Annotated in this window: 196 protein-coding genes, 5 tRNA genes, 3 pseudogenes and 4 riboswitches (2 of these 208 only partly in view); of the genes and pseudogenes, 47 read left to right on the top strand and 157 right to left on the bottom strand. The window is 36.5% G+C overall.

The window, feature by feature from the left end; genetic code table 11:
* The 13 genes from IGL28_RS05595 to purC form a co-directional block, all read right to left on the bottom strand.
* On the bottom strand, positions 1-296 hold the beginning of the coding sequence (locus IGL28_RS05595; RefSeq protein WP_081204281.1) for a PLP-dependent aminotransferase family protein. It extends 1,132 nt beyond the left edge of the window; the window shows 296 of its 1,428 coding nt (coding positions 1-296); its start codon is at positions 294-296; its stop codon lies beyond the left edge, outside the window.
* Between the two features lie 116 nt (positions 297-412).
* Positions 413-1,390: a GMP reductase gene (gene guaC, locus IGL28_RS05590; RefSeq protein WP_010719374.1), complete on the bottom strand. Its 978-nt coding sequence runs from the start codon at positions 1,388-1,390 to the stop codon at positions 413-415.
* 217 nt (positions 1,391-1,607) lie between these two features.
* A complete protein-coding gene (locus IGL28_RS05585; protein WP_081129111.1) occupies positions 1,608-2,123 on the bottom strand; it encodes a hypothetical protein in 516 nt (171 codons plus the stop codon).
* A 108-nt stretch (positions 2,124-2,231) separates the two neighbouring features.
* Positions 2,232-3,146: an aldo/keto reductase gene (locus IGL28_RS05580; RefSeq protein WP_081129112.1), complete on the bottom strand. Its 915-nt coding sequence runs from the start codon at positions 3,144-3,146 to the stop codon at positions 2,232-2,234.
* Positions 3,147-3,265: 119 nt separating this feature from the next.
* Positions 3,266-4,540: a phosphoribosylamine--glycine ligase gene (purD, locus tag IGL28_RS05575; protein WP_081129114.1), complete on the bottom strand. Its 1,275-nt coding sequence runs from the start codon at positions 4,538-4,540 to the stop codon at positions 3,266-3,268.
* Between the two features lie 17 nt (positions 4,541-4,557).
* Positions 4,558-6,093 (bottom strand): bifunctional phosphoribosylaminoimidazolecarboxamide formyltransferase/IMP cyclohydrolase, encoded by a 1,536-nt coding sequence (gene purH / locus IGL28_RS05570; RefSeq protein WP_053766390.1) that lies wholly within the window; start codon positions 6,091-6,093, stop codon positions 4,558-4,560.
* Positions 6,086-6,679: a phosphoribosylglycinamide formyltransferase gene (gene purN, locus IGL28_RS05565; protein ID WP_010737442.1), complete on the bottom strand. Its 594-nt coding sequence runs from the start codon at positions 6,677-6,679 to the stop codon at positions 6,086-6,088. Before purN ends, purH begins: the two co-directional genes overlap by 8 nt.
* The gene (gene purM / locus IGL28_RS05560; RefSeq protein ID WP_010719380.1) at positions 6,676-7,719 is read right to left on the bottom strand and encodes a phosphoribosylformylglycinamidine cyclo-ligase; all 1,044 of its coding nucleotides are present in this window, start codon (positions 7,717-7,719) and stop codon (positions 6,676-6,678) included. Before purM ends, purN begins: the two co-directional genes overlap by 4 nt.
* A gap of 13 nt (positions 7,720-7,732) precedes the next feature.
* Positions 7,733-9,175: an amidophosphoribosyltransferase gene (gene purF, locus IGL28_RS05555; RefSeq protein WP_081129115.1), complete on the bottom strand. Its 1,443-nt coding sequence runs from the start codon at positions 9,173-9,175 to the stop codon at positions 7,733-7,735.
* Positions 9,160-11,382: a phosphoribosylformylglycinamidine synthase subunit PurL gene (gene purL / locus IGL28_RS05550; protein ID WP_034700368.1), complete on the bottom strand. Its 2,223-nt coding sequence runs from the start codon at positions 11,380-11,382 to the stop codon at positions 9,160-9,162. Before purL ends, purF begins: the two co-directional genes overlap by 16 nt.
* A 1-nt stretch (position 11,383) precedes the next feature.
* Complete coding sequence (gene purQ / locus IGL28_RS05545) at positions 11,384-12,055, bottom strand: phosphoribosylformylglycinamidine synthase subunit PurQ (RefSeq protein ID WP_081129117.1); 672 nt, start codon at positions 12,053-12,055, stop codon at positions 11,384-11,386.
* A 1-nt stretch (position 12,056) separates the two neighbouring features.
* Complete coding sequence (gene purS / locus IGL28_RS05540) at positions 12,057-12,311, bottom strand: phosphoribosylformylglycinamidine synthase subunit PurS (protein ID WP_010737437.1); 255 nt, start codon at positions 12,309-12,311, stop codon at positions 12,057-12,059.
* A 14-nt stretch (positions 12,312-12,325) separates the two neighbouring features.
* On the bottom strand, positions 12,326-13,042 hold the full coding sequence (gene purC, locus IGL28_RS05535; protein ID WP_081129119.1) for a phosphoribosylaminoimidazolesuccinocarboxamide synthase: 717 nt from the start codon (positions 13,040-13,042) through the stop codon (positions 12,326-12,328).
* A gap of 261 nt (positions 13,043-13,303) precedes the next feature.
* On the opposite strand from purC, the gene IGL28_RS05530 reads away from it, so the two are divergent.
* On the top strand, positions 13,304-13,681 hold the full coding sequence (locus IGL28_RS05530) for a hypothetical protein (protein ID WP_010737435.1): 378 nt from the start codon (positions 13,304-13,306) through the stop codon (positions 13,679-13,681).
* A 156-nt stretch (positions 13,682-13,837) separates the two neighbouring features.
* Here IGL28_RS05530 and purB read toward each other — a convergent pair whose 3' ends face one another.
* The 4 genes and pseudogenes from purB to IGL28_RS05510 form a co-directional block, all read right to left on the bottom strand.
* Positions 13,838-15,145: an adenylosuccinate lyase gene (purB, locus tag IGL28_RS05525; protein ID WP_081129120.1), complete on the bottom strand. Its 1,308-nt coding sequence runs from the start codon at positions 15,143-15,145 to the stop codon at positions 13,838-13,840.
* A gap of 13 nt (positions 15,146-15,158) precedes the next feature.
* Entirely contained in the window at positions 15,159-16,283 is a 1,125-nt protein-coding gene (purK, locus tag IGL28_RS05520) for a 5-(carboxyamino)imidazole ribonucleotide synthase (RefSeq protein WP_172595681.1), read from the bottom strand.
* Complete coding sequence (gene purE, locus IGL28_RS05515) at positions 16,276-16,764, bottom strand: 5-(carboxyamino)imidazole ribonucleotide mutase (protein ID WP_010719389.1); 489 nt, start codon at positions 16,762-16,764, stop codon at positions 16,276-16,278. The genes purK and purE overlap by 8 nt, the downstream gene beginning before the upstream one ends.
* Positions 16,765-16,870: 106 nt before the next feature.
* A pseudogene (locus IGL28_RS05510) lies at positions 16,871-17,756 on the bottom strand (transposase); the annotation flags it as partial.
* Positions 17,757-18,135: 379 nt separating this feature from the next.
* On the opposite strand from IGL28_RS05510, the gene IGL28_RS05505 reads away from it, so the two are divergent.
* Positions 18,136-19,413, top strand: coding sequence for a hypothetical protein (locus tag IGL28_RS05505; protein WP_081129122.1), 1,278 nt, complete (start codon positions 18,136-18,138; stop codon positions 19,411-19,413).
* A 203-nt stretch (positions 19,414-19,616) separates the two neighbouring features.
* Here IGL28_RS05505 and IGL28_RS05500 read toward each other — a convergent pair whose 3' ends face one another.
* The 6 genes from IGL28_RS05500 to IGL28_RS05475 all read right to left on the bottom strand — a co-directional run bounded on the left by IGL28_RS05500 (position 19,617) and on the right by IGL28_RS05475 (position 24,770).
* Positions 19,617-20,927, bottom strand: coding sequence for a nucleobase:cation symporter-2 family protein (locus IGL28_RS05500; protein WP_010719392.1), 1,311 nt, complete (start codon positions 20,925-20,927; stop codon positions 19,617-19,619).
* 2 nt (positions 20,928-20,929) lie between these two features.
* Positions 20,930-21,511 (bottom strand): xanthine phosphoribosyltransferase, encoded by a 582-nt coding sequence (locus IGL28_RS05495; RefSeq protein WP_010719393.1) that lies wholly within the window; start codon positions 21,509-21,511, stop codon positions 20,930-20,932.
* Positions 21,512-21,662: 151 nt separating this feature from the next.
* Positions 21,663-21,760: riboswitch (purine riboswitch) on the bottom strand.
* Positions 21,761-22,082: 322 nt separating this feature from the next.
* A complete protein-coding gene (locus tag IGL28_RS05490) occupies positions 22,083-22,766 on the bottom strand; it encodes a hypothetical protein (RefSeq protein WP_010737428.1) in 684 nt (227 codons plus the stop codon).
* 22 nt (positions 22,767-22,788) lie between these two features.
* Positions 22,789-23,406 carry a glycoside hydrolase family 73 protein gene (locus IGL28_RS05485; RefSeq protein WP_010737427.1) on the bottom strand — a complete coding sequence of 206 codons (618 nt, stop codon included), beginning with the start codon at positions 23,404-23,406 and terminating at the stop codon, positions 22,789-22,791.
* A gap of 9 nt (positions 23,407-23,415) precedes the next feature.
* A complete protein-coding gene (locus IGL28_RS05480; protein WP_053766396.1) occupies positions 23,416-24,219 on the bottom strand; it encodes a M15 family metallopeptidase in 804 nt (267 codons plus the stop codon).
* Between the two features lie 14 nt (positions 24,220-24,233).
* Positions 24,234-24,770 carry a hypothetical protein gene (locus tag IGL28_RS05475; protein WP_014834723.1) on the bottom strand — a complete coding sequence of 179 codons (537 nt, stop codon included), beginning with the start codon at positions 24,768-24,770 and terminating at the stop codon, positions 24,234-24,236.
* Positions 24,771-24,953: 183 nt separating this feature from the next.
* Here IGL28_RS05475 and IGL28_RS05470 point away from each other — a divergent pair, with 183 nt between their 5' ends.
* Positions 24,954-25,907: a Gfo/Idh/MocA family protein gene (locus IGL28_RS05470; RefSeq protein WP_010737424.1), complete on the top strand. Its 954-nt coding sequence runs from the start codon at positions 24,954-24,956 to the stop codon at positions 25,905-25,907.
* 111 nt (positions 25,908-26,018) lie between these two features.
* Here the strand turns inward: IGL28_RS05470 and IGL28_RS05465 are convergent, their stop codons facing one another.
* Entirely contained in the window at positions 26,019-26,972 is a 954-nt protein-coding gene (locus tag IGL28_RS05465; RefSeq protein ID WP_081129125.1) for an aromatic acid exporter family protein, read from the bottom strand.
* A 109-nt stretch (positions 26,973-27,081) separates the two neighbouring features.
* Between IGL28_RS05465 and IGL28_RS05460 the strand changes: the two genes are divergently transcribed.
* Positions 27,082-27,675 carry an FUSC family protein gene (locus IGL28_RS05460; RefSeq protein WP_010719400.1) on the top strand — a complete coding sequence of 198 codons (594 nt, stop codon included), beginning with the start codon at positions 27,082-27,084 and terminating at the stop codon, positions 27,673-27,675.
* Between the two features lie 76 nt (positions 27,676-27,751).
* Here IGL28_RS05460 and IGL28_RS05455 read toward each other — a convergent pair whose 3' ends face one another.
* The 3 genes from IGL28_RS05455 to IGL28_RS05445 form a co-directional block, all read right to left on the bottom strand.
* Positions 27,752-29,239 (bottom strand): flotillin family protein, encoded by a 1,488-nt coding sequence (locus IGL28_RS05455; RefSeq protein WP_438843912.1) that lies wholly within the window; start codon positions 29,237-29,239, stop codon positions 27,752-27,754.
* A 15-nt stretch (positions 29,240-29,254) separates the two neighbouring features.
* Positions 29,255-29,779 carry a hypothetical protein gene (locus IGL28_RS05450; RefSeq protein ID WP_438843911.1) on the bottom strand — a complete coding sequence of 175 codons (525 nt, stop codon included), beginning with the start codon at positions 29,777-29,779 and terminating at the stop codon, positions 29,255-29,257.
* Between the two features lie 195 nt (positions 29,780-29,974).
* Positions 29,975-32,578, bottom strand: coding sequence for an HAD-IC family P-type ATPase (locus IGL28_RS05445; RefSeq protein WP_438843910.1), 2,604 nt, complete (start codon positions 32,576-32,578; stop codon positions 29,975-29,977).
* Positions 32,579-32,756: 178 nt separating this feature from the next.
* Between IGL28_RS05445 and IGL28_RS05440 the strand changes: the two genes are divergently transcribed.
* Positions 32,757-33,539, top strand: a complete 783-nt coding sequence (locus tag IGL28_RS05440) for a MerR family transcriptional regulator (RefSeq protein WP_081129128.1) — start codon at positions 32,757-32,759, stop codon at positions 33,537-33,539.
* Between the two features lie 164 nt (positions 33,540-33,703).
* Here the strand turns inward: IGL28_RS05440 and IGL28_RS05435 are convergent, their stop codons facing one another.
* Genes IGL28_RS05435 through ulaG form a run of 7 tightly spaced genes read right to left on the bottom strand, consistent with a single transcriptional unit; the run spans position 33,704 to position 39,308 of the window.
* Complete coding sequence (locus tag IGL28_RS05435) at positions 33,704-34,420, bottom strand: L-ribulose-5-phosphate 4-epimerase (RefSeq protein ID WP_081129130.1); 717 nt, start codon at positions 34,418-34,420, stop codon at positions 33,704-33,706.
* Complete coding sequence (locus IGL28_RS05430; protein WP_081129132.1) at positions 34,407-35,267, bottom strand: L-ribulose-5-phosphate 3-epimerase; 861 nt, start codon at positions 35,265-35,267, stop codon at positions 34,407-34,409. Before IGL28_RS05430 ends, IGL28_RS05435 begins: the two co-directional genes overlap by 14 nt.
* Before the next feature lie 2 nt (positions 35,268-35,269).
* A complete protein-coding gene (locus IGL28_RS05425) occupies positions 35,270-35,911 on the bottom strand; it encodes a 3-keto-L-gulonate-6-phosphate decarboxylase UlaD (protein ID WP_010719407.1) in 642 nt (213 codons plus the stop codon).
* Positions 35,912-35,925: 14 nt separating this feature from the next.
* The gene (locus IGL28_RS05420; RefSeq protein ID WP_053766400.1) at positions 35,926-36,225 is read right to left on the bottom strand and encodes a PTS sugar transporter subunit IIB; all 300 of its coding nucleotides are present in this window, start codon (positions 36,223-36,225) and stop codon (positions 35,926-35,928) included.
* 43 nt (positions 36,226-36,268) lie between these two features.
* Entirely contained in the window at positions 36,269-37,759 is a 1,491-nt protein-coding gene (locus IGL28_RS05415) for a PTS ascorbate transporter subunit IIC (protein WP_010737417.1), read from the bottom strand.
* A 12-nt stretch (positions 37,760-37,771) separates the two neighbouring features.
* The gene (locus tag IGL28_RS05410) at positions 37,772-38,224 is read right to left on the bottom strand and encodes a PTS sugar transporter subunit IIA (RefSeq protein ID WP_081129158.1); all 453 of its coding nucleotides are present in this window, start codon (positions 38,222-38,224) and stop codon (positions 37,772-37,774) included.
* A gap of 16 nt (positions 38,225-38,240) precedes the next feature.
* The gene (gene ulaG, locus IGL28_RS05405; RefSeq protein WP_081129159.1) at positions 38,241-39,308 is read right to left on the bottom strand and encodes an L-ascorbate 6-phosphate lactonase; all 1,068 of its coding nucleotides are present in this window, start codon (positions 39,306-39,308) and stop codon (positions 38,241-38,243) included.
* Positions 39,309-39,525: 217 nt separating this feature from the next.
* On the opposite strand from ulaG, the gene IGL28_RS05400 reads away from it, so the two are divergent.
* Complete coding sequence (locus tag IGL28_RS05400) at positions 39,526-40,290, top strand: DeoR/GlpR family DNA-binding transcription regulator (RefSeq protein WP_053766402.1); 765 nt, start codon at positions 39,526-39,528, stop codon at positions 40,288-40,290.
* Positions 40,291-40,454: 164 nt separating this feature from the next.
* Here IGL28_RS05400 and nagA read toward each other — a convergent pair whose 3' ends face one another.
* The 4 genes from nagA to IGL28_RS05380 all read right to left on the bottom strand — a co-directional run bounded on the left by nagA (position 40,455) and on the right by IGL28_RS05380 (position 44,243).
* A complete protein-coding gene (gene nagA / locus IGL28_RS05395) occupies positions 40,455-41,603 on the bottom strand; it encodes an N-acetylglucosamine-6-phosphate deacetylase (RefSeq protein ID WP_010719415.1) in 1,149 nt (382 codons plus the stop codon).
* A 74-nt stretch (positions 41,604-41,677) separates the two neighbouring features.
* On the bottom strand, positions 41,678-42,514 hold the full coding sequence (locus IGL28_RS05390) for a helix-turn-helix domain-containing protein (RefSeq protein ID WP_010719416.1): 837 nt from the start codon (positions 42,512-42,514) through the stop codon (positions 41,678-41,680).
* A 206-nt stretch (positions 42,515-42,720) separates the two neighbouring features.
* The gene (locus IGL28_RS05385) at positions 42,721-43,938 is read right to left on the bottom strand and encodes a pyridoxal phosphate-dependent aminotransferase (protein ID WP_010719417.1); all 1,218 of its coding nucleotides are present in this window, start codon (positions 43,936-43,938) and stop codon (positions 42,721-42,723) included.
* A gap of 143 nt (positions 43,939-44,081) precedes the next feature.
* On the bottom strand, positions 44,082-44,243 hold the full coding sequence (locus IGL28_RS05380; RefSeq protein ID WP_010719418.1) for a hypothetical protein: 162 nt from the start codon (positions 44,241-44,243) through the stop codon (positions 44,082-44,084).
* Between the two features lie 68 nt (positions 44,244-44,311).
* Here IGL28_RS05380 and IGL28_RS05375 point away from each other — a divergent pair.
* The 3 genes from IGL28_RS05375 to IGL28_RS05365 all read left to right on the top strand — a co-directional run bounded on the left by IGL28_RS05375 (position 44,312) and on the right by IGL28_RS05365 (position 46,200).
* A tRNA-Leu gene (locus IGL28_RS05375) sits at positions 44,312-44,394 on the top strand.
* 623 nt (positions 44,395-45,017) lie between these two features.
* On the top strand, positions 45,018-45,227 hold the full coding sequence (locus tag IGL28_RS05370; RefSeq protein WP_010719419.1) for a DUF378 domain-containing protein: 210 nt from the start codon (positions 45,018-45,020) through the stop codon (positions 45,225-45,227).
* A gap of 355 nt (positions 45,228-45,582) precedes the next feature.
* Positions 45,583-46,200 (top strand): LysM peptidoglycan-binding domain-containing protein, encoded by a 618-nt coding sequence (locus IGL28_RS05365; RefSeq protein ID WP_010737411.1) that lies wholly within the window; start codon positions 45,583-45,585, stop codon positions 46,198-46,200.
* A gap of 106 nt (positions 46,201-46,306) precedes the next feature.
* On the opposite strand, the gene IGL28_RS05360 is transcribed toward IGL28_RS05365, so the two are convergent.
* The 10 genes from IGL28_RS05360 to IGL28_RS05315 all read right to left on the bottom strand — a co-directional run bounded on the left by IGL28_RS05360 (position 46,307) and on the right by IGL28_RS05315 (position 57,867).
* Complete coding sequence (locus IGL28_RS05360; protein ID WP_374220323.1) at positions 46,307-47,125, bottom strand: plasmid recombination protein; 819 nt, start codon at positions 47,123-47,125, stop codon at positions 46,307-46,309.
* Positions 47,126-47,507: 382 nt separating this feature from the next.
* The gene (locus tag IGL28_RS05355) at positions 47,508-48,014 is read right to left on the bottom strand and encodes a hypothetical protein (protein ID WP_010737409.1); all 507 of its coding nucleotides are present in this window, start codon (positions 48,012-48,014) and stop codon (positions 47,508-47,510) included.
* Positions 48,015-48,318: 304 nt separating this feature from the next.
* A complete protein-coding gene (locus IGL28_RS05350; RefSeq protein WP_010737408.1) occupies positions 48,319-48,948 on the bottom strand; it encodes a hypothetical protein in 630 nt (209 codons plus the stop codon).
* 55 nt (positions 48,949-49,003) lie between these two features.
* Positions 49,004-49,342: an LPXTG cell wall anchor domain-containing protein gene (locus tag IGL28_RS05345; RefSeq protein ID WP_223603537.1), complete on the bottom strand. Its 339-nt coding sequence runs from the start codon at positions 49,340-49,342 to the stop codon at positions 49,004-49,006.
* Between the two features lie 247 nt (positions 49,343-49,589).
* Positions 49,590-51,062 carry a helix-turn-helix domain-containing protein gene (locus tag IGL28_RS05340; RefSeq protein WP_010719424.1) on the bottom strand — a complete coding sequence of 491 codons (1,473 nt, stop codon included), beginning with the start codon at positions 51,060-51,062 and terminating at the stop codon, positions 49,590-49,592.
* 381 nt (positions 51,063-51,443) lie between these two features.
* Positions 51,444-52,928, bottom strand: coding sequence for a helix-turn-helix domain-containing protein (locus tag IGL28_RS05335; RefSeq protein WP_081128655.1), 1,485 nt, complete (start codon positions 52,926-52,928; stop codon positions 51,444-51,446).
* Between the two features lie 391 nt (positions 52,929-53,319).
* Positions 53,320-54,642, bottom strand: coding sequence for a dihydrolipoyl dehydrogenase family protein (locus tag IGL28_RS05330; protein WP_081128657.1), 1,323 nt, complete (start codon positions 54,640-54,642; stop codon positions 53,320-53,322).
* The gene (locus tag IGL28_RS05325; RefSeq protein ID WP_034700339.1) at positions 54,629-55,594 is read right to left on the bottom strand and encodes an ABC transporter ATP-binding protein; all 966 of its coding nucleotides are present in this window, start codon (positions 55,592-55,594) and stop codon (positions 54,629-54,631) included. The genes IGL28_RS05330 and IGL28_RS05325 overlap by 14 nt, the downstream gene beginning before the upstream one ends.
* Positions 55,591-57,129: an ABC transporter permease/substrate-binding protein gene (locus IGL28_RS05320; protein WP_081128659.1), complete on the bottom strand. Its 1,539-nt coding sequence runs from the start codon at positions 57,127-57,129 to the stop codon at positions 55,591-55,593. The genes IGL28_RS05325 and IGL28_RS05320 overlap by 4 nt, the downstream gene beginning before the upstream one ends.
* A 450-nt stretch (positions 57,130-57,579) precedes the next feature.
* Positions 57,580-57,867, bottom strand: a complete 288-nt coding sequence (locus tag IGL28_RS05315) for a hypothetical protein (RefSeq protein WP_034700338.1) — start codon at positions 57,865-57,867, stop codon at positions 57,580-57,582.
* Between the two features lie 127 nt (positions 57,868-57,994).
* On the opposite strand from IGL28_RS05315, the gene IGL28_RS05310 reads away from it, so the two are divergent.
* Complete coding sequence (locus IGL28_RS05310) at positions 57,995-58,660, top strand: YitT family protein (RefSeq protein ID WP_438843909.1); 666 nt, start codon at positions 57,995-57,997, stop codon at positions 58,658-58,660.
* A gap of 39 nt (positions 58,661-58,699) precedes the next feature.
* Here IGL28_RS05310 and IGL28_RS05305 read toward each other — a convergent pair whose 3' ends face one another.
* From IGL28_RS05305 to IGL28_RS05285, 5 genes are all read right to left on the bottom strand, one after another.
* Positions 58,700-59,752 (bottom strand): zinc-binding alcohol dehydrogenase family protein, encoded by a 1,053-nt coding sequence (locus IGL28_RS05305; protein WP_081128663.1) that lies wholly within the window; start codon positions 59,750-59,752, stop codon positions 58,700-58,702.
* 72 nt (positions 59,753-59,824) lie between these two features.
* A complete protein-coding gene (locus tag IGL28_RS05300) occupies positions 59,825-60,559 on the bottom strand; it encodes a hypothetical protein (RefSeq protein WP_010737399.1) in 735 nt (244 codons plus the stop codon).
* A gap of 98 nt (positions 60,560-60,657) precedes the next feature.
* The gene (locus IGL28_RS05295) at positions 60,658-61,605 is read right to left on the bottom strand and encodes a LacI family DNA-binding transcriptional regulator (protein ID WP_034700335.1); all 948 of its coding nucleotides are present in this window, start codon (positions 61,603-61,605) and stop codon (positions 60,658-60,660) included.
* Positions 61,606-62,123: 518 nt separating this feature from the next.
* The gene (locus tag IGL28_RS05290) at positions 62,124-62,888 is read right to left on the bottom strand and encodes an alpha/beta fold hydrolase (RefSeq protein ID WP_081128665.1); all 765 of its coding nucleotides are present in this window, start codon (positions 62,886-62,888) and stop codon (positions 62,124-62,126) included.
* Positions 62,889-62,892: 4 nt separating this feature from the next.
* The gene (locus tag IGL28_RS05285; protein ID WP_034700331.1) at positions 62,893-63,282 is read right to left on the bottom strand and encodes a hypothetical protein; all 390 of its coding nucleotides are present in this window, start codon (positions 63,280-63,282) and stop codon (positions 62,893-62,895) included.
* 527 nt (positions 63,283-63,809) lie between these two features.
* Between IGL28_RS05285 and IGL28_RS05280 the strand changes: the two genes are divergently transcribed.
* On the top strand, positions 63,810-64,430 hold the full coding sequence (locus tag IGL28_RS05280; RefSeq protein ID WP_010719437.1) for a hypothetical protein: 621 nt from the start codon (positions 63,810-63,812) through the stop codon (positions 64,428-64,430).
* Positions 64,431-64,595: 165 nt separating this feature from the next.
* Here IGL28_RS05280 and IGL28_RS05275 read toward each other — a convergent pair whose 3' ends face one another.
* The 7 genes from IGL28_RS05275 to IGL28_RS05245 form a co-directional block, all read right to left on the bottom strand.
* Positions 64,596-65,477 carry a DUF1803 domain-containing protein gene (locus tag IGL28_RS05275; protein ID WP_081128667.1) on the bottom strand — a complete coding sequence of 294 codons (882 nt, stop codon included), beginning with the start codon at positions 65,475-65,477 and terminating at the stop codon, positions 64,596-64,598.
* A 226-nt stretch (positions 65,478-65,703) separates the two neighbouring features.
* On the bottom strand, positions 65,704-66,630 hold the full coding sequence (locus IGL28_RS05270; protein WP_081128669.1) for a manganese-dependent inorganic pyrophosphatase: 927 nt from the start codon (positions 66,628-66,630) through the stop codon (positions 65,704-65,706).
* A 274-nt stretch (positions 66,631-66,904) separates the two neighbouring features.
* Positions 66,905-68,314, bottom strand: coding sequence for a glycoside hydrolase family 1 protein (locus IGL28_RS05265; RefSeq protein ID WP_081128671.1), 1,410 nt, complete (start codon positions 68,312-68,314; stop codon positions 66,905-66,907).
* 302 nt (positions 68,315-68,616) lie between these two features.
* On the bottom strand, positions 68,617-70,239 hold the full coding sequence (locus tag IGL28_RS05260; RefSeq protein ID WP_081128673.1) for an extracellular solute-binding protein: 1,623 nt from the start codon (positions 70,237-70,239) through the stop codon (positions 68,617-68,619).
* A gap of 31 nt (positions 70,240-70,270) precedes the next feature.
* Complete coding sequence (locus IGL28_RS05255; RefSeq protein WP_370566457.1) at positions 70,271-71,182, bottom strand: carbohydrate ABC transporter permease; 912 nt, start codon at positions 71,180-71,182, stop codon at positions 70,271-70,273.
* 10 nt (positions 71,183-71,192) lie between these two features.
* On the bottom strand, positions 71,193-72,146 hold the full coding sequence (locus tag IGL28_RS05250) for an ABC transporter permease (protein WP_034867549.1): 954 nt from the start codon (positions 72,144-72,146) through the stop codon (positions 71,193-71,195).
* 33 nt (positions 72,147-72,179) lie between these two features.
* Complete coding sequence (locus IGL28_RS05245) at positions 72,180-73,526, bottom strand: alpha-L-fucosidase (RefSeq protein WP_438843908.1); 1,347 nt, start codon at positions 73,524-73,526, stop codon at positions 72,180-72,182.
* Between the two features lie 256 nt (positions 73,527-73,782).
* Here IGL28_RS05245 and IGL28_RS05240 point away from each other — a divergent pair, with 256 nt between their 5' ends.
* The 4 genes from IGL28_RS05240 (at position 73,783) to IGL28_RS05225 (ending at position 78,535) form a co-directional block, all read left to right on the top strand.
* On the top strand, positions 73,783-74,427 hold the full coding sequence (locus IGL28_RS05240) for a DUF624 domain-containing protein (RefSeq protein WP_081128677.1): 645 nt from the start codon (positions 73,783-73,785) through the stop codon (positions 74,425-74,427).
* Positions 74,428-75,117: 690 nt separating this feature from the next.
* A complete protein-coding gene (locus IGL28_RS05235) occupies positions 75,118-76,719 on the top strand; it encodes a beta-N-acetylhexosaminidase (RefSeq protein WP_241547367.1) in 1,602 nt (533 codons plus the stop codon).
* 15 nt (positions 76,720-76,734) lie between these two features.
* On the top strand, positions 76,735-77,220 hold the full coding sequence (locus tag IGL28_RS05230; protein WP_081128678.1) for a hypothetical protein: 486 nt from the start codon (positions 76,735-76,737) through the stop codon (positions 77,218-77,220).
* Positions 77,221-77,230: 10 nt separating this feature from the next.
* A complete protein-coding gene (locus tag IGL28_RS05225) occupies positions 77,231-78,535 on the top strand; it encodes an alpha-L-fucosidase (RefSeq protein ID WP_081128680.1) in 1,305 nt (434 codons plus the stop codon).
* 287 nt (positions 78,536-78,822) lie between these two features.
* Here IGL28_RS05225 and IGL28_RS05220 read toward each other — a convergent pair whose 3' ends face one another.
* Positions 78,823-81,057, bottom strand: coding sequence for a helix-turn-helix domain-containing protein (locus tag IGL28_RS05220; RefSeq protein ID WP_081128682.1), 2,235 nt, complete (start codon positions 81,055-81,057; stop codon positions 78,823-78,825).
* Between the two features lie 465 nt (positions 81,058-81,522).
* Between IGL28_RS05220 and IGL28_RS05215 the strand changes: the two genes are divergently transcribed.
* Positions 81,523-82,290, top strand: coding sequence for a DeoR/GlpR family DNA-binding transcription regulator (locus IGL28_RS05215; RefSeq protein ID WP_010737385.1), 768 nt, complete (start codon positions 81,523-81,525; stop codon positions 82,288-82,290).
* Between the two features lie 9 nt (positions 82,291-82,299).
* On the top strand, positions 82,300-82,659 hold the full coding sequence (locus tag IGL28_RS05210) for a hypothetical protein (RefSeq protein WP_081128684.1): 360 nt from the start codon (positions 82,300-82,302) through the stop codon (positions 82,657-82,659).
* 97 nt (positions 82,660-82,756) lie between these two features.
* Here IGL28_RS05210 and IGL28_RS05205 read toward each other — a convergent pair whose 3' ends face one another.
* Positions 82,757-83,323, bottom strand: a complete 567-nt coding sequence (locus IGL28_RS05205) for a CPBP family intramembrane glutamic endopeptidase (protein WP_081001079.1) — start codon at positions 83,321-83,323, stop codon at positions 82,757-82,759.
* Between the two features lie 7 nt (positions 83,324-83,330).
* Positions 83,331-83,789, bottom strand: coding sequence for an LMxysn_1693 family intestinal colonization protein (locus tag IGL28_RS05200; RefSeq protein ID WP_081128686.1), 459 nt, complete (start codon positions 83,787-83,789; stop codon positions 83,331-83,333).
* Positions 83,790-84,021: 232 nt separating this feature from the next.
* Here IGL28_RS05200 and IGL28_RS05195 point away from each other — a divergent pair.
* Positions 84,022-84,218 (top strand): annotated as a pseudogene (locus tag IGL28_RS05195) (ISL3 family transposase); the annotation flags it as partial.
* A gap of 67 nt (positions 84,219-84,285) precedes the next feature.
* Here IGL28_RS05195 and pflA read toward each other — a convergent pair.
* From pflA to IGL28_RS05170, 5 genes are all read right to left on the bottom strand, one after another.
* Positions 84,286-85,053 carry a pyruvate formate-lyase-activating protein gene (gene pflA, locus IGL28_RS05190; protein ID WP_010737384.1) on the bottom strand — a complete coding sequence of 256 codons (768 nt, stop codon included), beginning with the start codon at positions 85,051-85,053 and terminating at the stop codon, positions 84,286-84,288.
* A gap of 151 nt (positions 85,054-85,204) precedes the next feature.
* Entirely contained in the window at positions 85,205-87,436 is a 2,232-nt protein-coding gene (gene pflB, locus IGL28_RS05185; RefSeq protein ID WP_010719453.1) for a formate C-acetyltransferase, read from the bottom strand.
* A 274-nt stretch (positions 87,437-87,710) separates the two neighbouring features.
* The gene (parC, locus tag IGL28_RS05180) at positions 87,711-90,161 is read right to left on the bottom strand and encodes a DNA topoisomerase IV subunit A (protein WP_010719454.1); all 2,451 of its coding nucleotides are present in this window, start codon (positions 90,159-90,161) and stop codon (positions 87,711-87,713) included.
* A gap of 11 nt (positions 90,162-90,172) precedes the next feature.
* On the bottom strand, positions 90,173-92,197 hold the full coding sequence (gene parE, locus IGL28_RS05175; protein WP_081128688.1) for a DNA topoisomerase IV subunit B: 2,025 nt from the start codon (positions 92,195-92,197) through the stop codon (positions 90,173-90,175).
* 199 nt (positions 92,198-92,396) lie between these two features.
* Positions 92,397-92,831, bottom strand: coding sequence for a CoA-binding protein (locus tag IGL28_RS05170; RefSeq protein ID WP_010719456.1), 435 nt, complete (start codon positions 92,829-92,831; stop codon positions 92,397-92,399).
* 103 nt (positions 92,832-92,934) lie between these two features.
* On the opposite strand from IGL28_RS05170, the gene plsY reads away from it, so the two are divergent.
* Positions 92,935-93,573, top strand: coding sequence for a glycerol-3-phosphate 1-O-acyltransferase PlsY (gene plsY, locus IGL28_RS05165; RefSeq protein ID WP_081128690.1), 639 nt, complete (start codon positions 92,935-92,937; stop codon positions 93,571-93,573).
* 163 nt (positions 93,574-93,736) lie between these two features.
* Here the strand turns inward: plsY and IGL28_RS05160 are convergent, their stop codons facing one another.
* The 12 genes from IGL28_RS05160 to IGL28_RS05105 all read right to left on the bottom strand — a co-directional run bounded on the left by IGL28_RS05160 (position 93,737) and on the right by IGL28_RS05105 (position 106,429).
* Positions 93,737-94,612 carry an aldose 1-epimerase family protein gene (locus tag IGL28_RS05160; RefSeq protein ID WP_034700304.1) on the bottom strand — a complete coding sequence of 292 codons (876 nt, stop codon included), beginning with the start codon at positions 94,610-94,612 and terminating at the stop codon, positions 93,737-93,739.
* 202 nt (positions 94,613-94,814) lie between these two features.
* Positions 94,815-95,606, bottom strand: a complete 792-nt coding sequence (gene codY / locus IGL28_RS05155; RefSeq protein WP_010719459.1) for a GTP-sensing pleiotropic transcriptional regulator CodY — start codon at positions 95,604-95,606, stop codon at positions 94,815-94,817.
* Between the two features lie 15 nt (positions 95,607-95,621).
* Positions 95,622-97,022 carry an ATP-dependent protease ATPase subunit HslU gene (hslU, locus tag IGL28_RS05150; RefSeq protein WP_081128692.1) on the bottom strand — a complete coding sequence of 467 codons (1,401 nt, stop codon included), beginning with the start codon at positions 97,020-97,022 and terminating at the stop codon, positions 95,622-95,624.
* A 12-nt stretch (positions 97,023-97,034) separates the two neighbouring features.
* Positions 97,035-97,583, bottom strand: coding sequence for an ATP-dependent protease subunit HslV (gene hslV, locus IGL28_RS05145; protein ID WP_010719461.1), 549 nt, complete (start codon positions 97,581-97,583; stop codon positions 97,035-97,037).
* A 39-nt stretch (positions 97,584-97,622) separates the two neighbouring features.
* On the bottom strand, positions 97,623-98,522 hold the full coding sequence (gene xerC, locus IGL28_RS05140; protein ID WP_010719462.1) for a tyrosine recombinase XerC: 900 nt from the start codon (positions 98,520-98,522) through the stop codon (positions 97,623-97,625).
* Positions 98,523-98,804: 282 nt separating this feature from the next.
* Positions 98,805-100,178: an FADH(2)-oxidizing methylenetetrahydrofolate--tRNA-(uracil(54)-C(5))-methyltransferase TrmFO gene (trmFO, locus tag IGL28_RS05135; protein ID WP_081128694.1), complete on the bottom strand. Its 1,374-nt coding sequence runs from the start codon at positions 100,176-100,178 to the stop codon at positions 98,805-98,807.
* Positions 100,147-102,225, bottom strand: coding sequence for a type I DNA topoisomerase (topA, locus tag IGL28_RS05130; RefSeq protein ID WP_010719464.1), 2,079 nt, complete (start codon positions 102,223-102,225; stop codon positions 100,147-100,149). The genes trmFO and topA overlap by 32 nt, the downstream gene beginning before the upstream one ends.
* Positions 102,226-102,345: 120 nt before the next feature.
* Entirely contained in the window at positions 102,346-103,203 is an 858-nt protein-coding gene (dprA, locus tag IGL28_RS05125) for a DNA-processing protein DprA (RefSeq protein ID WP_081128696.1), read from the bottom strand.
* Between the two features lie 61 nt (positions 103,204-103,264).
* Entirely contained in the window at positions 103,265-104,032 is a 768-nt protein-coding gene (locus IGL28_RS05120) for a ribonuclease HII (RefSeq protein WP_081128698.1), read from the bottom strand.
* A complete protein-coding gene (ylqF, locus tag IGL28_RS05115; protein ID WP_010719467.1) occupies positions 104,025-104,885 on the bottom strand; it encodes a ribosome biogenesis GTPase YlqF in 861 nt (286 codons plus the stop codon). The genes IGL28_RS05120 and ylqF overlap by 8 nt, the downstream gene beginning before the upstream one ends.
* Positions 104,886-105,554: 669 nt before the next feature.
* On the bottom strand, positions 105,555-105,986 hold the full coding sequence (locus IGL28_RS05110) for a hypothetical protein (protein WP_010737376.1): 432 nt from the start codon (positions 105,984-105,986) through the stop codon (positions 105,555-105,557).
* Entirely contained in the window at positions 105,983-106,429 is a 447-nt protein-coding gene (locus tag IGL28_RS05105; protein WP_034700296.1) for a LytTR family DNA-binding domain-containing protein, read from the bottom strand. Before IGL28_RS05105 ends, IGL28_RS05110 begins: the two co-directional genes overlap by 4 nt.
* A 343-nt stretch (positions 106,430-106,772) precedes the next feature.
* Here IGL28_RS05105 and IGL28_RS05100 point away from each other — a divergent pair, with 343 nt between their 5' ends.
* Positions 106,773-107,171, top strand: a complete 399-nt coding sequence (locus IGL28_RS05100) for a VOC family protein (RefSeq protein WP_010737374.1) — start codon at positions 106,773-106,775, stop codon at positions 107,169-107,171.
* 91 nt (positions 107,172-107,262) lie between these two features.
* Here IGL28_RS05100 and IGL28_RS05095 read toward each other — a convergent pair whose 3' ends face one another.
* The 10 genes from IGL28_RS05095 to IGL28_RS05050 all read right to left on the bottom strand — a co-directional run bounded on the left by IGL28_RS05095 (position 107,263) and on the right by IGL28_RS05050 (position 116,121).
* Positions 107,263-108,276, bottom strand: a complete 1,014-nt coding sequence (locus tag IGL28_RS05095) for a lipoate--protein ligase (RefSeq protein ID WP_081128700.1) — start codon at positions 108,274-108,276, stop codon at positions 107,263-107,265.
* Positions 108,277-108,500: 224 nt separating this feature from the next.
* On the bottom strand, positions 108,501-109,052 hold the full coding sequence (gene lepB / locus IGL28_RS05090; RefSeq protein ID WP_010719472.1) for a signal peptidase I: 552 nt from the start codon (positions 109,050-109,052) through the stop codon (positions 108,501-108,503).
* A 121-nt stretch (positions 109,053-109,173) separates the two neighbouring features.
* The gene (locus IGL28_RS05085; protein ID WP_010719473.1) at positions 109,174-109,395 is read right to left on the bottom strand and encodes a YozE family protein; all 222 of its coding nucleotides are present in this window, start codon (positions 109,393-109,395) and stop codon (positions 109,174-109,176) included.
* Complete coding sequence (msrA, locus tag IGL28_RS05080; protein ID WP_010737371.1) at positions 109,392-109,910, bottom strand: peptide-methionine (S)-S-oxide reductase MsrA; 519 nt, start codon at positions 109,908-109,910, stop codon at positions 109,392-109,394. The genes IGL28_RS05085 and msrA overlap by 4 nt, the downstream gene beginning before the upstream one ends.
* A 14-nt stretch (positions 109,911-109,924) precedes the next feature.
* Positions 109,925-110,641 carry a YpmS family protein gene (locus IGL28_RS05075; RefSeq protein WP_081128701.1) on the bottom strand — a complete coding sequence of 239 codons (717 nt, stop codon included), beginning with the start codon at positions 110,639-110,641 and terminating at the stop codon, positions 109,925-109,927.
* Positions 110,641-111,534 carry an SGNH/GDSL hydrolase family protein gene (locus tag IGL28_RS05070; RefSeq protein WP_010719544.1) on the bottom strand — a complete coding sequence of 298 codons (894 nt, stop codon included), beginning with the start codon at positions 111,532-111,534 and terminating at the stop codon, positions 110,641-110,643. Before IGL28_RS05070 ends, IGL28_RS05075 begins: the two co-directional genes overlap by 1 nt.
* Positions 111,535-111,679: 145 nt before the next feature.
* On the bottom strand, positions 111,680-112,522 hold the full coding sequence (locus tag IGL28_RS05065; RefSeq protein ID WP_010719545.1) for a DegV family protein: 843 nt from the start codon (positions 112,520-112,522) through the stop codon (positions 111,680-111,682).
* A gap of 231 nt (positions 112,523-112,753) precedes the next feature.
* The gene (locus IGL28_RS05060; protein ID WP_010719546.1) at positions 112,754-113,248 is read right to left on the bottom strand and encodes a dihydrofolate reductase; all 495 of its coding nucleotides are present in this window, start codon (positions 113,246-113,248) and stop codon (positions 112,754-112,756) included.
* Positions 113,249-113,267: 19 nt separating this feature from the next.
* Positions 113,268-114,215 (bottom strand): thymidylate synthase, encoded by a 948-nt coding sequence (locus tag IGL28_RS05055; RefSeq protein WP_081128702.1) that lies wholly within the window; start codon positions 114,213-114,215, stop codon positions 113,268-113,270.
* Positions 114,216-114,225: 10 nt separating this feature from the next.
* Positions 114,226-116,121 (bottom strand): ABC-F family ATP-binding cassette domain-containing protein, encoded by a 1,896-nt coding sequence (locus tag IGL28_RS05050; RefSeq protein ID WP_128427424.1) that lies wholly within the window; start codon positions 116,119-116,121, stop codon positions 114,226-114,228.
* Positions 116,122-116,676: 555 nt separating this feature from the next.
* On the opposite strand from IGL28_RS05050, the gene IGL28_RS05045 reads away from it, so the two are divergent.
* Both IGL28_RS05045 and IGL28_RS05040 read left to right on the top strand, forming a co-directional pair.
* Positions 116,677-117,006 (top strand): DMT family transporter, encoded by a 330-nt coding sequence (locus tag IGL28_RS05045; RefSeq protein WP_010737365.1) that lies wholly within the window; start codon positions 116,677-116,679, stop codon positions 117,004-117,006.
* Between the two features lie 3 nt (positions 117,007-117,009).
* A complete protein-coding gene (locus IGL28_RS05040; RefSeq protein ID WP_010737364.1) occupies positions 117,010-117,324 on the top strand; it encodes a DMT family transporter in 315 nt (104 codons plus the stop codon).
* A gap of 128 nt (positions 117,325-117,452) precedes the next feature.
* On the opposite strand, the pseudogene IGL28_RS05035 reads toward IGL28_RS05040, so the two are convergent.
* The 6 genes and pseudogenes from IGL28_RS05035 to IGL28_RS05010 all read right to left on the bottom strand — a co-directional run.
* Positions 117,453-117,673 (bottom strand): annotated as a pseudogene (locus IGL28_RS05035) (type IA DNA topoisomerase); the annotation flags it as partial.
* Positions 117,674-117,757: 84 nt separating this feature from the next.
* Positions 117,758-119,842 (bottom strand): cation:proton antiporter, encoded by a 2,085-nt coding sequence (locus IGL28_RS05030; RefSeq protein WP_010719552.1) that lies wholly within the window; start codon positions 119,840-119,842, stop codon positions 117,758-117,760.
* Between the two features lie 12 nt (positions 119,843-119,854).
* The gene (locus tag IGL28_RS05025) at positions 119,855-120,130 is read right to left on the bottom strand and encodes a hypothetical protein (protein ID WP_010719553.1); all 276 of its coding nucleotides are present in this window, start codon (positions 120,128-120,130) and stop codon (positions 119,855-119,857) included.
* A 231-nt stretch (positions 120,131-120,361) separates the two neighbouring features.
* Entirely contained in the window at positions 120,362-120,817 is a 456-nt protein-coding gene (locus IGL28_RS05020; RefSeq protein WP_010751262.1) for a hypothetical protein, read from the bottom strand.
* A gap of 264 nt (positions 120,818-121,081) precedes the next feature.
* Positions 121,082-122,290: a CCA tRNA nucleotidyltransferase gene (locus IGL28_RS05015; protein ID WP_010719555.1), complete on the bottom strand. Its 1,209-nt coding sequence runs from the start codon at positions 122,288-122,290 to the stop codon at positions 121,082-121,084.
* 26 nt (positions 122,291-122,316) lie between these two features.
* Positions 122,317-122,670, bottom strand: a complete 354-nt coding sequence (locus IGL28_RS05010; RefSeq protein WP_010719556.1) for a nucleotide pyrophosphohydrolase — start codon at positions 122,668-122,670, stop codon at positions 122,317-122,319.
* Positions 122,671-122,829: 159 nt separating this feature from the next.
* Between IGL28_RS05010 and IGL28_RS05005 the strand changes: the two genes are divergently transcribed.
* Positions 122,830-123,705 (top strand): YitT family protein, encoded by an 876-nt coding sequence (locus tag IGL28_RS05005; RefSeq protein WP_010719557.1) that lies wholly within the window; start codon positions 122,830-122,832, stop codon positions 123,703-123,705.
* 176 nt (positions 123,706-123,881) lie between these two features.
* Here the strand turns inward: IGL28_RS05005 and IGL28_RS05000 are convergent, their stop codons facing one another.
* The 3 genes from IGL28_RS05000 to IGL28_RS04990 are packed head-to-tail and all read right to left on the bottom strand — an operon-like array spanning position 123,882 to position 126,775.
* Positions 123,882-124,463: a ReoY family proteolytic degradation factor gene (locus IGL28_RS05000; RefSeq protein WP_010719559.1), complete on the bottom strand. Its 582-nt coding sequence runs from the start codon at positions 124,461-124,463 to the stop codon at positions 123,882-123,884.
* Between the two features lie 5 nt (positions 124,464-124,468).
* Positions 124,469-125,728, bottom strand: coding sequence for a tetratricopeptide repeat protein (locus IGL28_RS04995; protein ID WP_010719560.1), 1,260 nt, complete (start codon positions 125,726-125,728; stop codon positions 124,469-124,471).
* Complete coding sequence (locus tag IGL28_RS04990) at positions 125,729-126,775, bottom strand: hypothetical protein (RefSeq protein WP_010737358.1); 1,047 nt, start codon at positions 126,773-126,775, stop codon at positions 125,729-125,731.
* A gap of 266 nt (positions 126,776-127,041) precedes the next feature.
* On the opposite strand from IGL28_RS04990, the gene IGL28_RS04985 reads away from it, so the two are divergent.
* Together IGL28_RS04985 and IGL28_RS04980 are read left to right on the top strand one after the other, a co-directional pair.
* Entirely contained in the window at positions 127,042-128,784 is a 1,743-nt protein-coding gene (locus IGL28_RS04985) for a hypothetical protein (RefSeq protein WP_438843907.1), read from the top strand.
* A gap of 323 nt (positions 128,785-129,107) precedes the next feature.
* Positions 129,108-129,707 (top strand): site-specific integrase, encoded by a 600-nt coding sequence (locus IGL28_RS04980; protein ID WP_269474846.1) that lies wholly within the window; start codon positions 129,108-129,110, stop codon positions 129,705-129,707.
* A 90-nt stretch (positions 129,708-129,797) separates the two neighbouring features.
* Here IGL28_RS04980 and IGL28_RS04975 read toward each other — a convergent pair whose 3' ends face one another.
* From IGL28_RS04975 to IGL28_RS04960, 4 genes are all read right to left on the bottom strand, one after another.
* Positions 129,798-130,073 carry an HU family DNA-binding protein gene (locus IGL28_RS04975; RefSeq protein WP_002290178.1) on the bottom strand — a complete coding sequence of 92 codons (276 nt, stop codon included), beginning with the start codon at positions 130,071-130,073 and terminating at the stop codon, positions 129,798-129,800.
* 244 nt (positions 130,074-130,317) lie between these two features.
* Positions 130,318-131,628: a ribosome biogenesis GTPase Der gene (gene der / locus IGL28_RS04970; protein WP_438843906.1), complete on the bottom strand. Its 1,311-nt coding sequence runs from the start codon at positions 131,626-131,628 to the stop codon at positions 130,318-130,320.
* An 815-nt stretch (positions 131,629-132,443) separates the two neighbouring features.
* Positions 132,444-133,406 carry a LacI family DNA-binding transcriptional regulator gene (locus IGL28_RS04965; protein ID WP_010737356.1) on the bottom strand — a complete coding sequence of 321 codons (963 nt, stop codon included), beginning with the start codon at positions 133,404-133,406 and terminating at the stop codon, positions 132,444-132,446.
* 1 nt (position 133,407) lies between these two features.
* A complete protein-coding gene (locus IGL28_RS04960) occupies positions 133,408-134,847 on the bottom strand; it encodes a sucrose-6-phosphate hydrolase (protein ID WP_081128709.1) in 1,440 nt (479 codons plus the stop codon).
* Positions 134,848-135,031: 184 nt separating this feature from the next.
* Here IGL28_RS04960 and IGL28_RS04955 point away from each other — a divergent pair, with 184 nt between their 5' ends.
* Positions 135,032-136,975 carry a sucrose-specific PTS transporter subunit IIBC gene (locus IGL28_RS04955; RefSeq protein WP_438843905.1) on the top strand — a complete coding sequence of 648 codons (1,944 nt, stop codon included), beginning with the start codon at positions 135,032-135,034 and terminating at the stop codon, positions 136,973-136,975.
* 224 nt (positions 136,976-137,199) lie between these two features.
* Positions 137,200-138,072 carry an ROK family protein gene (locus IGL28_RS04950; protein ID WP_010737353.1) on the top strand — a complete coding sequence of 291 codons (873 nt, stop codon included), beginning with the start codon at positions 137,200-137,202 and terminating at the stop codon, positions 138,070-138,072.
* A gap of 311 nt (positions 138,073-138,383) precedes the next feature.
* Here IGL28_RS04950 and rpsA read toward each other — a convergent pair whose 3' ends face one another.
* From rpsA to IGL28_RS04925, 5 genes are all read right to left on the bottom strand, one after another.
* A complete protein-coding gene (rpsA, locus tag IGL28_RS04945; RefSeq protein ID WP_010719568.1) occupies positions 138,384-139,616 on the bottom strand; it encodes a 30S ribosomal protein S1 in 1,233 nt (410 codons plus the stop codon).
* Positions 139,617-139,740: 124 nt separating this feature from the next.
* On the bottom strand, positions 139,741-140,418 hold the full coding sequence (gene cmk / locus IGL28_RS04940) for a (d)CMP kinase (RefSeq protein ID WP_010719569.1): 678 nt from the start codon (positions 140,416-140,418) through the stop codon (positions 139,741-139,743).
* A gap of 46 nt (positions 140,419-140,464) precedes the next feature.
* Positions 140,465-141,091 (bottom strand): SAG1386/EF1546 family surface-associated protein, encoded by a 627-nt coding sequence (locus IGL28_RS04935; protein ID WP_010719570.1) that lies wholly within the window; start codon positions 141,089-141,091, stop codon positions 140,465-140,467.
* An 84-nt stretch (positions 141,092-141,175) separates the two neighbouring features.
* Positions 141,176-142,567, bottom strand: coding sequence for a RecQ family ATP-dependent DNA helicase (locus IGL28_RS04930; RefSeq protein WP_034700267.1), 1,392 nt, complete (start codon positions 142,565-142,567; stop codon positions 141,176-141,178).
* The gene (locus IGL28_RS04925; protein ID WP_081128713.1) at positions 142,551-143,579 is read right to left on the bottom strand and encodes a helix-turn-helix domain-containing protein; all 1,029 of its coding nucleotides are present in this window, start codon (positions 143,577-143,579) and stop codon (positions 142,551-142,553) included. The genes IGL28_RS04930 and IGL28_RS04925 overlap by 17 nt, the downstream gene beginning before the upstream one ends.
* A gap of 30 nt (positions 143,580-143,609) precedes the next feature.
* On the opposite strand from IGL28_RS04925, the gene IGL28_RS04920 reads away from it, so the two are divergent.
* The gene (locus tag IGL28_RS04920) at positions 143,610-143,828 is read left to right on the top strand and encodes a ferredoxin (protein ID WP_010719573.1); all 219 of its coding nucleotides are present in this window, start codon (positions 143,610-143,612) and stop codon (positions 143,826-143,828) included.
* Positions 143,829-144,198: 370 nt separating this feature from the next.
* On the opposite strand, the gene IGL28_RS04915 is transcribed toward IGL28_RS04920, so the two are convergent.
* From IGL28_RS04915 to IGL28_RS04835, 17 genes are all read right to left on the bottom strand, one after another.
* Positions 144,199-144,924, bottom strand: coding sequence for an alpha/beta hydrolase (locus IGL28_RS04915; RefSeq protein ID WP_164885449.1), 726 nt, complete (start codon positions 144,922-144,924; stop codon positions 144,199-144,201).
* Positions 144,925-145,210: 286 nt separating this feature from the next.
* Positions 145,211-146,551, bottom strand: coding sequence for a M20 family metallopeptidase (locus IGL28_RS04910; RefSeq protein ID WP_081128717.1), 1,341 nt, complete (start codon positions 146,549-146,551; stop codon positions 145,211-145,213).
* 151 nt (positions 146,552-146,702) lie between these two features.
* Positions 146,703-148,226 (bottom strand): YfcC family protein, encoded by a 1,524-nt coding sequence (locus IGL28_RS04905; RefSeq protein WP_010719576.1) that lies wholly within the window; start codon positions 148,224-148,226, stop codon positions 146,703-146,705.
* 596 nt (positions 148,227-148,822) lie between these two features.
* A complete protein-coding gene (locus IGL28_RS04900) occupies positions 148,823-149,437 on the bottom strand; it encodes an ECF transporter S component (RefSeq protein ID WP_010737347.1) in 615 nt (204 codons plus the stop codon).
* Positions 149,438-149,558: 121 nt separating this feature from the next.
* Positions 149,559-149,682, bottom strand: a riboswitch (FMN riboswitch).
* Positions 149,683-149,762: 80 nt separating this feature from the next.
* Positions 149,763-150,479 (bottom strand): pseudouridine synthase, encoded by a 717-nt coding sequence (locus IGL28_RS04895; RefSeq protein ID WP_081128719.1) that lies wholly within the window; start codon positions 150,477-150,479, stop codon positions 149,763-149,765.
* The gene (gene scpB, locus IGL28_RS04890; RefSeq protein WP_010719579.1) at positions 150,479-151,054 is read right to left on the bottom strand and encodes an SMC-Scp complex subunit ScpB; all 576 of its coding nucleotides are present in this window, start codon (positions 151,052-151,054) and stop codon (positions 150,479-150,481) included. The genes IGL28_RS04895 and scpB overlap by 1 nt, the downstream gene beginning before the upstream one ends.
* Complete coding sequence (locus IGL28_RS04885; RefSeq protein ID WP_277749450.1) at positions 151,038-151,805, bottom strand: segregation/condensation protein A; 768 nt, start codon at positions 151,803-151,805, stop codon at positions 151,038-151,040. Before IGL28_RS04885 ends, scpB begins: the two co-directional genes overlap by 17 nt.
* Positions 151,802-152,173: a hypothetical protein gene (locus tag IGL28_RS04880; protein ID WP_010719581.1), complete on the bottom strand. Its 372-nt coding sequence runs from the start codon at positions 152,171-152,173 to the stop codon at positions 151,802-151,804. The genes IGL28_RS04885 and IGL28_RS04880 overlap by 4 nt, the downstream gene beginning before the upstream one ends.
* A gap of 18 nt (positions 152,174-152,191) precedes the next feature.
* Complete coding sequence (xerD, locus tag IGL28_RS04875; RefSeq protein ID WP_010719582.1) at positions 152,192-153,079, bottom strand: site-specific tyrosine recombinase XerD; 888 nt, start codon at positions 153,077-153,079, stop codon at positions 152,192-152,194.
* 92 nt (positions 153,080-153,171) lie between these two features.
* Positions 153,172-153,645, bottom strand: coding sequence for a ferric iron uptake transcriptional regulator (fur, locus tag IGL28_RS04870; RefSeq protein ID WP_010719583.1), 474 nt, complete (start codon positions 153,643-153,645; stop codon positions 153,172-153,174).
* Positions 153,646-153,748: 103 nt separating this feature from the next.
* Complete coding sequence (locus tag IGL28_RS04865; RefSeq protein ID WP_081128721.1) at positions 153,749-154,612, bottom strand: CvfB family protein; 864 nt, start codon at positions 154,610-154,612, stop codon at positions 153,749-153,751.
* 201 nt (positions 154,613-154,813) lie between these two features.
* Positions 154,814-157,162: a cell division site-positioning protein MapZ family protein gene (locus IGL28_RS04860; protein WP_081204220.1), complete on the bottom strand. Its 2,349-nt coding sequence runs from the start codon at positions 157,160-157,162 to the stop codon at positions 154,814-154,816.
* Between the two features lie 374 nt (positions 157,163-157,536).
* Complete coding sequence (rpoD, locus tag IGL28_RS04855; RefSeq protein WP_010719586.1) at positions 157,537-158,646, bottom strand: RNA polymerase sigma factor RpoD; 1,110 nt, start codon at positions 158,644-158,646, stop codon at positions 157,537-157,539.
* Between the two features lie 23 nt (positions 158,647-158,669).
* On the bottom strand, positions 158,670-160,511 hold the full coding sequence (dnaG, locus tag IGL28_RS04850) for a DNA primase (RefSeq protein ID WP_010719587.1): 1,842 nt from the start codon (positions 160,509-160,511) through the stop codon (positions 158,670-158,672).
* 186 nt (positions 160,512-160,697) lie between these two features.
* Complete coding sequence (locus IGL28_RS04845; protein WP_010737343.1) at positions 160,698-163,019, bottom strand: cation-translocating P-type ATPase; 2,322 nt, start codon at positions 163,017-163,019, stop codon at positions 160,698-160,700.
* A gap of 167 nt (positions 163,020-163,186) precedes the next feature.
* Positions 163,187-163,969 carry a DUF368 domain-containing protein gene (locus IGL28_RS04840; protein WP_232088627.1) on the bottom strand — a complete coding sequence of 261 codons (783 nt, stop codon included), beginning with the start codon at positions 163,967-163,969 and terminating at the stop codon, positions 163,187-163,189.
* 144 nt (positions 163,970-164,113) lie between these two features.
* Complete coding sequence (locus tag IGL28_RS04835) at positions 164,114-164,746, bottom strand: lysozyme family protein (protein ID WP_053766455.1); 633 nt, start codon at positions 164,744-164,746, stop codon at positions 164,114-164,116.
* 211 nt (positions 164,747-164,957) lie between these two features.
* Between IGL28_RS04835 and IGL28_RS04830 the strand changes: the two genes are divergently transcribed.
* Positions 164,958-165,674, top strand: coding sequence for an alpha/beta fold hydrolase (locus IGL28_RS04830; protein WP_010719591.1), 717 nt, complete (start codon positions 164,958-164,960; stop codon positions 165,672-165,674).
* A gap of 21 nt (positions 165,675-165,695) precedes the next feature.
* Positions 165,696-168,281 (top strand): bifunctional lysylphosphatidylglycerol flippase/synthetase MprF, encoded by a 2,586-nt coding sequence (gene mprF, locus IGL28_RS04825; protein ID WP_010737339.1) that lies wholly within the window; start codon positions 165,696-165,698, stop codon positions 168,279-168,281.
* A 105-nt stretch (positions 168,282-168,386) separates the two neighbouring features.
* Here mprF and tuf read toward each other — a convergent pair whose 3' ends face one another.
* The 4 genes from tuf to IGL28_RS04805 all read right to left on the bottom strand — a co-directional run bounded on the left by tuf (position 168,387) and on the right by IGL28_RS04805 (position 172,013).
* Entirely contained in the window at positions 168,387-169,574 is a 1,188-nt protein-coding gene (gene tuf / locus IGL28_RS04820; protein WP_010719593.1) for an elongation factor Tu, read from the bottom strand.
* A gap of 263 nt (positions 169,575-169,837) precedes the next feature.
* On the bottom strand, positions 169,838-170,242 hold the full coding sequence (locus IGL28_RS04815) for a GNAT family N-acetyltransferase (protein WP_081128727.1): 405 nt from the start codon (positions 170,240-170,242) through the stop codon (positions 169,838-169,840).
* 44 nt (positions 170,243-170,286) lie between these two features.
* Positions 170,287-170,667, bottom strand: a complete 381-nt coding sequence (locus IGL28_RS04810; protein WP_081128729.1) for a VOC family protein — start codon at positions 170,665-170,667, stop codon at positions 170,287-170,289.
* A 341-nt stretch (positions 170,668-171,008) separates the two neighbouring features.
* Complete coding sequence (locus tag IGL28_RS04805) at positions 171,009-172,013, bottom strand: nucleoid-associated protein (protein WP_010719596.1); 1,005 nt, start codon at positions 172,011-172,013, stop codon at positions 171,009-171,011.
* A 171-nt stretch (positions 172,014-172,184) separates the two neighbouring features.
* Here IGL28_RS04805 and IGL28_RS04800 point away from each other — a divergent pair, with 171 nt between their 5' ends.
* The 3 genes from IGL28_RS04800 (at position 172,185) to IGL28_RS04790 (ending at position 174,259) form a co-directional block, all read left to right on the top strand.
* Positions 172,185-173,036 (top strand): aldo/keto reductase, encoded by an 852-nt coding sequence (locus tag IGL28_RS04800; RefSeq protein ID WP_081128731.1) that lies wholly within the window; start codon positions 172,185-172,187, stop codon positions 173,034-173,036.
* A gap of 20 nt (positions 173,037-173,056) precedes the next feature.
* Positions 173,057-173,311: a hypothetical protein gene (locus IGL28_RS04795; RefSeq protein WP_081128733.1), complete on the top strand. Its 255-nt coding sequence runs from the start codon at positions 173,057-173,059 to the stop codon at positions 173,309-173,311.
* 231 nt (positions 173,312-173,542) lie between these two features.
* Complete coding sequence (locus tag IGL28_RS04790) at positions 173,543-174,259, top strand: hypothetical protein (RefSeq protein WP_034867500.1); 717 nt, start codon at positions 173,543-173,545, stop codon at positions 174,257-174,259.
* Positions 174,260-174,508: 249 nt separating this feature from the next.
* Here the strand turns inward: IGL28_RS04790 and IGL28_RS04785 are convergent, their stop codons facing one another.
* The 3 genes from IGL28_RS04785 to IGL28_RS04775 all read right to left on the bottom strand — a co-directional run bounded on the left by IGL28_RS04785 (position 174,509) and on the right by IGL28_RS04775 (position 179,592).
* The gene (locus tag IGL28_RS04785) at positions 174,509-175,285 is read right to left on the bottom strand and encodes a phosphatase PAP2 family protein (RefSeq protein ID WP_081128735.1); all 777 of its coding nucleotides are present in this window, start codon (positions 175,283-175,285) and stop codon (positions 174,509-174,511) included.
* A 45-nt stretch (positions 175,286-175,330) separates the two neighbouring features.
* On the bottom strand, positions 175,331-176,470 hold the full coding sequence (locus IGL28_RS04780; protein WP_010719601.1) for an FtsW/RodA/SpoVE family cell cycle protein: 1,140 nt from the start codon (positions 176,468-176,470) through the stop codon (positions 175,331-175,333).
* 281 nt (positions 176,471-176,751) lie between these two features.
* Positions 176,752-176,919, bottom strand: a riboswitch (M-box (ykoK) riboswitch).
* 231 nt (positions 176,920-177,150) lie between these two features.
* Complete coding sequence (locus IGL28_RS04775) at positions 177,151-179,592, bottom strand: hydroxymethylglutaryl-CoA reductase, degradative (RefSeq protein ID WP_081128737.1); 2,442 nt, start codon at positions 179,590-179,592, stop codon at positions 177,151-177,153.
* A gap of 185 nt (positions 179,593-179,777) precedes the next feature.
* Between IGL28_RS04775 and IGL28_RS04770 the strand changes: the two genes are divergently transcribed.
* Complete coding sequence (locus tag IGL28_RS04770; protein ID WP_010719603.1) at positions 179,778-180,929, top strand: hydroxymethylglutaryl-CoA synthase; 1,152 nt, start codon at positions 179,778-179,780, stop codon at positions 180,927-180,929.
* A 207-nt stretch (positions 180,930-181,136) separates the two neighbouring features.
* Here IGL28_RS04770 and IGL28_RS04765 read toward each other — a convergent pair whose 3' ends face one another.
* The 3 genes from IGL28_RS04765 to IGL28_RS04755 form a co-directional block, all read right to left on the bottom strand.
* A complete protein-coding gene (locus IGL28_RS04765; RefSeq protein WP_232088563.1) occupies positions 181,137-183,362 on the bottom strand; it encodes a putative mucin/carbohydrate-binding domain-containing protein in 2,226 nt (741 codons plus the stop codon).
* 639 nt (positions 183,363-184,001) lie between these two features.
* Complete coding sequence (locus IGL28_RS04760; protein ID WP_081128739.1) at positions 184,002-184,730, bottom strand: class I SAM-dependent methyltransferase; 729 nt, start codon at positions 184,728-184,730, stop codon at positions 184,002-184,004.
* 384 nt (positions 184,731-185,114) lie between these two features.
* Complete coding sequence (locus IGL28_RS04755) at positions 185,115-187,778, bottom strand: cation-translocating P-type ATPase (RefSeq protein ID WP_081128741.1); 2,664 nt, start codon at positions 187,776-187,778, stop codon at positions 185,115-185,117.
* A gap of 350 nt (positions 187,779-188,128) precedes the next feature.
* On the opposite strand from IGL28_RS04755, the gene cls reads away from it, so the two are divergent.
* Entirely contained in the window at positions 188,129-189,580 is a 1,452-nt protein-coding gene (gene cls / locus IGL28_RS04750; protein WP_411245305.1) for a cardiolipin synthase, read from the top strand.
* A gap of 189 nt (positions 189,581-189,769) precedes the next feature.
* Here cls and thiD (IGL28_RS04745) read toward each other — a convergent pair whose 3' ends face one another.
* The 9 genes from thiD (IGL28_RS04745) to IGL28_RS04705 form a co-directional block, all read right to left on the bottom strand.
* The gene (thiD, locus tag IGL28_RS04745) at positions 189,770-190,618 is read right to left on the bottom strand and encodes a bifunctional hydroxymethylpyrimidine kinase/phosphomethylpyrimidine kinase (protein WP_081128743.1); all 849 of its coding nucleotides are present in this window, start codon (positions 190,616-190,618) and stop codon (positions 189,770-189,772) included.
* Between the two features lie 338 nt (positions 190,619-190,956).
* Positions 190,957-191,397 carry a universal stress protein gene (locus tag IGL28_RS04740; protein WP_010719609.1) on the bottom strand — a complete coding sequence of 147 codons (441 nt, stop codon included), beginning with the start codon at positions 191,395-191,397 and terminating at the stop codon, positions 190,957-190,959.
* A 75-nt stretch (positions 191,398-191,472) separates the two neighbouring features.
* Positions 191,473-194,121, bottom strand: coding sequence for a hypothetical protein (locus tag IGL28_RS04735; protein ID WP_438843904.1), 2,649 nt, complete (start codon positions 194,119-194,121; stop codon positions 191,473-191,475).
* Positions 194,045-196,426: a hypothetical protein gene (locus IGL28_RS04730; RefSeq protein WP_438843903.1), complete on the bottom strand. Its 2,382-nt coding sequence runs from the start codon at positions 196,424-196,426 to the stop codon at positions 194,045-194,047. Before IGL28_RS04730 ends, IGL28_RS04735 begins: the two co-directional genes overlap by 77 nt.
* A gap of 116 nt (positions 196,427-196,542) precedes the next feature.
* The gene (locus IGL28_RS04725) at positions 196,543-196,794 is read right to left on the bottom strand and encodes a hypothetical protein (protein ID WP_438843902.1); all 252 of its coding nucleotides are present in this window, start codon (positions 196,792-196,794) and stop codon (positions 196,543-196,545) included.
* 72 nt (positions 196,795-196,866) lie between these two features.
* Positions 196,867-202,341, bottom strand: a complete 5,475-nt coding sequence (locus IGL28_RS04720) for a hypothetical protein (RefSeq protein WP_368014290.1) — start codon at positions 202,339-202,341, stop codon at positions 196,867-196,869.
* A gap of 145 nt (positions 202,342-202,486) precedes the next feature.
* On the bottom strand, positions 202,487-205,639 hold the full coding sequence (locus IGL28_RS04715; protein WP_081128745.1) for a hypothetical protein: 3,153 nt from the start codon (positions 205,637-205,639) through the stop codon (positions 202,487-202,489).
* Complete coding sequence (locus IGL28_RS04710) at positions 205,632-207,392, bottom strand: hypothetical protein (RefSeq protein WP_241547368.1); 1,761 nt, start codon at positions 207,390-207,392, stop codon at positions 205,632-205,634. The genes IGL28_RS04715 and IGL28_RS04710 overlap by 8 nt, the downstream gene beginning before the upstream one ends.
* 315 nt (positions 207,393-207,707) lie before the next feature.
* Positions 207,708-209,105 carry a glycoside hydrolase family 1 protein gene (locus IGL28_RS04705; RefSeq protein WP_081204224.1) on the bottom strand — a complete coding sequence of 466 codons (1,398 nt, stop codon included), beginning with the start codon at positions 209,103-209,105 and terminating at the stop codon, positions 207,708-207,710.
* A gap of 153 nt (positions 209,106-209,258) precedes the next feature.
* Between IGL28_RS04705 and celB the strand changes: the two genes are divergently transcribed.
* The 7 genes from celB (at position 209,259) to IGL28_RS04670 (ending at position 216,726) form a co-directional block, all read left to right on the top strand.
* Positions 209,259-210,530 carry a PTS cellobiose transporter subunit IIC gene (celB, locus tag IGL28_RS04700; RefSeq protein ID WP_010719614.1) on the top strand — a complete coding sequence of 424 codons (1,272 nt, stop codon included), beginning with the start codon at positions 209,259-209,261 and terminating at the stop codon, positions 210,528-210,530.
* Between the two features lie 214 nt (positions 210,531-210,744).
* Positions 210,745-211,464 carry a GntR family transcriptional regulator gene (locus IGL28_RS04695; RefSeq protein WP_010719615.1) on the top strand — a complete coding sequence of 240 codons (720 nt, stop codon included), beginning with the start codon at positions 210,745-210,747 and terminating at the stop codon, positions 211,462-211,464.
* A gap of 157 nt (positions 211,465-211,621) precedes the next feature.
* Positions 211,622-212,596 carry a VOC family protein gene (locus IGL28_RS04690; protein ID WP_438843901.1) on the top strand — a complete coding sequence of 325 codons (975 nt, stop codon included), beginning with the start codon at positions 211,622-211,624 and terminating at the stop codon, positions 212,594-212,596.
* A gap of 63 nt (positions 212,597-212,659) precedes the next feature.
* Positions 212,660-213,268, top strand: coding sequence for an alpha/beta hydrolase (locus IGL28_RS04685; RefSeq protein ID WP_438843900.1), 609 nt, complete (start codon positions 212,660-212,662; stop codon positions 213,266-213,268).
* Positions 213,269-213,725: 457 nt separating this feature from the next.
* On the top strand, positions 213,726-215,084 hold the full coding sequence (locus tag IGL28_RS04680) for an adhesive domain-containing protein (RefSeq protein ID WP_081115063.1): 1,359 nt from the start codon (positions 213,726-213,728) through the stop codon (positions 215,082-215,084).
* Between the two features lie 21 nt (positions 215,085-215,105).
* Positions 215,106-215,714: a WxL domain-containing protein gene (locus tag IGL28_RS04675; protein ID WP_081128749.1), complete on the top strand. Its 609-nt coding sequence runs from the start codon at positions 215,106-215,108 to the stop codon at positions 215,712-215,714.
* Between the two features lie 16 nt (positions 215,715-215,730).
* On the top strand, positions 215,731-216,726 hold the full coding sequence (locus IGL28_RS04670; RefSeq protein ID WP_010737307.1) for a DUF916 and DUF3324 domain-containing protein: 996 nt from the start codon (positions 215,731-215,733) through the stop codon (positions 216,724-216,726).
* 155 nt (positions 216,727-216,881) lie between these two features.
* On the opposite strand, the gene IGL28_RS04665 is transcribed toward IGL28_RS04670, so the two are convergent.
* The 6 genes from IGL28_RS04665 to srlA all read right to left on the bottom strand — a co-directional run bounded on the left by IGL28_RS04665 (position 216,882) and on the right by srlA (position 222,224).
* Positions 216,882-217,244 (bottom strand): PTS glucitol/sorbitol transporter subunit IIA, encoded by a 363-nt coding sequence (locus IGL28_RS04665; protein WP_081128751.1) that lies wholly within the window; start codon positions 217,242-217,244, stop codon positions 216,882-216,884.
* A 15-nt stretch (positions 217,245-217,259) separates the two neighbouring features.
* Positions 217,260-218,507, bottom strand: a complete 1,248-nt coding sequence (locus IGL28_RS04660; RefSeq protein ID WP_034867482.1) for an NAD(P)H-dependent oxidoreductase — start codon at positions 218,505-218,507, stop codon at positions 217,260-217,262.
* A gap of 40 nt (positions 218,508-218,547) precedes the next feature.
* Positions 218,548-219,543 (bottom strand): 2-hydroxyacid dehydrogenase, encoded by a 996-nt coding sequence (locus IGL28_RS04655; protein WP_081128753.1) that lies wholly within the window; start codon positions 219,541-219,543, stop codon positions 218,548-218,550.
* Positions 219,540-220,493 (bottom strand): zinc-dependent alcohol dehydrogenase, encoded by a 954-nt coding sequence (locus IGL28_RS04650; RefSeq protein WP_438843973.1) that lies wholly within the window; start codon positions 220,491-220,493, stop codon positions 219,540-219,542. The genes IGL28_RS04655 and IGL28_RS04650 overlap by 4 nt, the downstream gene beginning before the upstream one ends.
* A 135-nt stretch (positions 220,494-220,628) precedes the next feature.
* The gene (gene srlE / locus IGL28_RS04645; RefSeq protein ID WP_010737302.1) at positions 220,629-221,666 is read right to left on the bottom strand and encodes a PTS glucitol/sorbitol transporter subunit IIB; all 1,038 of its coding nucleotides are present in this window, start codon (positions 221,664-221,666) and stop codon (positions 220,629-220,631) included.
* 24 nt (positions 221,667-221,690) lie between these two features.
* On the bottom strand, positions 221,691-222,224 hold the full coding sequence (gene srlA / locus IGL28_RS04640) for a PTS glucitol/sorbitol transporter subunit IIC (RefSeq protein ID WP_010737301.1): 534 nt from the start codon (positions 222,222-222,224) through the stop codon (positions 221,691-221,693).
* Positions 222,225-222,470: 246 nt separating this feature from the next.
* Here srlA and IGL28_RS04635 point away from each other — a divergent pair, with 246 nt between their 5' ends.
* From IGL28_RS04635 to tenA, 5 genes are all read left to right on the top strand, one after another.
* Entirely contained in the window at positions 222,471-223,418 is a 948-nt protein-coding gene (locus tag IGL28_RS04635) for a sugar-binding transcriptional regulator (protein WP_081128757.1), read from the top strand.
* Between the two features lie 113 nt (positions 223,419-223,531).
* A riboswitch (TPP riboswitch) is annotated at positions 223,532-223,630 on the top strand.
* A 75-nt stretch (positions 223,631-223,705) separates the two neighbouring features.
* Positions 223,706-224,509: a bifunctional hydroxymethylpyrimidine kinase/phosphomethylpyrimidine kinase gene (gene thiD / locus IGL28_RS04630; protein ID WP_053766473.1), complete on the top strand. Its 804-nt coding sequence runs from the start codon at positions 223,706-223,708 to the stop codon at positions 224,507-224,509.
* A gap of 4 nt (positions 224,510-224,513) precedes the next feature.
* Positions 224,514-225,335, top strand: a complete 822-nt coding sequence (thiM, locus tag IGL28_RS04625; protein WP_081204226.1) for a hydroxyethylthiazole kinase — start codon at positions 224,514-224,516, stop codon at positions 225,333-225,335.
* Positions 225,328-225,957 carry a thiamine phosphate synthase gene (gene thiE / locus IGL28_RS04620; protein WP_425354060.1) on the top strand — a complete coding sequence of 210 codons (630 nt, stop codon included), beginning with the start codon at positions 225,328-225,330 and terminating at the stop codon, positions 225,955-225,957. The genes thiM and thiE overlap by 8 nt, the downstream gene beginning before the upstream one ends.
* A 4-nt stretch (positions 225,958-225,961) precedes the next feature.
* Positions 225,962-226,645, top strand: coding sequence for a thiaminase II (tenA, locus tag IGL28_RS04615; protein WP_081128763.1), 684 nt, complete (start codon positions 225,962-225,964; stop codon positions 226,643-226,645).
* Positions 226,646-227,064: 419 nt separating this feature from the next.
* Here tenA and yqeK read toward each other — a convergent pair whose 3' ends face one another.
* From yqeK to IGL28_RS04580, 7 genes are all read right to left on the bottom strand, one after another.
* Positions 227,065-227,658 carry a bis(5'-nucleosyl)-tetraphosphatase (symmetrical) YqeK gene (yqeK, locus tag IGL28_RS04610; RefSeq protein WP_081128765.1) on the bottom strand — a complete coding sequence of 198 codons (594 nt, stop codon included), beginning with the start codon at positions 227,656-227,658 and terminating at the stop codon, positions 227,065-227,067.
* An 818-nt stretch (positions 227,659-228,476) separates the two neighbouring features.
* Positions 228,477-229,532: an acyltransferase family protein gene (locus IGL28_RS04605; protein WP_368014295.1), complete on the bottom strand. Its 1,056-nt coding sequence runs from the start codon at positions 229,530-229,532 to the stop codon at positions 228,477-228,479.
* A 387-nt stretch (positions 229,533-229,919) separates the two neighbouring features.
* On the bottom strand, positions 229,920-230,042 hold the full coding sequence (locus IGL28_RS04600; RefSeq protein WP_275112614.1) for a hypothetical protein: 123 nt from the start codon (positions 230,040-230,042) through the stop codon (positions 229,920-229,922).
* A gap of 252 nt (positions 230,043-230,294) precedes the next feature.
* Positions 230,295-230,379: transfer RNA gene (locus IGL28_RS04595), tRNA-Leu, on the bottom strand.
* A gap of 9 nt (positions 230,380-230,388) precedes the next feature.
* A tRNA-Gln gene (locus tag IGL28_RS04590) sits at positions 230,389-230,460 on the bottom strand.
* 9 nt (positions 230,461-230,469) lie between these two features.
* Positions 230,470-230,542 (bottom strand) — tRNA-His (locus IGL28_RS04585).
* Positions 230,543-230,603: 61 nt separating this feature from the next.
* Positions 230,604-230,686 (bottom strand) — tRNA-Leu (locus IGL28_RS04580); it runs 2 nt beyond the window's last position.

Genomic DNA, 230,686 nt, shown 5'->3' with positions numbered 1-230,686 from the left:
TCATAGCGTTGAGAAAATAATTCGCGCCAATTCACTCTCGGGACAGAATACCGCCCCCATTCGGTTTGATTCACAAAGCGTCCACTGCCTCGGCGACTGATAAGAACGCCAAGATCTCGTAATTCATCCAACGCTCGAACCACAGTGGTGCGATTTGTTTGAAAAATAACTGCCAATTTCCTTTCAGAGGGCAAGGGTACGTTGGGATCTAAATTCCCATTTTCAATATTTTTCATCACCTGATCCATAATTTGTCGATAAATTGGTCTTTGTTTCTTATCTATGACTTCCCACATGTTCTTCTCCATTCCTCTTTCTTCTACTGCCTATTTTATCTTATAAAAAAGGGATCGAAAAGCAAAGAAAAAGCAAAGTATGACACGAGAGCATCTACTTTGCTTTTTAATAGCTATTAAATCGTATCTCCGTTAAAAATGGAGTTTTTAACAATCACATAATCAACTTTGCGAATAGCTTCAATATCTTTCCCACCCGCGTAAGAAATAGAAGATTGTAAATCTTGTTGCATTTCAACCAACGTGTCTTTCAAAGACCCTTTATGTTGGATCCAAATTTTCTTACCTTCTACATTTTTCTTTTCACCTTTTTGAAACTCGGAGGCAGAGCCGAAGTATTCTTTGTACACTACGCCATTTTCCACCATTGTCTCACCAGGCGATTCTTCATGTCCGGCAAATAGCGAACCGATCATAACCATTGTTGCGCCAAAACGAACGGATTTTGCAATATCACCATGGGTACGAATACCCCCATCAGCAATAATCGGTTTTCTGGCAGCTTTCGCACACCATCTTAAGGCAGCAAGTTGCCAACCACCGGTACCAAAACCGGTTTTGATTTTTGTGATACAAACTTTACCAGGTCCAATTCCAACCTTTGTTGCATCAGCTCCGGCATTTTCTAATTCCCGAACAGCTTCTGGTGTACCAACGTTTCCTGCAATAACGAACGTTTCTGGTAAATGTTTTTTGATATGTTGGATCATTTCAATCACCGCATTTGAATGACCGTGCGCAATATCAATCGTGATATAATCAGGAACTAAATTTAACTGTGCTAATTCTTCAACAAATGAATATTCTTCTTGTTTTACGCCAACACTGATTGAAGTAATCAATTGTTGCTCCTTCATTTTTTGCACAAAGGGGATTCTTGCTGCTTCATCAAATCGATGCATAATATAGAAGTAACCATTTTCTGCTAAAAATTGTGCAATTGACTCATCGATGATCGTTTGCATATTCGCAGGGACAACAGGCATTTTAAAAGTATGCTTTCCTAGTGTCACTGTCGTGTTACATTCTGAACGGCTACTTACAATACATTTATTAGGAATGAGTTGAATATCTTCGTAATCAAACACTTTCATGGACATGATCCTCCTGATGTTCGAATTCAGTAAAACACGAACATTATTTGCTTTTTGGGTGTTTATTTTTAGCACCTTATGTAATTTACCGTATTTAAACTAAAAAATCAAGGGGAATATAAACAAAAAAATAAAAACTCCTTAATCTGAAATAACACTGTCTAGCCATCAAACTTTTCGACAAATAAACAATCAGCTGTTTGTCGCTTATAGCTACTCAATCTCTACCAGGTGGTTCATTCTTTTGTTGATTTCCAGCTTCTTTTGATTGGTTTGTTTTCTCTTGATCGTTTTTATTCAGAGTTCCGGGTTGAACGATTGCTTTTTTAGCGTCAGAAATAATATTAGTCAATCTGTTATAAACCCGTTTTTGACCGTTAGGGTTTTCTTTATCTTTAGATAACTTTGTTTGCGAAATGTTCGAACTTTTTTCTAGCTCTTTTTCTCTATCCTTTTTGAATTGCTCCATACCAGCAAGTACTTTAGGGCTAAAATAGCTTTGCGCTATTTCTTGGATCATTCCAAGTAGAGCTCTATTAGGTTTATTTAATTTTGCAGATTTCGTTTTATTTATTGCGTGTGTCATTACTCCAAGACTATAGCGTTGGGGGTCTAGTTTTAGATTGCCTTTCGCTTCTTTACCATCACTGACATTTTCATACGCTGCTCTATGAGCGTTTAGCTCACTTTCTGGCACTGACGAATTATTGTCCCATTTATTTAGATATCCCATTTTACTCCCCTTTTCGTAGATTCTTAGTGACGTTCCTCGCATCAATATATGTAGAAGTCATTAGCGAACAAGCAACTAATGACTGTTTCATTCAATGTTTTTTCATGTCTATGGTAGGATATTGCCAGCTTCGCGATACAGCGCATACCAGTCTTCACGACTCAGTTCAACGTCTGATGCTTGTGCAATTTCCTTGATTCGCCCTACATTCATCGTTCCTGCAATCACTTGGATATTCGCAGGATGGCGTAAAATCCAAGCTGAAGCTAAACCTGTTGGTGTTGTATGATATTTGTCAGCAAGTTCTGCTAATTTTTGATTCAATTTAGGAAACTTTTCGTTACCGATAAATACCCCTTCAAAAAAACCATATTGATAAGGCGACCATGCTTGGATCGTCATTTCATTCAAACGTGAATAATCCAAGACACTACCATCGTGGTCAACGCTAGCTTCATCTGTCATATTCACATGGATCCCTTGATCAATCATTCCAGAATGTTTCAATCCAAATTGCAATTGGTTGATCAACAAAGGTTGTTTGACGTATTTCTTTAGCAATTCGACTTGCATTGGTTTCTGATTACTTACACCGAAATAACGTACTTTACCTGACTTTTCTAATTCATCGAATGCCTCTGCCACTTCCTCAGGTTCAACTAAGGTATCGGGACGATGTAATAGCAACGCATCAACATAATCCATTTTTAACCGTTTGAGGCTACCTTCTACTGATTCAATGATGTGCTTTTTGGAAAAGTCAAACATCACACCGGGAACAATCCCACATTTTGTTTGAATAAATAGCTCTTCTCTCTTTATTGAAGTTTTTGCTAGTGCACTAGCAAAGATGGTTTCACATTCTCCAGCACCGTAGATATCCGCATGGTCAAAAAAATTGATACCGTTATCAAAAGCAGTTTCAATAATACGTTCTGGATGTTCAGCACCATTAATCCTCATACATCCGAGAATGACCGACGACACCTTTTGATTTGAAGTTCCCAATTGAATCTGTTTCATTAAAATCATTCCTTTCTTTCCCATTAGATTTTAACACATTTACTTCAAAAAGGGGGCAAAAAGAGGCATGCCACTTTTTTCTCAAAAAAGAAAAAAATGTTATCCCCCTTTTTGTTGCGCTAGTGATTCTTAGAAAAAACGTTGATTGCCTTCATTCCAATATCTTTCCGATAAAATGTCCCCTTTGTATCTTTTGATTCTAACACGTTGTATATTTTTCCCCTCGCTTCTTCAATTGTTTCCCCATAGGACTCCACTAAGTAGATTCGACCACCTGAACCTTTTAAATTTCCTTTTTCCTCTTGAACACCCGCATAATAGACAGTTGCCTCCTCTTCAGGAAAATCGGGCAAATCCATAGCAGTTAAATACTGATTAGGATAACCTTCTGCTGCAACTACAACCCCTAAACGATATCCAGTTTCCTCCCAAATTAAATGAACCGGCTTATGGTCTAACAAATCGGTGATCACTTGCGCCAAGTCACTCTTCAATCGAGGTAAAATGACTTGTGTCTCAGGATCGCCAAATCTCGCATTAAATTCAATCACTTTCGGTCCATCTGAAGTGGCGATCAATCCTGCATACAATACACCGATAAACGGACGACCAATTTCGCTCATCCCTTTAGCTGCAGGTTTTATTACTTTTTCGATTCCCGCTTCAATGATTGCTTCAGAAATGTGAGGTACTGGAGAATAGGCACCCATCCCCCCAGTATTCGGCCCTTGATCTCCATCATACGCTCGTTTATGATCTTGTGAGATTTCCATTGGATAAACTGCTTCGCCATCCACAAACGCTAACAAAGAGAACTCTTCTCCTTCTAAAAATTCTTCCACAACGATTTGATGTCCACTTTGTCCAAAACGATGTTTTTCCAGCATATCGCTGGCTGCCTGTAACGCTTCGGCTTTTGTCATCGCTACGACCACGCCTTTGCCAGCAGCTAAACCGTCCGCTTTGATCACAATTGGGGCACCCTTCTCTTCGATGTACCATTTGGCTTCAAGATAGTTGGTAAAAGTTTTAGATTCAGCAGTTGGAATCTGACAACGCTCCATCAATTCTTTGGCGAAACTCTTAGATCCTTCAATCAATGCAGCAGCTTTCGTCGGACCAAATATTTTTAATTCCGCTTGCTTGAAATCATCCACGATCCCGTTTAACAAAGGAATTTCTGGGCCAACAAAACTCCAAGTAATCGACGCTTTCTTAGCAAACTCAATCAATCCTTGATGATCAGTTTCTTTAATATCAACGATTTTGACCCCATCACGTGTCATGCCAGGATTCCCAGGTGCACAATAAACGTTTTCGACTAGCGGACTTTGTAAGATTTTACTCGCAATCGCATGTTCACGCCCACCAGATCCTATGATCAATATATTCATTTCTTACTCCTTCTATCTTAATGTCTAAAATGACGGACGTTCGTAAAGACCATGGCAATTCCATGTTTATTAGCCATATCAATCGACGCTTGGTCCTTGATACTTCCACCAGGCTGAATGATCGCCTTGATTCCGTGTTTAGCTGCATATTCCACCGAATCATCCATTGGGAAATAAGCATCGCTTGCCAAAACAGCTGCTTGTGCTTTTTCTCCAGCTTGTTCAATCGCAAGTTTGACAGAACCGACACGATTCATTTGTCCTGCACCAATCCCTAGCGTCTGATACCGATTACTTACAACGATCGCATTTGATTTGACGTGCTTAACAGCTTTCCAAGCAAATGCTAATGCAGCCATTTCATCAGATGTTGGCTGACGATCGGTTACTACTTGCCATGTAGTTGGTTCTTCCATTGCTGTATCTTTTTCTTGGACGAGTAAACCTCCAAGAACTGAAACAATTTCATTAGATGCTTTTGTTAATTGCGAGTTAAAGTCAACCGTTAATAATCGTAAATTCTTCTTGGCTTTTAAAACTTCTAGACTTTCTGGTGTATAAGACGGTGCAATGATGATCTCTAAAAAGAGTTTATGCATTTCTTGAGCTGTTGCTAAATCGACTTCCCGATTCAATACCACAATCCCACCAAAAATCGAAACAGGATCTGCTTCATAAGCTGCTAGCCAAGCATCGAAAATCGTGTGAGCTGAGCCAATACCACAAGGATTCATGTGTTTGAGTGCTACGACTGTTGGTTCTTGGTATTCACTCATGATCCGCAAAGCAGCATCTGCATCACGAATATTATTAAAAGATAGTTCTTTTCCATGAAGCTGTTTTGCTTGAGCAATCGAATAACGTTCTGGTAGAGCAGATTGATAAAAGACAGCTTGCTGATGACTATTCTCGCCATAGCGGAGGTCTTGCTTGCGTTCAAAAGTAAGAGTCAATTTTTCCGTCTTTTCTTCCTTCACTTGCTCCGTTAAATATTGAGCAATCAATGCATCATAGGCTGCTGTGTGACGAAATACTTTCGCTGCCAGTTTCTGACGTGTCGCTAGAGAAGTAGTCCCTTGATTTCTCAGTTCATCTAAAACAATTGGATAATCGTTCGGATCAACGATCGCCGTGACAAATTCATGGTTTTTGGCAGCACTACGTAACATACTTGGTCCACCAATATCAATATTTTCAATGGCTTCTTTTTCACTAACATCCGGTTTCATGATTGTTTCTTTGAAAGGATACAAATTGACGCAAACAAAATCAATCGGCAAAATCTCAGAAGCTGCCATTGCATCTCTGTGACTAGCAAGATCACGACGTGCTAATAATCCTCCATGAATCTTAGGATGCAAAGTTTTGACACGTCCGTCCATCATCTCAGGAAAGCCAGTGACATCTTCGATTGCGATGGTTAAGATTCCCGCTTCATCAAGTGCTTTTTTGGTGCCCCCAGTTGAAATAATCTCAATTTCCAAAGCTTGTAATCCCTTGGCAAATTCAACAATTCCTTTTTTATCCGATACACTTAACAATGCTCTAGTCATTTTTTTCTTCCTCCACTTTTTGCATTTCTTTGATGACTGCTTCGATTATTTTAGGATAGGTCTGATGTTCGATTTGATGAATCTTTGCTTCTAAGCTATCCAATGTGTCTTCTTTCGTGATCTCTATGGTTTCTTGGTGAATGATGGGTCCTGTATCTATCCCTTTATCAATGTAATGAATCGTTATACCTGTTTCTTTGACTTCCGCAGCAAACGCATCACGAATCCCATGTAAGCCAGGAAAATCAGGTAAAAGAGAGGGGTGGATATTAATGATCCTTGACTCATAAGCATTCAATAAAGTCGGACCAATAATCCGCATGTATCCTGCTAATACAATGAGTTCAATTTCTTTTTCCACTAGGATCTCTAAAATTTTTTCTTCATATTCTCTTTTAGATGAAAATTCTTTTGGTGAAAAAAAATGAAATGGTACATGTAACTTTTCTGCCCGTTCTAAGACAAAAGCATTCGGCTGGTCACAAAAAAGCCATTCAAAGGTATCTGGCAACTTATTTTCCCGAAAATAGTCAACTAAAGCTTGAAAGTTGCTGCCATTTCCTGAAGCAAATACGGCAATCTTCATTTTTCTTCCTCATCAAACAACACTGTTTTATTTTTTAAGGGAACTACTTCACCGATTCGATAAACCGCTTCTCCTTGCTCATTGATTTTTTCAATGACTTCATCGACTTGAGAAGCTGCTACTGCTACAACCATGCCAATACCCATATTAAAAATCTCAAACATCTCTTGTTCAGGGATTTCACCTAAACGTTGGAGACAATCAAAAATCGGCAAGCTAGGCCATGAACCTAATTGAATTTGCGCGGCCGTTCCTTCCGGCAACATCCGAGGAATATTTTCTACGAATCCACCACCAGTGATATGTGCCGCACCTTTGATCTTTTGTTCTTTTATGATTGGCAGCAAAGCTGATACATAGATTTTTGTCGGCTTTAACAATTCTCGGTCCAGTGTTTCAGACAGACCCTCTATCTGATCGGTTAATGTGTAACTATTTTGTTCAAAAAACACTTTTCGAACCAATGAATAGCCGTTTGAATGAATCCCGCTAGAAGGTAAGCCTAACAGAACATCACCAACTTCGATTTCACTTCCTGTGATCAATTGCGACTTTTCTGCAACCCCAACTGCAAAACCAGCAAGATCATACTCATTTTCCGCGTACATCCCTGGCATCTCTGCGGTTTCACCACCGATCAACGCAAGATTACCTGCTACACAACCATCCGCCACGCCAGCGACGACTTTTTCTAATTTTTGTGGATCATTTTTTCCAGTAGCTAAATAGTCTAAGAAATATAAAGGTTCCGCACCTTGAGCTAAAATATCATTGACACACATCGCCACACAATCGATTCCGATTGTTTCATGTTGATCCGCTTCGATGGCTACTAACAATTTTGTTCCTACCCCATCTGTCCCTGATACCAAAACTGGTTCTTTTAATTGGTAAGAACTTAAATCAAAACAGCCACCAAAACCGCCTAAAGCACCCATTACCCCTAGTCGCTCTGTTTTTTTTACGTGTTTCTTGATTCGTTCTACTACTTCATAGCCAGCTTCTACATCCACACCAGCATTCGCATAGGCATTGCTCATGTTACTTCCTCCTTTATTGAAAAAAAGATACTTTTTCTTTCAATGATTCACGGTATTTTTCTTCATAGTCGTATAAAGGCGTCGGATAATCACCATTAAAATAAGCCATACATAACCCAGAATAAGGAGCTGCTTCTTTTAATCCGATTGCTTGGATCAACCCATCCTCACTTAAAAATTCCAATGAATCTGCTTCAATACATTGTCTGATTTCTTCGATACTATGATTCGCTGCAATTAGTTCTTTTCTCGTTTGAATATCAATGCCGTAAAAACAAGGATATTTTAACGGTGGTGAAGCAATTCGTACATGAACCTCTTTTGCTCCTGCCTCTTTTAATAGACGTACGATTCGCCGGCTCGTTGTTCCTCTAACGATTGAATCATCCACCATCACGATTCGTTTCCCTTCAACAACTCCTCTGACAGCCGAAAGTTTCATCCTGACACCCTGTTCCCTTAATGCTGGTGTAGGTTGAATAAAGGTTCTGGCAATGTATTGATTTTTTACTAGTCCAATCTCATAAGGGATGCCACTAGCTTCGGCATAGCCACTGGCTGCTGATAGCGAAGAATTTGGAACACCTACAACCATGTCAGCATCAATTGGCGCTTCCTGTGCTAAATTTCTCCCCATATTTTTACGAGCAGTGTGTACATTGACACCAGCGATATTTGAATCTGGTCGTGCAAAGTAGATATATTCCATGGAACAAATCGCTAACTGGGTTTCGGTCGTATAAGTATCGATCGTATAGCCCAAGTCATCAATGATCACTACTTCCCCTGGACGAACATCTCGAATAAACCGCGCACCGATGACTTCCAGTGCACAAGTTTCAGAAGCAATCACATATGCACCATTTTTCATTTGACCGATTGCCAAAGGTCGAAAACCATTCGGATCAAGAGCGGCGATCATGGCATCTTCTGTTAAAAGCAAATAGGCAAATCCGCCTTTCACTTCATTTAATGCTTCTTTTAAACGATCGAGCAATGTTGTTTTTTTACTTCGACGAATCAAATGCATCAAAATCTCTGTATCTGAATTGGAATGGAAAATCGCACCGTCTTTTTCTAACGACGTTCTCAACGAACGGGCATTCGTAAGATTACCATTGTGAGCTAGACCGATTGACTGGTCATAAAATTTAAATAAAAAGGGTTGGATATTGTCCACACTACCATTACCTGCTGTAGCATAACGCACATGTCCAATCGCTGCTTGTCCAGAGAGTGCAGCTAGTTTTCTTTGATCTTTGAAAACTTCTGAGAGTAAACCTAGATCCCGGTGTCCTAATAGTTTCCCTTGATCATTTGAAACGATCCCAGCACCTTCTTGACCACGGTGCTGAAGACTATGAAGCCCAAAATACGTTACGCTAGATGCTTCTTGATGTCCCCAGACACCAAACACCCCACATTCTTCATTTAAACTTTTTACTTCATAAGACATTCGATTGCGTCCTCCCAGCATTTTTTAGCTGTTGTAACAGCTAGATGGATTTCCCCATCACTTGCTTGGATCACAATATTACTTGACTCAGTCACTTTACCGATACAACTTGCTTTTTCGCCCATCAAACGTTCAAATTCCTCACGATCTTCTGGAAGGATGGTGACCACAAATCTTGATTGTGTCTCTGAAAAAAGTTGTGCTGTCGTCAGATTTACTGTGACATCTAATCCCAGTTGGGTACCAAAAGTTGCTTCAGCCAACGCCACAGCCAAACCGCCTTCCGAACAATCATGCGCACTGGTTACCACTCCTGCTTGAATAGCCGCCAGTAGACTTTCTTGGTTTTGTTGTTCCGTCAATAGATCAAAATGCTCGATGTCCCCTTCAATTTTTCCTAATTGCATTTTTTGCAATTCACTACCATTGAAATCGTCATACGTTTCACCAACAAGATAAATCAAATCATCCGCTATTTTGAAAGATTGAGTGGTGATGTGTTGATGGTCTTCGATCAATCCGACCATGCCGATCATCGGGGTAGGATAAATCGCTTTGCCATCCGTTTCATTGTATAAAGAAACATTCCCGGAGATCACAGGTGTCGCAAAGACTTCACATGCTTTGGCAATCCCGTCTGCTGATTTGACCAATTCCCAAAATACTTCTGGTTTATCAGGAGAACCATAATTCAAACAGTCTGTGATTGCTAATGGGCGTCCGCCGCTAGCAACAATGTTTCTGGCAGCCTCTGCAACAGCGATTTGCCCACCTATCTCAGGATTCAAGTAAAGGTAGCGGGCATTACAGTCAGTCGTCATAGCAATTGCTTTTTCAGTTCCACGAATACGCAATACGGCAGCATCACTTCCAGGGGAAACTACTGTATTGGTTTGTACTTGAGAATCATAGGTTTCATAAATCGCATGTTTTGAAGCTATTGTCGGTTGTTTCAATAAATCTAGCAATAATTGATTCGCATCTTCAATGATTGGTTGATATTGCCCTAACTGTTTAAATTTTTCGATTCGAGCGGGTTCTTGCACTGCCTTTTCATAAACAGGTGCATCTTCGGCTAAGGCATCAACTGGTAAGTTAGCCACTTCTTCCCCATGATGGTACAAGCGATACAAGCCATCATCGGTGACTTCTCCAATCGTAACAGCATCCAAATCATATTTTTTAAACAATTCTTTGACTCTTTCCTCTGCCCCAGCTTTTACACAAATCAACATTCGTTCCTGTGATTCTGAAAGCATCATTTCGTAAGGAGTCATATTTGTTTCTCGTTGTGGCACATCGTCTAATGTCAAAATCAAACCAGATCCAGCTTTTGATGCCATTTCTGAACTTGAAGAAACCAATCCAGCAGCGCCCATGTCTTGGATTCCTACTAAAATGTCCGCATGTTCCAGGATCAATTCTAAGCAAGCTTCAAGTAATAGTTTTTCCATAAAAGGATCGCCTACTTGGACTGCGGAACGTTGCTGTTCTTCTTCTTGACTGAACTCTTCTGAAGCAAAAGTCGCACCGTGAATGCCGTCGCGTCCTGTTTTCGCACCGACATACATGATCGAATTACCCACACCAGAAGCTTGCCCTTTTTGAATGTCTTTGTGATCGATCAACCCTACGCACATGGCATTAACTAACGGATTCCCTTCATAACAAGGATCAAACGCTACTTCTCCTCCAACCGTCGGTATTCCGATACAATTACCATACCCAGAAATCCCTGCGACTACTTCTTCCAATAAGTACTTGGTTCGTGGTTGGTCTAACTCGCCAAAACGTAAGGAGTCAAGTAAAGCAATCGGACGTGCACCCATACTGAAAATATCACGGATGATCCCACCAACACCGGTTGCCGCTCCTTCATAAGGTTCTACTGCTGAAGGGTGATTATGACTTTCCGCTTTAAACACAACTGCTTGACCATCACCGATATCCACGATACCAGCGCCTTCTCCTGGACCTTGAAGAACATGCGGTCCACTTGTTGGGAACTTTCGTAAAATCGGTTTAGAATTTTTGTAAGAACAATGCTCGCTCCACATGACTGAAAACAAACCTGTTTCGGTGTAATTGGGCATTCTCCCCAAAATATCTTCTTCGATCATTCGATATTCTTCGTCTGTCAATCCCCATTCAGCATAAATTTTCTTTTCTTTGATCTCTAAGGGACTTGGTTCATTCCGTGTTTTCATCTTAGACAGTCACCTTTCCAAAATTTTTTAACATCGAGGCAAAAAATCGTTTTCCGTCTTCTGATCCTAGTAACGCCTCCATTGCCCGTTCTGGATGAGGCATCATTCCCAACACATTTCCTGCTTTATTGGTGATCCCTGCAATATTTGCGACACTACCATTGATATTCCCGGCATAAGTAAAAACGATTTGATTATTGGCTTTTAACTCTTGCAATGTTTGCTCATCGCAAAAATAATTTCCTTCGCCATGAGCGACAGGCAGCTGAATGATCTCATCGGTTTCATACTCCGAAGTAAAGGCTGTCTGGTTGTTAACTTTCAAAGGAACAGTTTTGCAAATGAAGCGCAAAGACTCATTTTTTCTTAGCACGCCTGGAAGGAGACCTGCTTCTGTAAGGATCTGAAACCCATTACATGTACCAAAGACTGGTTTTCCTTCCTCCGCAAAACGAACAACTTCTTTCATGATAGCTGAAAAACGCGCAATAGCTCCACACCGCAAGTAATCGCCATAGGAAAAACCACCAGGGAGCAACACGCCGTCATAACCTTGCAAAGAGGTTTCATCGTAACGAACATACTCAGCTTCTACTCCCATAATGTCACGAATTGCCCACAGCATATCCGCATCACAGTTCGAACCAGGAAAGACAATCACGGCAAATTTCATGCTAGATTCCCTCCAATTGTTCGATTTCATAACGATACGTTTCCATGTTGACGTTAGCTAATAGTTTGTCACAAATCCCTTCAATCGTTTCCTCTACTGCGCTAGCTTCTGCTGAAACTTGGATCTCAAAATATTTACCGATTCGGATATCTTCAACAGTTTCATATCCCAAACGATGGACCGCATTTTTCACTGCTTCTCCTTGAGGATCTAATACAGAATCTTTATAGGTGACATAAACTTTTACAAAATACATTTCATTTTCCCCTCTCATAAACCAACTTGTGTTAAACGTGTCAAAACTTCTTGATATACTGGGACAATCTCCCCAATTTTTCGTCGATAAACATCTTTGTCCATGTGTTCGTTTGTTTTCAGTTCCCATAATCGACAAGTGTCAGGCGAAATTTCATCCCCTAATACGATTTCGCCCGTAGCTGTTTTCCCAAATTCCAGTTTGAAATCAATTAACTGTAAATCGATTTTCTCAAATAGTTGGATTAACAAATGATTGATTTTTCTAGCCTGTTTCTTTAATTCAGTAATTTCATCTTCATCTGCAATTTGTAAAAACAGCACATGTTCATCATTGATAAATGGATCATCTAATTGATCGTCTTTGTAATAAAACTCGACAATTGGTGTGGGTAATTTTTGTCCTTCAGGAATTGCCAACCGTTTTGAAAAACTACCAGCTGCACTATTTCTGACTACCACTTCTAAGGGAAGAATATTTAATTTTTTCACTAATTGTTCGTCTTTTCCGATTTGTTGGATAAAGTGATTGGCAATCCCTTGTTCGGATAAATAATGGAAGACTTTACTTGTGATTTGATTGTTCAGTTCCCCTTTTCCATTTACTTGGTCTTTCATCAAGCCATTCAAAGCCGTAGCTTGGTCCAAGTATTCCACCCAAATCACCTGTTCATCTGAAGTATGGTACATTTTTTTGGCTTTTCCTTCATACAGCAAATCTTTCTGTTCCATTTCGACATCTCCTTAAATTCTTGACGATCACAACAAACATTGTTTTTTTGTTCGTCTTTTCACTTTAAATTTTAACAAGTGTTTTTATCCTGTTCAATAAAAACATGTACATTTATAGCATTAAAATTGTCTAATGTTCGTGTTTAATCCAAAAATTCTTCCCTGGAAAAATAATAAGCGTTTACACCTATAATAATTGATGCTATAGTAGGATTAGAATGATTCTGGATATTTATTCAAGGAATTCAAGGAGGTAGCGAAATGGAAGAGGCCGCAGTTTGTGCCCAATGTTTTTTAATGGATTTATCGCCCGAGGAAACGTCACGTTTATATAATGACCTGTTGTCTATCAAAGATGTCTACTTATGTAATAAAGATACGAGTTTTTATACCTTCAGAAAAATCCGTCGTGCGGCAAAGCGCCATACTGAGTGTCGAAAGCGCACATTTGAATATCAAACATTTTCTGAACATCAACTCGTGATCAGTCAGATACACGAACAAAAATTATTCAAAAATCATTATCGTATCCAAGTCACTTATGATCAGCAAGAATTTGATTATACTTTTATCGAAGAATTATTGAGTTTGCTTCATACTAAACATTTTAACTATTCCGCTCAAGCCCTTTACGGATAGTTTTCTCATGCTATTATCAAGCAACATCATGAAATGAATCAAAATAGCTAAAAAGAACCCCGACCAGTTGAGTTATCTGTGTCAAGGTTCTTTTTTATTACATTTCAGTAAAAGAGTGGCTGCTTCTAGCAATCCGAAGCAAGCCACTCATTTTGATTATTTGTCTTTTTCTCCTAAACCAACACGGTCAAAGATCACATCCACATTTTTCAAGTGATGATGGTAGTCAAATGCGTCATCGATCTCTTCTTTTGTTAAAACAGAAGTAACCGTTGGATCCTCTTCAAGTAAAGGTCTAAATTGAACTTGATGATCCCATGCATAAGCTGTTTTAGGTTGAACCAAGTCGTAAGCTTCTTCTCTTGTCATACCTTTGTCAATCAGTTTCAACATCACTCGTTGACTATAGATCAAGCCAAAAGTAGCTTCCATGTTACGTTTCATATTCTCAGGAAAGACCGTCAGATTTTTTACGATATTTCCAAAACGATTTAACATATAGTCCAATAAAATCGTTGTATCAGGTAAAATGATTCGTTCTGCTGACGAATGAGAGATATCTCTTTCATGCCACAACGAAACATTTTCATAGGCTGTGACCATATGACCACGAATCACTCGAGCAAGTCCAGCCATGTTTTCTGAACCGATTGGGTTTCGTTTATGAGGCATTGCTGAAGATCCTTTTTGTCCTTTAGCGAAGAACTCTTCTACTTCTCTCGTTTCTGATTTTTGCAAACCACGGATTTCTGTTGCAAAACGTTCGATGCTGGTAGCAATCAATGCCATAGTCGCAAAGTACTCTGCGTGGAGATCACGTGGGAGCACTTGCGTAGAGATCTCTTGCGGACGAATCCCTAATTTTTCACACACATATTCTTCAATAAATGGCGGAATGTTCGCAAATGTTCCTACCGCTCCTGATATCTTACCTGCTTCAACACCTTTGGCTGCATGCTCAAAACGTTCAATATTTCGTTTCATTTCTGAATACCAAGTAGCTAATTTCAAGCCAAGTGTCGTTGGTTCAGCATGAACGCCATGCGTTCTTCCCATCATCACTGTGTACTTATGTTCTTTAGCTTTTTCACCAATAATTGCCGTAAAACGTTTCAAATCATCTCGTAAAAGGTCATTTGCTTGTTTGATTTGATAGCCATAAGCTGTATCCACGACATCAGTACTCGTTAAGCCGTAGTGGACCCACTTACGTTCTTCGCCTAATGTTTCAGAAACTGCTCGAGTAAAGGCAACAACGTCGTGACGTGTTTCCTTTTCAATTTCCAAAATACGTTCAATATCAAAAGATGCATGTTCACGAATTTTTTTGACATCTTCTTTAGGAATTTCTCCTAATTCTGCCCATGCTTCGTCAGCTAAAATTTCTACCTCCAGCCAAGCTTGGTATTTGTTTTGTTCTGTCCAGATATTGCCCATTTCAGGTCGTGTATAACGTTCTAACATCAATTTTTCTCCTTTAATCCCAAATATTGGTTTTCTTTATTTCATCCAAAGTTTGTTGAATGTCTTCAGTTACGATAGTAATATGCCCCATTTTACGACCCTTTTTCGCTTGTGCTTTCCCATAAAAATGAAATTGCCAATCTGGTTTTTTATCGATCAAATGATAGCTTTCTAATAACTGCTCGCCCAATACATTGACCATCACTGCCTCACTCAATAAACGGACTTTTTTACTTAATGGCCAACCACATATTCCCCGAATATGGGCATCAAATTGACTCATCGAGCATGCTTCAATGGAGTAATGTCCCGAGTTGTGAGGTCGTGGTGCTAATTCATTCACATATAAACCACCAGTTTTTGTTAAAAACATTTCAATGCAAAGTACGCCAGATAAGCTCATTCCTTCAGCGATGACTCGAGCGATCCGCTCTGCTTCTTCAACAACCTCATCAGCGATTGCTGCTGGTGCAATCGTTTCATGTAAAATGTTGTTACGGTGGATATTTTCGACCACTGGAAATGTACTATAATCCCCTTGTCCGTTTCCAGCAACTAAGATCGAGATTTCTTTTTCAAAGGGAATCCATGCTTCCAATACACAGGTCCCTTCCCTTAGTAAATCCATTGCTGGCGCAAGGTCTGCCCGACTTTTCAAGACGTATTGTCCCTTGCCGTCATATCCACCTCGTGTCGTTTTCAACACACAAGGATAACCAATACCATCAATGGCATCTTGAATATCGGTTGGACTTACAATTGTCGCATAAGGAGCAATAACGATATTATTCGTTTCTAAAAAAGATTTTTCTAAAAGACGATCTTGGGTGATCGCTAATAAATCAGTTCCTTGAGGAATAAACGACATAGAGGAAATGGCATTTAATGCTTCCACACTGACGTTTTCAAATTCATACGTGATAACATCTGTTCGTCTAGCAAGTTCTTCCAATGCAAAAGTATCATCGTATGTTCCTTGAATATACCAATCAGCTACTTGAGCTGCTGGACAATTCGTTACAGGATCAAGAACCCCGACTTTAAAGCCCATTTCTTTTGCACTGATCGCCATCATCCGTCCTAATTGTCCGCCACCGACAATTCCGATCGTTGATCCAGGCAACAAAGGTTTAACCAAGTTGATCACTACTTTCTATCACAGTTTCAGCTAACATTAACCGTCTTTTCGCTAACTTAGCCTCCAACTTTAAATCATACATTGAAAGCATCTCAACCGCAAGTAGTCCAGCGTTAATTGCCCCCGCTTTTCCAATCGCCGTCGTTGCCACAGGAACACCACCAGGCATCTGGACAATAGATAATAGCGAATCTAATCCGTTCAATGTTCGTGTTTGTACCGGAACGCCAATTACTGGTAAGGTTGTTTGAGAAGCCACCATTCCTGGCAGATGAGCGGCTCCACCTGCTCCAGCAATGATCACTTTGATTCCCCTTGCTCGTGCTTCTTTGGCATACTGAAACATCAAATCAGGTGTACGATGCGCAGAGACGACTTTCTTTTCATAAGCCACCTCAAACTCTTCTAGAATCTCGCAAGTATTTTTCATCGTTTCCCAATCAGATGTACTCCCCATAATTACCGCAACCTTGATTGTCATACATTTCTCCTTTCTCTACTTTCACATTCATATTTTAGCAATCGGTTTTTTTGATGTCAAAGAATTTTCGAATATTATAAAGATTTTCAACTTTAATGTTCGGTATTTATATCAGCGAAAAAACGAGAGTGAGACAATAGTTCTTTCTCAAAAAGAAAATAAGTTCGATTTTGATGTTTATTGTCAAAATCGAACTTATTTTTTGTTATGCGCACTTTCCTCTCCATATATTTTCCTAATTTTCTTAAATTTAATGCCATCAGTGCCAAACCAATACCAATCGTTGCTCCTTGTTTTCCACGTAATTGGAAACGATGGAACACCAAGCTAGCCTTTAGATATCCGAACACGGGTTCGACATCCATTTTTCGTTTCCGATAAATCGAACCAGTTTTCTCCTCTAGAAGCTTTTTTCTGCATTCTGCTTTGAAATAGCGCCAATTATTATTTACTTGAATTTTTCGCTTTTGTTCACTTTTCGCACGCGTACATTGACGACGGACTGGACAGTTCCGACAATCCTCACATTCATAGATTTTGAAATCTCGAATAAAGCCACCTTTATCTATTCTGCGACTATAATTTTTGAACGGTACCGGACGATTCGCTGGGCAAATATAGGTGTCTTGTTCTTCAAAATAACGCCAATTCTCCACGTTAAACGGATTCTCCTTGTCCTTCTTTTTATTTTCTTTGTGGTAACTTCCATAGGTAATCAAGGGGGTTTTATATAAAACATCGTTGATATACATGTAAATTTCTTCGCTACCATACCCTGCATCTGCCACAATGTACTCCGGCAACTCCTTATGTTGGTCTAAAAAACTATCTAAAAATGGATTCAATGTTTTGGTGTCTGTGGGATTCGGAAATAATTCATAGCTCAAAACATACTGATTTTCGGTGGCGATTTGTAAATGATAACCTGGTTTGAGCTGTCCATTTCGCATATAATCGTCTTTCATCCGCATAAAGGCGGCATCAGTAAATGTTCTACATCTAGTGGTAAAGTTGTTTGGTTGATGGTATTATTTTTAAACATAAAGCACACTCCTTTGATTTTTGTTTAAGCACTTGAATCATACAAGGTTGTGTGCTTTTTGTGTGCCCTAAAATAAAAAAAATGGGACAATAATCAGATTTTTTCTGACTATTGTCCCACTCTCTAATCTTAGTATGTTTTTGTAAATGGAAACAATAAATTTCGTGGGAACTATCATATCCTTTGTATAGATTTATGTAATTATCCATTATACAAGTAGAAGAAAAGAGTAGTTTTTCATCTTTTCCTAACAAAAGAAATTATTAGAATATAACAATAATTTTAACGTGTTAAGATTGAACTATGAATAAAAATAGAGGAGTGAAGAGATGAAAGAATGGTATGAAGGGTTTTACTTTACAAAAGATGAGATTAACAGTCAAAGAAAAATAACTGAAAAAGCAAAACACGCCCTTAATGTGAAACATGAATATTCATCAGCGAGCAAAGTGGCGAAAGAAAACTACGAAAAAGAAAATAAATGCTTGGAATATATGAAAAGTCATCATCAAGAAGAAAAGGATCAACCAGCATTTAGCACAAAAGAAATAGATGAAGCAAAAGTACAAGTGTATAAATTGGAAATGCAGCATGCTCGGATATCCGATCCTTTTGGCAATGAAGCATTAAAAATATCAGAAAAACTTAAATATGCCAAAAACAGATACAATCATATGGAAAACATAAATAAACCCAAAATACAACGACAGCAACAAGCGAAAGAGGCAGAACAAGCAACGGCTAATTTGGGCATGTTACAAGCAAAGAGAGAACAAAGAGGAGAACCTGATGATAAAAAAATTAAGGTTTATATGGACAATTTTAAAAAGTCAAACAACCAGTTAGAAGCAAAATACAATAACTTAACGACTAACAGTCCTGATAAAAATGGAAAACTCAAAAAAAACCAATTTGAGGAAATCACAAACACTGTGCAGTATGTTAAAGATAATAAACATAAAATGTCCCTGCTAGATAAAGAAGTGCCTGACATCCAAGATAAATTAAGTAATGAAAAAGAGAAACGAGAGAACATAAAAAATCAAATAAATGAAATAGATAATTCGTCATTTTTCAATAAAATTATAGTGTATTTTACAGGCGAGAAGAGAGATTTAACGAAAAAGTTAAACACAAAAGATCAAAATATAGCAATGTATAAGGGTCAATTGAGTACGATATCTGAAGATAAAGCAGCATATATAATGGAGAGTGAAGCAGCAATAGATAAAATGTTACCCATAAGTCAAGAAAAACAGGCTGAGCTTAATGCTTTAAAAACGAATCTCAAAACTTTGATGAATGAGGTGAATCATTTATCTAAAAATACACAAGTAACCCAACAAATTGATCCAAAATTCAAGGATGATTTGACAAACTTAGAAAATTCGAATAAAATACTTTCGGAAAAAATTAATAATTCAATAAAAATAGTTCAAAATTTAGCTGACCAAAAAAAGGAATTTGCAACAATGAGGGGGCAAAGTACATTTATTGATCTAAAAGATAGTGCGAAGGAAAAACAAAGTGAAATTGTAAGTCAAGGGAAACAAACTGAAAAAAGTAAACAACCAGATAAATCAGAGCGAGGTTCCTCTTTTGCATAGCATAAATAGCATATAATAAGTATAGAATATTGATTTTAGCGTATACATAAAGAAATAAACTAGAACGAGGTTGAGACAAAGGTATTTAGCGTCAAGAAATAAGCAGGAATTTCCAAAATTTGCTTTTCAACTTTTTGGTCAATCCCTGCTTATTTTTCGAAGATGTTACTTTTGTCTCAGTCTCATTTTTAGGACGATTCAAGTTATTTTTTTGCTAATGCTTCTTCAATAATCTCTTCATCTTTTTTCAACCCGTTAAAAATAAGATTCAAAACGATCGCTGTCACGCTACTCATGACGATCCCATTCCCCGTAAACATTTGAACTGTTGGGGGTAATTGGCTAAATAAAGTCGGCATAATATTGAATCCTAAGCCAAAACCAATCGAAACAGCAGTAATCAAGAGATTTTTGTCATTCGTAAAATCAACTTCCATCAACATCCGAATACCTTGAACAGCAACCATCCCAAACATGACTAACATGCCGCCACCTAGAACTGGCTCTGGAATGATTTGTGCTAAAGCACCTATTTTAGGAAATAATCCAAGAATAATCAAAAAAATTGCAGAGAAATAAATTGGTTTTCTTGTCTTGATACCTGAAAGTTGGACTAGCCCAACATTTTGAGAAAAACCAGTGTAAGGGAATGTATTGAAAATCCCACCTAAAATAACCGCCAGACCTTCGGCACGATAGCCTTTTTTCAATTCTTCTTCGCCCACTTTTTGTCCAGTGATATCCCCTAGCGCAAAGTAAACACCTGTTGACTCTACCATACTCACAATAGAAATAATGATCATCAACAAGATCGACCAGACATCAAAAGTTGGTTTTCCAAAATAAAAAGGTTGAGGCACGTGAAAAACAGGTGCTTGACCAATCGCACTTAAATCCACCATTCCCAGTACAGCAGCTAAAATACTCCCGCCAACTAAACCGATCAGTACAGCAATCGAGCGAACAAACCCTTTAGCTAACATTTGTACTCCGACGATCAGTGCAATTGTAACGAAAGCTAGCAATAAATTGGTTTGATTTCCAAAATTAGTCGCAGATGAATCGCCACCGCCCATTTTTTCGATTGCAACTGGAATCAACGTCAACCCAATCACGGTAATGACCGTCCCAGTCACGATCGGCGGAAATAAACGTTTGATCTTTGAGAAAAATCCAGACACTAAAACAACAAAAATACCAGAAGCGATAATCGAACCATAAATTGCCCCAACACCTTGGTCGCTCCCAATAAGGATCAGTGGTGCAACTGCTTGAATAGCACAACCTAAAACAACTGGCAACCCAATACCAAAAAAACGATTAACCGTCAATTGTAATAATGTTGCTAAGCCACACATAAAAATATCAATCGAGATCAAGTACGTCATTTGCTCTTGATTAAACCCTAGTCCCGTACCGATCAGCAATGGAACAGCAACTGCCCCAGCATACATTGCTAAGAGATGTTGTAAACCTAATACTGCGGCTTGGCCATTTTTTGTTTCTTTCTCCACCTTTATGCATCCTCCTCAAGAAATTCAACTTGTCCGTTGGATAATGCCGCAATTCGTGCCAATGAAACAACTTTCAAGCCCATTTCTTCTAATAGCTGACGGCCATCTTGGAACGATTTTTCAATCAGGATGCCGATCCCTTCGACTCCTGCACCTGCTTGGCGGCACAATTCAACCAACCCTTTCGCCGCTTGACCGTTCGCTAAGAAATCATCAATGATTAAAACCTTGTCCTCTGCAGATAAAAATTTACGAGAGATAGAAATCGTACTAGTCACTTGTTTTGTAAAGGAATAAACAGAAGTAGTCAACAATTCTTCATCCATCGTCAAGCTTTTGGCTTTTCTGGCAAAAATCATTGGTACATTTAATGTCTGCGCAACAAATAAAGCTGGTGCAATTCCAGAAGCTTCAATCGTTACCACTTTAGTGATTCCTTGATCTTTGAAAACTTCCGCAAATCGTTGGCCTATTTGTTCCATTAATACCGGATCCACTTGATGCGTCACAAAGCTATCTACTTTTAAGACGCCTTCACCTAGCACACGGCCATCTTTTTGAATACGTTCCACTAATTCTTTCACTTTATTTTCCCCTTTTTCATTTATTGATATCAAAGCTAACCACTATTCGACCTCATGTATCACCCTTTCAAGGTTTCAAGCTCGTGCGAAATACGCAAAAATGCCTGCTTTTTAAACAAAAAAACCCTTTTACTAAATAAGTAAAAAGGGTGCAAGACACTCTTTCACTTATAGTCCAGCATTTACGGTGCTGGCTAGAAACTGTCATCCTTATCATGACGATATATAAGTGGGCTATATCACTACGTTCCTTCGATCCTCTTAAGAAACAAAATAGTGATCTATTTTGCTCAAGTAGTCTAGAAGTAGCTTTAATAAAATATGTTTGATTGATTCAAGCATTCATAATCGTTGGTTGGCACTTTCAATGTTAGCTATTGTTCCAAACGATGAAAACAGTTTAACATCTGTTTCAGAAAGTGACAACCAACTTTCACTATTTTTTTCTAAAATCTAATATTTTTGATCTCATTCAGCAAGGTTGTTCGGTATTTCTGACAGAAATAAAGAGAAAAAAGAGAATTTACGTGAGTGCCACGATTTTTTCTCTTTTTTGACTTGTTTTTGATTTTTATGATTCCTCTTGCTTTTCAAGTTGTCGATACTTTTCCATTTTACGACTAAATAATTCCCCGTTACTTGGAGGAGTATAGGTAATAGCGTTCGCTCCAGCTTTGATCGTATCCAAGATGCTTTGATCTGTTGGACCACCAGTAGCAATAATCGGTAGTTCCGGATACTTTTCTCGGAAAAATTTTACCGTTTCAGTTGTTTCTTTCCCTGCACTGATATTGATGATCGTAATACCTGCTGCCAATTTTTCATCGATTTCTGTATATTTCGATGTCACTGTACTAATCACTGGGATATCCACTGCACGACAAACTTCTTGAACTGTTTCAAGTGGTGTGGGTGCATTTAAAACGACCCCTAACGATCCTTGCGCTTCAGCGAATAAGCTCATGTAAGAAGAGCGCGTGCCTTGCGTTAGACCTCCGCCAACACCTGAAAATACTGGAATGTCTGCTGCTTCGATAATACTTTTAGTGATTGCAGGATGCGGAGTAAATGGGTACACAGCAATCACGGCATTTGCATTAGTATTACGGACAATTGCTATATCAGTAGTAAAAATAATCGATCGGATCAGTTTTCCAAAAATCTTAATACCACTTGCCTCCATAATGACCTCAGGTACTCTAACGATATCTTTTCGTAGCTCGGTCATAATTTCAGGGGTAAATTGCTCTGCCATCTTGCCACTCCCTTTTTCATAGTTATTGATCATATTGATCCAAGTGATAGGTTTCAATGACTTGGATAATTTTTTGTGCGTAGGAAGGGTCAGTTGCGTAGCCTGCGTCTTGCAGTGCTTGGGCAGCTTCACGATAGTTTGTAGCCGTGATCACTTTTTCATATAATGCTGGATTCCAATCTACCCCATTCACAAAAAGTTGTGTGTGAGAGTCCATCGATTGTTCCCATGAATCATACACACGAAAATCTCCTTGGATCGTGACCCATTCTTCATTCACAAATTCCTTTGTTTCTAAATTGACCTTTTTTTGATCACCATATGCTTTAATTCCAAAAAGATTATTGTATTGACTGGCTAACGTACTCTCGCCCCAGTTTGATTCAAGAATTGCCTGACCTAAAATGATACTTGGGAGAACGCCATAGCCGGTTTGTAATTCTTTCGCATGAGGAGCTAATCGATCAATAAATTGTTGATGCGTTTGTGCCTCATTGTTATTCTGTTCTTGCCCAACAAGAGGCGCTGACAAGCCTCGTAAAGAGAGAACAAAAGCTATCATCAACAATATTCCACCAAAAATCACAGCAATCAAGCGTAATGAATTACGTTTTTGTTTCTTCCATTTTTTTTTGGCCATTCACTACTCCTATTTCTTTTGTAATTGTTCTAAGTATTCTTCTAATGTGATATCATGTTTCGAAATATAGGCCGCACTTTCTTCTCCAACATAACGCAGGTGCCATGGTTCATACGTGATTTTTGTAATATCTTGACGATCTTTAGGATAACGTATGATAAATCCATATTTAGGCGCATTTTCAGCAATCCATTTTGCCCCTGGTTGATCTCCATAACTTGCCTCTAAAAGCTGTGAAGGATAATTATTATACCAATTTTCATCCACTACATCGACCGCTAAGCCTGTATGATGTTCGCTATGTCCAGGGACGGTGATTGTTTGTTTCGTGATTGCTGTCGCCTCTTCCTCTGAAACGTGTTGACTACTCATCACTTCTTGGACATTTTGTGTAAACACCTGTTGCTGTGCTGCAACCGAACGATATGCGGAGACCATCACTAAAGGAAACCCAGCAGATTGTGCTGCTTTGGCAAAATCTTCATAATGGGATTCGATACGTTTATCGATCAAATAACCATTGGGCAGTGATGCCAGCTGCGTGTCTTCATTGATTTCTTTTTCGATTTTATGATCAGGTCCTACCAAGACAAGATCCCAATCGGTCGGTTGAACCTTTGGTAAATCTTCACTTTTTTTGGTAGAATCCTTCACTTTAGTTTCTTTGGAACTCTTTGTTGTCTGTTTGGTTACTTGTTCAGTTGTTTGATTTTCTGCTTGGACGTCAGATTTCATGTGTTGCTCGCTTACAAAGATGTACCCCATTGCGACAACCATGATCACAACTGCTCCAAACCCTAAAACTTTATTCACTCTTAAAAATCCTCTCATTCCTTTTTATGTTCATTTTTTTCATGAACATAGGTTTCTTCTAAATTCTCGTTTACCCAATCCAACAGTTCCAATTTCTCGCCTTCGATCTGTCTTTGAACGTCTGCAGGTAATCGAAAGTTCAAGATGTCGTCATAACCCCATTCATCATAATTAATACTTACCTTCAAGTCAAGGAACCCTGTAAGATATTGATCGTTTTTTAATGGAATCAATTCGACTTTGGCAGGACCATCCGTTAACCATTTTTGAGCGATTCTCGTTTTGATTTGTTTATACTCTGCCACTGCAGTCGTCCTTTTTTCAGGGAAAATGATCGTTTGTCGTAAAATCTTTTGCGTAAGCATCCATTCATAATCAGTAAACAGGTTTTTGATTTTCTGCATGGTTTCAGATGGAAGGTTCTTCTCTCCTCGTTTCCAGCCTTCCCACTGCGCTTCGTCAATTACTAAATAGTCCTCTAAAAAATTCTTTTCTGTTGCGTACTGTTCCAGTAATACACTAAGAATCAAATCAACATAAACTTGATGCATAAAAGTTTCCCCCTCTACTCATTTTACTTAAATTTCAAAAAAATTCACTACGGCTTTACTTTTTTTTATTAAAGTACTCTAACACAAATTTTAACGATTCATTTGGTATAATTAAACAAGGACAATGGCATTTTTTTGTTTCATTCACTATATTAAATATAACACGAGAAGGAGTTTTGAAGTATGAAAAAGTATCAATGGGGAATCATTGGCTTAGGAAATATTGCACATGAGTTTGCGGAACATTTTGACCAAGAAACAAGCGAGTTGGCAGCAGTTGCTTCACGAACAATAGATAAAGCAGAAGCATTTGCACAACGCTATCATATTCCTAAAGCATATGGTAGTTATCAAGAAATGCTTAATGACCAAGAAATCGATATTATTTATATTGCCGTTCCCAATCGTCAACATAGTCAACATATCATGGAAGCATTAGCAGCGAATAAGCATGTTTTATGTGAAAAAGCGATCACCATGAATAAAAAAGAACTGACCGAAGCAATGAAATTAGCAGAAGAAAAGAATCTAGTATTAGCAGAAGCGATGACGATTTTCAATATGCCATTGTATCAACAGTTACGTTCTTTGATCGATACAAACAAGCTTGGGGCATTAAAAATGATTCAAGCACCATTTGGCAGCTATAAAGATCCCGACCCAACCAATCGCTTTTTCAATCCTGAATTAGCTGGTGGTGCTTTATTAGATATTGGGACATATGCCGTCTCGTTTGCTCGTTTCTTTTTGAGCTCTCAACCAGAAGTTATTGCATCAACAATGGTACCATTTGAAACAGGTGTGGATGAACAGTCAGTGACTATTTTAAGGAATAAAGAAAATGAGTTAGCAACGATCAGTCTGACTTTCCAAGCCAAAATGCCTAAAGTGGGAATCGTTGCCTTTGAAGAAGGCTATATCACCATCACCGATTACCCTCGTGCGGATCGTGCGGAGATCATCTTCAATGACGGGACAAAAGAATGGATCGAAAGCGGCAGCACCGCGCAAGCCATGAATTATGAAATCGAAAATATGGTCAAAACTATTAAAGGCGAACTCCCTAACCGTTCGTTGTTTCTGACCCACGATGTCATCGAGATCCTTGATGGGATGCAAAAACTTTGGCAAAAATAAGCTCCTTGAAATAAGCTGGAATTTTTCAAAACATGAAAAGCTGTTTAAGCAACGGAGACATCTCCAATGCTTAAACAGCTTCTCTTTATTTCATTCATTGAACTGAATAATTTAACCAATCGATTGTTGCGAAAATTCCGCTTTGATTTCAATAAAGCTCTTAAAGGATTGCAAAAATTGAAACAATTCTGCTCGATCTTCAAATTCTAAACGTTCTTGGGGCATAGCCATGTCCCGATATAGTTCGTAGACTTCTTCAATCCGCTTCAATAATTCTTTCCCATCATTCTTTTCAGAAAAAGTTTCTGCAGTATAAACCAACAAGCCATAAATATGCTTGCCATAAGGAACCGGATCTTGGATTCGATCCAGATTTACCTGCATATCTTTGATCACGTTGATTTGGGTTCGACGCATGGAAAAATACGTTTCATAGTATTGCGTTTGTTTCACCCAGTAATTCTCTTGGTACTTCCTAGCATCGCTCTGACTTTCTCTTATGAAAGCCAACAATTTATCACAAAGCAGTTGATTGCTGGTATTTCTTCCAGTCAGTAGGAAATCAGCCATGTTGTTTAAAATGATACGAAACTCTTCTTCGATCAATTGTTGATTTTTTTGTAGCTGTTTTTTGATATCCGGCATATAGATATTTGCTACTAGTGCAAAAAAAACACCGATAGCCATTAAACTTGCTGCATTACCGATCAACGACCAACTCATATTTTTTTCACTTAAATAGTGTGTGACTAGCACAGAATTTACGACAATTCCATCCGTCAATTTTAACCCAACAGTCAGAGGAATAAACAGTAGTAGGAACAAGCCAAACCCCAAGATCGTATAATCAAAAATAAAAAAACTAATAAAAGCAATCACAGTCGCTAAAATAAATGCCGCAATCCTTAACATCCCAGTTCTTAAAGTTGAACGTTTCGTGTTGCCCACACTTAACAAAGCAATGATTCCTGCTGAAGGCCAAAACAATAATGAAAACATTTGGGCGGTAACCATGGACAACATACTACTAACCACTGTTTTCACGGTCCTCATTCCGATACGCATAAGCAACCCCTCTCTTTTCTTAGAATTATACTAAAAGACTTAGCTAAAAACTAGCAATCTCTTTAAAAGTTCGTTATCCTATTAAAAAGGACTAAAAGGAGAATAAGCGATGGAATTTGGCCGTTTTCGTTTAGGAATGCGAACAATAAAAAGCGCATTAGCAGTTTTTTTATGTATTTTATTTTTCCACGTCACTGATCGAGGACTACCGATGATTGCTGCATTGTCAGCTGTTTTTTCCTTGCGCCAAGATTTAACCACTACTGTTTCCTTTGGTCGTTCAAGAATCATTGGCAATTCAATCGGCGGCTTTCTCGGAATCATCTATTTTTTAGTAAAGAACTATTTTCACAATGATTTTTTAGTGGAATTATTTCTGCTGCCGGTTCTAGTGGTCATCGTCATCGTGGTATCTGACGGAATCAATAATAATTCTGGGATCATCTCAGCAATCGCCACTTTGTTGTTGATTGCCCTGAGCGTTCCTCAAGGCGAATCCTCTTTATATGCGATCCAACGAGTCTTAGACACATTCATTGGAACCTTTATCGCCATCGGAATCAATTTCTTTCTCCGTCCACCTGAGACAGAAAAGAAAGAAGAGCTTGTAGAAGACTTAGTTGAGCTGCAAAAAAAAGAAGCGTTGCTTAGAGAAAATTTGGCAGAAGTCGAAGAACAGATCAAAAAACACAAAAATAGCTAATACATAAATAAACAAACCAGTCTCTTCAACATGAAAGAAACTGGTTTGTTTATTTTTCTAACTAATTTAGCGATAATTATTCTGCTTGATCGGGTTGTTCCCCGTTTTCATAGAGATTAACTTGTTTCATCGTTCCACGATTAGAGAGATTTTCGATAATGTCTTTGATATCTAATCCTGTTGTTTCTTTCAACGTTTCTTGAGTGGAAGCTAAGAGATTGGTAGCATAGTTAGTCACCCGGTTCGCTCCGCCATTTTCGCTTGACCCGTTACTGGTATCAACCACTGAGATTTTCTCAATGTTTCCTAGTGGTTGTGCTGCTTCTTTCATTAATTGTGGTAACATCTCGATTACCATACTCAAGACCGCTGCTTCACCATATTCTTTGAACGCATCTGCGATTTTGGCTTTGGCTTCAGCTTCGGCCGCTCCTTTGGCTAAAGTCGCTTCCGCTTCCGCTTGACCAGCTAACCGGGTTTTATTGGCTTCGGCTTGTGCCAGTGCTTCAACGCGGAATTGTTCAGCTTCGGCTTCAGTTACTTCTTTTACCTTTTGAGCTTGTGCTTCTTGTTCTTTGGCATAACGATCCGCATCAGCTTTTTTCTTCACTTCTGAATCGTATTGTTTCTCACGACGAATGATTTCTTTTTCTTCTAATTCAATTTGTTTTTGTCGTTCAATGACTTTTACTTCCATTTCTTGTTCAACAACATGTTGTTGCGCCCGAGCGCTTTCCAAGTTATAGGCTTGGTCTGCTTTGGCTTTTGCAATATCTTGTTCTTGCTTGTAAGAAGCTAGTTTTAATTCTTTTTCTTTGATTGATTCTGCAATTTCCGTCTGTCTTTGTAGTTCCGCTGTTTGAGAATCTTTTTCAGCTTCTGCTTTTTTAATACGTGTTTCTTTTAACGCTTCTGCTTCCGCAATATCTGCGTCACGTTTCACTTGGGCGATCCGTGGTTTCCCTAAAGAATCTAAGTAACCGTTTTTATCACGGACTTCTTTGATCGTAAACGAAACAATGATCAATCCCATTTTCGCTAAATCAACAGATGCTACTTCTTGAACGCTTTGACTAAATTTGTCGCGGTTTTGATAAATTTCTTCTACAGTCATCGAACCCAAAATGGAACGAAGATGCCCTTCCAAAACTTCTCTTGCTTCATTTTCAAGTTCCTCACGTGTTTTACCTAGAAACTGTTCTGCAGCAGTCGCAATCTCTTCCACTGAAGAACCAATCTTGATGATCGAGGTGCCATCACACATCACTGGTACCCCTTGTTCGGTATAGACTTCTGGCGTCGAAACATCTAACTTGCTTGACAAGAGACTGATTCGATTCGAGCGTTGAAAAACTGGTAAAACAAATGCTCCGCCACCACGAACGATTTTGATTTTATTATTACTTTCATCTGCGTGGACATTTTTACTGCCTAAATAACTCCCGCTAATAATTAATGCTTCATCTGGTTTGGCAGTTTGATATTTTGCTACAAAGACGATCAGTAACATTAAAATGATCAAGACTGCAATAGCAATTGCGATATAAACCCCTGATATTTCCATTTCTTATACACTCCTTCATATTTTTAGCATGCCTTCATAAGGCGTTACATAACAAACTCTTTCTTTTACTTCAATGATCAAGACCTGTTCCCCTTGCTTAGCTGGTGAACTTTGTGGGGCATAAAAGCATGCAGGTCGCGTAATCGAACCAGTCACACTTTTTAATTGGATCTCTCCCATCCCTTTTAATGGTATGGGTGTAACTACGATCGCCATCTGTCCTTCAAGAGTTTTTTCTGATGCAGACAACGTACTTTCAGCATTTTTCATCGGCATTCGGACATAAAAATTGAGCAAAAACACTAAAACAGTTGCAATCGCCCCACTTGAAATCAATAGAAACAGCGAATCTAATTCTGTTAAGCGCTCTCCTAAATACCCAAACAGGCTGGTAAAAGTTAGCCAAGGGACAATGAGTATCGGGTCAATTGGACCATCGAAATCAAAAATATCTCCAAAGACTAGCAGAAAAACTGCAATCCCCGCACAAGTTAAAAGTGTATACCAATAAATCATCTCTAATGCCACCCCTCCAATCATGTAATCGCCTCCTCCTCTGTTTTGTTCTATCATACCAATAGAATAACTTTCTGTATAGTTTGATCGATAATTTTGTTTTACCAATTTCCCAATGACGATTTAGCCAGTGGGGCGGACACCCCACCGGTAACAAAAGAACTTTGATGCGATCGTTTATTATTTTTGTTCGCTTCTTTTCTTTAAAAAGAAAATGGCTTATGCATCTAGTTTGTGAGTTGATTTTACCGTCATCCCTACAAAAGCTTTCTCTAATTCAACAAGAAGGAATAAAACCAATCCAGGTAGTAAACTGATGCTTACTTCTTGGACAGTCAACGAAACTGTCCCAATCGCAATTTTTAATGGTGGGAACACTAACATCAATCCTTGTAAGAGGATCATCGCTCCAATCGAATAGAGTAATGCCCGATTTTCAAAAAGATCTTTTGTCAGACTAAATTCAGTCACTCTTCGACAATTAACCATGTAGAAGGCTTGTCCAAAAACCATCGCATTGATCAGAACGGTTTGTTTCGCTTCAGCAGGAACAAAATCCATTGCAACGAACCCTAAAATAGTCATGATGATCCCAACATATAAAATACGCAAAAGTGCATATTTCGATAGGATTTTTTCGTCAATTGGTCTCGGTGGACGATTCATAACATCTTGATCTGCTTTTTCAAAACCCAACGCGTATGAAAGGGTGATCGAAGCGACTAGATTTAACCACAAGATTTGTACAGTAGTTAAAGGTAATGGGAAATTTCCTACCAATGAAAAGAGCAATAGTAATCCTTGGGCTAAACAAGTTGGCAAATAAAAGAGAATCGTCTTTTTCAAATTATCAAAAATTCTTCGTCCTTCTTTCACGGCTTTTGCAATGGTCTCAAAATTATCATCTACCAACACCATGTCTGCTGCCTGTTTGCTAACATCGCTCCCTTTGATTCCCATAGCGATCCCGACATCGGCTTTTTTCAAAGCTGGCGCATCATTAACGCCGTCCCCAGTCATTCCAACAATTTCATCTTGTTCTTGGAGATAGGTCACAATAGCCAATTTATGTTCAGGTGTCGTCCTGGCAAAAACATCATTCTCACGGACAGCGATCTTCCATTCTTCTTCTGTCAATTGATCTAGTTCCGTTCCCGTAATCGCCGTTTTAGCATTTTTTAAACCTAATTCCTCAGCAATCGCTTTTGCTGTTGCTTGATGATCGCCAGTGATCATTTTTACTCTGATCCCTGCTTGTTGCATTTCCTTGACTGAAGCAATAGCTGATTCCTTTGGCGGATCAATGATGCCACTAAGCCCAATCATCACCAGCTCATTCGTTAATTCTTCATGTGACAATTCACGATCCTTTAACTCTTTCATTGCAAACGCTAAGACACGTTGGCCTGTTTGCGCTAATTGTTCGTTTTTTTGTAACCACATAGCATGATCTATCTGTTGTTGTCTTCCATCTGATCCCAGTTCATATTGCACTTTATTCAGTAAAACATCTGGCGCACCTTTCACAAATAAGATCCTTTTTCCTGCAATCTCATGGACGGTGGCCATATACTTGTAAGCTGAGTCGAAAGGAATTTTATCAACGACTGGATAAAGTTCGATCGGTTGTTGATTGGTCCATTTTAATAAAGCTAATTCCGTGGCATTACCTGAAGTTGGACATACTCCTTGAGTTAGTTGGGTTTCTTGACAATTATGCATCGCTTCAACAAGCCAAGTCTCATTTTTGGTCCAGTTTTTTTCTTCAAGCATTTCCACCCCATGGTTCGCTTCTCTAGTCGCTAAGCTAACCAATGTCATTTCATTTTTAGTCAGTGTTCCTGTTTTATCTGAACAAATTACTGTCATTGCCCCTAACGTTTCAACTGTGGGTAGATTTTTGACGATTGCTTGTTTCTTTGCCATTCGATTGACACCCGAAGATAAAATAATCGTTAAGATCGAAGGAAGTCCTTCTGGGATAGAAGACACGATCAAGGCAATGATAGCTGTCGCTATATAGCCCCAAGTCATGCCATAATAAAAGTAGGATACGGTAGCTAACAATAAAATCAACGCAGCGATTCCTTTAAATATACTAGTATTCATTTCTTTGATTTTCTTCAATAACGGTGTTTCTTGTTCTGTGATCGACCCTAATGAAGTGATGATTTTCCCGATTTCTGTAGCAGTTCCGACCGCGACTACGATACCTACTCCTCTGCCTGATTCCACTTTAGTCCCAGAAAAAGCCATATTCGTTTGTTCCGCTAAAGGAGTCTCTAGCGGTAACGGTTCGGTCGTCTTTTGGATCGCATGGGTTTCTCCAGTAAGAATTGCTTCATCAATTTGTAAGTTGAACGTTTCACTCAAACGAACATCTGCAGAAACGATATCTCCAGCAGCTAATACGATTTGATCCCCCACCACTAAATCAGCTGGTGCAATCTCTTTTTGCTGTCCCTTTTCGATGATGACTGCTTTTTCACTAAGTAATTCCGCAATGCTGTCTAAAGATGAAGCTGCCTTTCGTTCTTGTAAATAGCCGATCAGCGCATTTAAGAAAACAACTAAAAAAATCATACTGCCTTCAATATATGCGCCTGTAAAAAGCTTAACGATCGCAGCTCCTAGTAAAATGTACATCAGTGCATCATGAAAGTAAGAAAGAAATTTTTTCCATTCTGGAACTTTAATACCATTTTCTAAGACGTTTCTTCCATACTTAAGTTGTCGTTCGTTCCTTTCTTGTTCGTTCATTGCTTTTTTTACCATTAATTTTTCTTTGATTTCTATGATTGATAAGGTGTACCATTCTTTCATTTTTTTCCTCCAATAATTCTTACTGATCAAATCATAAAGGTTAGAGTGACTCTAAGGTCAAGAAAAATTTAAGCAAATCTATCTATGTAGAATAAAAAAATCAATTCCATTCACATTTCCCCCACGTTTCGTAGTAAAATAACCTTACTTAAAATGACTGATCAATGGAAGTGATGATTTGAAAATCAATGAATTAGCAAAGCTCTATGATATTACAGCCCATACTTTACGCTATTATGAAAAATTAGGTTTGATTACACCGGATTATGATGAAAATGGCTATCGAAATTATTCTTACGAACACATTGAACAACTGAATACCATCCGTGACCTACGTTATTTTGACGTCTCCATTACTGAGATCGCCGATTATTTGAAGCAAAAAGAAATCAGCAAGACAAAAGAATTATTAGCTTTTGAAATCGAGGCACTTCATCAACTCATCAGTGACTCACAAAAAAAAATCGAACTATTAATCGAACGTGTCCAGTTAATTGAAGAAGCAGAAAGCATAGACTATCAAGAAGTGCTATTAGTGAAGCAACCGAAAAGACTGATTCTTAAAGCTTCTACGGTTGCAACGGATGAACAAATCGACTTTTCGTTAAAAGAACTTCATAAAAAATACGAACCTTTATTAAGCACTAATAATCAAAATCTTTTTGGTAGTATCATCCATTTAGAAGAAGATCCTTTTACCTATCAAGTATTTTATTTTTGTCCTGACCTTACGATTAAAAATGAGGATGCTGAGGTACTCCCTGCTGGAAATTATCTTAGTTATAGTTTTAAAGGTGACTATGAACAAAGGAAGAAAGGAATTGCTACCATCATGAACTACCTGACTACCCATTCGCTTCATAGAGTCAGTCCATTTTATGAATCTTATCTGATTGATTTTCACGAAACGAATAAGCCAGAAGAATATGTGACACGTTTAGAAATTTTAGTTGAATCGTAGCTTGAGATAAATAATTATTTATACAAGAAAAAACTACGTCTCATTTGACATCAAACATCAAACTCAGACGTAGTAACTCTTTTATAAATCAAGAATAAAAATTTGCTACTAAGTGCCACGAATCAATAAATGTGAAGACTTCAAGTAAGCCCCCGCAAGCTTCGTCATTTTTGACCGTAATATGCATGCATCCCATGTTTTCGATAGTAGTGCTTATCCAAAAGATATTGTGGAATAGATTGCATAGCAGGATTAATTTTTTCATTTTCTTTAGCCATTAAGCATATTTCGTCTAAGATCAAGCTATTCTCTACCGCCTTTGCAGGAGTTTCACCCCAAGTAAATGGGCCATGTCCATAAACGAATACACCAGGAACTTCAGTGGGAGCTAATTGTCTCTCTTGAAATGTTTCAACAATCACATGACCAGTGTTTCTTTCATAAGCACTTTTAACTTCTTCTTCAGTTAATTGCCGTGTGCATGGAATCGTTCCATAAAAAGCATCCGCATGAGTTGTTCCATAGGCAGGCAAGTCTCGACCAGCCTGCGCCCATATGACTGAATGAGTGGAGTGCGTATGGACGATAGCATTGATTTTTTCAAAAGCTTGATACAAAATCACATGAGTCGATAAATCAGAAGAGGGCTTCATTCCATCTTCTTCTAGCGGATTTCCAGCTAGATCAGTCACTACCATTTGTTCGGGAGCCATCTGTTCATACTTTACACCACTTGGCTTGATCACGATCACCCCAAGCGCTCGATCAATCTCACTGACATTGCCCCAAGTCAACTTAACTAATCCATATTGAGGGAGTGCCAAATTTGCTTCATAAACACGTTGTTTCATTTCTTTAATGATCGGATTACGCAAACTCATAACCTGCCTCCTTTAGCTTCGGATAAAGATAGCTTTTTGCTACTGCGATTTCTTTTTTAAAATCCGGATTTTTTTCACTCCACATTTCAATTAAAAATGACCCATTATAATTCATCTGTTTGAGTTTCTTTAACAAACCCTCAAAGTCAACACAGCCTGCGCCAAAAGGAACATCACGAAATTGACCTGATGATTCAGTTGTTACTGGATAGGTATCCTTTAAGTGGATGGAAGAAATCCAATTGATCCCTTTTTCTAGTTCACGTTCTGGATCGTTTTCTTGCCAAGCTGAAAGGTTCCCAAGATCTGGGTAGACTTGAAGATAAGGTGAATCAATCTGGCGTTTGATTTCTAAAAATTTAGTGATTGAATTCATAAATGGATCATCCATAATTTCAATTGACAAGATTATTCCATATTCAGAAGCTATTTTGACGCTTTCTTCAAGTCCTTCAATAAATAATTTTCGTGATAGCCTTGTTTTTTTTTCATAATAGACATCGTATCCGGCTACTTGGATAATTTTGATACTTAAGCGCTGAGCAAGTCGGATCGCTTTGACCATCAATTCTTTGGCTTTTATCCGATACGCTTCATTTGAAGAGCCAAAAGGAAACCTGCGATGACCACTCAGACAAATGGAATTGATCCGTATGCCCGTCTCTTTCATGTCTTTGCGTATTTGATTGATCATCTCGTCAGACCAATTGAGTCGAGCTAGGCGTTCATCTGTCTCGTCAATCGACATCTCAATAAAGGAAAAACCAAGTTCCTTTGCTAATAAAAAGCGCTCTTTCCAAGAGATATCTTTTGGTAGTGCCTTCTCATAAATTCCGATTTGAGCCAAGTCTATTCCCCCCAAATGCGAATCATTTCTTGTTTAAAATCATTGGCTGCTTTTGCAGGATCGTCCGCACTAGAAATCCCTCTTCCAGCTATAAAAGTTTCCACTTCAATCCCTGCGAATAATTTCAATGTTTCCACGTTTAATCCACCTGTCACAGAAACTGCAAAGCCCATTTCTATCAATTTCTTTACTTTTGTCAGATCCCGTTCTCCCCAAGTTTCACCAGAAAGTAATGCATCTCGACTTTGATGATAGATCACCTGTTGGATACCGATCCTCCGCCATTCAGCTGCTTGTTCATAGGTCCAATCCCCATACAGTTCGACTTGCAATGCCTTCACTTCTTTTTGAGCTGCTTCCATGGTTGGCAGAGTAGCACAGCAGATAACAGTCATAAAATCCGCACCGGCATCAGTTACATTTTTGGCTACCGTTCCCCCGGCATCCGCACATTTTGTATCAGCAACAATTGTTTTCCTTGGAAACATGCTACGAATACAGCTGATGGCTTTGCGCCCCTCTTGCAGACATAAAATGGTTCCAATTTCAATGATATCGACAATATCCCCTACTTGAAATACATCTGCTAATGCTTGTTCTAAATCATTATGATCCAAAGCAATCTGTAATTTTGGTCTGCTCATTTTGTCTTCCTCTTTTATTTAGATTTTTGATACAACGCTGATTCAGCAAATTTTTCACCAATTTCTTTGGCTGACATGACATTTTTAATGCCAATCACTGTAATTCCTTTTTTCTCTGCTTGGATAAACATATTCAAAAAATTGACTGGTGTAAAAACGACATCATACTGAGACGCAGAACTTTTTCCTTCAGAAATTGCACAATGATGGATTTTGGTAATTGACACACCTAGTTCTTTCATTGCCTTTTCGACGCTTCTCATCATCATCAAACTTGTTCCCGACCCGTTTGCGCAAGATACTAAAATTCTCATTATGTTTTCCTCCTATGTGTTCATTTTAATTTTATTGTTGTATTTAATTCTCGTTGTGATATTTTTCTGCATATTGCTCATAATCATCGACGATCAAAAAGTACCCGTCTGGATTTTTACGGTATTGTAATTGTGGAATAATCAATAGCCCAACCACGACTAATGCGATACCAACATACCCCAAAAACTTCATCATTACAGTAAATAATGGCCAAGCAGTGGCCCAGTCAAACATACCGAGATAGCCACCATATTTTGACATGCCGATCCAAGTTGCAAAAACGGCCGATCCACCAACTTGAATGATTCCAGAAAGAAATGGGAACAGACAGGCGGCTTTGAAACCACCTCGATTGTTGGCAAAAACTGCGATAACTGCATTGTCAAAGAACAGTGGAATAAAACCAGCAATCACGATGGTTGGTGATTTGAACAAAATGAGTAAGGCAATCATCAAAAATTGACCTAAGGCACCAAACAAGAAGCCAATGGTTACGGCGTTAGGTGAACCAAAACCAAAAGTAGCAGCTACGTCAATCCCAGGAACCGCACCTGGTAGGATTGTATTTGAGATCCCTTGAAAAGATTGTGTTAGCTCATCCACGAAAGTACGGACTCCTAATTGTAAAATGGCTAGGTAGACAGCAAAATTCAATGATGTTGTCATAATATAGAACAAGAAACTTTGTCCTTCTTGCATAAACTGTGCTTGAATCAAATAATCTTTTCCTAGCACTAACAAAATAATTCCAAAAAATAAAAGCATTAATAAAGAAGTTGCTACCATATTTTCATTAAATATAGATAAAAAACCTGGTAATTCAATATCTTCCAATTTTTTATCCACTTTTTTAGAGTGTTCTTTTTTTTGATCACGTTTCTTTAAAAACTCGGCTAACTTCGCAAATATATAGATACCAAACATTTGCTGATGTGCCACAGAAAAACCAGCGCCCTCGGTTAACTCCTGGGTGATACCAACTGTTAAATTAGAAGCTACTGCCCAATAACAGCCTAAAATCAGTCCCATAAAAATCAGAACTTGAATTCTTCCTAAAGAGGGAAAACAAAATAGTAATATCCAAAAAGCAGTTGCAGATTGTTGGATCTGAACATTTCCAGTTGTAAAAACCGAACGTAATTTTGTATATTTTTGAAAACGAACGAGTAAGATATTCATAACAAAAGCAATCAAAAGTAAAATCATGACATCCCCAAATGTACGACCAAATGTTTCCTCTAATCCAGAGTCAACGGCATTTTGTCCAAAATATGGATCGGTGACCATCGCATCCAGATTAAACCGTTCTTTTAAACCTACTAAAATGGGGCGGAAGTTGTTTACTAATCCTCCTGAACCAACCGTCAAAATGAAGTAACCGACTGTTGCTTTCAAGAAACCAGCAATACACTCATAAAATGGACGTTTCAAGAGAATGTACCCTAGCAGTACAATAAAACCAATCAGATAAGCTGGTTGAGTTAAGATGTTTGTAGCGAAATAAGTCCAAATGCTCAATAAAAAATCAGCCATTCTTTTTTCCTCCTATAAGTTATACTCTTGCATCACCACTCGATAGTCTTCAATCGAATCGGTATCTGCCAAACGATCAATTAGCCCATCTATCATCAACAACTCAGACAATTTTTGAATATTTTCCATATGCTGATCTACATTTTTGGCTGCTAAAGTAAAGAATAAACTTGCTGATTTTTCTTCTTGGTCGAATTGAATGGGTCTTTTCATTTTAGTGAATGATATAGCTGTTCCATAAACTCCTTCACTATCTGCTGATGAATGTGGCATTGCCACTTTGGGAACAATCACGATATAAGGACCATGTTCTTCTACACATTGGATGATTTCATGTACGTAACTTTGATCAATCAACTTTTTATCTAATAATAGTTGACAGCTTTCAGCAACAGCTTCCTTCCAATCAGTAATTTCTTTATCGGAATATTTCACCAAGCCTTGATCCAAAAAATATTTCAACATGTTGTTAGCCTCTTTTCTATAAGAATGACGGGAATGGTGTATCGTTTTCTACAGAAAATACATCCTCAAAACCACGGTAGAAATTAAATTCCAGGTCGTCTTTGTTCGTTGGATAGGTAAACTTGCCTCCTACCTGCCAGATATATGGTTTAAAATCGTACTTCAAGCGATCCTTTTTAAACTTCCATATTTCGGTAATTTCTTTTGGATCAGCCATAAAATTTGCCCAGATATCATAATGAACAGGGATGACTACTTTAGCCTTTAATGACTCAGCCATTCGCAACATATCGACAGAAGTCACTTTATCCGTGATACCTCGTGGATTTTCACCATATGCACCTAGGCAAACATCAATAGTATGTTCGTTCCCATGTTTCGCAAACATATTAGAATAATGAGAGTCTCCAGCATGATAAATATTTCCACCCGATGTTTCAAATAGATAATTCACAGCGATCTCATCCATTTCTTGAGGTATTTTCCCTTTTAAAGTTTCCTCTAGATCTTCACAAGTGACTAATGCTGTACGGTCAAATGCTTCTAAAGCAACGATAGTTACATCCTCAATTTTGACTTCATCTCCTGGTTTGACGATTATCGTTTTCTCTTTTGGAATTCCCCAGTTCAACCAAGTATTTACTACTTCTTGAGGACCAATGAATTTTGCATTCGGACAATTTTGATGAACAGCAGCTGCTGTATTGATATCCAAATGATCCGAATGGATATGCGTGACAACTAAAGCGTTTACACTTTTCATTTCAAAAGGGTCAATCACAAAAGGTTGCGTCCGCAAGTTCGGTTGCATTTTTTGAACCCCACTCATTCGCATCATCTGATGCCCTTTTTTCATCATCCCATTTCCATGACTACGTTTACCTGTCCCACACCATAAATCACACAAAATATTTGTCCCTTTATGCGTCTTTAACCAAATCCCGGTACAACCTAACCACCACATCGCAACCGTTCCTTCTTTTACTTCTTCTGTTTCGATCTCTTCATTCAAGTAGGTACCCCATTCAGGAAATGTTTCTAAAACCCAATTTTCTTTTGTGACATCATTGACATGTTTGCTCATTGTAATTCTCCTCTCAAGAACTTTCTTTTGTTGACATCTAAATCATAATATGCAACGACAAACATGAAAACCCTTTTATATGACTGTTTGTTATTTATATGATCGTTTTTGTAAGTTAATTGATTTTTTTAGTATGATATATATAGTTAATAAACTTTATATGAATCTTTGAAGCAATAAAAATCATATACATAGGCAACAAATAGGAGGGTAAATAATGAAAAATTCCATTGTCAATATTGAGAAGCGTCAAAAGGATATTTTGGAGCGATTACAACAAAAAGAGCAAATGACAACATATGAGTTAGCTGAATCTTTAAAAGTCTCTATTAGTACAATACGCAGAGACCTAAATTTATTAGAAGAAAAAAATGAGATCATTCGTCATTACGGGTTCTGTTCTTATAATTATGATAATCGTACAGACTTTGATCAATCTGGACCAGAACGACTAAAACAATCAATCGCTCGTGAAGCTTGTAAATACATCAATGATTATGATACCGTATTCATCAATTCTAGTTCTACTGCACTTAAAGTGGTTGAATATGTACGTGCCAATCACCTGACAATTGTCACAAATAACGTAAAAATCACTTACTCCCCTCATAAAGAAAACTGCAATTATATCTTGACTGGAGGTGAGATGCGCTTTCCAAAAGAAGCATTAGTGGGCGATATCGCATTAAATACCATTTCTTCAATGAATGCTGATGTCTGTATCATTGGTTGCAGTGGCGTATCGCTCGATAATGGCGTAACAACTAAAATCCTCAATGAATCAACGATCAATGAAATGATGATTCGTCAAACGTTTAAATGTAAAATTCTAGTTGCTGATCATCGTAAAATTGGTTTAACATCAAAATTTAAAATTGCAGATATTTCTGTTTTTGATTATTTGATTACTGACAAGTTTTGTTCTGAAAAAGTAATTGCTGAAATCAAAAATGTTGGGGTGAAAGTCATCCAAATCAGTTAAAAAAAAGCCGGTGTGAATGGAACAAGGTTCTGTCCCAACCACATCGGCTTTTGCTTATTTACGAATGATGTTCAAATAAAATGACCTGATCCATTAAGTCAAAGCTCTTCAAATCAGCCTTTCAGCGATGGTTCGCTCTTACTTACTTAATAACAGTCTTTTTATTAAGCGTGATAACGTTCTACACCATCTAGGTATGTTGCTTCTAAAGTCATATCTGGATTCAATACGATAAAATCAGCGTCCCGTCCTTTTGCGATCTTGCCACAAGTATCATCGATCTTGCAGCTGATTGCTGGTACTAAGCTTCCCATCATCACAGCTTGTTCAGGTGTAGCTAATCCCCAGTCTACTACATTTTTGATTGCTTCTTTTAATTTCAAGATACTTCCTGCTAAATTACCTGATTCTAAGCGAGCAGTTCCATCTTTCACGACCACTGGAAATTCTCCTAAATTATAATTGCCATCAGGCATTCCACCAGCCATCATGCAATCAGTGATCAATGCCACATGGTCATGACCTGCTTTTTCCATTAAAATTTGAGCAGCATTTGGATGAACATGATGCCCATCACAAATCAATTCTGAAAAAACATGTTCTAGCGATAGTAGCGCACCAACCATTCCAGGTTCACGATGATTTAATCCACGCATGCCATTATACGCATGGACAAAGACACTGGCTCCTGCTTCTACTGCCTTTTGTGCTTCATCGATCGTCGCATTACTATGACCCAATGAAACAACCACGCCTTCATCTGTCACTTGTTTGACAAACTCTTCAACGCCTTTTCGTTCTGGGGCTAGGGCAATTTTTTTGATCAGTCCGCCAGAAGCTTCTTGCCATTCATGGAAAGTATCAAGATCAGGGTCTCCAAAATAACTTGGATTTTGCGCCCCTTTATGTTCTTCCGTAAAGAATGGTCCTTCAAAATAGATTCCTTTAATTTTTGCTCCAGGAGCTTCTTGGTACATTTTTCCAATTGTTTCAGCTACATCTTTTAAACGTTCTTTACTTGATGTTAAAGTAGTTGGTAAAAACGATGTTACTCCACAAGAAAGCAATCCTTCTGACATTGCTTTCACACCTTCTGCATCATTATCCATCACATCATGGTTCATATAGCCATGAATATGCGTATCAACTAGACCAGGAGCGATCCATTTTCCGCTTTGATCAATGATATTGACTTCTCCTTCAGGTGTGTTTTGGGTATACTCCCCAAAAAGACCATCAGTGATTTCAAGATAACCTGCATTTTTGACACCGGATGACAAAAAGAATTTGTCTGCGTAGATAAAAGTTCTCATTCTTCTCTCTCCTTTGATTTTCTATCCTAAAGGTACTCTTATTTTGGAGATAAGTCAAGAATGGTCTACACCATTTAGAGACTTTTTGCTATTTTTTTAACTGATTGTGCCAATTCTTCATAAAAGAGAGCTTTATTGATTTCACCTTTCTTTTTATAAATCAAACTCTTTAAAATAAATAAATCGTTAAGGTAATAATAACTATTTTTATCTTGCGCCCACCGTATTCCTTGATTTACTTGTTCTAAAGATAGTTCAATTTCTCCTTGGTGCAACAAAAAGCTTCCATAGTTATAAAAAATTTGAGTAAACTCACTTTTGGTTCGATCTTGGATCGTCTCTTGGAAGAGTTGGATACTACGACTTAAATAGTACCTAGCTTCCGCAGTTTTGCCAGCTACGCCATAGATTTTGCCAATGCAACTGACTAGCTGGATCTCAACATCCGTCACTTGTGTTCGATCTTTTAACGTCGAATAGGAGAGCGCTTCTTTTAAATAACTAAGTGCTTGAGTAATATTTTTTCGTAATGTAAATTCACAGACGCCTAAATAATAATAATATTTTTGAAAATCCGCAGCTTCGTACAAATTTTCTGTAACCTCTGGCGATTTTAACACTTGTTCCAGCTTGCGATAATCTCGTTGCTGAAAATACAAGTCTGTTAACTCAAAATTCTTTAAGACCGCTCGAATTTTCCCATGAGATAAACGCATGACATGATCGATCGTTACGCCTAAACGTTGGCAAATTTGTGCCATTACAACAACATTTGGTAGCTCTTCATTATTTTCAATTCTGCTTAAAACACTCTGTGAACAAATATCTTGCGAAAGCATTTTTTGTGTCATCTTCTGTTCTTTTCGAATTTCTTTTATGATTGTACCAAAGGAAGCGACCAACGTTTCCATAAGCATCCTCCTTCAAAATATGCGTATTCGCATTATACCAATATTTTACTTTACGGAAGAAGAAACATCAAGAAAAGTCCTATCAAAAACTTGTCCGACTTTTTTCCTTCCTTATTTTTGATTTAGCTAGTGATTATTTCATCTCTCACACCAAAAAGAGCCAAAACTTGAGTTCGGCTCTTTTGAGTAAAAACATCCATGACAGGCTATTTTTGTCGGTAAGTCGATAAAAATTCACGCATTTTGACAGCAGTCGTTTTCAGATCATCCATCTTTGGTAAATAAACGATTCTAAAATGATCCGGTTGATGCCAATTAAATCCCCCACCATGAACCAGCAAGATATGATGTTCATGTAGGAAATCTAAAACAAACTTTTCGTCATCTAAAATATTGAAACGCTTCGTATCAATCTTAGGAAAAATGTAAAACGCTGCTTTAGGTTTTACTGCAGAAAGGCCGGGAATGTCATTAATGGCATTGTAAATAAATTCTCGTTGCTCATAAATACGCCCACCAGGTAATAATAATTCATCCACACTTTGATAACCACCTAATGCCGTCTGAATGATTTGCTGAGACAATACATTGGAACAAAGACGCATCGAAGAAAGCATGTTCAATCCTTCAATATAGCCTTTAACATGTGATTTATCTCCACTCAACACCATCCAGCCAACACGAAATCCTGCAACACGATGGGATTTAGATAAACCATTCAACGTCACGACAAATAAATCTGGTGCCAGGGTAGCGATTGGAATATGTTCTAAACCATCCATGACTAAACGATCATAAATTTCATCAGAATAAATAATCAATTGATTTTGACGAGCAATCTCCACGATTTGCTCTAAAATCTCTTTTGGATACAATGCTCCAGTTGGATTATTTGGGTTGATGATCACGATTGCTTTTGTTCTACTCGTTATTTTTGATTTAATGTCATCAATATCAGGATACCATTCTGCTTGTTCGTCACATATATAATGAACAGGTTTTCCACCAGCCAGTGATACTGAAGCCGTCCATAATGGATAATCAGGCATCGGAACTAAAACCTCATCCCCATTATCAAGTAGACCTTGCATACACATTGTAATCAGTTCGCTGACTCCATTCCCTGTATAAATGTCGTTGATCGTCACATTGGGGAACTTTTTGATTTGACAATATTGTTCAATCGCTTTTCTTGCTGAAAAAATGCCTTTAGAATCAGAATAGCCTTCTGAATCTCGTGCATTCATAATCAAATCACGTATCACTTCATTTGGCGCTTCAAATCCAAAGGGGGCAGGATTTCCAGTATTTAACTTTAAAATACTGATCCCTTCTTCTTGCATACGTTCGGCTTCTTCTAATACAGGTCCACGTACGTCGTAGCTTACGCCTTCTAGTTTATTGGATTTTTCAAATTCTCTCATAACGCTATCCAATCCCTCATTTCAAAATAAACAGAAATTTCTGATTTTTTATTTTTTACTTATTTTCAATATCATACTCTATCCCTCTAAAATTTACCACAATTTTAAGTAAAACCATAAGAAATTTTAGTTAGTTTTCAAACTCATTTCCGTCGATATTCATTGAATAAATTCGCACCCCAGTCCATAGCAATTCCGCAAATAACACCCAAAAAAATTCCGGCAGACAAATCTTTCAATACAATACCAAGAATTAGCCCAACACTCATTCCTAAGATAGAAAACTCCCCATCATATTTTTCCACTTTTTCTCTCCCTTTTCATCTTGACATCTGCGGAAATACTCGCTATCATTAATTTATTGTTATTATACGCAGACGTGATGGAACGGCAGACATGCAAGATTGAGGGTCTTGTGAGCATACGCTCGTGTGGGTTCAAATCCCATCGTCTGCATCAATGACTAGTCGTAGAGCATTCCGTGCTCTACGTTTTTTTGTTTTCTTATTCACGTCTTATTAATAAACTTACTGTTCGTTATACTAAACGACCTGACTTCTGATAATTTTACGCATAAATTCTTCTTTCTATTTTACTCTTCCTGTTAATTTACTGCTAATGATTACCATGGACAGTTCCTTCTTATGTTTCATAAGATAGCTTTTTTGATTATTTCTCCTTATTACGATTAAGCAATGAAATCAGTATTGTTTTATCTGCATGCCTTCTATTTTGCCCATCTTGATCATTTTTTATACTTACAACCTATGACCTATACTGTAAAAGAATTATGAGAACGATGAATATTAGGAACCATAATTGAACTCTTATTCAATCGATTCTTTTAAATAGTGTAACGCTTGTTTACAGTTCTTGAATCCTTTTGCTTTCCATTGGACATTTCTCTTTCTTGACCTATATATTTCATTTTTTTCTCATCATCAAACTCGTATTCTTATAAATAAAGATGACATTACCAGCTTATAACCTTATTTTATAAGCTTAAGCAGTATTTTAGTACTAATATAAAAATTAGTTTATAATTAGAGTATGTCAAATATGGAGAGGAGAAATAACAAATGAAAACTTTAGACATTATTGCTTTAACATTGTTGATCGTTGGTGGATTAAATTGGTTATTGGTTGGTTTATTAGAATTTGATTTAGTTGCTACTATTGCAGGTGGATCTACGACAATTCTAGCTAAAGCGATCTATATTATTGTAGGAATTTGTGCTATTTATTGTTTGAAATTCTTTCCACTTATTACAAATAGAGTAGAACGATAATTTTTTAATTATCCTCTGTTCCTAATATAAATAAAACAGTCATGAGTGTTAGTTTGTATGCTCATGACTGTTTTTATTTATATTCATGTAAGCGTTATTCGAGACAAAAGAGAGATTTTTTCTACAAAAAAACGTGAGATTAACCTTTTCTTAATAACTAGACATCTACTCTTTTCAGAGACATTATGCTTGATTTTACGACAAAGAAATCGCTTTCGATTACATATGTTACTTCAAGTATTACAAAAAAGGTAGATTTGTCATAAAGCTATTACCTATGAAATATATCCCCATGGTAAAGTATTCCTCGTTGGTCACAACAAAACTATTTTTAAATTTACGAAGGAGCTTTTACATGAAATCACTTAAAACATTACTATTAGGAACAACTTTGACTGCCGGCGCACTATTCTTTATGGGAACATCTGCACATGCGGACGAAGCTTATACCGTTCAATCAGGTGATACGCTATCAACGATTTCTCAAAAATACGTTGGTGATAACTCCTTGATCCAAACTATTGCAGAAAAAAATTCAATCTCAAACATCAACTTGATTTATTCAGGTCAACAATTAACAATCCCAACAGGCGAACAAGCAGCAACAACACAAACAGCTTACCAAGCGCCTGCTCAAACAAAAACAGTGGCTGAACAACCAGTGAAGCAAGAACCAGTTCAACAAGCAGCACCTGCTCAACCAGTTGCTCAGGCAACGCAAACAGCGGCACAAGCAACACCAGCGACAACGAATACAAGCTCAGCGAAAGAATGGATCGCTCAAAAAGAATCTAGCGGTTCTTATACAGCAACAAACGGTCGTTACATCGGACGTTACCAATTAGATTCTTCTTACTTAAATGGTGACTATTCAGCAGCAAACCAAGAACGAGTTGCTGAACAATACGTATCTTCTCGTTACGGCTCATGGGAAGCAGCTAAATCTTTCTGGGAAGCAAACGGTTGGTACTAATATAAAATAGCTTGTTTAAAAAGCGAAGGTCCCTCTTTAGGATCTTCGTTTTTTTTACTAAGCAAAGCGTAAATGAAAAAAATTGGCAGAAATGGTATCCTTTCTGTCAATTTTTTTGGTAATTTCGATTTTCTAATTCCAGTTTGGCAAATGGTGGTTCGTTCATCGTGTTTTTTGAACAGTTGTGTTTGTCTAACTGCTCAAAATTATTTTTTGTTTCTTTCATGACGTTCAATAAATAGTTGTTCTCTGCTTTCAATCGTTTCACTAATGAATTCAAATAATTGTTTTCTTTATGTAATTCGTCTATTGTTTTACTCTTTTCGTCTGTCATATGATTTGAGTAGTTGTCTGTTTCTCTTCCTGGTTTCTTCATCCCCACCTCAGAAGGCAACAACGAGTGGTGAAGCAATTTAGTATACAGTTCTTTGTATTCCTGATACTCAGCATTCAATTGTTCTTTCATATGATCATTTGTCGATTTTTTTCGATAGATGGATGTCTTATTTTGTTGAAGAACTGCTTCTAACTTTTTGAGTAATTCTGTTTCTATTTCACAGTTTTTATATTTGGACATAATATAAGCAGAATTGAGACGTCCTTCTTTCATGGGTATTAGGCCAATATGTAAGTGTGGTTTCTCTTCATCAAAATGAACATGTGCATAAATGATATTCGATAGACCGTATAGTTTTTGAAAGGTTTGAACAATTTGTAAAAAAAATAGTTTTGTTTCTCTTACTGATAATTTTTTTAGTGCCGATTCTTTAAAGATGATTCGCCATTCAATTAATATTGTCCAATTAGAATGAATCGATTTTGTTGAAGATAAATGGGTCAAATATTTTCTAATGATCTTTTTATAGTCAATAAATTTCTTATTTAAAACATCATAATTTAAAGATGTTTTATCTGGTTGTACAATACTTGATTCAACTATTTCTCTTTGATTATGTCTTTGGACTTGTTCTAATTCATAAAATCGATAATCCGTTTTTTCTAATTTGATTGATTTAATAGTTCTGCCTCCTTACTTTCTTCTTACTATGTGAATCTTTCAAACAAGTAAATAAACAACGTTTTCATCTAAAGTTTAGTTAATTCTATCCGAAAAAACAAACCGAAAAATTCCTATTTCTTGGTAATTATGTACTTTTAGTGAAATAAAAAAGGACCCTCTTTAAAGGATCCCAAGTAAACCAGTTAAAACAAAACCTACTTCGTGAATTTTCGAGTGAACTAAGATAATAAAGCAAGCTTTGGCCCGCCTCTAAATAACTATTTTTTATTATGCTAGCTATGATTCGTTAATCAATACGGAGTGTTCCATCAATGGTTGTTGTATTGATTAGTTCTTTTTCATCATATACTTTATAATATATCTTTATGCCATGCGTACCCGAGGAAGGCATATTCTTGAAAGCAACCGATTCAATCCCATTGTTGGGTGGAATCAATCCTGAAACATATAATTTTTTTTGATTAGATGCTAAATAGTATTCTACTTGTATATTATAGGAGTTGACACCCACATTACGTACATCCACGTGGGCTTTTCCCTCTTTATTTAATTCGATTTCATGCTTCAATACAATCCGAACATTGTCTTTATCGACTTCTTCCTGCATCTTTTTTAATAATTCGCCATTATTCAACTGAGTGATGTTCTCATCAAAATCTGGCAATCCTGTAACGACTTGAGGGGGAGATTGATTAAAATAGAAGTATCCACTGATCCCCAATATCAAAAGTACTACAGAGAAGGTTATCAGGATATATGTGCTTTTTTTTCTTTGTTTTGCTTTATGTGCCATTTAAAAATCTCCCTTTCTGATAAAATCAAAAACAAATCGTCTCAACCAGATGGATAAAAAAATCATTCGTTAAGCATTTACTTTTATTTTTTTTCAAACAATCCACAAGTTTTTTTGTTGATCAACTAGTTTCTTTCGTTCCAACAGTTTATACTTTCAATGATTAGCAGAACTCCAACTATTTGGAATCCTGCTAAATGGTATTCTAAGACAGTCATGTCATTGTTACTATGTGCGAAATTCCCTGTTTATTCTGCTGGGAATTCCAATAATATATGATATAAATGAAACAAATCACGCTTTTTTATGATTCAGTATCTTTTAAAGCAGTGAAATTAAACGTTATTTCGTAACTTGGTCTAACCACTTGATTTTCTTTAAATCCTTCAGCGATTTTTCCTTCGAATTTTAACGTTTTAGATGAAGATTTATCTAATTCTGTTAAATAAGTAGGGCTATTAAGAAATTGACCCGCAACACTTTGTAAACGGACGCCCGCTTCATTTGTTGGCGTAAAGTATAAATCTTGTCTTACACCCGATTGACTTTTTTCTTCAAATTTTGATATTTCAATCTTGACTCTACGTGCACTAGAATTATTTGTTACGGTATAAATAGGTGATAAGATATTAGGAAGTGGCTGGCCATCATCTGTTACCGCATTTGCATAACGTACTTTTGTAGGTACAGTGATGTCAACATAAGATACATCTTCCGGTCCGACCGGATCCCATGGACCAATCCAGCCATCCACTCCAATTTGTGCATTATCTTTTCCTTGAATAGTTGCGCTGTCATCCTCAGGGTCACTTAATCCAGGAATCCAGCCTAATTCATTATCTTTAACTGTTTCTGCACTTGCATTCATTGTTCCAATCCCAAATCCACCTAATAAAATAGATGATACTAGTAACACATTTGTCAACTTCTTCATTATTCTGTCTCTCTCCTCGCTGAAAACGTCTCACAACATTTCCATAAAAATAAAATTACATGATATAGTTTTTTTCTCGATTGAGCTCAATCAACATAACCGTTGAGAAAAGGGATACAATTGTTCCAAGTAACATCATATAAACGCTCAATTGTTCACCAGTTTGTGGAAGTCTCACTTTTTTTGAAGAACCTGAATCAGATGGTGTGATCGTTATAGTTGCTTTTTCTTTGGTTCCTGCGTCACTTACGTTATCAATTGTACTGGCATCTGCGTCCGCATCCCATACTCCTATTATTGCTTCAACTTGAATCGTTTGTTCATTTGTGGTTTGTGCATGACAGTTTGTTGTAATGAAAAGACTAACCATTAAAACACCTATCAAATAATACATCACTCTTTTTATTTCGCTCTTCACCTCCAATACTTTAACGACGCAACCTCCACAATAATATTATCCGTAAAAATAAAATAGAATGAAAACCAAGTTTTACCGATAGATTGGTAAATACCTTTTCCATTAGTAATTGTTATGTAACAAAAAGATGATTAGCTTAGAACATCTAAAAAATAATACTTAATTTTTAGCCATATCAGTTGATAAGCGGAAACTTTTCCGAAATTTATAGTCATAGTGCAAACTAACTATCCATACTGGAATTAACTTTTATATGGTAATAATCAACTAATTTATTAATGATATCTTCATCAAAATAACTAGACATCCCAATCGTTGGAATACCGAAATGGTCAGGCGAATATACATCTGTTAAAAGGCAATCGAACTTTTGTAAATAGCCCTTTTGTATTTGAGTAGTAGGATCGAGTATCTCAATTTTGATATTATGTCTAAAATAAAATTGAATTTCCTCTTTGAGCATCCGCATATGATCGTAAGAGCTATCCAATAAAAGTGCTACATTGATACTTGCTTTACTTTCTCTCACGCGTACCCATAGTTCAGACCAAGAAGTTAATAATTTGAAGATGGATTGCTGGATCATTTCATCTAAGTAAGATAAAAATGGATTACCAAGAGAAAAGTAAATATCAAAAAATTCATCTCTTAATGCGGTAACTAACTCAGGACTTACCTTCAACGTATTTTCAAAAAAATCCGTTTTTTTATTGTATAAAATATAAGTAGGTCGCACCGAACTCATGGTCGTCCAATAAATATCATGAATCAATTTATCTCGATTCTCGCAAAGTAATCCAAAACGTTCTTCCAGCAAAGTAATCACATAGCCGATCTGTTTCTTTATTGAGACCGAATCGATTTCAACTCCTTCTGAATGAAAGCGAGCGATTGGATTAATTGGCTGATGGAATTCATAAAATAATTGCTGAAGATTTTCTTTTACACTTTTGATGCCAAAGACATTATGTATTTTTTCTACTAGTTTTTTTTCGTTCATTAGATGTGTAAAATGAAAAGGTATCTCGTTAACTTCTAATTGATAGCCTTGCTTCAATCGTGTAAAACAGACATACAATTGAAATTTTAAATTTCCCAAAAATAAATGATGGTCATTGTTCACAATTGCCCATATCGTATTTTCTTTGATGAATATATCAATGATCTCTGAAATCAAATTTCTTTCTTCTTTTTGTATCAATTTTTCGGGCAAATGATATTTCTCAGAAAAATATACTGAAAAGAAGTCTCTGATATTCCCTTCGTTTCCGATAATTTTGATTTGATTGGTAATTTGAAAATCGAAAAACCGGATTTCTTGATTGATTCGATTAATTACCCTTGATACCTGAGTTTCTGAAATATAAAGCAAATCACTAAGCTCTTCTTTAGAAGTAACTTTTCCTAGGAAAATCGTTTCCAGTAATGTGTATTCTAGACTCTTTTCAAGAATTTTTGAATAGATAAATGACTTAGGCGTTGTGATATCTTTCTTTAAAATGATTCCTGCTCTAAAAGAAGTTTCAATTGATAGAGGCTCAATCATTTCGTTGACTTGAGATAGGTCATTTCGAATGGTTTTTTCTGAACTATCAATTTTTTCAGCTAATTCCGCAGTCGTAATCCATTCCGTATTCCAAAGGATTTCTAAAATATTCAATTGGCGTCTCAAACGCCCGTCTAATATTTCTCTCATTTCTATTACATCTCTCCTCTCCTAACAGATAAATACTCCTTGTTTTATTTTTAGCATATCCCAATCTTTAAAAATAACCTTAATATACCGAGCCCTTGGTAAAATATCTTTCATAATCTTTTATTTTTTCCAACGATCCATTGAGTTGTTCGTGATGCAAAGTAAAAAAATAGGAGACCAAAGACAATCATTCATCTCGGGTCCCCTTACTAGGTAGATCTATGCAACAAACAGAATCGTTTTCACTAAATAGCACGCTCACTTTTTTTATAGTTAATGTAACGATAACTGCTCTTTGGATGTTCATTCGGAAATACTACTATGATTGTTACTGTATCGTTCAGCCTCTTTCTCAATATGTATATTCAACTTGTTTTGCTTTTAGATGAGTATATTCTTTCTAAAAACGTGTAATTCTTCCTTTTTGTTGATCAAAAAATGATGTAGTTTTTTGACAAATTCTTCTCCAAAATAATTAGGGACGCCAATAATTTTCACATCTCCTAGATCGCCAGTATTAAAGCCATTGGTTAGGACACAATCATAGTGTTTTAGCTGATTCACAGAATTTTGTGCTATTGGCAATAAAATATCAACTTCATATGTATTTCTAAAATGATATTCGATTTCTTCTTTTAGCATTTTTAAATGCCCGGCTGGTGCATCTAATAGCAATGCAGCGTGGATTTTAATCGTTGGCTTACGTATTTCCGAACGAAATTCAGACCATTGTGAAACTAAAGTATAAATGGATTGATAAATCATATTTTTTTTATCTAGAGAATGAACGGTTAGATCGTCATAAATTTCACTGAATTTAGCTTTCAAATTTAAAACGATATCTTGTCGATCATTCATTAATTCGCAGACAAAATCTTCTTCAACGTTATTTAAAATATGCGTTGGACCGATCGTACGAAATATCCGCCACATAACGGCCTGAAGTAGAGCTGTTTTGTTCTGGCATTTAATCTTAAATTCATAGCTAACTTCCAAAATCAGATTTTCCAGTCTTGTTTGTAAGATCGATTGACTAGTCCCTAGTTGTAAGCATCTTTCATTTAATTTGAATGGAGCATGAAAATACTCAAACAGGTTAAACAAAACTTCTTCTGATAGTTCGATACCAAACACAGCTTGCCACCTTTTGTTTAATTCTCGATCTCCAGTAATCATAGAATAATTAAAATAATCTTCCTCTTGTTTAAAGAATGAGCTAGATTTACAACGATAGGCAGCCACCCATAATCTCATTCGCATTTTATTCAATAAAAAATGATGTTGATCATCCATAACCATCTTCTCTTTATTTTGTTTATAAAAAATATCAAGTACTGTATCAATCAGTTGAAATTCTTCTGTTTTAAAAAGTAAATCGGGTGAAAGATATTTTTCATAGAACAAACTAGAGAAAAGTTTACGGATATTTTTTTCGTGACCGACCAATTTTAAATCATTTGTGATTTTTATTTCGTATTTTTTCATTAAAATATTCATTTTATTATGTAATCGATTGAGTTGTGTTTCTGAAATAAAGAGCTGATCGCATAGTTCCCCTCTTTTCATCATGGGATTGATGAATATCATTTCCAACATTTGACATTCGACACTTTTTTGTAAAAAAAGCGAATAAACATATGATTTTGAAACACCTAAGTCTTTACTTAAAAAAACGCCATATTTTACCGAAGTCTCTATTTTTAAAGGTTCAATTATTTCATTCAGTTGTTTGATGTCTGTTCGTATCGTTTTTTCAACCCCACCTATTTTTTTGACGATCTCTGCAATCGTCAGCCATTCGTTGCTCCAGAGTAACTCTAAGAGTGCTAGCTGTCTTAAACTTTGTTTCGTTAGTAATTGCTTCATTTTCCCCTCCTAATCCCTCAAAATTTACAAACGCTTTGTTTTCTCTATTCTCCTCTATTATTAATTTTAATGTACGAAAATAAGTATGTCTACCATTTCATTAAAATATAAGTATAATAATATTAAAAAAGTAGTGATCAACCTATAAGATTCGTGCTTTTCTGCGAGGTAATATTTTAATAAAAATAACACTCAAGATATCTATTATTAAAATATTTACTACCGAATCTTTTAGAGAACTCCATAAAGAGCCTTTCACTAAAATAATCTTTTTATCATTTTCACTACAATAGAAAAAACGCCTAAATTCGAGGACATTTTCAGCCACAGATTTAAGCGTTTATTTTTTTATATTTAATCGTTTTTTTACATAATCAATACACTGTATTTTTTATTTCAATAAATAGGATAAATCACTCGCTACCGTTGGATAACCCATGATCCACTGCTCTAATTCTTCTTTTTTTGTATGTTGACTGATCAATAAATTCAAATCATTGATTAAATCATCTGCCTGTTCACTAAGGACACTGGCACCAATCAAATACCCAGCTTTGTCATAGATCATTTGGGATTTAGCAAGTGGTTCATTCACACGATGATAGGTAAACCAATTGGTCATATCAATTTCTACTACTTCTTCTTGTCCAGTGAGTTGTTTTTTTGTTACTCCGACCTGAGCCAATTTCGGACTAGTAAAAACGATCGTAGGAATGGAAGGATAACTAATTTTTTCTTTAGTATTTCCTAATACATAGTTTGCAACATAATTTCCTTCAAAGGTAGCAACTGGCGTTAATTTTGGCTCTGTCCGTGAGATGATATCCCCGCAAGCAAAAATCATTGGATTACTCGTTTGAAGATAGTCATTAACAACAACACCATGTTTCGTTGTTTCTACCTTCGCCTTTTCCAGGTTTAGTCGCTCAACATTTGGCTGTCTTCCAGTGGCACAAAAAATCGCATCTGCTTGTAGTTCTTGATCGTTTGACTGCAAGGAATAGTGCGTTCCTTCTTGAATGATTCGCTGTGACTCAAAATCAAAAACAAATCGAATCCCGGCTGCTTCCATTTGTTTAACTAATTGTTTGACCAATTGTTCGTCAAATGCTTTTAATGGTCGTTGATTATGGTGAACGATCGTGACATTGCTTCCTGAAGCATGAGCGATCATCGCTAATTCAAATGCAATATAGCCTGCACCAATAAAAATAATGTCCTGAGGCAATTCACTTAATGATAAAAAGTCAGTACTTGTTTGTAAAAATTCATTCCCATCAATAGGTAAAATCGATGGTCGTTGACCAGTAGCAAGAATGAAATGTTCAGCTGAAATTTTTTCTTCTCCTACCATGATCGTATTTTCATTGATAAAGCGTGCTGTTCCAGCTAGATAATCAATGTCAGCTGCTGCTAATTCTTTTTGACGATTCTTTGAAACTGGATCTGTAAAACTGCGCTTAAATGCTTGTAGTTCTTGCCAATCAACAGTTGGTACTTCGCTGAATCCTTTACCCAACAACTGTTCAATTCGTTTTCTTGCTTCCACACTATTTAGTAGAATTTTTTTAGGGTCACATCCTCGATTAGGACAAGTACCACCCCAAAGATTTTCTTCGATGATCAAGACGTTCTTCCCTGCTTTTTTTAACCCATAAGCCACGCTCATACCAGCTACGCCAGAACCAATCACAACTTCATCATATTCTTTCATTTTCCCTTTCCTTTCTAGATAAATAAGTGAAGATATCTTTTCTTGTAATCTCCCCTAGATTTTCCTCATTTTCTCGAATATTTACTGCTTCATGTTGGATCAATAATTCGAATACTTCAGTCAGCGGTGTACTTAAGTAAACATCTGGAAAATCCGCTTGATGAAGTCCTTTGCTGTAATCGTCAGCTACGATCAGCTCTTTTACTGTTTGTTGTTTTTGTTGAATCGTTTCATCAAAAAAGCTCCGTACAAATTCATTTTTAGGCTGAGTCAACAACTGGTCGGGTTGGTCACATTGAATTAATTCGCCCTCTTTCATGACAGCGATCCGATCTCCTAATTTTATGGCTTCATCCATATTATGCGTCACAAAGACGATCGTTGTGCCTAATTCTCGATGTAAGGAAAGTACAAGGTCTTGTAAAGAAGCTCGAGACAAAGGATCTAAAGCACTAAATGGTTCGTCCATCAAAATAACTTCTGGGCTAGCTGCCAAAGCACGGACGATACCGATCCGTTGTTGCTCTCCACCGGATAATTCCTGTGGCATTCTATTTCGATAGATTGTAGGATCAAGTCCGACTTTCTCAAGTAATTGGTCAGCTATTTTTTCTCTTTTTCTTCTTTCCCATCCTAGCATTTCTGGAATAACTTCGATATTTTGTTGGACAGTCATAGTTGGAAACAACGCAATTTGTTGTAAAACATAGCCCATTTTCCACCGCATTTTTTGTAAATCATAGTCTTTTAACGATTTACCCTTGAAGAATATCTCCCCTGCGCTCGGCTGAGATAGACCATTGATCATTTTAAGCGAGGTCGTCTTCCCGCTACCAGAGGGACCCACCAAAACAAAGATTTCCCCTTGTTCAATCGATAAGTTTAGTTCTTTAATTGCATATTTTTCGCCAAATTTCTTTTGGACTTGCTTGAATTCTATCAGATTATTCATTTATTCCCCTCCTTCAGTAGTCCTTCTTTTTCCAAGAATGCATGCGCTACTTCCGCAGGTTGTTGTTTTTCTACATTCACTTGATAATTCATTTCAATCATTTGAGATTCTGTTACTTTGCCAGCGAGCTTGTTTAGAGCTGCAACGATTTCTGGATGTTCCTTCGCAAAGGCATTGGTCATCAAAGGAGCTCCTTGATAATCTGGAAATAATCCCTGGTCATCTTCTAAGGTGACAAGGTCATATTGTTTTAGATCACTATCAGTCGAATAAGCATCTACTACATTGACATCTCCGTTATCGATGGCTTGATAGCGTAAACTTGGTTCCATACTTTGGACACTTGGAAAATTAAGCTTGTAAAGTTCTTGGATTCCTTTATAGCCATCCGAACGATCAATAAATTCTAATGTGAAACCGGCTTTTATCTGATCTTCAATCTTTCCCAAATCAGAAATGGTTTTTAGCCCATTTTCTTTGGCAAATGATCGCTTCACCGCTAAAGCATAGGTATTTTGATACGCCATTGGTTGAAGAAGTGTCATTTCAAATTGTTCACCTAATAAGCGATTCGCTTGATTATAGGTTTCTTTTTCATTCAATTCTTTATTTTTTAAGTCATCAGGTACTTTAACTAAGCTTTCTAAAACAGTTCCTGTAAATTCCGGATAAATATCGATCTGTTGATTCTCCAATGCACTAAAAAGAAAACTGGTTTTGCCGAAGTTCGGTTTTAATTCAACTTCAACATCTGAATTATCTTCAATTAATTCTTTATACATTTGAATCAAAATATCTGGTTCTGAACCTAATTTCCCAGCAATTGTCACCTTATCTTCTTTAAAGAGTCCGCTTTGATACAAAGATATTCCACCGATTCCCAAAAAGATAAGCAATAAAGTGATAACTGTATATCGAGGTTTCAAATGTTGAAGAAGTCTGATTAAACTACTGAAAATAATCGCTAACAAAGCTGAACTGATTGCACCGATCAGAGTCAAAACTGGCGTATTTCGATCAATTCCTAATAAGATAAACGTTCCTAAGCCACCGGCACCGATCAATGCTGCTAACGTTGCTGTTCCAATGATCAAGACAAGGGCTGTCCGAATACCTGAAATAATAACAGGTAACGCGATTGGCAATTCCACTTTGATCAACCGTCTCATGCGTGACATACCAAAAGCAACTGCTGCTTCTTCAATGGATGGATCAATTTCACTAAGTCCGATATACGTATTTTGAAAAATTGGTAATAACGCATAGATCACTAATGCAATCAACGCTGGCACTGTTCCGATTCCAACGAAGGGGATCAACAATCCTAATAAAGCTAAAGATGGGATCGTCTGTAAAACACTGGTTATCTGCAACAATACTTCTGCCATTTTTTTATGGTTCACTGCCCAAATAGCTAATGGGATTGCAATAACAATCGCAATCAATAAGGCAATTAATGAAATTGATAAGTGCTGAAATGTTGCGGAGATCAATTCTCCTTTTCGCTCATCAAGCGTTTGAAAAAAATTATTCATAGGATCTTCCTTTCCATTCTAATTTAAGTATAAACATAGACGAAAAAATCCCCAACTAAGTTGTCTGAAAAGAACAAAAAAGATGCGTACTTCATCATTTGTAAACCCAACATCCCGGCAATTCTTAGAGTATGCTTCAAACTAGCAATGAAGTCCTTAATCAATAAATGGAAAGAAAATGGAAAGAAAGAGGAAATTTATTTCTTCAAACTCTATGTATTTCTTTTATATAAAAAAAGACACATCTCACGAATTTGAACGAGAAATGTGTCTAATTTATTTGAATATAAAAAAACAGCCAGTAAAGCAGAAACCTCGTGGGGGAGATAATTTTTACTGGCTTGTTCATAAATTATTATACTGTAAGTTTTGTCCAAAGATAAAAAAAAGTAATAAATGATCGTTTTAGAGTCATAAACGTTCAATTTTTCTCGAAATTCCTATTTTTTCTTAAATGACTAGCTGGTTTGCTCTTTCTTTCACTCCGTATAATGGATAAAATTCTTGACCTTTTTGATACAAAATTTCTTTTTCACGATTTTTCATCAAGAAAACAAGCAACTCTTTCATCGGCAGATTGGGTTTATTTGGTTCAAATAAAAACACACATTGAGTCTCACCTTTTTTTTGAATACTCGTCAAAGCCTGCAGATTATCATGAAGATCACAATAGATGCCTTTATACTCTCTTTTCGTTGGAGAAGTTGTGATGAGTGTTAATAGATCAGCTGCTCGCATAGTTACTCCTTTCCTTGAACATCCTTTAAATGTTGAAAAAAATTTTCAAATTATCTATTGAAGATTCTTAACTAATAAGTATAATAAAGAAGTTGCTGAAAATTTTCAAAAGAAAAGAGGTTTGAGAATGAAAAAAATAAATCTATTAATTGATCTGGTTGGTATCAGTTTTGGCGCTGCACTTTATGGTTTAGCTGTGACCGGGATCAATATTCCTGCTAAATTAGCAGATGGTGGTGTAACTGGGATTGCCCTTTTACTTAATAATTTATTCGGTTTTACTCCTTCCATTACATCACTTATTATCAATTTACCATTGCTATTGGTTTCATTATTCATTTTTGGTAAGCAGGCTTTTCTGCGAACGATTGTCGGAACCTTTGCCTTAGTGTTCTTTTTACATTTGTGGGAAGGACTAAACGTCCATTTTGCTGTCCACAATCTTTTACTCAATAGCCTGATGACTGGTGTATTATCTGGTATCGGTTGTGGTCTGGTCTTTCGCTTTGGTGGAAGCACTGGTGGAACAGACATTATTTACCAAGCCTTTGAAAAATATTTCCATATCAAGATCGGTAAAAGTCTATTCTTGATTACATTTGGTATCTTGGTTGTTTCTTTATTATATCTGGATGTAACACATTTTGTTTATACCTTACTCAGTTGCTCCATCTTATCTTATACGTTAAACAAAGTGAAATATCTCGAAGTAAAAGGTTCTCTCAATCCTTTTTCTGCAAATCGTTCAAAAGAACCTTTTGATACTCTTGATTCTGCAGAACAATTTGAATAGCATTCTTAAATGATTGGTTAGCGACTGAAAAGTATATTTCTACTTTTCAGTCGCTATTTCGTTACTAGCAAAACCTCCAGTAATCACTACTTTACCATGTACTTTTCCAGTCTCTACTTCTTTCGTTGCCTGCTTTAAAGTCTCTTTGCTGATGCCTTCTCTGTATACTTTTCCTAAAGTAGTATGGATTTTTTCTTCTTCTACCAATGATGTCAAATGTTTTAATATTTCCCCTTGTGTCTCGATTAGTTGACCATAATCCGTTTTAGTAAACATATACTCCCATTCAAATGAAACAGATAAATTTTTAAAACTTGCAATATCGATTGGTCCATCAAGTCCTACGATCAACCCAATTTTCCCCATAGGTTGAATCATTTCTGCCAGCTCAGTTAGATAGGGACGGATATCATGTAAAACCGCTACGACATCGACGGTGCTTATCCCAACCTTTTCTAGTTGAGGCTTTAACTCTTGATGGTAATCAATTGGATGATCGACCCCATTTTCTTTTAACCATTGAAAGTTTTTGGGGCTGGCTGTCGCAACCACCTCTAACCCACTCCATTTTGCTAATTGTGTGAGAATCGAACCGACACCTCCAGCACCGTTGATGACCAATATTTTTTTACCTTTATTCGCTGATTCTTTAGGAATCAATTGAAATTTCTCAAATAAGAGTTCATAGGCGGTGATCGCAGTTAACGGTAATGCTGCACTAGCTTCGTCCGTGAGATTTTCTGGTGCTTTTGCCACAATTCGTTCATCTACCAACTGATATTCTTGGTTACTACCTGGTTGTTTTGCTGAACCAGCATAATAAATACGGTCTCCTATCTCAAAATTTTCAGATTGGGGACCTTTTGCAACTATTCTCCCTACCGCATCAAATCCCAAAACAGTAAAAGACTCTTGTTTTGGCGTCTGCATTCTAAATTTTACATCCACTGGATTCACTGAAACCGCTGAAATCTCCACCAATAACTCCCTTTTTTTAGGAACCGGAGTTTCTGCCAACTTTTCTAAAAAACTATTTTTGTCAGTCAATGGTAATCCCTCATAAAACCCTATTTGCTTCATTTGTTTTTTCATAGAAACCTTTCCTTCTTTCTTTATACAAAAAGACCTGGATCAATCCACGAAAGGAGTTATCCAGGCTTTCCATTATTTAAAATAGCTATTTTCTCCCAAAGAATTCCCTTGTTCTTCTATCAATCCTTTTAATGATCTTTCTAAAACACCATGATTTTTATCTTTTCTTTTTGATGTCGCACTGAGTGGTTCTTTCTCAGCTTTGTTAAAAGGTTGTACAGAAGGAGAGCCGGCTTTTTTTGTTTGGTAAGGTACCGGTTCATTATCAAATAACAAATATGAATCTTTCATTTTTTTCATTGAATCAACTAGTTCTGCGTCAGAAATACTAGATACTTTTGGATCAGGAATAATTGATGCTGGCACATACTTAGGTACAAAGTAAGAACGCCCACGACCATTTTTTTGTTGGTTCGATGTATAAGCTTTGGTACTTGTGTGCTGCTCTTGACTCTTCTGACTATTCATTGAATCAGCCGCTTTTCTCGTCCGCTGATTAGTCAATGGGCGATTACTTGCTTGATGCGTATGATAATCAGGAAGCTGTTCTTTGTGTCTGACTAAATTTTCTTTTGGAATTGTTGATTTTTTTGAATTGCTCAAATTTCGACGTTTGCGTTGTTCTCTAGCATCGCCTTGAGCAAAGTGAAATTCTTGCATTTGCTCAAACATTGGTTGATTATTGTTTTCGGTTAATAGATCATCCTGTCCATCAAATAAAACACGCCTTTGGTTTTTTGCTAGTTTGACGCCAATTTCGTCATCATAGGCAGGAAAACGAAAATGTTTCCGTCTAATTTCATTCATTTTAAACCATCCTTCTCATAAATGGAACTTTTCTCAATCATAGCATAATTTTTTCATTTTCCATAGTAACCATAACTAAATTTAACCTCTTTCGACGGTCATCTGGTCGTTTCTCGAATGACCAATTCAGGGAAAAATCGACGGTATCCTTGACTTTCTCCTTTTTCGGTAATTTTTTTTAACAACATTTCACCACAAACTTCACCCATTCGTACGATATCTTGTTTTACCGTAGTTAATTTGGGTGAACTGATTTGGTCTAAAAATACACCATCAAAGCCAATGACTCCAAAATCTTCAGGAATTTTTCCCTTTTCTTTAGCAATACCTCTTACAATCCCTAAAGCTAGTCGGTCAGAGCTGCAAATAAAACAAGTCTTTGGTTTAATAGTTGACCAATGATCGGCAAGATATTTCTCTGCCATTGTCGAATGATTTGGGAAACGTAATATTTGTGGCTTCATGTTGGCTGTTTCCATAACTGAAAGGTAGCCTGCTTCTCTTGATAACTCAAATGGCTCATCCTCGTCAATCCCAATATAAATAATGGTCTCGTAACCGCATTCCATAGCATATTGTGAAGCCTTTGCTGTGCCATAATGATTATCGCTATCTACATAATCATAGCCAAAACGATTTTCACCAAAAAGGACGACTGGTTTTTCCAATCGGTCGATCCAGTCAAAATCTTTTTCTCTCACCCCTGTAATGATGTAGCCGTCGCAAGACCCTACGTCAAATGCATCATTGGTTACCAACTGCAAAGAATAGTGCGCTTTTCCAATACATTTTGCAATTCCCATCAATAAATTCATATAATACGGTTCTGTTGTATCAATCTCTTCAAGGATGAAAAGTTTGATGATTTGTGACCGATTAGAAACGAGTGCTTTTGCTGCAATATTGGGGCGATAATCTAATTCTGCCATCGCAGAAAAAACTAATTCTTTTAACTCATCCGTTACTTGTTCCGGGTGATTGATGACACGAGACACCGTCATTTTGGATACATTTGCTTTTTTAGCAACATCAGCTAATGTTGGCATAGGTTGCTCCTTTCACAATAGAAAACTTTTTTCTGTTTTCTACCATTATAGCAAACTTGAAAGCGATAAAATGTAGAAATATCGTAAAAATCATCTGCACGCCAGCATCTTTTTAATAAAAGTTCACTAGAATCGAAAGCCAGTTACTCCATTTTATTAGAAAAATGTACGTTATCTCCATCTATTTTCTAGTTTCAGATATGAACTAGAAAAATAGCAAAGAATGAGACTAAGCCAAAAATAGCCTCCTCTTCTAGTATCTCTAAAACAAATAAACGGTGTTTAAGGAGCAACAACTTCAAAAAATTTGCCGAAATTGACTAAAAATTTGAGAAACACCAAGTAAGTATCCATCAACAGCAAAAACCAGTGTTTGTGTTTCTTGTCAATTTTTGGATATTCTTTCGTATTTCTTGATGCTAAACGCTTTTTTCTCAACCTCAACTTTGCTTATTTCATAGCATTGTTTGCTTCTCTCATACCTCTATTATTAAAAATTCAACATACACCTGTCTTTTCTATTCTTTGGGTCCATTCATCATTTGCACCAAAAATTTGGTTGCTGTATCCATCAATGGTACTTTTACCATATGCTTTTCGGTTTGCGAATAATCAAAAACAATTCCTTGACCATAACGTTCTTTTTGATTATTTTTCACAAAATCATTGGTTTGTTGAAAGGGAATTTTCTCGTCTTTTTCACCGTGCCAAAAATATAAAGGTCGCCCAGCTAGTTTTTCTGGCTGCAAAGATAAATCATATTTTTCGACCCAAGAAATTAAATCAAAATAATCGTTCGGCAGTATGTATTGGTACTGATGAGCTCTTTTGTAAATTTCTTTAGCATACTGTTCAGGCGCAGGGGAACCCATCAGACAAATACCACCAACCAAATGCGGATGTTTTGTTAACAACGCGCAAGTCGTCATCCCCCCCATTGAAACGCCACCTACAGCTACTTTTTCATGAAGAACATCTCGTTTTTCTAAGTGCTTCAATAAAGTCTCAAATTCAAATAAGTTTCCATAAATACTATTCCAAAAGGTAAAGGAAGGAATAGCAGAAACTACTTGCTTTCTTTCACCATGGTTCATTGCATCTGGTAGTAAGACACGAAATCCTTGTTTAGCAAACTTTCTTCCTTGTGTCAAAACTAATTCTTTACTCGTTTGCCAACCATGATAATAAATAATTATCGGAATTTTTTCAGCTCTTAATTCGGTTAGGACAACTTCTAATAATGGAATATTATTTACTTTACGTTTTAATATAATTGGATTCACTTCTTTAGTCTCCGATCTTCATCAAAATAGTCGAACGAAATATTTCCCATCCACTAACCACAATTTGAAATAAACAAATCGTACCAAACAAAATCAAAAATAAGCTCATCGTTTTTGAAAAGAGCAATAATGCTAAAAGACCAGCTAGTCCTAATCCTAAGGTAAGCAGTGGATAAATTGTGAAATTAAAAAAACTAGCAAAGCTGCCAAAAATATTTCCGATAAAGATCACGGAAAATAAAAAAATACTTAAAAGTAAGCTATCGGTCAATGATATCTGAAAGATATTATTATTGGCTACGATGGGCTGCTGAAGTGAATATAAATCTAAATACCCACAAGAGGCAACACTGAGAACATGAGTGACTCCTATGGCTCGGTTTATTATTTTCATTCGTATCACCAACTCTCTTTATAATTCTATTATAATCGTTTTATCATCATTTAGAACAAAAAAGGCTTAAATTTTAATTTTTTCTTTTTTTCCAAATAATCGTTCACAATCAAAATGACCTAACAACCTATAAGTACCTCTTGATTTTTTGTCATGCTCCTCATTTTGACTGTCTAGTTCTGAAAAAACTTAATTCTTTTTTCAGGCATTTCATGTTCAAACTTCTCCTTTTTAAAATAGAGAATAAATATACTTTTGGGAAAATCTACATCAAACTGATCTATTATTAACTCATAAGTAATAATCTATGTTGTCACTAAATTTCTTTGTGAATAAAAACATTTAAGTGAGGCACATCATTAGTAAAACCTTTAATTAAATTAGTTTGAAAACTTGTAATTGAAGTTAAAATGAAATTTACCATATAAAAAAAGCCTTTATTTTTTATTTCCATTAAAAAGCATCGACATATACTCATCATTTTGTTATCATATATCTGATTAACACTATTTTTATCAGGAGAATATATGAAAACGAAACGACAGACAAGTACATTTTTGCACATAGGGACGCTTTTCGCCCTATTGACACTTTTTTTGTTCTTATGCTATTCCTATTTCAGATCTTCCGATATACCATGTAATGCCTTTGGCTGGTTATTGTTAGATCACCCCGGTTTAAGTCAGGTAGATGAGAGCCTCTTCTTGCTAATTCTTTCATCTTTGTGTGGTTTTATTTTTTCATTGGCTTTTCGAACATATGTGAAAAAACAAATCCCCAAAAAGATGGATGAAGCTGCTACAATTTTTGTTGCATCTAGGTTGCTCGCATTGCTGACCGTTTTATTCTATTCCTTTAACCAAAATTCATTGTTCTTTTTTATACTGAATGGACTGGTTATCATTTTATCCATCTTTACTTACTTTATTTTTTCACTAATATTCAAAAAGTTACGCTTGCCACTTTTAATGCAACTAATCCCACTATTCTGCTTTGTCTATAGTGTCTTTTCTTTTCTTGTATTAGCGTTAGCGCCAACTTTTGATCCAGCAAATATTCAAATCACTAGTAATTTTCTTGAATTACTCTTCATTTCGTGTTTAGGAATGATGATGTGGCAAATAAGAAAAACAGTTCAGGACAAGTAAGTCTAAGTGCCTTGAACTGTTTTTTTATTTTTCGGATGATATTGCTAATAAAGAATCCTTTACAATAGACATAAATGATTGAACTTTACATAAAAAACATCAAAGCTAGTCATTTCTGATAACTTTGATGTCTGAGGATTATTAACAGTTGAGTCTAAAAATTTTTCAGTTGATTTTTTCTATATAAGAAAAATCTGCTAAATTTAGTTCCTTGATAAGACGATCATAGACTTTTCTAGCAATATAAGCATGCTCTTCCACGGTTCTTCCAGCAGCGATTTTGGGTAGTTGTCTTCTGCTGTTTGCCGTTTTAACCAACGGCAATGCTAATTGATAGTTGAGCTGATCATCAGTTTTCACAACTTTAACAGTATTCGACAAGATCAGTGAATCAAAGAAGATACTGGAACGACGATTCTTATATTTTTGAGCTTGGATACGCTCAATGATTACTTCAACTTGATCAAAATAATAAGTTTCGTTGACGTCACCGATCAGTTCTACAAGTTTTAAAAATTCTGATGGCACAGGTAATTGTTTCTTTTGTAAATAAAAATAATTGGCAAGAGAATAAGATAACTTGTTATGATAATTTAAAGAAACAAATCGATAATTCTCATTGCCAGCAACCTGTCTCGTCACAGGAATAAGATCTTCTAAGGTTGCATAAAAATAGGTTGAATTAGACACGAAACATTCTTGCCAACATTCATTTCCCATAACCAACTGTTTTTCCGTTTGCGACAAAGGACTAATAGCTTGTAAAATCTTGGCTGCAGCTTCTTCAATTTCTTTTTGATAAGTTTCTTCTTCAAATATTGGAAAATTCAACTTATAACGACGATTTTCCCGCTTGATTAGATTTTCATCAATCAACTGATCAAGAAAAGCTTCAAATTTTGGATGATCAAAATTTTTTTTCAACTCTCTCAAAATAATGTCTTCTTCTTGATGATGATGCAAATACTCAATCAAAGTTGGAAAAACAGCATTGTTTACTAGTTTGCTAAGCAACTGCTGGTGATTTTGTGAATAAAAATAGTTCATTTTTTCCCCTTCTCGTTTTCCCTAGCTCAATCGGAAATAGGCCGAAGAATCCCAAAAATACGAGCAACTATTTTCGGATTCTTCGGCTTATTTTTTAAAGCTGGATCACTTCTGTTCCAACCTCATTTTGATCGAACAAGCTAGGCTGGCATTGTGAGCCTGGAACAAATAGCTGTCAGGCTCTTTAATAAATCGAATAAAAGGTGTTAGCAACCCCTTAGCTAGCTTAGTTAAAAACTGCTGTTAGCTGAGGAACGACTTGTTTCTTACGAGAAACAACACCTTTTAATAAGGCACGATTGTTCGTTAATTTAACTTGGAAAGCTTCTTCGACTTTATCTAATCCTTGACCTGCAACTAATAATTCAGAATCGCTATCTAGGATATTCGTTACCACTAGAACAAAGAGGTCATATCCATTTTTAGCCATTTCTTCAGTCATCGCTTCTTCCAGTTCCGTTTGACGAGCCATTACTTCGCTTAAATCGACTGTATTCACTTGTGCAATACGAACATTAGCTTCTCCCATTGGGAAGCTTTTGGCATCAAGATCAAGTAAGGTTGCAGCTGATTTATCGCTAAGATTTGTACCGGCCTTTAACATATCTAACCCATAGCTTGTCAAATCAACGCCTGCAATTGTTGCAAGTTCTTTTGCAGCTACCTCATCTTCTGATGTGCATGTTGGTGATTTGAATAGCAATGTATCAGATAAAATTGCAGAAAGCATAATGCCAGCAATCTCTTTAGGAAGTTCTACTTGGTTTTCTTTATATAACTTCAAAATGATTGTACTTGTACAACCTACTGGTTCAGCTCGGTAATAAAGTGGATTGGCTGTTTCAAAATTTGCAATCCGATGATGATCAACGACCGCTAAAATTTCTACTTCTGCAATATCAGAAATACTTTGTTGAAATTCATTATGGTCCACTAGCATCACTTGTGTTGCTTCTTCTTTTGCTGATTGAACGACACGTGGGGCAGATAACTTAAAGTAATCTAATGCATATTGTGTTTCTTCGTTAGGTGTACCTAAAGCTACAGCTTCAGTTTCTTTTCCTAGTTGATTTTGCAAGTGAGAAAAGGCGATTGCCGCTCCAATTGCATCTGTATCTGGATTTTGGTGACCAAAAACTAAAATTTTTGACATTTGTCTCGCTCCTTTATGGTTTCTCCTACTTAATAATAGCAAAAAAACCGAAAGAAGCAATACTGACGCTATAATTTCTAGGATGGAAGAAATTCCGATCCATCTTACTTTTATATCAAACAATCGCAAACAAAATTTTTGATAGCGCGAAGTACCATGGAACAGTCATTTAAAAAGTTGGCCATGCCATTACTCATTTCATTGCAGAACTCTTCGCACTGAAAGAAAAAGTTGGAAAAAGTAAATCATTTATCGTTTTTTTCTTTACTAGCCTTTAATGACTACTTGAGTTTTGAGCAAACGGTTCAACTAATCGGTTTTCAGCGATTACCTGTGCCATCCATAAACTTGATTGTTTCGGTAACCGTTTATAGCCATTGTCCAGATCGACACGATAAAAACCATATCTATTTTTATAGGCATTCAACCAACTCCAACAGTCAGCAAATGTCCACATATGATACCCAAAGCAAGGAGAACCTTCTGAAATTGCCTGCTGCAGTTGCGTCAAATGTTCAAATAAAAAATCAATTCGGTAGTTGTCGTCAATAACATTCTCTTTATTGTTGAAACGTTCTTCTTGCGACACACCCATCCCGTTTTCTGAAATATACCATGGAATATTGCTATAACTGTTTTTTAACCGCATCGCAATATCATAGATTCCCCGCGGATAAATCTCCCAGCCACGATGTGGGTTAATTCGTTTCTCCGGCCAATCATAACCTCGGAATAAATCTCTTAGTCCTGTGATTGGTCGTTTCTTGTCTTGAGGTGCTTGAACACGTAATGGCTGGTAATAATTACAACCAATAAAGTCTACTGTATTCTCCGCAAAAATTTCTTTATCACCTGTTTCTGTTTTAGGAAGCAAATCACTTTCTCGTAATACCTCTACCAGCTCTTCTGAGAAAGTACCTCGTACCGCACAGTCCAGAAAGCTGCGAATATAAAACAGGTCTGCCCACTTTGCAGCAGCCACGTCTTCAGCTTCTTCGCTTTTAGAGTAAACGGGTGCTAAATTGAGAATGATAGAAATTTGTCCGTCATTAAAAGAAGAGCGCCGGTACTCCTTTACAGCTTTCGCATGCGCTAGTAGTGTGTGATAGGCAACTTGTATAGCTCGTTTAAAATCATGCACCTTGGGCCAATGTGCATCTCCCATATACCCACATTCGATGTGTACAAGAGGCTCATTGAACGTCGCCCATTTTTTTACTAAATCTCCAAAAGCTTCAAACGCAGTCTTTGCGTAAAATGCAAAATGATCCGCTGACTCACGAACTTCCCAGCCACCTTTTTCCATCAGCCACCAAGGCATATCAAAATGGAACAAATTGATGATCGGCTCAATGCCATTATCCAGCATTTCCTGAAAATAGGCTCGGTAAAAATCAACAGCTTGCGGATTTAATGTCTTGCCATCCGGTAAAAGACGCGTCCAAGCAATCGATGTCCGATAGGAATTTAAATTCATTGCCTTCATACAGGCAACATCTTCTTTGTATTGATAATACGTATTAGAGGTATTTTCTGGTCCTGTTCCGTTATAAAACAATTCTGGTTCTATTTCAAACCACTTATCCCAAGTTGATGGGCTCTTGCCATCAACCAAAGCAGCTCCTTCTGTCTGAGGGGCAGAAGCCGCTGCTCCCCACAGAAAGTTTTGTGGAAATGTATCCATTTAAAATTTCCTTCCTTTTCTATCGTTTTATCCACTGATTCCCTTCAGTCAGTGAACCCAATGATCATCGTTTATGTTGGTTCATTCTTTTTCTCATTTATATTTACCATGATTTGGCAAAATTATTTAGTCAGTGTGATACTCGTTCTCTTTGATCTTTATCATGAAACCATTTGTTTGACCATCATCGCTATGCTAGTTGCTAATGATCTCATTTTGGTTTCTCCAAACTCTTGATGTTTTGTTCAAACAAAGCTGGACGCTAGGAACATCCCAAACGTCCACTTTGATGTTAAAGATGATTATTCGGTTTTAGCCCAACGATCATATGCTTTTTGATAAGTGCTGACAAAATCATTTAATCCCATTGATTTTAATGTACTGACATATTCATCCCATTTAGCCAAACTTTCCACACCTGTAATAAATTTAGCTTCCATTTGCTCTACATAAGTCCGAATGTCCGTCGCGTTGATCGCAATTTGATCTGCTTCATCTTTCGTCATATAAACAATTGGGAAAGGTACCTCGGTATTGGGCATGATTTTCTCGTTGATTTCTTTCATGCGAAATTCCGTCCATACACTAGGATCAGGATCGTTGACATTAGCTAAAACACTTTGGGCATAATCGTCTTCTAATCCCGGTACGACTAAGCCATAATCCATTGCAATTTTCCCACGGTCTTCTTCCATCTTTTGTTTATTTTCACCTGTATATACCCGAACTTTTTCTCCAGAATCGTTTGTTTCATATTTCCAAAATGCCCCTTCTGGACCTTTTGTCATTAAATCTTGCCCTTCTTCTGTGTAAAGATAGTCCGCCCATCGCATTGCTGCCTCTGGACTTTTACATTTATTGGTAATCGCAAACGTTCCAGTTGTTACACGAGGATGACCCGGTGCTAAAGGTGTATTTTGAATACTTGAAGTAACTGGTGAAAACATTGGATCTGATAAAGACTCCTCAGGCATTTTACCAGTAGCCATGTATGAAGCATACGCGCCAAATAAACCGACTTTATCTGTTTGTGTGTTTCCTTGATACTTTTCTTCTGACTGCGAGAAGACTTCTGGGTCCAGCAATCCTTCTGAATAAAGTTTATTCATATACGTTAAATATTCCTTATAGTTAGCCGATGCAGCAGCATAACGCACTTTTCCGTTAACTTCTTCGATTCCTAAAGATTTCATACCAAAAGCAGGTAGCAACCACGTACGAATAATTGCCAACTTGTTGCCGTCTGATAACGGAATCTCATCTTGTTTGCCATTACCGTTGGGGTCTTCTTCTTTGAATCGCTTCAACAATTTATATAACTCATCCGTGTTTTTTGGCAATTCGGTTACCCCTAATTTTTCTAGCCACTCGCCGTTATACCATAAAGGTGAGATATAAAGAGGGCTAGAGGTATCTTCTGGATATAATCGTGGTAAAGAATAAATGTGACCATCTGGTGCAGTAATTGATTTTTTGAACTCTGGGTTCTCATCAAGGATTTTCTTTAAATTTGGCGCATAGTCATCAATCAAATCCTCCAAGGCAATTAAAATTCCTTGTGATCCATAATCTGATTGTTTGGCATTTGAAAGACCACTTCCTGCACCAAAAATAACATCTGGTAACTCACCAGAAGCAAAAGCCAAATTCAATTTCGCTTCAAAATCTGTACTTGGCGGAGTAATATAATCAAAATTGATTCCAGTTAATTCCGCTAACGCTTTAGCCGAAGCTAACTCATCCCATTCTGCTTCTCCACCAGGCGCCATCATCGTCATGTTGATTTTTTCTTTGACGATTGGCATTCCGGTTTTTTCAACGGCAATAGTTTCTTCTTTTCCAGCAGTATTTCCCTTGTTCCCACAAGCACCCAAAAGAGTTGTTGTCAACACTAATGATGCAATTACTAAATAACATTTTTTCATTCATTTCACTCACTCTCTTATTTATTTTTAGTTAGCCTTTCAAAGAACCAACCATGACACCTTTAACAAAGTACTTTTGTAAAAACGGATAGATCATAATGATTGGTAATGTCGAAACGATCATTACTCCATATTTAATGACTTGTGCAAGCTGTTGTTTACTATAAGCTACTTCTGCTGCCGCTGCTGTCATCTCTGTTGTTCCTTTTGTTAAATCTTGATTCACTAAAATCTCTCGCAGGATTAATTGAAGCGGATACATTGATTTGTTTGTTAAATAGATTAACGCACTAAAATAACTATTCCAATGGGCCACTCCGCAAAATAGTCCCATTACTGCAATAATTGGCATTGATAATGGTAAAACAATCTTCATAAATATCTGAAAGTCAGAACATCCATCAATCAATGCCGCTTCCTCCATTTCTCTAGGAATGGTAGATTGAAAGAAAGTACGTGTAATTGCAATATTATAAACTGAAACGGCCCCTGGAATAACTAACGCCCAAATCGAATCATTCATCCCTAGATTTTTAATCAATAAATAAGTAGGTACCAAACCGCCACTGATAAACATAGGAACCATCAAAAACTTCATAAATAGATTTTTCCCATAAAATTCTGCTCTTCCTAGAGCATATGCACAAGGAAGTGTACATAATAAATTGATAAATGTTCCTAGTAATGTGTAATAAATCGTGTTCCGGTAACCTTGCCAGATACTTTTATACGTAAAAATCGTTTTGTAACCATCCCAAGTGATCTTTTTTGGCAATAACCACATTTCTCCAGAATTGACGGAGGTCGGACTAGATATAGATGCGCTTATAACATAAATCAACGGATAAATAACCAACAAAAGGGCAATGGCAATAAACAAGTAGATGAGAAACATAAAAAATTTGTCGCCTTTCGATGATCGGATCGCTTTTGAATACATTATTTCCCCTCCATTACCATAAGCTTGTTTCGCTGACTTTACGCGAAATTTTATTTACTGTGATCAATAAAAATGCGTTGATTGCTGCATTGAACAGTCCGACAGCTGATGCATAGCTGTACTGTGCATCAAGCAACCCTTGTTTGTAAACAAACGTGGCAATCACATTTGAAGAATCCATATTCAACGCATTTTGCATCAACAGGATTTTTTCATAACCTAATGACATCAAACTCCCCACATTCATGATCAGTAAAATAACCATAGTAGGAATGATAGTCGGTAGGTTGATATACCAGATTCTTTGCCATCTCGTTGCACCATCGACAGTTGCAGCTTCATGAAGCTGTGTATCAACACCAGATAATGCAGCTAAATAAATCACTGAACCCCATCCTGTTCCTTGCCAAACCCCAGATAATACGTAGATCGTTTTAAACCAACGAGGATCTGTCATGAAACTAATTCGCTCAAAACCTAGAAAAACCAGTAGATGGTTAATAATACCGGTGGAAGGCGTCAAAAAAGCAATTAACATACCGCATACGACAACGACTGAAATAAAATTAGGTGCATAAGTCACTGTCTGCGTAAATTTTTTAAATTTTCCATCTTTCAACTCATTTAGTGCTAGTGCTAAAATAATCGGTAGCGGAAATCCTACGACCAAAGAATATATACTGATACCTAACGTGTTTTTAATTAGATCCCAGAAATAGTAGGAATCAAAAAAACGTTGGAAATGCTTAAATCCTACCCAAGGACTTCCAAAAATCCCTAATGATGGGATATAATCCTTGAATGCTATAATCACACCGTACATGGGACCGTAAGAAAAAACAGCAACCACCACCAATGCTGGAATGACAAAAACATACAGCTGTCGGCTTTTATATAATTTTTTTTTGATCTCTGACCATTTTGTTTTCTCTTTCTCTTTATTGACATCAAGTAATGCATCAGCCATTTTTTAACCTCCTTTTATGAAGTTCACTCATCTCTATCCTTGTGGCTTTTTTAAAATTTCAAGACCAATCAGCCCAATTGCTGGTTTCTCTAATTCACTGCTGAGGATATATATTTGATCTTCTTCCGTATATACTTCTAATTCTTTTTTTGTAGATAAATCTTTAATCACATGATGTTTATCGGCCTCAATGTCAGCTAAAAATATTTTTTCTTGTGTAAAGCGAATACTTTGAAAGGCATAGTGTATGGTTTGATCTTTGCTGTATGTTAATTTCCACTGATTTTGCCATTCTTTAGGTTGTGAGCGAGTTTCATAGATTCCTTCTCCATAGATATTTAGCCAATTCCCAATTTCCTGTAAGATTTTGGTTTCTTCATCAGTAAAGGTACCATCTGGTTTTGGCCCAACTCCTAAGATCAAATTCCCACCTTTGCTGACCACATCGACAAAAGTTTCCAATAGTTCTTGGGAACTCTTAAAGCGATCATTTGGTACATAGCCCCAATCATCACCAATCGGGATATTACTTTCCCAAACTTTCTTGGGAATTTCAGCTAGTTCTGGCACCTTTCGTTCAGGGGTCACATAGTTCTCATGTCTGCCTCCCATCATACGATCCACAATAATTAATTCCGGTTTCTTCTCACGAGCGATTTCTGCTAATCGATCCATTTCCAGGTCTTCTTTTTTCTGTCCACACCAACCAGCATCTAGCCATAAAAGATCCACATGACCATAGTTATGCGTGATTTCTTTAATCTGATTATGAACAAAACTTACGTAACGTTGCCAAATTTCTGGGTAACGTTCCGTATCATAGCTCGCATGACGCCCCTTGATCGTATCGTCATCCAACCAATAAAACGGCGAATACCAATCGGCTTTTGAATAGTAGACTCCTGTTGCTATTTCTTCCTTACGAAAAGCCTCAAAAACTTCTTTTAAAATATCTCTTTTAAACGGGCTTTGTTTACCGCCAACCTTATATTCTGTTTCAAGAGTATTGTACATATTAAACCCATCGTGATGTTTCGTTGTAAAAATACAATACTTAAAGCCTGCTTCTTTACATATACTTGCCCATTTCTTTGCCTGTAATTTTTCTGGGTTAAACTCTTTAATCAAATTCCAGTAGTCTAGTTGCAGTTGTTTAAAATCTTTCCGAAACTCACGCCCTTCTCTTGCCCAAAGGTCTTTTTCAGAAAGTTGCCAAGATTCTACGATTCCTGCTTGAGCATAAAGTCCGTAGTGAAAAATCACGCCAAGTTTTAAATCTTGAAACCATTCTAATCGTTCTTTTAGCATTTCTGTTTCTGGATAAGTCCTATGATCTAATTCAACCTCTTTAGGTACTTCGATATCTCCGCGTATCGCCATTTATGAAACCCCTTTCATGTTTGTGCTTTAAATTTACAAAAAAAGCAAGGCAACAGCAATATGTAAAAAGCATAAGCCATGTAAAAACAGCATAAAGCGTAACTTATTTAGAGGATATCTATATCTTATCTCTTAGTCGGAAAGTAACTATGTAAAAGTAGAAAAAGCTATGTAATAATCGCATACTGATAGAAAACATAAATAAACCTTACTATAATAAAAAGAGCTGTATGACTAATACAAGGAGGTTTTAGCTATGAATCAACATAAACGATCACCACATTCTATTTTTGATTTCACCTATTCTTTAGGAAAATTCTTGCTTTTTCTCATCAAGCTCCAAGTATTTTGGTTTTTATCGGTATTAAGAGGTTGTATTCTACTAGGAACTTTTCCCGCAAGTGTTACCGTTCTCAAATTTTTCTATCATTTATTTGAAGAAAAACAAATTCCTCAAGTCTTATATTCAGATTTTCAAACAAGCTTCAATAATCTGTTTATTTCAACAAATCAACTAGGCTATGCTGCTGGCATGTTACTAGGATTTCTATGGATGGATCTGAGAATTGCAGCTGTGTATTTACAAAACCCTTTCATTCATATGGGGATCTTATTATTATTTATCGCAACTGTCATAGTCATTCTTTATTTATTCCCAGTATTTTTACGTTATGATTTGTCATTCACACAATATTTCAAACAAGCATTATTTCTATCTTTGTGTAGCTTGATTGAAACCGTAGCGATTATTCTGGGGATCTTTGTCGTGACGGCTGTCTCTACCTTTTTCCCAATTTTGACAATCGTGGCTTTTGTGCCTTTATTCTGTTTGCCATTAAGTTGGTTCTCTTTGCAATCAATGATTAAAATTGAAGAAAAAAAAAGTACGTTAACGCAATAACAAAAAAACAAACCTTAAATCAAACAAACAGCTAAAAGCTGTAACAGAACTGCGAGGAGATTTTACAAGGAAACCTCAATAATAGCTCTTTTTTTAACTTACAATCTACAATGTGATTCGTCAGCCCTTTAGGTAAAAGTCAAATGTCTGTTTCACTCCTTATTCATAATTGTCGCCATCAAAGGGAACCTTCTGTCAATCGTTGACTCAAGCCTTTTTTCAATTTTTGCTAAGGCTACTACCTGTTACTTATCCCTTTCGTTTTTTCTTTCATTTATTATTTTCCAGAAGCTGATCGACTATGTATATTCATCAACTTTCACTATGTCAAATAAACAGATTATGTAATTTCAAGCTAGTTATTTTCTTTTTTTACAAGTGCTATATACTGAAAATGAAAACGATTACTTCAAGGAGGTTATTATGCAAGTTTCAATCGAACTTACAGATGTCATGCGTGATTTTTTTGAAATTGCGACAAACGAATTAGCGTTAACTATTTCAGATAATGGAAAACCACTCCAACTGATTTAGCGCAACGGTTCATTAAAAATTGAAAATAAAGAAAACGAAACGTTTATCTATTTTCAGGAAAAAGCCCATCTTTTTCGAGCGCTGTCACTCTGGTTAGATCGCTGTGAAGAAGAATTTGTTTATGAAGAGTTTCCGCAATTTGAAAAAATTGGGCCCATGGTAGATCTTTCTAGAAATGCTGTGATGACTGTTGATCAGCTGGAACACTTTTTTGTTCTTTGTAGCAAGATGGGATTAAATAGCTGCATGCTTTATATGGAAGATACGTATCAAATCCCTGATTATCCTTATTTTGGTTATTGTCGTGGTGCCTATTCTCTTGAGGAATTAAAGGCGTTGGATGCTTTTGCAGAGACGGTAGGGATCGAGCTGATTCCTTGTATTCAAACGCTGGCTCATTTAACTAATCCGCTAAAATGGGGATTTGCCAATGGTATGAGAGATACAAGTGATATTCTCCTTGTGGAAGAGGAAAAAACATATCAATTTTTAGATCGTGCAATTTCTGTGATCGCAGCCGCTTTTAAAACCTCAAAAATTCATATCGGGATGGACGAAGCTCATGATCTGGGACGTGGTCATTATTTAACCCAGCATGGTTTGATCGATCGCTTTGATATTATGGAAAAGCATCTGAAAAAAGTAATGGAAATCTGCAGGAACTATCAGTTACAGCCCATGATGTGGAGCGATATGTTTTTTAGAATCGGTTCAAAGTCAGGAGACTACTACGATAAAGACGTACATTTCCCAGAAGATTTGATTGCAAAGATTCCTGAAATTCGTATGGTTTATTGGGATTATTATCATCATTCAAAAGAAGAATACCAATTGCATTTTTCAAATCATAAAAAATTGCAACGACCGATCGTTTTTGCGGGCGGTATCTGGACGTGGAATGGTCTTGCACCAAATTATGGAAAATCATTTGAAACGACAAGAGCTAGTCTTTCTGTCGCAAAAGAGGAAAAAATCAACGAAGTTTATGCTACTTTATGGGGCGATGATAGTGCTGAAACACCGATCATCGCAAGTTTGTTAGGATTACAACAATTCAGCGAGGAACAATTTGCTCCTGAAGTAAGCATGGAACTGATTATGGAGCGTTTCCGTCTCTTCCACCATCTTGAAGCTGATGATTTTTTACTGCTAGATGCTTTTGATCAGACGAAAGGTGTAGCAAAAAATAACCCTGATGGATCAAATAGTAGTAAGTTGGCACTTTATCAAGATCTATTATACGGTCTTTACGATGTTGATCTGCAAAATTTAGAACTTCCTGCGCATTATAAGGACTTAAGTGAGAAACTATCTAGCGTAACAGCTAATGAGGACACACAAACGATGTTTACTTTTTATCAGAAATTAGCACAAGTCCTTTTTATAAAAACAAATTTGATCGGTCGCTCTTATCGAGCCTACCAATCAAAAAGGAATGACCAGTTACAACTAATCCTTCACGAACTGGAAGTTCTCACCAAAAAGATCAATGAGTTGCAACACCTCCATCGCCAGCTATGGTTTGAATGGAATAAACCCTTTGGCTATGAAATTATCGATCTTCGTTACGGTGCCTTAAAAAGTCGGATAGAAACAGCCGTTTGGCGACTGAATAAATTTTTAACAGGAGAAATCAAGCAATTGCCTGAGCTTGAGCAAACGCCTTTACCCTTCGATGCTCCTTTCAAAACAGCAAGCGGTGTCGGGCGAAACTTGTTCCATGGAATTTATAGTGCTAGTAAACTATCAGATATCTAAAGGCAGGGATAAAAAATGAAAAAGAGAACTCTTTTTTTGGTCATTCTGAGTATTTTTTTGTTGGTCACTGCTGCTTCTCAGCTTGTCAGAAACGTGCCTCGTGTCGAAGCAAAACAGACATCTACTAAAATCACTGGGAAAATCAATAATCAAAGAACTGCGAACATCTGCCATCAGCTTTTGCAACAAAATTTAAAGGCTGCAACGGATAAAAATCTGAACGACTATTTAGCAACACTAGTCAAAGATGCACATAAAGCTACCGCAAAAGAAATGCAGCAATTTTTTAAAGACTATGATGTCAGTCATGAACTGCTTTCTTTCGAAGTAATCAAACAAACACCTCAATCAATGTTAGTAGCGGCAGAACAAAAAACAGTGAATCATGGGAAGAAGGCGTATCGAGATCATATCACAACGGCATGTCATACCTTTATTTTGGAAGAGAATGAATGGAAAATCAAAGAAACAACAATGACAAATACACAATTTTTAAATTAGGAGTGTTCATATGAAAAAATTCAATAATTGGCCCACCGACTATCCTGATCCTAACTGGTTTATCCATGATCGTTTTGGTTTGTTTATCCATTTTGGTTTGTTCAGTGTGGGAGCTAGACACGAATGGTTTATGACCACAGAACAAGTCTCTTTAGAGGAATATTCAAAAAAATATTTTCAGCATTTTAACCCTGATTTGTTTGATGCAGATGCTTGGGCAAAAGAAGCCGCTCGCTGTGGGGTGAAATACATGGTATTCACGACAAAACATCATGAAGGCTTTGCCTTATGGGATACGAAACAAACTGATTACAAAATCACCAATACTGCTTTTGGACGAGATCTTCTGGCAGAGCTACTCCCGGCTTTTCGCAAAGTCGGGATCAAAATCGGGTTATATCACTCACTGATCGATTGGCGCCATGAACATTTCCCACTGGACGGACTGCATCCTGAAAGAGAGAACCAGAAACTGCGAGAAAAAAATTCCGAAAGAGATATCAAGATTTATCAACGCTATCTTCGTGAACAAGTCAAAGAACTACTGACAGAATATGGAAAAATCGATTATTTATGGTTCGATTTTTCTTACAGTCACCGCGATTGGGGTTGGTCAAAAGGAAAAGGGCACATTGATTGGGATAGCGAAGCACTAGAAAAGCTCTGCTTAGAACTGCAACCTCATCTCCTATTGAATGATCGACTTGATTTAGGCCATGGCATCACTACTCCGGAACAGTTTCAACCTGATAAACCATTAGAGAAAAACGGCATGCCTGTTATCTGGGAAGCTTGTCAGACAATGTATGGCACTTGGGGGTATGACCGTGACAATATGGAATGGAAAAGTAGTGAGATGCTTTTGAAAATGCTGATTGATACCGTTTCAAAAAATGGGAATTTCTTGATGAATATTGGTCCTAATCCACGAGGAATGATTGATACGAAAACGTTGGAACGGCTTCATGCTATCGGGGATTGGATGACCCTTCACAAAGCATCTGTCATTGGCTGTTCATATAGCGCCTTTGAAGCTCCTGACGATTGCCGATATACACAAAATGGAAACAAGCTTTATCTGCATCTCTTTTCTTATCCTTACCGCAACATTCATCTTAAAGGATTAGCAGGTAAAGTTGAGTTTATTCGTCTGCTCAATGATGGCTCGGAAATTTTTTATCGAGGATTTGATCCGAACGAAGTGATTACTTCTACAGAAGCAGTCATTGCTCCAGAAGATCTTGTCATCACCTTGCCAATCATCAAGCCTGATGTGCTGATCCCAGTAATTGAAATTACCTTGAAAGACGAATAAAGATCAAATAAAGAGCAAATATAAAGCAGATGATACTTCCTTCGTCGATTCACAAAAAATACTGGCATCGAAAGCTTGTAAAAACATACTTTTAGTGAGAAATATCGTAAAACATTTGAATAACTACCCAAGTTGTATGCTGAAAAAGCAACAATTTGGGTAGTTATTTCAGTCTTTTACAATTATTTGCTTTTGTTTTTTTAGTTAGAAGCTCAAAACTGAAAATAAAATGACTTCTTCGTCCTGCTCCAGTTCGATGCCCCCTTTAGTTTACTCCTATTTATTGCTTATAAAGTTCCTTCTCTATTCATTGTTCGGTATTGACCTGGAGTCACACCAACGTTCGTCCTGAATTTTCTCGTATAGTTTGAAACATCATAATAACCATTCTTTTGAATAATCGTTTTTATTGGCAAATCAGTTTCTATTAAGTCTTGCTTGATTTTTTCTAGCCGCAATTCTTGCAGATATTTTGAAAAAGTAGTACCTGTTTCTTTTTTGATAAAACGGCTAAGATACGAAACTGAAAGTTGAAATTCATCTGCCAACTTTTCCATAGATAATTGGGAAGAAGCATAGTTTTTGTGAAGATATTCGAACAATTCTTTTTTCAGCACAGACTCTTGATTTTGTGGCTTAACTTGCATAACCTCACAGATCATTTTTGCGAGCATTAATAGTTGTTGCTTCAATTCGAGTAAATTACTAAACTTGGCACTTTTTTCTGCTTTTTTCAAAATTGTTTTATTTTGCAAATTACTACTTACTTTAGCAACTGCATTTAATAGATAAAAACCATACATTTTTTGTCCACTATAAGAAAAGTGTTCTTTAATCCCCCGCTCAATCAACGATTCTATCGTTTCCGCAGCGATCGTTAAGTCTCCTTGACGCAGACTTTGAATCAATTTCAGTTTTTCTCCATCTGGGTAATTAATGCTGGTTGAAGACTCTTCGCCTGGAATTTCATTATAGAAAACAAAGTTATTTTCTACTGTTGAATAGTCTAATGCGGCCAAACCTTCAATATAAGAAGCATTGATCTTCGTAAGGTTTTCAGTACTATTTCCTACTCCTATCCTAAAAGTACCGTAACACACTTTTTTTAGTTGCTGAATCATCTCTATTACAACTTTCTTGTGACTAGTGTTTTCATAAGTACTAAAGATATAGGCGGTCACTCCTGCAGATAGGATCTCTGTACCATATCCCGAAAAGTTCTTTCCGCTTACTTTCAGCGGTAACTCATTAGCTGTGTCGTCAATGCTCTGGATAGGATAATCAACTACGACGACAAAATAGCAAGTACCGGTAAAATGCACTTGGACAGAGTTCAGTAGAACTAATGAATCTTCTGGAGACTTAAATTTCCCTCCTAAAATTTTTCTAAGGACCTGTTCTCTCGCATGGGGAGTCTGTCGTTTAATTTCTTTATGTAGCTCTTCATGTTCGTTCAAAAATTGCGCCAACGTTTCATAGACATTCCCGTTGGAAACAGCTACACCGATTTTATTTCGATAATATTGATCAATCAATTTTTCAATGTTGCGGATCGGCTGTGAAAAACGAGTACCTATAATCACTACAAGCACTAGACCAAACACAAATATCACAAAAAAAAGTTTTAAAAACTTTTGGTGGATGGTATTGATCTTTGTCAAAGCTTGTGATGGATCCATTACAGAAACAAATGACATATTCAAATCCCTGCTATTCAAAGACTGGACAAGATAGTTTCGATGGTTGTAGTAAAAATTATCCTGTTGCAAGATCATTTGAATTTGCTTCGGCTGATGCAAATGCGCGGTTAGTTTGTTATTACTGGTATCTGCTGCTAGAATACGATACGAGTCATCAATCAGATAGTTGGTACTGATACCATCACTATTGGAAAGATTCAACAGCTTATTCAAAATCGAAAGATTGATTGAATAGATTGCTGCGCCATAAAAATGCATTTCTGCATCTTTAATTGGAACAATGTAAAAAAGTTGTGTGGAATTAGGTTCTTTTTTCAGGGTTAGTCCAGTTGGAATATCGTTATCAAGATGTGAAAGCAGCTCTTTTTTATCAAGCGAATGATTATTGATTTTACGTTGCAAAAAATTGTCCACTGTCAAGCTACCGGCAGATGAAAACAATGTATTTGGGTTTTCTTTGTAGTAAAGATAAATTTCCTCAACAAAATCATTACTTAGCTTATATTGTTGCAAGCTAAGTTGTCCTTCACGAGCATAATAACTATGGGAAAGCCTTCCAGGTGAAAGATTGGTGTTATAAGGAATATGTTGAGTGATATTATCCAATTGCAAAAACTTATTTTCAGATGAGTACTTCAATTGGAGTAACTGATTTTTGGCTGTCAAAACAACTTGCTGATTAATGCTTTCTTTAGCCGTATGAAACCAAATTAACGATACCATAAAAAATGGCACTAGAAAGACAAAAAGATAAGATAGAATCGACTTAGAAAGCTGTCTGTACTGTTTATTTTTTCCGTTAGTAGCAACTTCTCGTACCATATGTCCCTCCTTGATTCTTTAGCTAATCCTGTCGTGGTATCTAGGGCTTTAGTTATAAATAGCAACTTTTCATTTCTATAATTACTCCTCACAATTCCATCCGCACTGGTCAATGAATAGATATCTACAGGTTGCTGATCCCGATGAAAATACCTAAAAAAGCTGATCCATCCACTTCATAGAACCATTTTCATTATCCTGACAACCCAGCTTTTTGCCGCCACATTTTATTTACATATATCACAAATCTAATTTTTATCTGTTATTCTTCCATCGTTTCCTTTTATTCCAACGTATGTATGCCTCGATTATAAAGCGCTTTCTAAACAAAGGAAATCCTTGCTTAAAATTTTGATCATTGTTCAAAAATTAGCAAGATTTTTGTTCAACTCATTCATTTTTATTCAAAAGCATTTTATTCGCAAAAAGAAAGCGCTATAATAAAAGAAAAACTTGGAGAAAAAAATGGAGACTAGACGTACAAGCGATCTTTTAAGCTATTTGGTAAAAAAGAAACAAGCAACTTCCAAAGAACTTTGTACTCACCTTCACTGTAGTATAAGTACACTTCGCAGAGAATTACTTGAGCTAGAAAAACGAAAATTGATCCGTAGAACTTGGGGCGGGGCGATCTTGAACGAAACGACAAACATGGAATATACTTATCTTCAAAGAGAAGCCAGTAATATCCCGGAAAAAAAAATCATCAGTGAATTAGCACGAGATTTTATTGCACCAGGTATGTGTATTTTTTTAGATTCCAGCAGTACGGTTCTACACCTTATTCCACTACTTGTTAAGATACCTAACTTAATTATCATTACCAATGGTTTACGTACAGCTTTAAAGTTAAGTGAATGTCAGAACGAATCTTTAAAAATTTATTTGACTGGTGGTGAAGTCAAACTCAATGCTAGTACAGTTATTTCAAATACACTTGATCCTATTACCAGTTCCTTTCGTTTCAATGCTGCCTTTTTATCTTGTCGGGGGCTCGACCATGAAGGGATTTATGAAGCAAACTTCAATCAAGCACAAATCAAAAAAGAAATGATGAATAAAGCACAAGAGATTGTTTTATTGGCTGACGAAACGAAATTTGACTCTACTCATTTTTTCAAGATAGGTGATTATTATGATTATGATGCGATTGTTACCAATAAAAAACCGCCTAAGATTTATCATAGAATCATTGAAAAAAATGACATTCACTTGGTGTATCCCACTGAATGAGAAATATAAATGGACAAAAAACGATTGGAGCATCCAATATTTCTCATTGTCCAACTTGTTGATAGAACTTTCGCAACCAGCCAAACAAACGCCCTTGTTACTCACCCTTTTTCTTCTCAAAAAGCAGGTGACTCAAACAGCACTTATTTGCTTCATCAAAAGAAAGAGCACACCTACATCAAGCTATTATGGATTAACCTAAATTCACAGATCATCGAACAAGACAATCCGCTTATAAAAAGTGTTTTGGTATCGCTAAAAAATGAACATACAGCATTGAGACCATTGCTTAATTGGCTCTATTATTTATGTGACTGGAGGATTCTTCAGTCACATTTTCGTGCGCTTTGTGCGAAACAAAAAATCTGAGACAGAATGAGATTCATTCTGACCCAGATTTGATTTTACACAGCTACTCAGTTCTTATTGATAAAGAGTCGCATTTGCTAAACACTTTTTGTAATAATTAAGTTAAAAATAAATAAACCAATATAGCAAAACAATTATATAAACTATGCGTTATTATGGAATACCAAATGTTTTGTGTTTTTATATAGACAAATCCTAAAAGAATTCCACTTAAGAAAATCACTAAACCGAATCCATGAACAAGTGCAAATAAAAAAGCAGAAATTAGCATTATTATATACTGACTTTTTTTATTAGTTTGAAGGTTAATCATACAGAAGCGAAAAACTATTTCTTCTAAAATTACGCCATAAGTAATTGCGCTAAAAAAGAAGAAAGAGAGTGAATTTTTTAAATCACTCGGGCTTAAACTTTTTGAAATTGGTGTATTAATCAAATTAATAATAAATAGTATGAGAAATGAAGAAATAACAACTCTTAAGAGTTTTGTTATACTGATTTTTTTCAATTCTTGGATTAAAGTAGAATAAAATAAAACGACTGACAAAATGAAAAAGAAGATACTACTATGCTCAAATAAAAAATAAATATTCGAGGGTACACCAAGCGAAGGAATAATAAAAGTTAAGAGTAAGTACGTACTACAAAATAACCATTTAACCATTCAATCACTATCCAATAGGAATATAATCAATATACTGTGTGTTTGCTGTTGCAGTTTCTGTACGAACATAACGATTATCAACTTTCCTATAAACTTTATAGGTTACGGTTATTGTTGCATTTTGACGATATTTTTTAAATTTTCCACTTGCAGAAGTAGTTCTATTTAATTCGATTTTCATTCCAAAAATATTAGCACTAACGGATAATTTTGTACCACGCGTATGAGTTTCTACACCTAAATAAGTTCGAGTTCCTTTCTTGATTGACCAGTTTTGAGGTTTTGACCAAGTTCTCGTTTGAATAGTAGATTCATCTAATACGTAATAATAGTCATCATCAGAATAAGCAGCTATATTAGAAATATTATGCTCACTAGCTAATACTCCAACGCTAGGCATAATGGCAGAACCTAAAGTCAAAATGGACGTTGATAATAACATTGTTTTAAATAAATGCTTTTTCATGGTGTTCTCTCCCAGTAACAATAGATTAAGAAAACGTTTTCTGTGTTTTTAGAATAATAGAAAAATTTAAGGTTGTCAATATTCATTCTATATAAATTTTGTTATTTAATTTTACGATAAAACCAATCAAAAATAGGATAAAACACCATATATTAGTTAACTATTTGTAATTTTAACTAATTTACCTCAAAGAATCCTGTAAAAGCTTGTTCATACGTGATGTCTCTTTTTTCTTTTTTGTTCATTGTTAAAAGAAATTCCAGAAACGCAAGATGAAAGCTTTCGAGTGAAGCTTCAAACCTTCTGTACTATGAAGATGGGAACACCAATGCGCTGATTTCTCCGTACTCTAATGGGAAAATAGAAGCGAAGAATCCTCATGAAAAGACAACCAAACGAGTAACTTACAGATTTAAATCAATTAATTAAAGTAAATGAAAAAAATCTGAGACAGAATGAGATTCATTCTGACCCAGATTTGATTTTACACAGCTACTCAGTTCTTATTGCTGAGATATCCTCGATAGTCTTCTGTGTGAAGTAGTCGTTTGGCATTCTCGACTCTTTCTTTTGTTGGCGGTTCAATACCTTCTAGTGGATAATCTAAGCCAAGTGTTTCCCACTTATATTTCCCCATCGTATGGTAAGGTAGAATCTCTACTTTAGCTACATTGTTCAATGTCTTGATAAAGTCATCCAGCCGAATCAAGTATTCATCATAGTCACTGCGTTCAGGAACTAATACGTGTCTGATCCACACTGGTTTATTGATCTCAGAAAGATATTGCGCCATCTCCAGAATATTTTCATTATCCCAACGTGTTAACTTTTTATGCTCTTCGTTGTCGATGTGTTTGATATCAAACAGTAACAATTCAGTATACTTCATCAATTCTTGAAAACGAGAAAAGAATGGTTCGTCACGCGTGAAAGGCTTCCCACAAGTATCTAGCGTAGTATGCATACCACGCTCTTTCGCTTTCTTGAACAGTTCGATCAAAAAATCGATCTGTAATAAAGGTTCGCCTCCACTAACAGTGATACCGCCTTCTGAACCCCAATAGGAACGATAGCGCTCTGCTTGGTCTAATAGTTCATCCGCCGTATATTCTTTTCCTCCGCCTATATTCCATGTATCAGGATTATGACAAAATTCACAACGCATGCGACAACCTTGCATAAAAACGACGAATCTAACGCCTGGTCCATCTACAGAACCAAACGTTTCGATCGAATGAACATAGCCAATTGTTTTTTCTTCCATAAGGATCACTTCTTTTCTTTGATTTCATTTTATTTCAAAAGACACTTGAATCAACCGATTGCTAGGAAAAGACGAGGGCAAAGACCTCCGCCTTGCCCTCAACCTTTTTCAATCGTTCTTTTTAATGATAGATCGTATTATTTATTCCGCTTTACATTCTATCGTGTGATGTTCTCATCAATACGTCTAATTGTTGTTCTCTCGTTAGATCACGGAATTTAACAGCATAACCTGAGACACGGATCGTCAAGTTAGGGTATTTCATTGGATTTTCCATAGCGTCACGTAATAGATCATTACTAAATACATTGACGTTCAAATGGTACGCTCCCTTAGAGAAGTAACCATCTAATACATTACGCAAGTTGCCGATACGTGTTTCTTCATCTTTTCCAAGACCGGAAGGATTGATTGTTTGCGTATTAGAGATCCCGTCACGTGCATAACCATAATTGATTTTAGCAGTTGAGTTAAGACTTGCCAACAATCCATTTTGTTCTGCATTGTAACTTGGGTTTGCCCCAGGAGCAAGAGGTTTACCTGCTTCACGTCCATCAGGTGTGTTACCAGTGTTTTTACCATAAACCACGTTTGATGTGATTGTTAATAATGACGTTGTTGGTGTGGAGTTACGGTAAGTTTTATGACGTTTGATTTGTGTCATAAAGTATTCTAAGATCCATTCTGCTAACTCATCTGCTGCATCATCGTCATTTCCGTATTTAGGGAAGTCGCCAGTTACTTCGAAATCAACGGCAATTCCTTTTTCGTTACGGATTGGTTTCACATCTGCATATTTGATTGCTGACAAGCTATCCGCTGCATGAGAGATTCCAGCAATCCCTGTTGCAAATGTACGTTTCAAATCTGAATCCATCAATGCCAGTTGAGCTGCTTCATAAGAATATTTATCATGCATATAATGGATGATGTTTAATGTATTCACATATAACTCAGCTAACCAGTCCATCACATTCATAAATTTGTGTTTTACTTCTTCAAAGTCTAATACATCAGCTGTGATTGGACGATACTCAGGAGCAACTTGGGCACCAGTTACTTCATCAACCCCACCGTTGATTGCGTATAATAATGCTTTTGCTAAGTTCGCACGAGCACCGAAGAACTGCATGTCTTTTCCAACAACTGTTCCAGATACACAACATGCAATAGCGCAATCATCTGAACCCCATTGTTCACGAAGAAGATTGTCATTTTCAAATTGGATAGATGAGCTTTCGATTGCAATTTTACTTGCATAAGTTCTGAAGCCTTCTGGTAAATGTTCTGAATATAAAACTGTTAAGTTTGGTTCAGGAGAAGGACCCATGTTAGTCAATGTGTGCAATAGACGGAAATCATTCTTAGTTACTAATGAGCGTCCATCTAAGCCCATTCCAGCGATTGAAAGAGTCGCCCAGATTGGGAATCCTGAGAATAATTGATTGTATTCTGGTGTACGGGCAAATTTCACCATACGTAATTTCATGACTAAGTGATCGATCAATTCTTGTGCTTCTTGTTCGGTGATCACGCCATTATCTAAGTCACGTTGGATATAGATATCTAGGAAAGCAGAGATACGTCCGATTGACATTGCTGCACCATTTTGTGATTTGATTGCTGCTAAATAACCGAAGTATAACCATTGTACTGCTTCTTTTGCATTAGCAGCTGGTTTAGAGATATCATAGCCATATTTTGCAGCCATTTCTTTCATTTGTGCTAAAGCACGATATTGTTCTGTGATTTCTTCACGAAGACGAATGACTTCTTCATCCATTGTATGGAAACCTGTCATATCATGGTCTTTTTTCTTTTGTTCCATCAAATAGTCAATACCATACAATGCGATACGACGGTAGTCGCCGATGATTCGTCCACGTCCATAAGCATCTGGAAGGCCTGTAATGATTTTGTTTTTACGTGCTGCACGCATTTCAGCTGTGTAGGCATCAAATACACCTTGGTTATGTGTTTTACGCCAATCGCTAAAGATATGTGTCAGCTCATCATTAGGTGTGTAACCATTACTTGTTAATGCATTGTTAGCCATATTGATACCACCAAATGGCATAAATGCTTGTTTCAATGGTTTATCTGTTTGTAAACCAACGATTTTTTCAAGATCTTTGTCTAAATAACCTGCATCATGTGAGGTAATCGTTGAAACGATTTCTGTGTCCATGTCATAAACGCCATTGCGTTCAAATTGAATATCATTTAGTTTTTGTAATTCTGCCCAAAGCTTTTCTGTTGCTTCAGTTGGTTTTTCTAAAAAGCTGTCGTCTCCACGGTATTCAGTGTAGTTATTTTGGATGAAGTCTCTTGTATCTACGCCTTCTTTCCATTTCGTTCCTTTAAATCCATTCCATTGCTCCATTGTATGGACCTCCCGTTATCTGTTTTATGTAACAGTTTTTACGTGATTAGTATAACACAGACGAGCATCTTTGCAAGGGTTTTCTTGTTTTTTATTTAACAAAAGATGGCGTTTTTATTCACTTATAACAACAAACGCTAATATACCAAGCTTTAGCAATTGTGAACACTTTCATATTTTTTTATCTTAATATTTATAATTTTTTAATAATCAGAAAAAAGAAGGTAGTTCTGTATTAAAACAGATCTACCTTCTTTCAAAAAAACTATAACAGTTAATCGGTAATGGCTACTTCAGGTGGCTCAATGACTTTGATCACTTCGCCGCCTTTTTTCTCGTCAACTGCAAATGAGCCATTAGACGTTCGATCGCCAATCGGATAATCCGTTGGGTCAATCATTAGCTCTTGACCTTTTTGATTGATGATCATTATTTCTTTGGCGTTTCCTTCAGACATATGAATAACTCGATGTGGGTTTTTCTTTAGTTCACGTAGAACCGTAACACCACGTTTTGCTCGAGAGGTTTGACTAATTTCTTGCGCAAGCATCCGTTTTACCGCACCACGTTGAGTGACGATGATGATTGGCGTATCTCCTTCTGTCAAAACGAGTAACCCGTTAACGACAGTATCTTCGTCTTTGAGGTTGATTGAACGAACGCCAGCAGCTTTTGCTCCTACCACAGGTACTTCTTCTAATGGATATCGTAACCCCATCCCTTGGTAGGTGACTAAAAAGAGATCTAAATCCGTTTGACCTTCTACCAAGTAAGACGCCACTAATTCATCATCGTCACTTTTGAGTTTCATGCCACTTAACGGACGACTCTTATAAGTACGCCATGGTTCAAATTCAGTCATTCGAGTTTGTTTTACCCAGCCATTTTTACTGATGAAGACCAATGTTTTTTCTGCTTCGATTTTTTTGTATGGAAAAACAGCTAGAATCGATTCATCAACCGAAAGATTGACAATCGTTTGTGAAATATGTTCTCCAGCATCTTTCCATTTTAAATCTGGCAATTCATGGACAGGACGATAAATGACATTTGCCTTATTGGTGATCAACAACACATGATCCAAGGTATTTAGTTCACCAGAATACAAGAGATAGTCCCCTTCTCTCATGCCGATTTCCTCTGGTTTAGAAGCACTATATGAACGTAGACTAGTCCGTTTCACATAACCTTCCTTTGTTACGCTGACAATCACATCTTCTTGTGCTACTAACACTTTTGTATCAATTTTGATTTCTTCGATTTCGTCTTCAATTGTCGTTAAACGTGCATTAGCATACTTTTTCTTGACCTCACGAAGTTCTTTCTTCATGACCGAGAATAATTCTTTATCATTAGATAGAATTTTGTTCAATTCAGTGATTTGTGCTATTAAGCTTTCTGATTCTTTACGTAATTCCGTAATATCCGTATTTGTTAGACGATATAGTTGCAACGTCACGATTGCTTCAGCTTGTTCTTCCGTAAACTGAAAAACTTCGACTAAATTTTGCTTCGCGTTTTTCTTATCTTTACTTTCTCGGATCGTGGCAATGACTTCATCCAAGATCGACAAAGCTTTCATTAAACCTTCTACGATATGCTGGCGCTTTTGTGCTTTTTCTAAATCAAATTGACTTCGTTTCGTGATCACTTGTTTTCGATGATCAATATAACTACTTAAAATATCTTTTAACCCCACTTGATGCGGTGTCATGTGATCAATAGCTACCATATTGAAGTTGTAATTGATTTGTAGTTCAGTATTTTTAAACAGGTAATTGAGGATACCTTGTGCGTTAGCATCTTTTTTCAATTCAACCACGATCTGTAATCCAGTGCGGTCACTTTCATCTCTAACTTCAGCAATGCCATCGATTTTTTTATTTAACCGGATTTCATCCATTTTCTTCACTAATGTGGCTTTATTTACTTCATAAGGGATCTCGGAAATCACGATTTGTTGCTTGTTCCCTTTAATCGCTTCAATTTTAGTCTTTGATCGCAGAATGACTTTTCCACGTCCAGTTTCATAAGCTTTTTTGATCTCTGCTTTTCCTTGTAAGATTCCCCCAGTAGGAAAATCAGGACCAGGGATATAATCCATTAGTTTCTCTAAACTCGCTTGGGGATGATCAATGAGGTAAATCGTACCATCAATGACTTCTGCTAAGTTATGGGTAGGGATCTCCGTAGCATAACCAGCGGAAATTCCCGTTGAACCATTGACTAATAGGTTTGGATATCTCGCTGGCAACACAGTTGGTTCTTTTTCAGTATCATCAAAGTTCCATACAAGATCAACCGTATTTTTTTCAATATCTGCCAACATTTCACCACTTAATTGGGAGAGCCGTGCTTCTGTATAACGCATAGCAGCTGGTGGGTCACCATCCATACTACCATTATTTCCGTGCATCTCTATAAGTACTTCTCTTAGCTTCCAATCCTGACTCATCCGAACCATGGCTTCATAAATACTACTGTCCCCATGAGGATGATAATTCCCCATGATATTTCCGACAGATTTGGCAGATTTACGGAATCCTTTATCAAAAGTATTGCCATCTTTATTCATCGCAAATAAAATTCGTCTTTGAACGGGTTTCAATCCATCTCGGATGTCTGGCAATGCTCTTTCTTGAATAATATATTTTGAGTAACGTCCAAAGCGGTCACCCATCACTTCTTCTAGGGTTAGTTCTTGGACTTCTTGACGTTCTTCCATTAGGTGACCTCCTATTCTTCTACTAATTCAGATTGTTTCTCTTCATCGAACAATTCATTGGACGTAGCTGTATTTTCAATATCTTCTTTTTTATCTAAGATACTACCATCTTCTTCTAACGTGAATTGCACATGATTTTCGATCCATTTTCGGCGAGGTTCAACTTTGTCCCCCATTAATGTCGTCACGCGACGTTCCGCTTGAGCAGCATCATCTATCCTCACGCGAATCAACGTTCGAGAGGCTGGGTCCATGGTAGTTTCCCACAATTGTTCTGCATTCATTTCTCCAAGACCTTTATAGCGTTGCAACATATAGCCTTTACCAATTTTTTTGATGGTCGCTGCTAATTCATCATCTGTCCAAGCATATTCGACCACTTGTTTTTTTCCTTGACCTTTAGAAACCTTATAAAGCGGTGGTAATGCGATATACACTTTTCCTGCTTCAATCAATGGTTTCATGTAACGATAAAAGAACGTCAGTAATAGCACTTGAATATGTGCACCATCGGTATCCGCATCGGTCATGATAATAATTTTGTCATAATTGCAATCTTCAATTGAAAACTCAGGTCCAACACCTGAACCGATCGTATAGATCATCGTATTGATTTCTTCGTTTTTCAAGATGTCTTGCATTTTTGCTTTTTCAGTGTTGATCACTTTCCCACGAAGAGGCAAGATGGCTTGGAATTTACGGTCTCTTCCTTGTTTTGCTGAACCGCCAGCAGAGTCTCCCTCCACGAGGTATAATTCATTCTTTTTCGGATTTCGTGATTGAGCAGGTGTCAGTTTCCCTGAGAGTAATGATTCACCTTTTTTACGTTTTTTTCCGTTACGGCTTTCTTCTCGGGCTTTTCGAGCAGCTTCACGAGCTTCTCGGGCTTTGATTGCTTTTCGCACCAGCATTTGGCTCATTTCACTGTTTTCCTGTAAATAAAAGCCCATTTGTTCTCCAATGACATTATCTACTACTGTACGGGCAATTGGTGTACCCAATTTTTCTTTTGTCTGTCCTTCAAATTGTAAGAGATTCTCAGGTACCCGAATGGAGAGGACGGCTGCCAAACCTTCTCTAAAATCACTACCTTCGAGATTCTTATCTCGTTCCTTCAGTAAGCCCACTTTTCGGGCATATTCATTGTAGGCTTTCGTCATCGCTGACTTCATACCGACTTCATGGGTGCCTCCATCTTTCGTTCGGACATTATTCACAAATGACAACACGTTTTCTGAATATCCATCATTATATTGGTAAGCAACTTCGACTTCGATACCGTCTTTTTCACCAGAAAAATAAACAACTGGTGTCAACGTATCTTTTTCTTCGTTTAGGTAATCAACAAATTCTTTGATTCCTTCTTCATAGTGAAAAACTTCCTTGACTGGCTCTTCACCACGCAGATCAGAAAGTGTGATTTTTACTCCTCTTAAAAGAAAAGCTGATTCTCGCAAACGTTCAGATAAAATATCATAAGAAAATTTAGTAGTGGAAAAGATCGTGTCATCTGGTAAGAAATGAACTGTCGTTCCATTGGATTTCTTGGTTTTCCCGATTTTTTTCAGTGTACCATCAGGCTTACCACCATTGCTGAATTTTTGTTGGTATTCAATCCCATCACGGACGATTGTAACAACCAACCATTTTGATAAAGCATTGACCACACTTGCTCCGACACCGTGTAGTCCCCCTGAGGTCTTGTATCCTCCTTGACCGAACTTTCCGCCGGCATGTAGTACAGTAAAAATCACTTCAACTGTGGGGATACCAGAAGCATGCATCCCAACTGGCATACCACGACCGCTATCTGTCACAGTGATACTATTGTCTTCATGAATGGTTACATCAATTTCATTTCCATATCCAGATAAAGCTTCATCAACCGCATTGTCAACGATCTCATAGACTAAATGATGTAAGCCCCGGCTATCCGTTGACCCGATATACATTCCTGGTCGTTTTCTAACTGCCTCTAATCCTTCAAGAACCTGGATCGATGCATCATTATATTCGTTCTTTACTTTTTTTGCCAAGGCAAACGCTCCTTCAATAATACTTTACGGTTAAAACCGCATCACGATAATCATACTAGAAATACGCATGAAAAAAAAGAGGTTAGGAAAGAATTAAAACTTAATTACTAACTAACCTTTGAGAATACCATCTTTTTTATCCTATTGTTCGCTTTTGTCTTGTCGATTAAATATTTCATGTTATTTAAAATGCAAACATTTAGTTATCTTTTTCGTTCATATTGTTCCACTCGATTTTTATACAACGATCCATGACGATATCTTTGCGATTTGCTGATTGAAGCTTGTTTGCTGCTTCTTCATTTGCGATACCTAATTGCGCCCAAAATACTTTTGCTTGAGTCTGTAAAAAGTCAGCAGCTACCTCTGGCAAAAATTCACTACGCCGAAAAATATCCACGATATCGATCGGTTCTTGGATTTCCTGTAGCGACGCATAGACCTTTTCGCCTAAAATGATCTCTCCTGCTAATAATGGGTTCACCGGAATGATACGATATCCCCGTTCTTGCAGAAATCGAGCAATTTGGTAACTTGTTCGTTCTTCCTTATTACTCAAACCAACAATTGCAATCGTTTTTGCTGTTTTTAAATAATCGAAGATTTTTTCTTGTGTTGGATTTTCAAATGACATAAATAATACTCCCTTTCGTTCACTCTTTCAAGTATTTCCAATTGTTCACGTACTTTATTCATGCTAAAATAAACATTAGTTTCAAATTGAAAGAGGTAGAACAATGAAATTAATTTTATTATTGGTACTTGCCTATCTTCTAGGCTCGATTCCTTCGGGGGTTTGGATAGGTAAATTATTTTTCAAAAAAGATATCCGCCAACATGGTAGCGGAAATACTGGCACCACCAATACTTTTAGAGTTTTAGGAAAAACAGCAGGTACAATTGTGTTGTTCATGGATATCTTGAAAGGAACCTTGGCAACTTGCTTACCAGTTATTTTCCACGTTACAACCATTAATCCCCTATGGTTTGGTGTTTGTGCGATCTTAGGTCATACGTTCCCTATTTTCGCTGGCTTCAAAGGAGGCAAAGCAGTTGCAACAAGTGCTGGAATGTTACTTGGATTCAATCCTCTATTTTTTATCTATTCCAGTATCATCTTCGTTGTTACGCTCTTTTGTACTAGTATGGTAAGTTTAACAAGTATGATCAGTGCAACTTTGATCACTTTATCAACGATTATCCTTCCTTACATCGCACCTAGTATCTTGCCTAAGCAAAACTGGCTATTGACGATCATTGCATTTTTAGTTTCTGCCTTTATTTTCTATCGCCATAAAGAGAATATCCTACGAATCAAAAACCATACAGAAAGTCGTATCCCCTTCGGATTGAATAGTAGTAAGAAAAAATATTGACCTGAGAGAAAAACAGTTGACTAATCAGCCAACTGTTTTTTTAGCTTTTAAATGATTGATTCGTTAAGAAGCGAAAAGAAACGATTAGCAAAATAAAGGGAACATGAATCATTATACCTGATTTCCTCTGATTAATTGAAATCAAACAACTTTAGGATAACCACTATTTTACTGTAATCGAATATTTTGTTTGAAAAATTTCATGTGCGCCTAGTTGATTGATTCCAGCTTTTTCCATCAATTCTCCCGAGCTGTTTACTGTATCTGCAATACCACACCAAGGTTCGATACAAACAAAAGGCGCTTCTTTTGGATAAGGTGACCAAATCCCAACATATGGCATATCTTTATAACTCAATGTCACACTGTGGCTAGATTTTTCACTACGGATGGCATAAGCGTTCAATCCTTTCGTTTCAAATACTAGTGCATCATTTTCAAAAAGATCGTGTACTAATGCAAGGTTGGTATTTGTTTGTCCAAGTGTTTTTTGTTCCATGTCGATATATGGCCCACTTAAAGGTAAACGTAAACGTGATTTTTTAGGTGAAAACGCAAGGTAAAAATCATCAAAAGTCAATCCTTCTTCCAGAGGAACATTAAAGGCTGGGTGACCCCCAATCGAAAAGAACATTTCTTCTTCTCCAGTATTAGCCACTTGATAATGAACGGTGATCCCATCTCCACCTAATTCATAAGAAATCACTAATTCAAAATCAAAAGGATAATTTTTTTTGGTCTCGGGTGTGCTTCTTAACAAAAAACTGGCTAATTCTTGACCATGTTCGATTACTTCAAAATCCATATCTCTCGCAAAGCCATGTTGCCCCATTGAATAAGTCTTTCCTTGGTACGTGTATTGGTCATCCTTTAATCTTCCAACAAATGGAAATAAAACGGGCGCATGTCTTCCCCAATACGCTGGATCAGCTTGCCAAATATACTCAAGATTATTATCCTTTGATTTTAAACTGACCAATTCTGCTCCATGTTCAGCAATTTCAGCAATCAATTGATCATTTTGAATGATTACAGTCATTATAATTCCTCCACCGTTAAATCTTAGGACCTGAGATAGCTAGTCTCAGGTCCTAAGCTATTCTTATTTTTTCCAACAAGAAGTATCCGAATCATCCTTGGCATTACTCGTGTGTTTCAGCGAAAAGAAAACCTAAAGGAGACTCTTTTTGTTTACTTCGATCCTACTGAATAGATTCATCTAATCAATCAGTCATAGATTTTTAGTAACTGTGTTTTGTTAATTCCTCTTTGAATCTGGAATTTAGAACTTTTAAATACGTCCCTTTCATCCCAAGGGAGCGTGATTCAATGATCCCAGCTGACTCTAATTTACGTAATGCATTGACGATCACTGAGCGAGTGATCCCAATTTTATCCGCAATATTGGATGCTGTTAAACGTCCTTCATCGCCTTCTAAGGCATCGAAAATCGCTTGAACTGCCTTCAATTCGCTGTAAGACAAAGTATTGATCGCCATTTGGACAGCTGTTGCACTTCTGACATCCGCTTCAATACTACGTGATTTTTGATAAAGGATCTGCATACCGACTACCGTCGCACCATATTCAGCTAACACTAGGTCTTCATCGGTAAAGGCTTGTTCCATCCTTGATAAAATAATGGTTCCTAACCGCTCGCCAGCACCAAAAATAGGGACTACTGTCGTCAAACCAAATGGGTATTTTTCTCTTGCTTCAAAAGGAAAAGCAGTCATTTCACTACTGATCGGAATATTAGCTTCCGTTTTGTTCAATTGATCAACTGTGTCAGTATAAGAATCGGGAAATTGCTTTTCAACAAACATCATTTTTATCCGTTCATTGTTGACATCATGACGTTCATCATAGCCTAATAAGACTCCTTCACTGCTAATGATATAGACGTTACTATCTAAAATAGCACCTAATGTCACAGCCATTTTATCGTAAGGTAAATCAGCTCGCAGATCGAAAGTATTTTTTTGTTGTAATAATTTGTTGATATTGCGGGTTTTTGTTAATAAATCCGTCATTTTCTTCCTCCGATTTTATAAAATAAAACGACTTAAATCTTCATTTGCTACAATCGAACCTAATTTTTCTTCTACATATGCTTCCGTAATCGTGATTTCTCCCATTTGCATGTCAGGTGCTTCAAACAATAAGTCTTCTAACAATTTTTCTAAGATCGTGTGCAAACGTCTAGCTCCGATATTATCCGTATCGCGATTTACATCATAAGCGATTTGAGCGATTTTCTCAATTGCTTCTTTCGTAAAGATAACTGAAACATTTTCTGTGCCAATCAATGCTACGTATTGTTTGATCAGTGCATTGTTTGGTTCAGTCAAGATCTTAATAAAGTCATCTGCAGTTAAATCATCTAATTCTACACGTATTGGAAACCGTCCTTGCAATTCTGGAATCAGATCACTTGGTTTTGATAAATGGAAGGCACCAGAAGCAATAAATAAGACGTGATCCGTTTGGATAACTCCATACTTCGTGTTCACTTGTGAACCTTCAACGATTGGCAGGATATCTCTTTGGACGCCTTCACGTGATACTTCACCAGATTGTTGTGATTTTGAAGTGATTTTATCGATTTCATCAATAAAAATGATCCCGCTTGATTGTGCTAATTGAATGGCTTCACTATGGATGTCAGCATCTTTGACTAGTTTACTTGATTCTTCTTTGATCAACAGTTCAAGTGCATCTTTTACTGCTAACGTGCGCTCAACCTTTTTCTTCGGTGTTAGCGCCCCTAATGTTTCATTTAAATCAATGCCCATCTGTTCCAAACCATTGTTCATCATTGGAGCTGGTTTCTTTTGTTCTTCTATTTCGATTGTTACTTGACGGTTATCAAGTAAACCTTTTTGTAATTGTTCTAGAACCGTTTTCCGATTGATACGGATTTCTTCAGTCACTTCTTCTTGCGGTTCTGCTGTATTTTGTTGCGCAACATTGAACATATTCATCATTTGTTCAAATTGATTTCCTGTTTGTTTTTGTTCTTTTTTAATTCCAGGAACCAGCACTTTTACTAATCGTTTTTCTGCTCTTTTCTTAGCTTCAGTATATACACGGCTATATTGTTCTTTTTCAACGATCTGGATCGCATTTTCTACTAGATCACGAACCATCGACTCCACATCTCGACCAACATAACCTACTTCTGTAAATTTCGTTGCTTCTACTTTCACGAAAGGAGCGTTGACGATTTTTGCCAATCGGCGAGCGATCTCTGTCTTCCCTACCCCTGTTGGTCCGATCATCAGCATATTTTTAGGTGTGATATCTTGTTGCATTTTTTCATCTAATTGTAAACGGCGATAGCGATTGCGCAAAGCGACCGCAACTGATTTTTTAGCTGCTTGTTGTCCAATGATATATTGATCTAATTCATTAACGATTTGTCTTGGTGTTTGTTTTAATTCATACATTCTTCTTCACCTCTATAATTCTTCCACAATAATATTATGATTTGTAAAGATACAAATGTCTGCTGCAATATTCAATGCATTCTCTGCGATTTCTTTGGCACTCATGTCGTTTTGTGCGTAGTTCTTCATTGCTCGAGCAGCAGCTAATGCAAAATTCCCTCCTGAACCAATTGCCAAAATTCCATCATCTGGTGCAATCACTTCCCCAGTACCTGAAACTAATAACATTTCTTTTTCATTCATTACGATCAACATTGCTTCTAGTTTTTGCATGGACTGTTGTGTCCGCCATTCTTGCGCTAATTCCACTGCAGCTCGCTGTAAATTACCATTGTATTCATTTAATTTGCCTTCAAATTTTTCTTCCAATGTAAATGCGTCTGCGACACTTCCAGCAAATCCTACGATGACTTCATCATTATAGATTCGACGGACTTTTCTTGCGCTTCCTTTCATCACCACGGATTCGCCCATTGTAACTTGACCGTCACCTGCCATTGCAAATTTTCCATCTTTTTCAACGGCACAAATCGTCGTTGAATGAAATTGTGATTCTACCATAGTTATTTCCTCCCAATTAAGATTACTGATCCTTTTCTATTACGCTCTTGGATGAAACGAGCGATAATTTTTTTGTAAACTTTCTTTTGTCACGTGAGCATAGATCTGTGTAGTAGATAGATTAGCATGACCCAACAGCTCTTGAACTGTCCGCATATCTGCACCATTATTCAGCAAGTGTGTAGCAAAGGTATGCCGCAGCATATGTGGATGGATCGAACTATCTAAACTACTCTTTTTAATCACTTGATTCAATACATACTCGATCCCTGTTGGCGTAATTGGTTCACCATGATGGTTCACAAAAACATAGTCATGACTCTTGTGGTATTTATCCATCAAAACCTTTCGCCCTTTTTCAAAATACTCTTGTAAGGCATCTTGTGCGAATGAACCAAGTGGTGCATACCGTTCTTTATTCCCTTTACCATGAATCAACATGACTTCGGAGTCGAAATCGATTTCTGCTAGTTTCAAATTACTGCACTCGCTTAATCGAATCCCCGAACCGTAAAGAACTTCTAATAGCGCTTGGTTCCTTAAATCTAAAGGTTTTTCTCCTTTGACACTGTCAAATAATGCTTGCATTTCATTCTCATAAAAAAAGCGAGGTAGTTTCAAATTTTTCTTTTTTAGGTGGACATAAGAAAAAGGATTTTCTTTGATCACTTCTTCTTTTAAAAGGTATTGATAAAAAGAGCGCAGACTTGCAATCTTACGACTGATCGAATTTCTGCTATATCTTTCATCAGTTAGGTAACTTAAATACACTCGAACATCTAAGTGATTGATTTTTAATAAATCATCCTCTCCTGATTCTGTAAGAAATCTTTCAAAATTAGTGAGGTCTTCCTCGTATGCTTCTCGTGTTTTTTCAGAGTAACCACGTTCCACGATTAAATAACGTAAAAACTTATCTTTCCACGTTTGTTCTAGCATTTTATCACCTTCCTTTTAATCCCAGAGATAAATTTAGCATAGCAAAATTAAAAAAACAAATAAATTGTCAGAATTTAATCAATATTTCTAAGTTTGTTCACAATTGAAACAATTAATTTGACAAAATTCTTAGATTACGACCTTTTTTTTAATCTGATATTTACTCATTTTTTACCAAAAGAAAAAATTTTTTTTGGAACACTGCAAATAAAAGATGTGTTGTATATTTATTTTATGCCTAGTAAAGAGCCCGGAACACCTTTGTCCCGGGCTCACTTCATGTTACTGAGCTGTTACTTCATCAATTAATTCTTTTTTTATTTGTTCATTTGCCTGAAGTGCTCTTTGAGCAATCGCTTCATAACGTGTTTTTTTGTCACGAATGCGCTCTGGTAATTCAGGGAACAAACCATAATTCGCATTCATTGGTTGGAAATGTTTTCCTTCAGCATGTGTAATATAATACGCCATACTCCCAATCGCTGTTTCTCGTGGAAACTCAATCGGCTCACTTTCTTTAGCTAAACGAGCAGCATTGATCCCTGCAAGCAAACCACTAGCTGCACTTTCAACATAACCTTCCACACCAGTCATTTGTCCTGCAAAGAACAAGTCTTCACGCTTCGTTGATTGATAAGTTGGTTTCAATAATTCTGGTGAATTCATAAAACTGTTGCGGTGCATTACACCATAACGGACAAATTCTGCGTTTTCTAAACCTGGGATCATACGGAAAACCCGTTTTTGTTCTCCCCATTTTAAGTGCGTTTGGAAACCAACGATGTTATACAATGAGGCAGCGGCATTGTCCTGACGTAACTGGATCACCGCATAAGGGCGTTTACCGGTTTTTGGATCTTCTAATCCAACTGGTTTCATTGGACCAAACAGCATTGTTTTAAAGCCACGCTGAGCCATCACTTCGATCGGCATACAGCCTTCAAAGTATTTTTCTTTTTCAAATGATTTAAGTTCGGCTACTTCAGCTGTTGTTAAAGCTTCGTGGAATGCTTTAAACTCTTCTTCAGTCATTGGACAGTTTAGATAAGCTGCTTCCCCTTTATCATAGCGTGATTTTAAATAGACTTTATCCATATCGATCGTTGCTTTGTCTACGATCGGTGCTGCTGCATCATAAAAATAGAATCCGTCAGAACCATTGAATGCTTTAATACTTTCAGCTAACGGGTGAGAGGTTAAGGGACCAGTAGCAATGATCGTGATCCCTTCTGGAATTTCAGTGATTTCTTCATTGATGACTATTACTAGCGGGTGTTCTTTGACTTTACGTGTGATCGTCTCAGAAAAAGAATCCCGATCCACTGCTAAGGCACCGCCAGCTGGAACAGCTGTTTCATCAGCTGAAGTGATCACGACTGAATTTAACCGTCGCATTTCTTCTTTTAATAAACCTACTGCATTTGCTAAACTATTCCCTCTCAAGGAGTTGGAACAGACTAACTCTGCAAAATTACTTGTATGGTGTGCTTCTGTTGATTTCACTGGGCGCATCTCGTATAAACGAACAGGAACACCTGCTTGAGCGACTTGCCAAGCTGCTTCACTTCCAGCTAATCCTGCACCTATTACATTAACAGTTTTCAAATAAAGACCTCTTCTCATTTTATTTTTGAATGTCTTCTTCATAGTCGCCATTGATACATACGACTTGTTTTCCGCCTTTGACTTTCTTTTCAACTAAATACTGGTCACATTTCGGACAATTTCGTCCTACTGGTTTGTCCCAAGAAGTAAAGTCACAGTCTGGAAAACGTGAACACCCGTAAAAGATTCGGTTTTTCTTAGACTTGCGTTCAATCACCTGACCCTCATGACAAACTGGACAAGTCACACCGATCTCTTTAACGATTGGTTTCGTATTTCGACAATCAGGAAAATTACTACATGCATAAAATTTACCATACTTTCCTAATTTTATAACCATCGGATGCCCACAAATATCACAGTCAAATCCAGCCGGTTCATCTTTGATTTGAATTTTTTCGATTTTTTCTTCTGCATTGGTCAATTCTTTTTCAAATGGTTTGTAGAAACGGTCCACCACTTCGATCCACGCTTCTTTTCCTTCTTCAATTTTATCCAAATCACCTTCCATTTCAGCGGTAAAATGGATATCGACGATTTGGGGGAAGAAATCACAAATCAAAGAATTGACGATTTCACCCAATTCAGTTGGTTCGAAGCGTTTTTGAGTCAATTTAACATAGTAACGTCGTTGGATCGTATCCAGCGTTGGCGCATAAGTGGAAGGACGTCCCACACCATTTTCTTCCAAAGCACGGATTAAAGTTGCTTCACTGAATCTTGCTGGCGGTTGCGTGAAATGTTGCTTCGGTTCAATGTCCACTGATTGAACAATGTCCCCTTGTGCTAGTTCTGGTAAGATATTTTCTTTATCTTCTTTCCCATCATCTCTGCCTTCAACATAGACTTGCATGAACCCTTTAAATTTAACTTTAGAGCCATTCGCAATAAAAAGTACGCCATTTTGTTCTAAGGTAACTTTCATGGTATCTAATATCGCTGGTGTCATTTGACTAGCAACAAATCGTGACCAAATAAGGGTGTAGAGTTTTAATTGGTCCTTGTCTAAATATTGTTTGATTTCCTCAGGAGTACGTAGGACACTTGTCGGGCGAACTGCTTCATGGGCGTCTTGCGCACCTTGCGCATTTTTGATTTTGCGTTGTGCATGACTTGAAAATTCTTTCCCGTAAGTTTCTTCGATGAAGGTAGCCGCTTCTGCTTTCGCAGTCTCAGCGATCCGTGTTGAATCGGTACGCATATATGTGATCAAACCTACAGTCCCTTGCTTACCTAAGGAGATCCCTTCATATAATTGTTGCGCAACCATCATCGTTTTCCGTGTTCTAAAATTCAATTTTCTAGCAGCTTCTTGTTGTAGGCTACTCGTAGTAAATGGGTTTGCTGGATTTCGTTTCCGTTCTTTCTTTTCGACTTTTTGAACGGTGAAATCTGGTCCATCAATACGATCAGTAACTTCTTTTACGGATTGGGCATCAGGCAATTTCTTTTTCTTACCATCAATTCCCCAAAAGTTTGCTTTAAATTTTTTACGTGTTTTTTTGAAATTACCGTCAATGCTCCAGTATTCTTCTGGAATGAAATCACGGATTTCTTTTTCACGATCAATGATAATTTTTAATGCAATAGACTGTACTCTTCCAGCACTTAATCCTTTTTTGACTTTGCGCCATAGGATCGGACTGATGGAGTAGCCCACCAAGCGGTCTAACGCCCGTCTTGCTTGTTGGGCATCCACTAAATCCACGTCGATCGTTCTTGGTTCCTTGAAGGCTGCTTTTACCGCTTCCTTAGTAATTTCGTTAAAAACCACACGATTTTTTTCTGATAAATCTAAACCTAGTAAATAGGCTAAATGCCAAGCAATTGCTTCCCCTTCTCTATCCGGGTCACTTGCAAGATAAACTTTTTGCGCTTTTTTTGCTGCTGATTTTAAACTTTTTATCACATCGCCTTTTCCGCGAATTGAAATATAATGGGGTTCATAGTTGTTTTCGACATCAATTCCCATTTTACTTTTAGGTAAATCACGTATATGACCGACACTGGCCATTACTTTATAATTACGACCAAGATATTTTTCAATGGTTTTGGCCTTTGCAGGTGATTCCACAATCACTAAATATTTATATGCCATTACTGAATGGACTCCTTTCCATTGACATGTTCCTACTATATTAAGCGGACTCATACAAATCGTAGCTTATCATATCCATTCAGAAAACGTTTGTCAAGAAAATCAAATGAGAAGTTCCTGTTATTCTTTCAACTCGAACAATAAATCTTCACCAGAAATCACACAAACAGCACCATCTTGAATTAGTTGATGGGAGCCAGTTGAGTATTGTGTCAAAATATTTCCAGGTACAGAAAAAACAGTTCGACCGATTTCTAACGCTTGTTGTGCTGTTATCAAAGAACCACTCTTTTGCTTTGCTTCAATGACACAAGTGCCTTGTGACAAAGCAGCAATGATTCGATTTCTCATGGGAAAGCGGTATTGTTTTGGTCCTTCGTATGGTGGATATTCACTAAGTAAAAGATGATTCTTTCCAATTTCTGCTTGAAGAAATTGGTTTTCCTTTGGGTAGGCTTTTTTAATTCCTGTACCGATTACCGCAATCGTCTTTCCAGTATTTTTAATCGCAGCCAAATGTGCGTATGTATCGATTCCTTTGGCACAGCCACTAACGATGACATAGTTAGCATCTATGACCGGAGTTAAAAGTTCATGTACAACTTTTTTTGCCAAGACCGAGGTTTTCCTGCCCCCAACCACACTGAGCATCTTTTGTTTTAGTAGAGAAAGATCACCAGAATAAAATAAAAGAATCGGTGGTGTCGCAAGATGAAAAAGTTGCGGGGGATAGCACGGGTCAAGACAAGTAATGAATGACTGAGCTGTTTTAAACTTCGAAAAATTTTGATTGATTTGCCGCCAACTTTCTTGAAATTTTTCTCGATGACGAACAATTTTTGCGATTTCAATGATTTCATAAGAAGACAACTCGCTTGTTTGAGCTTCCAATAAAGCCTGGACAACCGCCCATTTTCCTTGACTGCTAATTCCTTTCGCATAAGCTAATTTAAGTAAAAATCCTTCAATCTGATCCATGAACGAAAACCGCCTCTCGAAGTTACTTTTAAATAAAATACGCAAGAGACGGTCAAACATCTTAAGTTAAATAATTTTTTATCGGTGCAAAAGAGCGTCGATGAATAGGGGTAATTCCTTGTGTTGCTAAGCCTTGTAGATGTTCTTTCGTTCCATAACCAGCATTATGGCCAAAACCATAACCTGGATATAGTTCATCATATTTTTTCATTAAATCATCACGATAAACTTTTGCAATGATACTTGCTGCCGCAATAGAAACTGAACGAGCATCTCCCTTGATCAATTTTTCTTGCTGGATTGGCAAATCCAGTGTCATGGCATCAATTAAGAGATAATTTGGACGTATCGCCAGCTTTTCTACAGCTTGGATCATTGCTAGTTTGCTTGCCTCATAAATATTGACCTCATCAATCTTTTTTTCATCAATGATGCCGATACCGATAGCAAGTGCTTTTTGTTGGATTTGGTCATAAAGCTGTTCTCGTTTTTTTTCTGATAATTGTTTCGAGTCATTTAATCCAAGGATCGGTTCGTCTTTAGGTAGGATGACAGCGGCCGCTACTACTGGCCCTGCTAAAGGCCCACGTCCTACTTCATCAATCCCCGCAATCCATTCATATCCTTGTTCATATGCCTGATTCTCAAATAATGACATTTCCAAATATTTTTCTTGGATCAATGCCGTTTTTTTTACTTGTTTCTCAAAGGATAGAAGCGCTTGTTGTACCCCTTTTCGCTGATCTTGCTTTAGTTCGGCAATGAAGGGATCAGTTAACGACGTCACTGTTTTTAATCGTTCCTTGATACTTTGGATCGATTCACTCATCGCTTGTTTTCCCCATTTCTTCACATCGATCTAATGTGTAGCGCCCAAGTTTTCCTTGACGGATATCGAAGACTACCACTTCACTACCACGATCATAATCATCTTTATAGCCACGCTTTGCAGTAATCGTCATCAATAATTCAGGTGCTAATTGTTGTTCTGCTTCTTCTGGCAACTGATAGCGCTCCGCAATTCTTCCTGGATAGTAACGAGCGAAAAAATCTAAGCCATAGATAGCGAGATCATCTAAATGAACTAACTGGTCTTTAATGGCTCCGGTTAGTGCTAGTTTTTTACCGATCTCTTCATCTTCAAATTTAGGCCATAAGATTCCTGGCGTATCTAATAACTCTAATTCGCTACCTAGGCGCAACCATTGTTGTCCTTTTGTCACACCAGGTTTATTACCTGTTTGCGCAATTTTTTTCCCAACTAAGCGGTTCATCAATGTTGACTTCCCGACATTTGGAATACCTAAAACCATGGCTCTGATTGCTCGTGGTTTGATCCCTCGAGCGGCATCACGTGCTCTTTTTTCTTTCAGTGCTTCTTTGGCTGCTGGAATCAACGCTTTAATCCCTTTACTCTCTTGAGCGGTAATCGCTAATGCTTGATGACCTTGTTGTTGAAAATACGTTTGCCATAACTTCGTTTGTTGGGGGTCTGCTAGATCAGCTTTATTTAATAATACCAACCTTGGCTTTTGTTGGATGATCTGATCAAGCATTGGATTACGTGAAGACAAAGGTAATCGTGCATCGACTAATTCAAAGACGATATCGACATATTTCATTTTCTCAGAAACTTCACGACGGGCTTTTGCCATGTGCCCTGGGAACCATTGGATCGTCATAGAATAAATTCATTCCTTTCATATAAGGATTTCAAACCTTATTCTTACATTATCATATTTAACCTTAGTAAATCTATGCATACAAGTCTACTACCATCAAGTAAGTTGATTAGGCTCATTTTCCTTATATTATTCAAAACAATTATTGGGTAGACTCTTTCAAAAGCAGCTCTGCAACTATCCATACTACCATGAACCTAAGATCAGCGATTATTTTTATGCATTTATCCTGACTTTACAATTTTTTAAAGTGGATACCGCTTTTTATTCATCAGTGGTTCGGCAGAATAATCCTTCTATCATGATACTAAATCTCAACGCCTTAGGGTATTTTTCTTTATCAAACATGTTTTGTACTTTTATTACTATAATAATAAAAAGAAAATACATCATTATAAATAACAAAAAGGCGCCTGTTCCGTATTTTATCATATTTCCCTACTAATCGCACTCTCATTTTGGCATTTTCCGTTCTCTGGGTTCTTGATTCCTCCATGCTACAAATTGGTGAGATAACACTTCCTCTAAGACCTCTTCGTTATCCATTACTCAATATAATTTGAGATATTTTTTCACTTAATTATCGACTCTGAGTTTTGGAATCATCAACTGTCGATTATCCTTTTTCAGTTAAAAATGAGCGGACCCCCCCATCCTGCTTTCTAACGTTTAATCGATTGAGTTATTTATTTTTTTATTTAACGCTCTTGCTTGCTTTTTGCTCTCATTTTTTGCGTATAGATAAAAAGCAATGGTGTGTAAGATCAAATTTAAAATAAGATAAATTGCCAAAAGATTAATTGGTGAAATTGCCAAAGGCAGTTTGAATGAAAGCAAATTGAAAATCGCTAAACCCGCAACTGTATTTCCAACAGTCGCAATCAAAATATTACTGACTGGTTTCAGCGTAAGATGATTCCAAAGCACATCATACATCACACCAAAGACTAATGCACAAACTAGACTAACACCCATTACGTGCCAAAGAAAATAAACATGGATCATCTGTCCTTTCGCAAAGAAGCTTGTTATTATAAATATCAACCAGATGCTGCTTAACGAGAACGTTTGAAAAAAATTATGTTTTATCTGTTTACTCATACCCACATCTCCTTAAATTTTTTTACATAGTGACGATTCACAATAAATTTAGAACCATTTTTCATTTCAATTTCAACCCTTGCATTATCCGTAGAACGAAAAGCTTTAATAAAAGATCGATTAACCAGCGTACTAATGTTGATCCGCACAAATCCGTAACTTGTAAATTGCTTCTCAACTATTTTTAACCGTACAGCTAATAGATACCTCTCATTTGATGTAAAAACGACATGACACATCTGTTCTTTTGACTCGATTGAGGAGACATCACTTAATAGCCTGGAAACTTTCTTATTTGTTTTTGCATCAATTACTACGATTGTTTGCTCCGTAGTCAGAATAGCTTCTTTTATTCTCCCCCACGTTTTTTCGCAAGAAGAATGGGTAGTTACCTTCACTGTATCCTGTGCAATGTGATTATCAATTCCAAATTTTATTCTCAAATTTTCTCCTCCTTGCTTTGATACTCTCAGTTTAAGCCGTACGCATACCATATTCAATTCCTTTCCATGAGGTTGCACTTTTTCGCAAGAAGATTGCAAGAGATAGGAAACATTTCAATACTTCCTCCCTATTCAGGTGTACCCTGCTTCTTCAAATGAAGAATGTTCCTGTCTTTAATGATGAACGACATTCGATTGGGTTTAATCGTTTTTTCTAGTATTCTGCCGATAAATATATTCAATGAACGTTTATAAAACTGTAAAGAAGAATTCTTTCAGCACGCATCTTTTGACAACGTTTACATTTTAATAGATGATAGGATAAAAGAAAGGAGAGGTACAAATGAACAGTATGGTTTTTGTTAATTTCCCCGTTGAAGATGTAGACAAGTCTGTTGCTTTTTATGAAAAATTGGGCTTTAAGAAAAATGAAGAATTTTCAACTGACGAAGCAAGCGCTGTGGTTTGGGACGACACATTTTGGATCATGTTACTCTCTCACGGTTTTTACAAAAAATTCTTAAAAGACAAAGAAATCGCAGATAATAAAAAAACAAGTGGCGCCTTGATTTCTTTTAGCGTAGCAAATGCGGATGAAGTTAAAAAGTTTGCAAATACGGCGAAAGAAAATGGCGGAAGCTACCATGAAGTCGATATGGGCATGTCTGAAGAAGAAATGTTTTCACTTGAAGTCCAAGATTTAGATGGAAATACATTAGAACCTGTCTGGATGAAAATGTAAATTTTTTAAAGCCCTCCATTAGAAAAACAGATGGAAGGCTTTTTTAGATAAATTATCTTGGTCTCCTATGCACTTATTTTGGCTTGTTTGACTAAAATAGTAGTGCTAGTAGATCTTCGTTATTAAAATGAAAGATATAATCTGAAACAGTCATATCATTTAATGCGTTTTTTATTTCTTCATAAATAAATTTTTGACCAAGTAATTGTTGTTCAAGAATACTTACATCTTTTTGTCCAAAAAAATCACCATAAAAACGAATCTCATTGATTCTCCCATGCAGTGTCGACAAACGGACATCCACAATTCCAACTTTTGGGAGCCTGATTCTGCGTTTCACCGAAAACCTTGGTGTTTCACCATAGACCCAATCATCATTGGCATAACGATTCTGGACGATTTGTTCAATGTTTTGTTCATCTTTCTTCGTCAAATCTACCCTTTTATCTTCAATTTCTTGCAGATCATCGACCTGATAGACTTCACAAATCAGTGCATCTCTAAAGTCAGCGGTTTTTTCAAATTGATATTCTTCCTTTAAAAATGGTTTAAGATTCGTCACACTTTTTTTTACTGATTTCGTTGCTTTAGACTCAATTTTCTCTTTGGAAACCGTCAAAATTTTATCAAGAACGGACAAATCAACATCATACATTAATGTACCATGTGAGTATAACCGATTTTTTTTCGTATACATGGCATTCCCTGAAAATTTCATTCCTTCGATATACATATCATTACGTCCACCAACTTCTGCTTTGGTTGCGCCCATTTTTCTTAATGCTGTGACAATAGGCGAGGTAATGGATTCATACTCACCAAATTTCATTGCATTTTTACTGGTCACAAAGCTAAAACTTAGATTACCTAAGTCATCATATACAGCTCCTCCTCCAGAGGTTCGCCGAGTGAGTGTCACGTTTTTTTCTCTTAAATAATTTAGATCGATCTCTTCATAACTATTTTGGTTTCGTCCAATGATCACACAAGGTTTTTGAATATATAATAAAAATAAGGGTTCATCACTGTCGAAACTGTTCATAAGATATTCTTCTGTTGCTAGATTTCTCCGAATATCTAAACTTTCCATGATATGATAGCGCACTTTTATCCCTTCTTACTTTTTCTCCTATCATCTCTTTTAGAACATAAAATGGCAAGAAATTAGATCATTTTATATCTTAATTGTACTCTTTTAATCAAGTAAAAAAGCGACCTCCAAAAGTTAGACCAAAAAATCTAACTTTTGGAGGTTGCTTTCCTCTTCACTCTAAAACAAATAAGCGCTGGCATTAGCGCCTTGAAATCATCCTGAATGATCTCTTTTCTTTACCCAATCCATTTTATCTCGTTCAAAGGATAGTAAACAAAGCGAGCCTTACCCAATATTTCGCTTCCTGTAATCATACCAAAGGAGCGACTGTCTTTCGAAACACGTCGATTGTCCCCTAAAACAAAGTAACTGTCGGCTGGCAGCTTTGTCTTATTCGTTAATTCTTCCAGAGTAAAGTCCGTTGTATAAGGACTACTTTCATGATCTGACTTTCTATTTTTCGTTAGAAAAGGTTCTTCGACCACTTTTCCATTCACTTTCAGCTGATCATTCTCATAGCTAATTGTCTCTCCTGGCAACCCGATCACTCGTTTGATATAAATCGTTCCATCAGCCAATTGAAAAACAACTACGTCAAACCGTCTGATTTCAGAAAATTTTTCCATTACAACCATGTCACCTTGTTTCAAGACGTTTTCCATCGAATTACCTTCCACTGGCACTGGAATAAGAAGAAATCCTCTTAAAATAAAAGCGATCAAGATGGAGCAAAGTATATATTTGATTATAAGCCAAAAACGGTCGATATAGCGTTGTTTTTTTGTCAATATCCATCATTCCACTCTCAAGGTTATCGTTCTTTCTCTATTATAGAAAAAAAAAACAAAAAATGCGACTAGATGTTTCCTTTTTGATCTTTTCTAAAAAATGAAGAAAACAAACGCAGAATCAATGGCTGTTTTCTAAATATTTTTCCCACACCTCATCAAATATATCCATAGATGACAAATAATCCACATTCAATTCTAGATAATCGGAAATTTCTTCATAACTCGTACTATGTTTAGGAAACTGGATATCTTTCCCTGCTTCTGTGGCGAAAACAGATTGTTGATCTGCTTGTTTACCGCCACGAAGAGTCATTAAATAATGATAGAAGCTTTGATTCACATTCTTTCCTCCCAGTTTTCTTTGACGAAAGCCGCTCTTCTTGCATGGTTTCGCTCAAAATTTTCAGGATTTTTTTTATAATAATCTTGATGCTCTGGCTCAGCCAAATAAAATGGTTGTGCTTTTTCAATCGTGGTCACGATCGGTTTTGTAAACCGACCACTAGCCGCTAATCGATTTTTACTTTCTTCCGCGATTCTCTTCTGTTCATTTGTCGTAAAGTAAATAACCGGCCGATAATTCTCGCCACGATCTTCAAATTGTCCAAATGCATCCGTTGGATCGGTTTGCTGCCAATAAATTTCCACTAATTCTTGATATGATATTTTCTCTGGATCGTAGATGATCTCTACCGCTTCTGTATGACCAGTCGTTTTAGATTTGACTTGTTCATAGGTTGGAGATGGCACATGTCCACCTGTATAGCCAGACATGATCGTATGAATCCCTGGTAGCGTATCAAAGGGCTGAATCATACACCAAAAGCATCCTCCAGCAAAAATTGCTCTTTCCATCCTTCTCTCTCCCATCAATGACCCACTGTTTGCTTCGTTACACTCGTGTCGGTGGTATCAGTATTCTTTGTCGTTTTATTGCTCGTTGTCTTTTCACCAGTTTCTTTAGGTAGATATAGACTAAAACGAATGTCATCATTCACTAAATCAATTTTATCTGCTTTGATGTACATACCATTTTGCATACGGAAGCGATCTAAACGTAGCATGATCGTCAAATCATCCGTATTGATTTCAATCCAATCAGGCAACTTATAATTTCGCTTGATCATATTCATGATATCTTTGATCGGTAGACTCAATGTGCCGATCGAAAGACTTTTCGCTTTTAATTGGACATTTCCATTTTCCATCACATATGGATCAAAGTACAGATAAAAGTTGATTGGAAATCCTAATACTTCAAACGTACCATTCAACATCGCTTCATTTTCAAGATAAAATTTATATTGAATACCTTGGTCTTTTTGATAATCTGTCAAGAAAAAACTGATCATTTGATTGACCTTTTCTTTATTGGTGTTGATGGTCAAGACTGGATCTCCTTGTCTTTGGGTGATCGCTGGCACCTTAGCAAAATCCGGTTCTCGATTCGCAAAAATCCGAGTACCTAAAAAGATGCTTGATCCAAAAACAACTCCTAAAAGGATCAAAAAAGCCCATTTCCAATAATTTTTCTTTTGAATTTCAGTATTCGTTTGTGTCGAAACCTTTTTTGAGCGTTTTTCCATTATTTCTGATCCTCCCTTGGCAACCATTGGTCTTGCGTTTCAATTAATTCATCTCGTACAGCATTGGCCATCAATTGATAGCCTAAGTTATTAGGATGAAAATGATCTTCTTCATACAATACATTATTTTTGCTATTTGACGTACTTTCGCTAGTACTTGACTGATTCGTTCCTTCTTCAGTTACGCCAACTTTTTGGTTTAACCCTTGATATAGTAAATCATTGATTGGGATAAAATAGCAGTTGTCCGCATTTTTGACAACAGACTCAGTCCCAGCATTCCAGTTGTTCACAATCGTCTGCATGTCTTTAATCTCAGGGAAATTCAAATAGAATGGATTATAAATACCTAAGATGTAAACCGGTGCGTGACCATTTAACTTCCTAATTTCTTCGATCAGTTGTTCAACATTTTTCTGATACTTTTGTAATGGTCGCTTAAATGATTGGATACTGATCCCAAATAGATCGTTTTGAATCACTTTCATTAAGTCATTTCCGCCCACTGTCAAAGTGATAAAGTCAGCTGATTTAATGTTTGTTTGAATCTCTGAATTTTTCTTGAGCCGTTTTAAAATTTGATCGCTCCGTTCACCGTTTACCCCATAGTTTTCAATTTCAACAGCAGTCAGATCATAGCGATCTTTTAAATCGTTGGCTACTAATGGAACAAAACCACCTTGTTTCGTTTGATCTCCTATTCCTTCAGTTAACGAATCGCCGATAGCTACATAATGGATTTTTTCTTTTTGATCCGTCTTTTGACTAACTGTCGCTGCTGGTTTTAATAGCGGTTTAGCTTTTGGAATCGATAAAGATAGTCCTAAATATACAAATATAGCGATAAGTAATGGGAACAAAACGAGCAATAGTTGTCGTTTTGTTAATTTCATATCATTCACCTCATATTATTCGATTGTTTCTTATGTTATCAAAAATTAAAATAAAAAGGTAGTGTTTCTGAAAAAAATAAGAATTATTATAAAGAAAAAAAGGATAAAATCAATGGCTAACTGACCAATGATTTATCCTCTTGATTTAGTCAACGTAATACATGATTGCAAAGGCGTTTTTCCCCGTATGTGTTGCAATAACTGGATTCGTGTGTAGAACAGGAATCGTCATATCAGGAAATAATTCTTGTAGTCCTTCTTTAAATTCTTGAGCAAGCTCTTGAGCATCTGCATGAGAGATCCCAATTTGACGAACATTTGGTAGTTCTTTTAATTCTTTCTTCAAATTATTGAACCATTTGTCAAAAGTTTTCTTTCCTCGACCCTTAGCAACTGGGATCAACTCTCCATGAGTGAAATTCATCACAGCACGTATGTTCAATACACTTGACAATAAACCAGTTGCTCGGCTAATGCGCCCACCTTTGACTAAGTTATCTAATGTAGAGATCCCAATATATAATTTTGTATTTTCTTGTACTTTTTTGATTTCTTCAAGAATCTCATCAGCACTTTTTCCTGCTTGTGCAAGTTCAGCAGCACGGATCACTTGGAAGGACAGCCCCTGATCGGTTGTATCACTATCGATGACAGTCACTTTCGTTTTAGTCAGATTGCTTGCCTGACGGGCCGCTTCAACCGTTCCACTCAAACCTTTAGTCATATGGATCGAGATAACTTCACTGCCATCTTCGCCAAGTTGATCATAGGTTGAAATAAATTCACCGATTGGCGGTTGACTCGTTTTTGGTAATGATTTAGCTTGAGCCATCATATCCATGAATTTTTCTCCACCTAATTGATCATCATCAGGATAGACCACGCCATCGATCATGATAGCTAGCGGCATCACCTGGATATTTAAGTTATCTCGCACACTTTTTTCCATTGTACAAGAAGAATCTGTTACGATTTTTACATTTGTCATACTATCTCACTCTTCCTTTAACAAGATGCCTTTTGGTTTACAACAAGTACTAATAAAGGCAATTTCTTTTTTAAGTATAACAGACAACAGACGTTTTTTCATTAAATACCTCTACGAACGATTCCGTTTTCATCCAAAGATGTGGTATTGATCATTTCAACTTTATTAAAAAAGATATTTCCCAAAATGTGCTAAACAAGCTTTCAGGAAATACCTTTTTTCATTGGTTATTTATTTTCTTTTTCGTTGATATGTTTCAAATTGATGGGCATAAGGATTTTTTTCGTCCATCTCCCCTTGGCTGATATTGATTAATGACCATTGATCCCAATCAACTTCTGGAAAATAAGTATCCCCTGTAAAAGAATGATGGATGACTGTGCGATACAGCACCGAACAAAAAGGAAGAAATTCTTTATAAATAGCTGATCCTCCCGCAACGAACAAAATGCCATCGTTTTCCTTTGCGTAGTCCAATACTTCTTCAATCTCGTGCATAACCATGACATTGTCAGCTTGGTAATCACGATCTCTTGTCATCACGATTGTTTGACGGTTAGGCAACGGACGACTTCCCATACCTTCAAATGTTTTTCTTCCCATAACTAAAGTGTTTGCTTCAGTCATTTGTTTAAAAAACTTCAGATCATTGGGTAATCGCCAAGGCAGTTGGTCTTCTTTACCGATCAACCCATTTTCATCTTGTGCCCAGATAGCAGCTAACATTTCATCATCCTTTCTGTGTTCATACTGCGATTGGCGCTTTGATTGCTGGATGAGGTTCATAGCCTTCAACATTGATATCATCCATTTCAAAGTCAAACACAGATTTTTTTTCTGTATTTAAAACTAATTTAGGAAACGCACGCATTTCTCTTGAAAGTTGTTCTTTCATTTGTTCCACATGATTTGAATAGAGATGAGCATCACCTAAAGTATGGATAAATTCACCAACTTCTAATCCAGTTTCATGCGCAATCAGATGGGTTAACAAAGCATAACTGGCAATATTGAAAGGCACACCTAGAAATACATCACCACTCCGTTGATACAATTGACAACTTAAACGACCATCATGAACATAAAATTGAAACATCGTGTGGCAAGGCGGTAACGCCATACTAGGAACATCTTCTGGATTCCAAGCAGACACAATCAAACGTCTTGAATCAGGTGTTTTTTTGATTGCTTCGACCACTTCCTTGATTTGATCGATAAACCCACCATCTTTCGTTTCCCAATGGCGCCACTGGTACCCATAGATGTGACCTAAATCGCCATATTTTTCAGCAAATGCGTCATCAGTTAAAATTCTTTCACAAAATAGCTGACTTTGTTCTTGATATTGTTTATTAAACTCAGGATCAGAGATGCTTCGATGGCCAAAATCAGTCATATCTGGCCCATGGTATTCATCGCTTTTGATATATCGTTCAAACGCCCATTCATCCCAGATATGATTGTTATTTTGTAAAAGATAACGGATATTCGTATCACCTTTTAAAAACCATAACAATTCACTCTTAATCAACCCAAAAGGAACCCGTTTCGTTGTTAATAATGGAAATCCTTTTTGTAGGTCGAACCGCATTTGATAGCCAAAAATGCTGCGTGTACCGGTGCCTGTTCGGTCGCCTTTTTCATGTCCTTCTTCTAGTAGTTTCCTGCCTAAATCAAGATATGCTTGCTCCATTTTTTTCCTCCTAGTCTTCTACCCATTCGCTTAAGTATTCCCAACGAGCCATTTTCTCATCTAATTTGCTTTCTGCTTGTGAAACGTTTGCTTGTAATTCTTGTAAACGAGTAAAGTTATCTCCTTGATGATTCATTTCTTCTTGCAGCTCTGAAATCTGTTCTTCTAATTCAGCAATTTCATCTTCGATCGTTTCCCATTCTTTTTGTTCTAAATAAGAAAGTTTCTTTTTTGTTTCCTTTTTATCGTCAGCAGCCGGCTTCGTTGGTTCATTCATTTTTTCTTTACCTAAAGGCGCTACATCTTTTTGTGTCAATAAATAACTCGACATATTCCCATAATATAATTCTTGCTTAGCATTTCCTTGAAAAACTAATAATTTTTCTGCTACTTTGTCTAAGAAATAACGGTCATGTGATACAGTAATCACGGCACCTGGGAAACTCTTAAAATAATCTTCTAAAATGGTCAGTGTGGCGATATCTAAATCATTCGTTGGTTCATCCAAGAGTAAAACATTAGGTTGTTGGATCAGCAATTTCAATAGATATAGTCGACGTTTTTCGCCACCAGATAATTTTTTGATCAATGTGCCATGCATAAATCGAGGAAATAAAAATCTTTCCAATAATTCAGCCACACCAATTTGCATACCTTCTGCCGTTTGAGCTTCTTCAGCTGCTTCTTGCAAATAAGCAATCATGCGTTTTTCGGGATTCATCTCTTCATTTTCTTGTGTATAGTAGGCGATACGAACAGTCTCACCAACCGTAAACGTACCATTATCTAAAGGAATACGTCCCGCTAAAATATTCAGTAAGGTTGATTTACCGGCACCATTTTTCCCAGTGATCCCTAAACGTTCTCGTGATTGAATCAACAAATCTAAATGGTTGATCAGCAATTTCCCTTCAATAGCATATGTTCCATCTTTGATCTCTAATACTTTTTTTCCTAAACGTTTCGTTGCGATATTCAATTCGAGGTCTGCTTCATGATTGACTTGATACAAGTTTTCTTTAAGATCCTCAAAACGATTGATGCGTGCTTGTTGCTTCGTTCCGCGTGCTTGAACTCCAGCTCTCATCCAGGCTAATTCTTGTTTGTACAGGCGCTTTCGTTTTTCTTCTTGTTCCACTTCCACACGATCTCTTTCAGCTTTTTCTAAAATATAAGCTTCATAATTCCCTCGATACTCGTGTAGTTGTCCAAATGATAGTTCAAAAATGCGATTCGTCACTCGATCCAAGAAATAACGATCATGGGTGACCATTAATAACGATCCACGATACTGTTTTAAGTAATTTTCTAACCATTCAATCGCTTCATAATCCAAGTGGTTCGTGGGTTCATCTAATAATAATAAATCAGGCTCATCGATTAGGACTTGTGCTAAACTTACACGTTTTTTTTGTCCACCTGATAGTGCGCCAATCTTTTTGTCTAATTCACTGATGCCTAATTTTTGTAAGATAATCTTAGCATTTGTATCTGTGGTCCAAGCATCTTCTTTGTTCATTTGTTCTTCTGCCTTGGCATAACGTCTCTGAACGCTCTCGTCCTCGCCATTCTCAGCTAATACAAGCAAAGCTTCCTCATATTCTCTCACGGTACGGATTAATGGACTATTTCCTTGAAAAACCGCTTGAAGTACAGTCAATTCATCAGAAAATTCGGTTGTCTGTGACAAATATCCAATTCGATAATCATTCGGATAAAAAACTGTTGGTCGATCTCCATCCCCACTGTCGATACCTGCTAAAATATTTAATAAACTTGTTTTTCCAGTTCCATTAGTTCCAATCAAACCGATTCGGTCTTTTTCGTGGATCAAAAAAGAAATCTGGTTAAATAGTTCTTTTTCACCATACGTTTTATTGAGGTCAGTTACTTTTAATTCTTTCAATCCATTCCCTCCTCATCTTGGTTATTGTATCATAAAATAATTTAATTACGGATATTTTTCTATTGTCATCTTAGACAAAATAAAGGGAGAAAATAAGATAGTGTTGATTTTTTCATTAGAGTGGGATAATAGTTAGAAAAAATCTGATTATTGCCTCATTTTTTTATGGTACACAAAAAGCACACAACCTTGTATGATTAAAGTGCCTAAATTTATTTTTTATAGTGATAATCTGATGGACAATCATTGAATTATGTCATTAAATTAAGAATAGACGTTAAGAACGATGCTTTTATCAGTTTACAACGATTAGAAAGGTGAAGAAAATCTTGAAAAATAACTGTCATTTATCCTATTGATTTTAAAATGTGGAAGTCCAACATAGTATACTTTACTTGATTTTTCAAGACTAGAAGAAATATCTTCTTTACATTAATTGAAAAATATATTACAATTTTTTCGAATATCGGAGGATCCTAAGGGATTGGATAAGATTACTCTTATCCAATCCCTTTTTTGTTTTCTGATATCTAATTTTTCTTAAGGAGGTACGAAATGGAGAAGAACTGGTTTTACGTTATCTTCGGAGGTTTTTTAGAAATTTTTTGGGTACTTTGTTTAAAAAAATCAGAGAATTTCCATCATTTTTTCTATTCCATTTTGACGATTTTGCTCGTTGTTATTAGCTTTTATTTATTTGCTAAAGGTATGGAAAGCTTACCTACTGGAGCAGCATATACAGTGTTTACTGGAATAGGTGCAGTTGGAACAATCATTTTTGGTATTTTATTTCTGAATGAAAGTGTATCTGTGCAAAAAATATTGTTTTCTGCATTATTAGTTATAGGAATTTTGGGTCTAAAAATCACAACAAAGGAGGAATAATCTGTGGATATACTTTATCTTATACTAGCAGGAATAGCAGAGATCATAATGGTCTTTTCTCTTAAAAATTCACACGGATTTAAAAAAATAAATTGGAGTATTATAACTATTATTTCTGCAGCCTCTAGTTTACTACTTTTATCGCATTCAATGAATACATTAGAAGCTGGGGTCAGCTATAGTATTTGGGTAGCTTTTGGTTCCATTGGTTCAATGATCCTTGGAGTATTTTTATTTAAAGAAAAAATGAACTGGCTGCAATTTGCTTCCATGATTATTATTTTATTTTCTGTGATTGGCCTAAAACTAGTTAGCTAATTAAATTGAAGAATCTATTGTCATTTGTGAGACTGGGACGAAACTTGTCTCAGTCTCTTCTACTATCACTAAAGCTGTTTTGCTAATTGAAAGCCATTTTCTTTTAAATACGCTTCAAATGCTTCTTATGTGATTTGAGTTTCATTCGGATCAAGCTTGGCACAAAACTCTCCGTTTTAAGCGATTATCTGGGCTTTTCCTTCAAAGTAAGGTTTTTCTTGATGTTCCTAATCTTTTCTTGCAATTGGTAAATCATAGATGTTGTTGGGGTTTGGACTCTACCTAAGGACAAACTTACTGGTATGCCTTTTTGCTGCAAGAGTAAACTATACCATGGGTTATCATTCATACCATCAATGAATCAACGTGAAATAACAAAAAATCTGAGACAGAATGAGGTTCATTCTAACCCAGATTTGATCACGCTGAGCACTTACTCAACTTTTTTAGCCGGAAGCGAACGTTTTCTTGCCCGCAATGCGAATTTAAATGAAAAATCATCAACTGGCTTATTCATAGTATAGGATTCCAGTAAATTAATATTTTTCCGATAACTATTAGCAGAAAAAGTCGTGATCTTCTCAGCTTCTTCATACTCATCAACGATTTTGCGCTCTAAGTAATAGCCACGCAACATTTTTTTGGAATAAAGACTGTCTTGTTGGATCATCCAAGAGGAGATCAAATTTCCTGAAGCCATTTTGATGCCTTCCATTTTTCGTTGTTGGATGAAAAAGTTGACCATTGTTTCATCATAAACATCGGTTAGGTTTTCTAAACTCTCAATGATCAATTGTGTGTTTTTTTGATAGGTTTCCCGAATTTCTTGAATATCTTTTTCGGAAATCAGTGTCTTTCGATCTGATTTTTGTCGTTGCCAGAACATTTTGGGATGTAAGATGATCCGAATCAACCGTCGAACAAAAATAAACCAGAAGCCGACAAACGACAGTACCTGACTAGTAATAGAGTGTTCAAAATTAGCAAGAAATCGTGAATAAAAACGATAGCCATTTGAGGAAAGCTTACCAGAACGATAACTTTTGTCTAACCCATCACGTTCGATGGATAAAATCAATGCTTGAATTTCTTGTACTTCTTGCTTTTCATCATCAGAAAGATCTTTTAAATAAAGATCACGGATACGCTCTTGATAGTTTTCGATCACTGCTTCAGTTGCTAAATATTCTTTTGAATCTTTATCTAACGTTTTGATTTCAGATTTCAATACTTCAATGACTTCTTCTAGGATCATTAAAGCATTCAAATCTGTTTTCACTACCTCTTCCGTTTCTGTCAACAGGGGTAAAACCACAATGCCTACGATCAGTGTTACCAAAATAACTCCTGCCGTCAAAAATAATAATAAAGAGCGCTGATAAAAAATCATTTGGTTAATCGTAAAAGGTAAGATGAAAATCGTTGCTAAACTAACCGTTCCTTTCACACCACCAAAAGTTAAAATCAAAATCTCATTCAATTGTTCCTTGAATTCTTTTCCTTTATATTTAAATAAATAAAAAAGACTGATCGAAACAAAGCGAATCATAAATAAGATCATTGAGATCAACAAAATAGTGATTAACAGCAACCAATTTGAATAAAGCCCATCTCCCCAAACTGGAGAAAATACTTGGGTTAATTCAATTCCTAAAAAGATAAAAACTAACGCATTCAGCGTAAATGTGATTGTTGTCCATGTACTATCGGACAAACTTGATAACTCCGCATCAAACACCGAGATTTTTCTAAATCCCGAAGCTTGCAATACCCCAGCTACTACTGCGGCAATAATCCCTGAAACATCAAATACTTCTGCTAAAACATACGCTAAAAACGGTAATAGCAATTCAATTAACAAGTAACCTGTCACATCTCTGGCAGAAGCCTTCTCAATCAGATTAATCACTTTTCGTTTGACCCAGACAAGTAAAAAGCCAACGACGGCTCCTCCTATACTAGAAAACACAAGTGTAAATCCTGCGTTGACTGCAGAAAAAGAGCCCGTGATCAATGCAGCTAATGCAAATTGAAAGGCGGTAACACCTGAAGCATCATTCAATAATCCTTCGCCTTCTAAAATATGCATCGCTTTATTTGGGATATTCACCCGTCCAGAGAGCGAGCTGACAGCGACAGCATCGGTTGGTCCAAGAGCCGCTCCAAAAGCAAAACAAGCAGCTAATGGCACGCTGGGTAATAAAAACGACAGCGTAAAACCAACCCCGACTAATGTCAGGATTACCCCTCCAAAAGCCAGAAATAAAATCGTATCAAAGTTTTTCAGGATCGAGGATACATCGGCTTTTTCTCCTTCACGAAAAAGCAACGGCGCAATGATCATCACTAAAAAGAGTTCTGGTTCAAAGTTGATCGATTGGCCCCATTCTGTTAAGCCTAAGATGATACCAAGAAATATTTGGATCAGTGGAGCTGGGATCATAGGTAAAATGCGGCTAGCTATATTAGATAAGGTGATCGTTACAGCAAATACGATCACTAACTCAGCAAATTCCATGGTCCGTCCCCTTTATTTTTTATTTTGAGCGAGTACCTTTAGAAATTGTTCTTTTTTCTTCAATATTTTGTTTTCTACCACTTCTGCTTGTACATTGTTTCCTTCTAATTCACACTGTACTCGCTTTGATTCTAAACGTAGCAAATCATGTTTCAATCGCTCAAGCTGACGATACATGATGATATTTTTCTTTCGCAGCTTACAAAGGATTTGCCGACGATCTTCCATTGAAAACGCACCATAACGATCATGCAACAGTTTCTTTTGTTCTTCAAAGCTCTTCCTCATTTTTAAGATCTCCTAAATGCAAACTTGATCTTCATGAAACACTGAACGTTAAAAGGAAAAGGATTCCCCTTTATTAGACAAGTTCAGCTGGATTCAAAGAATAAGTTTGCTTGAATTTCAGAAACTCATTCTATTCCAAATGGAAGAAAATATCAAGTGCGGAAAACACACCAAAAAAGGAGCTGGGAAACCATTTCCGCTCCTTTCTCAGCTATCCATTAAACTTTGGTTTTATTCAAAAAACTCGCCATAGATATCTTCAACACGTTGATCCGGATTGATCACGATGTATAAATTACCTGTTTTTTCACTGATTTTAGTTGATTGGTATTGATTATCCAATCCTTCTGTTCCTTTATCAAGATAAGGGAAATAAACTAGGTCAGGTGTACCATTGCGATAAAGGATCTCCATCCGTTCAATATCTTCATATTTTAATGCGCGGTTGAACATGCCCATCTCTAATCCACCTAAGTTGATGTCGTGAGTTGCTACGGAATCACCTTCGTGAAAAATTTCGATCTTAAATCCAGCACAAGGATGGATTTCCATAAATTCACTACCATTGATTCGTCCAAAACTCGTTGTTATTTGTTTAATCCACAAATCACCAATATGGCGACGATTGATCGTCCACGTTTCGCCGTTTCGGAAATAAAATTTTAGCGCTGTCATTTCTTTACTCATAAAAAAATCCCCTTTTGACGTCATTTATTCTGGTTCCCTTTTAGTTTAGCACACATCCCACGTGAAGGTCACATCTAAAGTTTTTTCAAAGATGTGAAACTTTAGAAGCGTTCCACTATTGACAAAAAAATCCGGAAGCAACTCCCCAGCAATAAGCGAGGATTTTCTAAATAGGAGAAATTTTTAAATTCCTCACTTATTACTCAGAGCTGATTGCTTCTTTCAGAATCTCTATTAAAGCGCGACTTCGACATTCATCGAAATCTATAAATGGTTATTTTGCTGGAGATAATCAAAAAGGGCACTTGCTTCATTTGCTAAATTTCCCTCTACCACTGCTCTTTCTGCAGCTTGAAGTGCATCACTGACCCATTTCCCTGGTTTCTTGTCACTCACACTAAGAAGTTTCTTCCCATCAATTGCTAACTCTCGCATGGATGTAATCGGTAATTGATCATAGCGCTTTGCTACTTGTTCTAGTTGAGGTGTTTCACCAAAATAAATCATGAGTTCTTCTGTCTTCAAAGCGTTCTCTTTTCCCAAACAATAGAGTACCATTGGTTCCAACATCTGTCTTTTACGTTGAATCAATCCATGAACGATCATTTGAACTTCTCGAATCATTTGGTTGGAACATTTCCATTCCTTTAAGAAAGGACGGATCTCACTTTCTTGAAGTCCTAACTGATCGATCAACAATGCCCACGCCTGACTTTCAGTTTGCAATGGTTCATCTGGTAAATCGGCAAAACGTAACAAGGCTTCACCATAGTCTCTTAAACCTGGACAATAAATATAACATTGCGTCTCAACGAATGTTCTCAATCCTGTAGAACGCTCTTTCCCTAATAACATTTTGATGAATTCCACATTAATCCGTTCGACAGAAATTTTTCCTAATAATGAATGGTTGGCCTGAATGGCCGCAGCCGTTTCTTGCTCGAGTGTAAACCCAATTTGACTAACAAATCGAATCCCACGCATCATACGCAAAGCATCTTCATGAAACCGTTCCTGTGGATCGCCTACTGCTCGAAGGATCTGGTTTTCTAAATCAGCTAACCCGTCAAATAAATCAATGATTTGACCATCTTCTTTTAATGCAAATGCATTGATCGTAAAATCACGTCTTTTTAGATCCTCTTCAAGTGAACGGACAAATTCGACATGATCTGGACGACGATAATCTTGATAGGTCGATTCTGTCCGAAAGGTCGTGATTTCATATTGTTCCTCTTCAGCCAAGACCAAAACGGTGCCATGTTCAATGCCGATATCAATGGTTTTCGGAAAAAGTTGTTTGATTTCTTCTGGGAATGCACTTGTTGCGATATCTACATCATGGATGGGTTGATCCAACAAGATATCTCTGACACTTCCCCCGACAAAATAAGCTTCAAAACCCGCTTGCTCCAATTTATTCAAGACAGGAATCGCTTTTTGGTATTCTCTTGGTAATTGTTTTAGTTTCATTGTTTTCCCTCTTCCAACTTGATGGCTTACGCTTTTTTATCATCCTTATTTGCTTCTTTTCTTTCAAAGCGATTGTGATCTCTGCGATTAAATTTTTCCATATTTTTTTCAAATACATCCGTTAAATCGATTTCCAGGGAATTTGCCATGATCATAGTGACAAATAAAACATCCCCTAATTCTTCTGCTACAGAATTGTTGGGCTCCGTTTCTTTCTTCGCTTTTTCACCGTATGTATGATTGACTTCTCGAGCCAGCTCCCCGACTTCTTCTGTTAAGCGTGCCATTTGAGCTAATGGAGAAAAATAGCCTACTTTAAACTGTTGGATATAGTCATCTACTTCCTGTTGCATACTTCTTAAAGAACGTTCTTTTGTCATTTCTTCTCCACCTTTCCTATTTATCTTACCAAAAACTACGTCCAAATCCTAGGCAAGAGCGATTGAGAAAATAAAGATTACGTGCTACATTGAGTAATGTGATGTAAAAAGAATGAAATATTGCGAAAATATTAGTCGGTTTATCGAAGGAGTGGTTTGATGATCTCAATGAAAACAGTTAAAGAAGTCGTAATGATTATGGTTGGTACAAGTATTTATGCGTTTGGACTCGTTTATTTAAATATTGCGAATCATTTAGCAGAAGGTGGCGTTTCAGGGATCACTTTGATCTTACGCGCACTTTTTGGGATTGATCCTGCCTACTCTACACTTTTGATCAATATACCTTTGATTTTGATTGGGGGAAAAATTTTAGGAAAACGTTCACTCGCTTATACCGTCTTAGGAACAGTTTCGTTGTCTGCATTTTTATGGATTTGGCAACGTGTTCCTTTACAAATCAATCTTCAACATGACTTACTGATCGTTTCATTATTGGCTGGCTTAATTGCCGGAACTGGAAGTGGTCTGGTCTATCGGATGGGTGGAACTACCGGTGGAAGTGATATCATTGCTCGTATATTAGAAAAGAATTATGGGATCTCAATGGGTCGATCTTTACTGGTATTAGATGTTATCGTTTTGTTGGCTTCATTGACTTACATTGACTTGAAACGCATGATGTATACGTTAATTGTTTCTTATGTTTTCAGCCGTGTCATTGATTCAATCTTAGATGGCGGTTACTCAGCTAAAGGGATTTTAGTCGTCTCAAACAAAAATGAAGAAATTGCCCCACTGTTGATGACTGGATTAGAACGCGGCGTTACTTTTTTAAGTGGTGAAGGTGGGTTTTCTGGTCATTCTAAAAAAATTATCTATATGGTGGTTAGTTCGAGTGAATTGAATGAAGTGAAACGAATCGTCCATGAAATCGATGAAAAAGCCTTTCTATCGATCATCAATGTCCATGAGGTCGAAGGAGAAGGATTCACTTATCTTAAACCACAGTCTAAGTTATTTAAGCGAATATAGCTCTCTACTAGTTCTACTCGTTTTTCTGGAGTGAGTTTCATCTTTCTTTTTGGCATACAAAATCCCCCTATACAGGACTTTTATATTTCAGTGTCCTATATAGGGGGAGCATATCAACTTGCCTCATTCTCTTTTAGTATCTTTAAAAACGAATAAACGGTTAGATAAAAGTATCCTTAGTTAGGATTCTTTCCTGCATGTTCGCCTTTTACTTGGTTCTTGCTTAATATTTCACGATTAACTTCATCGGACAATTCCAGGAAAGCATCTTTATCCCCTTTTTCAAGCGCTTGATCAATCTGTAAGTAAAGCATTTTGAGATGGGCTGCTTGTTCTTTCTCTTTGAGATATTGCTCGACTAGTTCAAGATCTTCTTCACTAATAGAGTCGTTCCAAGATGCAAAGGGGTTCTCTTCTAAAACCATTAAATACTCTTTTGTCTGCCAAGCATTTTCAAAAAGGCATTCTACATATAGCGGTCTTTTCCAATTTAATCGAATTTCATGAAAAATTTGATCAGTATCGGTAAACTCTTTCCCCTCGAGAAATAATTTCATTGGTTCTCCATCGAAAGAAAGGTCACTGATTTGTAATCCCCGATTTGCTTGATTCGCTCCTTCAACAAAATGAACATTACTTAAGATTGCTTCATGATTAGCCAAGTAATTCAAAATCCAAAAAACCTCTCTGCGACTAAATGAAACATGATTGACCATCCAAGTTAAGAAATTCTTTTTTTCCTTTACATCTATTAGCATTTTACTCACCTCTCTGCTAGGTCGTCTAATACTGACAATGCCTCCAAATCTCCAGGTTCCAATTCTAAATAATGAGTAAGTAGATCTTTTGTTTTTGTCAATTGTCCTTCTTCTCGTAAGAATAAGGCGTATTCTTTTAGAAAATCAGGTTCATGCTCCAATTCGTGATACGCTTGTTCATAATGAACAGCTGCTAGCGTGAAGTCCTCTAATTCATTATAGGCATGGGCTAAATTCCATTCCGCATATGGATTTGCAGTTTCTTCCATTTGCTCGATACTCTTGATTACATCTTCGTAACGTTCTTCATCTAAATACAAATTACTTAATGTTAATAATGTTTCGTCTTGTTTTTCACCTAATTCCAACGCATTTAATAATAGTTTTTCTGCTTTTTCTTTGTCATGTAGGCGATACGCATTTTCAGAAGCTAAGTGATAGAGTTCTACTTGATAAGGATTTTCTTTGATCCCATCTTCAAGAACTTTCTGCGCTTCTTCAATCAATTCTTCTTCTTGCAATGCTTGACCTAAATAAAGATAAAGAGATTGATATTGGGGATTTACTTCTCTCAATTCTTGTAAATAATTGATCGCTTTTTCATTTTCTTTTAGCTGCAGATTGGTGAAAGCTAACTGGAATAAGCGATCATCTGTCCGTTCTTCCTGCAATGCTTGTTCCAATGGTTCGATTGCTGCTTCGAACTCTCCTTGCATGCTTAGAGATTGTCCTAAACGTTCCTGCATAGAGATACCAGAAATCTCATCAATATTACTTGATAATAATAGTTGATAGATCGTTGCAGCTTCAGCAAAACGATCGACTGAAAAGTAAAGTTCGGCTAAAGCAAATTGGATCAATGGTTCATCAGGCAACAACGCAGCTGCTTCCTTTAATTTCGCTTCACTGACTTCAGGAATACCGATTACTTGATATAAATCAGCAATTGCTAATAAAGCTTGAGGATAGTAGTCACTTTCTTTTGAAATGTTTTCCAGATATTCAAATGCTTGATCGATTTCATTATCTTCAATCGCAATTTCCGCCAATGGAATGAACAACTCATCATTTTCGGGGTACTGTTTCACTAACTGTTCAAAAATTTGCTTTGCTTCTTCTAAAAAACCAATCGCTAAGAGTTCTTCCCCTAATTCAGCCAAAACATCGGCCGGATCTTCTTTCAAAGCTTGTGTCAGATATAACTGAGCTTGCGCCAAATCTTCCTCTGACAATGCTTGTAACATTTTTTCACTATTTGTATTCATTTAAATCCCTCTAATCTCACTAATAATCTCGTCATAAGATTTCATTGTTTGTATTAATTCTTGTTCCTTTGGCGATTGATATTTCTCTATTATACCAATTTTTTTCAAAACAAGAATTTTTTTGCTTTTTTCCGCTAGAAGTAAGACATTTTCTAAATAATCAATTTTTGATAATTGTTCTGGCCAATCGATAGGATAACCCAGATGTTTCAACCAGATAAAAAAATTTTTCAATTGAAAGGACATATCCGCTAGTCCTACATTCCAAGTAAGATGAAAAAGCATTCCTAATAGTTTTTTCATACTAGCTGATAACAAATGACCATTTTCTGTTAGGTAAAAAGCTTGTTCAAATAGTTTACCATAATTTGAGAGATTTTCCGCATCTACTTGGTAAAAACTAATCATTTCTTCCAGCATCCCCGTAAAAGCCCGCTGAGATAACTGCCTTGGTTGCGGATAGTTTTTATAGAGATTTTGTAAAAAATGATAATCACAAACTAAACCACATGTTATCAAAGTCAAAAAATCTATTTGTTTCCCTTCTCCTTGTTTTTCACTGATTGTTTGATCGTAAACAATTCGTTCTGGAAGGTTGGTCGTTCGCAAGACGACTTGATTTGGCAATTGTAAAATATTTCGTTGAGGAGTTAATGCCCGGGCCATTGAACGAATCGATACCGGTATTAGCCATAATGTTGATGCAAGTGAGGTATGCTTCTGGAAAAAACCTGCTAAATCCATGATTCCCTCATTCCCAAACCCAATTATAAGTAAGGATTGGTTTTCAGGATATCGTTTTGCAAATGTCACAAGATTACTTAGTTCTGTTAAGTGATTACATTGAGTATTGGCACAGATATACCAATCAATCTCACTTGGGTTAGGAAACTGTTGGTTGATTTTCTCAACAAACAAATCGTAATACCGTTGGTTCGTCAAAAATAAAACAGGCTGATCAATCGTTATTGTTTTCAGTTGGCTGACCAACGTTTCCCCATAATAGATTTTTGTTTGTTCTTCTTGTCCTTGATAGTCGATTTCCATAAGCACCCCTCCTTTTCTTTATTTTACCATTAGTAAGTAAAATCGGAAAAGAATAGGGTAAATTCTTGGGAGAATATAGAAAAACTTCGTAATTCACCTACATTTAGGAGTACCTATTTAAAGAATTCTTGTGTAATAAATCGGGCATGGTATACTGTAATACGAAGTAAAAGATTATATAGGACTTTGCTTTTCATTTTATAAAACGGAGAAATGGATTAAGCAATTTTATTCAACTAAATTTCATCAAAAATGAGGGATAAGTTTTGTCAAAAATAAATAAAAAATCAGTTACAGCAATTTTAATTATCTCCCTATGTGCTTTTTTTATGGTTTCACCTCAAATTTATAAACATGCACTCATTGTTTCAAATGACTGGGTATTTCATATGAACCGTTTCTATGACACGGCTATGCAATTAAAAAATGGCACGTTTAATTATTTCCAATCCATCTACGGTTTTAGCCAATCGGGAAGAGTCATCAATGCCCTTTATGGAACCGACTTTGCCTATTTACATGGACTGTTACTTTTAATTTTTAAAACTTGGTTCAGATTCCAACTTGTATCTACTTTTCTGTGTTACTTAACTGCCGGTACATCGATGTATTTCCTTGGACGGTACTGCCATTTAGAGCAAAAAATTGCTACGGGGATGGCTATTTTATACATGGGTACACCTACCATTTTTTACTACACTCTTGCCCAAAATTTTTCTGGTTGGGGTGCTGCCTTTTTACCTCTTATTTTTATTCCAGCTGTTAGAATGATAAGAAATCAGGAAAGCCCAATCCAACCTGTGGTGCTAGGAGGAACCATTTCATTATTGCTATCTGTCCATATGTTTTCAACATTACTAGCCGTAGCCGCTTTGATTCCCTTTTTCCTTGTAGGTTTTCTTCACTCGAACAAAAAACTAGTAATAATCAAACAGGCTCTACTAGCAGTGGTGATCGCTATCGGTCTTTCTTTCAATACGTTTACTGCTTTTCTGGATTTGTCCAATGATACCTTGATTCCACCATACGCAGTAACTGATCTATTATCGAATAGTACTTCACTTTCGTTTGGTTCAATTGGCTGGACAAACTTTGGACTAATCCTTTCTATGATATTTGTTTTTCAACTTGTGTTTACTATCGTCCACTTTAATAAACTCAGTGTGTTGGAAAAAACAATCAACTTAGTCGGAGCATTCTTTTTACTTGTCTCTTCTAAATACATTCCTTGGAATGATATCGGCAATTATTTTACATTTGTTCGAAAAATGCAATTTCCACAAAGACTGGGTTGCATCGCATGTATCTTATTAATACTAGGGTTCGGTTTTACCATTCAAAAAGCCTTTGTAACTTTAGAGAAACAATCAGTTTTAAAAATCAGTGTGCCACTATTACTGACTTTTTCATTGTTAAATTTAACAGGTGGCTATGCTTTAATTTCGGATACAGCAGCTATCTGGAATAGTGATGCCCCACTTTCTAAAGACACCAGTGCTGCTGAAACCTTAGAAAGTAATGCAAGTAATATTCGTCACCTATTTGGAGGCAATGCTGATCTATCTGCTGCTTTACAAATACACAGAAAACCGATGGCTGACTATTTACCTGCTAGTGGTGGACAATTGGAAGATCCTTACAAAGCTTATAAAGAGGACGTTTTACACAATTCTATCCCTCTTAAAAGATCAATTGACAAACAAGGGAATATACATCTAACTTTCACTGCTAAAGATACAAATAAAATAACTTTACCAGTAATCATTTACCACAATAGTTCTCTCATAATCAATGGAAAATCTAGAAGTGAAGCACAATATTCACTGACTTCAATAGGCGCTCTAAGAATTTCTCCAAAGATTGGTACAAATGAAATTATTGTAGGATATAAACCAGGTAAACTATTCAGATCAGCTATTTATATCCGAATATTAACAGTGGTTATCATCATTGCTTACTATATGAGCAAACGATGCAAATTTTTCAGTAAAAACAAACGCACGCAATAACCGATGAGCAAAAGATTTTTTCTAAACAGCCAGATAGAAAAATGAGGCAATGAGTGAAGCAAGCAACTTTGAATAAATAAGAGGTTGTAAAAATAACGACTATCTTATTCATTAAGATAGTTTGAAAAAATAGCTTTTCGTCAATAATGACTGATAAGTTTTGTATTAAAAAATCTGGGACAGAATGAACCGTATTCTGCCTCAGATTTTTTATTATTGTTTAAAGTAAGGTTGTGAAAGCATCGGAGCTTCAATGACAATAAGAAAAGATTTTTTGAAATAGCTTCTCCTATTTTAGAAAATTATCGCTTATTGCTGAGAAATTGATAAAAGAATTGTATCGAAAACCTTCAACGTATCGTTTAGGTCGACTTGCTGAATTTATGTTTTTGACGGGCACACACATCGGAGAAGCAATAGAAATGCAAGCGAAAGATTTTGATTTTGAAAATAGTCAAGCTTTCGTAAACGGATCAATTGATCGTTCTGGAGAATATCGAAGAGGGATCAAAGGATCTGTTAAAACAAACGCATCATACAGAAATCTTGATATAACAAACAGAACTCTTTGTTTGGTTAAACGGACAATTGAAGAAGTAACTTGGGATTCTATGGAAAACGACAAGTTCGAAAATCTCAACTATCTATTTGTAACGAAGAACGGGGTTCCTGTACAAAACAATTCTTTCAACCTGGCTTTGAAGAAAGCCGGCGAACGTGTTGATTTAGCCCATAAAAATTTATCATCTCATATTTTTCGCCACACGCACGTTTCGTGGTTGGCAGAAAAAGGATACCCATTAAAAGCAATCATGGATAGAGTTGGACATGAAGACTCTAAAATCACAAATCAAATTTACACTCACGTTACAAAGAGCATGCGAGTTAACATTTTAGAAGACTTAGAAAAAGATGGGCTCTGATTATTATTGCCCCTTTTTTGCCCCTTTTTCATATTTCGACATAAGAAAAACGCCTGTAGCTCTAGAGCCACAGGCGTTTATTCAGCCGTATTATTTAACAGCGTCTTTTAATGCTTTACCTGGTTTGAATGCAGGTACTTTGCTAGCTGGGATTTCGATTTCTTCACCAGTTTGTGGATTACGTCCTTTACGTGCAGCACGTTCGCGAACTTCAAAGTTACCAAAACCGATTAATTGAACTTTTTCGCCGTTAGCTAAAGCATCTTGAATAGTTGAAAATACAGCATCGACTGCTGCAGTTGCATCTTTTTTAGTTAAGTCAGTAGCTGAAGCAACTTTTTCGATTAATTCTGCTTTGTTTGCCATGGATAGATTCACCTCCTCCACAAGAGATATGATGTAAAACATCAGTTTAGTTAAAAACATTCTGAGTGGTCCAGAAGTTTAAAAGAAATATTGATCTAGTTCAATATTCTGTTATCACGATATCATATAAACCGCTTAATAGCAAGGTTTTTACCATTTTTCACGTGCTTTTTTTAGTCATAAAAACGTAATAAACAAAACCATCTATTTTTTTTGAAAAAAATCTGCCGATGTGGTAAAATGCCTATTTTCGTCTTCTTGGAATGATTCGGATCGAAGTTCCTTCGAAAGTAAATGCTTTACGAATTTGATTTTCTAAGAAACGTTCATAAGAAAAATGCATCAACTCTTCTTCGTTAACAAAAACGACGAAGGTTGGTGATTTTACAGCCACTTGCGTAGCATAGAAAATCTTCAAACGCTTCCCTTTATCTGTTGGAGTCGGGTTGATCGCTACTGCATCCATGATGATATCATTCAAGACAGCAGACGGCACACGCAAGTTTTGATTCATACTTACTTCTTCGATCATTTCAGGTAAACGTTCTAAACGTTGTTTTGTGACTGCTGATACGAAGACGATTGGCGCATAATCTAAATAACGAAATTCTTCACGAATTTCTTGCTCAAAATCACGCATCGTATTGGTTTCTTTTTTGACAAGATCCCATTTGTTTACCACGATGATCACACCACGTCCTGCTTCATGAGCGTATCCAGCTACCCGTTTGTCTTGCTCACGGATTCCTTCTTCAGCATTCAAAACCATCAAAACGATGTCGGAACGGTCAATGGCACGCATCGCACGCATCACACTGTATTTTTCGGTATTTTCATATACTTTTCCACGCTTACGCATTCCTGCAGTATCGATCATTAAAAATTTCTGACCGTTATCAGATACAAAGTGAGTATCGATAGCATCTCTAGTTGTTCCTTCTATATCCGAAACGATCACTCGTTCTTCTCCTAGAATCGCATTAATCAATGAAGATTTCCCAACATTTGGGCGGCCGATCAAACTAAATTTGATCGTATCATCCTCTTCTTCTTCCCCATCATTTGAAAAGTGCTTAATTGCTTCATCTAATACGTCACCGATCCCTAAACCGTGACTCCCTGACACTGGATATGGATCACCCAATCCTAATGAATAAAATTCGTAAATATCATTTCGCATTTCGGGATTATCCACTTTGTTAACTGCTAAAATCACAGGTTTATTACTACGGTATAAAATTTTTGCTACTACTTCATCTGCATCGGTGACTCCTTCACGTCCGCTGACAACACAGATGATGACATCTGCTTCTTCAATCGCGATTTCTGCTTGATGCTTGATTTGATCCATGAATGGTTCGTCACCTAAATCAATCCCACCTGTATCGATCACACTGAATTCTCGACCTAACCATTCGCCTTTAGCATAAATACGATCGCGAGTTACTCCTGGAGTATCTTCGACAATCGAGATACGCTCGCCAGCGATGCGGTTAAAAATCGTAGACTTACCGACGTTCGGGCGGCCAACGATTGCAATTGTTGGATTTGCCATATTTTTTCCTCCTCACAAGTTTCCAATCTTACTTAGTGTAACGAAAGCTTTGCGAACTTTCAAGCATTGTTCGCTAAAATTACGCAAGTATTTATTCATTGGACAACTTTTTTTCATAAAACATCAAAGTGAATATTGAACCCTAGGAAACCATCTTTTATTCTTGTTTCTTTGGTTAAAGAACTACATTGTTCAAATAACCCTAAAAACCATATTCAGAACCGCTAGATGAGCGTTAGCCTAAATATTCACACACTACTGAACTTAAAATCGATCAGTGACATTTGATTATAGCATAATTTGTTTCTCTCGTTTTCATTTTCTACTCTTTTTATTGTTTCATGATATGTGAAAGCTCTTTTCTTCACTCTCATTCTTTCCACGATCTTCATATTCTCAAACTCTCAGTTTATCTAGCGCAATATCCTAATTCCTTATTCTAGCCTGTATTTTCTTATGGTCACTTCATTAGTCCCACTGTGCCTACAATATAGCCTGATGCCCAAAAATGTTGATTTTCAAACTCAAATTAACATTTCCATGCTTATTAGAAATTATTAACGTCCTTTTTCTTTTAAATAGCTTGTAAAACTGGACATGCATATTTCATTAATCTACAGTCGGAAAGGTTGTGCCATATCTAGCTATGAGAAATAAGCCGAAGAATCCAAAAATAGTTCCTCCTATTTTTGGTATTCTTCGGCAATTTTTTGTCAAAGCAACTTCTTGAACCATGTGGATAAGGTCATGAAAGAAGCGATCAGCTCCAAATTTTTTTGAACGAATGTGATAAACATCAAGAAAAGAATTTGACGTTAAATGCTCCCTCCAGGAAGTAATGAGATTGGCAAAATGTAATCCTTGCTTGTCTTTTCATTCTTCATTTTTTTCAGAAGAACATCAACAATCAAACTTGCGATTTCATCAATTGGTTGTCTGATTGTGGTCAATTGTGGGAAAAATTTCTCAACAAAAGATGTTCCATCATAGCCAATAATTTTTAGATCTTCTGGGATATTAAGTTTAAGCTGATGAGCAATTTTCATAGTAAGAATGGCTGTTAGATCATCAGAAACAAAAATACCATCTGGTTTGTGACTTAGGATCGTCGACTTGATTTCCATTTCTCGACGAATCGTAGAGAGATTATTAGGAATTTTGAAAACTTTACCATTTGGATTTTGAAAAGAAAAACCAAGCGCACGTAACCCTGTTGGAGAATCCGTATTGTCATTTCCTGTAATCATAATACTATTTTGACAACCATTTTTTTGTAACGTTTTAGCAGCCAGTTTTCCACCTTCAAAGTTGTCTGAAGAAACAATGGAAACATTGGGAGCTAAGTTTCTATCAAAAGCGACAATAGGTGCTCCCACACGCTCATAATCAGCAATTCCAAGATTATGACTAGATGAGATAATCCCATCAACTTGATTCGCTTCAAGCATTTCAATGTATTCCCGCTCTTTAGCAGGATCGTTCTGACTATTGCAAATAATTGTTTTATAGCCATGTTTGAATAATTCGATTTCCAAATACTCAATCAGTTCAGAGTAAAAGATATTACTGATATTAGGAAAAATAAGCCCAATAAGTTGGGGTGACTTTCCTTGAAGCCCACGTGCTAGATTATTAGGTTTGTAACCAAGAGTTTTCATAGCTTCATGAACTTTTTGTTTTGTTTTTTCCGATAGATATCCCTTATTGTTAATGACACGTGAAACGGTAGTTGGGCTAACTCCAGCTAGTTCAGCGACATCAGATAATTTTGCTACCATATTAATATTTTAATTCAAAGTATTTTCCAGTCGGTTCACCTGATTTAAGTTGAATACCATTTTGGTGTTTCTCAGGGAATACGCGACTAGTAAATACTTTTTCTCCTTTATTAATAAAAATCTCAATGATTGAATTATCTACAAAAATGTTAGCAATTGTTTCTTTAGTATCAATTGAGCATTCACGAATCGTACCAAAGTCAGTGGCATATTGAATGCCTGCTTTGCTGCGATCTAAAATAATTTTTCCTTCTTTGGTATCTACAATCAAGCTAAGTCCATTTCCTTTACTATCAGAGAAAAGAAGTAACTCCGATTTCTGATTTGGAGGAAAAGTTAGTTCAAGCTCATAAGTATTATTTGTTTCTGCTTTTGCTGTAAATTGTTCAGAACTAGCACGTAATGATGTAATAGCTTCTACTGGATATTGGTAAAGTTTACCATCTTTTATTGAAAGTTCTTTTACAAGACTCATTGCTCCCTGATAATCATACTTATCAGTTGGATAATCGATATCAGGTAGTCCAATCCAACTGACAATCAGAGCACGACCATCAGGAGTATTGAATCCTTGAGTCGCATACGCTTCAAATCCATAATCAAGATTTTGAATTTCTGAAGCGCCCACAAGTTTTACTTTTTCTATGTCAAGCGATTGACAGATCTTAAAAGTATTTGGGTAGATATTTCCATAATTTAGCTCAGATTTATCCAACCCTTGAGGACAATAAATGAGAACAGGTTTTTTGTCTACAAATACTAGATTTGGACACTCAATCATGTATTCTGAACCAGTGCCGCCAAAATCAAGGTTGCCAACTTCCTCCCATGTTTCCACGTTATTGTCATCCGCTTTGTAAAGTTTGATAAAGCCTGATTTTTCTAAATTTTGTGCTCCAACAATCGCATACAATTGTCCTTCATAATTAAACATTTGTGGATCACGAAAATGATCAGTTACATCAGCAGGTGGATGAATAAGAACATTCTCACCTTTCGTAATGTTGTAGTCTTTATCCATCCATGCTCCGATTTGAAGTGTATCACGTTCCCAATTTTCATTTCGAACGTTTCCTGTATAGAGTAAGAATAGATTCCCCTCTATTTCATATGCAGAACCGGAATAAGCGCCGTGGCTATCTCGTTTTGTGTCTGGAAGAAGTTCTGCTCCTGTTACATGAAAATGAACTAAATCATCTGATTCAGTGTGTACCCATTCTTTCAACCCATGAGCAGCTCCAAATGGCCAATTTTGATAAAAAAGCGTATATTTTCCGTTAAAAAAAGAAAAACCATTAGGATCGTTTAACAATCCTGTTTTAGGTTCGATATGATAGCTAGCACGCCAAGGTGATCGTTTTACATTATCCTTAACTTTATCCATCTCATCTTTAGTCCAATCAGAATAAGCACGATATCGTATTTCTCGAGGTAAGTTCATATTTTACTCCTTCAATTTATCTTTTTACAACTAGTATGGTAAACGTTTTCCGTTGAAAAATCAATCATTTCATTTAAAAAAATAAATTATATGACAAACGTTTGACATATTTTTAAGATATGCTAAAATAAATTTGCATTTCAGTGAACCGTTTTCACGTAAAAATAAAAAAGGAGTGATTCGAATGAATTACAGTAAAGTAGCTTCCGACGTAATACAAGCGGTCGGAAAAGATAACCTTATTGCAGCTGCACACTGCGCTACACGTCTTCGTCTCGTACTAAAAGATGACACGAAAGTGAATCAAAAAGCTTTAGACGAAAATCCAGATGTGAAAGGCACATTTAAAATTGATGGGCAATATCAAGTGATTATCGGTGCAGGTGATGTTAATTTCGTTTATGACGAACTTATCAAAAAAACTGGACTTTCAGAAATTTCAACAGATGATTTAAAACAAATTGCTAGTAAAGATAAAAAATTCAACCCCATTATGGCATTAATTAAATTATTATCAGATATTTTTGTTCCAATTATACCTGCCCTTGTTGCAGGTGGTTTATTAATGGCATTACAAAACTTTTTAACAGCTGCTGGACTTTTTGGACCAAAATCAATTGAAGAAATGTATCCTGCGATTGAAGGTATTTCCTCAATGATCCAACTGATGTCCGCTGCACCATTTATGTTTTTGCCTATTCTAGTTGGTATTTCCGCTGCTAAACGTTTTGGAGCCAATCAGTTCCTTGGTGCTGCAATTGGAATGATTATGACAACACCACAACTTGGTGGTTCTATGGAATATTGGAATATTTTTGGTTATCATGTCTCACAAACTAACTATGCTTATCAAGTCATTCCTGTGTTAGCAGCTGTTTGGCTATTATCAATACTGGAAAAGTTTTTTCACAAAAAACTTCCATCATCCGTTGACTTTACATTTACCCCCTTATTATCTGTAATCATTACCGGATTTCTAACCTTCACAGTCATCGGCCCTGTCATGTTATTGCTTTCTAACGGGATTACAGATGCGATCGTTTGGCTATATAATGCAACCGGATTTATTGGAATGGGTATTTTTGGTGGAACTTACTCGTTAATCGTTATGACAGGTCTTCATCAATCATTTCCTTCAATTGAAACGCAGTTACTTTCAGCATGGACTAATGGTATTGGACATGGAGACTTTATATTTGTAGTTGCTTCTATGGCGAACGTTGCCCAAGGTGCTGCAACATTTGCTATCTGGTTCTTGACTAAAAATGCTAAAACAAAAAGTCTTGCTTCCTCTGCAGGGGTATCAGCTCTTCTTGGAATTACTGAACCAGCTCTGTTTGGTGTCAATTTAAAATATCGTTTCCCATTTTTCTGTGCTTTAATTGGTTCGGGAGTTGCCGCTGCAGTAGCAGGGCTACTGAAAGTAGTTGCTGTATCACTTGGTTCAGCAGGTTTTCTTGGATTTCTTTCAATTAATGCAACCTCTATCCCATTTTATTTACTATGTGAATTAATTAGCTTTGCGATTGCTTTTGCAATTACTTACTTTTATGGAAAAACAAAAGCTTCAGGCATCTTTGCAGCAGAAGCTCTTACGGATCAAACAGTGACGAATCATTCAGAAAACACCCAACAATCCACAGTTACTTCTGGAGAACCTACTAAAACAAATCATTCTTCAGAAACAATCGTTAGTCCCCTTGCAGGTGAAGTGATTGGACTTGATTCAGTAAATGATCCAGTATTTTCTTCAGAGACTATGGGAAAAGGTATTGCGATTAAACCAACTGGGGACACTGTTTATTCTCCAGTAGATGGTACTATTCAAGTTACATTTGAGACTGGACATGCTTACGGTCTTAAATCGAATGATGGCGCTGAAATACTGATTCATATTGGTATTGACACCGTATCGATGGGCGGTAAAGGATTTATACAAAAAGTTACTGCTAATCAAAAAGTAAAAAAAGGAGATATCCTTGGAACGTTTGATCGTACGCTAATTAAAGAAGCAGGACTTGATGATACAACAATGGTTATTGTGACAAATACCGCAGATTATTCAAAAGTGACACCACTTATTAAAGGAACAGTTACCGCTACTACTGATTTACTTGAAGTTGAATAATGGAATAGTCAATAGTACTGATTATTCTTTCTAACCAAAACATCAATAAACGGATAATTTAAAGGGCAATGCGCGATCTGATGTATGTATTAACTGGAATAATAGGGATTTTTCAAAAGAAAATAACAAATAAACGAGTTAAATTCTTTAAAAATCTGAACAATAAATTGGTTAAATGCATAACTGCCCATGAAATCATCTTTAACTATAAGGAGAAATGTTTTATGCTATACGGTGCAATTGAAGCAGGAGGAACAAAATTTGTCTGTGCAGTTGGTAATGCACAATTAGAGGTTATTGAGAGAGTGAGTTTTGAAACTTTGAATCCAGGAGAAACAATGCCACAAGTTGTTTCTTTTTTCAAAAAATATGAAACAGAATTGTCCAGCATTGCTGTTGGTTCTTTCGGACCTATTGATATCCATCCTGAATCGAAAACATATGGATATATAACCTCAACACCTAAAATACCGTGGAGAAATTTTGATTTTATTGGTTATCTAAAAAGAAATTTTGAGAAAATTCCTTTTTATTGGACAACTGATGTCAATGCTGCAGCTTATGGAGAATATATAGCTGGACATGGTCAAGGCCATTCATTAGTTGTTTATTATACAGTTGGCACAGGTATAGGTGGTGGTGCACTGCAAAATGGAAGATTTATCGAGGGATTCAGTCATCCGGAAATGGGGCATATGATTGTACGTAATCACCCTGACGATCACTTTAAGGGTAACTGCCCTTATCATCAAAATTGTTTAGAAGGTATGGCAGCAGGACCTGCTATCGAAAAGAGAATAGGAATTAAAGGTCAAGATTTAAAGGAAGATCATCCTTTTTGGGACATGGAAGCTTTTTACATTGCCCAATGCATTCATAATACTACAATGATGTTTTCACCGGATATTATCATTCTAGGTGGCGGTGTAATGAAACAAGTACACTTACAAGAGAAAATTCATCGTGAATTTTCAAAACTTAATCAGAATTATGTTGCTCATCCGAAAATAGAAGAATATATTGTTTTTCCAAAATTAGGAGATCAAGCTGGAATTATCGGTTGTTTAGGGCTAGCCCAAAAAATAGCTTCTAATTAAACAATGATAGAGTTTTGATAGTAGTTTGACAGAAATCTCCAGCTCTGATAAATAGTTTAAGCAAATCATCTATCTAATATCTCCAATTGTGAATACAATATGGCATTTGCACAGCCATTGGGTATGGTCTAAACGATGTACTTTATTAGGTATTCCTTAACCCTTCTCACAGCAGTTGGTTTTATCTTTCACTCGATTTGTGAGTTTAACTAGTTCTAATGATAATAACAGAAAAAGATCAATCAATGTTGTAAACATTGATTGATCTTTTTGTCTCATTTCAGTCTTTTTAAAATGAACACTCAAAAATTTTATTTTTCTGAATCATCAGTAGTCGTTTCTTCGACTTCTTCTTTCAAAGCATCACCTAAAAGATCACCCATTGTGAAACCAGTATTTTCTTCTGGTAATTCATAGGTTTCAACATCTTTTGGTTCTTCTTCCGATGCTGGTTTTTCTTCTAAAGCCTTGATGCTAAGGGCAATACGATGTTCTTCAGGATGTACTTCTAAAACTTTTACTTGCACTTCATCCCCTTCATGAAGTACTTCATGAGGTGTAGCGATGTGCTTGTGAGAGATTTGAGAAATATGAACCAGACCTTCTACCCCTGGGAATACTTCTACAAATGCACCAAAGCTTGTCAAACGTTTCACTTTTCCATCTAAAACTGAACCAACAGTGGCTTTTTCTTCAATATCAGTCCAAGGCCCAGGCAACGTGTCTTTAATTGAAAGAGAAACACGTTCTTGTTCAGGATTAATCGAAAGAACTTTTACTTTTACTTCATCCCCAACTGCTAAAGCATCACTAGGCTTCGCCACATGGCTATGTGAGATCTCAGAAACATGGACCAATCCATCAATTCCACCTAAATCAACGAAAGCACCAAAATCAGTAATACGAGCTACTCGTCCGTCGATAACGTCTCCCTCGTGAATATTGGCTAGAATTTCTTTTTTCTTTTCTTCTTTTTCCGTTTCCACAACTGCTTTGTGTGAAAGAATTAAACGGTTTTCTGAAGGTTCGATCTCAACGATCTTGAACGCCAATGTTTGACCTTTGTATTCTGAAAAATCAGCAACAAAATGATCTTCCACCATTGAAGCTGGTACAAAACCACGAACACCTACATCAACGACTAAGCCGCCTTTTACGACATTCGTCACAGGTGCTTCGATGATATTACCTGCTTGGAAATCTTTTTCGATATCTTCCCAAACTTTTTTGGCATCCAAACGGCGTTTTGAAAGCAAATAGCTACCGTTTTCTTTATCTTTTCCGATAGTACTGATAACTACAAGTTCTAGAGTATCTCCTACTTTTACTACCTCGTTGATATCTTCAACAGGTGAAGTAGACAATTCTTTAGCAGGAACGACGCCTTCAACTCCGGCACCTTCGATCCCTACCACAACTTGTTTATCTTCGATTACTAAAACTTCGCCGGATACAACGTCTCCAACGTTTACTTCTTGGACGCTATTCATTGCATCTTCCATTGATTGACTGTTTTCTGTTTGATTTTGTTCAAATTCTGTCATAACATTTGTCCTCCTAACCAACATTCTGCCGTAACAACGGTACTAATTTTAGTTTAATTGATTATTAAAAAAAAATAAAGCGATTTCGTTTGGTTTACCCTAAAAATCCTGAGTTTTTCCCTTTTTACAAAAGATAGCCTTTTTCTGTGACCACTTTTTTGATGGATTGGACAACTTCCGTAATCGATTTTCCAGTAGTGTCGATTCGAATGGCATCATCCGCTTGTCTTAAAGGGGATACTTTTCTTGTAGAATCATAATGATCTCTCTCTTGGATTTCCTTCGTAAGAGTTTCCAACTCTGTTGGTATCCCTTTTTCAATATTTTCTTTATAGCGTCTTTGTGCCCGTTCTGTTACACTTGCTACTAAAAATATTTTCACTTCTGCCTGAGGTAAAACAGAAGTACCAATATCTCGTCCGTCCATTACAACCCCACCATGTTCACCAATTTTACGTTGGATCGAAACCAGTGCTTCACGTACTTTTTGATGAGCAGAAACTTCAGAAACTGCCTTGGTCACATCTGGCTGACGAATTTCTGTAGTTACATCTTGGTCTGCCACCAAAACGTGTTGACCGTCTGTCTCTTGGATAAAAGAGATTGGATAGGCTTGGATCAGCTTTACGAGTTGCTCTTCATCTCCAAAAGGTACTTGATGTTTTATCGCTAGATACGTAATGGCACGATACATGGCGCCTGTATCGGTATAAATATAGTTGTATTCTTTTGCCAAAATTTTTGCAACAGTACTTTTACCTGACGAAGCAGGTCCATCTATTGCAATACTGATTTGTGTCATGCTATAACTCCCTTTTCAAAAAAAAAGCCGCAGATCGCGGCTAAGATTATTTAACTTTTAATTGTTGTCCAGGATAAATCATATAATTATTTGGATCTAAACCATTTAATGCAAATAATTGATCAATAGTGATCCCGGCACGTTCAGCTACTTGTTTAGGTCCGTCACCTGGTTGAACAGTCACTGTTGATCCATCTGCAGCAGCCGAAGAGGATGGTGTTGTCGCTTCTTCTACCGTGCTCGTTGGTTGTGTTTCTTGTTGGTAAGTAGACGTTGTCGAAGGCGTTGTTTCCTCTGGTACAGTAGTACTTTGTGGTGTACTTGCTACTACTGATTCCGTCTGAGTAGTACTTTCTGGTTCCGTACTTGATTCTTTTGTTGATGATACTTCTGATGACGTCGTACTTTCTACTACAGAAGATGTTGTTGTAGTTGATGACGCACTTGAAGCATTGGAAGAACCATTTCTAATCCAGAAGTAAGCTCCCGCTGGAATTGCAATACACAATACTAATAATACTAAGAAGAGAGACAAAAATAGCGTGTTGCCTTTCTTTTGTTGTCGTTGAGAACTTCTTGAAGAAACTTCGTCTTCAGTGTCATAAATCGGTTGTTCCCATGGCTCTTGTGTTTCATTATTTTCTGATGAATGATGTCTATCTTTTCTGCTCACCTTATTAACCTCCTAATTTCTATCGTGAATATTATACCATAGCCAGAACGCGATTGTCTTATAAATTTTCTATCCAATGTTTTTTTAAAATAAATTTAGTAAAATATCTTGCCACTGTTTTAGCTCTACAGATGGGCTGACTTCTCTATTTTCCTGACTCGTAAGGACTGCTCCATCAATATCACAACATTTTTCTGGTTTTTTTATCAGTTTCTCCCCAAAGTATTCAAGAATCAGCGCTCTTCGACAAGTCTTTGCATTGACATAATGAAGCATTTGTTGTAGTCGATATTCCTTTTCTTTTTCTTGACGTTTTAGCCGATTTAACCACTCTTGCGGATTGCTCGTTTGTGCAATTATTTCTAACCATTTTTGTTGAATCTCATCGAATTGTTCTTGTTCATTGCTATGATATTGCAGATAAATTTCAAAACTTTGTCGTTGTTCTCTAGAAAGTTGATTAAAAAAATAATGAATGCGTTCGTCATTTTCTTTGTATAAAAGAATCGCTTCACTCGCCTGTTGGTCTCTTCCCGCACGCCCGATTTCTTGAACATAATTTTCTAAACTATCTGGTAAATCGTAATGGACAACATAACGGATATCTGGCTTATCGATGCCCATACCAAAAGCATTCGTCGCAATCAAAAATTGAAGTTTATTTTGACTAAATTGTTGTTGCAACTGTCGCCTTTGTGATGCCTCTAATCCACCATGATAATAGCCGATAGTAAAACGTGAGCGAAATAGCTGATACAAACGCTCTACCTCTTTCTTTGTCGCACAATAAATAATCATCGAGCCTTTTGCTTGTTTCATCAGGTCCTCTAGATCAGCTTCTTTTTGGGAAGTCTTTTTGACATATAAAGCAATATTTTGTCGATTAACCGAATGGATAATTCGAACTGGCACTTCTTGAAACAAGACAGTTTCAATATCATGTTGCACGGCTGTAGTAGCGGTTGCTGTCAAGGCAAGCGTTACTGGAGAGCCTAATTTCTGAGCAATTTCTCCTAGTTGTTGGTATTCCGGACGGAAATCTACCCCCCACTGAGAAACGCAATGCGCCTCATCGATCACATATAACCCAATTTTTTGTTTTTGTAATTGTTCTATCACATCTTTTTGCGTCAACATTTCTGGACTTAAAAATAAAAATTTATAATTGGACAAATGATTTAACACATAATATCGTTCTGTTCTAGATAGTAAACTATTGAAAGCAACAACTCGCTTTTCTCCTTGTTTCTGTAGTTGCATCACCTGATCCTCCATCAATGAAAGCAAAGGTGAAACAATGATAACCATTCCTTCACGCAGATAACCGGTCAGTTGGTAGCATAGACTTTTTCCATTTCCTGTCGGTAACACTGCGAGGACATCTTGGTCATTCAATAAAGACTGGATGATTTCTTCTTGTCCTGAACGAAACGAAGTAAATCCAAAACGTTTTTGTAGTTCATCCTTCAGCGACATTCTTCAGTTCCCCTTTCAATACACCAATTTGATAAAAACGAAACTCTCCGTAATCTAGTGGTGCGACTTCATTTAATTCTCGATAATTCCATTCTTTGATGTTCGATAGTTGACTTAGTCGCTTAAATGTCTGCTTGGTGATCATTTTTTGATAAGGAAAATCAGTTAAATAAAGTTGCCATTCGATCAAATGATCGGTTACTGTTCCTCTTTTTAAATGACGTATCTTCATTACTTCATCAATTGAGCATCCAGATAAAATCAATTTTCTCGTCGTTAACATACTTTGATTGAAGTTTTGCATAAGTAGTGGTGAAACCAATTGAAAAAGCAACGAATCTTTTTTTTCTTCGATTGTTTTTAGCAGCAGGTGTACTTGCTTTGCTTCATACAATTCACGTTGCACTTCATTGGTTATTTCTGTTAATTGATAAGTTAATAGACCAGGTGACCGGATACCTGAAAATTGATTGGCCAGAAAGTTAGCCGATTCAGATGTCATCGTTGAAAAGATTTCACTCAGTTCTTGGCTTAATTTTTTTGCTAAGGTTTGTCGATCTAGTTGTGTGTCAGCTAACCATTTTTTTACTTGGATAGTATAATAGGGACTAGTTTCAATCGGTAAGTATTCCTTTTTATTATTTACCAGATGAGAGACAACTTGAACAGCAAACTTGATCAACCGCCAACAATTCTCAGCGGTTCTTCCATAACGATCATAATGGAGCCCTTCTAGATCAATTATTTCTTCTGCTAAAGCTTTTTCACCTAAATGAGTGATCATCACGCCATCTTCTAGCTGAATAAGGAACTTTTGGTCAACTAATTGGTCAATGATACGTGTAAATTCTTCTTGATTCATTTTAGGAAAACTACCATGTATAAATAATAAATGGTTTAAAAAACTATAAATCAATACCGAACTCGTTCGTTTTCCTGTGATAACTTGGTATAAGGAGCTGATCCTTAACTTGTTTCTTGTTGAAAATAAAGCTAAAATAAATGAAGTCATATTACTCCCCTTAAGAATAGGATGGTCAAAATGTCATTACTATGTAAATTAGTACCTGAGCGCTGTATCGCTTGTGGTCTTTGTCAAATCGAAGCCCCAGATATCTTTGATTATGATGAAGAAGGAATCGTTTTATTTGCGCAAGAACCAGAAGCTCATCAGCAATTTGTTTCTCAAACTGACGAGGAAGCCGTCAGAAAAGCTTATCAAAAATGTCCAGTAAGAGCTATTTTATTAGAGAAATCATGAAAACTAGTTAACCAAATGAATATAGATCAATGTAAGTGTTTCTAACAATGATGATTTGAAAAGTAGGCAGTTGACCTAGAAATGGTGTCTGAACAAATTTCTTTCTATGTTCAAGTGAAAGTTTGAGTTGATTTATCTCTAGTCTATTTATATAAAGATTGTGACTTATGTAGCTCTTCGGCAAAGTTTCTGAATGGACTTCTGAACTGCGTTAGATAGAGTCATGAAAGAAGCGGGAAGCTACGATAACAATAAGCTTGAATTTTTTTAACAGTTTCTCATGTTTAAAAAAATTCAAGCTTATTTCAAAGAGCTGATGCACACTTTTTACTCATTTTTAAAGTGAGCTGTAAGATTTAGGTCTCGAACTCTATTCTCCTAACCAATTGATTAACGTATTGGTAATCGCTGTTTGTTGGTCTTCGTTTGTAATCTTAGCTTTACCGTCTCCCTTTTGTTCCCCATAGCTGCCAAATCCGCCATGATTTCCTCCATTAATCGAAACATATTCTGTTTGCTCAGGTAAATATTCTTTAGCTGATTCATAGGCTTTTTGATTCAAGACTTTATCATTAGAAGCAGTCAGGCTTAATACAGGTAATGTCGTTTTCGCCAATGTACCTTTTTCATCAGGATAGCTTGCTAAGAAAAAGATTCCTTTTAAGTGTTTGTCAGAAGAATACTGATTAGCATAGCGACTCGCCATGACGCCCCCCAATGAGTGTCCACCAATCACATAATTTCGATTTGAAAAGTCTTCTTTGATCTTATCTGCCTTATTCCCACTAAGTATGGCTAAGTCAAGAGGCATCTTAGCGATTGCTACGGAGTACCCACTTTTTGCTAATTGTTCAGCCCAGACACTATAACTAGCTGGTTCAACCAAAGCACCTGGATAAAAAATAACCAGTGGTTTTTGACTTTTTTCTTTCGTCTCAAAAAATAAATAATCTTTTTTATCTTTTCCATTTTGGGCTATTTGACTTGCTTGACTAGATGGTTCATAGGTATTTTGTTGTAAATAGTAGTACCCAGCGCCTCCTGCTAGCCCCAAAAAAATAATTATACCAATTAATACTCGCTTAAATATCTTCACATCTCTCACCTATTCTCCTTTTATCGTACCTATTGATCGATTATAAATTCACACTAAATAAAATACGAATAAATTGCAACTCTTTTTTCTTGAAAAAGAATAAATTTGTTTAGCCAGTGGCACTAAATGCGATCTTTCTTAGACCTGACTCTTCCCCTCTACAAGACCCACTATAACAAAACAAAAGGCTGATGAATGTACATTGACCTTCATCAGCCTTTAACAGTAAGAGAGCAGTTTCGTTCTCTATTGAACTAAAGTGTATTTAGTTGAGCATTTCAAATGATTATTTTCCACACAAACGGTAAACAGCTTCTGCATAGATTTCCATTGCTTTGTACATGCTGCTTAGTTCCCAACGTTCATTTGCCTGATGCATAAAATCAGGGGTATCTGGGAACATTGCACCAAATGCTACACATTGGTTCATCGTCCGTGCAAAAGTTGCACCGCCAGATACAAATGGTTCAGTCATATCACCAGTAATATCACGGTAAGTTCCTAAAAGATTTTTGATCAATTCACTGTCTAATGGAACATAAAGGGAATCTAAAAAGTCAAATTCTTCATAAGTCAAGTCATACTTTTTAGCAGTTTCTGTTAGTTTTTCTACGAGTTCATCTTTTTTGAAAGTTACTGGGATACGCATGTCGACCCCGATTTTAGTTTGTTCAGGAGTGATTTCCAGACTAGCAAAGTTCATTGTCAATTCGCCAGATTGTTCATCCACCGTTTTTCCTACCACGTTTTCACCAGTAGCATTTTCTTGAACTAATTGACCTAAGAAGTTGATTGGAGCAAAATCAAATACTTCAGAAAGAGCAATCGCTAAACGAGAGATTGCATTGACACCTTCTGCTGCATCTTTGGCATGGATACTTTTTCCAAGAACGACAATTGATTCTCCTTGATCTTCAAAGTCAAATCCATGTTTTTTCAATGCTTCTTTGACTTCAGCTAATTTTTCACCAGCATAAGGAGCTGCATCTGGAACGACATTCAGTGCGCCACCAGCTTTAACTGAAAATTCAGATGTTCCCGGTCCAGTTAGGTAAGCTTGTAGTAATCCTTTTTCAGCATAAATCAATGGAAACTCTGCATCTGGTGCGAATCCTTGCGTAATACCTTCTTCTTTTTCGTTGTATTTATCTAAACAACGCCACAAGTTTTCTTCATCGGTTCCAAAAATAAATCGGATACGTGTATTAAATTCAACGCCTGCATCCATCAAAGATTTGACAGCATACATTGCAGCGATGGAAGGTCCCTTGTCATCTTGTGATCCTCGTCCAATCAACCAACCATCTTTGACAGTTGGTTCAAATGGTTTAGAATCCCAATTGTTTTCATCGCCAGCTGGAACGACATCCATATGACACAAGATACCAAATAGCTCATCGCCAGATCCGACTTCCGCATAACCATAATATCCTTCTGGATCTTTAAATGTCTTAAATCCTAGATTTTCACTGATTTCTAACACTTTATCCAATGCTTCGATCACTTTTGTCCCAAAAGGATGCCCTTCACCAGTATCTGATTCGTCCAGAACTGAAGGGATTCGAATCAATTCATTTAAAGATTCCAATGCTTGTTCATGATGTTGTTTTGTTACAAATTGTTTCATGTTACTAGCCTCCTAATATAATAAAAAGGTTATGTCAAAACAACAGACACAACCTCTTTTTTCAAACAATAAATAGTTGAGCTTGGATCTTGTCCATTCACATCAAGTAAAAAACCATGTACACTCTAAGTCAACGGTTTTGTCTACTTTGTTATAACATTGCCGCTACACCTAAGATAACACAAATGGCTACAAATAGGATAGCAATCAATTTTCCTGTGAATTTCCACCAAACGGAAATATCAAAACGAGCGATCGCAACAGCCCCCATAACGATTGCTGATGTTGGTGTGATCAAGTTGACCAAACCAGATGCTGATTGATAAGCAGTGATAACTAAATCTTTACCAACGCCTGCAAATTCACCCATTGGTCCCATGATTCCCATAGTAGCTGCTGCTAGTCCAGAAGTTGATGGGATCAAGAATGACATAGGGATATAGAAGATAAACGTTAAGATCAAGAAGACACTAGATGACAATGAACTTAATCCTTGTTCACCCCAATGTAAGATCGTATCAGTAATTAAACCATTATTCATCACAACTTGGATACCACGTGCAACAGCTACCACGATCGCAACACCGATCAAATCTGAAGCTCCTGCTAAGAATTCAGAAATAAAGACTGATTCTTTCATTCCGTAAGTGATTGCCACTACAATAGCCATCACTAAGAACAACATGGTAATTTCTGGGAAATACCATTCTCCTAAAGGAAGCATGTTTTTACCTAAAACAGTTCCGACTACAGGTAACCCTGTTAACCAGTTAGTTAATGATTCAAAAATCGTAAAGTTTTTATTCAATGTTGTCCAAGGAATCAAACTAATGATCATAATACCAAAGGTAATGAAAAATAGGATATTTACATGTTTTTGTCTTTTAGTAATTGATTCTTGACGACCAATTGAATCGATATCAAAATGTTTGATGTCTTCTTCACGTTGTTTATATACAAGTGATTTCGTTGGGTCTTTTTCCACTTTAGATGCGTAACGGTAGACATAAGCAATTGAGATAGCCAATAGTACCACGAACATCAAGAAACGTAACCCGATTCCTTCACCCATTGAGATACCAACTGCTTGAGAAGCCACCCCAGTAGCAAATGGATTAACGGTTGAAGCTAAACAACCAACTTGTGACCCTACTAAAACAATAGCTACTGCAACAACTGTATCAAACCCAACAGCCATCATAACAGGAATCAATAAAGCATAGAACGGAATAGTTTCTTCCGCCATACCATAAGTTGAACCACCTAATGCAAATAAGATCATCAACACAGGGATCAACATTTTTTCTTTCCCTTTAAAGCGTTTTACAACGGAAGCAATCCCTGCATCCAAAGCACCAGTTTTATTGATAATACCTAAGAAACCACCCACAACTAAAATAAAGAATGAAATTGGAATAGCAGCCGGTGTTTCTTTCGTTAATTCCCCAGCAGGTACACCTAGCATCCCATTAATCGGTGCCATAAAGATATCCCATAGCCCCTGAGGATTTTGCTCTACTCGTTCATATGATCCAGCAATGATGTTGCCTGCATCATTGACACTATAATGTCCAGCTGGTATGAACCAAGTTAGTACAGCGATAATCGCAATAATAATAAATAAGACCGTATACGCTGAAGGCATTTGAAATTGTTTCTTCTTTGTTTGTTCCATGTTCTTCTCCCTTTCTTGTAACATTAGAATCTTATAAGAGTGATTCCATCAGTTATTTTATCAAAAAGAATACGATAACCAAAACAATAACCTATTGATTTGGCAAATTTTATTCAAAAATCCTGCTTTCACTCCTTTCTCTATAAAATTTAAGGTAAAGCTTTTTCAATACAATTGTAGCGTTTTCCACTTCCATTATAACAAAACTATTTATCATTCAAAAAGTGATTAATTTCACATTTTGAATCATAAAATACATTTTTATGCATAAACAAAAGAAATACTCAAACACCGTTTATAAAACGCTTACACAACGTGGGTTAATGAATTTTTTTTCATTAAAATTTCCGATATTTTTTTATTTCCTTGAATTCTTTTTAGAAAAAACAATGTTTATTTTCTCATCCCCTTTTTTTCTAATCGTTGGACTACTTTTTCAGAAATACTAGTACTGACAAAAACGGCTCCTTAACTTTTTATATTGTAAAAGTTAAGGAGCCTTGACTGATTTTTTTAATGATAAAATAATTAAGAAAGTGGCATCAATTCATGCTTCCCTCTAAAAATGGATAAACGAGCATGAGCTGCTGTACTATTTATTTGTTATTCGTCACTGTATGTCTTTGTGCCAACTGGTGTTGTTTCCGACTTAACCATGGCAATAATTTTGCGTGTAAAACCAAAAAGGCAGCACTGACGATAAATCCTTTAATGATATTAAATGGGACGATTCCGATCAGGACATAATTAGCTAACGGCATCCCTAACATTTGATTAGCATTTAAACCTAAAAACATAAGGTACAATGGGGTAATCACAAAATAGTTTGCGACACTCATGAAGATCGTCATTGCGATCGTACCAGAAATCACACCTAAAAACTTATTTTTCCCTACTTGAGTCTTCTTACGGAAGAAGTAGAAAATAGGTAAGGTAAAGATAGCTGTTGCTAAAAAGCTGGCTGTATCTCCTACCAAATTATCTGGTGAAAAGCCAGTAGTGATCAAGTGTAAGATCGATCGTAAGAAAGCTGTAACCAATCCAGCAACTGGACCAAATAAAAACATACTGATCAGTACTGGGATATCACTAAAATCGATCTTTAAAAAACTAAAGGCTGGCATGATCGGAAATGCGATATATTGCAAAACCAATCCGATCGCAGCAAATAATGCCACAGCGACCATTTTTTGTACACGGGTGTTCTTCATTTGAAATCCTCCTGTTAGGACTCCTCTTCAGCGAACTTTTCGACGAACTTTTTGCAAATAAAAAAACTCTCCAATAACAGGGAGAGTTAGAGTTATTTGGCAAAAAACTACGTCAAATAAGCTCTATCTTCTTTATCCAGACTATACTGTCGGTATCGGAATTTCACCGATTCAGCTACTTAGGTAAAGTAGGTCGTGGACTATAACCACCGGTCGGGAATTTCACCCTGCCCCTGAAGACGAACCATTTATAATTTTGTTTACCTTTACATTATACATCGCTTGAGAAAAAATGCAATCATTTATTCTTATAATAAGTAAGTAATCATTTTGATTGATTCAATAAACTGCTGACTTCTTTTTTGTTCAACTCACGATAGTCGCCAGGGCGTAAGCCTTGAAGCGTCAAATCGCCGTATTTTTCTCGTTTTAATTTTTGAACAGGTAAGCCAACTGCTTGAAGCATATTTTTTACCTGATGATTTCTACCTTCATGGATAGTCAATTCAACGATACTATGATTTGTCTTAGGATCCACAGATAATATTTGGTAACGTGCTGGTGAAGTTCGTTTCCCTTCGATTTTTATCCCTTTCGTCAAGGGAGATAACATTGTTTTAGTAGCAATCCCTTTGACTTTCGCCACATATACTTTGTCTACTTCATGTTTCGGGTGGGTCAAACGTTGCGCAAAATCACCGTCATTAGTCAAGAGCAGTATACCCGAAGTATCATAATCTAATCGTCCTACTGGATAAATTCGTTCTTTCACCATTGGAAGCAAATCAGTTACGACTTTTCGCCCCTTGTCATCAGCAACAGCGGAAATCACGCCTTTTGGTTTATATAGTAAATAGTACCTGTATTCTTCTTGATAAATCGGCACTTCATCTACTTCGATCAAATCACGTTTGCTAACTTTTACTCCGAGTTCTTTTACTACTTTGCCGTTGACTTTTACTCGTCCAGCCAAAATATATTCTTCCGCTTTACGTCTGGAAGTAATCCCTGCATGCGCAATTACTTTTTGTAGTCTTTCCATTATATCTGTTCTCCTTCATCCATTTCATCAAAGAATAAGTCGAGTGAAGACTCTTCGTTTAATGAATGCTCCATTGCTTGTATATCTGGTAAGTCTTTTAATGAGTTGAGACCAAAATAATCTAAAAAATAAGGAGTCGTCCCATACAAAATAGGTCGTCCAGGTCCTTCCACGCGTCCTTTTTCTTCAATCAACTGATGAGCAGCTAGCCGTTGAATGGCACCTGAGACTTGAACCCCACGAATTTGTTCGATTTCTACTCTGGTAATCGGTTGTTTATATGCAATGATCGCCAACGTTTCGACAGCTGCTTGTGAGAGAGTATTAGACGTCCCTTGGGCATAGCGTTTCAACAATGGCGCTAACTCTTTTTTGGTTGTTAAAACGACATGTGCCTCTGTTTCCAAAATATGCAAAGCACTAGCTGGATCATTTTCATATCTTGTTTTTAATTCCGTTAATAAAGCCACTGTCTCTTCTTTCGTAATAGTTAACAGATAGCTGATTTCTTCTAACCCGATTCCTTCCTCGCCAACAATAAATAAAATGGCTTCAAGTTCACTTAATTTTGTCATCTTTGGTATCTCCTACTGCTAGATAAAGCATAATTGTTTCATAATTTCCTTCTTGTTGTGCAACGATCTGACCATTTTTCATCATTTCTAATAAAGCCATAAATGTAGTGACTACTTCTGTTTTCGAAGGCGTTTCAAAAAAAGACTCAAAAGAGCATCCCTTATGATGTTGCTTAAGACGCTCTTCAATAAAGATGATACGTTCTTCAATTGTTGTATCATCAGGAGTAATCGTTTTTTCAACTTTCTCTGAGAATTTCTTTCGCTCTAAGATTTTTTCCATCGCATGAAACAAATCAATCTTTTTGACTTGTCCACGTTTCAATGGTTTCTCTTGTCCAATGAGATCGTCTACTGCAACTGGTTCTTTCGTATAATATAAGCTTCTCTCTTGGGCTTTTTCGGTTAACTGCTCTGCAGCATACTTATACTTTCGATATTCCAATAATTGATTGACTAATTCGTCACGCGGGTCCTCTTCCCAATACTCATCTTCAATGATTGCTTCTTGAACAGGTAACAAAGTTTTGCTTTTGATCGCCATCAACGTGGCAGCCATCACTAGATATTCTCCAGCAACAGCAAGTTCAAGAGTTTTCATCGTATGGATATAACTCATGTATTGCTCAGTGATCGTTGCAATCGGGATATCATAAATATCGATCTCCATTTGCTGGATCAAATGAAGGAGTAAATCTAAGGGTCCTTCAAATATATCTAATTTGATATTGATTTCTGTCACCATATTCACTCTTTCTTCTTGTTTCGATCGACCCATTTTGCGAGATATGGACGGGTAATCTCTGTTGGTCGTATGGAAAAGTCTGGGTATTTTTCTTGAAGTTCATCAAGCATTTGAAAGCCCATCTGATCTCCCCGATAAGATGGATTCAATGAAACATCGTGAATAATCAATTCCTGATTTTCACCCCAATAAACACCAATAATCCCTTGAATATTCGTTGAACCTTCTGGTGTGAAGAAAAAAAGTTCATACCCTTCTTCTGTTTCATAGGTATTGATTTCTTTGAGTAAATTCGATTTATCCGTTAGTTTCTTATGAAAACTTAACAGTCCCATAGCAATTTTACGATTTTCTTTTCGGTAATGTGTTAACATTTTTTCACCTTCCTATGACTAAGCCCTTGGAAAATGCTGCTTATAAACATCCGTCATTCTTTTCTTTGTGATATGTGTATAAATTTGTGTTGTTGAGATATCAGCATGTCCTAATAATTCCTGTACCGTTCGAAGATCTGCACCATTTTCCAGCAAATGTGTCGCAAAACTATGCCTTAAAGTATGAGGGGTGACCTCTTTATTGATTCCTGCTTCACGCACTAATTGTTTAAGGTTTTTCCAGATACCTTGCCGTGATAACCCTGTACCATGATGATTGACAAATACATGCGTTTCAGAAGGATTCGCTACAAGGAGGGGGCGTGCTTCGTCTAGATACCGCTCCAACCATTGGATCGCATAATCACCTAGAGGTATGATCCGTTCTTTGTCCCCTTTACCAAGTGTTTGGACCAAGCCGAGCGACAAGTGAAGATCACTTAGCTTTAAACCAACGAGTTCACTGACACGCATACCTGTTGCATACATGACTTCTAGAATTGCTCGATCTCTGATCCCTAGATTTTTGGTTGTATCAGGTGTTTCGATCAATCGTTCAACCTCAGTCAAGGATAAGGTACTAGGTAACTTTTGAACCTTTTTAGGCGTATCAATGTGTTGCATCGGGTCATGATCAGTCAATCGTTCTTGACGTAAGAATTGATGAAATCTTCTCAAGCTAGTAATCATTCTGGTCACGGTTGCTGGAGCTTTCTTTTCATCATGCATCTTTTCCAGATAATTGATCACGACGTAGCGATCGACATCTTGCCAGGAAGTGATTTGCTCATCTTCTAAATAGTGAAGATACTGTAACAAATCTCGTTCATAACTTTTTCTCGTATTTAATGACAAGCCACGTTCAATCGTCAAATAGTGGAGATAATCATTAATTTCTTCATTCATAATAATCCACCTCGTGCTCTTCTATCATATCAGATACCCTTCATTTTCGATAGTCTATTTTACAGCTAGGCAAAGAAAAAGCCGTCTAGCAATCAGACGGTTTTGCTTTCTTTTTCTTTAGTGTAACATTTTTGACAAATACCATGAAATGTTAAGCGATGATCTTTTACCAAAAAGTGATACCGTTGCTCCACAATTTCTTCCACTTCACACAATAAATCTTCTTCAACCTCTTCAATCGTGCCACATCGTAAACACAATAAATGATGATGGAAATGTTTTGCTCCTTCTTTTCTCAAGTCATAGCGAGCAACACCATCATTGAAGCTGACTTTATCAATGACTTTCAAATCGGTCAAAATCTCTAACGTCCGATAGACAGTAGCTAACCCAATTTCTGGACTCTTTTTTTTCACTAGAAAAAAGACTTCTTCTGCCGATAAATGTTCTTTCTCATTTTCTAAAAGTACTTGTAAAGTTGCTTCTCTTTGTGGGGTTAATTTGAACCCCGACTCGTGCAATTGTTGTTTCGTTTTTTTCATTACTGACATCGCATTCATAACCATGTATTCAACCCCGACAATTTATAATAATTATAATCAAACAAAAGGAATCTCTTTCTAAATTAAAATAATTATAAGCTAGTTAAGAAAAACATGCAAGGTATTCTCAATTAGATTTTCTAATTCGTTTCGTTACGCCTGCTTCTTGTTTGACTAGTCCTTGTTTTAATAGATTGCCGATTGCTCGTTTAAAAGCTCCCTTGCTTATACCAAAAGTTTTCATGATATCTTCCGGATCAGATTTGTCAGTAAAATAGATTTGCTCATCTGCTGATCGTTCAATGATCGTTAAAATCATTTGTGCATCATCAGAGATTGCTTCATATGCTCTTGGTTTTAATGAAAGATTCAATACTCCATCAGGTCTCACACCAATTACTCGTCCTTTGACTTGTTCACCTAAGCGCGGCTCATTATAGCGTTCGGATGGGTGGATAAATCCGATATAATAATCATCTGTTAAGACGTACGTTCCGGTAAGTTTCAAGCGGTAAGCAACACCTGTAATGTCTTTATTTTTGATTTCTTCTGTTCCTCGTTTACTCAATGATTTAAAAATCTTTTCATCGGCTAAACTACCCCAAATTCGGTCTTTGCTATCGACTCTTAAAGCAACCATTAAACGATCGCCTTTTTTAGGCCAAAGTTCTGTCATCGTTGGTAGTTCATCTAATGAGACTACAAAATCTTTGTCGGGTAATCCAATATCTACGAATACTCCTAAATCTTTTCGTGAAGCAGTCACTGTACCAAAAGCATAATGACCAATTCGACTTTTAGGAATCAACGTAGTAAAACGATTTTCATGTTTTTGATTTTGATAACCAAACCCTTCGACTGCTTCACCGATACGATAGGTCCCTTCGGTTTTACTTAATCCAAAAGTTTGTCCATTTTTCTGGACAAAGTAATTTTTTTCATTTTCATCAATTACCATTCCGGTAAATATTGTTGCCAATAATTCATTCATCTTATTTCTCCTTATTTATAAAAGATTCAGCCATCTTTTCTTAGCTATCATAACATAATGTTCCCATGATTAGTAGTTGGTTTGGTCTTAGTCGTCGCAAAAAAACTCAGACATCGTGTATCTGATCTTATATGGTCATCCACTTAGTTCCATACGATCTACGATATCTGAGTAGTATTTGGTCATTGCCTATCTAGCAGATTAATGGCTGCCATTTCCGCCAAACCAGCCTGTTTTACAATTGATCGTCACAATATAAAATGGCAATGCACTTTCACCGATTCCACGCATCAAATTAGATTGGGTTGAAGTAGCATAAAGATTATAGTAACCTTCACCATTTTCGATTCTCGCTTTTTCTAGTTTATATCCACCTGCCACAATGTAGCCTCGTTGAATACAAGTAGCAATAACACTTTGTTGGACTCCTGGTGCCCAATTCCATGCTGGATTAGATGCATCAGCCACATCACTTTGTCGAGTTGACATGATGGGTTGATTGGCTGAATTAGTCTTATTGGTAGTGGAACTAGATTTTGCTTGTTGTGCAGCCAGAGCTGCAGCTTGTTTGGCTGCTTCAGCTGCTTTTTTTGCTTCTTCAGCTTTTTTCGCTTCTTCTTTTGCTTGTGCTTCTTTCTGCTCTTTCGCAGTCAAGGTTTCATCTACTTTTTTTAGTTGATCTTTTAAAGCGACAGCTAGCTCTTCATTTTTGATTTGCTCTACAGCATTTTTTGCTTCGTCATACTGCTCTCTGTTCGCACTGTCTACGACTTGATTATCATGATAGACAACGTTCACTTTATCTTTAGCCGTCTGCAATTGTTTGTATTGGTCCTCTGCTTCGGTTTGCGCTTGCTTGATCAGACGTCCAAAAGCAGTTTCATTTGTAGTGATTGGTTGAATGGCTTGATCCTCTTTTAGTTTGGGATCAGCTGCTAAATGATCATCGTCAATCACTACCGAAGTAAATAACTGGTTGACACGTTGAATATCTTTGATTTTGGTTTGGATATCCTGGAATGTTTTTTCTAATTCAGGGTATTCTTTCTCTTTTTTTACGTCATTCAGATCAGTCTTTAGTTTAGCTAAGTCTTGATTGATCATTGAAGTACGGATAAACTGGTGAGACGGATCTGTATAAAAAGCATTCAAGGCTGTTTGTAGATCTGCCACCTTTTGTTTTTGTCTTTCTTCTTGTGCAGCGATTTGTGCCTGAACATCTTGCTGATGGTCATAATAAGCCCAACCACCGACTCCGAGCAAGACGATTGCTGCTAAAGCCAGATACGGTCCTTTTTTCGATCTTTTTCGTTTCCCCTCATCAGTCTTAGCTGATGTAACTGGTTCTTTTTGTTCCGTTTCTGTCCTTTGATCGATTTCATTTGATAATTCTGTTTTTTCTATAGCTTCTGGTTTTGAAGAATCTTTCTTACGAATTTCTTCTTTTGGTTCTTCTTCTTTTACCGATTCTTCTTTCGGTATTTCTTCTTTTGCTGTTTCTTCTTTCGGTATTTCTTCTTTTGCTGTTTCTTCTTTCGATATTTCTTCTTTTAGAACTTCTCCGTTTGATTGATTCTCTTGTGATGGAGCTGCTTTCGGAATATCTTTTTCTGAAACTTCAGGTTTCAAAATTTCGTTTAACGCTTCGTCCTCATGGGTTGAGTTTTTATCGACATCTTCCGCACTCGCTTTTTCTTCGACTTCTTTTTTTCCTATCAAAAGTTTTTCTGACGATGATTGGACGTGAGTCGATTTTGAAGCGGGCACTGGTTCTTCAGTTTGTTCCTTAGAAGAAAGCAATTGATTTTCTTCTAAAGTTTGGGTTACCGTTAAGCGTTCATTATTTTTTTCTGTTGCCGTTTCAAACGTTTCTTCTTGATCAATCACTTGATGGTCAGTTGGTTGAACAACGCTATCGTTCGTATCAACTGTTTCCTTTTCTTTCGTTTCACGTTCGTTAGTTACTGGCACTGTACTTTCTTGTTTTGAATCAGTCTCTTTGGCATTTTTAGCTGCGAGTTCCTCTTGGATCATTCGCATCAATTCTTCTGCATGTTCTTCTGTTGTATCTTCTCTATGAGCTTTAATATAAGCAGATAAAATCGAATTTTCTTTTTCATGATCAACAAATTCTTTTAGTTCAGCTACTCTTTTTTGTTGTTCTGCTTCGAGTTCATCCGTCATTTCATCGCCGTTAACTTGTTTTTTCGAATCAGTTCCTTCTTCGCTTGTTGACGGCTTTTTGTTTGCCTTTTTAGTGACTACATCTTCAGCATCATTAGTTTCTGCTAGATTCGTTTCTTCAGATGATTCTTCTTTAAACAAGGCCATGACCGATTCTAATGGTAACTCTGTTAATTCTGACCATTCGATTGGATCATTTAATTCCGTGTCAGGAAAATGTTCTTCTGAAGAATCTATTGGTAATTGACTGTTGTTCTTTTCTTCATTCGTGTGTTGGTCTTGCTCTTTTATTTGGTAACCACAATCAGGACAAATCAACTTTCCTTTGATTTTCTTTGATCCACACGTTGGGCATTTTTTTATCACTGAGCGATCGGCTCCTTTTGTTAGGTTTACGCTACCATTTAATCTACCATATTCTGAAAGTTTCGCCAAGAGCCTATTTTGATCAAACGGATATCAAATAGTATAACTCGTAAAAATAAAACAAATAGTTTACAAAAATTTTCTTATAATTACGCATAGTTACGCAATTATTTATGTTTTCATCATCATAATCTTAATAGCGCATCAATTATTTGTTTATTATGATCAGATTCAAGCTTTTGACTCAGCTATTGACTAAAAAAGTAGCACGGGATCATCTATTCTGATCCCGTGCTACTTTGTTTTCACTAAAGGCTACTCGCTATTTTAAAAGACAGTCATTGTCTATAAGATTCAAAATTTGAATCCTATTTTTACTCTAAGAAATCTTTCAATTGTTTTGAACGTGATGGATGGCGTAATTTACGTAACGCTTTCGCTTCGATTTGTCGAATACGTTCACGTGTTACTCCGAATACTTTCCCAACTTCTTCGAGTGTTCTGGTACGACCATCGTCTAAACCAAAACGTAAGCGGAGAACATTCTCTTCACGGTCAGTCAATGTATCTAAAACATCTTCTAATTGTTCTTTTAGCAATTCATAAGCTGCATGTTCTGCAGGACTAGTAGCTTCTTGGTCTTCAATGAAGTCTCCTAAATGAGAATCATCTTCTTCACCAATTGGTGTTTCTAAAGAAACTGGCTCTTGCGCAATTTTCAATATTTCACGTACTTTTTCTGTAGGAAGGTCCATTTCTGCACCAATTTCTTCTGGCGTCGGTTCTCTTCCTAAATCTTGAAGTAATTGACGTTGGATACGGATCAATTTATTGATGGTTTCTACCATATGCACTGGGATACGGATCGTACGTGCTTGGTCAGCGATGGCACGAGTGATTGCTTGTCTGATCCACCATGTAGCATAAGTTGAAAATTTGAATCCTTTACGGTAGTCAAATTTTTCAACAGCTTTCATCAAGCCCATATTTCCTTCTTGGATCAAATCAAGAAATTGCATGCCACGTCCAACATATCTCTTAGCAATACTTACGACCAAACGAAGGTTTGCTTCAGCTAAACGCTGTTTTGCTTCTTGATCACCTTCTTCGATTTTTAAAGCAAGAGCTACTTCTTCTTCCGCAGTTAATAGGGAAACACGACCAATCTCTTTTAAATACATACGAACTGGATCGTTGATTTTTACACCAGTAGGTGCTGACAGATCTTCTGTTTTTGCTTGTTCCGCTTTTTTCTCTGCACTCTTCAAGCTATGGATCGATGGATCTCCATTTTCATCAACAACGCTGATTCCAGCATCCTCGACTTTTTGGATCAATTTATCCATCTCATCCGCATTCAATGTGAATGGCGTTGCAAGTTTATTTGAAAGATCATCATACACGACTTGTCTTTTTGGTTTGTTTTCTTTGATAAAAGCTGCTACTGCTGCTTCATACTTTTTATTCTCTGTTACATTTGCCATAAAAGAAGGCCCCCCTTGAGTAGCTATTCGGCTTGTTTTAACTGTTTTGTTAAATTAATGATCTCAATCGTTAATTCCAATTCTAATTGCTTGTTTCCAGTTCTTCTAGCCTCTTGCTGCATTTGTTTTTTTAAAGTTATTTCATCAGCTAAACTAGACTTTCTGATTACACGCAATAAGTCTTGGATTTCTCTTGGTGTGCTTTCTTCGGCTACACGCAAATACTCGATTTCCACCACTAAACGCCTTAAATTTTCATCTTGCAAAAAGTCCAAAAACTCCGCAAGGTTGAATTCATCATGTTGTGACACAAATGCATCGAATAAAAAATATACTTCTGCATAAATGTCATGAATAAACTGAAATTGCTGTTCTTTCAAAAGATTACGGACAGATATCTCTTTGAACACTCTGTACAAGAGCATTTGTTCCGCTTTTTCTACTTGAGTCAGCGGTCTCTTTTTCGTTATTGCCGTCCGTGAAATAGCTGGTTCTGGCAATGTCGTTGGTTGGTTGGTTCGATTCGTTTGATTTTCCCTGCGAAAATCCCGTATTTGCTTTTGCAGGGTTTCACGACTAAGTTGAAATTCGGTCGCTAGTTGCGACAAATACATATCTTGTTCGATTGGCGAGACAACTTGACTAAGTTCTCTCGATACCTCTTCTAAGTACTGGATTTTATCTTTTTCATTCTCCAGGTTCTTGTCTTGCTTCAAATAACGTGACTTGAAAGTAAAGACCGTTTCACGACCATGAAAGATCAGTTCATTAAAGGAGTCATTTCCATATTTACGTAAATATTCATCGGGATCAAGTTTTTCCGGAATCACAACGATTGATAATTGCAATCGACTATTTTGTCGTAACAATTCGATCCCTCGATTCGTTGCCTCAAATCCTGCCTTATCTCCATCGTAACAAAAAACTAGTTCTTTGGTTACTCGTTCAATCTGCTGGATCTGTTGATTCGTTAAACTCGTTCCCATGGAAGCTATCCCATTTTTTACACCTGCTTGCCAAGAAGCAATGACATCCATGAAACCTTCAAATAAAAGAACTTCACCGCTTTTTCGGATATCACTACGTGCTTTATCCAAGTTGAACAACACTTGTCTTTTATTGAATAATTCTGTTTCTGGACTATTCAAATATTTGGGTTGATCTTTTTCTTGTCCTTTTTCTGGTGCAAGCCAGCGTCCAGAAAAACCAATCGTGCGCCCTTGAGGGTTTCTGATAGGAAACATGATACGTTGGTAAAACCGATCAGATATTCCTCCATCCTCATGAGAGATAAACAAACCAGAACGTTCCAACACTTCTTGATCGTATGCTTCAGTTTTAAATACTTGTTTCAAAAATGAACGTTCATTCGGTGCAAATCCGATCGCAAATTCTTCAATCAATTCTAGTGTCAAACCACGTTGTAGTAAGTAATCTAAAGCTTGCTCGCCTACTTTCGTGTGTAGCAACATATGATGATATACTTCTGCGGCTTTTTCATGCGCTAAAATCAATTTTCCTGTAATTGAATCGCTATTTTCGAAGGGAAGTGTTTGTTTGCGCCATTGATCTTCTAACTGAATTTGTTCAAAATCAGCAACTTTGACGACTGCTTCTGGGAAACTAAGTCCTTCTAGTTCTTGAAGAAAAGTAAAGACGTTTCCTCCTTTTCCGCAACCAAAGCAATGAAAAATCTGTTTATCTTCAGCCACCGAGAAAGATGGTGTTCGTTCTTCATGAAAAGGACACAAACCTAAATAATTCTTTCCAGATTTTTTTAATTGGACGTATTGACCAATCACCTCAACAATATTCGTTTGTCCACGAATCGTTTCAATGACTTCTTGAGGAATCCGTTGAGCCATGCTTTCACCCCCTGTAAATAGCTAATTGGCATCTGTCAAAGAGATACCTCAGGAGAATAACCGGTAAAAAATCGCACTAACGAAAATCAGTGCGATTTTAAAGGACACAATTATACATGTTTCATTCTATCACAATTCTAAACTTTTTCAAGTATAATACTTGTCATTCTAAGAACAAGCAACGGTTTATTTCGTTGTTGCTAATTTATTCAATAAGTAGTCACGAATATTGGTCTTTCCATAAATCAGTCTCAAAATGATATTAACGATCATAAAACCAATGAAATATGGCCAAGCCGTTCCTAACCCAAGATCAACTTCTAACAGATGATGGAAAAGCATCGCTGCTACATAAATCCCTACAACAGTAGTTACCGCTAAGAAAATTCGCAACGGATTAAATGGATAACACGCTTTGACTACTGCCATACAGCTGATTCCGATCAATAGATAATACATTAAAGTGGTCGTTTGCAACTGGGTAAATGGCAAAACTTTTCCTAAAATATAAACCACAATAATATTCAATACGACTAGCAATGCATTTGGCAATGCATTGATCAATGCTGTTGGTAAATAACGATAGGTAATCTTTCGTTTATCTTGTTCAAACGATAAGAAGAAAGAAGGATAACCTTCAATAGCTAAGTCAATCAATGTGATCTGGATTGGGATGAATGGAAACCCGATTGCAGTAATTGCGCATAAGATAGAAAGAATAAACGAATAGATCGTCTTGATAAAGAAAATACCTGAAACTTTGGTCACATTGTTTACGACACGACGCCCTTCGAATAAGACTTCTGGTAAAGTCGTAAAATCAGAATCAAGTAAAACGAGATTAGCAATTTGTCTTGTTGCACCGTCTCCTTCAGCCATGGCGATACTGCAGTCTGCTTCACGCAGTGCCAATACGTCATTGACTCCATCCCCAGTCATAGCCACAGTTCCACCACTTTGTTTTAATTCATTCACTAATGTTTTCTTTTGTTGTGGACTCACACGACCAAAGACCGTGTACTCATGAGCGGCTTCCCGGACAGCTTTTTCTTCTGTCATCGTAGAAAGATCAACATACGAATCATAATTTGGTAAGCCTGCACGGCGGGCAATATTTGAAACTGTGAACGGATTATCACCTGAAATAACCTTTAGATTCACACCTTCAGCATGTAAATAAGCTAATGTTTCTTCTGCATTTTTACGTATTGGATCGTCAATCTCAAACAGCGCGATTGGTTCAACGCCTTTTGGCTCTCCTTCAGTCAAATGTTGTTCAGGAGCGACACCCAGCATCAATACACGGTAGCCATTTGCTTGAGCATCCACCAAACTTTCTGGCAGTTGTGATTTTTCAACCAAACGTTCAGGAGCTCCTACATAGATCACACCTAATTCAGGAAACTCCATCGCTCCCCATTTTCGGTCAGAAGAGAAAGCTAACTTTTCAGTCACAGTATAGCGATTAGCTACTTGAAAGTAATCTCTAAGTGCCCGCATGGTAAGATTATTGTCACTGCTTTCAGCTAGATAGGTTCCCATGATTTCAGGAATCGCTTTTTCGTACTTAGGATTTAGGGCTTCGACCCGTTGGATACTCATTTTTCCTTCAGTGATCGTCCCTGTTTTATCCAAGCAAAGCGTATCTACATGAGCAAGTGTTTCAATCGAATACATATCTTGGACCAAGATTCTTTTCTTTGCTAATTTCGTTACACCAGTAGTCAGTGCAATACTAATCAAAAGGACTAAGCCTTTAGGCAACATCCCTAGTAATGCTGCTGCCGAAGCAATAACAGAAATCTTAATGGAAGCATCACGGATAAATAACGCTTCTAAAAATAAAATAATACCTAATGGAATGATAATGAAGCTAGTAAATTTCGATACTTTTCGAATAGAATCGACAAGTTCAGAATGAATCGCTTTATGGGTTTTTGCCTCACTCGTTAGGCGAACTGCATAGTTGTCTGCGCCAACACGAATCGTTTGAGCTAAAACAGAACCACTGGTTAAGAAACTACCTGAAAGCAATTCATCTCCTTCGGTTTTGACAATCAGGTCTGACTCCCCTGTCAATAGTGCCTCATTGGCTTCTGCGCGTCCTGAGATCACTCTTAAATCAGAAGGGATCTGTTCCCCTGCACCAATCTTTACGACATCTCCTAAAACTAATTCTTTCGTTGAAATCGACTGCTCTTTTCCTTCGCGGACAACTCGTACCTCTGATTGCGAAACAATCGATAACTTTCTTACTAGATTTCTAGCATGGATTTCTTGATAGATACCAATAATGATATTCACGACAATGATTGCCAGGTAAGCCATATTGGAATAGGCACCGACCAATAGTAAGCAAATCCCAATACCAAAATTTAAAAAGTTGAACAGCGTTAGTATATTGTCACTAAGAATCTGCTTAGTACTTTTTGATGCATCCTCTTGGTAATCATTTTGCTGCCCAGAGGAAATTTTTTGTCTCACTTCTTCCTGAGTAAGACCATTCATTTCTTTCGTTTCCATTTTTCGCCAACTTTCAAAAAATAATCAATATATTTAAGTCTAGCTTGTTCTATTATTAAAAACAACTTATTTTTTACAAATTTATTCAAAATAAGAACACATGATTCTATGCCGCTGAGAAATCCCAGCAAAAATCATGTGCCATTCAACCTTTATTTATATTGTTCTTCTAAACGACTCATCCACCAACCTAATGCGATACCAGCAAAAAATAAAATGGGACAAAAGATGATTCCTAGTAAACTTAAATTTGTGTAATCTGTAGGAACAATCATTACCGTCGAAGCAAAAACAACTCCTAAAATAAAATGGAACAATTTACTATATGCCTTAGAAAAGATAAAATCAAATAACTTTGATAACGTCAACACGCAGACTACCGCACCTAAACCGATCGGTAAAATCACGTCTAAGCGAGCTTCTTTGAAACCATCAGCCATCGCCTTATATAACCCCATATAGACTAAAAAATTCGAGGGACTCAGTCCAGGAACAATCATCCCTAAGCCGATTAGACCGCCAGCGATGATCCAAGTTACTGTGTTTTGTTCAACTTGACCATCAAATAGTTGTGATCCGTAAAGTAAAAAGAAATAAGCCACGATCAATGTGACGATCATCAGGATGATATCACCTGATTGCCGCCCTTTCTTTCCAGCTTCTTTCCACAACGTTGGAACAGTACCTACAATACACCCAACAAAAAACCATAAAATCGTCGTTTCATATGTCCCTAATAAGAAACTCACCAAAAAGGAAAGCAAAAAGACTCCGCTGATGCCTCCTAATCCGACAGGCAAAAAGAAAAGCACGTTTTCTTTAAAATTTCTGGTTAGATGAGCTAAAAAAGAGATCAATCGTTCGTACATCCCAAAAACAGCTGCTAAAGCGCCTCCGCTTACCCCCGGTAAAATAAAACCCGAACCGATAAACATTCCCTTTACAAAGCGCAATAGCCAGTCTTTCCCTGAATCTTTCGCTACCTTTTCTGTTATGATTTGTTCTTTTTCCACTTTTTTGAGCACTCCTTCTTTCTGATAAGATAAAGATCTAGCAAAAAATCTCAGCATTACACTCAATTAGTTAAAAACTTTGTCATATAACTCAATGAGGTCTTCATTCATCTTGACAACTTTTGTGTAAAACATGTTCCCTCCATTATGATAAAGATAACCGCCATTGTAAAGCAATGAGGGGACTCGCCAATAGCGATACTTGGTTTTTTTCTCATTACCTAAAAGTGGACTCAAGACATTTTTGGAATATTCTTCTGCTATCTCCATAGTATTTTCCCCACCTCGGTTTTTTACGTAGACAATATAATCCTTACCGAAGTTATAGGCTTGTATAGCTGTATCAAGATCACATCCTTGTTTTTTTGCTTCATTGATCATTTCTGCTAAGTAGCTGACTCCTTGATCGATACTTTCTTTTTGATTATCGATCACATTGGCTTTACCATAGGCGCTTTCCGAACTTTGCATCAAATCAATCCCCTTGCCTTTTGATTCTGTTAAAATGATCCCCTTGACCAAAGACTCGTACTCTTCCATATGGTACTTTTTGATTGCTGTTGTTATTTCTGGTTCGTACTTTTCTACTCTTTTAATCGATTGATAGGTTTTTCCTAAGATGATCAATACTCCTATGACCAAGACAATCACTAAAAAAGAGACGATTCTTCGAAAGATTGATTTTTTCTTTTTTTTCATAAACATTCACCTAGTTATTTTGACATCTTTTTTTATCTTACTATTTATTATCGTTCTTGGCTATTTCTTACTAATCATTTGTTCCTTTCCTTAATAAAAACTGAAATTTTCGGAATTTTTTACTATCTTACGAAAATGATCGTTGTTTTTTTAGGAAAACAATTGCTCTTATAGGAGAATTGTCGTTATACTTTAACCAGTAGGTGATTATGTGAAAAAAGAAAAGAAATATGCAAAAATGACTGATGGAACAGAGATCTATTATGAGAAAAGCGGAAATGGCATGCCTCTGTTTTTACTCCATGGTAATGATGGCAGTGGTCGTTTCTTCTCAGAGCAAGTTCCTGTCTTTAGTCAGTTTTATACCGTTTATCTCATTGATAGTCGAGGTCACGGACGTTCAACGAATCAAGCAAATACCTTGTCTTTTCGTTTGATGGCAGAAGATCTTTATACCATCATGCTACTTGAAGGAATTACAAAAGCAAATATACTAGGTTTTAGTGATGGAGCTAATCTTGGATTGGTCTTTTCAAGTTATTATCCAGAGAAAGTACATCGATTAATATTAAATTCAGGAAATACTTTAGTTAAAGGGGTTTTATTCTCAGCGAGACTGCTTAGCTACTGTCATTATATTGGTATGTGGTTGCTTTCTTTAGTTTGCCCATCGCTTAGAAAAAATTTATTGGTGATCAAATTGTTGTTAAAAGATATCGGTCTTTCAACAGCAGATTTAGAGAAAATTAAATGTAAAACATTGATTATTGTTGGAAAAAAAGATGTGATCAAACTGCAACACTCCCTTTACCTAGCAAAAACGATCCCAAATGCTTCTTTTGTTTTAGTGAACGAACAAGGACATCAGTTAGCTAGAAAAGATCCTCAACGTTTCAATCAAGAAGTATTAGATTTTTTGTCTGAATAATAAGAATAGTAGGTGATTTTTTTGTTAAAACAAGCCTTACAATGGTTCAAAAACCATTTAGGTCTCTTTAAAACAATCTTTTTAATTTCTGTGGTTGTCATTATCGTTAGTGAATTGATCAATATTGGCAAAACACTATCGATCGCTCAATTAGCCGAAACATTTGCAACAATCCCACTTTGGAAGACGGGGTTGATGCTCATTGTTGGATTACTATCTGTTGCACCGATGATTGGGTATGACATCATCCTTAACCGCTTGTTGGGACAAAAATTAAAAAAGAGTTATTTATTTGAAACAAGTTGGTTGATCAATACCATCAACAATGTTGCCGGTTTTGGCGGCTTTGTCAGCATCGGATTACGCTCCGAATTATACGGTCATAAAAAAGACAGTAAGCAGTTGATGCAAGCTTTGTCGAAGATCTTTTTATTTCTAATGGCTGGACTGTCTATTTATAGTTTGATTTCTTTTTTTATGGTCTTTTTTGCACCGGTTGCGCCTTTTATTAAGCAGTATTGGATTTGGTTGATCGGTGGTGGGTTATACTTCCCACTTGTTTTTGTAGTCACTACCTTAAAAAAAGAGGGCTACCTCGGAGGACTCTCATTAAAAACACAAGGACAATTGCTGCTTGTCTCGATCTTAGAGTGGTCTGGTGTCTTGTTCACCTTTCTAGCAGTTGGGGCACTTATGGATATCAAAGTCGATTTGTGGCAAACGATACCGCTCTTTATCGCAGCTTCAGTTATCGGAATCGTCTCGATGATTCCTGGTGAAATCGGTAGTTTTGATATCATGATGATTATCGGTCTTTCTGCCATAGGTGTGCCAAAGGCAACTGTAGTCGTTTGGATCTTACTGTACCGAATTTTTTATTACATTATTCCTTTTTTGATCGGGATCGTCTTTTTCTTTAAGAATATTGGCTCAACCTTTGATCAACGTTATTCTGGTATTCCTAAGCAGCTGGCAACAGAGATTGCTCATAAAGCCGTCGTCGTCCTTTTATATTTTTCTGGTATCATGATGGTTCTTTCAGCGACGATCCCACAAGCTTTTACCGAGTTTCGTTGGCTGCATAGTATCAATCCGTTAAGGTTGCATTTTATTATTCAATTCCCAAGTATGTTGTTAGGATTTCTCTTTGTCATCATGGGGCGTGGGATTGCTGCAAGAGTCAAAAGAGCCTATTGGCCAACTATTGCACTGATCTTTTTAGCAGCATCTTATGTGACGATTATTGACTTTAGCTTTACTGCAGCTATTTTCCTATTGTTACTGTTGTTGATCGTAATTGCTTCGAAAAATGAATTATTTAGAGAACAAATCATTTATTCATGGGAATGGTTGACGATTGATGGTGTGATTATTGGTGCCTTAGCGTTGCTTTACATCATTATTGGCGTTTATAATCTGCCAACATTTCCTCATCGTAAGCATCATTTTATTTCGTTCTTTTTGTTCCCGTCAGAAAAGATTTGGTTATCTGGATTATTTGCTATTATTGCAGTAAGCTTTATCATCATTCTTTTCGTCCACTTCCTACAAGGAAAGAAACAGCAAGTCGGCGAACCGTTGGATGAAGAAAAAGCGTTAAATATCCTCCATACCTTTGGCGGAAATTCTGACAGTCAATTGATTTTCTTAAAAGACAAGCGCATGTTTATTTACGAAAAAGACCAAGTTGGAACGGTTTTATTACAGTTTGCTTGTTACAATAATAAATGTATCGTGATGGGCGATCCTTCGGGTAAAAAAGAAGATTTTCCTGCTGCTATCGAAGCGTTTATTGAAGAAACTGATCGTTTGTGTTACCTCCCCGTCTTTTATGAAACGAGTGAAGAAATCGTGATGATTTTACATGAATTTGGCTATGATTTCATCAAAATGGGCGAAGAAGCACATGTTGAATTAGCCAATTTCACTACTTCTGGAAAGAAAATGAAAGGGTCACGTGCGATCTTGAATCGGATTGACCGAGAAGGTTTTACTTTTGAGATTATTCAGCCACCTTTTTCTGCGACACAGATGACTGAACTCAAACAAATTTCTGATCAATGGTTAGGAAGCCGAAAAGAAAAAGGTTTTTCACTGGGGTTCTTCTCAGAAGATTATCTACAGCGGGCACCGATCGCTGTTTTAAAAGACCCACAACAAGACTTAGTAGCATTTGCTTCGATCATGCCAACCTACACAGATAACAAAATCGGCACGATTGATTTGATGCGTTATGATCCTGAGAAAGCACCAGCTGGAAGTATGGATTATCTTTTCCTTCATTTATTTGAGTATATGAAAGAGGAACAGATTGAGTTTTTCAACTTGGGGATGGCGCCATTATCCAACGTTGGAACCTCAAGAAAAAGTTTTATTCAAGAACGAATCGCTTACTTAGTTTATGAATTTGGTTCACATTTTTACTCTTTCCACGGCTTGCGTGAGTATAAAGATAAATATGCGACTCATTGGACTTCCCGCTATACTTCCTATTCACGTGACAGTTGGATTGCCTATGTCATGATCGCATTATTGATCATTGATAATGCACCAGTTGACCATAAAAAGCGATTAGTAGGTTTAAAGAAATGGTTACAAAAACGCTGAATATGACAACTTATATCTAATGATGGAAGAAAAAAAGACGCATGATTCTAAAAGTCATCTGACTTGTTGAATCGTGCGTCTTTTTTATTTATCTATCCTTTGTTCTTAGGCTTCGATTTCTGTTACGATACCTGAACCTACTGTACGACCACCTTCACGAATGGAGAAAGTCGTCCCGTTTTCAATAGCAACAGGATGAATCAATTCTACATCGATCGTTACGTTGTCGCCAGGCATGACCATTTCCGTTCCTTCTGGCAAAACAATTGTTCCTGTTACGTCAGTTGTGCGGAAATAAAATTGTGGTCGATAATTATTGAAGAATGGTGTATGACGTCCGCCTTCTTCTTTGGTCAAAACATACACTTCTGCTTTGAATTTAGTATGAGGTGTAATTGAACCAGGTTTGGCAATCACTTGGCCACGTTCGATGTCTTCTCTTTGAATCCCACGTAATAACACACCTACGTTATCCCCTGCTTCACCGTAATCAAGCGTTTTGCGGAACATTTCAACTCCTGTTACTACGGCTTTTTGCGTTTCTGGTTTGATCCCTACGATTTCGATTTCGTCACCGACTCGAACAGCCCCACGGTCAATCCGACCAGATGCTACTGTTCCACGTCCAGTAATTGAAAATACATCTTCGACGGGTAACAATAATGGTTTGTCCGTATCACGTTCTGGTGTTGGGATGTATTCATCGACTGTGTCCATCAATTCCATGATAGCTGCTTCTGCATCAGGATCACCTTGTAATGCTTTTAATGCTGATCCTTTGATTACAGGTGTATCATCACCTGGAAATCCATATTCGCTTAATAGTTCACGAACTTCCATTTCTACTAGATCAATTAATTCTTCATCATCGACTAAATCTGTTTTGTTTAAGAAAACAATCAAATATTTCACGCCTACTTGGCGAGAAAGTAAAATGTGTTCACGAGTTTGAGGCATTGGGCCATCCGTAGCAGAAACAACCAAGATTGCTCCGTCCATTTGAGCTGCCCCAGTGATCATGTTTTTCACGTAATCCGCATGCCCTGGTGCATCGATATGTGCATAGTGGCGTTTGTCTGTTTCGTATTCCACATGAGCAGTATTGATCGTGATTCCACGTTCACGTTCTTCTGGTGCTGCGTCGATACTAGCATAGTCTTGAGGATTTGCTAAGCCTTTTTTACCTAGTACTGTAGTGATCGCAGCAGTTAAAGTAGTTTTCCCATGGTCGACGTGTCCAATGGTTCCAATATTTACGTGTGGTTTACTTCTATCATAATGTTCTTTTGCCATAATTAACAAACCTCCTAATTAATTTAGAGCTTTAAAGTTTTGCTCTCATCTGTTGTCCATTATAGACTTCTTTGGAAAAATCCAAAAAGAATCTGTCCGCCTTACTTTTTGTAAGTATCGAACAATTTGTATTATACGTCAAACTTGGTCAAAGTCAACCAAGAACACTTATGCTGATTAATGACTAATTTTTCATCAGCCAACCATGCGTAATTGTTGTGACTATCTCCTTGTTTTCACTACAATGGGCTCTTTCGTAACTATCAATATTCGCGATAAAAACAAATCATTTTTTGTGTCGCTACCGACTGAAATTGGCATTTTTCATAAAATCGACGGGTTTGTTGTTCATTTTCTGTCAATAAAACTTTTTGTCTGACTTTTGGATAAGCTTGTACCATTTTTTCGATTAATTGTGTCCCGATCCCCTTGTTTTGATAAGCAGGATGAACAAGCAAATCTTGAATATAAAGAATCGTTTCGCCATCTCCGACACTACGGATCAATCCGATCAATTGTTGTTCGTCCCATACCGTTATCACTTTGAGAGATTGTTGGACTCCCATAGCTAATTGTTGGATGTCCTTCGTATAGGCTGACCATCCTACAGCTGTATAGAGCGCGAACAATGCATCAAGGTCAATTTTTTTCTCTTCGCTGAATTCCATGTGCTTCCTATCCTTTGCTATATTTTTGTATGATGTAATCTGTCTCAATCTGTCGTTAACTCAATCAGATTTCCTTCAGGATCTTGGATAACTGCTTCATAATAACCGTCGCCCGTAGTTCTTGGTCCACTGATCAGTGGAAAGCCTTCTTTTACAAATGTTTCAGCAAATGAATCCACCTCTGTTTTTGTTCCCACTGAAATTGCTAAATGAGCATAACCAAAAGTATCGACTGCACGATCTGATAAAAAAGGCTTTGTAATCAATTCAATCCGACTTCCTGAGGTGAAATTCAGGAAGTAAGATTGAAACCGGGTTTTAGGATTCGTGTATTTCTCTGAACTTTCTGCAGCAAAATAGTTCTCGTAAAACGCTCTCATTTTTTCCAAATCATTAACCCAAATAGCAATATGTTCAACTTTCATTTTGTAACACTCCTTTATATTTTCGTTATCTCTTCCTATCCTTTATACCATTTTCTCTTTATTTGATAAAGAATGATGTGATTATTTTGGCTTTTGCTCTTAGTGATCAGTTCACAAAAGAAATGGTGTTATCTGGTAAAAAGAAAGCTGTCATTCTGAAACATCTAAAGATATGCACTACTTATATAGTTTACACCTGCAAAAAAACCAAGGAAAACTTTATACTGACCGAAAAAAGTTAACTTTTTAATCCAACTTTTAACGTTCACTATAGTTTCTCTTGGCTCTTTTCTTGTCTGCTACATTTTATTGTATTCTCTGAATAAGCATTCTTTTAATAATTATAAACGATTTAATACTTCGTCTACATTTTTGATCATGACTGAGATTGTTCCATCTGGGTTATTAACAAATTCGATCAAATCTGGATTTCGGTAGACGTCTACAGGGACGATCAATTCGATTCCATTGGATAACTTGAATTTTTGTTTACCAAATTTTTTCTCAGAAATTTCTTGGACTTCTCTGACTGGCAAAGCTTCAGCAACAAATCCCTGTTCTTGGACTTCTTCTTGAAAAGCTAATTTCGCTGTGATATTTTCTTTGAAGACTTTTTCCGCAATCATTTCATGGTCTAGTCTGCCCTTTTCCTCGATCGTATCATAAACAGCCTCTTTTAAATCAGCCACTAGATCAAATTCTTCAGTTTCAAATTTTTTCCCTAAACTTTTAGCTACTTTTTGGATCACTTTGACATTCTCTTCTAATGAAGGCGCAGGAACACTTTCGATGACTCTCCCCGAAAAATAGAGTTCTTTTTTTCCAGAAAACTCATATTTTTTTTCAATCAATTCATAGGTTAAATCAGTTAACGCCACCGCAAACGCTTCATCTGCCTTTTGGGATTTTGCCCCCAATATCGCTCGATTCAAAATCAATTGATTGGCGATTCCTGTTTCGTCTGCCTCTACAAAATGTGTATAGGATTCTCGGTAATTGACTTTTAACAAAGCCACATACATCACCGTATCTACTTCATACAAAACAACAAAGACATCAGCGCTTGGTGCTTCTTCGCTTTCTTGATAGATCTCGAACCAGCGTTGAACGATCCCTTCACTTGCTGCTACAAAGTTTTCTTGACAGTCCTGAACTTGTTTCGCCATCATACTTTCAGGTGACAGCTGTCCTGTTTTAGTTTGTGCAGAAGAAATTTTTTGGATCTTCTTTTGTAAAAAATCTCGAATAAACTCTTTAGTCAGATCCAATTCTTGTTGAGAAAATACGGGTGATCCCGTTTCACGATCAATAATATGCATAATTGCTTTTTTTAAATAAATATCCATGTTCTCATTCCCTTCTGGTTTAGTTTACGGAAAATCAATACAAAATACCAGAACGAAAATCATTATTTTCCTTTTTTTGAAAAAAATAATTGTCTCCTAAACAAAATGGATTCCTTTTTTGAGAAAATGCGCTACACTTAAAAGTGAACTAAAAATTAAGGAGTTGAGAATATGGATTCATTAACAAATACGTATCGTTTATCAAATGGTTATGAAATTCCGATTGTTGGTTTTGGTACTTGGCAAACACCGGATGGCGATGTCGCAGTTTCTTCAGTCAAAGAAGCGCTAGCTGCTGGTTATCGCCACATTGATACAGCACAAGGTTACAAAAATGAGGAAAGCGTCGGTCAAGCGATCAAAGAAAGTGGGATTCCCAGAGAAGAGATTTTTCTAACAACAAAACTTTGGAATGCCAATCACAGTTATGACTTAGTGATGTCTTCGTTTGAAGAATCACTACAAAAATTACAAACAGATTATATTGATCTTTTCTTGATCCACTGGCCTAATCCTGTGGCTTTCCGTGACAATTGGGAAGAAGCAAACGCCCAAACTTGGCGAGCTTTTGAAGAGCTGTATGAAGCTGGAAAAATCAAAGCCATTGGCGTCAGCAACTTCTTGCCCCATCATCTAGATGCGTTACAAAAAACAGCCAAGATCATGCCAATGGTCAACCAAATTTTCTTAGCTCCTGGTGAATTACAACCAGCAGTCGTTGACTATGCCAAAAAACACGAAATGATCCTGGAAGCTTACAGCCCGCTTGGCACAGGGAAAATTTTCGATGTACCAGAGATGCAGGAAATTGCCAAATCCCATCAAAAGAGTATTGCTCAGGTTGCTTTACGCTGGTCTTTACAACATGGTTTCTTGCCTCTTCCAAAATCCGTAACTCCTAGTCGGATCAAAGAAAATACTGAACTTTTTGATTTTGAACTGTCAGAAGAAGAAATGCAACAAATCGATCAATTAGATGGCGTAGTTGGTAAAGCAAAAGATCCAGATACTACCCAATTTTAATTTAAGGATGTTTGATAATAATGACTCCGATTGAACGTTTAGAAAGGCTCTCAGAAGAAATCACTCGTTCTTTTCATCCTGATTTTATCTTTTTGATCGGACCAGACAAGATCCAACACTTCCCAGCACGTAACTGGTCCCATGATCAAAAAATCCAAGAGCTAACCAACCGTTTCGATCATTCGCTAATGGTTACGACTTGGCAAGGACATGAAGTGATCTATTCACCTGAACTGTCTGTCTTTGCTTTGATTCCTTGTTCCAAAACAACGTAGCTGACTTCAATGATCGTGATAAGCCGATACACACTGAGTTTTTCTTGCCGGTGTCGTATCGGCTTATCTTTTGATATACACCTAAAAAGAGGAAACATTTCTGATAAAAACAAATATTTTCCTAAAAAAATGCGTATAAATACATACATATCTAAGTTTTTTTCGTATAATCCTTTTCATTTCATCTTTTTTTTCTTATAATCGAAAGGGTATGAGCGAAGGAGAGAACATATGAAGAAAAAACAAAAACAAAAATTACTCAATCAATTCCGTCCTTCTTTAGATGGAATCAGAAGTCAATTATTTCATTCTTTAGAGGATGAAAGTCTACGTCGTTACGGCTTACCTTTACAAGTCATGCTTGATCCGAAAGACCGCCACATCTTAACGATTGGACTTGCAGGAAAAACAAATGAAGATACTCGCATCAATGTACCGATTGATGATAATTTCACAACTGTCTTAAAACGAATCCGTTCAGGAGAAAAAGACATCTTTGAACGCTTCCGTGACAACTTATTGATTGAAATCGTTTCTTATTGGAATGATCAACGTCTTAAAAATGATGAACCAACTGCTCAAGAGGTTTCTACACCTGTTGCTGAAACAAAAGTTGCTGACTCAAAACCTGTGGAATCACCTAAAACAGCTGAAGTATCAAAAGCGGAAACAACTGAAAAACAACGCTCAACTGAAACTGCCGCTTTGAATTTCGCTGATTTTTCAAGCGCAGTAGCGGAATATCCAAAATTTTATGTAGAAAAAGAAGCTGATGCAGCAGTCATCTATGAGAAAACCTCAGATGAACCACGTAAATTAGCTGAAATTTCAATGACAGCAGAAAACCAATTTACAATTGAAAAAGCGTTAGAACGCAAATACAAAGTGAAACTGACATTGATCCCATTGATCGAACAGTTTGCTGCAACAGCTATTTCAGAAAGATAACCAGTTTCACAAATCTATCCACCGCATCAAAAAACGGATTTTTGTCAAATGATGCCGGTAATGAGAAATCATAAAATGTTAAATGAGCAGAAAGGCAATTGCCCTCTGCTCATTTTTTTATAGTAAAATATTTTTTCTATTACTTTGAATCACCAAAAGCTGTCAATAATCTTCACCAATCTTAAAAAAGATAGGACCAAAAAAACAAGCGGTCTCTTCCCCTTAGTTTATTGGTTATGTTTTTCCAGCTTACCCATGTGCATGATAAAAGACATTCAGTTCATAAGCGACACCAGTAATAATTACTGCTAGTAAAAGGACTAAAAGACCTAAAACTACTTTTTGCTTTTTAGAAAAAAGCGTTTTTTTCTTCTCTAGTTGCCTTGTTTTCAATATTGAATCTGTGGAGATAAAAGAGAAACAAACAACATAAGACAATAAAACTACTACTGCACTTAACGAAAATCCAGCTAAAATATCACTTGGATAATGGACTCTTAGATATAATCGAGTTGCTGCAATCAGCAATGGATAGCTGATAAGATACCAAGCAACTCTTCTGGTATCCTGACGACTCCAAATAATACTTAACGATAAGATAATTGTTAGGAAAAGCGCAAAGGATAATAAAGAATGTCCACTAGGAAACGAGTAACTCGTACGTATTTCCAATTGTGAAACGGCAGGTCTGATTCGTGCAATGAGCTTTTTTAGAATATACCCAAAAAAACTAACCGCAAAGATATTACAGATATTCCAAATCGCTAACAAATGGTAATTCTTTTTCCAAATATAAAAAGCAAAAAGAAAGGCGAAACATAAGGTCGGACCAATCGTTGCTAACTTAGCAAACAAACGAACAATCGCTGTTAGTTGTGGAAAATTAGGTAAATCGATCTTTGTATAAACCGCTAAATCTAGTGTTTCGAACCATGGAGGATTGATTTTTACGCATAAAATCAATCCAATCAAAAGACATAATGGAACGATTGATAATTTCAGTGCTTTTTGTTGATAATCACTCATAAAACTTTCACTTACTTTCTAACTTCATCTGACTAAACAAATGACTTATTCTACTTTTTTAAAACCTAAGATCATACCTAATCCGCCTCCCATGATCAACAAGGAGGTTCCTCCTTGACTTAGAAAAGGCAAAGGAATTCCTGTTAAAGGCAGTAAACCAATCGAAGCGCCGATATTTTCTACGATTTGAAATAATAGTCCAAATACGAGTACTACCGCTAGATATAGATTTCCTTTATTGTTTGTCTGTATCGCAGTGTAAATAACTTGGTAGAAAAGATAGAAATATAGAAAAACGACGGTCACGCTACCTAAAAAACCAAACGTTTCGGCAATTACAGTAAATACCATATCTGATTCACGTACTGGTACATAGATTGGTGGTATTTCAGCTGGTCGTCCACTAAATCCACCTGCACTAACAGACAATAAGCTTTGTGATTGTTGGTATCCGATCGATTGACTGTAAGCAAAAGGATCGATCCAAGCTCTCACCCGGTCTAATTGATACGTCTTAAAGTTCAGACTATAAAGGATCTCATTACCGTATTTCGTAAAAACTAGACAAATCAATATGACCCCAATAATAAATAAAAAACTAGCACATACGGCCAAGATCTTCCAATGGACCCCTGCAATCATGAACAGAGCCCCCAAACAAATAATAAATACCAAACTTGTCCCAAAATCTTTTTGCATATACATCAACAAGAAAGTTGGTAAACTGATCAACAGAACTTGAAAGACATAGATCAGATCCGTTTTCACGGTACGTTCACTGACTTTCTTTTCATAAAGCAAGGTGAAATAAACGAGAACTAATGCAAAAGTCAATTTAACCAATTCAGAAGGTTGAAAAGTAAAACTACCAATCCTCAGCCAACGTTTCGTATCGGTTAATTGGTACATCACCGGATCATAAAATTTGTAGAGCAAACTCATAATTGCTAATGAAATAGCATAAAAATAAGGAGACAATCGTAACAATAACGCTGTCTTGATTTTTTGTGTCAGTAACAAAAGTCCTAATGAAGCAATGCAAAAGATTACTTGTTTTAAAACAATAGTTTTATAAGGCACTTGGTCGTAGACTGCTGCTCCATATTGCACACCGATACTTAATAAATAAAAGAGAAAAATCGGCAAAAATAACGCATAATTAAACTCAAATGATTTTGATTTCACACACAACACCTCTTAAACGAAAGTTTTCGTAACCAGAATTTCTCTAATCTTCTTATCAAAACATCCGTTATCAACTAGTATCCATTTTGCCATCCTTTCTATTAGGCAAAAGGAGTCACTTTCACATGAGGAAAAATAAAAGTAGCGTGATCAAAATGTGCTGTGATTTATTTTCAAGTAAGTGGTGTAAATATCCAACTCCAAAAAATAAGCCGAAAATTCACAAAAATCAGCAAAGATTTTTAGAAGTTTCGGCTTATTTGTTAAAGTTGCGTACATCAACAACTATCTCATCGTGTGAGTTTTGACACTAAACAACGTAAAGATTTCTCTTAGCTATCTTATGAAGAGCCTTAATTCGACAATTCCTGTTTTACACATTGGCGTCTTTCGACGTTTCTGCGCAATAGCCTATGTTTGTTTAGGAGCCTCGCCTAACAAGTATTAAATTTGAAAAAAGTATATCCTTTAACGAACAATTTCACAATAGCATCCCGTAGAAAGTTCGCAAAAATTTAGTCATATTTAACCTTTTCCTTAATTTTACCGGCAATTAGCAAAAAAAGAGAGCTTTTGACTAGGAATAATATGAATAAATATATGAATAAATATAATAAATATATAGTAGCTTTTTATCCATCCTGCTGTTATCCCAATCAGTCTCTCTTTTTTATAAATACTTATTTTTTACGTAATTGCATCAAAAATTTTCTAGCTACGTCCTGATTCATTCCTTCGGCTTTTCTTAGAAATTCAGCGACTTGTTCAATTTCAGTTCCTTGTGCCCCGACTGTGATCGCTAAGGCTCTAGCTTGAAGCGACATGTGCCCCTTTTGGATACCGTCTGTCACTAATGCCCGCAAAGCAGCTAAATTTTGTGCTAAACCGACGGCAGCAATGATTTGAGCTAATTCTTTTGCTGATTCAATCTTCAACATGTCTAGTGCAATCTTTGCTTTTGGAAGAATCCTAGAAGCCCCTCCAACTGTTGCCACTGCCAAAGGTACCGTTAATTGTCCAACTAACTTATCTCCAATCATTTGCCAGTCTGACAGGCCTTGGTAAGCACCATCTTTCGCAGCATACGCATGAACGGCAGCTGCACAAGCTCTCGTATCGTTTCCAGTAGCAAGAATGACAGCTTCGATGCCATTCATGATCCCTTTATTATGTGTTGCTGCCCGATAAACATCTAATTTAGCATACTCGGAAGCTTGTTGGATTTTTTCAGCAATTCTCTTTCCTGCTTCAATCGTTTTTCCCAATCGCTCGAAGGGAATCTCACAACTAGCTGTTACTAATGATTCTGTTGCGAAATTGCTTAAAATACTAAATAAAATCTCTTCTTTAGGAAACCAGGAACGTATTTTCTGGGCAACACCTTCTAAGATAGCGTTGATGATATTAGCTCCCATCGCATCTTTTACATCAACCAAGAAATCGATCGATAAGTAATCCAAATTATTGCCCTTAAAGTTTCTTGTTGCGATTTCCTGCACTCCACCACCACGTCTCACGATCGAGGGATAACTTGCATTCGCACATGCTAGTAGTTCATCTTGTCTGGCGATGACAGCATCAGTTATGCCTCGATTATCCAGTTCCCCTGATAGTACAATCTGACCACGCATCAAGCGTTGTGGTGTAATTGCTGTAATGTCTCCACATATTTTTGCACCGTTACTGGCTGCAGCAATTACAGACGGTTCTTCTGTCGCCATCGGTACTTGTCTTTTGATTCCATTGATTTGAAAATTAGGTGCAATCCCTAGAGGAATCTCAACTTGACTGATTTGATTTTCAATCAAATGATTGGCTACTTCTTCAGAGAGTGTTCCTACTTTTAATTCATCAGCTTGTGATTGACTGATGATTCCTTCACTAACCAACTGACTCCGACGTTGTTCAGGCGTCAGTTGATAAAACTTTTTTTTTTGGTCACTTGATTGTTCCGTTTCTAGATTTGCTTCAAGTAACATGGCTAGTCCTAAGCCTCCACCAATACATAAAGAAGCCACACCATATTGTTGGTTCATTCGTTTCAAGCCATAACTTAATGTTGTCAAAATACGAGCACCACTTGCACCAATCGGATGACCGAGTGCGATGGCACCACCATCTACATTGACTTTTTCTTCAGCTAGTTTTAAGTTGCGATTGACCACGATCGATGAAGCCGCAAATGCTTCGTTGATCTCAAAACGATCGATTTGATCAATAGAAATTTCTGCTTTTTTCAATAATGTTTGGATTGCTGAGATAGGTGCAATTCCCATAATGCTCGGTTCAATCCCAATTTCAGAAACAGCCTTGATTGTTGCAAGATAAGGAAGCCCATGTTTGATCGCATATTCTTTTGAAGCTAAAATCAATACCGATGCTCCATCATTTAACGGAGAAGCATTCCCTGCTGTCACAGTCCCATTTTCGGAAAAAACAGTTTTCAAAGTCCCTAATTTTTCCAGTGTACTATTCCCTCGGATGGCTTCGTCTTTATCCATGATTCTTTGATCAGGTAAAGTAACGGGAATAATTTCTGCTTCAAATACCCCGTTTTCACTAGCTTGAGCTGCTTTTTTTTGTGAGTTGAGCGCATATTGATCTTGTTCTGTTCTCGTAACGGAAAATTCGTTCGCTACTTTTTCAGCAGTTAAGCCCATATGTGCATTTGAGAACGCATCTGTCAGCCCATCATTGACCATACTTGAGATCGGCTCTTCATAAGTTGCATTTTCTTCTTCATATTGCTGAAGCAGTGGCGCACGTGACATGCTTTCAGTGCCTCCTGCGACTACTAGATCAGCTTCACCTAACTGAATCAATTGGCGAGCCAAAATAACCGCCTTCATTCCTGAGCCACATACTTCGTTGACTGTCATGGCAGGAACCTGAACAGGGATCCCACTATTGACAGAAATTTGTCTGGCAACATTCTGACCATTCCCCGCTTGTAATACATTTCCAAATATTACTTGATCGATGTTTTCTTTATGGATACCTGTTTTTTCTAACAGTTCTTTTGTAATGATTGTTCCTAATTCTACAGCAGAAAAACTGCTTAAACTGCCACGATACTTTCCAATTGGCGTTCTCGCAGCATCTATAATAACGACTTCCTTCAAGTCAGTCACCTCCTAGAAAAATATACCATTGTTTATGCTAAAAACAAATACCTCACTACAGCTTCAAAAAAATCTAGGAATAAATTTTACAAATCCTTAAATATTCGCTTTTTTATATTTCTTTTAATCTTTTTATGATACTTTAGTAAAGTAAGTTTTTTTATCATGAGTAAAGAGGTGTTGAAATGAAAGTAGGGATTGATCGTCTTTCCTTTTTTATTCCAAATTTATATTTAGATATGACAGAGTTAGCTGAACGTCGGGGAGATGATCCTGCTAAATACCATATCGGTATTGGCCAAGATCAAATGGCCATCAACCGAGTGTCAGAAGATATCGTGACTTTAGGAGCAAATGCAGCTACTAGGATCGTCACAAATGAAGATCGCGAGCTGATCGATATGGTTATCGTAGGAACGGAATCTGGCATCGATCATTCAAAGGCGAGTGCTGTAATTATCCATCATTTATTGAAAGTCCAACCTTTTGCTCGTTCGTTTGAAGTAAAAGAAGCTTGTTATGGTGGAACTGCTGCTCTCCACATGGCAAAAGAATATGTAAAAAATCATCCAGATCGAAAAGTTTTAGTGATCGCTAGTGACATCGCCCGTTATGGTCTAGCTAGTGGTGGAGAAGTGACACAAGGTGTGGGTGCTGTCGCTATGATGGTTACCAAAGATCCACGAATCATCACTATCGAAGACGATAGTACTTTCTTAACCGAAGATATTTATGATTTTTGGCGTCCTGATTATGCGCAATACCCAGTGGTTGATGGTCCTTTATCCAACTCCACTTATATCGAATCTTTTCAAAAAGTTTGGAATCGACATAAAGAGGTAACAGGATTTACTTTAGAAGACTATGATGCACTAAGTTTTCACATTCCTTACACAAAAATGGGGAAAAAAGCCTTACAAAGTGTCTTGGATCAGACAGATGAAGAAACACAAAATCGCTTATTGACTCGCTATGAAGAAAGTATTCGTTATAGTCGGCGAATTGGTAACCTTTATACTGGTTCTCTTTATCTAGGATTGATTTCTCTTTTAGAAAACTCACAAGTGTTAAAATCAGGTGATCGAATTGGCTTATTCAGCTATGGTTCGGGTGCTGTCAGTGAATTTTTCACAGGTTACTTACAAGACGGCTATCAAGATTTCCTATTGACTGAACTACATCAAGAAATGTTAGAAGGTAGAGAAGCTGTCACAGTCGATCAATATGAAACAATCTTCAAGGAAAAATTACCTGAACATGGGGAAACAGCCGAATATTCTTCCGATGTACCATTTTCAATCTATAAAGTTGAAAATGATATTCGTTACTACAAGTAACCATATGAGATAACTGCCTGATTGATTTAATAGGTAATCAAAAATGTTTGCAAAAAAGCAACTTTTGACATATAGCTACAAAAAGCAGTAAAACAAAAAATAGCGGCTTGCAATTACTTTTGTCAACATTGTTGTGACAATAAATAACTGTAAGTCGCTATTTGATTTTCTATCCTATTACATAAACTATATGATGCTTCTTAATGTTTAGAACCATTTTTTGAATAGTATATAATATAAAGTTTGATATTCTGATTTTTCTCTTAATGATGTTTGATCAATCATCACCCATAACAATTTTTTTTCAGGTGATCGGTCACTTGGAACCGGATTGACTAACTCTTTATCCCAAAGTTGTGTGGCTAATGACGTAATTCTTTTTTTGAGATCCTCTTTGGCATCATTTTTCAAAGCTAGGTTTTCTAATCCAAATTGGGTTACTACCCAACGATTGGTCGATTGCGTAGTATCAACGATCCCTTCAGAAGAAATGAAGCGGTTTTTAGGTTCTGCATGATAAATTTCAACGATATCACCTATTTTCAATGATACATTTTCTTCACCAGTAACAGACTCTATGCCTTCGATCGTTTTTTCGTATTTCAGTTCTCCTGTACTACTTTTGACCATTACTTTTACATAAGTTTCATTCTCATAACGATAATGAGGTCTCGAATGCGTAACTGAAACAATTGCTTCTTGAGTATCACTGTTCTTGTTTGTTCTAAATGTAAATGAGCCAAACTTCCTGTCATTCACTCCATGAAAATCAATGACTTGGCTATCTTTTACTTCGTCCAACGTAATAACCGCATGATTTGTTGCTTCTTTCACGTAAACATAACTATTCTGTGGGATGAAATACATCATTTGATTTCCAGAGAATTCTGCACAATAGATGCCATTAGGAATGTTTTTAAAAGTGACTACTCCTCCAGTGATTTCTTGAGTAGCTATTTCTTTCGCTCCATCTTTTAAAGTTATTTTGGTACCTTTTAATAGGTTTAAATCTTTCAAACTTAATTCAATCGTAAGATCACCTTTTAGATTTAGCGCAGCAATCTCCTCGTTTTGCACCATCTCAAAATTTGAATTGATCAAATAAGATGGGTCAACTAATTCACGCGCACGTGCCAACTCACTTTCTGGTACGACATCAGCTAAAGAAGCGACTGCCGGATAACCATGCGCACGATTTTTTTGGACTTGTACTTGATCAAGCGTCAATCCCCATTTCTCTAAAACACCTGAAAAATCTAGTTGACTATTTTCACTATAGATACGATTCATTAAATCAGGTAATGGATAATCGTTGCGATTAAAATCTGATTGATTAGCTATTTTACGGTATTCCTGATACATCTTTGTAAACGAATCATCATTTGCTTTTTGTTTTAACATTGTTAATAAAATTAATTTTTCGCGCAGATCAGCATCAGCATAAGTTCCATTCTGATTGATTAGCTTTTCGTATAGTGCGTTTTCTACCGCTTCTTTTTTACCATAATTAAATAGCCAACCTTTTTCATCTGCTTCTTTTCCATAGATAAGATATTGATACTGCACACCAAATAAGTTATTCGAGACTTCTCCTGTATACATCCCTATGTTATCGAAGCCAGCTTGATAGCCATGTGCAATCTCGTGAAGACTTGCCCAACGTCCTTTTTCTAACCACATATCTGTTGTATCTTCTTTATTTGCTGTCCAATTACTTCCATAATAAGCAGCACCTGCTCCACTTTTATCTGCTTTTAAAAAGTAACGATTGGCTCCGTTTTGATTTTCTGGTGCTGAACCATCAATACCAGCTATTTTGTTGAATAAACCAAATACCTCATTATAATATTCAATCAATTCATTAATAGAAGAAAAATCTTTTAAGTTTCGCAATAATTCTTTATCCCTTTTAGGCATAAATAGTTGAAAATCTGGTCCTTTGACTAGTGCAAATTCAGCATCGAACTTGTCCCACATAGCAAAAAACATTGATTCATCTTGGTTATAAGAATACGTTGGAAATCGGTTGATTTTTCCATCAGAAGCCACTTCATATTCGATTTGGGCTCCTTGGTCTCCGTACGGTGTATCAATGAATGGAACCAATGCTTGTGTTGCACTAATACTTACCCAGTCAGAACCAAGTTTTACACTTTTTTCGTATTTACTATCATTTCCCAGTAAGCGAAGCGTTAACTCACCTTTAAAGTCGGTATTTACTTGTCTCACTCTCAACTCAGTATCTTCACCTAAGATAAAACCTAAATCCTGGCGATCGTGGTATTTCCCTTTACTCATCCCTGCATTGAAGATCCAAGTTGGTTCAGGAATACTAAAAATCTCTTTTTTAATTACCTCTTGCGCCTGAACATTCGTAGAAAACAAACAACCAAAAAATAACACTGATAACCCTATCAAAAAAATATTTTTCAAACAAAAAAACTCCTGTTATGTAATTTTATACAAATTGCCATCTAATCAAACAAAGCAATCGTATACATTTAAGTATAAATAAAATAGTCAACAACCACAATAAAAATTATACTTTCACTTCAATTAAACTATTTTTTTAAAGAAATAATTAAGATGCAAGCTATAATTTTCCAAAACAAACATTTCGATGATTTGTTATTTTATAAAATAATAAAAATGATTTAAAACAGTTAAGAAAACATAATACCAATATATCTGACAACTCATTTTTCTCCGTTTATTATTTTAGAAAGATAACCAACAGTCAAAAAATAGTTTTAGGCCGATTTCTTAGAGTGAATTGTTAAGACACAATCAAATATAAGTGTTTTGTCTTTTACGTTAATTTTCGATTACTCCATTAGCCACAACAAAAAAAGACTGAGCCAATCTGATATGCTCCCCCTATATAGGACACTGAAATAATAAAAGTCCTGTATAGGGGGAGCATATCACAACTTGCCTCAGTCTCTTCTCATCATATCTCTAAAGACGGATAAACGGTGGTCAAAAAGTCATTCCTCGTCAATCCGTCCTAAGAGATAAATCGTTTTTCTCTATATTCTTAGAGTAAACAAAACTAGTCATGCCCATTTTGGGTCACTCCTTCTTGATTAGTAGTAGCCGATAGGTCAACATCGTTGTACTAACAATTTTTTCTTTTAGGTCAAAATATTTTTGAATATACTCTTTAAAAAATGTTTCTTCTAGATATTCTTGATAATAAGCTCTCATAAAATCTTCCGTAATTTCTTCTTTAAACGTATACGTAAATTCTTTTCTTTTATAGGACCATTCTTCATCTTTTAAATAAGATTCCAATTGATCCATTATTACTGGTGAAGTCACAGCATCTTCTTCGAAAATTCCTAATTTTTTTTCCAACGATGTCAACAGGTCTTCTTTAGAAGAGACAACTCTTAGGATGACACAATATTTTTTCATCTTTGTTAACATTCTACTTAACTTAACGGAATCGTCTAAAGCCGGATTAGAAGCAGAGAAAATAAAATCATACGTTTTTCCATTTTCCAGAAATTCAGAAAAAGTCTGTTTCGTTAGATGAATGTTTTCCCTCCCCAATCTAGCTGCTTCTTCAGTAGCAAACTTCAACATTTCATCCGAAAAATCTATCAATTCATATGTAGTTGCTTCTTTTGACATCGCTAGATAGCGTCCAGCGCCACCTGCTACATCCACTATTTTCTCAGTTGGTAATGCAGCTTCTTTTTTTAGATACTCAATGACATCTCGGACAATTGTTTTGTCTGATTCTTTTTGATTCATGTAGTAATCGCTTGCAAAGGCGTCCCATTCTTCTTCGTTCATTTTCATTCCTCTATTTCTCTATTTTTATATCGCATTTTCACTTTTCGGAATAAATAGTACACTGACTAATTCATAACCAAAACCAACCTGCTCTTAGGCTTATCGAAATAATTATTTTTAAAATTTCTATCCTTTCATTATACATGATTCACATGTGTTTTCCTTTCTTTCTATCTCATCAGAGCCAAATTTTTAAATTGCTGATATAGTTCTTCACTATGTATATTAGACAGCTATCATCAAGTAAAGAATAAAGATGTCATTGAACAAAAAACTGGCTGGTATACATTCGGTTGAATCCCGAAGCCATACCAGCCTGTTGGTGAAATACTCTGCTATTAACTTTTGAATAGCACATCAAAAAATTATCCCAGGTATTCCTTTTTATTTCTCTTTTTGTACGTGTACAAGGATCAGTTTTGTGATTTCCATTAAAATGATCGTTACTAAGGCAATCCCGATTGACGTAAAGACTTCTGTCAAACCAAATGCTGCTGGAATTGAAAAGACTTCTTTCAAGCCTGGGATCATCGTCAAGCAATACAATGCACTACATACTACAACAGCTAACAATACGCTTCGATTTGCGAAGAAACCTGCTTGGATCGCTGTTTGTGTGTTAGAACGCGCAGGGAACGTTTGTAATGTTCGACACCAGATCAATGTAGAAAATGACATTGCTACGCCAAATTCTGGTGAATGTTGCATTCCTAACCACTGCGCAAAAATGACTGCGATACCGATTAGTACGCCACGATAAGTAACCGAGATCAATGTTTTATCGGTAAAGATTCCTGAATTTGGATCTCTTGGTGGACGTTTCATTGTAGCTGGTTCGGCTTTTTCTGTTCCTAAAGCAATCGCTGGTAATGAGTCGTTGACTAAGTTGATAAACAATAATTGTAATGCTGTAAATGGATTGGACCAATCAGCAACTAAAGCGAAGACAATCGCAATGATCGCACCTAAGTTTCCAGAGAATAAATAGGCAATCGCCTTTTTGATATTATCAAAAACATTACGTCCTACTTCTACGGCACTAACGATTGAAGCAAAGTTATCATCGGTCAAGACCATCGCTGCCGCATCTTTCGATACATCCGTACCCGTACCCATGGCAATACCGATATCCGCTTGTTTCAAGGCCGGAGCATCATTAACACCATCGCCTGTCATCGCAGAAATGTGTCCTTTTGTTTGCCATGCACGTACGATTCGGATCTTGTTTTCAGGAGATACACGTGCGTATACAGTCACTTTTTCCAAGACTTCGTTTAATTGATCTTCGGTCAATTCATCTAACTCTGTCCCTGTAAGTGCTTGATCTCCTTCTGCAAAGATCCCAATTTCTTTCGCGATCGCAACAGCAGTCGTTTTGTGGTCTCCAGTGATCATAATTGTTTTAATTCCAGCGCTTCGAGCTTCTTTAACTGCTTGTGTGACTTCTGCTCTTGGAGGATCGATCATGGCAAGTAATCCAACTAGAATCAAGTCATTTTCATCTTCAAATGACAACTCTGGACTTTCAATTGGGCGATAAGCAAAGGCTAAAACACGCAATGCCTTGTTTGAGAAAGCTTCATTTTGTTCTTTGAATTGTTTCATCAATTCCTCTGTCATTGGTACAACTTCACCATTTAGCAAGACCTTTTTACTGCGAGCAAACACGATATCTGGTCCACCTTTAACAAAAAGATAGTGTCCCTGATCAATGTTATGAGCAGTCGACATTAATTTTCGGTCAGAATCAAATGGTAATTCAGCTTTTCTTGGATAGTTGTTACGGATTTCTTGATACGGTTGATTCAATTTTTCACTAAAATCAATAAACGCTACCTCTGTCGGATCTCCAAGTTTCGTACCATCTTCACTGATGGAAGCATCATTGGCTAATACACTGATTTCAATCAACCGTCTTTCATCGTCTGTCCATTTTTTTGGATCATCGGTAAAATCTCCAGTCGAACCGTTCGCTAGATAATAATCAACTACCGTCATCTTATTTTGGGTCAATGTCCCAGTTTTATCTGTACAAATAATACTAGTCGAACCCAGTGTTTCCACTGCTGGTAATTTTCGGATAATAGCATGTCGTTTCGCCATTTTATTGGTTCCCAAGGATAAAACGATCGTTACGATTGATTGTAATGCTTCTGGGATGGCAGCAACCGCAACAGCGACTGCAAACATTACTGCACTAACGATATCAGCAGTTAAATCACCTGTGCCGCCAAGATAGATTCGGAACAATTGGATACCTAAAATAACTAACGATAAAGCTAAAATCGCTAAACTTAACTTCTTACTAAATTTATCTAATCCACGCTGTAGTGGTGTTACTTGTTCAGTTGTTGATTCAAGTAACCCTGCCACCTCACCGATTTCTGTGTTATTTCCAGTAGCGGTAACTAAGAATTTCCCACGACCATAAGTAATGATTGTTCCACTAAATACCATGTTGATACGATCACCAATCGGCACTGTCTGACTAATATCAGTTACTTCTTTTTCCGATGCTGTCGATTCACCAGTTAGCATTCCTTCATCCACTTTCAATGATCCAGCTTCTAACAACCGACCATCGGCAGGGACATAATCTCCTGCTTCCAATAAAACGATATCTCCTACAACCAGTTCATTCGCAGGGATCGTTTTTTCTTTTCCATCACGAATCACACGTGCATCAGGTGCAGAAAGATTTTTCAATGCCTCTAAAGAACCTTCTGCTTTCTTCGTTTGGATCACACTAATCACGGAGTTCAACATCAATACGGCAAAAATAACGAAAAATTCGATATAATCTCCCATGACCATTTGAATCAAAGCGACAATCAACAAGACAATAACCATTGCATCTTTAAAAGTTTCTAAAAACAATTTCCACGTTGGCTTCTTAGGTGCTTCTTTTAACTGATTCAATCCGTCTCTTTCTAACTTTTCTTTTGCTTGTGATGTACTCAAACCATCGATTGAGCTCTGTGTTTTTTGCATCAGCGAGTCAATTGGTTCTTTATAGACAACTTGCTGAGCCTGTTCTTTGTTTTCCAAATTCCATCCCCCATTTTGTTTTTCGTTACCAAAAAGTTTTCTGACTGAAAAAAAAGAGACCTAAGACAAATGCGGATTTGTCTTAGGTCTCACCATTTCATACAATACCAGAAAACCAAATGGTTAACTTACTGTTGATATTATCACAACAAACGTTGTCGGTTACTCCCCTAAGGAGATATTCAACTATATTCTTATCCTACATGAATGAATAGAAAATTGCAACCACTTTGCCTTGTGGTTCTTTATTTTTTCAAACCACTTTATAATCTCTGCAACTTCAAATTTAGGATTCTAAGGATTCTCATGATATAATACTGTTTGTTATTCTAAATAAGGAGGAAGCTATTTTGGTTATCACTATTCTCACGATCCTTTATTTCATCAATGCACTAATTGCTTTAGTAACTATTTTAATCAAACCTCGTGACGTAGCTGCAATCTGGGCGTGGTTGCTCGTACTATTTGCTCTTCCAGGTCTTGGATTTATCCTATATCTCTTCTTCGGTCGCGGATTGACTGATAAGAAAAAATTTTATTTGAGACAAAGCGACTTGAAAGAACTAGAAAATTTTCAAGATTTCAAAGGAGATACGATCGATCACTATGATCCCGTCATGGATAATGAAGAGCATCAACAATTCGTTGACTTCTTCTCTTCTTTAAATCGTATGCCATTAACCCGACGTAATTCCGTCACTTTATTAACAGATGGTCAACAAAAATTAACTTCTCTATTAAGTGATATTCGGCAGGCAAAGCATTCAATTCATATCGAATATTATGCATTCGTCACGGACAACATCGGACAACAAATCTTGACATTACTTGAAGAAAAAGCTGCTGAAGGGGTTGAAGTCCGCTTATTATATGATGCGTTTGGCTCACACGGCACTAAACCGAAAGACTTTAACCGTTTGATCCAAAATGGTGGTCACGTCCATACATTCGTCACGTCACAAAGAGCATTACTTCGATTCCGCTTAAATTATCACGACCATCGTAAAATCGTCGTGATCGATGGTAAAATCGGCTATACCGGTGGCTTTAACATCGCCAATCAATATGTCAATCCAACCAAAAAGTTTGGTTATTGGCGTGATACTCATATTCGAATCTATGGCGCTGCTGCTTCATTATTACAGCTACGTTTTCTAACGGATTGGAATGTTTCAGTACCCGAACAAAAGAAGGTTGCCTATCATCTTGATTACTTTTTTCAAAAAGAACTTGAGAAAGACGACAAGCATGAAAATACTTCGATTCAACTAGTATCAAGCGGTCCTAACAACGAACGTGAACAAATTAAATTATCCTTTATTAAATTGATCACAGCTGCTAAAAAACGGGTATGGATTCAAACACCTTACCTGGTTCCAGATGAAAGTGTGATCGCTGCCTTAAAAATTGCCGCTTCTTCTGGCGTAGAAGTCAAGATCATGATTCCTAATAAACCTGATCATCCGTTTATTTACCGAGCAACCCAATATTATGCACGTCAATTGATCAAAGAAAACGTTCAAATCTTGGTTTATGAGAATGGTTTTTTACATGCGAAAACATTGATCATGGATGATGAAATTTGTATGGTCGGCTCTGCCAATCAAGATGTTCGAAGTTATCGGTTGAACTTCGAAACCAGTGCTGTCATTTATGATCCAGCCTTTTTAACCCAGTTAGCAGATCAATTTTTACAAGATGAAAAACAATGTACACCGATGACCACGGAAACAGTCAAAGAAATGTCTGGCTGGTTGTTATTCAAACAACAAATTTCTCGTTTGTTTTCACCTATCTTATAAATCATAAACATTCAAATTTAAAATGAGTTTTTTGCTTGATCCACAAAAAAGGCTCTATAATTTATGGGACTGAAGAATCAGAATTGATTTTTTCAGTCCCATTTTCATTTTTACTATTAAAAACATTATGATTCACTTATACTTTTTTGAAAAATTATAAAAGCAAAAAAAAACGATTCTTTTAGATAGCTATTGATTCTTCTTTGAAGAACAGTTTTTTGCTGAGAGTTGCTTTTCTGCTGCCCAATGATTGATGGGTCCATACTTGTGACCGACAATGATTTCTTCACCAATTGCAAGATTGACATAGTCTTTTGCCGTTCGGATTGCTTCTTCTACTGTTTTTCCTTTCGCTAATTCTGCAGCAATGCAAGCCGACAATGTGTCTCCTGTACCGTTGATTCGATCTGTTGGGTAAAAGACTGCACTTAACCAAAATGATCGTCCAGATTCCAGCAACACATAATCTCTTACTTCTTCTTGATTACTTTCTTTCGTATGAAATCCTTTGATCATCACATTTTTGGCACCCATTGCTTGTAAGTCAACAGCGGCCTGAACATAATCTTCATCTGTCGTTAAGGTTCGTCCAGTTAATTTCTCTGCTTCATAGAAATTCGGCGTCAAGACAGTCGCTAACGGTACTAGTTTTTCTTTCAGACTACTTAAAGCAGCCTCTTCTAATAATAGATTTCCATGCTTCGTCACGATTACCGGGTCGACCACTAATGGACCAAAGTTATACTGTTGATAATTTTTAACTACTGTTTCAATCAATTCTGCATCAGCTAGCATACCTGTTTTAGCCGCTCTTATTTGATAGTCTTCAGCGATCAAAGAAAATTCTTTATCAATGAACGCACTTGGTAAGGTCACACTTGCTCCGATCCCATAAGAATTTCCTGCCACACAAGCCGTCATAACTGATACACCATAGACGCCACGGGTAAAGAAAGTATGCATATCTGCTTGCATTCCTGCACTTCCATCACTGTCTGATCCCGCGATCGTCATGACTTGTACATATTGGTCGTTCATACACTTCATTCCCTTTTTTATTTTTCCAACTCATTCCCTATTCTACACAACTATACCACTTCTTACTTTAAGGAATCAAATCGTAGTGGATGGACAATTGTTGATTGCAGCTTTTGTCAAATTAGTAATATTCAAGATATCTCCTTAAGAATAGTGATCTTTTTAACTAATCACTTACTAATTAGTTAAAAAGATGAAATAAGCAAAATACAGCATAAAAAAAACCGAAGAATACTGACATAAAAGAGATGATGCTCAGCTTCTTCGGCTTACTTTTTTATTTGCTTCTTCAGTGCACAGCTCAGGTCTAGCATCCTCTCACTAACTAGCGAGTGACGTTATTTTACTACCAACACATTGCACGGTGCATGTGTGACTACATAAGAAGTAGTTGACCCAACTAAGACACGTTCCACGGCATTCAATCCTGTAGCCCCCATAACAATCAAATCAATTTTTTCCTTTGATTCATTGAAATTTGCAATCAATGTTTTCGGATATCCATACAAAATATACGTCTCGATATCTGTTAGTCCCTTTTCAATTGCTAAGTTGCGATGCTCTTTCATTTGGTTTTCTGCAACTTCATCTAATTCCTCTTGTAAGTTCGTTGTAACAAATGCAAAATCACCGAAATAGTTACCCGTTACTTCGTTTACGTACAAAATGTGTAGCTTTGCCTGATTTCTTTTTGCAATTGTAACTGCTTCAGAAAAGGCTTTTTCTGCTTTTTCTGATCCATCAATTGCTACTAATATATTTTTATAGGTGTCTGCCATTGAAACCGCCTCCTTTACAATCAGTGTAGCACGATTATTTTAAGGGAACAACTAATTTACTAGCACTGACCAAACTTAGCGATTCGCTTGTCTTTGAACTTGTTCATGCGTTTTTCTCTCATTAGAGCTGTAACCTTCTTGGCTTGCTTTTTCTTTTATCTGAGTCATATGCAATTTTTTTATTAGTGGCTCCCTTTGCCTTAAATTACTTTTCGATTCAAAATAATCCGTGGCAGGAAATAACTTCTTCTTTTCGTTCGTCTCTGTTAAAACCATATCATTATTTAAATTCTCATGCTTGGTCACTATTGACTCTAATGATATTTCAGTCTGTCTTTCCTTATTCACTGGTTCTTTTTCTTGAAGTTCTTTAGGTAATACTCTTTCTAAATTTGAAGCGATACCTGTATAAAAATTGATTATTTTTTGTGCTTTACCCCGTAATCTCCATTGATCAAAATTACCACACGCTTGAAAAGAGTATAATTTAGGTCTATAAATTGGGTTTAAATTTATATTCTTGAACCCAACATAATCGACGAGGATCGCTCGTAAATTTTCACAGCACCAAGCTGGATTTTCTTGATACAAATCATAGATTTGTTTTTCTACTGTCATTTGGCTTCTTACTTGCGGGGCATGTTTTCGTGCAAACTTCCTAATGTTAGTATTTCTTATAGCGAACTCATTATCGACAATTTCACGAAATTCTTTTGAAGAAGTTAGCGAAACAAAAGGAAGTCTGTCCTGACATTTTTTCAGTAATTTTTTCCCTATTTCAGGTTGTTCCTTTATTAAATTTAGAATAATTGGATAATTCGAAAGATGATCCCTAAACTTTTCTTCTACACTTTTATCGGAGTCATCCTTGTTAATCTTGACTACTGATTGTTCGATTGCTGCTATTAATTCTTCTTTTACTATATTATTTTCCGCTTTGTCGGTTGGAATATTCTCTATTAGAATTCCTTTTCGTTCCATATGTTTTTCAATTACTTTTGCAATTGTTTTAAGTATTGATATATGATTATTATCGTTTACTATAGGACCTTCATCAAAAGTGTCTATCCACTTTTGCATTTGCCCGTATGTAAAATGGATACCCGTTTCCTCTAATCTTTCTCTTGTTATTTGATATTCTTTATCTATTTCCTCCAAATTCCTAATTTTAGGAGGCAAAATTTGTTTAACTATTTCTGGAAAGTAATAGACAAGTTTTTGCTGCTCTAATGTTTCTTTCATTTCATCCATCAATGAAAATAAGAATCTATCCTTTTCTTGTTTTACATTTTTATTTGTTGAGGGGGCCTTCCATTTAGTCTGATCTAGTTGATTTATAGGAGCTACAGAATCAATTTTCTGATAAAATTCAGAGCGATTTTCATCAGTCAATGATGAATCAACATGTTGTAGGACAAACTCTCTAATTGGTGTAAAGGATGTTTGACGATAAACTGCTACGAGTGGATCAATCTCTTGTTTTTTTTGGTTTACTACTCGCTCCAATTCCAATGCTGTTTGATGATTGATTTCTTCTGCAACTGCACGGATGACTTCTTTTTCAGTAATCAATTTGTTTAGCTTTTCTTTTTCAGTTACTGTTAAATAATCCCTCAAACAGCTAGAAATTTTCCCTTTAAAAGATAAGTCTGTTTTTTTAAGACAAACATCTACATAAGCTTTTAATTCAAGTTTTGATAAGTTATCCTTCTGTAAGAATAATGGAAGAAACGGGTCGTTTTTTAGGTAAGCGTAAAACTTTTCCCTTTCCTCCAAACTTAAATTTGGTTTCATTACTGTTTGAATCGCTGCTTCTCTTTGCATATTGGTGTCTAATTTTTCAGCTAGTTCTTTGATAAATTGCTGTAATTGATTTTTGCTCGGAAAAGAATCAGCATTAGCCTGACCTATCTGTATTCCTTTACTCCCATCCTTTTGATAGTTATAAACGCCATTCCTTACTAATTCTTTCAGTTGGTTATCATTCTCAATCTGCTGCTGCTTCTTTTCAGTTTCCAAAATATTTTTTTGCTGCGCCATGTCGAGCTTTTGATTATAAATTTCTATTATTTGTTTGGCTCTTCTTTGACTTTCCTCATTAGGAGATATTAGAATATCTTTCGCTTTTTCATTGATACCAGTTGATGCCAAATATTGGATTAAATCTGCGCAAAACGGGAGGTCTTGCTTACCTAGCTCATAAATTTGTTCAGATAACTCTGTATCTTCCCCTAAATCTTCTCTTGCAAGTTGATGTGCTGAATTTTTAAAATGAGCAACGACGGTTGGCGTTATCTTTGCAAAATCTTTCAACGGAACTGCCGGAGCAATTTTTTGATAGTATGTAAATAGTTTTTTGACTCTATAGTCTTTTTCTGCGAGCGCTAAAATTTCTTCATCCGTTTTCGATTGACTTGCTTTCACTTCTTGGCTAAATCGTTCTAATCTTTTCTCTATTCTCTTCTTTACAGCGATAAATAAAGGCTCAATTTCGGCTACAGATTGCCATGTAGGTAATAAAATGATTCGGCTAATAAAACCGGTAATATTCGATTGTTTCTGTTTATTAAGTTCTAATACTGACTGCCAGTTTCTTCCCTTTTCTTTATCATACAGTACCCACTTATCCTTTAATTTATTTAAAGCCTTATTTTTTTTTTGGTAGAGATAAAATGTGTTTCCCATTATGAGATTTTTTTTTGACTGAACTATATATATTTTCAAAATGACTGTCCATATATCTATATTTATCATCATCATCAAAACGAGAAATTAGAGCAAGAAAAACTTGTAATTCTTCCTTGACACTTTTTGGTTCATCGTTTTTTTTGCTTTCTATTTCTTCGGTAGACTTCTGGACATAAACCATCCTCTCAGCTAGAGAAGACAGATTATGCTCTCTCAATCTTCCTATGTCTTCAAGGCTGATTTTTGTTCGATAGTTCTCCCCATTTTTTTGTTGAGAATGACGTTGTCTTTGAATAAAAGAGTCCACTTCAAAGGTTAATTTACTAGATTTGCTTAGTTCATAAAGTGCAATACGTTTTTTAAATTCTAAATGTTTTTCAGCATCTAAAGACAATTGTGCTTGATTTTTGATGAACTGCTGAGTATCAACTGAATTCACTTTTTCATACATCTCCGTAAAGAAGCCGATTGATACTCCTATGTCATATCTTAATCTTTCATATGCGCTTGGGCCTATTTCGTTAACTATTGTTAGAAGTTGTTTTTTTTCTAAAATCAATTCATCAATATCGATTTGGTTTGGGGTTGCGACATTTTTTTTCAAGTTTTTTATTGTTTCTAAATCACTTGGTATTTCTTTAGCTTCAAGGTAGGCTAGATAATAAATGATCATTTCACTTTTTGATGATACTTCATGGTCAATAAAATACCGTAGTACTTCATCTTTAAAGTCAACTGTCGGTAAAGTAAAGTCCGTTTTTCTACTTTCCTCTTGGAGTTGGTTGTTTATATCAAATGCTAGGTAATTACTTTCAGTCAAATATTTTTGAGCTTGTTCTTTAATCATTTCTCGAGCTAGTATCGAATCACTGTTATTATATATCGCTCTGAAATAATCATCTGTTCCCCTTTTTTTCCCTTGTTGGATTTTTTCAAGTTCGAACACAATATCGCTTTCTAAGTATTTTGCCAGCAATAATAATTGTCTTTTCTCTGAGTATAGCGTTATCACTTCTTTTTTTTCTTTATCCGTTAAATCTTTAATCAAAACTTTTTCAAAAATTATTTGGATATTATTCGGTAATTTTTGTGCATCAAGATACGCCAAGTAAAAAGCCCGAACTTCATTAGCAGATAAGTATTCCCTCTTAAGAAAACGACTTAGTCCATTTTCTTGAAAATCTACATTTGGTTGTGTGACTGATTTTTTTCTAAATTCATCTTGAAATTGGGTATGAATTTCAAATTCAACATACTTACTTTCCGTTAGGTATTTTTTGGCTTGTTCTTTGATTCTTTCTTGATGCTTTTTCGAATCGGTCTTTTTATACGCCGCTAAGGCCACTAAAAAATAATCATCTGTTACCTGTTTTTTGCCTTGTTGGATTGCTTCAAGTTCATATACAGTCTTTCTATCTAATTCTTTTGTCAGTAGTAACAATTGTCTTTTCTCAGGAACAAGCTCTAACGCTTGTGCTTTTTCAGCAGAAGTTAGCTCGTTCAATAAGAGGTATTTCAAAGTATCTTTTAGAGAATTTGGTAATGTCGTCTCTTCAAGATAAGCCAAATAATACGCTCGTTCCTCGTAAGCCCTTCTGCTTTTTCCATCCACGAGTAGATGGAGACTTTCTTGTAAACGATCATTTTCATTCCATTTTCCCTGAGATCGTTGTTGTCTTGTCCTGAGCATAAAATCCAAATAATCAAATGTAGTTAAATACTGTTTTGCATAGTCATCAATGATATATCGTTTTTCTTCAATCGTTGTATGTAAGTAGATATGTGTGAATAGATCTGTTGATGCTTTTCTAAATCCTTTTCGGATTTCTTTCAATGCAAATAAGTAGTATGGTTCTACCTCGTTTGTCAGAGATAATTCAACTTGTTCCTGTTCTTTTTTAATTGGCAAATAACTATAGTCAGGATCTGTGGTGGGATGTTCCTTAAGATAGGAGTTAACGGTTGTCTCCATAAACGTATTAAAGTTGGGGTGGTTATCAGAAAAAACATAGGGCTCCACCATTCTTTTAAATAAATCATTTTTCAATTGTGTCGAGGATAATTTCCGTTTTAAAATCAAACTGGCTCGGACTACATCATCCATTTGATTCCCCCATTTTCTTTTTGTACTACTAGAAGGAGACACCAAATCAATAAATATTTGTTCGATATTATTCATTGATTTAACTATTTTTTCATTCTCGAATGGATGTAAATAATGATAAATTTCCATGGATTCACTTAGTTCGCTATCATCTAATGAATAACTAGCATAAAATTGCTCTTTAAACTTTTTTTCCTTTTTATCTTTGATATCGTTTATCAACTCTTGAAAAGCCACACAAAAATTTGCCTTTTCTTCTAAAGAAAATAATTTTTTTTTAAGGAACAACTCCCTAAAATTTTGTCTTGTTCCATAGTCAGCCTTAGCGATTAACTGTGTAACCTCTTGCCAGTCTAAAAATATTTTTTTTGATTTTCTGGCAATCGTTTCAATATACTTTTTTCTAAAATTTCCTTTTTATTCTGAAAAACATGTCCATATAGTACATCTTGTTCATCTAATAATTTATTCAATAAATAAATACTATCCGCCAATAAGTTGGGATTGTTGTATAGGTTAATTGTGATCCACTCTTCATTTTCTTTACAAGATACTTCATTTCCTCTAATCTCCATATATTCTTTCTCATAAAAGTCTCTTTCCATTTGCATTTCTCCGTTCTTCATTAATATACTTAGTTTTTTAGGGAACAACTAATTTACTAGCACTGACCAAACTTAGCGATTCGCTTGTCTTTGAACTTGTTCATGCGTTTTTCTCTCATTAGAGCTGTAACCTTCTTGGCTTGCTTTTTCTATCTGAGTCATACGCAGCTTTTTTTCTAGCGACTTCATTTGTCCTACATTACTTTCTGATTCGGATTGACCAAGAAAAGGATATAGTCTCTTCTTTTCGTTCGTCTCTGTTACATCCATATCATTATTTAACTTCTCATGCTTGCTCACTATTGATTCTAATGATATTTCAGTTTGACTTTCCTTATTCGCTGATTCTTTTATCTGAGTCAAACGCAGTTTTTTGTCTAACGGCTCCATTTGTCCTAAATTACTTTTCGGTTCAAAATGATTTGTGGCAGGAAATAACCTCTTCTTTTCTCTCGCCTCTGTTAAAGCCATATCATTATTTAACTTCTCTTGGTCGCTTACTATTGACTCAAATGATACTTCAGTTTGGCTTTCCTTATTCGTTGATTCTTTTTTTTGAAGTTCCTTAGGTAATACTTTTTTTAAATCTAAAGAGATATCTATATAAAAATCGGTTATTTTTTTGGCTTTATTTAGTAATCTCTGCTGACTAAAACTCCTATCCACTTGAAAAGAGTATAATTCAGGTCTATATATTGGGTTTAAATTTTTCTTCTTGAACCCAGCATAATTGACGAGGATCACTCGTAAATTTTCACAACACCAGAATGGATTTTCTTGATACAACTTATAAATTTTTCTTTCTTCAAACAATCGTGCTCTTTTTTCTCTCGCATATTCTAATGCAAAACGTCTAATCCCGGTATGTTTTTTGAGGAACTCTCTATTCATCATCTGAAGAAATTCTTTTGAAGAAGGTAGCGAAATAAAAGGAAGTCTGTTCTGACATTTTTTCAATAATTTCTCCCCTATTTTAGGTTCTTTCCTTACTAAATGGTTGAAGATTGGCTGAGTCGAAAGATGACTTATAAACTGCTCTTCTATACTGATCCTAGGGTCATTCTTATTAATCTTAGCTACTGATTGTTCGATTTCTTTTTTCAGTCTTTCTTTTATGCTATTTTTTTCTTCTTTTTCGGTGGGGATATTTTCTATTAGAGTTCCTTTTCGTTCCATATGTTTTTCAATTACTTTTGCGATTGTTTGAAGTATGGATATTTGAATATTATCGGTTACTATCGGGCCTTTTTTATATGTAGCTTCCCAATTTTTCATTTGATCGTCTGTAAAATGGATACCTAATTTTTCCAAACTTTCTCTCGTTACTTGATGAGAATTAAATTCTCCGACTATTTCAGGAAAGTAATAGGCGATTTTTTGTTGTTCTAATGTTTCTTTCATTTCATTAATTAGTGAAAGAAAGCCTATTTTAGTTTCTTGTCCTAATTCCTCTTTGTTTGTTAAGTGTGCCCCAAAATTAGTCTGATCTAGATGCTTTATAGAAGCTGCAGAACCAATTTTCTGATAAAATTCAGAGCGATTTTCATCAGTCAATGATGAATCAACATGTTGTAGGACAAACTCTTTAATTGGTGTAAAGGACGTTTGACGATAAACTGCTACGAGTGGATCAATCTCTTGTTTGTTTTGGTTTACTACTCGCTCCAATTCTAAAGCTGTTTGATGATCGATTTCTTCTGCAACTGCACGGATAACTTCTTTTTCAGTAATCAATTTATTTAATTCTTTTTTTTCAGTTATCGTTAAACAAGCCCTCAAATTGCCAGAGATTTTCCCTTTAAAAGATAAGTCTGTTTTTTTAAGACAAACGTCTACATAAGCTTTTAATTCAAGCTTTGATAAGTTATCCTTCTGCAAAAATATTGAAAGATAAGGATCTTTTTTTAGGTAATCGTAAAACTCTTCCCTTTCTTCTAAACTTAAATTTGGTTTCATTACTGTTTGAATCGCTGCTTCTCTTTGCATATCTGTATCTAACTTTTCAGCTAGTTCATTTATAAATTGCTGTAATCGAGTGTTGCCCGAAACAGAACCAATATTAGCCTGTCCTATATGTATTTCTTTCCCCTCACCCATTTGATAATTATAAACGCCATGTCTTACTAATTCTTTCAGTTGGGTGTCATTTGCAATCTGCTTTTCTTTCCTTTCCTTTTGTAGAACTTTTTTTGACTGCTTAGTTTGCCGTAGCTTTATGAACTTTTGATGATAATTTTCTATTATATACTCGGCTCTGTCTTGACTTTCCTTATCAAAAGATTTCGGAATACCTTTCGCTTTCTCATTTTTGTCAGTTGATAGCAGATACTTAATTACATCTACACAAAACGGTAGGTCTCGCTTTCCCAGTTCATAAATTTGTTGAGATAATTCCGCATCTTTTCCAAAGTATTCTCTTGCAAGTTGATGTGCTGAATTGTTAAAATGAGCAACGACGGTTGGCGTCGCCTTTGCAAAATCTTTCAACGGAACTGCCGGAGCAATTTTTTGATAGTATGTAAGTAGTTCTTTGACTTTAGGGTCTTTTTCTGCGAGCGCTAAAATTTCTTCATCCGTTTTCAGTTGACTTGCTTCCACCTCTTGGCTAAATCGTTCTAATTTTTTCTCTATTCTCTTCTTTACAGCGATAAATAAAGGATCAATTTCAGCTACAAATTGCCATTCAGGCAATAAAATGAATTGTTTAATTATTTTGATATACTTCGATTGTTTCTTGTCATTCAGATCTAACACGAACAGCCAGTTGCTTCTATTTTCTTCAATAAATGGTACCCTCAGATGTTTCAATTTATTAAACGTTCTAACTGATTGTGGTATAGAATAAACTTGGTTCCTCAGATGAGCATAATGTCTGACGTACCTGAATATATCTTTCAAATTACTATCTATAAATGTATATGAATCATTACTATCAAAACGAGAAATTAAAGTAATGAAATCTTTTAATTCTTCCTTGACAGTTTTTTGTTCATCGTTTTTTTTGCTTTCTATTCCTTCGGTAGATTTCTGATCTAAAACCATCGTCTTAGCTAGAAAAGACAGGTTTTGCTTCCTCAATTCTTCTATGTCTTGGAGACTGACTTTCGTTCGATGGTTCTCCCCATTTTTTTGTTGATAATGACGTTGCAGTCCAATAAAAAAAGCAACTTCAGAGGTTAGTTCGTCAGACTTGCTTAATTCATAAAGTGCAATGCGTTTTTTAAATTCTAAATGTTTTTCAGAATCTAAATACAATGATGCTTGTTTGTTGATAAACTGATGATGCTCATTAGACTTCACATTTTCATACATCTCCGTAAAGACACCGATTGATATTCCTGCGTTAGTTCTTAATTTTTCATATACACTTGGATCTATTTTGTTAGCTATTGATAAAAGTTGTTTTTTTTCTAAAACCAAATCCTCGACATCGATTTGACTTGGAGTTACGACAGCTTTTTTTAAATTTCTTATTGTTTCTAAATCACTGGGTATTTCTTTAAATTCAAGATAGGCTAGACAATAAATGATCATTTCATTTTTGGATAATACTTTATGGTCAACAAAATACCGTAGCGCTTCATCTTTAAAGTCCACTGTCGGTAAAGTCAAATCCATTTTTCTACTTTCCTCTTGGAGTTGGATCTTTATGTCAAATTCCAGATAATTACTTTCAGTCAAATATTTTTGAGCTTGCTCTTTAATCATTTCTCGAGCCAATATCGAGTCACTCTTTTTATATATCGCTAAAAAATATTCATCTGTTCCCTTTTTTTTACCTTTTTGGATTGCTTCAAGTTCTAATATAATGTCGCTTTCTAAGTATTTCCCCATCAGTAACAATTGTTTTTTTTCTAAAGATTGCGTTATCACTTCTTTTTTTTCTTTATCCGTTAAATTTTTTGTTAAGCGTTCTGCAATAATTACTTGGATATCATTCGGAAATTTTTGTGCATCTATATACGCCAAGTAAAAAGCTCGAATGTCATTAGCAGATAAGCCTTCCCTCTCAATAAATCGTCTGAATACTTTTTCTACATTCGGTTGTGTAACTGATTTTCTTCTAAATTCTTCTTGAAAATAGGTATAAATTTCAAATTCAACATACTTACTTTCAGTTAAGTGTTTTTTAGCTTGTTCTGTGATAATTTCTTGAACCTTTTTCGAATTGGTTTTTTCATATAACTCTAAGAAATAAGCGTACGTCACCCTTTTTTTGCCTTGTTGGATTGCTTCAAATTCATATACAGTCTCTATATCTATTTCTTTTGCCAACAGCAACAATTGTCTTTTCTCAGGAACAAGCTCTATCACTTGTCTGTATTCACCAGAAAATAGCTCGTTCAATAAAAGGTATTTCAAAGTATCTTTTAGAGACTTTGGTAATGTCGTCTCTTCAAGATAAGCCAAATAATACGCTCGTTCCTCGTAAGCCGTTCTGCTTTTCCCATCTACAAGTAGATGGAGATTTTCTTGTAAAGAATTGTTTTTATTCCATTTTTTCTGAATATGTTGCTGTCTTATCCTGAACATAAAATCCAAATAATCAAATTTAGTTAAATACTGTTTTGCATACTCATCAATAATATCTCTTTTCTCTTCAATTGTTGTCTGTAAATAGATATGTGTGAATAGCTCTGTTGATGCTTTTCTAAATCCTTTTCGGACTTCTTTCAATGCTAATAAGTAGTATGGTTCTACCTCGTTTGTCAGGGATAATTCAACTTGTTCCTGTTCGTTTTCACTTGGAAAACGACTATAGTCAGGATCTGTGGCAGGATTTTTCTTAAGATAGGGGTTAACGATTATCTCCATAAACGTATCAAACTCGGGTTGTTCATGGGAAAAAACCTGAGGTTCCACCATTTTTTTGAGTAAATCATTTTTCAATTGTGTCGAGGATAATTTCCGTTTTAAAATCAAACTGGCTCTGACTACATCATACATTTTACGTCTTTTGTCTGTACTACTGGAAGGAGACACCAAATCAATAAATAGTTGTTCGATATTATTCATTGATTTGGCTATTTTCTCATTCTCGAATGGATGTAGATAATGATAAACTTCTATGGATTCACTTAGTTCGTTATCATTTAATGAATAATTAGCATAAAATTGCTCTTTAAACTTTTTTTCCTTTTTATCTTTGATATCGTTTATCAACTCTTGAAAAAGCACACAAACTTTCGCCTTTTCTTCTAAAGAAAATAATCTTTTCTTATGGAACACCTCCATAAGTTTTTGTCGTGTTGTAAGATTGCCTTCAGAGATTGCCTGGGTGACTTCTTGCCAATCTAAAAAAATTTTTTTCTGATCTCCTACCAATCGTTCTGATATACTTGTTTTTAAAATTTCTTTTTTCTCCTCCGTATCCTTTCGAGGTAGTACATCTTGTTCATCTAATAATTTATTCAATAAATAAATACTATCCGCCAATAAGTTGGGATTACTGTCTAGGTTAATTGTGATCCACTCTTCATTTTCTTTACAAGTTACTTTACTTCCTTTAATCTGCATATAGTCTTTCTTATAAGAGTCTCTTCCCATTTGTTTTGCTCCTTTTATTCAGAATTTGCCCTCATTATGTTTTTATCTATCTAATTTTCTATCAATCAATAGATTGACTGACTTTTTCTTCAAGTCAGATGGCAATCAGGAAGAATACTGAACTCAAGAAAGATGATTTCCAAATTCATCGATTATAACTAAGTTTTTCTGATAATTGTCTATCGTTAGGCATGCTCCTCTCATTTGTGCTTTCACCTCTGTTTATTGACGTGCCGTGTGTTCTTTCTGATACCATTGGTGAATTAATAGGGTGATTTCCTGCTTTTTCCATTATTTGTTGCATGCTAACTTGCGTTCTTTGATTGCCCTTCACTGATTGATCATTTTGCGTGATAAAATCAAATGAGCTCATAGTACTTTTTGTTTGAGTTGGAATGTTTTTCTGCAATTCTTGTAATTCTTTCGGAAGTATCTTTGGTATACCCGCATAATCGACAAGCTGCTTAGTCATCTCTAGATTACGGTTTTTATTGTGAAACGCAACAATTGCCTTAGCTGTTTCAGTCGGTCTTACTTCCTGATTTAAAATGACAGAAGGACTCCAATCAAACGGCTGACTTGATTGCTCTATGATTGGTGTTGAGATTGGCCTTTCAACATTTCCAACTACTTCATTAGCCACTTTATTAACTACTTTTTTGCCAGTCAATTCGCTACGAAAGGACGGAAGTGGGTATAGGTCATGATATCTTTCTACTATCTTCTCCATTTTATTTTGTATTAAAATATTTGGATGTATTGGTAAAGGGTTAGGTTGCTTATTAGTGTATTGTGCGCTCAAGTACTGAATCATTTTTGCACAATATAATGGATCCAGTTTCCCTAGCATGAAAATTTGCTTTGCTAATTTTTTTCCTGGACTTTGATATGTTTCCTCAATTTGATGCGCTAAATTGGCAAAATAGGTAGACACCATTGGAATCGTCTGAGCATAATTTTTTAAAGGATAAGAAGGCAGCATATTTTGGCAACAAACGAGTAAATCTTTAAGGCCCGGTTCGTTTTCTACAAGTTCTAAAATCCGTTTATTCGTTAATGACACGTCACCTTTATCCTCATATTCCTTTTGAATCAACGTATCTAAATATGGAATATACTCATGTACCTTCTTTTCAAACTGAACGAGCAATGTATTTAGTTTATTATTATAATTTAAGTTGGAATCTGACAGAACCTCCGCAATTTGTTCTTTTTCTGAATTTAGTCCTTTATCAAGATTTTTGAATATTCTTCTTAGTATTTGATCTCTACTTACCTCTTTAAACGTTACACCCATTGCTCTAAATTCACTTTTTAATTGACGATTGATTTCAATCGCTGTTTTATCATAGGACACAATAGCTTCTCTTAGTTTTAGATCTTGATAATCACACTTATTGTTCGTTAATATTTTTACAACAACTGGCTGAAGTAAATTGGCTGGTGCAATCTCATCTAGTTGTTCTTTAATTTTTTGGAGTTTAATAATCCTACGATCATTGTCAACGTGAAATTTAGCATCACCCCAAATTGAGTTAAATGTATCAGAATCATGAAACTTAACTTTAATTATAAATCCTTCCAATTCTTCAACTTTTAAAGAAGTCTTGATCTCTTTTTTTTCTAAATCGTTTAGATGCGCGATGGAGCGGTCGATTGCTTGATCTTTTAAACGTTGTTCCCAATGTGGAAATCTCACTTGGACTTTGACCAAAGAATCGATTAGTTGTTCCTTGTTTAATCGCCTAAGTTCAAGAGGATCTAAAAGATTAGCATTGACTTGATGCAGCCCGCTTCTCACTTGTAACTCTTCAATGACTGGAAGACTCATTGTTTTCCCAAATACTCGTTTAAGTTGGTTATAGACTGCAGATGCTTTTAAATCTTTCCCACCTTCTTTGATTATTTCTTGTAGTTTGACTTGTTTAGTAAACTCTAAATGTTCTTTTTGATTTAAATGTAACGATGCCTGTTCTTTTATCCATTGTTGGGTATAGGGTGATACGTTGTTATATATATCTGTAAAGAAATCAATTGTTGCTGCTTTGTTTTCTTTTTTTATTTTTAAGAATTCCAATGTACGTTCTGGGCCTATTTCTTCAGACAAGTGGATAAGTCTTTGTTGTTCTGAAATGAGTTCTGATAATTTCAGATTTTCGTCTACAGTTAAATCTTTTTTCAAATCGTATATCAAACTTTTTTTGATATCCATTGGTATCACTTGTTCTTCTATACAGGCTAAGTAATATGCTCTAATTTCATGTGATGATTGCATTTTTTGATCAAGAAACACCCGAATTTTATTTTCGCTAAACTTAATATTCGCTAGCTTTAATCCTTTTTCTCTCAATGCATCTTGCATCTGACTTTTCACTGCAAATTCAGCATGATCAGCAGGACTTAAATATATTTTTGCTTGTGCTTTGATGTATTCTTGGTTAGTCGTTGAATAGGATTTTTCATAAATATCTGTGAAAAAACCAAGCCTTCCTTCTTGTTTTCCTTGCTGTATTTCTTCAAGCTGAAATACAGTTTTTAAGTCTAGTTCTTTTGACAATTGGATAAGGCTTCTTTTTTGAGGAACTAAGGCTTGCACTTCATTTCTTTCTTCATTTGTTAAGTTTTTCTCAAAATATTGTTGTAAACTCTTTTTCCAACTATTCATTCGGCTAAGTGGTTCGTATTTCATTTCTAGATAAGCTAACTCATAAGCTCTAATTTCGTTAGGAGATAAATTTTTGCGACTAAGAAATGGATTAAGAAAATCTGTTTCTTCCCATTCCTGTAAATTTTTTTTACTCTCTCCTTCTCGTATCACGTGACCTATTTCAAATCTCACATAGTTTTCTTCACTTAAATGTTTTTTAGCTTGCTCTTTGATGAATTGGCGACAAGTCACTGAAAAAGCTTTTTGATCCATCTCTTTGAACAATTGAGATAGGACTACTTGGTTGCTTTCCTTGCTATTGTCAAGCTTAGCTGCAAGTTCTGGACCTACTTCTTTTCCTAATTGTAAATATAATCTTTTTTCTGAAATTAGATCCTTCACTTCTATAATATTTTCTGGTGTTAAACCGTTCAAAAAAGTGTTTTTTAACTTTTCTTTGCTATTTCGGTTTATTTGTTGCTCTTCTAAATAAGCTAACCCATAAGCTCTAATTTCGTTAGGAGATAAATTTACATTTCTAATAAATGGATCAAGAAATTCTGTTTTATCCTCTCTCTGTAACGCTTTTTTTCTCTCTACAGCTCGTACCATTCGAATTACTTTATATCGAACATAGTTTTCTTCACTCATAGTTTTCTTCACTTAACCTTTTTTTAGCTTGCTCTTTGATGAATTGGCGACAAGTCACTGAAAAAACCTTTTGATCCATTTCATTGAACAATTTCAGTCGTTCTACTTGATTATCTTGATTGCTTCTTTCATATCTGACTGCAAGTTCTGGTCCTACTTCCTTCCCCAATTGTAGACATAATCTTTTTTCAGAAACTAGATTCTCCACTACTTTAATCTCTTCTGGTGTTAAATCTTTCAAAAAAGGTTTTCTCCAAAGTTTTTTGATATTGCTTTCCAGTTGTCGCTCTTCTAAATAGGCTAAACAATAAGCTTTCACTGCATAAGGAGATAAATCTTTCCGTTTAAGCATAGATTTAAGTACACTTAAAGAAGTGGATTCTTGTTTTATTATATGATTTTTTTGTTCACTATTATGTACTATAAATTCAAATTCTAAATAGCCTACTTTGCTTAAATATTTCTTCGCTTCTCTAGAAATTGCTGTTCTATTCAATGCACCATTCTTTTCATAAATAACTGTAAAAAGATCCCCCGTTGCTTTTTGCTTTCCTCGCTGTACTTCTTCACTTAAATATTTTTCTCTAGTCATTGTTGTTCTATTTAATGCACCATACTTTTTATAAATAGCTGTAAAAAAATCTACTGTTGCTTTTTGCTTTCCTCGCTGTATTTCTTCAAGGGCTAATAAATCATGCGGTCCTACCTCTTCTATCATCTGAATATTTTGTTTTTTTAAAAGCTTGACTTCTTCAAGTTTCTTTTTTTCTTTTTTTAATAAATTTTTCTCCAAAGTTTTTTTTATTTTATTTTTGGTTTTCGGTAATAAGTTACTTTCATCGATATAAATTTCATAAATTGCTATTTTTTCCAGATGAGACATGTCAGGCAAACGGAGTAAATTGGGAAATATTTTATTATAAAAAACAGAAGAAACAGACTGTGCTTCTTCTACAGATACCTTAATTTTCTTGTTCAAAACATTGATTGTTTGAGATAATTCATAATAGACTTTATCCAAACCATTATTTTTTTGCATGCGTGGAATCGCATGGTTTTTGATGAATGAATCCCATTTTTCTTCAAGAACAGGTTGATTACCGGATTTTTTTATTTCAGTAAATATTTTTGTTTTTAGTTTCTCTGACTCTATCCCTCGCTCCAGAACCATAACTGCTCTCACTAAATCATTAAACCAATTAGGACTATTTTCACCTTTATTTACCACTGGTTTGATCAACAAATCACTGACCTGCGCTTCTAGTCTTTTAGTTGATTCTGCTGTTTTTTCATTAGAAATCTTATGATAAAAACTATAGATATCGATTGTTTTCTTTCGTGATTGCTGATCTAATGACTGAACATCTTTAAACTGATCTTCAAAAGCTTGGTCCGCTTCATTAGTTATTTTTTTTAACAGCTTATGAAAAGTAACGTAAATTTTCGCCATTCCCTCTAAAGATCTGTACTGTAACAATTCATTTTTATGAAGAGTATTTATCCATTCTCTAACTATTGATTGTTCGTTCACAGTTAAACGCGGCATAACATATCTTTCAAAGTTAACTTGGTGTTGTTCCCAATCCCTTGGAACAAATGCCGGCTTATTCATGAATAAAAGATTATATAAATAAATACTATCTGACATCAAATTCGGGTTATTCTTTAAATTGATCGATTCATAGCCATTTTTTCCATAGTCCACTCGATCTGCCTTAAAATATACATTAAATAAACCTTCATTTTTTTCCATTCGATCTCCTTTTCTTTATCGTCCGTTTTTGTAAATTGCAACAAATTTTAATCACTCGTATCCTTGTTCTTACTAGTATGGATAACTGTGTCGGTTCACACTGCTTTTTAGTATTGTTTCCTACCATTTTTTATGTAATAAACCAATGAAATTGAGACAAAAAGTTTTTATTCTCAAGAAATAAGCCGATAAGCTGAAATTTCTGAAGATTGGTAAAAATAATAAAATCGTTTATTGCGATTATGACCTTTGTACTTCACAACTTTTTGTCCCAGTTTCATTCGTTTTTATTCTAAAAACTATATACAAAACTTTTTAGGCTTCAAACCCATTTTTCATGGCTACGGTTTTAAACCAATGGCCCGACTTTTTAATCGTCCGTTTACCGTCTTGGTTTAGATCGACAGCAATCAGTCCATAACGGTTTTTATAAGCGTTCGTCCAAGACCAGTTATCCATGCAAGTCCACATGTGGTAACCCACACAATTCGTTCCTTCTTGGATTGCCTGATGCACATATTTCAGATGGTCTGTGACAAAAGTGATCCGATAATCATCTTCAATCACGCCTTCCGAGTTAACGAAACGTTCTTCCCCTTCTACACCCATACCATTTTCAGAGATATAACATTTGATATTGCCATAGTTCTCTCTCGTATTCGTCAAGATATCATAGATCCCTTTTTCATAAATTTCCCAACCACGATAGATATTCATTTTTTTATTAGGCATATCATAATAATCAAAATAATCTTCTGGCATTGGTCCATTCTGATGATCAATCGGTGTTTCTTTTGCCTTGATTCTCCGAGGTTGATAATAATTGATTCCTAATAGATCAATCGTATTTTCTTTGATAATCGTTAAGTCATCGGGCCCCATCTCTGGCATTATCGCTAATTCTTTCACAATAGCAACCAACTCTGATGGAAACTCTCCTTTTACTGCAGGATCAAGAAAAGAACGATTGAAAAAAGCATCAGCGATTCTAGCAGCCTTGACATCCTCAGGGTTTGTTTCGTCTCGCGGGTAGCTAGGAGTTAAATTCAAAATGATTCCAATTTCTCCTTTTTGTCCCATCTTATGATAGGCTTCAATTGCTTTGGCACTTGCCAAATTTTCGTGGAAACCAACTTGAATAGCCTCTTTTAGATTGATATGGTTAGGATAATGAAACTGATAGAGATAACCGCCTTCTACTGGAACAATCGGTTCATTATGGGTAAACCATTTCTTTACTAAATCCCCAAATAACTCAAAACAGGTTTTTGCATAGGCCACATACGCGTCAACCGTATCACGAGATAACCAGCCACCTGTTTGTTGTAATTCTAAAGGCATATCAAAATGATATAAATTGACAAATGGTTCAATTCCCTGCTCCAGTAATTCTGTAAAATATGAACGGTAAAATGATACAGCCTGTTGATTCACTTCTCCTTTTCCTTTAGGGAATAGACGACTCCATTGAATGGATGTTCGGAAAGTATTATGTCCTGTCTCTTTCATCAATTGAACGTCTTCTCGATATTTCGTGTAAACTTGAGAGGTTTTCTCAGGACCAACTTGATTGAAAAATTTTTCTGGCTCTAGATCATACCAATAGTCCCAAATGTTTTCTCCTTTCCCATCTCCTTTGATTCTGCCTTCTGTTTGTGGTCCACTTGCGGCGGTTCCCCACCAAAAATTCTTTGGAAAATCGTAGTGTTTCATTTCATAATCCCTCAATTCTTTTAGTAATTACCGTAATCATAAACAATCACTGAAAATAAATCAATACTTTTGATAAAAATGACTAGACATTTAAACAGACAGACGTTATACTACGTTTGTAATCGATTGCAAAATAAATTTGAGGTGAAAAAAATGAATGGTTTTATGGATAAACTTTCTCAAAAAATTATGCCCTTAGCCAATCTTTTAGGGCAAAACCGTTACTTAACTGTGTTACGGGATGCATTTATGTTGTCATTTCCGCTAACAATGTTTGGATCAATTGTGGTCGTTGTGAATAATCTACCGTTCTTCAGTGATGGTACCAAAGGCACGTTAAGCACCCTTTTTGGTAATGGTCAAAATGCGACGATGAGTATCATGTCCGTTTTTGTTACATTTGGTATCGGCTATTATTTATCAAAATCATATGATGTAGAAGGTATTTTTGGTGGCGCTGTTTCATTCGCAAGCTTTTTGATTCTCACACCTTTTGTGATGACAACAGCTGGTGGTGAAGAAGTTTCGGGTGTCCTATCACTTGATCGTCTAGGTGCTAAAGGAATGTTCATTGGAATGATTGCTGCCTTTTTAGCTGCGGAAATCTACTGTCGAATCACCAAACGTGGTTGGCAAATTAAAATGCCTGATGGCGTACCACCTGCAGTAACGAAATCTTTTGCTGCTTTGATTCCAGCTGTAGTCACATTGACTGTTTTCTTGATCATCAACGCTGTCATGACTGGCGTATTTAATGCGAACCTTCATGACTTAGTCTATGAAGTTATCCAAAAACCTCTAACTGGTTTAGGTAGTAGTTTACCTGCCACGTTGATTGCCTTATTCTTTGTTCAATTTTTGTGGTTCTTTGGTCTTCACGGTCAAATTATTGTTAATTCTGTTATGGACCCTATCTGGAATACATTGATGCTTGATAATTTAGAAGCTTATCAGCATGGGAAAGAACTACCACATATCATCACAAAACCATTTATGGAAACCTTTACCGTTGGTATCGGTGGCTCTGGAATGACGTTAGCAGTAGTATTATTGATGGCTTTTGTCTTGAAGAAAAAACAATACCGTGATGTTGGTCGTTTAGCGCTAGCACCTGGAATCTTCAATGTCAATGAACCTGCAATTTTTGGTCTACCAATCGTATTGAACGCAACCATTTTGATTCCTTGGGTCGTTGCTCCTTTGGTCGTGACAACGTTCAACTACTTGATGATGGCAGCTGGCATCGTTCCTCCGCCTACAGGTGTTTCAGTTCCGTGGACTGTGCCGATCATTGCTAGTGGTGTTTTAGCTACCAATTCATGGCTAGGCGGTCTCTTACAAGTAGTCGATTTTGTGATCGTCGCTTTTATTTGGTACCCATTCTTAAAAGTATTAGATAAACAACCTGATTTAGACGTTGTGTAAAGCCTTATCTACTCACCTGTGAAGCAAATCATCTTCTTTCTAATAGAGATTAAGCAAATTTTATAATCTAGCATGAACAGTCAAAACATGGAATGATGTGAATTGATTTGTTCATGCTTGTTTCATTGAAATGAGTGATTCAACAACTAAACTTCGTTATTTCTTTCTTGTCGAACGAAATAACTTTCGTTATACTCAATACGAGGTGAATAACGTGCCAAAATATGAAGAAATCGCAAATGTTTTAAGGGAAAGAATCCGTTCAAAAGAATATCCACCAAACAGCTTTTTGCCTAATCAGATCACTTTAGTCGAAGAATTTGGCGCAAGTCGAATGACCATCAAAAAAGCCATCAATATTCTGGCTATGGAAGGATTAGTTTATTCGCAAAGAGGGGCTGGAACCAAAATTTTAGATCATCCTTTTATCGAGAAAGATACCTCCCCTGCCAATGAGTATGAGGGACTCAGTCATCAAATGAAGCGTCGTCATCGTTCACTGACGAGTCAAATCATTCAATTTGATGTCGAGTTTCCGAACCCATTTATTCAAGAAAAATTAATGATTGGTGCCGAACAACCTGTTTATAATATTCACCGTTTACGAATTTTAGACAACGAACCTTATATTTTGGAACATACATTTATGCCTGTACATTTAGTTCCAGGGCTAAAAAAAGAACATCTGCTTTCTTCTATCTATGATTACTTGCACCAAGATCTAAATCTTCATTTTGCAGGCGCCTATCGAGCAATTTCAGCAGATAAAAGTACGCACTTTGATCAGGAATACTTGAATTGTTCGGAAATAGATCCTGTTTTGGATGTGCAACAAGTCGTTTATCTAAAAGATGGTCAGCCCATCGAATATTCATCTAGTAGAAATCGGTTTGATGTCCGCAACTATTCCTTACTTGATGTCCGTTCAAACTAAAAAAATCCGTTTCAAAAATAGGAAACTATTGTGAAACGGATTTTTTGGTGTTTACAAAAGAGCAGAGTCAAACAGAATAATTGCCAGAAACGTTCCCACTCACTATACTGTAACTAACACAATACTTACTTTTTGTAAGTTCAAAGGAGGAACTCCCATGGATACTCAAATCAAAGGCATCCACCATGTTACCGCTATGACTTCAAGTCCCACTAAAATTTATCGTTTTTTTACGGATATTTTAGGAATGCGCTTAGTAAAAAAAACGATCAACCAAGATGATATCGAAACGTATCACCTTTATTTTACAGATGAATACGGCTCCCCTGGAACTGACATGACTTTTTTCGCTTTTCCTAATCAACCTCAAGGAAGTAAAGGAACGGATACGATTTCTAGAGTGTCTTTTCGAGTACCAACTGATGAAGCATTGACTTATTGGTTCAAACGCTTTGAAGAAAAGAATGTTCTTCACTCTGCGATCAAGGAACGTTTTTCAAAAAAATATCTGGAGTTTGAAGACTTTGACCATCAATTCTATCAATTGATTTCTGATGAAAACAATACAGGTGTTGCTGGTGGTACTCCTTGGAAGAACAGCAATATTCCATCAGAATATGCAATTACAGGCTTGGGACCAGTTTTTGTCCGAGTGAGTCAAATGGAACCATTACAGTTACTATTAGAACAGACTTTAGAGTTTAAACTTACTGATCAAACAGCAGCTTTTTCGCTCTTTGAAGTCGGTCAAGGCGGTAATGGAGCAAGCATCATTGTTGAACAGCGAGCAGATTTACCAAAAGCAATCGAAGGATTCGGCAATATCCATCACCTTGCCTTGCGTGTCGCTGATGAAGAAGCCTTACGTCACTGGATCCATGTGATCAATCAGATAAACGTACCAAGTTCAGGGTTTGTGGATCGCTTCTACTTCCAATCAGAATACTTCTTAGCTGCCACCCACGTTCTCTTTGAATTAGCAACAGATGGACCTGGTTTTTTTGGCGATGAATCTGCAGATACAGCTGGCGAAAAACTATCACTCCCACCACAACTCGAAAGTAAAAGAGAAGAAATCGAAGCGTACATTCGTCCCTTCGATACTCAGGATGCCAACCAACAACGAGAATGATCTTCTTTCTATCCAGACAGTCGATTCCAAGAAGCATATCTTTCAAGAAAAAGAGGTCAAATCATGGAATATTTTTTTCAAGCGGGAAAACAAACAAGTAGAAATTTACTCCTTCTTCATGGTACAGGTGGCGATGAATATTCTTTACTTGAAACCGCCCAGTTCCTTGAACCGGATGCTACGATTCTTTCTTTTCGTGGTTCAATCAAAGAAGACGGAATGAATCGCTTCTTTCGACGGAATGGGTTGAATCAATTCGATTACCAGAGTTTAGCAGAAGAAACAGCGCTTCTGTATCATAAAATCTCAGCAGTTAGCCAAAAAGAAAACATCTCGTTACATGACTGGGTGATCGTAGGCTATTCCAATGGAGCGAATATCGCTGCTCACTTGCTATTATCAAGAAATACTGAGCTGCGAAAAGGAATCCTTTTTCATCCAATGTCTTTAAACGTCAATTATCCAGCAAAAGTAATGACTGATACTCATATCTGGCTTTCTTACAGCAAGACCGATCCAATCGTCTCCTCTATAGCGATTACGAATCTGATCAAAGATTTTGAAATGCAAAAAGCTGACCTCACATTACAAGAAACATTTACTGGTCATCAATTAACAAAGGCTGAATTAATTGCCGCGAAAAGTTGGCTTTCTTCGCTTTCGGTTAACTAATATTGGACGAAGGTTGTGATGCATCGGATTATTTTTCAAAGTCTCTTTTTCAAAGACTCTATAATGAGGTACGCTCCAAAAGTTGTACGTGAAAACGACAATTTTTAGGGCGTATTTTTTTGTTTCGACCATTACGCACGAAACAGAAAAATGAATGTAAGTGCTAGATCCAACTATCCATTTTTCTCAAATCCTCTCTTTTAATTTTCATTTTGGAAAATCCTTCTTGGCTCCCCCTCATTTTAAACGCATCATATTAAAGATAAATAGAAACATTCCTCATTTGAAAAAACTGTAGAATATGGATTTCTATTATAAAAATTAGAAAAAAATGAGTTTTTGATTAGCTAGATTTCCGAAAAATTGCTATAGTTTAATTAATCAGAGTTGCAATCATTTTAGCGTTCGCCATTTTTTTGTCGAGTTAATATGGTTCACTCATTAGGGAGGGGGCACGATGCTTCACAAAAAAAGAAAACAGATTCAACAAGTAATCTTTCTGTTATTGACACTTCTGTCAGTGCTTGCACAAACAAATGTTGTTCAAGCAGTTTCGTTAAATTTATTTGGTACGACTACCGCAACTAATAACAGTCAAACCAGTCCAAATGCGCCTTTTTTAAACCGAGTAAATGTCCCTGTCACTTTTCTCATTGAAGGAAAAAATGGCATCAGCGCTGGGGTTATCACAACTGGCGATAAATATGCCATTTTAGAAGCACCGACTGAAATGGTCGGGTATATCCAACCTAATGGGAATGCGACTGTTCAAACTACTGTTACTGTGCCACTTAGTCAGTCCCCTTTACAATTGATTTTGCCGACCATAACCTCTGTGATTTCGTTGATCGTCAACTCACCTTTAGTTTCCACACAAAATAAAACAGCGGTTAATCAGGCATTGTCAGAATTACGTTCGGAAACTTTTGGTGCCCAGAATCTTACTCTAGCTATCGTCCCACGGTCGAGCACTCAGTATGGCGTAGCGATTAGTCAAGGGCTATTACCCATCCTGACAACGACATTAAAAAATCGGATTCAAAATTTATTAACGATCGTCCAAGCTTTACCGCTGATTGGGACTGTTTTAGGAACATTATTGTCCCCCTTTGTCACAGCTTTGTCTCAATTTATTACGAGTTTAAATTCACCAACTTCTGATAATAGTAAAAATTTGGTTGCTGCTTCGATTTTAGGTAATACGAGTGTTTCGCTACCATTTCTTTTATCTTCGCCCAAATTGACCCAAGATCTAACAGCTAATTTTAAGGGCGGTTTTATTCAAACAGATCAGTCGACGATTCAGTTAGGACCTACTACTGGTACAACACCTGTTTATTTTTCAGCTGGAGCACTCACTTGGCAGACCACAAGCTTGCCGACTCACTTGAACTTTGGTCAGCACTTGATTCAGACCCAACAGGATGAGCACTTAGTAGCCACCAATAACAATCAAGTAACTACCGGATCGATTTCGATTACTGATACACGGACAGTTGTAAAAAATTGGCAAATAAAAGTCCAACAACTTAGTCCTTGGCAAAACGGAACCAATCAATTAACGTCCCAATTACAAATCTCAACAGCAGATTTAACAACTACCTTTCCTATCACTGGGATCACAAGTACTGCTAATCAAATGGTCCCTCTATCTATAGGCACGCAACAAACATTACTCAAATTAAATGGTGTAACTGATCCTGGTCAAGTCCAATTAGCAATCAATCAGTTCTCATTAGCGGTTCCCAAAGAAAGTCTGAAAACAAAGGGAACCTACCAAACAATGGTGGAATGGCTCTTATCGGATACACCGTAATTTATTTAGGAGGAAGAAGAAATGAAAAAGAAAACGTTATCTTTTTTTGTCTTGGGGGTCAGCTTGTTTTCAAGTTCTCTCGTTTTTGCTGATTCACAAACCCAAGGAGAAGTGGCCTATGTGGAAGGCGCACTTGAATTTGACTATGCTGGCGGTATACCAACTAATTTAGACTTTGGGGATCATCCCTTGCAAACTGCAGCTGCTGAAAACTGGATTGCTACTGCTACAGGTGAACAAACCGGCTCTACACCTACTACTGGAACCGTAGCTGTTCGAGACAACCGAGGAAATCCGGCAGCTACATGGACAGTCAAGTTATCTCAAACTGACCAGTTCAAAACAGCGGATGATGTTGAGCTATCAGGTGCACAGCTCAATTTATCTTTTGGCGGACTTACAAATAATTTAGGGTTAGCCCCTACCAGTGCCTATGAAAACGATGAATTAGCGATCCAAGTATTCAATCAAGATGCTACGATTTTAGATGCAACCGCAGGTCAAAACTCGGGTGATACTGCACTAGCGATCAATCAATTCAGCTTATCTGTTCCAGCGAATACAAATAAAGTAGCCGAACAATATACTACTATATTAAATTGGACTTTCTCATTCAGTCCAACCAACTAAGAAAGGAGGAATGATCGTGAAAAAGTGGTTTTGGATACTACCCTTCTTCTTTCTACTGATGGGAAATCTTAACATCTACGGCGAATCCTTACAAAGTTTTGATGCACAAATACAAGTCAATGAATCAACACCATCAACAAACGACAATTATTTTGATCTACAACTAAAACCTGGACAGGAATCGACTTTGAATGTCTTAGTCACGAATCTAAAAGAAACTGAGATCACGATCATTCCGTCCTTTAATCGTGCAAAGACCAATCAACTAGGCGTTGTTGAATATTCTGGTAGAAATCAAGATCGTCCTAATAATTTGCCCATTGATATCGAGAAAATTGTTTCTGTTGATAAGCAAAAGTTTACTCTTGCGGGACATGAACAAAAAAAGATTCCTTTAACCATCAAAATGCCAGAAAAAGATTTTGATGGAGTAATTGCGGGTGGGCTCTATCTCCAAGAAGAACCAAAAAAAGATATACAAGGAAATATCCAACATGTCTTTTCTCGGGAGATTGCTGTCTTACTTAAAACACAACTAAACAAAATCCAACCGAACTTAGAACTAAAAAAAGCAGCACCTACCCAAATCAACCAGAGAAATGCCATCAAAGCAACTTTGGAAAATACTAATGCTGCTTATCTATCTAGTGCTCGTATACACTATGAGATCAAAAAAGAACAACAACAAACCCCAGTACTAACTGGGACTCAACCCATTTCGTTCGCCCCTAACAGCGGCACGGACTATTTGATTTTTTTAGAAGGAAAAGAATTCGAACCAGGAACCTATCAGCTAATGACGAATGTCAAAAACAAGGAAATCAATTGGCAGCAAAAGATAAATTTTACTATTTCGCAAAAAACAGCTGCAACTTATAATGAACAAAATATATCTACTACAAAGGATGAGCCGCAAAACAATTGGCTCCTTTGGCTAGCTGGAGGTATTATTTTCGCTCTCGTCCTCATTATTGTCTTTTTACTGTATATTGTAAAAAAGAAAAAACGATAACTGTTATCAAACAAAAACTAACTCTACCTAAATTTTCACGAGGCAGAGTTAGTTTTTTTCTTCTGATCTAGCTGTTATTGATATACTATCAAACACATTAGTTCTTTACTACGATCAGGAACAATCCCAGCCGTTCCTCAACAACTAGCGACTACTTATTGTGATTCTCCAAATCGAATGGTATCTCCAATCGCAAACTCTGGAAAGATTTGAGGCTCTACAACGATTGCTCCTGGCAAGACTTCGTTTTCTCCTGTGCGGAAATAAATGGAGATATGACCGAGGGTTTCAAAGTTATGATTGGCTTCACTGCCAACTTCTTTGATTTCATATTCTTGGTTGCCGATGGTCAGTATTTCCCCTGTTTTGATGACATTTTTAGCCGTTTCATGATTGTCATGGACCACACAGATGTCTTTTAATTCAGGTGGTACCTGTTGTCCGAAAAGAATCATTAAGTACTCTGCCGCAAATTCTTCCACTAAAGAACCAACCTCAACAATCTTTGTTGTGTGCATGGTTTTCTCCTCCTTCTATGATAACGTCGTATCTTGTAAATGACGTAACTGCCAAACAGTGGTACTGGCATCTAGTTCAACGTCATCTTCAGTTAAGAAAGAACCCGCCCGTATAAAACGTTTTGCTACTACTTCTCCAGAGATCAGTCCAATCGGGATATGTCCCTCTCGCTTCATTTCTTCGTGGGTCTCAAGTACTCCTCGGACACAAAAACCACCGATTCCATCTAAATGATCCCCAGGTTGAATATCTTTTTTCGCTACCGCAACGGTTTCTGAAATTGGAGCGCCTAATGGAACAATGGCATGATCTTGTTGTAAGACAGCTTTTGCAATCGTAATTGGTGTTTCTAAGCTTGCTAAATGATACGGGCGATATAAGATATGATGATCCCGTTCCCCTTTCTTCATCAAGTAATTCATTTCTTCAGCTACTTCGCTATTTTGCCCCTTAACGATAACAAAGACGCCTGGCGCTAAACCATCCACATATTCCACTACACCAAATTGAGATAAGACCCCACCATTTTCCTTTAAATCTAACGAAGTAATGACAGAATCTAGATCCCCTTTCAAACCATGCATACCTACCTTGTCAGGGATATAGCCAATCGCATTTGATAAAAGATTCATTTCAGCCATTGTTTTTGTTCCATCTTGGAAAGCAGCTAGCATGTGAGGAGCCATTTGTTTTTTCTGAGCTTCTTTTTCAGCAGTTGCCGGATTTGCGGAAATATTCAATTGATTATTCTTCCCTTTTCCCGCAACTAAGACTTCCATCCCCATAGACGAAGCAAATTCAAATAATTCGGTGGTTGCTGCAGGTTCATCGCCATCTGATCCTGTATAGATCAACCCTGCTGAATCATAGAGTTTATGCATCAAAGGTCCAATAGTGATATCGATTTCAACATTTAATAAGACAAGATGTTTTTTTGCTAATAACGCTTCAAGCGCAATTTTTGCTCCTGCTTCAGGTACACCAGTAGCATCTACGATTACTTCATTCCAATCAGAGTGAATAATTTCTTTAGCATCTGTTGAAATAAGGACATCATTTTTAACTTTTGCCGAAGCTAGATACGCTTCTTTCGCTTTTTGTGCATAATCAAGGGACAAGTCACTGATCCCTGTTACGATCATCCCTGGAATTGACGCTATTTGTGCAATCATTCCCCTGCCCATTTGTCCTGCACCAATTACACCCACTTTGATTGGATTTCCTGTTTTTTCTCTTAATTGTAATTCACCATATAAAGTCATCTTATGTATTTCCTCCACTCATTCAATTTTTTATGTTTTTTTATAAATATTCTCTAAAGATTCGGTTCACTAATATTTTAGGCGAATTGGCAAAATTACCAATTGTCGAGCCCGCAATATGAGGGGTGATCGTGAGATTATCTAATGTTAGATAAGGATGGTCTGCGGTTAATGGTTCCTGTTCAAAAACATCCACTGCCGCTCCCGTAATCTCTTTGTTTCTTAATGCTTGAATCAAATCTTGTTCATTGACTAATCCAGCACGGGCACTATTGATGAAAACAGCAGAAGGTTTCATTTTCTTGAAATGCGACTCATTGATCATATGTTTTGTTTGAGGAGTCAATCGATAATGCATCGAAAAGATATCTGCTTTTTCCACCAGTTCCTCTAAGCTAACTTGAGTATCAGGGGACGTACCATCAAAATAATCATCAAAGAAAAGAATGTTACATCCAAAAGGTCGCAACAAATGAGCAACTCGTTGGCCAATTTCGCCATAACCAATTAACCCAATCGTTGACTCTTTTAATTCAGGTGCTAATAGCCCATTAGGATAGTACTTTTGCCACTGATGCTCTCTTAATTTTTGATTTCCTCGTGCGATATTTCGAATTTCTGTCAAAATCAAACCAACAGTAAATTCCGACACACTAGTCTTACTTCTGCCAGGAGTATTATAAACAGCAATTCCTTTTTCTTCGGCATAGCTAACAGCGACATTTTCTGTACCTGCTCGCAGTACGCCAACTAATTCCAAATTTTCCGCCCGTTCGATCACTTTTTTACCAATCGGTGCAAATTGAGTAATGATCCACTGATACTCTTCAATATTTTCTAAGAGATACTCTGGTAATTCGACTGCATCACACCCTTGTTTTTCAACCTTGATATTATCTTTTTGCAGACTATCTAAATCAGAATGTCGCCATTCTTTGATGTCTACAGAAATTCCTTTTGTGGCTAAATCTTTCAAGCCTTCTTCCATCATTTCTCGATCAATAAATAAATCTGCGATTGCTAAACATTTGATCATTCTTTATTCCCCTCCTCATTTAATACAACTGATACCCGATAGCTTCCTGGGGTACTAGCGATCTCGAATGCTTTTTGGATATCCATTAATGGAACTTTGGTTTCGATCAATTTTGATACATCCACTCGTCCTTCATTCAGGAGTGTAGCTGCGTCATAAAAATCTTCTAATGTGGAAGCATACGTACCGATCACTTCGAGACGCATATAATGAATCATATTTGGCTGGATAGCCATTTCAGGCGCAGGATAACCCGCAGCATAAATCGAGATTTTCCCATCTTTTTCTTTCACCATCTCAAGGGATTGATTCATCGCCAAAGTTGATCCAACTGCGACAATAACGCTGTCAGCCCCTTTTCCATTTGTGAGTTCTTTGACTTTTTGAACTGGATCGGTTTGACTTGCATCAATCGGTTCAAATCCTAATTCTTTGATCAGAGCTAACTTTTTAGGCATGACCTCAGAAATGATGACCCTTGCGCCCATTGCTCGTGCTGTTAATCCATTAAGAAGTCCCATTGTTCCTCCACCGATGACCACGATCGTTTCTTTTCCAGGCACTATTCGTAATTTTTTCATATTTTGAACGACGGAGGATAAGGGTTCAACAAAAGCAGCTTCTGAGGCAGATAAAGTTGGTCTCATCTTTACGAAGCTTTTGGCTTTACGAACAAAATAATTCGCAAATCCAAAAATCCCATAAAACTCTTTTGAATAATTCTTTCCAAATTGCCGTTTGTTTTCACAATTCGTAATTTCACCAAATTTACACTCATCACAGTAACCACAATAATCATAAAGTACACTGACACGATCGCCGATCTGGTAGGTATCGCCGACAGCTTTGCCTTTTGCTACGACAATTCCTGAACATTCATGTCCGCCAGCCATAGGATAGCCTTGATGTTCTCTAAGTCCTAACCATTGTTGATAGTCAGTTGTACAAATGTTACAAGCTTCTTATTTTACTAACAATTCATCTTCTGCCAATTCAGGCATCGGTATTTCCTTGATCTTTGCATTCTTCTTCTCAGCTAAATAGCCAAACGTTATGTTTTTAGGTTGCATTTTTTCACTCCTATTCTATAATCCAATTGAAAAAGCATACGCAATGATAACTGCGATCGGACCAGTTAAAATTCGCGAAAACAACACAGCTGGCACACCATTAGAAATCGTTTCTGGTTTTGCTTCTCCCAAAGTCATTCCTACGGGTGCAAAATCACAGCCAACTTGTGAATTGATAGCAAACAGTGCTGGTAGAGCGTAATGTGGCGGGATTGTACCATTGGCGATCTCTGTTCCGATCAATAAACCAATCACCGAAGCAATCACCGCCCCTGGTGCTAATAAAGGAGATAAAAACGGCAAACTAGTAATAGCACCTAATAGAACTAAGCCAAGTAAGCTACCGCCTAAAGGTGACAAAAACTTCGCAATAATATCCCCAATTCCTGTATAGTTGATAATACCAATCAAAGTTGCAACAAAAGCCATAAATGGAATAATATTTGTTAGCACGGTATCGATCGTTTCACGCCCTGCTTGATACATGATATTGATAAAGCTCCCCGCACCACGTCCGATGGTATCGATCAAGCCAAAAATCCCACCTTTTTTATTGCTATGATTTTTCTTTTCAGTGGTTTCTTTTGTTATTTCTGTAGTTGTTTCCGGTTTATTTGTGTTGATATTTGATGTTTTTTCATTCTTATCTTCTTTATTATGTACTTGTGCAGCTTCGCTTTCACTAATAATTTCTATGTTTGTAATCGTTGTTCCTGAAACAAAAATATCTTCTGTCATAAATTTCGCCAACGGCCCAGAAGGCGCTTGCAATTTTACGTTGATTGTCGGGATCTTCATTCTTGGATACGTTCCACAGCGTGCTGTTCCGCCACAATCAATGACTGCACACAAGGTTTCTTCTTTTTCCACTGGATTTTTAAATGCATCAACCGCTGTTACCCCAGCTAATTCCGCAATCTTTTCAGCGACGGGATGAATACCACCACCGGTTACACTGATAACGTACTTCTTACGTTCATCATTTAACGGAATGGTTAATGGTCCTCCCCAGCCTCCATTTCCTTTATGGATAATTAGTTTTTTCGCTTCCATCTCTACCTCCATTCTCAGTTTCGTCTATGCCTCTGTTGTTTTTTTTGCTTCTCTTTGTGTTAAGAAACGAGCAATTTTTTCTGTAATGATTCCTCGTACTAAGATAATCATAAAAGCTGCCAATAAATACCTTAGACCTAATTCACTTTGATTTCCCACTTTACCAAAGCCAGCTGCTACACCAAGATAAACAAATAGTTCAGCTGAATTTGCATGAGGAAATAATCCCACGATGGGATGAAGCATTGACACCGTTGCATCATAGTAAGCTGCCTTGTGCTCTTCTTTTAAAAATCGTCCAAATGTATAACACATTGGATTTGTTAAAAAGAAACACGCTAAAAACGGAATCAATGTATAACGTAATAACGTGAATTTCGTACATCGTTGCATGAATCCAAATACTCTTTTTTCTCCGATAATTTTTATTAGAGCGTTTACAAAAAGAATCAAAGAAATCAACAGCGGAACGATCGTCGTTAAAAATCCAACAAAAGTATCTGCTCCAGCTTGAAACATTCCCATAAAGCCATCTGACAACTTCACCAGAAAATTCAAATCCCATTCCTCCTTTTAAGATCAAATTGCGCGCTTTTATCAAAAGACAATCCATTTGTCATATGATACCACACCAAGAATATATCATTTGACAAAATTAATGTCAATTGATTTTTTCGAAAAAATAAAGTACACTAAAAATGGAAATGTTTTTTATTAAATGTATGACAGTTATGATTACCCGATCGACTTGATCTATTTAAGTGAAGTGAATAACTGGAGTGAAACGATCAATTGGAGGAAAAAATGAGTAAATCTGAAGAAAGAAACATGGTGAAAGTAGCAACTTTATATTATAAAGAAGGTCTGACACAAGCACAGATTGCTAAGAAAATGGGAGTCTCTCGTTCACTCATTTCTAAATGGTTAATTGATGCTCGAAAAGCAGGTTTCATTGAATTTTTTATTAATAGTGAAAATATCTATGCCATTGAATTAGAAACCGAACTAGAGAAAAAATTTGCCTTATCTTTTGTTAAAGTGGTGGACACAACGAATCTATCTTATCCAGAAATCGAGAAAATGGTTGGACAAATTGCATCAATTTCTTTAAAAGATAAGATTGCAGCTGCGAAAACAATCGGGATTTCATGGGGAAAGTCAATCAAAAGCTTAGTTACTCAATTTCCATTTGAGAATTATCCTGATACAACATTCATTCCATTAATCGGCGGCATGGGATATGATCATTTTGATATCCACTCCAATCAACTTTGCCATGAATTTGCTCGAAAGACACGTGGTTCTTCAAAATATCTTTACACTCCAGCACTGGTTTCTAATGAGATAATTCGTCAAGAATTTGAAGGTAATATCTACATTGATAAAATTCTCTCTGAAGCCAAAAAAGTCGAATTAGCACTTGTCGGTATCTCCTCCCCTGATCATTTCAACACGATGGAAGAAATCGGGTATACTAATAAAAAAGAAATGGCACAATTAAGAGGGATTGGTGCAGTTGGGGACATCAACTCCCGTTTTTATGATAAAGATGGTCAAGAAGTAAATCATCCAATCAATAAGCATGTGGTTGGCCTAAGTCTTGAAGAGCTTAAAGCGATTCCTGAAACCATCGCTATTGCTTATGATGATGCGAAATGGCAAGGAATCTATTATGCTTGTAAAAATCAACTGATTGACTCCATCATTACTACCGACACCATTGCGGATCACTTGATTCATATGGATATTTAGCAATGACAAAAACGGAAGTTACGTAAGAGCAGTTCCGCTTCTCACCTGTTTCCTTTATCTGCTCTTGAATCTCCTAACTATTTCCGCTATGATTAAAAAGTAATAAAATATGATTTTGTTTGCAGGGGGACGCTGTTGCGTTGAGAAGGTAAAACCTGACCCTTTGAACCTGTTTGGTTGATACCAGCGTAGGGAGCAAATGTCCTTTTTGTTGATGCGAAATCAAAACAAACAAGACATTCTTCTTTCTAGGGGAATGTCTTTTTCTATTTTAAGGAGGATTACAGATGAAAAAAGTGCTTAGTATTGCAGGATCAGATTGTAGTGGTGGCGCGGGTATACAAGCCGATTTAAAGACTTTTTCTGCTCATCGAGTGTATGGAATGTCGGTTATCACCTCAGTCGTAGCTGAAAATACGGTTCGTGTATTGACCTACCAAGATATTTCCCCTCAAATCATCAAAGATCAAATGGATGCGGTTTTTGAAGACATTTTTCCCGATGCCGTAAAAATTGGGATGCTTTCTAGCCAAGAAACAATGCTTGCAGTGACTGAAAGTTTAAAAAAATGGCAACCACAAAATATTGTTTTAGACCCAGTGATGTACGCTAAAAACGGCAATGCGTTGATGGAGCCAACTGCGATTGATACACTGATTCAGACGGTTCTTCCCTTAGCTAACTTGATTACACCTAATATCCCAGAAGCAGAAAAAATTGCTCAATGTACGATCTCATCAATAGCAGATATGGAACAAGTCGGACGAACCATCTACGAAAATAGTGGAACAGCTGTTTTAATCAAAGGTGGGCATAAATCTGGCGAAGCTACCGATGTGCTCTTTGATGGAAATAAATTCTATCATTTTACTGCAGAACGAATCGAAACCAAAAATACTCATGGGACAGGGTGTACGTTATCTTCTGCTATTGCTTCTGAATTAGCTCTAGGAAAATCTTTAGAGCAGGCTGTCTGTGAAGCAAAGAAATACGTTACACTTGCAATCCAACATTCGTTGGCGATCGGTCAAGGACATGGTCCTACGAATCATTTCTACTCGCTTTACCAAAATACCGTTGAAGAGGAGTAATTTTATGTCATCATTCAAAACGATTATCCAACAGATTCGTGCATGCAATCCGTTGGTTCACCATCTAACGAACTATGTAACAGTCAATGATTGTGCCAATATTACTTTAGCTATTGGTGGTTCTCCGATAATGGCTGATGCGATTCAAGAAGTAGCAGAAATAACAGCTAAAACGGATGCACTCGTTCTCAATATAGGAACCTTGAATGAACAAACCGTCGATTCGATGATTCTTGCTGGCAAAGAAGCGAACAAGCATGGAATTCCGGTCATATTCGATCCAGTCGGTGTGGGTATTTCTCAATTTCGTATGGATGTGACTAAAAAGTTATTAAACAGTATCCATTTTACAGTCATTCGTGGAAATTATTCAGAAATCCTTTGTCTAGCAGGTATTCAAACTTCAGCTAAAGGAGTAGACACTTCGCTTGTGAATCAAAAAAAAGAAACTGAAGTCATCAATATTGCACGAACACTAGCTTCTTCTTTTCACTGTATCATCGTCATAACCGGCGCAATCGATATCGTTTCAGATGGTGTTCGAACGATGCAGGTAAAAAATGGTTGTGCTGCAATGCGCCATGTTACTGGTACTGGTTGTATGTTAGATTCTCTAATTGCTACTTTTTGTGGTGGTTATTCCGATGATTTTTTTGAAGCAGCCGTAAGTAGCGTGATTGCAATGGGAGTTGCTGGTGAATTAGCTTTTGAAAAGGCAAAAACCAAAGGAACAGGTAGTTTACGCACCCATTTAATAGATGAAATAAGTAAACTAACGGATCAAACCTTATCAGAACGAGGTGACTATATTGCATTCGATGATTGATTACCGGCTCTACCTAGTAACAGATCCACTCTTGTTCACTACCAATACACTGCTAGAAGCTGTCTCACAAGCACTTGAAGGAGGCGTTACTGCTGTTCAACTCCGAGAAAAACAGTTAGATTCTAGAAAGTTTTACGAAGAAGCCATACAGATAAAACGATTAACCAAAAGATATAACGTTCCCTTGATCATCAATGACCGCCTTGATATTGCTCTGGCATGTGATGCAGACGGTCTCCATATAGGTCAAAATGACTTACCCTTAACTATAGCTCGTAAGCATCTTGGACCAGATAAACTAATCGGTGTTTCAGTACAAACGGTTGAAGAAGCCATCGAAGCAGAAAAAAATGGTGCGGATTATCTAGGAGTCGGTGCAATGTTTCCTACAGATACCAAACCAGATGCAATACATGTCACAACTGAAGAATTAGAAAAAATCTGTGCGCAAATCTCGCTTCCAATCATTGTGATCGGTGGAATCAATCAGCAAACAATCCCAGCTTTTCACTCACTTCCCATTCAAGGTTTTGCTGTCGTATCTGCTATTTTGTCAAAAAAAGATATCAAAAAAGCCAGTCAGGAACTTTTAGGATTGATTGATCAGACGATTGGGAGGTAAATCAATGTCATTTTCAAAAAATTTAAAAATCGAAGCTTATGACAGCTGGGAAAAAGGATTTAATCATCCATTTATTCAAGAATTAGGAAAAGGTATTCTTGCTAAAAAGACATTTCAATTTTATTTACTACAAGATTACTTGTATTTATTTGAATATGCTAAAGTATTCGCATTAGCTGCCACCAAATCAGACAATGAACATCAATTATTTCATTTTGTTGAAGCACAATACAGTATTCTAGCAACAGAACTTGACTTACATCGCCAATATATGTTGGATTATGCTATTGAAAAAGAAGAATTTAGAACTGTACAACCTTCTTTTTACAATCGCTCTTATACAACAAATATGCTAGCGATTGGCCATAGTGGAGGTGTCGCTGAAATCATCGCAGCTATCCTTCCCTGTGCTTGGACCTATTACGATTATGCGAGTCGTTTAAAAAAACGATATCAATCGAGTTTAGAAAAGAACCCCTATCGCTCCTGGATTGATTTATATGCAGATCCTGATTTTGAAAAATCATTTGAGTGGATGTTTGACCTGTTGGATGAATTAGTCGAAATGAAAAGTGCGAAGGAACAACAAAAAATAAAACAAATTTTTATATCAAGTTTGGAATTTGAGTATCTTTTTTGGGAAATGTCTTATCATGAAGAAATGAATCTGATTCCATTATCAGAATAAATTGTATAGTGATCTCAGTAGACAACTTCTTCTGCTTTCGTTTAAAGCAGATCTAGTAAAACATGTTAAGTCTAGGACACTCACCTTTTAATCTCTATACCAGACGAACACTCAACCATTGTAGGGCGGATAGAGTATTCTATCGGTCCTGATTTTTTTATAAAAAACTACCACACTACCGCTAAGATGAAGTTATTCAACCCATCAATCTGAAAGAACTTATTTGATCACGCCAAACTACTAAGTAAAATTGTGTATGTCTTTTACTGCTTTGAGAATAACCGTTTGTCTAGTCCTCATCGGTGATTGCACTCATTCGACATAAAAAATAGTAATCTCTCTATAAAATTAACTGACGAAAATATAATCATAAAAAAGCACAAATTCTTTATTGAACCAAATAGAATTTTCTCATAAACTCACATTCCTAAGTCACACATTGCGTCTTTTAACCAAGGATGTAAAACGAAAATATCCGTTAAAGCCCATTCAATATAGGTTTTACACCCTTGATCTAAAGAGATGTCTAAAGCTTTGTTCAATTGTTTTAAATAAGGAGCACTATGGTCTCTATCCCATTTAATCTTATCTGCAATGAAAACAACTTTATCTAAACTAGAAGCATTTTTTTTAAGCGTTGTATGACATTCAATAGCTGATAATATTTCTCTATCCTTGATATTGAATAGTTCTTTTGCTATACATACTGATTGTTTTTGGTGGAGAATCATAGGTAGTTTCTCTTCTTCTTTTAGAACTTTCTCCCCTAAACTCTTTTGTAGTTCTATCCTTTCATCATTAGGAATGACTACGCTAATATCATGTAACAAACCAGCAAGATAGGCTTTATCTTTTGGTACGTTAAATTTTTCTGCAAGTTCTTTCGCCTTGTTGGCTACTTCATACAAGTGAAAGACGGTTTTATCTTTCCCATAATAATTCAAAAATTCTCTGACTTGTATTTCAATATTTTTAGAACTAAAGGGCATCTTATACTCAATAATGTTCTTCATTTTAACTCACCTTCCAATGAATACCTTTACATTATTATATATTAATAAGGTCAAAAATAAAGTTCGACAATCATTCCATCCTCTGATAGTTTTGCTCCTTTAAGCTTTCACCTATCAGCTCAGATGATTTTAGGAAAAAAGCTAAAAGAAAAATGAAGATAGACTGATTTGCAGTATGAAAAATTGATATTTGCTCCTTTTTAGCTTTTCGATTCCCCTGGATCAGGGTACAACGAGTAAAATCATCAAATCAATCTAAGTGCGTTTTGATTTCTTACTGTCTGACTTATTCCTATCAGATAACAAACCATAAGTGGCATAAGCAGGAATTACTATAGCTAAGAACATTTTAACGAGAAACTTAAAAACTTTCATATGATTCACCATCCTTTATATGTTACTCGTACTTTATCATACTACCTATTAATAACCCAGCTATCACAGGTGATCGTTTATCCTTAGAGACTAACTACTTCTTACTTCTCCCTCATTATTTCATACCATAGTTTATGGTTTTCGAAATTTTTATCATTTCAAACGACGAATCATTATCTGTCCTGGTAATACTATTTTAACCAAATAAAAAGAACAGAAAGAAATTTTCTTCTTTCTGTCCAAATGATTCTAAGAATTTTCTTTACCAACATCATTTGACAAAGAGACCAAAAATGTAAGATTCATTAGTGGTTCTATGATACCCGAAGGCTGGGGTTTAGCTAGAACCCTGATTATTTTAATTAGATGATTACCCATCTCGTATTTTCTTAGTTCAGTTTAACTAGATGATTTATTTCAAAACAAGATTGCTGACTTAAATCCTAATTCAGCATAATCAAACAAATATGCTGCATCAATTCATCTAACATTTTAATTTTGTAAAAAATTGATATTTGTTTCACAATTTTATTGTAAAATAAAACAATACTTATTGGAACAAACACCCCTAACATCAAGCGGAATAATCCATTTATAGGTGTTATTTCGCCATGCCTCATATTAAAGATTTGAATAGGTATCATATGAAACAAGAATATATTCTTACTATAGGAATTTAAATTTTCAAAACTTTTGATTTTACTTTTAGAAATAACCAACAGTCCATACAAACTAAAAATAAAAGGGATTGTGAAATACATAAAATTCTTATCGATTCCTTGATTATAAAATGTGATTATCCCTTCGACTCCTCCTAAAAAACACGCAGCGACTAGTCCATATATGAATAACTTTCGATGCTTTTCTAAATTATGTACATTATCAGCCAAAACAAATCCTATGGAAATAAAGAGTGGACTAAAGAATAACCCATTTCTTGTAGTAAAAAAAATATTAAAGTATTTTTCCATAACTGATATGACCATTGGATTTGATATAAATAAGGAATACGTTTCAAGGGAACCAACAGAAAAAAATAAAAAGCAAATCAGAAAAATCCATTTATATCTAAATCTTTGAAACATATATTTAACTATAGCTAATGAACTTATCAAAGCAGGAAAATACCATAAGTGATAGAAGCTTCCAGTATATAGGAAACTAACTACCAATGCCAATAATATTGACCATAAATTCCACTGAATATCAACTGTATCTTGTAACAGTTGAACACCAAACGGAATGTACAGCAAAAACACTATAGTATATAGACGTACTATTCTTCTTAGCCACATCTTCGAATAGCCTTCCCTCTTACTATTTATCCGAAAGAAATATGCATTATTTACAAAAAAGAATGGAACAGCAATACGACAAACCATACTTTTTAGAAAAAAATGCACTATCAGGTGACTAGTAATGGTCCCACAATGAATAACAACAACACAAATCGTCGCAATAAACTGAGCAATAAATAGTTTTTGATTCTTATTATCCATAATCCCTCCAACAAGCAAATTTGACTTTAATAGGCTAGAAATAAAAATAGAATATGTACCAAAAAAAATTTGGAGATAATTAACTCTAACATCTATATTTTCTCTTTCCTCTTTAATTTCTTAAATCCACAATACTATATTAATTATAGTATTGATTAATGTAAAAAACATTAGACTAAAGTCCAATTCATTTAATTCATAATTGTATAGAGTGGGAGCAATTTTAAACTATTAAGGTATTCAAAAAAACAATAGATAGATCCCTGTTTTTTTTAATTAGATGATTACCATTATTGTATTTTCTTTACTCAATTTGATTAGATGAATCATTTCAAACACAGATGAGTGGGTAAAAACGACTTTCACTATACCTAGAAGCCAGAAGAATCATAGGCTATCTAACGTTTGAATCCCTGTAGAACCCTCACCCATGATAATGACCATTTTCTGCTCTTTGCAGTAGCGATAGCAACTCATAAAAATCATCAGATAGAAAAACGTTTTCTTCATCTTCATTACCTCTATTCATTTTAGCTTCTTATACGGCAGTAGGTACGGTTCTTTTCATGATGTGGAATGATTTTCTGTATAGAGAGTAGGACAATAGTCCGCTTCAAAAAGAAAATGGCTCTATAACAAAAAAATCTGAGACAGAATGAGGTTCATTCTGACCCAGATTTGTTTTTACACCACTCATCAGTTCTTATTGACAAAGAGCCAAAGAAAACCCCTAATGTAAGACACATTAGGAGTTCATTATGATACCGGCGGCCGGGGTCGAACCGGCACGCCCTTAACGGGCACTGGATTTTGAGTCCAGCGCGTCTGCCAATTCCGCCACGCCGGCGTAAAAAAACTGGGGTAGCTGGATTCGAACCAACGCATGAGGGAGTCAAAGTCCCTTGCCTTACCGCTTGGCTATACCCCAATAAGAAAGGGCGAATGATGGGAATCGAACCCACGAATGCCGGAGCCACAATCCGGTGCGTTAACCACTTCGCCACATTCGCCATTATAAACAATGTTATTTTATTTCTCAATAAAAAACTAAGATGAGCACATCTTAGTCAATACCGGCGGCCGGGGTCGAACCGGCACGCCCTCAACGGGCACTGGATTTTGAGTCCAGCGCGTCTGCCAATTCCGCCACGCCG

Source organism: Enterococcus sp. AZ077, assembly GCF_051714965.1.
In the GTDB taxonomy this organism is placed as follows: domain Bacteria; phylum Bacillota; class Bacilli; order Lactobacillales; family Enterococcaceae; genus Enterococcus_B; species Enterococcus_B hirae.
This window is presented reverse-complemented; position numbering and strand designations above follow the sequence as displayed.

Excerpts from the sequence above, each read along its gene's own strand:
- guaC (WP_010719374.1), bottom strand. The coding sequence starts at position 1,390 with ATGAAAGTGTTTGATTACGAAGATATTCAACTCATTCCTAATAAATGT.
- IGL28_RS05585 (WP_081129111.1), bottom strand. The coding sequence starts at position 2,123 with ATGGGATATCTAAATAAATGGGACAATAATTCGTCAGTGCCAGAAAGT.
- IGL28_RS05580 (WP_081129112.1), bottom strand. The coding sequence starts at position 3,146 with ATGAAACAGATTCAATTGGGAACTTCAAATCAAAAGGTGTCGTCGGTC.
- purD (WP_081129114.1), bottom strand. The coding sequence starts at position 4,540 with ATGAATATATTGATCATAGGATCTGGTGGGCGTGAACATGCGATTGCG.
- purH (WP_053766390.1), bottom strand. The coding sequence starts at position 6,093 with ATGACTAGAGCATTGTTAAGTGTATCGGATAAAAAAGGAATTGTTGAA.
- purN (WP_010737442.1), bottom strand. The coding sequence starts at position 6,679 with ATGAAGATTGCCGTATTTGCTTCAGGAAATGGCAGCAACTTTCAAGCT.
- purM (WP_010719380.1), bottom strand. The coding sequence starts at position 7,719 with ATGAGCAATGCCTATGCGAATGCTGGTGTGGATGTAGAAGCTGGCTAT.
- purF (WP_081129115.1), bottom strand. The coding sequence starts at position 9,175 with ATGTCTTATGAAGTAAAAAGTTTAAATGAAGAATGTGGGGTGTTTGGT.
- purL (WP_034700368.1), bottom strand. The coding sequence starts at position 11,382 with ATGAAAACACGGAATGAACCAAGTCCCTTAGAGATCAAAGAAAAGAAA.
- purQ (WP_081129117.1), bottom strand. The coding sequence starts at position 12,055 with ATGAAATTTGCCGTGATTGTCTTTCCTGGTTCGAACTGTGATGCGGAT.
- purS (WP_010737437.1), bottom strand. The coding sequence starts at position 12,311 with ATGTATTTTGTAAAAGTTTATGTCACCTATAAAGATTCTGTATTAGAT.
- purC (WP_081129119.1), bottom strand. The coding sequence starts at position 13,042 with ATGGAACAGAAAGATTTGCTGTATGAAGGAAAAGCCAAAAAAATGTAC.
- IGL28_RS05530 (WP_010737435.1), top strand. The coding sequence starts at position 13,304 with ATGGAAGAGGCCGCAGTTTGTGCCCAATGTTTTTTAATGGATTTATCG.
- purB (WP_081129120.1), bottom strand. The coding sequence starts at position 15,145 with ATGTTAGAACGTTATACACGACCTGAAATGGGCAATATCTGGACAGAA.
- purE (WP_010719389.1), bottom strand. The coding sequence starts at position 16,764 with ATGACAATCAAGGTTGCGGTAATTATGGGGAGTACATCTGATTGGGAA.
- IGL28_RS05505 (WP_081129122.1), top strand. The coding sequence starts at position 18,136 with ATGAAAGAATGGTATGAAGGGTTTTACTTTACAAAAGATGAGATTAAC.
- IGL28_RS05490 (WP_010737428.1), bottom strand. The coding sequence starts at position 22,766 with ATGGCAGAGCAATTTACCCCTGAAATTATGACCGAGCTACGAAAAGAT.
- IGL28_RS05485 (WP_010737427.1), bottom strand. The coding sequence starts at position 23,406 with ATGGCCAAAAAAAAATGGAAGAAACAAAAACGTAATTCATTACGCTTG.
- IGL28_RS05475 (WP_014834723.1), bottom strand. The coding sequence starts at position 24,770 with ATGCATCAAGTTTATGTTGATTTGATTCTTAGTGTATTACTGGAACAG.
- IGL28_RS05470 (WP_010737424.1), top strand. The coding sequence starts at position 24,954 with ATGAAAAAGTATCAATGGGGAATCATTGGCTTAGGAAATATTGCACAT.
- IGL28_RS05465 (WP_081129125.1), bottom strand. The coding sequence starts at position 26,972 with ATGCGTATCGGAATGAGGACCGTGAAAACAGTGGTTAGTAGTATGTTG.
- IGL28_RS05460 (WP_010719400.1), top strand. The coding sequence starts at position 27,082 with ATGGAATTTGGCCGTTTTCGTTTAGGAATGCGAACAATAAAAAGCGCA.
- IGL28_RS05455 (WP_438843912.1), bottom strand. The coding sequence starts at position 29,239 with ATGGAAATATCAGGGGTTTATATCGCAATTGCTATTGCAGTCTTGATC.
- IGL28_RS05450 (WP_438843911.1), bottom strand. The coding sequence starts at position 29,779 with ATGATTGGAGGGGTGGCATTAGAGATGATTTATTGGTATACACTTTTA.
- IGL28_RS05445 (WP_438843910.1), bottom strand. The coding sequence starts at position 32,578 with ATGAAAGAATGGTACACCTTATCAATCATAGAAATCAAAGAAAAATTA.
- IGL28_RS05435 (WP_081129130.1), bottom strand. The coding sequence starts at position 34,420 with ATGAGTTTGCGTAATCCGATCATTAAAGAAATGAAACAACGTGTTTAT.
- IGL28_RS05425 (WP_010719407.1), bottom strand. The coding sequence starts at position 35,911 with ATGAGCAGACCAAAATTACAGATTGCTTTGGATCATAATGATTTAGAA.
- IGL28_RS05420 (WP_053766400.1), bottom strand. The coding sequence starts at position 36,225 with ATGAGAATTTTAGTATCTTGCGCAAACGGGTCGGGAACAAGTTTGATG.
- IGL28_RS05415 (WP_010737417.1), bottom strand. The coding sequence starts at position 37,759 with ATGGCTGATTTTTTATTGAGCATTTGGACTTATTTCGCTACAAACATC.
- IGL28_RS05410 (WP_081129158.1), bottom strand. The coding sequence starts at position 38,224 with ATGTTGAAATATTTTTTGGATCAAGGCTTGGTGAAATATTCCGATAAA.
- ulaG (WP_081129159.1), bottom strand. The coding sequence starts at position 39,308 with ATGAGCAAACATGTCAATGATGTCACAAAAGAAAATTGGGTTTTAGAA.
- IGL28_RS05400 (WP_053766402.1), top strand. The coding sequence starts at position 39,526 with ATGAAAAATTCCATTGTCAATATTGAGAAGCGTCAAAAGGATATTTTG.
- nagA (WP_010719415.1), bottom strand. The coding sequence starts at position 41,603 with ATGAGAACTTTTATCTACGCAGACAAATTCTTTTTGTCATCCGGTGTC.
- IGL28_RS05390 (WP_010719416.1), bottom strand. The coding sequence starts at position 42,514 with ATGGAAACGTTGGTCGCTTCCTTTGGTACAATCATAAAAGAAATTCGA.
- IGL28_RS05385 (WP_010719417.1), bottom strand. The coding sequence starts at position 43,938 with ATGAGAGAATTTGAAAAATCCAATAAACTAGAAGGCGTAAGCTACGAC.
- IGL28_RS05370 (WP_010719419.1), top strand. The coding sequence starts at position 45,018 with ATGAAAACTTTAGACATTATTGCTTTAACATTGTTGATCGTTGGTGGA.
- IGL28_RS05365 (WP_010737411.1), top strand. The coding sequence starts at position 45,583 with ATGAAATCACTTAAAACATTACTATTAGGAACAACTTTGACTGCCGGC.
- IGL28_RS05355 (WP_010737409.1), bottom strand. The coding sequence starts at position 48,014 with ATGGCACATAAAGCAAAACAAAGAAAAAAAAGCACATATATCCTGATA.
- IGL28_RS05350 (WP_010737408.1), bottom strand. The coding sequence starts at position 48,948 with ATGAAGAAGTTGACAAATGTGTTACTAGTATCATCTATTTTATTAGGT.
- IGL28_RS05345 (WP_223603537.1), bottom strand. The coding sequence starts at position 49,342 with ATGTATTATTTGATAGGTGTTTTAATGGTTAGTCTTTTCATTACAACA.
- IGL28_RS05340 (WP_010719424.1), bottom strand. The coding sequence starts at position 51,062 with ATGAGAGAAATATTAGACGGGCGTTTGAGACGCCAATTGAATATTTTA.
- IGL28_RS05335 (WP_081128655.1), bottom strand. The coding sequence starts at position 52,928 with ATGAAGCAATTACTAACGAAACAAAGTTTAAGACAGCTAGCACTCTTA.
- IGL28_RS05330 (WP_081128657.1), bottom strand. The coding sequence starts at position 54,642 with ATGAAAGAATATGATGAAGTTGTGATTGGTTCTGGCGTAGCTGGTATG.
- IGL28_RS05325 (WP_034700339.1), bottom strand. The coding sequence starts at position 55,594 with ATGAATAATCTGATAGAATTCAAGCAAGTCCAAAAGAAATTTGGCGAA.
- IGL28_RS05320 (WP_081128659.1), bottom strand. The coding sequence starts at position 57,129 with ATGAATAATTTTTTTCAAACGCTTGATGAGCGAAAAGGAGAATTGATC.
- IGL28_RS05315 (WP_034700338.1), bottom strand. The coding sequence starts at position 57,867 with ATGCGAGCAGCTGATCTATTAACACTCATCACAACTTCTCCAACGAAA.
- IGL28_RS05310 (WP_438843909.1), top strand. The coding sequence starts at position 57,995 with ATGAAAAAAATAAATCTATTAATTGATCTGGTTGGTATCAGTTTTGGC.
- IGL28_RS05305 (WP_081128663.1), bottom strand. The coding sequence starts at position 59,752 with ATGAAAAAACAAATGAAGCAAATAGGGTTTTATGAGGGATTACCATTG.
- IGL28_RS05300 (WP_010737399.1), bottom strand. The coding sequence starts at position 60,559 with ATGAATGAAATTAGACGGAAACATTTTCGTTTTCCTGCCTATGATGAC.
- IGL28_RS05295 (WP_034700335.1), bottom strand. The coding sequence starts at position 61,605 with ATGCCAACATTAGCTGATGTTGCTAAAAAAGCAAATGTATCCAAAATG.
- IGL28_RS05285 (WP_034700331.1), bottom strand. The coding sequence starts at position 63,282 with ATGAAAATAATAAACCGAGCCATAGGAGTCACTCATGTTCTCAGTGTT.
- IGL28_RS05280 (WP_010719437.1), top strand. The coding sequence starts at position 63,810 with ATGAAAACGAAACGACAGACAAGTACATTTTTGCACATAGGGACGCTT.
- IGL28_RS05275 (WP_081128667.1), bottom strand. The coding sequence starts at position 65,477 with ATGAACTATTTTTATTCACAAAATCACCAGCAGTTGCTTAGCAAACTA.
- IGL28_RS05270 (WP_081128669.1), bottom strand. The coding sequence starts at position 66,630 with ATGTCAAAAATTTTAGTTTTTGGTCACCAAAATCCAGATACAGATGCA.
- IGL28_RS05265 (WP_081128671.1), bottom strand. The coding sequence starts at position 68,314 with ATGGATACATTTCCACAAAACTTTCTGTGGGGAGCAGCGGCTTCTGCC.
- IGL28_RS05260 (WP_081128673.1), bottom strand. The coding sequence starts at position 70,239 with ATGAAAAAATGTTATTTAGTAATTGCATCATTAGTGTTGACAACAACT.
- IGL28_RS05250 (WP_034867549.1), bottom strand. The coding sequence starts at position 72,146 with ATGGCTGATGCATTACTTGATGTCAATAAAGAGAAAGAGAAAACAAAA.
- IGL28_RS05245 (WP_438843908.1), bottom strand. The coding sequence starts at position 73,526 with ATGGCGATACGCGGAGATATCGAAGTACCTAAAGAGGTTGAATTAGAT.
- IGL28_RS05240 (WP_081128677.1), top strand. The coding sequence starts at position 73,783 with ATGAATCAACATAAACGATCACCACATTCTATTTTTGATTTCACCTAT.
- IGL28_RS05235 (WP_241547367.1), top strand. The coding sequence starts at position 75,118 with ATGGTAGATCTTTCTAGAAATGCTGTGATGACTGTTGATCAGCTGGAA.
- IGL28_RS05230 (WP_081128678.1), top strand. The coding sequence starts at position 76,735 with ATGAAAAAGAGAACTCTTTTTTTGGTCATTCTGAGTATTTTTTTGTTG.
- IGL28_RS05225 (WP_081128680.1), top strand. The coding sequence starts at position 77,231 with ATGAAAAAATTCAATAATTGGCCCACCGACTATCCTGATCCTAACTGG.
- IGL28_RS05220 (WP_081128682.1), bottom strand. The coding sequence starts at position 81,057 with ATGGTACGAGAAGTTGCTACTAACGGAAAAAATAAACAGTACAGACAG.
- IGL28_RS05215 (WP_010737385.1), top strand. The coding sequence starts at position 81,523 with ATGGAGACTAGACGTACAAGCGATCTTTTAAGCTATTTGGTAAAAAAG.
- IGL28_RS05210 (WP_081128684.1), top strand. The coding sequence starts at position 82,300 with ATGGACAAAAAACGATTGGAGCATCCAATATTTCTCATTGTCCAACTT.
- IGL28_RS05205 (WP_081001079.1), bottom strand. The coding sequence starts at position 83,323 with ATGGTTAAATGGTTATTTTGTAGTACGTACTTACTCTTAACTTTTATT.
- IGL28_RS05200 (WP_081128686.1), bottom strand. The coding sequence starts at position 83,789 with ATGAAAAAGCATTTATTTAAAACAATGTTATTATCAACGTCCATTTTG.
- pflA (WP_010737384.1), bottom strand. The coding sequence starts at position 85,053 with ATGGAAGAAAAAACAATTGGCTATGTTCATTCGATCGAAACGTTTGGT.
- pflB (WP_010719453.1), bottom strand. The coding sequence starts at position 87,436 with ATGGAGCAATGGAATGGATTTAAAGGAACGAAATGGAAAGAAGGCGTA.
- parC (WP_010719454.1), bottom strand. The coding sequence starts at position 90,161 with ATGGAAGAACGTCAAGAAGTCCAAGAACTAACCCTAGAAGAAGTGATG.
- IGL28_RS05170 (WP_010719456.1), bottom strand. The coding sequence starts at position 92,831 with ATGTCATTTGAAAATCCAACACAAGAAAAAATCTTCGATTATTTAAAA.
- plsY (WP_081128690.1), top strand. The coding sequence starts at position 92,935 with ATGAAATTAATTTTATTATTGGTACTTGCCTATCTTCTAGGCTCGATT.
- IGL28_RS05160 (WP_034700304.1), bottom strand. The coding sequence starts at position 94,612 with ATGACTGTAATCATTCAAAATGATCAATTGATTGCTGAAATTGCTGAA.
- codY (WP_010719459.1), bottom strand. The coding sequence starts at position 95,606 with ATGACGGATTTATTAACAAAAACCCGCAATATCAACAAATTATTACAA.
- hslU (WP_081128692.1), bottom strand. The coding sequence starts at position 97,022 with ATGTATGAATTAAAACAAACACCAAGACAAATCGTTAATGAATTAGAT.
- hslV (WP_010719461.1), bottom strand. The coding sequence starts at position 97,583 with ATGGTAGAATCACAATTTCATTCAACGACGATTTGTGCCGTTGAAAAA.
- xerC (WP_010719462.1), bottom strand. The coding sequence starts at position 98,522 with ATGCTAGAACAAACGTGGAAAGATAAGTTTTTACGTTATTTAATCGTG.
- trmFO (WP_081128694.1), bottom strand. The coding sequence starts at position 100,178 with ATGGCGACTATGAAGAAGACATTCAAAAATAAAATGAGAAGAGGTCTT.
- topA (WP_010719464.1), bottom strand. The coding sequence starts at position 102,225 with ATGGCATATAAATATTTAGTGATTGTGGAATCACCTGCAAAGGCCAAA.
- dprA (WP_081128696.1), bottom strand. The coding sequence starts at position 103,203 with ATGGATCAGATTGAAGGATTTTTACTTAAATTAGCTTATGCGAAAGGA.
- IGL28_RS05120 (WP_081128698.1), bottom strand. The coding sequence starts at position 104,032 with ATGAGTGAATCGATCCAAAGTATCAAGGAACGATTAAAAACAGTGACG.
- ylqF (WP_010719467.1), bottom strand. The coding sequence starts at position 104,885 with ATGACGATCCAATGGTTCCCAGGGCACATGGCAAAAGCCCGTCGTGAA.
- IGL28_RS05110 (WP_010737376.1), bottom strand. The coding sequence starts at position 105,986 with ATGAGTAAACAGATAAAACATAATTTTTTTCAAACGTTCTCGTTAAGC.
- IGL28_RS05100 (WP_010737374.1), top strand. The coding sequence starts at position 106,773 with ATGAACAGTATGGTTTTTGTTAATTTCCCCGTTGAAGATGTAGACAAG.
- msrA (WP_010737371.1), bottom strand. The coding sequence starts at position 109,910 with ATGGAAAGAGCAATTTTTGCTGGAGGATGCTTTTGGTGTATGATTCAG.
- IGL28_RS05075 (WP_081128701.1), bottom strand. The coding sequence starts at position 110,641 with ATGGAAAAACGCTCAAAAAAGGTTTCGACACAAACGAATACTGAAATT.
- IGL28_RS05070 (WP_010719544.1), bottom strand. The coding sequence starts at position 111,534 with ATGAAATTAACAAAACGACAACTATTGCTCGTTTTGTTCCCATTACTT.
- IGL28_RS05065 (WP_010719545.1), bottom strand. The coding sequence starts at position 112,522 with ATGACAAATGTAAAAATCGTAACAGATTCTTCTTGTACAATGGAAAAA.
- IGL28_RS05060 (WP_010719546.1), bottom strand. The coding sequence starts at position 113,248 with ATGTTAGCTGCTATCTGGGCACAAGATGAAAATGGGTTGATCGGTAAA.
- IGL28_RS05055 (WP_081128702.1), bottom strand. The coding sequence starts at position 114,215 with ATGGAGCAAGCATATCTTGATTTAGGCAGGAAACTACTAGAAGAAGGA.
- IGL28_RS05045 (WP_010737365.1), top strand. The coding sequence starts at position 116,677 with ATGGAGAAGAACTGGTTTTACGTTATCTTCGGAGGTTTTTTAGAAATT.
- IGL28_RS05030 (WP_010719552.1), bottom strand. The coding sequence starts at position 119,842 with ATGGAATTTGCTGAGTTAGTGATCGTATTTGCTGTAACGATCACCTTA.
- IGL28_RS05025 (WP_010719553.1), bottom strand. The coding sequence starts at position 120,130 with ATGAGGAAGAGCTTTGAAGAACAAAAGAAACTGTTGCATGATCGTTAT.
- IGL28_RS05020 (WP_010751262.1), bottom strand. The coding sequence starts at position 120,817 with ATGAGTAAAGAAATGACAGCGCTAAAATTTTATTTCCGAAACGGCGAA.
- IGL28_RS05015 (WP_010719555.1), bottom strand. The coding sequence starts at position 122,290 with ATGAAACTAAAACAATTACCAAGAGAATACCAAAAAGCGATTCCTGTC.
- IGL28_RS05010 (WP_010719556.1), bottom strand. The coding sequence starts at position 122,670 with ATGACAAAAGAACGTTCTTTAAGAAGTATGCAACAGGAAGTAGATGAC.
- IGL28_RS05005 (WP_010719557.1), top strand. The coding sequence starts at position 122,830 with ATGATCTCAATGAAAACAGTTAAAGAAGTCGTAATGATTATGGTTGGT.
- IGL28_RS05000 (WP_010719559.1), bottom strand. The coding sequence starts at position 124,463 with ATGCTAATAGATGTAAAGGAAAAAAAGAATTTCTTAACTTGGATGGTC.
- IGL28_RS04995 (WP_010719560.1), bottom strand. The coding sequence starts at position 125,728 with ATGAATACAAATAGTGAAAAAATGTTACAAGCATTGTCAGAGGAAGAT.
- IGL28_RS04990 (WP_010737358.1), bottom strand. The coding sequence starts at position 126,775 with ATGGAAATCGACTATCAAGGACAAGAAGAACAAACAAAAATCTATTAT.
- IGL28_RS04975 (WP_002290178.1), bottom strand. The coding sequence starts at position 130,073 with ATGGCAAACAAAGCAGAATTAATCGAAAAAGTTGCTTCAGCTACTGAC.
- der (WP_438843906.1), bottom strand. The coding sequence starts at position 131,628 with ATGGCAAATCCAACAATTGCAATCGTTGGCCGCCCGAACGTCGGTAAG.
- IGL28_RS04965 (WP_010737356.1), bottom strand. The coding sequence starts at position 133,406 with ATGGTAGCAAAATTATCTGATGTCGCTGAACTAGCTGGAGTTAGCCCA.
- IGL28_RS04960 (WP_081128709.1), bottom strand. The coding sequence starts at position 134,847 with ATGAACTTACCTCGAGAAATACGATATCGTGCTTATTCTGATTGGACT.
- IGL28_RS04955 (WP_438843905.1), top strand. The coding sequence starts at position 135,032 with ATGAATTACAGTAAAGTAGCTTCCGACGTAATACAAGCGGTCGGAAAA.
- IGL28_RS04950 (WP_010737353.1), top strand. The coding sequence starts at position 137,200 with ATGCTATACGGTGCAATTGAAGCAGGAGGAACAAAATTTGTCTGTGCA.
- rpsA (WP_010719568.1), bottom strand. The coding sequence starts at position 139,616 with ATGACAGAATTTGAACAAAATCAAACAGAAAACAGTCAATCAATGGAA.
- cmk (WP_010719569.1), bottom strand. The coding sequence starts at position 140,418 with ATGACACAAATCAGTATTGCAATAGATGGACCTGCTTCGTCAGGTAAA.
- IGL28_RS04930 (WP_034700267.1), bottom strand. The coding sequence starts at position 142,567 with ATGTCGCTGAAGGATGAACTACAAAAACGTTTTGGATTTACTTCGTTT.
- IGL28_RS04925 (WP_081128713.1), bottom strand. The coding sequence starts at position 143,579 with ATGACTTCATTTATTTTAGCTTTATTTTCAACAAGAAACAAGTTAAGG.
- IGL28_RS04920 (WP_010719573.1), top strand. The coding sequence starts at position 143,610 with ATGTCATTACTATGTAAATTAGTACCTGAGCGCTGTATCGCTTGTGGT.
- IGL28_RS04910 (WP_081128717.1), bottom strand. The coding sequence starts at position 146,551 with ATGAAACAATTTGTAACAAAACAACATCATGAACAAGCATTGGAATCT.
- IGL28_RS04905 (WP_010719576.1), bottom strand. The coding sequence starts at position 148,226 with ATGGAACAAACAAAGAAGAAACAATTTCAAATGCCTTCAGCGTATACG.
- IGL28_RS04900 (WP_010737347.1), bottom strand. The coding sequence starts at position 149,437 with ATGAAGAACACCCGTGTACAAAAAATGGTCGCTGTGGCATTATTTGCT.
- IGL28_RS04895 (WP_081128719.1), bottom strand. The coding sequence starts at position 150,479 with ATGGAAAGACTACAAAAAGTAATTGCGCATGCAGGGATTACTTCCAGA.
- scpB (WP_010719579.1), bottom strand. The coding sequence starts at position 151,054 with ATGACAAAATTAAGTGAACTTGAAGCCATTTTATTTATTGTTGGCGAG.
- IGL28_RS04880 (WP_010719581.1), bottom strand. The coding sequence starts at position 152,173 with ATGTTAACACATTACCGAAAAGAAAATCGTAAAATTGCTATGGGACTG.
- xerD (WP_010719582.1), bottom strand. The coding sequence starts at position 153,079 with ATGAATGAAGAAATTAATGATTATCTCCACTATTTGACGATTGAACGT.
- fur (WP_010719583.1), bottom strand. The coding sequence starts at position 153,645 with ATGGTTATGAATGCGATGTCAGTAATGAAAAAAACGAAACAACAATTG.
- IGL28_RS04865 (WP_081128721.1), bottom strand. The coding sequence starts at position 154,612 with ATGAATGAATTATTGGCAACAATATTTACCGGAATGGTAATTGATGAA.
- rpoD (WP_010719586.1), bottom strand. The coding sequence starts at position 158,646 with ATGGCAAATGTAACAGAGAATAAAAAGTATGAAGCAGCAGTAGCAGCT.
- dnaG (WP_010719587.1), bottom strand. The coding sequence starts at position 160,511 with ATGGCTCAACGGATTCCTCAAGAAGTCATTGAAACGATTCGTGGACAA.
- IGL28_RS04845 (WP_010737343.1), bottom strand. The coding sequence starts at position 163,019 with ATGAATGGTCTTACTCAGGAAGAAGTGAGACAAAAAATTTCCTCTGGG.
- IGL28_RS04840 (WP_232088627.1), bottom strand. The coding sequence starts at position 163,969 with ATGTTTATCGGTTCGGGTTTTATTTTACCGGGGGTAAGCGGAGGCGCT.
- IGL28_RS04835 (WP_053766455.1), bottom strand. The coding sequence starts at position 164,746 with ATGAAAAAAAAGAAAAAATCAATCTTTCGAAGAATCGTCTCTTTTTTA.
- tuf (WP_010719593.1), bottom strand. The coding sequence starts at position 169,574 with ATGGCAAAAGAACATTATGATAGAAGTAAACCACACGTAAATATTGGA.
- IGL28_RS04815 (WP_081128727.1), bottom strand. The coding sequence starts at position 170,242 with ATGGAATTCAGCGAAGAGAAAAAAATTGACCTTGATGCATTGTTCGCG.
- IGL28_RS04810 (WP_081128729.1), bottom strand. The coding sequence starts at position 170,667 with ATGAAAGTTGAACATATTGCTATTTGGGTTAATGATTTGGAAAAAATG.
- IGL28_RS04805 (WP_010719596.1), bottom strand. The coding sequence starts at position 172,013 with ATGGATATTTATTTAAAAAAAGCAATTATGCATATTATTGATCGTGAA.
- IGL28_RS04800 (WP_081128731.1), top strand. The coding sequence starts at position 172,185 with ATGGATTCATTAACAAATACGTATCGTTTATCAAATGGTTATGAAATT.
- IGL28_RS04795 (WP_081128733.1), top strand. The coding sequence starts at position 173,057 with ATGACTCCGATTGAACGTTTAGAAAGGCTCTCAGAAGAAATCACTCGT.
- IGL28_RS04790 (WP_034867500.1), top strand. The coding sequence starts at position 173,543 with ATGAAGAAAAAACAAAAACAAAAATTACTCAATCAATTCCGTCCTTCT.
- IGL28_RS04785 (WP_081128735.1), bottom strand. The coding sequence starts at position 175,285 with ATGAGTGATTATCAACAAAAAGCACTGAAATTATCAATCGTTCCATTA.
- IGL28_RS04770 (WP_010719603.1), top strand. The coding sequence starts at position 179,778 with ATGAAAGTAGGGATTGATCGTCTTTCCTTTTTTATTCCAAATTTATAT.
- IGL28_RS04760 (WP_081128739.1), bottom strand. The coding sequence starts at position 184,730 with ATGAACGAAGAAGAATGGGACGCCTTTGCAAGCGATTACTACATGAAT.
- thiD (WP_081128743.1), bottom strand. The coding sequence starts at position 190,618 with ATGAACGACCAATATGTACAAGTCATGACGATCGCGGGATCAGACAGT.
- IGL28_RS04740 (WP_010719609.1), bottom strand. The coding sequence starts at position 191,397 with ATGGCAGACACCTATAAAAATATATTAGTAGCAATTGATGGATCAGAA.
- IGL28_RS04725 (WP_438843902.1), bottom strand. The coding sequence starts at position 196,794 with ATGGAAAGAGACTTTTATGAGAAAGAATATATGGAGATTAGAGGAAAT.
- IGL28_RS04720 (WP_368014290.1), bottom strand. The coding sequence starts at position 202,341 with ATGGGAAGAGACTCTTATAAGAAAGACTATATGCAGATTAAAGGAAGT.
- IGL28_RS04715 (WP_081128745.1), bottom strand. The coding sequence starts at position 205,639 with ATGAGTGAAGAAAACTATGTTCGATATAAAGTAATTCGAATGGTACGA.
- IGL28_RS04710 (WP_241547368.1), bottom strand. The coding sequence starts at position 207,392 with ATGGAAAAAAATGAAGGTTTATTTAATGTATATTTTAAGGCAGATCGA.
- IGL28_RS04705 (WP_081204224.1), bottom strand. The coding sequence starts at position 209,105 with ATGAAACACTACGATTTTCCAAAGAATTTTTGGTGGGGAACCGCCGCA.
- celB (WP_010719614.1), top strand. The coding sequence starts at position 209,259 with ATGAATGGTTTTATGGATAAACTTTCTCAAAAAATTATGCCCTTAGCC.
- IGL28_RS04690 (WP_438843901.1), top strand. The coding sequence starts at position 211,622 with ATGGATACTCAAATCAAAGGCATCCACCATGTTACCGCTATGACTTCA.
- IGL28_RS04685 (WP_438843900.1), top strand. The coding sequence starts at position 212,660 with ATGGAATATTTTTTTCAAGCGGGAAAACAAACAAGTAGAAATTTACTC.
- IGL28_RS04680 (WP_081115063.1), top strand. The coding sequence starts at position 213,726 with ATGCTTCACAAAAAAAGAAAACAGATTCAACAAGTAATCTTTCTGTTA.
- IGL28_RS04675 (WP_081128749.1), top strand. The coding sequence starts at position 215,106 with ATGAAAAAGAAAACGTTATCTTTTTTTGTCTTGGGGGTCAGCTTGTTT.
- IGL28_RS04665 (WP_081128751.1), bottom strand. The coding sequence starts at position 217,244 with ATGCACACAACAAAGATTGTTGAGGTTGGTTCTTTAGTGGAAGAATTT.
- IGL28_RS04660 (WP_034867482.1), bottom strand. The coding sequence starts at position 218,507 with ATGACTTTATATGGTGAATTACAATTAAGAGAAAAAACAGGAAATCCA.
- IGL28_RS04655 (WP_081128753.1), bottom strand. The coding sequence starts at position 219,543 with ATGATCAAATGTTTAGCAATCGCAGATTTATTTATTGATCGAGAAATG.
- srlE (WP_010737302.1), bottom strand. The coding sequence starts at position 221,666 with ATGGAAGCGAAAAAACTAATTATCCATAAAGGAAATGGAGGCTGGGGA.
- IGL28_RS04635 (WP_081128757.1), top strand. The coding sequence starts at position 222,471 with ATGAGTAAATCTGAAGAAAGAAACATGGTGAAAGTAGCAACTTTATAT.
- thiD (WP_053766473.1), top strand. The coding sequence starts at position 223,706 with ATGAAAAAAGTGCTTAGTATTGCAGGATCAGATTGTAGTGGTGGCGCG.
- thiM (WP_081204226.1), top strand. The coding sequence starts at position 224,514 with ATGTCATCATTCAAAACGATTATCCAACAGATTCGTGCATGCAATCCG.
- thiE (WP_425354060.1), top strand. The coding sequence starts at position 225,328 with ATGATTGATTACCGGCTCTACCTAGTAACAGATCCACTCTTGTTCACT.
- tenA (WP_081128763.1), top strand. The coding sequence starts at position 225,962 with ATGTCATTTTCAAAAAATTTAAAAATCGAAGCTTATGACAGCTGGGAA.
- yqeK (WP_081128765.1), bottom strand. The coding sequence starts at position 227,658 with ATGAAGAACATTATTGAGTATAAGATGCCCTTTAGTTCTAAAAATATT.
- IGL28_RS04605 (WP_368014295.1), bottom strand. The coding sequence starts at position 229,532 with ATGGATAATAAGAATCAAAAACTATTTATTGCTCAGTTTATTGCGACG.
- IGL28_RS04600 (WP_275112614.1), bottom strand. The coding sequence starts at position 230,042 with ATGAAGAAAACGTTTTTCTATCTGATGATTTTTATGAGTTGCTATCGC.